This window comes from Streptomyces anulatus, assembly GCF_000721175.1.
In the GTDB taxonomy this organism is placed as follows: Bacteria; Actinomycetota; Actinomycetes; order Streptomycetales; family Streptomycetaceae; genus Streptomyces; species Streptomyces anulatus_C.
Map to the genome: position 1 here is coordinate 455191 of NZ_JOEZ01000016.1, position 229972 is coordinate 685162.

Sequence of the window (229972 nt, forward strand, 5' to 3'; positions counted from 1 at the left end):
CCACACCGTCGGAGGCCTCGCCCCACGACCTTGATCCCCGTACCGCCGGCATATCCGGTATGTGGTGACATCGGGCGTGATGGTACTCACTCGGTGCAGTGGTACACGGCCCCGCTGGTGAACTCTGGCCACCCGAACCGCAGGATGGTGCGACGATGGACAGGCAACACTGAGGTGAACTGCTGAGGTGAGGGGATAGATGGGCGCCGATTCCGGCCGTTTCCGCGGCACAGAGAGCAGGATCTCCCAGTGGCTGCGGCGACGTCCCAAATCACCGGGGGCCGAGGCCGAGGAGACGGCCAGAGTGGCGCTGCTCCTGGCGGTCGCCGACGCGGGCATGCCCATCGCCCCCGCCGCCCACCCCCTCGGATACCGATGTTCGTGCGAGCGCATCGGCTGTCCCACCCCTGCCCGGCACCCCATCTCCTTCGCCTGGCAGACGCAGTCGACCACCGACCGTGCCCAGATCGAGCGCTGGGCCGTCGGCCAGCCGCTGGCCAACTTCATCACCGCGACCGGCATGATCCACGACGTGCTGGACGTCCCGCTCACCGCCGGCCGCAGCGCCCTGGAGCGGCTTCTCGACGCGGGCATCGACGTCGGCCCGGTCGCCCAGTCCGGCGAGGACCGGATGCTCTTCTTCACCGCCACCCGCGGTACCCCCGAGGACGAGGACGAGTGGTGGCCCTGCGAGCTGGACTGCCACCCCGAGACCATGGACGCCCACCCGGGCCTGCGCTGGCACTGCCGGGGCAGCTACGTCCTGCTGCCGCCCGCCCGGCTCCCCGGTGAGCTCGACGTCCGCTGGGTGCGCGGCCCCGAGCACGAGCTGCCCGACCCGCTGACCCTGCTGGAGACGCTCACCGACGCCTGTGCGCGGTACGCGGGCAGTGCCGAGCAGAGCGAGCTGGACCACGACTCGATCGCCTGGCCGCTGAGCCGCTGAGCGGCCTGTTCGCCCGAGCGGCCCGGTCGCCCGAGCCGTGTTCGACCGCCGGGCCGTGCACGGCCCGGCGGCCGGCGCCGCTATTCGCCCTTCGCCGCGACCAGACCCGGCAGCCGGTTCAGCATCCGCACCTTGCCGCCGGAGCCGGCGCCCGCGTCGGAACCGGCCGCCTCGGCGCGCGGCGGAACGTGCACCAGCTGGCTGGAGACCCGCTCCTTGGTGAGGCTGCTGTTCACCTCGCCGGTGAGCAGCGCCTTCACGTCCGCGTTGACCTCCGGCTTGAGCCCCTTCGCCGCGGTCTGCCGCTCGAAGTGCTTGCTGCTGAAGAAGACCAGCGCCCCGCCGTCCTCGGTGCGCAGCCCGAGCGGACCGAACGTCGCCCCGGTCAGCGGCTGGTCGATGTACTGGTACGAGAACCCCGCCCGCCGGGTGGTGCGGCGCGTCTCACGCCAGCCCGAGGTCGCCGTGCCCGGCGTGAACACATCGGGCTCGCCGTCCCGCAGATACGCCGTGTAGGAGGTGCTCAGGTCCGCCGGGGCGACGGCCAGCGCCTCGTCCTCCGGCTCCACCGGGATGGCGAGCCCGTCCTCGTCCAGGGTGAACTCCGGCACCTGGGACGGCTGGACGACCGCGAGATACGACGCCTTCCACAGCGCGTCGGGGCTCGACCGCACGAACACCACCAGCCAGCGGGTGTCCAGCTTCCCGCCGTCCTGGTCCCGGTTGGAGTCGGTGTCCGCGAGGAACCAGCGCGGCCAGCCCGCCTTCTTGGGAATGACGTACGTCGCGTCGTCCAGCACCAGCGGCTTGTGCGCCTTGTTGCCGTCGGGGTTGTACGTCTGCCGCGCCTTCAGCCCGGCCTGGTTGATCGCGCCGAGCGAACCCGTCACCCGGTCCGCGTCCAGCGCCGGATCGAACGCCTTGTCCGCCGCGTTGTAGGCCTCGGTGAAGTCCTTGAGCGCCTGCGCGGCCTCCGGCTTCTTCGCCCCGGGCAGCACTTCCAGCTCCCCGTGCACCGTCACACAGCCGCTCGCCGTCACGCACAGCACCGTCGCCGTCGCGAGCCCCGTCGTCAGTCGACCCAGCCTTGTCATCCGTTGCCTTCTGCGCCTTCTGATCCGTCGCCCGCACTGACCGTCGAAACCCTACCGGGCGGCGAACGGCGTGCGTACCCGCTCGGTTCCCGACCTGGCGCCGGGCAGTGCTTGAATGCCCCCGTGAACGACTACGACGTACCCCGGGGCATCGACGTCCTGCGGGTGTTCTGCGGACCCGACGGCCGGCACGGCAACGCCCTCGGCGTCGTACGCGACGGACGTGACCACCCCGACGAGGCGTCCCGGCAGCGGCTCGCCCGGCGACTCGGCTTCAGCGAGACCGTGTTCGTCGACGATCCGGAGCGCGGGCAGGTGGACATCCACGCCCCCGGGCTGCGGCTGCCGTTCGCCGGGCACCCGCTGGTGGGCATCGCCTGGCTGCTGGACCTGGAGGTCCTGGAACTGGCCGTCGGGGACGTGTTCGCGCGCCAGGACGGGGAGTTCACCTGGATCGCCGCCCGCCCCGAGTGGGTCCCGCCGCGCACGCTCCAGCAGTACGCGAGCGCCGCCGAGGTCGAGGCGCTGCCGGGACCGCCGCCCGGCGAGGGCTGGCTCTACGCCTGGGCCTGGGAGGACGAGGCCGCCGGGCGGGTGCGCGCGCGGGCCCTCCCGAGGCGCGGGGGGACCGGGGTCGTCGAGGACGAGGCGACGGGCGCGGCGGCCCTGCTGCTCAGCGCGCGACTCGGCCGGGCCCTCAACATCACCCAGGGACGCGGCTCCCAGATCCTCACCGCACCCGCCCCGGACGGCACGGTGGAGGTCGGGGGCCGCGTCCTGATGGCCCTGACGCATCTGCCCGCGGGCCGATAGGGCGTCAAACCCCTTATGGGGAGCGGCTTTCCCCCGTTCCTGCGGCAAAAGAGGAAAAGGGGCATGGGGGAGAGCCCACGGCTCCACCAGAACCTCCGGTGGATCCGTGCGCCGATACGCGTGCATTCACCCGCCGTTTCGTTCACGCGCTGAGCGGGAAGACCTCGCCCAGCTCGCGGAAGACCGCGGTGTTCAGCGCGAAGGCCCGCTTGCACTCCTCGATGATGCGCTGCCTCTCCAGGTCGTCCGCGTTCACCGCGTCCAGCAGCTCGCGGTAACCCCGCTTGAACGCGGCCGGGTTGGTGATCTCCTCGAAGACGTAGAACCGCACGCCGTCGCCCTTGCGCTCGAAGCCCCAGGTCTTCTCCGCCTTGTCACGGATGATCTGGCCGCCCGAGAGGTCGCCGAGGTAGCGCGTGTAGTGGTGGGCGATGTAACCGGCGGGCCAGGTGCGCGCACACTCCGTGACCCGGGCCGCGTAAGCGGCGGTGGCGGGCAGCGGCTCCAGGCCCTCGCGCCAGTCCGCCCCGCGCAGGTGGGCCAGGTCGCGCTCCAGCTCGGTGGAGCGCATCAGCTCGGGCTGTATGAACGGGCCCGCGACCGGGTCGTCGCGCAGAGCCTCCGAACCCTCCTCCAGCGCCCGGTACACGAACCACAGCTGCTCGGTGTAGCGCGTGTACGCGTCCACTCCCAGTCGCCCGCCGAGCAGGTCACTCATGAACGTCGAGGTCTCGGCCTCGGTGTGCTGCTCGTGCGACGCGGTACGGATGAGCGTCGAGAAGGGAGTGACGGTGGCGGTTGCGTCCAAGGCGGGCCTCCGGGGACCGAGGGGGACGGGAATCCAGGCAGAGACGGAGATATCGGCAGGCGACCGCCGCGACAGTGCGGCGGTGCGTGCCAGTAGTCCCGATCCTCCTGCTTAGGTTTACCTAAGTCAACTGGTTCCCGACTTCCTGTCGGTAAAAAGCTACGCCCGGAGGGAGTGAAGTGTGCGGTTATGAAGACTTCGGGGTGATGTGAACCGGTCTACGGGTGACTCACGGGGGATCTACGGGAGGGTGAGGATCTCCGCTCCGGTCTCCGTGACCACCAGCGTGTGCTCGAACTGGGCCGTCCGTTTCCGGTCCTTCGTCACCACGGTCCAGCCGTCCTCCCACAGGTCGTACTCGTGGGTGCCCAGCGTCAGCATCGGCTCGATGGTGAAGGTCATCCCCGGCTGCATCACCGTGGTGGCGTGCGGGCTGTCGTAGTGCGGGATGATCAGCCCGGAGTGGAACGAGGAGTTGATCCCGTGCCCGGTGAAGTCGCGGACGACCCCGTAGCCGAACCGCTTCGCGTACGACTCGATGACCCGGCCGATGACATTGATCTGACGCCCGGGCCTGACCGCCTTGATGGCCCGGTTGAGCGACTCCCGGGTGCGCTCGACCAGCAGCCGCGACTCCTCGTCCACGTCGCCGCAGAAGTAGGTGGCGTTGTTGTCGCCGTGCACCCCGTTGATGTACGCGGTGACGTCCAGGTTCACGATGTCGCCGTCGCGCAGCACGGTGGAGTCGGGGATGCCGTGACAGATGACCTCGTTGAGGGAGCTGCACAGCGATTTCGGGAAGCCCCGGTAGCCGAGCGTCGAGGGGTACGCGCCGTGATCGACCATGAAGTCGTGGGCGACCCGGTCGAGCTCGTCCGTGGTGACCCCCGGGGCGATGTGCCTGGCGGCCTCCTCCATCGCCTGCGCGGCGATACGGCCCGCGACGCGCATCCGCTCCACGGTATCGGCGTCCTGGATCTCCGGGCCGGTGTACGGCTTCGGAGCCGGCTTCCCCACGTACTCGGGACGCCGGATGTTTCCGGGTACGGAACGGACGGGAGTGATCTCCCCTGGTACGAGAAGCGACTGGCCAGACATGCCAGCGAGTCTAACCAGCGGCTCCGGGGCACCATGGCAGGGAGGAAAGGAACCGTCGATGGCCCTGTTCAAGAAGCGCACGGTCGGCAAACCGGGCGAATGGTACTACTGCCTGGAGCACAAGAAGGTCGAGGAGGGCCCGGAGTGCCCGGCCCAGAACCGCTTCGGCCCCTACACCTCCCGCGAGGCGGCACAACACGCGATGGACACGGCCCGCGACCGCAACCTGGAGTGGGACACGGACCCCAAGTGGCACGACGAGGACAAGGGCAGGTCAAGCCCTCCCGAGGGCTGACCTCAGCCCGTCCGGGGGCACCTCAGGCCCGTCCGGCGATCGAGGACATCTGTTCCGCCCCTCCGGCGCTTGAGGAGCGGGGGCGGGGGCGGAGCCCCGGGTCACCCCTCCACCCGGGCCCCCCGCCTCCGCACCGCATCCTCATCCGTCTCCGAGTCGTACCGCACCAGCTTCGGCAACGCGGCGGTCAGCAGCGCCACCGACGCCACACACGCCACCCCGCCCGTCCAGATCGCCGACCGGGTCCCCGTCCAGCCGGCCGGGCCGCCAGATGCCAGGGCTCGTACGCCTCGGTCCCCGCCAGCAGCAGGCCGCCGCCCCGGGGGACGACGGAGCCGCCCTGCGCCAGCGCGAACCGGCGGGCGTCCTGCGGCCACCGGGTCCCCGGCACATCGCGGAGCAGGGACACGTACGGCATCCATGGCCCGGCACCCTGCCCCGGCCGGGCCCGTCGGCTGCTCCCTCACCCGAACGGAGGGCCGCGCGGTGAGCGGAACCGCGGCCCCGGGGGCGGTTTCCCAGGCGCTACCTGGCAGTAGGGTCGGCCCATGACTACACAGGACAGCGGCAGCGCGCCCAAGCCCCCCGCCAAGGACCCCTGGGACCTTCCCGACGTCTCAGGTCTGAGCGTCGGCGTGCTCGGCGGGACCGGACCGCAGGGGCGTGGCCTCGCCTACCGGCTCGCCCGCGCCGGACAGCGGGTCACCCTCGGTTCCCGGGACGCGGCGCGAGCCGAACAGGCGGCGGCCGAACTGGGCTTCGGCGTCGAGGGCGCGGACAACGCGGAGTGCGCCCGGCGCAGCGACATCGTGATCGTCGCCGTGCCGTGGGACGGCCACGCCAAGACGCTTCAGTCCCTGCGCGAGGAACTCGCGGGCAAGCTCGTCATCGACTGCGTCAACCCGCTCGGCTTCGACAAGAAGGGCGCCTACGCCCTCAAACCGGAGGAGGGCAGCGCCGCCGAACAGGCCGCGGCCCTGCTGCCGGACTCCCGGGTCACCGCCGCCTTCCACCACCTCTCGGCCGTGCTGCTCCAGGACGAGTCCATCGAGGAGATCGACACCGACGTGCTGGTCCTGGGCGAGGCCCGGGCCGACACGGACCTGGTGCAGGCGCTGGCCGGCCGGATCCCCGGAATGCGGGGCATCTTCGCGGGCCGGCTCCGCAACGCCCACCAGGTCGAATCGCTGGTCGCCAACCTGATCTCGGTCAACCGCCGCTACAAGGCCCACGCCGGGCTGCGCACCACCGACGTCTGACCGGGCCACGCCGCCCGGGAGCGCTCCCCGGGGCAGGGCACAACGGGGCATGGGGGACACTGGACGGGACCGCGACCCGTTCCCGACAGGAGCCGACCCCCATGCCCCGCATCGCTCTCTACGCCCTCGTCGTCTGCGTCCTCGCCGCCGTGGCGGCCGTGGTCTCCTTCGCGCAGGGCAGCCTGCTCGGGATCGTCTGGGTGCTCATCGCGGGGCTCTCGTCGAACATGACCTGGTTCTACATCCGCAGGCACCGGCTGGCCGTCGCCGCCGACGCGGGCTGAACAAGGCGCCACGCGGTCAGCCCACCGCGCAGCCCGGATCCTGCTCGTCGAAGAGGCCCCGCCAGAAGCGGTACAGGTCGTAACCGCAGTACCGCTGGTACTCCTCGACGCCGAGTCCGCGCAGCAGTGCGTGGATCGCGTCGAAGAACGCGATGTTCACCTCGGGGATCCACAGGATGGCGAACACCGCGATCAGCCCGAACGGCGCGATCGGCTCCACCTGACGCCTGATCCGGTACGACAGCCAGGGCTCGATCATTCCGTAGCCGTCCAGCCCCGGAATCGGCAGGGAGTTCAGGATCGCCGCCGTCACCTGGAGCATCGCCAGGAACGCCAGCGCGTACCGGAAGGCGACCGGCACCCCGTCGAGCGCGTCCAGCCAGAACGGGGCCGTGCACACGATGGCGAAGGCCACGTTCGTCAGCGGGCCCGCCGCCGAGATCAGGCTGTGCTTCCACCGGCCGTGGATCCGGCCGCGTTCGATGTACACCGCGCCGCCGGGCAGCCCGATCCCGCCCATGATCACGAAGAGCACCGGCAGCACGATGCTGAGCAGCGCGTGCGTGTACTTCAGCGGGTTGAGCGTCAGATAGCCCTTCGACCCGACCGAGAGGTCCCCGCTGTGCAACGCGGTACGGGCGTGCGCGTACTCGTGCAGACAGAGCGAGACGATCCAGGCCCCGGTGACGAACAGGAAGACCGCGAAGCCGGTGGCGTCCGCGAAGCCCGTCCACACCGCCCAGCCCGCGACCGCGGTGACGGCGGCGATGCCGAGGAAGACCGGGCTGATCCGCCGGTCGCCGCGTTTGGCTGCGGTGGTCATCGGCACTCGACTCCTGGGATGGGATGGGATGGGGTGGGAGAGGGACAAGGCGCGGGGCCGGGAAGGGCGATCGTACGGTCCCGGCTGTTCGTACGGTCCGGCGGTTCGTGCCGTTCCCACGGTTCGTATCGTTCCGACACGGCGGGAACGTCGGGGACCGGCGGCGTAGTTCCACCCTGTCAACGCCGCGCCGCGCGGCGTCACGGACAATGAGCCCGTGCGCTACTGCATCCTCGGCACCACCCGGGCACTTCGCGACGACGGCACAGCCGTCGCCCTCGGCGGGGCGCGGCTGCGCGCCCTGCTCACCGTTCTCGCGCTGAGCCCCGGACGCACCGTCCCGGCCGGGGTCCTCGTCGACGAGGTGTGGGACGGCGACCCGCCCGCCGACGCGGCCGGCGCCCTCCAGGCCCTCGTCGCCCGGCTGCGGCGGGCCCTGGGCCGGAGCGCCGTCGAGTCCGTGGCGGGCGGCTACCGGCTCGCCGCCCCGCCGGACGCCGTGGACCTGCACCGCTTCGAGCGCCTGACGTGGGAGGGGAGCCGGGCCCTGGAGGACGGCGACGCTTCGAGCGCCCTCGCCGTCCTGGGAGAGGCCCTCGCGCTGTGGAACGGGCCCGCCCTCGCCGATCTGCCCGACCGGGCGGCGACCGCGTCCCGCTGGGAGGCCCGCAGGCTCGACGCGCGGCGGGCCGGGCTGGGCGCCCTCCTCGCCGTCGGGAACCCCGGGGCGGCGCTGGCGGAACTGGCCGCGCTCTGCGACGCCCACCCGCTCGACGAGCCGCTCCAGGCGCTGCGCATCAGGGCCCTGCGGGACGCCGGACGCCCCGCCGAGGCGCTGGCCGCGTACGAGGAGGTCCGCACCCTGCTCGACGACCGCCTCGGCACGGCCCCCGGCCCGGCCCTGCGCGCCCTGCACTCCGATCTCCTCCACCAGGAACCGGCCGGACCGAGGCCCTCTGCCCCGCCCGGACCGGAGCCCGCGCCGGGAAATCCGCTCGCCGCCGGCGCGGGAGCCGCCCTGAAGAACCCGCCCGCCCACGGGAACCTCCGCGCCCGGCTCACCAGTTTCGTCGGCCGCGACACCGACATCGCCGCCCTGCGCGAGGACCTCGGCCACGCCCGGCTCGTCACCTTGCTGGGACCCGGAGGCGCCGGAAAGACCCGGCTGTCCCAGGAGACCGCGGAGGCCGCCGCCGAGGCCTGGCCCGACGGCGTCTGGCTCGCCGAACTGGCCCCCGTCGACGACCCCGGCATCGTGCCCGAAGCCGTCCTGACCGCGCTCGGCGCCCGGGAGACCGTGCTGCGCGGGGCCGGAGCCGAGGAGCTGCGGGCCACCGACCGCGTCGGCGCCGACCCTCTCGTACGCCTCACCGAGCACTGCGCCCCGCGCCGGATGCTGCTCCTCCTGGACAACTGCGAGCACGTCGTCGGGGCAGCGGCCGCCCTCACCGACCATCTGCTGACCCACTGCCCGCAGCTCACCGTCCTCGCCACCAGCCGCGAACCCCTCGGCGTGCCGGGCGAGTTCGTGCGCCCCGTCGATCCGCTGCCCGGCCCGATGGCGCTGCGCCTGCTCGCCGAGCGCGGGGCCGCCGCCCGCCCCGGCTTCCGTATCGACGCGGACGAGGCGACCGCGGCCGCCTGCGCCGAGATCTGCCGCCGTCTGGACGGCCTGCCGCTCGCCATCGAACTGGCCGCCGCGCGGCTGCGGATGCTCACCCCGCGCCAGATCGCCGACCGGCTGGACGACCGCTTCCGCCTCCTCACCGGCGGCAGCCGGACCGTGCTGCCCCGCCAGCAGACCCTGCGCGCCGTCGTCGACTGGTCCTGGGACCTGCTCGACGCCGCCGAACGTGCCGTACTGCGCCGTCTGTCCGTCTTCGCCGGAGGCTGCTCCCTCGCCGCCGCCGAGGAGGTCTGCGCACTGCCCGCACCGGACGACGGCGTCACCGTGGACTCACTCGACGTCGCGTTTCTGCTCGGCTCCCTCGTCGACAAGTCCCTCGTCGTGGCCGAGCCCGGCGACGACGAGGAGATGCGCTACCGGCTGCTGGAGACCGTCGGCGAGTACGCCGTCGAGCGTCTGGAGGAGGCGGGCGAGCGGGACGCCGTCGAGCGCCGCCACCTGGTCCACTACCGGGAGCTGGCCCGCACCACCGGGCCGAAGCTGCGCGGCGCCGGGCAGCGGGAGGCCATAGCGCTCTTCCAGCGCGAGTACGAGAACCTGCGCACCGCGCTCCGCCACGCCGTAGCGGCCCGGGACGAGCACGAGGCGCTGTGCATGGTGCTGTCGTTGGCCTGGTACTGGATGATGCGCGATCTGCGCCCGGACGCCCGCCAATGGGCCAGGGCCGCGTCGTCGCTCGGCCCCGACCCGTTCGCCCCGCCCGGCGTCCCGGCCCCCTCCCTGCTGGAACGGACAACCGACCGGCCGCCGCCGTGGGTGCACGAACAGGTGGCGGAGGCGCGGCGTGGGGTGGGGTTGATCCAACTGGCCACCACGGACCACACGATGGAGGAGTGGACCACCGAGGAGGGCCAGGCACGGCTGCGGAGCATCGCCCGTACCTACCGGGCAGGCCAGCCACAGACCTGCCGTGCGCCCGGGTCGCTCTGGATGTACGCGGTCCTGCTCGCAGGCGAGACAGACGACCTGCGCGAGCTGATGGACGCGACGGTCCGCGCCTCCCGGGAGTACGGCTACGAGTGGGAGCTGGGCGCCGCGCTCCAGATGCGGTCCAGAATCCTGGCCAACCGCCCCGAATGGGCGGACGAAGCACTGGCCGACGCCGACGAGAGTCTGGAGATCTTCGTTCGGCTCGAAGACGACTGGGGCGCCGCGGAATCGCTGGCGTCCCGGGGCGAGGCGCACGAACAGCGGGGCCGGTTCGCCGAGGCCGCCGAGGACTACCGGTCCGCGGTGGTCCACGCGCGGGCGCTCGGCGCTCAGGTGCAGGCGGCGGTGCTGCGGGCTCGGTACGCCGGGGTCCTCGCCGATCTGGACCGCCCCGACGAGGCGGAGGCCATTCTGCGGGAGATCATCGGCAACGGTCGCTTCGCGGGCCACGAAGCGGTGCCGACCGCCCGACTGAACCTGGGGTTCCTGCTCGGGCGCCAGGGCCACATCGGCGAGGCGCGGGAACAGATGACGCTGCTGCGCGAGGAGTTCAGCTCGCATATGGTCGCGGGCTTCGACGGCTTCGTGCTCGGGGTGCTGGCCTGGCTGGACAACCTCGACGGCGCGTACGCCTGCGCGCTGGACAGGGGCCTGGCTGGGCTGAGCCGCTCCCGGGGGCGGCTGTCGACGATGATGGCCCCGCACCTGGCGTCCATGCAGCTGCTGGTCATCGCCCGTGCCCTCGCCGGACTCGACGGTGCCGGGGCTCCGGAGGCAGCCGCCCGGCTGCTCGGCCTCCAGGTGGCGCTGCTGCCCCGAGGGCACGTGCCGACCGTGATGGAGTACCGCTTCCGGAACGACGCCGAACAGGCGGTGCGGACCCGGATCAGTGATGACGCGTACACGGCGGCGTACGAGGAGGGCGGTGGCCTCACCCTCGACGAGGCCACCGCCCTGGCGGAGACGTACCGGCAGACCTCTCCGGCGTAGCGGTCGTTCGCTCGATCCTCCTGCGCTCAGGCCTTCTTGCGGAACTTGGCGACCGCCAGCGGAGCCATCACCACCGTGATCCCGGCGGCCCAGGCGAGCGTCCACCAGACCGAGTCCGCGACCGGGCCGCCCTGCATGAGCCCGCGCGCCGCGTCCGCGAGGTTGGACAGCGGGTTGTATTCGGTGAACGCCTGGAGCCAGCCCGGCATGGTCTGCGGCGGCGCGAAGATCGAGGAACCGAACTGCAGCGGCATCAGCACGATCATCGCCGTCCCCTGAACAGCCTGGGCCGTCTTCATGGCCAGCCCCAGCAGGATGAAGATCCACATGACGGCGGCGCCGAACGTCGCGGCCAGCGCGACCGCTCCGAGGAGACCGAACACCGAGCCGTTCAGCTCCATGCCGAGTGCGAACCCCATGGCGAGCAGGATCAGCGTCGCGACCAGCAGCCGGCCCAGCTCGACCACGATCTTGGCGATGAGCACCGAGGAGCGGGCGATCGGCATCGTCCGGAACCGGTCCATGACCCCCTTGCGGAAGTCGTCGTTGACGCCGGTGCCGACGGCCATGGCGATGTTCATGCCCATCATCGCCATCAACCCGGGCACCAGGTAGTTCACATAGGACTGCCGGTCACCGCCGAGGCTGGCGCCGACCGAGCCGCCGAAGACGTACACGAAGAGCACGATGAAGACGACCGGCATCAGGAGGACGTCGAACATCGACTCGGGGTCCTTCTTGATCTGGAGCAGATTGCGCCGGACCAGGGCCCCGATGTGCCGCAGGCCGGCCCGCAGCCCGATCCGGCCCTCCTCGGCCCCCGCGGCCTTCGACGGGCCGGTGCCCGCGGACCCGGCGGGGGTGGGGGGCAGTGTCGTGGTGCTCATGCGGCGACCTCCTGGGGAGCCTGGTCGGAGAGGGGCGCGGCCTCGTCGCCGGTGATCGCGAGGAACACCTCGTCGAGGCTGGGCAGGGCGGTGGCGACATGGGCGAGGGAGAACCCCCGGACGCCCAGCAGCCCGATGACGGCGGTGAGCTGCTCGTCGCTGAGGATCGGCACGTACAGCAGCCCTTCGTCCGGCACGGCCTGCGCCCCGGCGACGCCGTCGAGCCCGGCCTCCCGGATCGCCTGCGCCATCGCGGCCAGCTCCGCCGCGTCCGAGGGCCGGATCTGCAGGGTGCGGCCGCCGACCTTCGCCTTCAGCTCGTCGACGCCGCCCCGGGCGATGATCTTCCCCTTGTCGATCACGGTCAGCTCCTTGGCGAGCTGTTCCGCCTCCTCCATGTACTGGGTGGTCAGCAGTACGGTCGCGCCCTCGGCGACCATCCGCCGCACCTCGTCCCAGACCTCGTTACGGGTCCGGGGATCGAGCCCCGTCGTCGGCTCGTCCAGGTAGAGCACGGCGGGGCTGCCGATCATCGAGGCGGCCAGGTCGAGCCGGCGGCGCATCCCGCCGGAGTACTCCATGCAGGCCCGTCCGGCGGCCTCGGTGAGGGAGAACCGCTCCAGCAGTTCGTCGGCGCGGGCCCGCGCCTGCTTGCGGGGCAGATCGAGCAGCCGCCCGATCATGTACAGGTTCTCCCAGCCGGAGAGCTTCTCGTCGACCGAGGCGTACTGCCCGGTCAGGCCGATGGTGCGGCGGAGCTGCCGGGGCTGCTTCACCACGTCGTAGCCCGCGACGACCGCGTGGCCGGCGTCGGGGGTGACCAGGGTGGACAGGCAGCGTACGAGAGTGGTCTTGCCCGCGCCGTTGGGGCCGAGCACACCGAGGACGGTGCCTTCGCGGACGTCGAGGTCCACGCCGTCCAGTGCTCTGGTCTCGCCGTAGTGCTTGACCAGCCCCCGCACCTCGACGGCGTTCCGGCCGCTGCCGGGCTTGTTGTCGGTTCGTTCCATGCCCACCAGCGGACCAGCACCCACCGACAGACCACCGACAGACCACCGACAGACCGCCGACAGACCGCCGACACGGCCCGGCACCGGCCGCCGCGCGGGCGACAGCCCGCCGATGGGGGATGTCGGCGGGCTGTCGGTGGTGCGGGAAATGGTCGGTGAACCAGCGGGCGCAGGGCGGCCCCGCGCCGGGGCCGGTGTCAGTGGAAGGTGTGCTCCGGCGCCGGGAACGTGCCGCCGACGACCTCGTCCGCGAACTCCTTCGCGGCATCGCCGAGGACCTGCCGCAGGTTCGCGTACTGCTTGGTGAAGCGCGGCACCTTGCCGCCGGTCAGCCCGACCATGTCCGTGTAGACCAGTACCTGGGCGTCGGTCGCGGAACCGGCGCCGATGCCGACGGTCGGGATGTGCAGCGTACGGGTGACCTCGGCGGCCAGCTCGGCGGGCACCAGCTCCAGCACGACGGCGAACGCGCCCGCGTCCTGGACGGCCTTGGCGTCGCGCAGCAGCTGCTGGGCGGCCTCCTCGCCGCGGCCCTGGACCCGGTAGCCCATCGCGTTGACGGACTGCGGGGTCAGACCGATGTGGCCCATGACCGGGATGCCGGCCTCGACCAGCAGCCGGATCTGCTCGTGGGACCGCTCGCCGCCCTCCAGCTTGACCGCGCCGACGCCCGACTCCTTGATCAGCCGGGTGGCGTTGCGCAGCGCCTGGACGGGACTCTCCTGGTACGAGCCGAAGGGCAGGTCGGCGACGATCAGGGCGCGCTTGGTGCCCCGCACGACGGCGGCGGACAGCATGGCGATCTCGTCCATCGTGACGGGCACGGTGGTCTCGTAGCCGAGGTGGACGTTGCCCATCGAGTCCCCGACGAGCATGACCGGGATCCCGGCCTCGTCGAAGACGGACGCGGTCATCGCGTCGTAGGCGGTGAGCATGGGCCACTTCTCGCCGCGCTCCGTGGCGGCGGCGATGTCGTGGACGGTGATGCGGCGGGTGGACTTCCCTCCGTACAGCGCTTTGCTGCTGTCGGCGGACGGACCTGCGGGGGAAGCGGACGCGCCAGCGGGGGAGGACTGGTTCTGCGCAGCCTGAAGCGACATGGCCAACGGCTCCTTCGTCATCTCGAGGCGCCCTGACGGCGTCCCCGGATCCCTTCCATGGTGGCATCCCGCCCCACCGCTCGGGAAGTGGGCCCGCCTCCCGGCCCCGTGACCGCCGAAGAAGGCTTCAACGATACGAGACGGTCCCGTATCGAAAAGGGCTGACGACTGTCCGCATGTCCGTACCGTCCGGCGCCCCCGTCCCCGCCGCCGTGCCCCGTGTCCCCGAGGCGATCCATCGCCGCCGCTGGTGGAAGCCGCTCGCCGCCGCCGGGCTCGCCGACGTGCGCGTGATGCTGGAACCGATGCGCACCCGGGGCCTGGCCCCCGGGCGAGTGTGATCGTTCTGTCACAAGGCCCTCTTGCCGGCCCCGGACCGGAACCCGTCGTCCCGCCCCCGTCGTCCTGCTCTCCGTACGGGATCTCCGTACGGTCGTCGGAGGCCGGGCGAGCCGGTAGGTCGACGGCGGGAAGACGTCGCTCATCACCTAGGGTCGAGAGCGCGGCGATGTGCAGGGCAAGGCAGTGAGGACAGCGCGATGGTGCAGGCGTACGGAGCGGACACGGGCAACGGCAGCGCGGAGCAGCCGGGGGCCGGCGGGTCCCGCTTCCGGGACCTGCGGGACAGACTGACGTCCGACCGGGGCATCTGGCGGCGCGGGATCGTGCTGGCCCTCTGCTCGGTGCTGCTGACCCTGCTGATGGTCGTCCACGCGCAGATCCCCAACCGGCTCGGCAACCTCGGCAGCCTCATCGAGACGTTCCTGCCGTGGGTCGCGCTCTTCATCCCGGTGCTGCTGGTCCTGGGCCTGGTGCGGCGCTCCGCGACCGCCCTGATCGCGCTGCTGCTGCCCGCCGTGGTCTGGCTCAACGTGTTCGGCGGACTGCTCACCGACAAGTCCGGCGGCGGCGGCGACCTCACCGTCGCCACCCACAACGTCAACGCCGGCAACCCCGACCCCGACGGCACCGCCCAGCAGGTCGCCGGATCCGGGGCGGACGTCGTGGCCCTCCAGGAACTCCCGGGCGGGCAGGTCTCCACGTACGAGAAGTCGCTGGCCGGCCGTTACCCGTACCACTCGGTCCAGGGCACCGTCGGGCTGTGGAGCAAGTACCCGCTCAGCGACACCAGGCCGGTCGACATCAAGATGGGCTGGACCCGGGCGATGCGCTCCACGGTCGAGACCCCGCAGGGCGAGGTCGCGGTGTACGTGGCCCACCTGCCGTCCGTCCGCGTGAAGCTGCACGCCGGGTTCACCGCCAACCAGCGCGACGACAGCGCCGACGCGCTCGGCGAGGCCATCGCCGACGAACCGGTGAAGCGCGTCGTTCTGCTCGGCGACCTGAACGGCACGATGAACGACCGCTCGCTGAACGCGGTCACCTCCCAGATGCGCTCCACCCAGGGCGCGGCGGGCGACGGCTTCGGATTCAGCTGGCCCGCTTCCTTCCCGATGGCCCGGATCGATCAGATCATGGTCAAGGGTGTCGAGCCGCTGTCCTCCTGGACGCTCGCGGCGACCGACAGCGACCACCTCCCGATCGCCGCCCGCGTGGAGCTGTGACCACGGTCGCGGCCGTTTCCTCGCCGGTCTGCCCCCCCACGGCGCGTTCTTCGGCGTCGGCGCGGTCGTGGCCGCCCGGCTGGTCGCCGGGGGCCGCCGGGCGCGGGCGGTGGCGACGATGTTCCTCGGTCCGACGGTCGCCAACATCGTCGGTGTCCCCGCGGCGACCCTGCTCGGCCAGCACCTCGGCTGGCGGGCCACGTTCCTCGTGGTCGCGGCGATCGGCCTCGCCGCGATGGCGGCCCTGGCCCGACTCGTGCCCGGCATCCCGGTCGAGGCGCACCAGGACGTACGCCGCGAACTCCGCGCCCTCGGCGGCACGCACGCACCAGACGCCGCCGAGCCCGCCCTCCGGGCGGACGGCGCTACTTTCGAACACGCCCTAGGACGACTCGCGCCACCTGTTCGTGATCGGCAGCCGCCGGTCCTTCCCGAACCCCTTGGGCGAGATCTTCGTCCCCGGCGGGTACTGCCGCCGCTTGTACTCGGCGGTATCCACCATCCGCAGCGTCTTCGCCACCAGCTCCGCGTCGAACCCGGCCGCCACGATGGCGTCCAGCCCCTGGTCCCGGTCCACGTACATCTCCAGGATCGCGTCCAGGACGTCGTAGTCCGGCAGCGAGTCCGTGTCGACCTGCCCCGGCCGCAGCTCCGCGCTCGGCGGCTTGGTGATCGAGGCCTCCGGGATCGGCGGCGTCTGACCCCGCTCCTCGGCGGCCCGGTTGCGCCACTTCGCCAGCCGGAAGACCGACGACTTGTAGACGTCCTTGATCGGCCCGTACGCGCCGACCGCGTCCCCGTAGAGCGTGGAGTAACCGACCGCCAGCTCCGACTTGTTGCCGGGCGCCAGCACGATCTGCCCCTCCTGGTTGGACAGGGCCATCAGCATCGTGCCGCGCAGCCGCGCCTGGAGGTTCTCCTCGGCGAGGCCGGTGAGCTGGAGCGACCCCATGTAAGCGTCGAACATCGGCTCGATCGGTACGGTCCGGAAGTTGAGCCCGGTCCGCCGCGCCAGCTCGGCCGCGTCGCCCTTGGAGTGGTCCGAGGAGTACTTCGAAGGCATGGACACGCCGTACACGTTCTGCGCGCCGAGCGCATCGCACGCGATGGCCGCGCAGATCGCCGAGTCGATCCCGCCCGAGAGCCCGATCAGCACACTGCTGAAACCGTTCTTCGCAGCGTACGCACGCAGCCCGACGACCAGCGCGGAGTAGATCTCCTCGTCGTCCTCCAGCCGCTCCGCGTACCCGCCCGCGAGCTCCGGCTCGTACGCGTCCACGGGCCGGTCGGACAGCACCACGTGGTCGATGCGCAGCCCGTCGTCCACCACACCCGACGGCGCCACGGCCTCGGCGGCGGGCAGCTCCAGATCGAGGATCACGCTGCCCTCGGAGAACTGCGGGGCGCGGGCGATGACCTCGCCCTCCTTGCCGACGACGATCGAGTCGCCGTCGAAGACCAGCTCGTCCTGTCCGCCGATCATCGCCAGGTATGCCGTCGTGCAGCCGGCCTCCTGGGCCCGCTTGCGGACCAGCTCCAGCCGGGTGTCGTCCTTGTCCCGCTCGTACGGCGAGGCGTTGATCGACAGCAGCAGCCCGGCCCCGGCGGACCGGGCGGCCGGGACGCGCCCGCCGTCCTGCCACAGGTCCTCGCAGATCGCGAGGGCCACGTCGATGCCCTTGACCCGGATGACGGGCATCGAGTCACCCGGCACGAAGTACCGGAACTCGTCGAACACCCCGTAGTTCGGCAGGTGGTGCTTGGCGAAGTTGAGCGCGATCCCGCCGCGGTGCAGCACGGCGGCGGCGTTGCGCGGGGAACCGGCCGGCTGCCCGTAGCGCGCCGCGGCGTGCTCGGAGCGGTCCAGGTAGCCGACGAGGACCGGCAGTTCGCCGAAGCCCTCCGCGTCGAGCCGGGCGGCCAGCGCGCGCAGCGCCTGTCGCGAGGCCTCGACGAAGGACGACCGCAGGGCCAGGTCCTCGACGGGGTATCCGGTCAGCACCATCTCGGGGAACGCCACCAGGTGGGCGCCCTGCTCGGCGGCGTGCCGGGTCCAGTGGACGATCGCCTCGGAGTTGCCGGCGAGGTCGCCGACGGTCGAGTCGATCTGATTCAGTGCGAGGCGTAGTTGAGGCACGTCCGCCAGTGTAATCGTCTTTCTGACGCGATGTCCCGGCGGGCCGGGCGGAATCTGCCCGGCCTCACCGGAAGCGCAGGTCAGAGCCGGTCACCCGGCCCCGACTCGCCGTGCACCGCGAGGGTCAGCCCCGATACCCGATGACCGTCATCATCCCCGCCTCCGCGTGGTAGACGTTGTGGCAGTGGACCATCCACAGTCCCGGGTTGTCGGCGTCGAACTCCACGGTCAGCGACCGGTGCGGCAGCACGATCGCGGTGTCCTTACGTGCCCCGGCGGCGTTCCCGGCCAGCGCGAACGTGTGCCCGTGCAGATGGAGGGGATGCCACATGGCCGTCCCGTTGTCGAAGACGACCCGCACCCGCTCGCCCGTCTCGACCGGCCGCCGCTGCTTCGCGCTGTACGGCCGCCCGTCGAAGGCCCAGTCGTACTTCGCCATCCCGCCGGTGAGCCGCATCCGGATCGTCCGGTCCGGCGCACGGCCGGACAGTGCCACCGACGGGTCCGGGACCAGCCGCCCCGCCTCCACCGGCTTACCGTCCAGCTCCTTGGGCCGTACGGAGGCGGCGGGCGCGGCCCCGCTCCCGGTCCGCAGCAGAGCCAGCGCCGACGCCTTCTTCCCCTCGGCCAGCGCGGTCAGTGGGAAGACCCCGTCGCCGGCGGTGACGAGGACGTCGTACCGCTCGCCCATCCCCAGCAGCAGAGCGTCCCCCGTGGTGTGCCGCACCGGGAACCCGTCGGTGTGCGTCACGGTCATCCGGTGCCCGCCGAGCGCGACCCGGAAGGCGGTGTCGCCACCGGCGTTGATGATCCGCAGCCGGATACGGTCACCGGGCCGCGCGGTGAACGACTCCGGGTCCTCCGGCACCCGCCCGTTGACCAGGTAGTGCGGGTAGGCCACATCACCGGCGTCCCCGCCGAGCAGCTCACTGGTGGCGCCCATCATCATCCGCGAGGGCCCGTCGCCGCCCGGCTCGTCCTCGCCCGCGCCCGACATGGTGTGCGCGCCGTGATCCATCCCGCCGCCCATACCCCCGGACAGCTCGTCGAGGACAGCATCCGGAGTGGAGCCGTCCACCCCGTCGACCCAGTCGTCGAGGACGACGACCCACTCCTTGTCGTACGCCAACGGCTCCTTCGGGTCCTCGACGATCAGCGGCGCGTACAGCCCCCGGTCCTGCTGGACGCCGGAGTGCGGGTGGAACCAGTACGTCCCCGGATGCGGCACGGCGAACCGGTAGGCGAAGTCGCCCCCGGGTGCGATGTCCCGCTGGGTCAGCCCGGGGACCCCGTCCATGTCGTTGCGCAGGGCGAGGCCGTGCCAGTGCAGTGAGGTGGGCTCCGGCAGGTGGTTGGCGAGGGTGAGCGCGAGAGTGTCGCCCGCCGTCACCCGCACCTCGCGCCCGGGCAGCCGGTCCCCGTACGCCCAGGAGGCGACGGTCCGCCCGCCGCCGAGGTCGAGCCGGGCCCGGGTGGCGGTGAGGGAGACCTCACGTACGGGCCCGGAGCCGCGCGCCGCCTCGGCCGCCTCGACCTCCTTGCCGCCGGGGGAGACGTACCTACCGGAGTCCCGCGCTCCGCCGGGGGAGTGCGCACCGCCGTGGCCGCTGCCGCCGTCGGAACAGGCGGCCAGGGCTCCCGTGCCGGCGACGGCGAGAGCGGCGCCGAGCACGGCGCGTCGAGTGTGTTGCGTGGGCATACCGAATACACCTCTGAAGATATGAAGAACCTGGTGTCACTGGGGAGGGCGGAGGTGAGACGCCCACTCCTAGATACGCAGCACCGACGTGCTGGCGAGCACCGGCATCCGGGGCGGCGGGACCGGGCGCAGAACCCGCAGCAGCCCCGCACCCGCCGGCGTACCGAGGGGCCGCCCATCGGCGCGCAGGCCGAGCAGCCAGGAACCGACGAGGGCGAGACCCCAGACACTGAGGACGGCGAGACAGACGGAGAGCGGATCCATGCCGCTCATGCCGCTCACGGGGGCGCCGGAGGCGGGGGAGTCGTGCGACGACGTGTGCTGCTGTACGCCGGAACCGCCCGGCGCCGGAGCGCTAGCCGGGGCGTGGACGACGCCCGGGGCCCGGCCTCCATGCTCGGTCATGGCGGGGAGCGACGACGAGCCGCCGTGCTCGGCCGGATGCCCGACCGTGTGCATGGTGACGATGCCGAACAGCAGAGCGGCGAACAGCATCAGCCGCCCGTACGTCCCGCTGCCGCTCCGCGTCGTGCCCGCCATGGGGCCACCCTACCCCCGGCGGGTATACCGGACGGTGGCCCCTGCGCCCCTGTGCCCCTCCGCCGGACCGGCGGAGGGGCACAGGGGCTGCCGTTCGCCCGCGCACGGAGCCTCAGCTGCGGGAGTAGACCTTCTCGGCCCAGACCGCGATCTGCTCCTCGCTGAGGTGCTGGGCGAGGTCGGCCTCGCTGATCATGCCGACGAGCTTCTTGTTCTCGACGACGGGCAGCCGGCGGATGCGGTGGGTCTGCATCTCCTCCAGGACCGCGTTCACGTCGGCCTCCGCCTCGATCCAGCGGGGCGTGCCCTGCGCGAGATCACCGGCCGTGATCTTCGCCGGATCGTGCCCCTTGGCCACACAGCCGACGACGATGTCGCGGTCGGTGATGATGCCGACCATCCGGTCCGAGTCACCGTTGGCGGAGACGGGCAGCGCACCCACGTTGTGCTCGCGCATCAGCTGCGCCGCACGGTCGAGCGTCTCGTGGGCCGGGATCCAGCGGGCCCCGCTGTGCATGATGTCTTTGGCGGTCGTCATGGGGTATTTCCTCCTGCGTGCCGATGGCACTGCCGTACGGTCCCGAGCGCAACCCATCGTCATCTGCCCGCCGGGGCCGCGCGACCGCAACCACCCGTTCGGGTGTGCCGGCGGAAGGACGAAAGCTGACGCACCCGTCGTCCGGGCCGCACGGCCCGAATCAGGACCGGGGCTTGGCACCCCGCTCGGCCAGCATGTCCCGCATCAGCCCCAGCTCGGACTGCTGCCCCTCGACCATGCCCCGGGCGAGCCGCTGCTCGGCCGGAACCGAGCACAAGGACGCACAGGCCTCGGCCATGGCGACGCCGCCCTGGTGGTGGTCCGTCATCAGCTGGAGGAAGAACACCTCGGCCTGCTCGCCGTCGAGCCGCCCGAGCCGCACCAGCTCGGAGCGACTGGCCATGCCCGCCATGAGCACCCCGTCAGCGCCGTCACCGGCCGGGTCGCCACCCGAGCCATGCCCATGCCGTTGTCCATGCCCATCCGCATCGGCCATCCACGCCATGGGCGGGTCCCCGCCCGGGGCGACCTTGGGCAGCTCCCACAGGTCGAGCCAGCCGAGCAGCATGCCGCGCTGGTTGGCCTGGGTGTTGGCGATGTCGTAGGCGAGACGGCGTACGTCCTCGTCGTCGGTGCGGTCGCGGACGATGAAGGACATCTCGACGGCCTGCTGGTGGTGGACGGCCATGTCCCGGGCGAACCCGGCGTCGGCGGACGGGGCGGCCGGAACGAGGGCGTTCCCCCGCCCCTCTCCGCCCCCACCCCCGTCGCCGCGCGCGGAGGCGACCGCGGCGGCCCCCGCGAAGAGCAGCGCGAGGGCGACGGCGGTCCCGGCGGCCCAGCGGACACGCCGGGTCCTTCCCCGCTCCACGAGGGCCTGGGCGTCGTCGTCCCGCGGGCTCCGCCCCGCCGTCACTGCGGCACCGTCGTCAGCCCGCCGGTGCAGGGTGCGCCGGGCTCGGGCGTCTGCGCGCCCTGGACGTACTGGGTGAGGAACTGCTCCACCCGCCGGTCGTCGGCGGAGTCCACGGTGACCTGCTTGCCCCAGGCGCTGAGCATGATCGCGCCCTCCTGGCCGGCGTACGGGCTCATCAGCGTGAACGGGGTCTTCTCGACGCGCTCGGCGAGCGCGTCGACGTCCCGCTCGGCGGCCGTGCCGTTGTAGGTGACCCAGACCGCGCCGTGCTCCAGGGAGTGGACGGCGTTGACGTCCGGGAGGGGCTTTTCGTATACGTCGCCGTCGCAGTTCATCCAGGACGCGTTGTGGTCGCCGCCGACCGGGGGCTTCATCGGATAGTCGACCGGGCCCGCCACATGCTCACGGTCCAGCTTCGCCGCGTCCCAGGACCTGAGCCCCTCGACGGCCCCGCCCTTGGCGTCGCCGTGGGAGTCGCCGTGCCCGCCCGGATGCTTGCCGTCCTGGGCCGCCGAAGCGTCGTCGGACTTCTCGCCGGCCTCGGAGTTCTCCAGCAGCAGGTAAGAGCCGAAGGTGACGAGACCGGCCACGACGGCGGCGCTCAGCCCTATGGCGATGGCCCGGTTGCGGGTGCCGCGCGCGCGGGTGTCGGGGGCCTGTGGCTGGGGGTACCGGGGGTCGAAGCTCATGTCGTCGAGTCCTTCTGCGAAGGGGCCGGGAGGCGGGAGGGCGGTCCCGTGGACCGATGCGCGCGGACGGGCGGGAAAGCCGGTCATCGCTCGGTCACCGCCCCCGTGCGCCACGGTCGCCGATCGTAGTGGGTGGCCACGTGCTCCCTCTCGCACCGAGTGCGTAATGTGGGTGAAATCCCGGGTCGCGATACTGGCAGTGTCCCCCTACCCCGGGCGGTGGTGCACGGACCGTCTGAACTGCAAGGATGTGGCAATGGACAAGCAGCAGGAATTCGTCCTCAGGACCCTTGAGGAGCGCGACATCCGCTTCGTGCGGCTGTGGTTCACCGACGTCCTCGGGTTCCTCAAGTCCGTCGCCGTCGCTCCGGCCGAGCTGGAGCAGGCCTTCGACGAGGGCATCGGCTTCGACGGCTCGGCGATCGAGGGCTTCGCGCGGGTCTACGAGTCGGACATGATCGCCAAGCCGGACCCGGGCACCTTCCAGATCCTGCCCTGGCGCGCGGAAGCCCCGGGCACCGCGCGGATGTTCTGCGACATCCTGATGCCGGACGGCTCCCCGTCCTTCGCGGACCCGCGCTACGTACTGAAGCGGATCCTCGCGAAGACGTCGGACCTCGGCTTCACCTTCTACACCCACCCCGAGATCGAGTTCTTCCTGCTGAAGAACAAGCCGGTCGACGGCACCCGCCCGACCCCGGCGGACAGCTCCGGCTACTTCGACCACACGCCGCAGAACGTCGGCATGGACTTCCGCCGCCAGGCGATCACCATGCTCGAATCGATGGGCATCTCGGTCGAGTTCAGCCACCACGAAGGCGCCCCCGGCCAGCAGGAGATCGACCTGCGGTACGCGGACGCGCTCTCCACGGCGGACAACATCATGACGTTCCGTCTGGTGATGAAGCAGGTGGCGCTGGAGCAGGGCGTGCAGGCCACGTTCATGCCGAAGCCGTTCTCGGAGTACCCGGGTTCGGGCATGCACACCCACCTCTCCCTCTTCGAGGGCGACCGCAACGCCTTCTACGAGTCGGGCGCGGAGTACCAGCTCTCCAAGGTCGGCCGCTCCTTCATCGCGGGCCTGCTGAAGCACGCGGCGGAGATCTCGGCCGTCACCAACCAGTGGGTCAACTCCTACAAGCGCATCTGGGGCGGCTCCTCCCGCGCGGCCGGCGCGGGCGGCGAGGCCCCCTCGTACATCTGCTGGGGCCACAACAACCGCTCCGCCCTCATCCGCGTCCCGATGTACAAGCCCGGCAAGACCGGCTCGGCCCGCGTCGAGGTCCGCTCCATCGACTCCGGCGCCAACCCGTACCTCACCTACGCGGTCCTGCTCGCCGCGGGCCTCAAGGGCATCGAGGAGGGCTACGAACTCCCGGCCGGCGCCGACGACGACGTCTGGGCCCTCTCCGACGCGGAGCGCCGCGCGATGGGCATCGAGCCGCTCCCGCAGAACCTGGGCGAGGCGATCTCGCTGATGGAGAAGAGCGAACTGGTCGCCGAGACGCTGGGCGAACACGTCTTCGACTTCTTCCTCCGCAACAAGAAGCAGGAGTGGGAGGAGTACCGCAGCGAGGTCACGGCCTTCGAGCTGAAGAACCTGCTGCCGGTGCTGTAACACCTGGTCAGGGCAGGTAAGGATCCGATCCGACGATCAGGGCCGGCGGTCGTGCACCGCCGGCCCTGAAGCGTCCCACTCGCCCGCCGGCGCCACGCGGAAGCCCTCGAGGTGCTCCGGGGCGTCGCGGGCGACCGCGGCCACAAACCGCCCGTGGTGGTTCCCTTCCGAGCCGGTCGGTGCCCAGCTGCCGGTCGAGCGCACGCACTGCGACCGTGACGGCCGGCTCGCGGAGACGGCCGGCATCGTCGTGCCGGACATCCGCTGGGAGACCGCCTGCGAGATCCACGTCCACCAGCTGGACTCCCGAACCGGCACCGGATTCCTGACCGGCACCGGACTCCCGCGAGCCGATGCCGGTGCGTGGTGCCGGTGATCAGCTGTGCTTCCCGGAGTGGTCGTACGAGGTGTCGGCGGCGCTGTCGCCGCCGATGGCGCCGACGTGCCGCAGCACGACGGCGGACAGGAACGAGAGCGCCAGGGTGCACACCGCGGCGACGGCCATCGCGGTGTTCATCCCGGAGGTCGCGGCCTCCTTGGCGACGTCGAGCCAGCCGGCGGGCATCCGCTGTGCCGAGGCGACCGCGCCCGCGAGGCTGTCACCCGCGACGCCGGCGACCTCGGACGGGGTGCCGGCGGGAATCTCCTTGTCGACCCGGCCGCGGTAGACCGCGGTCGCCGTGCTGCCCAGGATCGCCACCCCCAGGGCAAGGCCCAGTTCCTGCACGGTCTCCGACATCGCCGAGGCGGATCCCGCCTTCTCCGCCGGCGCGGCTCCGACCACCAGGTCCGTGCCCAGGGCCGCGATCGCCCCGAGCCCGAGGTAGACGAGGCCGAAGCCGATCACCATCAGGGCGATGCCGCCCGAGGCGTCCACCAGGGCGAGCAGCACGTACCCGACGGTGGACAGTGCCAGGGCGGCCGCCACCACGACTCCCGGCGGCACCCGGCGCGCGACCAGGGGAGAACCGATCGCTGCCAGGAACATCAGCAGCGCCGGCGGACCCATCCACAGGCCCGCCTCGACGGGCGGAAGCCCCTCCACGAGCTGGAGCTGCTGGGTGATGAGCAGCATCGAGCCGCCGACGCCGACGAGGCCGATGAGCAGCACGCTCAGCGCGGAGCTGAACGTCCGGTCGGTGAACAGGCGTACGTCCAGCAGCGGGCTCACCAGCGTGCCCTGGCGCCGGACGAACAGCACCGCGAAGACCAGGCCGATCACCGCGGCGGCGACCGTGGGGCCGTCCGGGCCGTCCTTGGCGAACCGCTTCACCGCGTAGACCACCGGCAGGATGGCGATCAGGGACAGCGTGACGCTGAGCAGGTCGAACCTGCCGCTCCGCGGCGCCCGGTACTCGGGGATCAGGGCCGGTGTGGCCACCAGCAGCACGATCGCGACCGGGACCGCGAGGAGGAACACCGAACCCCACCAGAAGTGGTCCAGCATCACGCCGCCGACCACCGGCCCGAGCGCCATGCCGAGCGCGAAGCTCGTCGCCCAGACACCGATGGCCAAGGAGCGTTGGCGCAGATCGGCGAACATGTTGCTGATCAGCGCCAGCGTGGACGGCATCAGCGTGGCACCGGCGATCCCCAGGGCCGCGCGCGTGGCGATGAGCATGTCGGCGCTGGTGGAGCAGGCCGCCAGGACCGAGACGGCCCCGAAGGACACGGCACCGATCATCAGCAGTCTGCGCCGGCCGATCCGGTCGCCCAGCGTGCCCATGGTGAGCAGGAAGCCGGCGATCATGAAGCCGTAGGCGTCCATGATCCACAGCTCTTGGGTGCCGGACGGCCGCAGATCCTCGGACAGCGAGGGGAGGGCCAGGTACAGCACGGTGACGTCGAGGCCCAGCAGCACGGTGGGCAACGAGAGGACGGCCAGCCCTCCCCACTCCCGGGCGCCCGCCCTGCGTACGGTCGTTGTGCTCATGGCACTCCCTGCGTTTCGCGTCTCGACAACGTGTGCAGGCGCCACTGTGCGGACCCTTCCGCACGATTTCCTGAGGGCTGCTCGGCGATAGACTGCGGCCATGCGCTACGGGGTGCTTGGCCCGCTGGCCGTCTGGGACGCCGAGGGGCGGCCGATCAAGGTCCCCGAGGTGAAGGTGCGCGCCCTGCTGGCCGATCTGCTCGTCCACGGCGGCGGACCGGTGTCGGCGGACCGCCTGATCGAGGACCTGTGGGCGAGCAACCCGCCGGGCGGGTCGGCCAACACGCTGCAGACCAAGGTCTCCCAGCTGCGCCGCGTGCTGGGCCGGGAGCAGGTGGTCCGCGAACCCGCCGGCTACCGGCTGCTGCTGGCGGACGACACGGTCGACGCGGTGGCCTTCCAGGAGCTGGCCGAACGCGCCCGCGCGCACGAGGAACCGGCGGTGAAGGAAGGCCTGTTCGCCGACGCGCTCGCGTTGTGGCGGGGCCCGGCCTACGCCGACGTCGCCGAGTCCCTGTTCGCCCGCGACGAGATCACCCGGCTGGAAGAGCTGCGCCTCGACGTCGTCGAGGACCGGGCCGAGGTGCGGCTCACCCTGGGCGAGCACACCGCGCTGGCGGCGGAGCTGGGGGTGCTGGTGACACGCCACCCGCTGCGCGAACGGCTGCGCATGGCCCATATGCGCGCCCTGTACCGGGCGGGGCGACAGGGAGATGCGCTGCAGAGCTTCCAGGACCTGCGGCGGCGACTGGCCGAGGAGCTGGGGGCGTCACCCGGCCCCGGGGCCTCCGCGCTGCACGAGGCGATCCTGCGCCAGGAGCCGGAGCTGGCCACCCCCGCGATCGGATCGCTGTCATGCCGTACCAACCTGCCCACCCCGCTGACTCCGCTGATCGGCCGGCGCGAGGCGGCCGAACAGGTACGGGCACGGCTGGACCCCGCCGCCAGCACCCGCCTCGTCACGCTCGCCGGTCTCGGCGGAGTGGGCAAGACACGGCTGGCGATCGCCGCGGCGCGCGACGTGGCCGAGCAGTTCGCCGACGGCGTATGGCTGGTCGAACTGGCGGGCCTGGGCGCCGCGTCGGCCCCGGACGACATCGCTGATCGGGTCATCACGACGCTGGGTCTGTGCGACACGGCGGCGACCGAGCCGAACCTGGACGACCTGGTGGGCTGGCTGTGCCGGGCGGTGGCCGACAGACACCTGCTGATCCTGCTGGACAACTGCGAGCACCTGGTCGAGCCGGTCGCCGTGCTCGCCAACGCCGTGCTGTCGGCCGTGCCCGCGGCGCACCTCCTGCTCACCAGCCAGGAAGCCCTCGACGTTCCCGGCGAGGTGGTGCATCCCGTACCGCCGCTGACGCTGCCGGAGCACACCGACCCGCGGATGGTCGCCCGGTCCAGCGCCGTCGAGCTGTTCGTGCAGCGGGCCGCGGCGGCGGCACCCGGATTCGTCCTCGACGCGGACAACGCGGCGGCCGTCTCCGCCATCTGCCGTCGCCTCGACGGCATTCCGCTCGCACTGGAACTCGTGGCGTCCCGGCTGCGGACACTGAGCCCGCACGAGCTCGCGGCCCGCCTGGACGACCGGTTCGCCCGGCCCGACGTCCGGGCGCGCGGACTACCGGCCCGCCAGCAGACACTGCGGGGCATGCTCGACTGGAGCTGGCAGTTGCTGACCTCGGACGAGCGCACCGTGCTGCGGCGCCTCGTCGTGCACGCCGACGGCTGCCTCATGCCGTCCGCCCAGGCGGTCTGCGCCGACGACGACCTGGGTGCCGAACGGATTCCCGACCTGCTGTCCCGGCTGGTGGACCGCTCGCTGGTGGTCCGTGTGGGAAACCGGTTCCGGCTGCTCGAATCAGTGGCCGCCTACTGCGCCGAACGACTGGCGGAGGCGGGCGAGGAGACCGCCGTACGCGCACGGTTCGTACGCCACTGCACCGAGTGGGCCGAGCGGGAGAGCGAGCGGCTGCGCGGCCCGGACCAGCGGAGCTCCCTGGAGCGCCTCAACGCGGAGACCGTCAACCTGCGCCGCGCCCTGGACCTCGCGGTCACCCAGGGCGCCGCCGGATACGCGGTACGGCTGGTGAACGCGCTGGCGTGGTACTGGTTCCTGCGCGGCAAGCTCACCGAGGCCCGCAGGTCGCTCCGGGCTGCGCTGGCCGCCGTCGGCGAGGCCGCCCCGGCCGCCCGGCTGACGGCACGGGCCTGGCTGACCGGCATCGAGCTGCGCACCTCGCAGGCAGGTGCGGCACCGGCCCCGGCCAGTGAGGACCCCACCGCCGGTGTCGAGGATCCGGTGCTGAGAGCCCGGTTGCAGTGGTTCGTCGGCACCGGTCTGACCGGCGACGGCCGGCGCCGGGAGGGGCGGAGGCTGGTGGAGGCGAGCCTGGCCGGAGCCCGCGCCGCCCGGGACCGCTGGGGGGAGGCCGCGGCGCTGGTCGAGCTCGCGAGTCACGCCCCGGCCCAGGGCGCATCGGCGGAACTGGGTGCCGCGCTGTTCCACGAGGTCGGCGACCGCTGGGGCCGCCTCCGGGCCACCCGGTCCCTGGCGCTCGTGGCCGAACGCGAGGGCGACCGGGCGCGGTCGGAACGACTGCACCGGGAAGCTCTCGTGATGGCCGAGGAACTCGGGCTGTGGACCGAGGTCGTCGAGGCGCTGACCTGGCTCGGCAGGACCGCGCTGGCGGGCGGCCGCACGGAGCGGGCGACGGAACTGTACGAGCGTGCGCTGTCGGTGTCGGCCGAGCGCGCCTACAACAGGGGCGAGATCCATGCCGAGTTGGGCCTGGCGCACGCCGCGCGTCTCCGCGGCGACCGGGAAGCCGCCAGGCGCCATGTGAACCGGGCACTGGCCAAGGGCCGTTCATCGGGCCACGCCGCCCATGCCGAGTCCGCGCCGGCGCAACCGAACCTCCGAACCTCGTTCTGAATCGATCGGTCAGCCCCGGCCCCCCTCACAGGAACCCCCGCCCCATCTCGTCCGGAACCTCGTCGATCACAGCCCGCTTCCGCGCCACGTCCGGGCGCGGAAGCGGGCTGTTGTACTGTTACGACCCCCGTACGCCACGGGGAACGACGAGACCGACCGAGGAGGTGAGCCCCATTACCGCTGGATCAGGCTGGGTGCTCACCCCGCGCGATCACGTCGAACGACCGGCAGCGACAGCAGCAGCCGACCGGACGGCCTAGGACGATCGCGGAGCGCCCATCGGTTTTCCCGAAAGGCTTCGCTCGTATGCCGGTTCACCCCTCCGTCCCCTTCTCCACCACCGTCGTCGCCCTCCGCCGCGCCGGCTGTGTCTTCGCCGAGGACGAGGCCCGCCTCCTCCACGAGGCCGCCACCTCCCCGGACGAACTGTCCGCCCTCATCGGGCGCCGCGCCGCCGGACTGCCGCTCGAACACGTCCTGGGCTGGGCGGACTTCCACGGCCGCCGCTACGCCGTGGACACCGGAGTCTTCGTACCCCGGCGCCGTACGGAGTTCCTGGTGGCGCAAGCCGCCGCCCTCGCACCCCGCCGGGCCGTCGTCGTCGACCTCTGCTGCGGTTCCGGCGCGCTCGGCGTCGCCCTCGCCGCCGCGTCGGACGCGGCCGAACTGCACGCCTGCGACGTCGAACCCGCCGCCGTGCGCTGCGCCCGGCGCAACGTCGGCGACCTGGGGCAGGTCCACGAGGGCGACCTGTTCGCCCCGCTGCCCGCCGCCCTGCGCGGCCGGGTCGACGTGCTGCTGGCCAACGTCCCCTACGTCCCCACCGGCGACGTCGAGCTGCTGCCCGTCGAGGCCCGCGTCCACGAACCGCGCGTCGCCCTGGACGGGGGCGGCGACGGGCTCGATGTCATGCGCCGGGTCGCCGCCGAAGCGCCCGAATGGCTCGCGCCCGGCGGCAGCCTGCTCGTGGAGGCGAGCGAGCGGCAGCGGGAGACGGCGGTCGAGGTCCTGCGCGCCGCCGGGCTGCGCACCCGGGTCCTGGTCTCCGAGGAGCTGTACGCCACCGTCCTCGTCGGGACGGCCGGGCGGATCACGGGAAGCGGTAGCGCGTCTGGCTGAACGGCTCCCCCTTGCCGAAGCCGAACGCCGTACGGGGGCGGACCGCGAACACGAGGGCGTGGCCCGCCCCCGCCTGGACGAAACCGCCGTCCTCGACGTCGAAGTGCCAGTCGCCGCCGTACTTCGCCTCCCACTCCCGGGCCAGAGCGGTCAGCCGGCCGTGGTCCGTCACCCGGTCCGCCCGGCCCTCCACCACCACGTCGAAGCCGGAGTTCAGGGTGTTCGCGCCCGTCGTCAGGACCACCTCGGGGTTGCCCGCCAGGTTGCGTGCCTTGCGCTCCTCCGCGCCCGTACAGAAGTGGAGGGCGCCGTCGGACCAGATGCCGATCAGCGGCGTGGCATGGGGGCGGCCGTCCGGGCGGACCGTGGACAGCCAGTACAGCGGGGCATCGGCGAGTACGGCGGCGGCCTCCGGCCACGGGCGGGCCGTCGCGCCCTCGCTGCTGTAGCGGGCGTCCAGCTCGGTCGCCGGGGAAGGGGCGGGTGCATCGGCCGGGGGTCCGGCCGGGAAACCGTCGGGCAGCGGGCTTTCGGTCGTGGACATGGTTCCTCCGCGGGGCGTCGAGGGGTGCTGTCAGGTGCTTTCCCCGGAGGTGGACTCCGCCGCCGCCCCGAATTCATCGGCACAGGACTAGGCTCGGAGAACTGTGACGCGGCAAGGGAGCGGCCGAGCAGCCACACAGATCGGTTCGGGCGGCAGGAGAGCACGGAATGACGACGGTGCCGGGGCGCAGAAGCAGTACGTTCACCAGGCTGCTGCGGCACGGATTCACCGACCCGTCCGCCGCCGAGCAGCTCCTGGGCCTGGACGCGCTGGCCTCCGTACGGTCGGATCCGGTCCTCCTGGAGGCGCTCGGGGCCACCGCAGATCCGGATCTGGCCCTGCGCGGACTGGTCCGGATCGTGGAGGCCGGGGCGGCGGACGAGCGGCAGGTGCTGCTCGACACCCTCGTCACCGCCAAGCCCCTGCGCGACCGGCTCCTCGGGGTCCTCGGCGCCTCGGAGGCGCTCGGGGACCATCTGGCCCGGCACCCGCGCGACTGGAAGGCGCTCGTCACGTACGAGGCGATCGACCTGCACCCCGGCGTCGCCGAGTTCGAGCGCGGGCTCGCCGACGCCGTCGACCCTGACTCGCTTCGGGTCGCCTACCGCCGGTGCCTGCTCACCCTCGCCGCCCGGGACGTGTGCGGGACGACCGATCTCGCCCAGACCGCCGCCGAACTGGCCGACCTCGCCACCGCCACCCTGCGCGCCGCACTCGCCATCGCCCGGACGGCCGTACCCGAGGACGCCGCGCAGTGCCGGCTCGCCGTCGTCGCGATGGGCAAGTGCGGCGGGCGGGAGCTCAACTACGTCTCCGACGTCGACGTGATCTTCGTCGGGGAGGCGCGCGATGGGGTCGACGAGACCAAGGCCATGCAGGCCGCCACCCGGATGGCCGCCCACCTGATGCGGATCTGCTCCGAGACCACCGCCGAGGGCACCATCTGGGAGGTCGACGCCAACCTCCGCCCCGAGGGCCGCAACGGTCCCCTGGTGCGCACCCTCAGCTCCCACCTCGCCTACTACCAGCGCTGGGCCAAGACCTGGGAGTTCCAGGCCCTGCTCAAGGCCCGCGCGGTGGCTGGCGACCCCGAGCTCGGCGCGGAGTACGTCGACGCGGTGTCGCCGCTCGTCTGGGGGGCCGCCGACCGGGAGAACTTCGTCCCCGACGTACAGAAGATGCGCCGCCGGGTCGTCGACAACATCCCCGCCGACCGGATCGAGCGGGAACTGAAGCTCGGCCCCGGCGGACTGCGCGACGTCGAGTTCGCCGTGCAGCTCCTCCAGTTGGTGCACGGACGCAGCGACGCGTCCCTGCGCAGCGGCTCCACCCTGGAAGCACTGCGGGCGCTCGCCGAGGGCGGGTACGTGGGGCGCGCGGACGCCGCCCAGCTCGACGAGGCGTACCGCTTCCTGCGCTCCATGGAGCACCGCATCCAGCTCTACCGGCTGCGCCGCACCCACCTGGTCCCCGAGGACGAAGGGGACCTGCGCCGGCTCGGCCGGTCGCTCGGGATGCGCACCGACCCGGTGAGCGAGGTCAACAAGGCCTGGAAGCGGCACGCCTCCGTCGTACGGCGGCTGCACGAGAAGATCTTCTACCGGCCGCTGCTGGACGCCGTCGCCCAGCTGGCCCCCGCCGAGTCCCGGCTCAGCGCCAAGGCCGCCGCGATCCGCCTGGAGGCCCTCGGGTACGCCGATCCCGCGGCCGCCCTGCGGCACCTGGAGGCCCTCTCCTCCGGGGTCTCCCGCAAGGCCGCCATCCAGCGCACCCTGCTGCCGGTGCTGCTCGGCTGGTTCGCGGACTCCGCCGACCCGGACGCCGGGCTCCTCGGCTTCCGCAAGGTGTCCGACGCGCTCGGCAAGACCCCGTGGTACCTGCGGCTCCTGCGCGACGAGGGCGCCGCCGCGGAGAACCTCGCCCGGGTCCTCTCCGCCGGCCGCCTCGCCCCTGACCTGCTGATGCGGGCACCGGAGGCGGTGGCGATCCTCGGCGACCCGGAGGGGCTCACGCCCCGCACCCGGGCCCACCTGGAGCAGGAGATCCTGGCCGCGGTGGGGCGTGCCGGGGACGCGGAGTCGGCCGTCGCGGTGGTGCGCGGGGTGCGCCGCCGTGAACTGTTCCGCACGACGGCCGCCGACCTCATCGGCTCGTACGGCACCGAGGACAACCCCGCCGAGCAGGACCACGGGGCGCTCGTCGACCGCGTCGGCTCGGCCGTCACCGACCTGAACGCCGCCACCATCGCGGGCGCGCTGCGGGCCGCGGTCCGCGCGCAGTGGGGTGACACGCTGCCGACCCGGTTCGCGGTCATCGGCATGGGCCGCTTCGGCGGACACGAACTGAGTTACGGCTCCGACGCCGACGTACTCTTCGTCCACCGGCCGCGCGAGGGCGTCGGCGACGAGGAGGCGGCCCGGGCCGCCAACACGGTCGTCGGTGAGATGCGCAGGCTCCTGCAGCTGCCTACCGCCGATCCGCCGCTGCTGATCGACGCCGACCTGCGGCCCGAGGGCAAGACGGGGCCGCTGGCCCGGACGCTGAAGTCGTACGAGGCCTACTACCGGCGCTGGTCGCTGGTCTGGGAGAGCCAGGCGCTGCTGCGGGCCGAACCGGTCGCGGGCGACGAGGAGCTGGGGCGCGACTTCATCGAGCTCGTCGATCCGCTGCGGTATCCGGTGGAAGGCCTCGGCGAGGACGCCGTACGCGAGATCCGCCGGCTCAAGGCACGGATGGAGTCCGAGCGGATGCCGCGCGGCGCGGACCCCACGCTCCACGCGAAGCTGGGGCGGGGCGGGCTGAGCGACGTCGAGTGGACCGTGCAGCTGATGCAGATGCAGCACGGGTGGGCGGAGCCCGGGCTGCGTACGACGCGTACGCGCGAGGCGCTGGCCGCCGCGTGTGCGGCGGGACTGATTCCGGCGGAGGACGCGCAGACGCTGGACGAGGCGTGGGTGCTGGCCACCCGGGTGCGCAACGCGGTGATGCTGGTGCGGGGGAGGGCGGGCGACACGTTCCCGTCCGAGGCGCGGGAGATGACGGCGGTGGGGCGGTACCTGGGGTACGAGCCGGGGCATGTCGGGGACATGCTGGACGACTACCGGCGGATCACCAGGAGGGCTCGGGCGGTGGTGGAGGAGCGGTTCTACGGGGCGGCGCCCTAGGTGTTCCGTCCCGGGGCCGGGCCCCGGCGCTGTCGGACTGCTTCGCCCCGGTCCCCGCTCCTCAAGCGCCGGAGGGGCTGGATTTCCGGGCCACCGCTACGGTCTCCGCGAGCCGGCCGTCTCCGTCTCCGCCTCCGGAGCGGTCTCCGGCTCCGGCTTCGCTTTCGGCTCCGGCTCGGGTTCCGAGGCCGGGCGTGGCAGCCGGGCGGCGCGCAGCCTGGTCAGCCGGCTGTTCCCGTTCCCGGCGGGCACGCACTTCGGCAGCCGGTGCGGCAGCGAGCCGTACCAGACGCGGGAGACGGTGTAACCGAACGCCAGGCAGATCATGCCGCCGACCGCGTCCAGCCAGAAGTGGTTGGCGGTGGCCACGATGACGACCAGGGTGAGCGTCGGGTAGAGCAGGCCCAGAATGCGGGCCCAGGGCGCCGAGGCCAGGGCGAAGATCGTCAGACCGCACCAGAGCGACCAGCCGATGTGCATCGACGGCATCGCCGCGTACTGGTTCGACATGTTCTTGAAGTCGCCCGAGGCCATCGAGCCCCACGTCTCGTGCAGGAGCACGGTGTCGATGAAGTTCGCACCGTTCATGAGACGGGGTGGCGCCAGTGGGTAGAGGTAGTAGCCGAGCAGGGCCACTGCCGTCGTCGCGAAGAGGACCAGCCGGGTCGCCGCGTAACGGCCCGGGTGGCGGCGGAACAGCCAGACGAGGACGCCGATGGTCACGACGAAGTGCAGCGTCGCGTAGTAGTAGTTCATCGACACGATCAGCCATGTCACGGAATTGACCGCGTGATTGACCGTTTCCTCGAAGGCGAGGCCCAGGGACTTCTCCGCCGACCAGATCCAGTCCGCGTTGCTCAGAGCCGCCGCCTTCTGCTCCGGAACGGCGTTGCGCACGAGCGAATACAGCCAGTAACTGACCGCGATGAGCAGGATCTCGAACCAGAGCCGGGGGCGGCGGGGGGCCCGCAGCGAGCGGAACCGGGCCGGCCAGCCGGCCTTCTCCGTCCTGTCGGCCGTCATGGGTGAAGGACCGGCCGTCGACCGGCCTTCCTGTGCTGTCACCTGTGTTTCACCCATAGGCAGAGAGTCTTCCATAGTGATTCCCCTGCCCTCGATCATCCTCCGGTCGGGTTCCGGCCGCACATCCTGCACCTCAAGGACGAGAGTGGGACCCTGAGCCGCCTGCGGGTCCGGAGGCCGTCGAGCCGCGGACCACCAGCTCGGGCATGAAGACGAATTCGCTGTGCGGGGCCGGGGTTCCGCCGATCTCCTCCAGGAGCGTGCGCACCGCGGCCTGACCCATCGCCGTCACCGGCTGCCGGATCGTCGTCAGCGGCGGGTCCGTGAACGCTATGAGCGGCGAGTCGTCGTAGCCCACCACCGACAGATCGCGCGGCACCTCCTTCGACAGCCGGCGGGCCGCCCGGATCGCCCCGAGCGCCATCATGTCGCTCGCGCACACGACCGCCGTGCAGCCGCGCTCCATCAGGGCGGAGGCGGCGGCCTGACCGCCCTCCAAGGTGTACAGGGAGTGCTGGATCAACTCCTCCACCTCGTCGGCGGCGAGTCCCAGCTGCTCCCGCATCGTGGAGTGGAAGCCCTCGATCTTGCGGAGCACCGGCACGAAGCGCTTGGGCCCGACCGCGAGGCCGATACGGGTGTGGCCGAGGGAGACCAGGTGCGTCACCGCGAGCCTCATCGCCGCCCGGTCGTCCGGGGAGATGAAGGGGGCCTGCACCTTGGCGGAGAAGCCGTTCACCAGGACGAAGGGGACGCCCTGGCCGCGCAGTTGCTCGTAACGCTGCATGTCGGCCGAGGTGTCCGCGTGCAGCCCCGAGACGAAGATGATGCCGGAAACGCCCCGGTCCACCAGCATTTCGGTGAGTTCGTCCTCGGTGGAGCCGCCGGGGGTCTGGGTCGCCAGCACCGGGGTGTAGCCCTGCCGGGTCAGCGCCTGGCCGATCACCTGCGCCAGCGCCGGGAAGATCGGGTTCTCCAGCTCCGGGGTGATCAGGCCGACCAGCCCCGCGCTGCGCCTGCGCAGCCGCACCGGGCGTTCGTACCCCAGGACGTCGAGCGCCGCGAGGACGGATTCGCGGGTGGTCGCCGCGACTCCGGGCTTGCCGTTCAGGACCCGGCTGACCGTTGCTTCGCTGACCCCCGCCTGAGTTGCGATATCGGCAAGCCGTGCGGTCATGGGATGGGACTGTACCGGGCCCGTGTCGGATTGCCCACCGTGCGCGGGGTGGTGCGGAGGTGCTGCGGGGGAGGTCGTCGGCGGGGTTTCCGGCAATGTCTTGCAAGGACTTGCGGCCCTGGATCGCGGACTGCGGTCGGATCGTCGCACTGCGGATATGTCGTGCCCCGCCTGTCCCTGCCAGGGATGAGCGACGTCCGTCAAGGGGCTTGACGGCAACCTTGAGGACACGCGAATGTAACGATCACCAGGGCTTGCAGAAATCTTCCGCAAGGTCTTTCGGTCGTCTTTCATCCTTGTTACGTTCACGTCGACCCGGCGCCGCGACGGAGCGGTACGGCAGTTGAAGGAGTTCAGATGCGACGTGGCATAACGGCCACCGCCCTGGTCGCGGCCCTGGCGCTCGCGGCGACCGCCTGCGGCAGCGACGACGAGACCGGCGGCGGCAAGAGCTCGGGCGAGCTCTCCGGCACGGTGACCTGGTGGGACACCTCCAGCGTCGGCAGCGAGGACAAGGTCTTCAAGAAGCTGGCCGAAGGCTTCGAGAAGCAGCACCCGAAGGTCGACGTCAAGTACGTCAACGTGCCCTTCGGTGAGGCGCAGAACAAGTTCAAGAACGCCGCCCAGGCCGGCGGCGGCGCCCCCGACGTGATCCGCTCCGAGGTCGCCTGGACGCCGGACTTCGCGAACCTCGGCTACCTGGCCTCGCTGGACGGCACCCCCGCCCTGAAGAACCAGGACGACTTCCTCAAGCAGGCCGTCGCGTCCACCGAGTACGAGGGCAAGACCTACGCCGTCCCGCAGGTCATCGACTCCATGGGCATCTTCTACAACAAGAAGCTGTTCAAGGAGGCCGGCGTCGAGGCGCCCGCCGACCTGGACGACCTCAAGACCGTGGCCAAGAAGATCAAGGCCAAGACCGGCAAGACCGGTCTCTACCTGCGCGGCGACGACCCGTACTACTTCCTCTCCTTCCTGTACGGCGAGGGCGGCGACATGGTCGACGCCGGCTCCAAGACCGTCACCGTGGACAAGCCCGAGGGCGTCAAGGCGTTCAAGGCGGTCAAGGCCCTGGTCGACGACGGCACCGCGAAGACGGATGCCTCGGACGGCTGGGAGAACATGATGCAGTCGTTCAAGAACGGCGACGTCGCGATGATGATCAACGGCCCCTGGGCCGTCGCCGACACCCTGACCGGCAAGGAGTTCACGGACAAGGACAACCTGGGCGTCGCCCCGGTCCCGGCCGGCTCCGCCGCCCAGGGTGCCCCGCAGGGCGGCCACAACCTCGCCGTCTACGCGGGCTCCAAGAACCTCGACGCCTCGTACGCCTTCGTCGAGTACATGACGTCCGTGGACAGCCAGGCCACCGCCGCCGGCGAGCTGAACCTGCTGCCGACCCGCACCTCCGTGTACGCCAAGAAGGAAGCGGTCGACAGCGAGATCGTCGGCTTCTTCAAGCCGGTCGTCGAGACCGCCGTCGAGCGCCCGTGGATCCCCGAGGGCGGCAGCCTCTTCGAGCCGCTGCGCGTCGAGTACACCAAGGTCCTCACCGGCCAGACCACGCCGGAGAAGGCCGCCAAGTCGACCGGCGACTCCTACCGCAAGCTCCTCGAGGGCTGGAAGTAACAGGAAGGTTGGCCGACTGATGGCTGTCCACACCAGCCAGTCGGTGGTGAAGGCCGCGGGCGGAAACGTCGCCCGCGGCCGGAGCCGCGGTACTGGCACCCCACCACCGAAGCCCGGCCGGATCCGGCGGGCCCTGTCGGTCCACTGGTACGCCTGGGCCATGGTCGCCCCGGTCGTCGTCGTGATCGGCGTGATCATCGGCTATCCGCTGGTCCGCGGCATCTACCTCTCGATGACCGACGCCGACGAGCGCAACGTCGCACGCTCCATCGGCGTCAACGAGATCCCCGCCACCTACGAGTTCGTCGGCGCGGACAACTACATCGACGCGCTGACCGGCTCGCAGTTCCTCGGCACGCTCGGCTGGACGCTGGTGTGGACCGTCTCCTGCGTGAGCGTCACGTTCGTCCTCGGCATGGCCCTGGCGAACATCCTCAACCGCCGCATCGCCGGACGCTCCGCCTACCGCATGGCCCTCATCCTGCCCTGGGCCATCCCCGGCTTCGTCTCCGTCTTCGCCTGGCGCTTCCTCTACAACGAGGAGCGCGGTCTGCTCAACAAAGTCCTCGGCGGCGCCGGCATCGACGCCGTACCGTGGCTGAACGACCCGTCCTGGGCCAAGTTCGCGGTCATCGCCGTCAACGTCTGGCTCGGCATCCCGTTCATGATGGTCGCCCTCCTCGGCGGACTCCAGTCCATCCCCTCCGAGCAGTACGAGGCGGCCGAGATGGACGGCGCCACCGCCTGGCAGCGCTTCCGCCACATCACGCTGCCGGGACTGCGCCCGGTCTCCACCACGGTGGTCCTGCTCTCCACCATCTGGACCTTCAACATGTTCCCGGTGATCTTCCTGCTGACCCGCGGCGGACCCGGCGAGGCCACCCAGATCCTCGTGACCCAGGCCTACAAGTTCTCCTTCGAGATCAGCCCGCGCGACTACGCGCAGTCCTCCACCTGGGGCGTGCTGATCCTCGTACTCCTGATGCTCTTCGCCGTCGTCTACCGGCGAGTCCTGCGCTCCCAGGGAGACAACTGGTGACCACCGCGACCGAAACCCCCGCCCGGCACGCCGTGCCCAAGGTCCGGCTGCGCGGCGAACGCTCCCCGCTCGCCTCCGTCGCCCTGCACCTCACCCTGATCACCGCCTCGGTGATCGCGGTCTTCCCGGTGCTGTGGGTCCTGCTGACCTCGCTCAAGCCCGCCAAGTACGCCACCACCACGGACTTCTTCCGCGAGACGACGTTTCTCAACTACACGAACCTGATCCGCGACACCGAGTTCCTCAACTGGTTCGCCAACTCGGTGATCATCTCCGCACTCTCCACCGTGATCGGCGTCTTCGTCGCCGCCACCACGGGATACGCGGTGAGCCGCTTCCGCTTCCCCGGCAAACGCGGGCTGATGTGGACGCTGCTGATCACCCAGATGTTCCCGGTCGCCGTCCTCATCGTGCCGATCTACAACATCATGTCGACCCTGGGGCTGCTCAACCAGCCCACCGGACTCGTCATCACCTACCTCACCATCTCGGTGCCGTTCTGCGCCTGGATGATGAAGGGCTTCTTCGACACCATCCCGCGTGAGATCGACGAGTCGGGCGAGGTCGACGGCCTCACCCCGTTCGGCACCTTCTTCCGGCTCATCCTGCCGCTGGCCAAGCCGGGCCTCGCGGTCACCGCGTTCTACTCCTTCATCACCGCCTGGGGCGAAGTGGCGTACGCCTCCGCCTTCCTGGTCGGCGACGAGAACCTGACGCTCGCCGGCGGACTGCAGAAGTTCGTCAACCAGTACGGCGCCCAGTGGGGCCCCATGACGGCGGCCTCCGTGCTCATCGCCATCCCGGCCGCCCTGGTGTTCCTGTTCGCGCAGAAACACCTCGTCACCGGCATGTCCGCCGGGGCCGTCAAGGGCTGAGGCTCGCGGCTCCCGCACGCACCACCGCACCCGTCACGGCGGCGCCGGCTCCCCGACCCGGTCACCGGCGCCGCTCCCCACCCAGACACCCAGGGACGACATGACCCAGCACCTCGCTGCCCCCTCCACCGGCACGTCCGACGACGCCCCGGGCCACCGCACCGGCTGGTGGCAGGACGCGGTGATCTACCAGGTCTATCCGCGGAGCTTCGCCGACGGCAACGGTGACGGCATGGGTGACCTCGCCGGCGTCACCGCCCGCCTCCCCTACCTCCGGGACCTCGGCGTCGACGCGGTCTGGCTCTCCCCCTTCTACGCCTCCCCGCAGGCCGACGCCGGCTACGACGTCGCCGACTACCGGGCCATCGACCCGATGTTCGGAACCCTGCTGGACGCCGACGCCATGATCCGCGAGGCGCACGGTCTGGGCCTGCGCATCATCGTCGACCTGGTGCCCAACCACTCCTCCGACCAGCACGAGTGGTTCAAGCGTGCCCTGGCCGAGGGCCCCGGCTCCGCCCTGCGCGAGCGCTACCACTTCCGCCCCGGCAAGGGCGCGAACGGCGAACTCCCGCCCAACGACTGGGAGTCCATCTTCGGCGGCCCGGCCTGGACGCGTACGACCGACCCGGACGGCACCCCCGGCGACTGGTACCTCCACCTCTTCGCCCCCGAGCAGCCCGACTTCAACTGGGAGCACCCGGCAGTCGCCGACGAGTTCCGCTCCATCCTGCGCTTCTGGCTCGACATGGGCGTCGACGGTTTCCGGGTCGACGTCGCGCACGGCCTCGTCAAGGCGGAGGGCCTGCCCGACCTCGGCTCGCACGACCAGCTCAAGCTGCTCGGCAACGACGTCATGCCGTTCTTCGACCAGGACGGCGTCCACGAGATCTACCGCAGCTGGCGCACCATCCTCGACGAGTACCCCGACACGATGGGGCCCGGAGGGCCTTCCTCGGAAGGGCGGCGGCAGGTGACGGGCGGGCGCATCGCCGTGGCCGAGGCCTGGACGCCCACCGTCGAGCGGACCGCCAACTACGTGCGCCCCGACGAGATGCACCAGGCGTTCAACTTCCAGTACCTGGCGACCGCCTGGGACGCCGCCGAACTGCGCAAGGTCATCGACACCTCGCTCGACGCGATGCGCCCGGTCGGCGCCCCCACCACCTGGGTGCTCTCCAACCACGACGTCACCCGGCACGCCACCCGGTTCGCCAACCCGGCGGGCCTGGGCACCCAGATCCGTACCCCCGGCGACCGCGAGCTGGGCCTGCGCCGTGCCCGCGCCGCCTCCCTGCTGATGCTCGCCCTGCCCGGCTCCGCCTACGTCTACCAGGGCGAGGAGCTCGGCCTGCCCGACGTCACCGACCTGCCCGACGAGGCCCGCCAGGACCCCTCGTTCTTCCGCGCCGAGGGCCAGGACGGCTTCCGCGACGGCTGCCGCGTCCCGATCCCGTGGACCCGCGAGGGCACGTCGTACGGCTTCGGCGACGGCGGCAGCTGGCTCCCGCAGCCCGCCGGCTGGGGCGAGCTGTCCGTCGAGGCGCAGACCGGCGCGGAGGGCTCCACCCTGGAGCTGTACCGGGCGGCGATCTCCGCCCGCCGGGAGCACCCGGGCCTCGGCGCGGGCTCCGACGTCGAATGGCTGGACGGCCCCGAGGGCGTGCTCGTCCTCGCCCGCCCCGGCTTCGTCTGCACCGTCAACACCACCGGCGCCCCGGTCCGGATCACCGCCCGCGGCCGGGTGCTGCTCGCCAGCTCGCCGGTCACCGTGGACGGTGCCGAGGCCGTGCTGCCCGCCGACACCACGGTGTGGTGGACGGTGTGACACCGCCCGCACCCAGGACCACCGCCGCGCCCCGGCTCTCCGACATCGCCGGCCAGGCGGCGGTCAGCGAGGCGACGGTCAGCCGGGTCCTGAACGGGAAGCAGGGCGTCGCGGACACCACGCGTCAGCGGGTGCTCGCGGCGCTCGACATCCTGGGCTACGAGCGGCCCGTACGGCTGCGGCAGCGCAGCGCCGGACTGATCGGCCTGGTGACGCCCGAACTCACCAACCCGATCTTCCCGGCGTTCGCGCAGTCCGTCGAGCAGGTGCTGGCCGGGCACGGCTACACCCCCGTGCTCTGTACCCAGCTGCCGGGCGGGGCCACCGAGGACGAGCTGGTCGAGCAGCTCGTGGAGCGGGGCGTCGGCGGCATCGTCTTCCTCTCCGGGCTGCACGCCGACACCTCCGCCGACCCGGGGCGCTACGCCGCGCTCACCGAGCGCGGCGTGCCGTTCGTCCTGATCAACGGCTACAACGAACGCATCAGCGCACCGTTCGTCTCGCCCGATGACAACGCTGCCGTACGGATGGCGCTGGGACACCTCGCCGACCTCGGCCACCGCCGGATCGGCCTGGCCATCGGCCCGCAGCGCTACGTCCCCTCCCGCCGCAAGCGCGACGGGTTCGTGGAGGCGGCCGTCTCGGTCCTCGGTATGGACCGCTCGGAAGCCGAACTGCTGGTCTGCTCCACGCTGTTCAGCGTCGAGGGCGGTCAGGTGGCGGCCGGCGCCCTGCTGGACGCGGGCTGCACCGGCATCGTCTGCGGCAGCGACCTGATGGCCCTCGGCGTGGTCCGCGCCGCGCGGGGGAGAGGCCTGGAGGTGCCGCGTGACGTCTCGGTCGTCGGCTTCGACGACTCACAGCTCATCGCGTTCACCGACCCGCCGCTGACGACCGTGCGCCAGCCCGTGCAGGCGATGGCGGCGGCCGCCGTGGGCGCGCTGCTCGAGGAGATCGGCGGGAGTCCGGTGCAGCGCACCGAGTACGTATTCCAGCCGGAGCTGGTCGTCCGGGGCTCGACGGCGGCGGTACGCACGGGGGACTGAGCCGGGCGGCAGAGCACGTACAGGAGAGGCACCAGGAGTCGGCCCAGGATGGGCCGGCGGGGAGTTGCAGCGACTCCGGGTGCCTCTCTTGTCGTGACCGGCCCGGCCGGCCGGGCGCGTGGGGTCCGATGCCGCGAGGCAGTACCGGAACCCCCGGCCGGCCGGACCGGAGTCGGGATGAAACGTAACAGGCCCGCAATATCTTGCGAAAGGCCTTGCAGCAAGAAAACGAGAAGGAGCCGGGAAGGAAACCCCGCTGTTTCGTGGATGTGAGCGGGAGATGTCCAAAGGGTTGACCGGTGAGGGGAGGGCTCGTACGGTCTGCTCCGCGGCAAGGTTTGCATTCTTGCAGCAAGAACCTTCAGGAGCCTTGAGGGCATGGCGCGTTGCCGAGGCTGCACCGTCACCCGCGTTTCCCCCCACCCGCAGGAGGAAAAACATGGCACGCAGATCCCCGTCTGCCGCGCTCGCCCTCGTGGCCTGCGCCGCCGCCCTCGTCATCCCCACCGGATTCGGCGCCGCGTCCCCCGCGCAGGCCGCCGCACCGGGCGACAAGGACGTCACCGCCGTGATGTTCGAGTGGAAGTTCGCCTCCATAGCCAAGGCCTGCACGGACACCCTCGGTCCGGCGGGCTACGGCTACGTCCAGGTCTCGCCGCCCCAGGAGCACATCCAGGGCGGCCAGTGGTGGACGTCCTACCAGCCCGTCAGCTACAAGATCGCCGGCCGCCTCGGCGACCGGGCCGCCTTCTCCGCCATGGTGAACACGTGTCACTCGGCCGGTGTGAAGGTCGTCGCCGACGCCGTCATCAACCACATGGCGGCGGGCAACGGCACCGGCACCGGCGGCTCCGCGTACACCAAGTACGACTACCCGGGCCTCTACTCCGGCCGCGACCTCGACGACTGCCGGGCCCAGATCACCAACTACAACGACCGCGCCAACGTCCAGAACTGCGAACTGGTCGGCCTCGCCGACCTGGACACCGGCGAGGACTACGTACGCGGGAGGATCGCCGGCTATCTGAACGACCTGCTCTCGCTCGGCGTCGACGGCTTCCGGATCGACGCCGCCAAGCACATGCCCGCCGGTGACCTCGCGAACATCAAGTCCCGGCTGAGCAACCCGAACGCCTACTGGAAGCACGAGGCGATCTTCGGAGCGGGCGAGGCCGTCTCGCCGTCCGAGTACCTCGGCACCGGAGACGTCCAGGAGTTCCGTTACGGGCGGAGCCTCAAGCAGGTCTTCCTCAACGAGAACCTCGCCCACCTGAAGAACTTCGGCGAGGGCTGGGGCTTCATGGAGTCCGGGAAGTCCGCCGTCTTCGTCGACAACCACGACACCGAGCGCGGCGGCGACACCCTCAACTACAAGAACGGCTCGGCCTACACCCTGGCCAACGTCTTCATGCTGGCCTGGCCCTACGGCTCCCCGGACGTCCACTCCGGCTACGAGTTCAGCGACCACGACGCCGGACCGCCCAACGGCGGCCAGGTGAACGCCTGCTACAGCGACGGCTGGAAGTGCCAGCACGACTGGCGCGAGATCTCCTCCATGGTCGGCCTCCGCAACGCGGCACGCGGCCAGGCCGTCACCAACTGGTGGGACGACGGCGGCGACCGGATCGCCTTCGGCCGGGGCACGAAGGCGTACGTGGCCATCAACCACGAGGGCTCCGCGTTCACCCGGACCTTCCAGACCTCGCTGCCCGCCGGCGACTACTGCGACGTCCAGTCCGGCAACGGTGTCAGCGTCAACGGCTCCGGCCAGTTCACCGCCACCGTCCCGGCCGGGACCGCCGTCGCCCTGCACGCCAACGCCCGCACGTGCTCCGGGGGCGGCGGCTCCAGCCCCGACCCGGGCCCCGGCGACGGCTCCTCCGGCGCGTCCTTCGGCGTCGACGCCACCACCCAGCCCGGCCAGAACATCCACGTCACCGGCGACCAGGGCGCCCTCGGCGACTGGAACCCGGCGACCGCGCCGAAGCTCGACCCGGCGGCGTACCCCGTGTGGAAGCTGGACGTGGACCTGCCCGCCGGGACCACGTTCGCGTACAAGTACGTCCGCAAGGACGGCAGCGGCAACGTCACCTGGGAGAGCGGCGCCAACCGCACCGCCACCGTCCCGGCCTCAGGGAAGGTCACGCTGACCGCCGACGTCTGGCGCGGCTGACCCCTGCCCCCTCAGCGGGCCGGTGGCATCGCCACCGGCCCGCTTCCCACCGATCGACCCCGACCGATCAAGCCGAGGAGCACCCTCCGTGTCCCGAACCACCCTGAGACGAGGGGCGGTGGCCGCCCTGTGCGCGGCGCTGCTGCCCGTCGTCCCGGCGGCCACCGCCGCCGCGTCGCCCCGGCCGCCCGCCCCGCCCTCGGACGCCGAGCTCGCCCGTGAGGCGGCTCGGCACGACCTCACGCGCGAACAGTTCTACTTCGTGCTGCCCGACCGGTTCGCCAACGGCGACTCCTCCAACGACCGGGGCGGGCTGACCGGGTCGCGCCTCGATCACGGCTACGACCCCACCGACAAGGGGTTCTACCAGGGCGGCGACCTCAAGGGCCTGACCGGGAAGCTCGACTACATCAAGGACCTCGGCACCACCGCCATCTGGCTGGCGCCGATCTTCGAGAACCGGCCCGTGCAGGGCACCGGCAAGGACGCGTCGGCGGGCTACCACGGCTACTGGATCACCGACTTCACCCAGGTCGACCCGCACTTCGGCACCAACGCCGACCTGGAGAAGCTGATCGACAAGGCCCACGCCAAGGGCATGAAGGTCTTCTTCGACGTCATCACCAACCACACCGCCGACACCATCGACCACGCCGAGAAGGCCTACGGCTACAAGCCCAAGGGCGCCTTCCCCTACCTCGACGAGGACGGCCGCCCCTTCGACGACCGGGACGGCGTCGAGAAGGTCGACCAGGACTCCTTCCCGTACACCCCGGTGCAGGCGCCCGGCACCGGCAGGAAGGTCCCCTCCTGGCTCAACGACCCGACCATGTACCACAACCGGGGCGACTCGACGTGGGCCGGCGAGTCCAACGAGTACGGCGACTTCTCCGGGCTCGACGACCTGTGGACCGAGCGTCCCGAGGTCGTGAAGGGCATGGAGGAGATCTACGAGAAGTGGGTCCGCGACTTCGACATCGACGGCTTCCGCATCGACACCGTCAAACACGTCGACCTGGACTTCTGGACCCAGTGGGCCACCACGCTCGACGCGTACGCCGCGAAGCGCGGCCGGGACGACTTCTTCATGTTCGGCGAGGTCTACTCCGCCGACACCGAGGTCACCTCGCCCTACGTCACCCGGGGCCGCCTGGACTCCACGCTGGACTTCCCGTTCCAGGACGCCGCCCGGCAGTTCGCCTCCCAGGGCGCGCCCGCCGACCGGCTCGCCTCGGTGTACGGCAACGACTACCGCTACACGACCGACAAGGCCAACGCCTACGAGCAGGTCACCTTCCTCGGCAACCACGACATGGGCCGCATCGGGACCTTCCTCCGGCAGGACAACCCGAAGGCCGACGACGCGGAGCTGCTGAAGCGGGCCCGCCTCGCCAACGAGCTGATGTTCCTCGGCCGGGGCAACCCGGTGATCTACTACGGCGACGAGCAGGGCTTCACCGGCGCGGGCGGCGACAAGGACTCCCGCCAGACCCTCTTCGCCTCGAAGACCGCCGACTACCTCGACGACGACCAGCTCGGCACCGACCGCACCCATGCCTCGGACGCGTACGACACGAAACACCCGGTCTACCGCTCCATCGCCGCGCTCTCGAAGCTCACCAAGGACCACCCGGCGCTGCGCGACGGCACGCAGATCGAGCGGCACGCACAGGGCTCGGTCCACGCCACGTCCCGCATCGCGACCGGGCGGCCGCATGAGTACCTCGTCGCCTCCAACAACGGCACGAGTCCGAAGAAGGTCCAGCTCGCCACCGAGTCGGCCGGCATGAAGTTCCGTACGCTGTACGGCGGTTCCGGCCAGGTCCGCAGCGGCAAGGACAAGACCGTCACCGTCACCGTGCCCGCCCTCTCCAGCATCGTGCTGAAGGCGGACCGGCCCGTGGGCGCTCCCGCGGCCAAGCCCGCGGTCTCGCTGAAGGCCCCGGCCGCCGGTGCCACCGGCACCGTCGAGATCACCGCCGACGTGGCCGGCGGACAGCTCAACCGGGTCGTCTTCGCCGCCCAGGCGGGCAACGGGAAGTGGAAGACCCTCGGCACCGCCGACCACGCCCCGTACAAGGTCACCCAGTACCTCGACGGGACGGTGAAGGCGGGCACCCCGCTGCGCTACAAGGCCGTCGTCGTCGACCGGGCCGGCCGCACCTCCAGCGCTCTCGCCTCGACCACCGCCGGCCAGGCCCCGCCGCCCGGCAAGCCCGTCGCCGTCGAACGTGACCGGGCCGTCGTCCACTACACGCGCGCCGACGGCGACTACGACGGCTGGCAGCTGAAGTCCGGTGGGAAGACCGCCGAGTTCATCGGGCGGGACGCGTACGGCGCGTTTGCCTGGATCGACCTGGAGGAGGGCGCGGGCTCGCTCCCGTACACCGTCGAGAAGAACGGCACGGCCGACGGCCCGGAGCGGACCGTCGACCTCGGTGTGACCGGTCAGGTCTGGATCGAGCAGGGCAAGGACGACCAGAGAGCCGAAGCCCCCGAGGCCCCGCCGCAGGACACCACCAAGGCCGTCCTCAACTACCACCGCCCGGACGGGGACTACGACGGCTGGGGACTGCACACCTGGGCCGGGGCCGAGGAGCCCACCGACTGGTCGAAGCCGCTGATGCCCGTGAAGAAGGACGCCTACGGGGTCACCTTCGAGGTGCCGCTCGCCGACGGCGCCACCACGCTCAGCTACATCCTGCACAAGGGCGACGAGAAGGACCTCCCCACCGACCAGTCCCTCGACCTCGCCACCTATGGCCACGAGGTGTGGATGCTCGGCGGCAAGCCCGGCTACCTGCTCCCGCAGACCGGCGGCGGTGCGGCCCCCGACCTCGGAAAGGCCGAGGCGCAGTGGATCGACGCGAACACCGTCGTCTGGAAGGTGAAGGCCACCGACGCCACCAGCCAGCAGCTCGTGTACGCGAAGAAGGGCGGCATCTCCGTCGTCGACGGGGCGCTCTCCGACGAGGGGCGGTGGCTGCGGCTCACGCGGTCCGCGCTGAGTGACGCACAGAAGGCCAGGTTCCCGCACCTCAAGGACTATCCGGCGTTCACCGTCGACTCCCGCGACCGGGACCGCGTCGCTGAGTCCCTGCGCGGCCAGCTCATCGCCACCCAGCGCGCAGCCAACGGAGCTCTGCTCGCCGCCACCGGCGTACAGACCGCGGGCATCCTGGACGACCTGTACGGGAAGAACGCGGTCTCCGCCGAGCTCGGCCCGGTCTTCCGCAGGTCCACGCCCACCCTGTCCGTGTGGGCCCCGACCGCCGCGACCGTCGCCCTCGAACTCGACGGCCGTACACACCCCATGAAGCGCGACGACCGCACCGGCGTCTGGTCGGTCACCGGGAAGAGGAGCTGGCAGGGCAAGCCCTACCGGTACGCCGTGACCGTCTGGGCCCCCACCGTTCAGAAGCTGGTCACCAACAAGGTCACCGACCCCTACTCCACCGCCCTGACCGCCGACTCCGCCCGCAGCCTCGTCGTCGACCTCGCCGACCCGAAGCTCGCGCCGCGCGGCTGGTCCGTCCTGAAGAAGCCCGCCGCCACCCCGCTGCGGGACGCCCAGATCCAGGAGCTGCACGTCCGCGACTTCTCCATCACGGACCGCACGGCCAAGCACCCCGGTGAGTACCTCGCGTTCACCGACACCCGTTCGGCCGGTATGAAGCACCTCGAGAAGCTCGCCGACTCCGGCACCAGCTACGTCCACCTGCTGCCCGTCTTCGACATCGGGACCGTCCCGGAGAAGAAGCGCGACCAGGCCGGCCCCGACTGCGACCTGCCCGCCCACGCCCCCGACTCCGAGAAGCAGCAGGCCTGCGTGAGCAAGGCCGCCGCCAAGGACGGCTTCAACTGGGGCTACGACCCGCTGCACTACACCGTCCCCGAGGGCTCCTACGCCTCCGACCCGGACGGCACGCGGCGCACCGTCGAGTTCCGGCAGATGGTGCAGGGCCTCAACCGGGCCGGGCTGCGCACGGTCATGGACGTCGTCTACAACCACACCGTCGCCTCCGGCCAGGACGACAAGTCGGTCCTCGACAAGGTCGTGCCCGGCTACTACCAGCGGCTCCTGGAGGACGGCACCGTCGCCACCTCCACCTGCTGCGCCAACACCGCGCCCGAGAACACCATGATGGGCAAGCTCGTCGTCGACTCCGTCGTCACCTGGGCGAAGGAGTACAAGGTCGACGGCTTCCGCTTCGACCTGATGGGCCACCACCCCAAGGACAACATCCTCGCCGTCCGCAAGGCCCTGGACGGGCTGACGCTCGCCGAGGACGGCGTCGACGGAAAGAAGATCGTCCTGTACGGAGAGGGCTGGAACTTCGGCGAGATCGCGGACGACGCCCGCTTCGTCCAGGCCACCCAGAAGAACATGGCCGGCACCGGCGTCGCCACCTTCTCCGACCGGGCCCGCGACGCCGTCCGCGGCGGCGGCCCCTTCGACGAGGACCCCGGCGTCCAGGGCTTCGCCAGCGGCCTCTACACCGACCCCAACTCCTCCCCGGCCAACGGCACCCGAGCCGAGCAGAAGGCCCGGCTGCTGCACTACCAGGACCTGATCAAGGTCGGTCTCACCGGCAACCTCGCCGACTACACCTTCACCGACACCACCGGGCGCACGGTCAAGGGCTCCGACGTCGACTACAACGGGGCGCCCGCCGGATACGCGGCCGCACCCGGCGACGCGCTCGCCTACTCCGACGCCCACGACAACGAGACCCTCTTCGACGCCCTCGCCTTCAAGCTCCCGGCCGGCACCACGGCCGCCGAACGGGCCAGGGCCCAGGTGGTGGCGATGGGTGCCTCCGTCCTCTCGCAGGGGCCCTCGCTCTCCCAGGCGGGCACCGACCTGCTGCGCTCCAAGTCCCTGGACCGCAACTCCTACGACAGCGGCGACTGGTTCAACGCCCTGCACTGGGACTGCCGCGACGGCAACGGCTTCGGGCGGGGCCTGCCGCCCGCCGCCGACAACCAGGACAAGTGGGCGTACGCGAAGCCGCTCCTGGCCGCCACCGGCACCATCGCACCGAAGTGCGCGCAGATCGACGGGGCCTCCGCCGCCTACCGCGACCTGCTCACCATCCGCTCCACCGAGAAGGAGTTCTCCCTGAGCACCGCGGGCCAGGTGCAGTCCGGCCTGTCCTTCCCGCTCTCCGGCACGGCCGAGACCCCGGGCGTGATCACCATGCGCCTCGGCAAGCTCGTCGTCGTCCTCAACGCCGCGCCGACCACCGCCGAGCAGCGGCTCGCCGCACCGGCGGGGAAGACGTACGCGCTGCACCCCGTCCAGGCCAAGGGCGCGGATCGTACTGTCAAGCGAGCCGGTTACGACGGGAAGTCGGCCACTTTCACCGTCCCGGGACGCACGGTGGCCGTCTTCACTCTGCGCTGACCAAGGGCGGCACGACGGTGACGGCAGACGTCGGCAACGGAGCCGCGACAGCCGTCCCCGTCCACCGGGCCGGTCCCGTTCTCCCCGTCGGGGGAGGCGGGGCCGGCCCGGTGTGCTCGGCGGGAGAGCCCCGCCCGGGGCGGTCGGCCCGCCGACGCCCGGTCCCCGGGCTGTCCACGTCCAGGCGGTGTGAGTAAGGTTAGGTATACCTAATTATCACGCCGAACTCGTCCCGCTGCTCCTGCGCCTCGTCCACCCCCGCCCGGAGCGCGGCATGACCCGGGCCGTGCCGCTGGCGATGGACCGCTTCGGGGTGACCCTGCGGCTCGAATGCCCCCGCGCCCACGAGGATGTACGGCTGCCGTTCCCTCGCCCGGTCACCGAGATCGACCAGGTGGGCCCGCAGATCCACGCCCTGCTGGCAGCCGCCCGCCGCGTCTCCCACCGCAACGGCCTGCCGGCCTGACCGGAGTCGTCGGGGGTCAGTGCGGCAGCCGCCGCGCCGGTACGGCGGGCGCATCCGGGGCGAACGCGGAGAGCCGGGACAGCAGTTCACCGAACGGGCCGTCCACCGGCTCCTGGGACAGCACCCGCAGCACGATGCCCGCCATCTCCTGGTCGTACGCGGCGCTGACGGCGGCGAGCGCCGCGAAGTCGTGCACCAGCTGCAGCTCCAGCTCGGCGCGCGGAATGCGCCGCCCGTCCAGCCAGATCAGCGCCGTCGACTCGGCGAGCGAGACCCAGGAGCGGACCACCAGCTCCAGCCGGGCGGGCGGTTCACTCACCCCGAGGTGCGTGATGATCTGCTCGTACGCGGCCTGCCGCACCCCGTCGATCATGGCGTTCGCCGTCGAGGAACCGACCGCGGGCCCACCGCGCATCAGCGCCGAGAAGCCGGGGCCGTGCTCGTCGACGAAGTCGAAGAACCGCCCCATCACCCGCAGCAGCCGTGCCCCCAGGGGACCTTCGAGGGGCTCCAGGAAGCGGGCCGCCAGCTCGTCGGCGGCCCGCCGCAGCGCCGCCTCGTACAGGCTCTGCTTCCCGGGGAAGTAGTGGTAGACCAGCGGACGGGAGATCCCCGCGGCGGCGGCGATCTCGTCGATCGACACCTCTTCGGGCGAGCGGTGGCTGAACAAGTCCAGCGCGACGCCGATCAGTTGCTGTCTGCGCTCGTCGACGCCCATCCTGCGCCGCACCCCGGTCGTCATGCGAACAGCCTATCCGGGGCGCCGGCCGGAGCGGTCTACAGGTCCAGGACGAGACGCCCGCCCCAGCAGCGCGAGACGCAGATCAGCATCGAGTCGCCCCGCTCGTCGTCGGTCAGCAACTCGTCCCGGTGGTCGATCTCGCCCTCCAGTACCCGCTGTTGGCAGGTCCCGCAGAACCCCTGCTCGCAGGAGTACGCGACATGGGGCAGCTCCGCGCGGACGGCGGCCAGCACCGACTGCCCGGCCGCGACCGGCACCGTGCGCCCGCTGCGCCGCAGCTCCACCTCGAACGGCCCGGACCCCGTCGCATCCCCGGCCGCGGCCGAGAACCGCTCCAGGTGCAGGGGGTGCCCCTCGGGGAGCGCGGCGGCCACCGCGTCCATCAGGGGCTCGGGGCCGCAGCAGTAGACCGCCGTGCCCTGGGCGAGGCCGGCCAGCGCCGCCGCGACGTCCGGGTGGCCCGCCTCGTCCTGGGCGACGACCGTGACCCGGTCCCCGTCCGCGCCGAGCTTCTCGATCTCCGCCAGGAACGGCATCGAGGCGCGCGAGCGACCCCCGTACAGCAGCCGCCACTCGGCCCCCGAGGCGGCCAGCGACCGCAGCATCGGCAGGACCGGGGTGATCCCGATGCCGCCGACGACGAACACGTAACCCCTGGCGTCGGCCAGCGGGAAGCGGTTGCGCGGCCCGCGCACCCCGACCTCCAGGCCCTCCTGGAGCTGTTCGTGCACCTCCCGCGAACCGCCCCGGCCGTCCTCCACGAGCCGGGTCGCCACCGTGTACGCACCGGTGTCCTCCGGGTCGCCGCACAGTGAGTACTGCCGCACCAGACCCGACGGCAGCACCAGGTCCAGATGGGCCCCCGGCTCCCAGCGCGGCAGACCGGTGCCCTCGAGACGGAGCTGCACGACACCGTCGGCGGCCACGGTCCGCCCGGTGATCAGCAGGCGGCGGACCGCCGTCGCGCGCCGCTTCGAGTGGCCCGATACCGGCTCGGGCAGGGCGGGCAGCGGCCACAGCGGGGACCGGGCGATCCGGCGCTTCAGGGCCCGCCGGGTGAGCAGGGCGGCGCCGGAGACCAGAACGACGGTACGCAGACGGGGCAGGGCCATGGGTCAGGCCCCTCCCGTCGTGGCGGCCCCGGCGGCGAGCGCGGCGGGGGAGCGGGTGAGGTAGTCGACGGCCTGGGCCGTACTGCCCTCCTGCGAGGGGTGGTAGGACCGGCTGAGATAGCTGGGGACGGACCGCAGGATCGCCCCCGTGGTGGGCAGCGTGCCCTGCTTCCCGCTCGCGTGGAACGCCTTGAAGGAGGCTTTGCCGTCCAGCAGCGTGGGGTCGTTCTCCATGAAGAAGCGGATGCCGCGCTGCCAGAGGAACACCAGCGCGGAGAACGCCGTCGCCCAGGTCCGCAGCCGCCGCCGGTAGCCGCCGTCCACGTGCATGAAGACGTCGAAGGCCACCGACCGGTGCTCGACCTCCTCCGCCCCGTGCCAGCGCAGCAGGTCCAGCATGGTCGGGTCCGCTCCCCGGCGGTCCAGCGCCTCGGCGTTGAGGATCCAGTCGCCGAGGAACGCGGTGTAGTGCTCGATCGCCGCGATCGTCGCCACCCGCTCCATCAGCCACCACTTCGACGCCCGCCCCGGCGGCAGGGTCCGGTCCCCGAGCAGCTTCTCGAAGAACCAGTCGATCTGCGCGGTGTACGGGGTCGGGTCGAGGCCCAACTCCCGCAGGTGCGGCAGCACATCGTCGTGCGCCTGCGAGTGCACGGCCTCCTGCCCGATGAACCCGATGACGTCCTCGCGGAGCCAGTCGTCGTCGATGTACGGGAGGATCTGCCGGTAGACGTGGATGAACCAGCGTTCCCCGGCCGGGAGCAGCAGATGGAGCACGTTGATGGTGTGCGCGGCGAACGGGTCGCCCGGCACCCAGTGCAGGGGGGTCTTCTCCCAGGTGAAGGACACCTTGCGGGCCTTGAGAGGCGTCCGCTCCGACGCGACCGCCGCTGGCTGCGTGTTAGACATGGTGTCAATGTAATGACGGGTACGCGGGGGGACCAGAGTCGTGCGGAGATTTCCGTGCCGTTCTGCGGGACCCCGCGCGATGATTGCTTGTATGACGAAACCTGTGCAGGCCCGCTCCTTCGACGCGGTGGCCGCCGCCTACGACGCGAACCGCCCCACCTACCCGCCCACGCTGTTCGACGCCGTCGAGGACCTGGCCGGAGTGCCGCTCGCCGGAGCCCGGGTCGCGGACGTCGGGGCGGGCACCGGGCTCGGTACGGCACGGCTGTACGAGCGCGGGGCCGAGGTGACCGCGGTGGAGCCGGGCGACGGGATGGCCGAACAGTTCCGCCGGAGCCTGCCGGACGTCTCCCTGGTCCGGGGCGACGGGAACAGCCTGCCGCTGCGGACCGGCTCCATGGACCTGATCACGTACGCCCAGGCCTGGCACTGGACCGACCCGGCCCGCTCGGTCCCCGAGGCCCGCCGGGTGCTGCGGCCGGGCGGGGCGCTCGCCCTGTGGTGGAACGACGGCGACCCGTCCGTGGAGTGGCTGGTCGACCAGGAGAATCGGCTGCGGACCTTCTTCGGGGCGGAGATCCCCGCCGTCCCGTCCCACCGGGCCCGCTTCCGGGCCGAGCTGCCCGGCGGGCTCGACTTCCGCACCCGGCAGGTGGCGTGGAGCCGCCGCGTACCCCTGGACATCCATCTCGCCAACATGGCCACCCACTCCGACTTCCTGATCGGCGACCCGGCGGAGGTCCGCGACTACTTCGACCGCGAACGGGCCCTGCTGACCGCCCTGTTCCCGGACGGCGAGGTCGAGGAGGCGTACCTCGTGAGTCTTGCCGTAGCCCATCCCTGAGCCTGGGTTCGGGTGCAGGATGGGCCGATGGCGACACAACCGGAATGGCGAGGCACACGGCACGGCGGTGCCGTCGCGGCCGTCCTGGCGGGGATTCTGCTCCTGGCCGGGTGCAGCACGGAACCGGCCGACGACGGCGACGGCCGGGAGCGGCCCACACCGCCGCCGGCCGCGACGGGCACGCTGGAGCAGCTGGCGAAGAAGGCCGGCTGCGACCCGAACGTGCAGACCGACGCGGCCGAGCTCCGGCAGGCCAACTGCAGGACGGACGAGGGACGTTACGTTCTGACCACCTTCGCCACCGACCGCGGTCAGCGTGAGTGGATCAACGAGGCCAAGGACTACGGCGGCTCGTACCTCGTCGGACGGCAGTGGGTGGCCGTCGGCGATCCGGAGGTGGTCGCGGCGCTGCGCGGCCGGCTCGGGGGGACGGTGGAGACCGCCTCGCCTCACCACTCGGGGAACAGTGGCGGAGGGGGGAGCGAGGACGGGCACTCCGGTCACCACGGGAGCTGACCGCGCAGGTTCACGGGGGCCGCACGCGCCGCGTCAGCGGCAGCGGCGGCCGTCGTTGATGCACCGCACCATCTTCTTCATCAGCCTGTCGTCGAAGACGTTGATGAAGTCACCGTGATCGGTGATGGGCTTGTGCAGCTGCTCGGGGAAGGAGTCGACCGCGAACCCCGGCCCCGGCGGAACGTCGTAGACGATGCGCTGCACCAGCTGCGGCACCGCACGGAACCCGTTCGGGCACCGGCCGTTCTCCTGGGCGAACGCCACATGGGTGCGGTGGTTCGCGCTGTCGGTGTTCTGCCCGTCCCAGCAGTTCTGGAAGGCGAACGTACGCACCACCTGACTGCCCTCGGGACAGATCGGGTACTTGTCCGTCAGCTGGCGGTCCTCGAATCCGGTGCAGCTCCACGAGGCGTTGGCATTGGCGTCGCCGTTGGTGAACGCCTTCGCGTCCCCGGTGATGATCCGCAGGAAGCGCGGCATCGCGGTGACCCTGCCGACGGGCGAGCCGACGAACTTCAGCGTCACCTCGGACGGCGTCTGGATCTCCCCGACGTTCTGGTCCCGGCCGCCGCCGTCGGCGTCCGCGTCGTTCTCGTCCTGCCCGTTCTGCAGACGCAGGACGGGCCAGTAGTAGGTCGACCGGTCACCCTGGTTGCGGCAGGTGGTCGCGCCGTCCGCCAGATCGTCGTCGCTCGCGAAGGCGTCGTTGGCCTGGTTGCCGATGTAATCGTGCATATGGTGCGCGCCGTTGCTCACGCCGGGCGCGACGATGACGTTGTCCGGGTTGAACTTCCCGTTCTCATTACGGCCGCAGTCGGTGGTGAAGGTGCCCCGGGACGCGCCGCGGCGCTGGCGGGGCCGGTCGATGTCGGGCTGGACGGACTGGATATCGACGAAGTCGGCGGCCACGGGCCCGTTGCCGCCCTGGCTCTGCCCGGGGTCTTCGCCCTGGCCGGGATCCTGCCCCTGGCCGTCGTCCTGACCGCCGTCACCATCACCTTCACCGTTGCCGCCGCCGTTCCCGGGGCGGCTGTCGTCGGCGCGCAGGCTGCATCCGGCGAGGCTCTCCAGCCCCGCCGGCCGCTCGCCCACCCGTCCGATCGCGATGCCGATGCGGTCGAGGCTCGCGGTCCGCTTGCTGCGCAACGGGCCCAGCACGGCGTTCTCCGCCAGCCCCGGGTCCTGGGCTATCTGCTCCTTCCGGTCCGCGAACTGCCGGTAGGCGTCGGTGATCTGGGTATCCATCGCCGCGAGTTCGCGGTCGACCTCCCCGCGCGCCTGATCCGGCACCTCGGACAGCCCGTTCACGGCTTCGGGGCAGTCGATGGTGGACACCTGGCGGCCGGCGTTCTGCGTCCGCGTGGGCGGAGAACCGGACGGTCCTTCTCCCGCGGAGGCGTAGACATTGACCGCGACCAGCCCACCTCCTCCCAGGATCAGGGCCGCGGAGGCGGCAATGGCCCGGCTGGCCAGTGTGGAACGTTTCTTGCGCGATGTGCGTCGCATGGGACTCCTCTGCTTCGAGGGAGAAGCGTGACGTCCCATACGCGCGGGCCCCGCGACCCGTTCAGCCCTCCGGCCGATTCGTGGGAAGCTCCAGCCGGAAAGCGGCCCGAACCACCGACTCTCAGGCGTAGGCGGCCAATGGGGCGTCCACCGGGGCTCCGGTCAGCCGGTTGGCCAGGGTCGACAGGGTGTACGCGCCGATGCCCAGGACCACTTCGAGGGCGTTCTGCTCGGTGTAGCCGTACGCGAGGAAGTCCCGCAGGACCGCGTCGTCCACCGCGCCCGCCGAGGCGAGCACCTCCAGCGTGAACCGCCTCACCGCTTCCAGCCGTTCGTCCGGCAGTGGGGCCCCCGCACGGTCACGGTCGCGCAGGGCGGCGATCAGCGCCGGGTCGGCGTCCAGGGCGGTCAGCTTCGCGGTGTGCATCGCGACGCAGAGGTGGCAGTCGTTGCGGGTGGCCATCGTCATGATCAGGACCTCGCGGGAGAGCGGGTCCAGGGTGCAGGCCTCGAAGATCGCGCTGATCTTCAGGAAGCCGTCCAGGGCATGGGGCGAGGCGGCGAGCCGGGCGATGGCGGCGGGCCGGTAGCCCAGCCGCTCCGTCACCGCCTCCATGGGGCGCCGTGAACCGGGCGGGGCGGTCTCGGGGGTGTGGTCGGGGAAGGGCACGGCGAACCTCACATGCGGATAGGGTCGACAACATGGTTGACGAACAAAAGGTAAACCAGGTTGTCGAATCTCGCAATGGCTTCGAGCTGCCGTTGCTTCTCTTCGCCGGCTTCCGCTCGATCATCGACGCCCTGCACCGGGACCTGGCCGAGCACGGACACCCCGCGACCCGGCCCGCGTACGGCTTCGCCCTTCAGGCGGTGGGGCGCGACGGCGCGGCCATCAGCGAGATCGGGCGGCGGCTCGGGGTCTCCAAGCAGGCCGCCGGGAAGACCGTCGAGAAGCTGGCGGCGCTCGGCTACGTGGAGCGCGCCCCCGACCCCGCAGACGGCCGCCGCACCCTGATCCACCTCACCCCGCACGGCGTCGACCTGCTGACCCGGTCCGCCGAGGGCTTCGACCGGCTGCGGGCGGAATGGGCCCGAACACTCGGCGAGGAGCGGCTGACCGCCCTGGAACGGGACCTGCGCACGATGGCCCCCGGAGGCGCGTTCCGGCTGGACGCGGCGGGCTGGTTCACCGGCTGAGCCGAGGCCCGGGCCGCGCGCTCGGCGCGGCCCCGGACGCGGGCGGCTCGGTCGCGGCCCCCGCTCGCCGGCCGTAGGCGGCCCGGATCAGCCGTGGTCCAGATAGGCCAGCACCGCCAATGACCACGGCGACTCACCGTTCACATCCTTCCTCTCGCCCGCTCGGACCCCCGGCGTCCGGCCGGCACCGGTCCGCGGTTCTCGCGCCACGCCCTCGGCTCGTACGCCGTCATGGCGAACCCGTCCGACCCCGTCGCCCCCCCACAGGACAGCGGCGCCGCCCCGCGCGCCCTCATGACTCTCCGGCGAGGAGCAGGAGATACCAGAGTCCGTGAACAGCGGTCATCGCGGGGAAGAACGCCCAGGACAGCTGCAAGCGCCGCCCGATGTCCAGACCTTCAGGCGCGGGATCCGCGGGGGTCAGTCGGGGCTGCACCGCCCGTCGGAACTTCTTCGCGGACTGGTAGCCCCCGAGTCTCCCGCTCAACGAGGGGGCGACGGCCGGGCTTTTGAGGACGCGGCCGTCCTTGAGTTCGACGCCGAGCCCGTCCGTGGTGAGGATGCGCTGGATGAGACCGTACGGCACCCAGATGTCCGTCAGCCTGTTGTGCATCAGCAGCCCGTCCTTGCCCAGGACCACCCGGCATCTGAGGTGCAGCCAGGCCGGATATCCCAGGACCAGGCTCCATGGGAGCCCGTGAAGCGACCGTTGCCAGAGCGGCAGCGTCTCACCGGCCGGCTGGATGGCCGCGAGGAAGAAGCCCAGGGCGACCGAGAAGGTGAGCGCCACCACCCCCACGCCGAACTCGGAGCTGCGCAGGCGAGATATCGACTCCGGCTCAGATCTCACGGGTCCCTCCGTCCTCCCTCAGCGACTACAGCGTGCCGGTCCTGCCTCACAGGTCGCACCAGGTGGGCTTGAAGGTTGAGATACCGCATCCCTCGACGCCGAACACCGAGGCCACGCCGTAGCCGAGGCCCTGCCCGAACCTGTCGATGCGCAGTGCGTGCTTGCCTGTTGGCCGGGCGTGCTGGCCCTTACCGGCTCTTCGGTGGTGGCCTTGCGGAATGTACTTCTGCAGCCCCCACTTCCTGCCCAGGTGAACGAGGGTCGTATTGCCGATTTTACCGAAGAACAGTCCCAGAAGGGCTCCTTGGGTGTTGGCGACGGCGTTGCCCTTGGCGTTCTGGGGCCCGACGTCAAAGTAGTCATAGCCGTACGCACCCGCCGGTTGTCGTCGTCCGACGGGGGCAGACCGAGCTTGCCGAAGATGTTCGACGTGTGCTTGGCCACCGCCCGCTCCGTGATCACCAACTGCGAGGCGATGGCGGCGTTCGAGCGGCCCTGGGCCACCAGCTCCATCACCTCCCGCTCGCGCGGGGTGAGGCCGCCCATCGGCTGGTCCTGCGAACGGCGGGACAGGAGCTGGGAGATGACCTGCGGGTCCATCGCCGTGCCGCCCGCCGCCACCCGCCGTACCGCGTCGATGAACCGGTCCGCGTCGAAGACCCGGTCCTTCAGCAGATAGCCGATGCCGCCCTTGCCGGGGCCGTCGCAGGCGCATAGCCGGTCAGGGCGTGTACGTGTACCCCACCCGGCGGACCGTCCGGATCGAACGGCGGTACTCCGCACCCAGCTTGCGGCGCAGCCGGGCGACATGGACATCGACGGTGCGCCCGTCGCCCACATGTCCGTAACCCCACACTGTCGTCACCAGTTGGTCGCGGGTGTGCACCCGGTGCGGGTGCGCCACCAGATGGGCCAGCAGTTCGAACTCCAGGTACGTGAGGTCGAGGGCGACGCCGTCGACCGAGGCCGTACGCCGGGCGGCGTCGATCCGGACCGGACCGGCGGGCCCCTTCACGTCGCCGGACGGGTCGGCCGCCGGCTGCGGGGCGAACGGCGAGGCGCCCGGCCGGTGCTGGGAGTCGGCGACGGCCCTCGCGAGCGCGGGCTGCTGATCGGCCGGCACGAGCACCAGGTAACCGATCATCGGCGGCTGGCCCGGCAGCGCGGGCAGGGTGTGCGGCGGGGCCGGCAGCCAGGTGGCCCCGGGCGGGAGGAAGCCCGCCACATCGGCCGGGGCCGCGACCTCGTCGCGGTCGACCGCGCGCAGCCGGTGCCGGTTCGGGTGGGCGGGGAGGGAGCGGGCGGTGGGGTGGGCCGCAGCGGGTGCCGGGGACGCCGTGGTGGCGGCGGACGCGGCGGAGAAAGTACGAGTGTTCGCCATGAGGGTCAGCTCTTTCGCGCGAGGAGTCGTCTGGGACGGACTTGCGTCGTGCGCGCGGACCGAAGGCCGGGGTGAGCGGCTTTAGTGGGCCTGCGCGTTCCACGCGCGGCAACACACCCGGTCGAAATCATGGTGCTGACGGGAAGGCCAGAACGGTTCGAGGTCGCTGCGCCCCGACGCGATGTGCTGGTAGCCGACCATGTGCCCCATTGAAGCAGACATTGCGGCTGTGCATCAGACTCCTCTCACCCGTCGATACGGACCCTTGGCGTCACGTTCCTCACGCCCGGCCGCCGCGGCCCACGAAAGAGGGGCCCACCGGCGAACCGGCGGGCCCCTCTTGGCGTGTCCGGTACGTGACCGGTGGCGGGATCAGACCTGGCCGGCCTTCTCCAGCGCGGTGCAGCAGGTGTCGACGATCAGCCGCGTGACGACGTACGGGTCGACGTTCGCGTTCGGACGACGGTCCTCGATGTAGCCCTTCCGGTCCTGCTCGACCTGCCACGGGATGCGGACCGAGGCGCCGCGGTTGGAGACGCCGTAGCTGTACTCGTTCCACGGGGCGGTCTCGTGCAGGCCGGTGAGCCGGTCGTCGATGCCCGCGCCGTAGTTCTTCACGTGGTCCAGCGGCTTGGAGCCCTCGCCCAGCGACTCGCACGCGGTGATGATCGCGTCGTAGCCCTCGCGCATCGCCTTGGTGGAGAAGTTGGTGTGCGCGCCCGCGCCGTTCCAGTCGCCCTTGACCGGCTTCGGGTCCAGCGTCGCGGAGACGTCGAAGTCCTCGGCGGTGCGGTAGAGCAGCCAACGGGCCACCCACAGCTGGTCGGAGACCTCCAGCGGGGACAGCGGGCCGACCTGGAACTCCCACTGGCCGGGCATGACCTCGGCGTTGATGCCGGAGATGCCGAGCCCCGCCGCCAGACAGTTGTCGAGGTGCTTCTCCACGATGTCCCGGCCGAAGATCTCGTCCGCGCCGACACCGCAGTAGTAGCCGCCCTGCGCGGCCGGGAACCCACCCTCGGGGAAGCCGAGCGGCCGGTGGCCGTCGAAGAAGGTGTACTCCTGCTCGATGCCGAAGATCGGGGCCTGGCCCGCGAACTGCTCGGCGAGCGGACGCAGCGCGGCACGGGTGTTGGACTCGTGCGGCGTCATGTCGATGTTGAAGACCTCGCACAGGACGAGGATGTCCGCGCCGCCGCGGATCGGGTCCGGACAGGTGAAGACGGGCTTCAGCACGCGGTCGGACGCGTGGCCCTCGGCCTGGTTGGTGCTGGAGCCGTCGAATCCCCAGATGGGCAGATCCGCCACGTCCCCCGACGGCGTGCCGTCCATGATCTTCGTCTTGGAGCGAAGCTTCGCGGTCGGCTCGGTGCCGTCTATCCAGATGTACTCAGCCTTGAACGTCACGGACGCCATCCTTTGCGGGTGCAGCGGTCTATGCGGCGCAGCTTGGCAAGACGCGATTTCCCGTCCGTTGCCCCGATGTGAACCTCGTGTTACCGAGGTTTCCTGCGTTACAAGAGGGCCGCGTCCGGACCCGCCACCCGTTGCCCGGGGGCTTCGGGGGGTGGCTCAGACGCTGCCCTTGAGCAGGGCCGAGAACCCGGCCGCCCGCATCCGGCGCACCAGCTCCTCCCGGCTCGACCCCAGCGCGACGGCCGCCCGGTCCAGCTCCCAGCCGGCCCCGGACAGGGTCCGCAGGAGATGTCCCCGGCGGATCTGGGGGTCGGAGAGCCGGAACGTCTTGAGGTAGGCGACCTGCCCCTTGTGATCGGTGATCGTTTCCCCGATGTGCTGCCCGCCCCCGTCCCGGACGAACGGCGGCAGGAAGCGCCACAGAGTGAAGGACTTCATCCGGTACACCTTGTCGAACGCGTACGGGGTGTCCAGCAGCTCCCGCGAGAACAGGGTGTCGTGCGCCTCCTCCCACGCCCGCTCCTGAACCCGCGCGGCCGCCCGCAGCTCACCGAGGTCACGGATGTGCTCCTCGCCCCCGATCCGCACCGGGTTCTCCGGCACCGGAGCCCCGTACAGTGCGTGCTGGTGCACCAGCTCCCCGTAGAGGTCCTCCACCAGCGAGGCGTGCAGGAGCCGGTAGTCGTCCGGGTGCGGGACGACGAAGGCGGCGGCGAGAGCGTCGCAGACGTACACCATCACCCCGCACTGGCCCGGGTGGATCTCGAAGATCCGCAGCGCGTCGCCGAGCCCGCGCACCGACCGCCCGAGGTACGCGTCCTCGGCGCGCGGCGAGAGCCCGTCGCGCAGGGCCGTGCGCGACCACTCCTCCCAGGCGGTCGACGGCCCGCCGAAGTGCAGCGAAAGATAGCCCTCCAGCGCCAGGTGCAGCGGCAGGAACCGCAACCGGTCGCCGGGCCGCCGCTTGGCCTGCCGGTGGTGCGGCACCGGCGGCAGCTGGATGCCCCGGGGCGCGCCGCCCCCGCCGAACTGGGTGCCGTACGCGGCCGACTTCCGGCCCGTCTCGGGGCCTGGGCCGCCCTCGCCCGACCAGTCGGCGACCAGACCGTGCGGAACGTACGAGACGTAGCGGGTCCGGGGCCCGAGCTCGACGATCCCCGCACCGAGGCCCTCGTACACCTCGCGGTGCAGCCGCAGCCCCTCCACCGGCGCCTCACGGACCAGCGGGACGAGACGGACACCGCCCCACACCTGCGAGGGCCGGGCGGTGAGCCCGGTCAGCTCCAGCCGGTTCACGCGACCACCCCTACCCCTTCTCGTTCGCCTTCTCCGGTGAACCGGGCCACCCGCCGGTCCAGATACGCGTACAACTCCGCCGGCCCCGTGCGCCCCTCCGCGAACCGGGCGATCTCCACCAGGGCGGGCAGATCCTCCGCGTCCCGGATGCCGGCCGTCGCCACCCCCGCCGCCAGCCGCCGCACGTCGAAACCCTCCGCGTCGTATACGGGGTTGACGTGCACCACCGCCGTCCGCCGCTCCGGATCCAGCCGGCGCCGCCACACCCGCAGCACCTCGCCCGCCAGGCCCGCCGGGGCGTTGTCCCAGCCGTCCGAGACGATCACCAACCGGTCCGGGGCCGCCCCGTCCGGTCCTGGCTCCAGCGCGTCCAGGACCCGCATCCCCAGCGGGGTCGGCCCCCACGGGCGTACGAGCAGCGCGTCGCCCGCGCCCGAGGTCCACAGTCCCCGGTACGCGCCGGGCGCGGCGAGCGCCTCCAGCAGATGGTGGCAGGCCAGCGCCACGGCGAGCGGCCGCCGCCGCTTCTGCCCCGAACCGGACGAGGAGAAGCTGTCGTCCAGCACCGCGTGCACCCGCCCCCAGCTCCCCGCGTGCGCGCCCGTCGCCCGGCGGGCCGCCGCGCGCAGGGCGCCGCTCAGCTCGGCGCGGCGCTCCGCGCGCTGCTCGAAGCCGAGCGACAGCACGTACAGCGCGAGCCGGGTCAGCGGCATCACGGTCAGATCCACCTCCGCCGACGGGGCGTTCGGTCGCCGGACCGCCGCCCGCATCTCCTGGGTGCGCAGCCGCTCCAGCCGGGTCATCCGGGGCGCGGCCCGCTTCAGGAACACCTCGCGTTTCATCCCGTGCTTGGCGGCGAACCCCTCCGCGACGGTGAACGGCAGCTCGGCCAAGGCCCCCTGCTCGTAGTGGGCGCGTCGCCAGGCGTCGAGCATCCCGTGCTCGTAGCGCGGCAGTCGCCCGGGCCGGAACAGGAACTCCCCGACCTCGGACAGCGGTCCGGACCCCTCAGGGCAGGGCAGATGGATGTGCCGGGCGGCCCTCTTCAGCCCGGCCCGGTACTTCACGGCGTCATGGCCGAGGTCCGGCCGGGCCGCCAGCCACTCCCGCACGATCGCCCGCGTCCGCCGGTTGTTGACTCCGGCCCGGCGCAGCTCGCCGAAGAGCCGGTAGACGCGCGGCGGGGGCAGCAGAGCCAGCCGGGCGGCGATCAGCCGGCCCTCGGTGCGCCGCTCCCCGGGGCTCGCCTCGCCCGCCGTCTCCAGCAGTCGGCGCACGATGAGCGCCGCGTTGTGGTGGTTGATGTCCAGGGCCAGCGAAGCCGCGTACACCCGGCGGTAGTTGACCCGTACGTAGGTGTGCAGGAAGTCCAGGGAGAGCTGCTGGTCGGCGGCGGCCGAGCGGAACTCGCGCTGCCCGGTCGCGGTGATCGCCGCGTTCACGAAGAGCAGGACGTCCTCGGCGGCGACGAGGTCGGCGAAGGTGTCGGACGCTCGTACGGTCTCGGGCGCGTTCATGGAGGTCCCCCGGTGGAAACAGAGAGGCCGGCCGGGGAATGGGGGCGCGAACAACGAAATCATCGCTTCACAGGCAAGTCTCGGAAGTCGCGCCGGAGTCCCGCGGCCGGCCCCGGAAACGTAACGGGGCAGGGCCGCTTCGCGCCACCGTATTCGGCCGCCCGACGACGTCCCGCGCGAAGAGCCGACTCCCCGCCCTCGGTCGGCGGACGCCTCGGCCCCTGCCCAACCGTCCGCCGCACCCGGCACACTGGCCCCATGGATCCAGCAGCCGGCACCACCACCTCCCCCCTGCGCATCGGCCTCCTCGGCACCGGCCCCTGGGCGCGGAACACCCAGGCCCCCGCGCTCGCCGCCCACCCCGGCGTGGAGCTGAGCGGGGTGTGGGGCCGCCGGGCCGAGCCGGCGGACGCCCTCGCCGCCGTCCACGGGACCCGCGCGTACACCGGTGAGGAGGGCATCGACGCGCTCCTGGAGGCGAGCGACGCGGTGGCCTTCGCGCTGCCGCCGGACGTCCAGGCGCCGCTCGCGGTCCGGGCGGCGGAGGCGGGCTGCCACCTCCTGATGGACAAGCCGGTCGCCACCACGGTCGCCGGGGCCCGCGCGGTGGCCGAGGCGGCGGAGAGGTCAGGAGTGGCCTCGGTCGTCTTCTGCACGCTGCGGTTCGCGCCCGCCACCTCCGCGTGGATCGCCGAACAGGCGGCGGCGGACGGCTGGTTCACGGCCCGCGCCCAGTGGCTGGGTTCGCTCTACGCCGCGGGTTCGACCAGCGAGTACGCGGACTCCCCGTGGCGGCGCGAGAAGGGCGGCCTGTGGGATGTCGGCCCGCACGCGTTCTCCGTGCTGATCCCGGTCCTGGGCGATGTCGAGCACCTGACCGCCGCCCGGGGACCGGCCGACACCACGCACCTGATCCTGCGCCACACCTCCGGCGCATCCAGCACGGTGACCCTCGGGCTGAGCGCCCCGCCCGGCGCGGCGGGCGTCGAGATCGAGTTCCGGGGCGAGGGGGGCACAGCGTCGATCCCGGGCTGGGACGGCGCGGAGACCGCGTTCCGGGGCGCGGTGGACGCCCTGGCCGAAGCGGTACGCACGGGGGTGCCGCACGCCTGCGACGCCCGCTTCGGCCTCCACCTCACGGAGCTGCTGGTGGCGGCGCAGACGCAGGCGCAGTCGGGTTGAGGGCCATCCGGGCGGGCCACCTCGGGCGGCCCTCGGCCCGGCGTCGGCTCACCCCGGTGGCAGGGCCCGGCACAGGGCCTCCAACGCCTCCGGGTAGGCGGATTCGGCAGGTGTCGCGTATCCGACGACGAGTCCGTCCCGGCCGGGGACTCCGGCGGCGGCATCGGCGGGACCGGCAGGACCGGCGTTCGAGGCGCCCCGCGCGCCCTCCGCCCGCCCCGCCCGCTCCGCGCCGGGGTGCAGGTAGTCGGCGAGGCCCTCCACGGCCAGCCCCTGCCAGGCGGCCGCCCGGACCGCCGATCGCTCGGTGCCGGGCGGCAGTTCCAGTACCGCGTGGAGGCCGGCCGCGATGCCGGTGACCCGGACGTGCGGGGCCCGCCGCTCCAGGGCCGCCACCAGTTGGTCCCGGCGGCGACGGTGACGCTGCCGCATGCGGCGTACCTGCCGGTCGTACGCGCCCGACTCGACGAAGTCCGCGAGCGTCAGCTGCTCGGTGGCGCTCGACCACTGCTCCCGCTCGCCCTTCACCGCGACGACGGAGGCCACGAGCCGCTGGGGCAGCACCATCCACCCGATCCGCAGGGTCGGGGAGAGACTCTTACTCACCGACCCCAGCAGCGCCACATGTTCGGGATCGAGCCCCTGGACGGCCCCCACGGGCTGCCGGTCGTAGCGGAACTCCCCGTCGTAGTCGTCCTCGACGACGAGCCCGCCGGTGGCCCGGGCCCAGTCGACGACGGCCGCCCGCCGCGCGGGATGCAGCGGCCCGCCGGTGGGGAACTGGTGGGCGGGCGTGAGGAGTACGGCACGGTCGCGGCGGGTGAGCCCGTCGACCCGGGCGCCGTCCGCGTCCACGTGCAGCGGCCGGGTGCCCACCCCGTGGGAGGCGAGCAGCTCACGGTGGAAGGGCAGGCCGTACTCCTCCGCCGCCCAGGGGCCGCCCACCACCTCCGCCAGGAGCCGCAGCCCGTGCGCGGCCCCCGAGCACAGCACGATCCGCTCCGGTGCGGCCCGCACCCCGCGCACCCGGGCCAGATAACCGGCCAGGGCCCGCCGCAGCTCGGGCCGCCCGTGCGGATCACCGGGCCCGAACGCGTCGTCGGGGGCGGCGGCGAGCGCCCGGCGCGCCGAGGCCAGCCAGGCGGTGCGCGGGAAGACCGAGGGGTCCGGCTGCCCCTGGACCAGGTCATGGACCGGGCGGGCGGCGCGCTCGGGGGTGCGCGGCCGGTGGACGGGGGTGACCGGGACGGCCCGCTCGGCGACCCGGGTCCCCGAGCCCTGGCGGGCGGCGAGCCAGCCTTCCGCGACCAGTTCCGCGTAGGCGTCGGCGACGGTGTTGCGGGCGAGGCCCAGGTCGGCGGCGAGGGAGCGGTAGGGCGGCAGCCGAGTGCCCGGGGCGAGCCGCCCGCTGCGCACGGCGTCACGGAGGGCGGCCATCAGGACGGCCCGGCGGTTGCCCGTGCCGGAGAGCTCCAGTGGCAGATCACTGCCCAGGATCTCCGCGGAATTGACCCATGAATCCGTCATGGAAATGCACCCCACACCCAGTCGCCTGTCGCCCTAGATTCGTACCCATGACGACGACGGAGAGCAAGACGAACGACCGCACCACCGCCCCCGCCACCACCGTCCGGAGCAACGAGGACACGGCCCGGCTCGACTTCGCGAAGAGCGCCCCGAAGGTGTTCCGGGCCGTGATCGGGCTGGACGCGGCGGCCCGCGCCGGCCTGGACCCGACGCTGGTCGAACTGGTCCAGATCCGCGCCTCGCACCTGAACCACTGCGCGTACTGCCTGCACATGCACACCACGGACGCGCGCAAGGCGGGGGAGAGCGAGGAGCGCCTGCACATGGTCGCGGTGTGGCACGAGGCGGACCACTTCTTCACGGACAGGGAGCAGGCCGCCCTGGCCCTGACGGACGCGGTCACCCGGATCGGGGACGCCGGGGTGCCGGACGAGGTCTACGACCGGGCGGCGGCCCACTTCGACGAGGAGGAGCTGGCCCACCTGCTGGCCCTGATCCTCACCATCAACACGTGGAACCGCATCGCCCTGTCCACCGCCAAGCGCGCGGGCACGGACGAACGCTGACCGCACCCGCACCGGGGGGCACGTCAGGCGGAGCCGGGGCCGGATCGGCCGCGGGCGCCGAGGTCAATTCGAGCGGAGCCGGGGACCGTTACCGCCCCAACGCGTCCCGTACCGCTTCCTCGCTCCGCGCCACCACGGCGGTGCCGTCCTCGGCGGTGATGACGGGCCGCTGGATCAGCTCGGGGTGCTCGGACAGGGCGGCGATCCACCGCTCCCGGGAACCGGCCTCCCGTGGCCACTCCTTGAGACCCAGCTCCTTCGCCGCCGCTTCCTGCGTCCGCGTGATGTCCCACGGCTCCAGACCGAGCCGGTCCAGCACGGTGCGGATCTCCTCGGGCGAGGGCACGTCCTCCAGGTAGCGGCGGACGGTGTAGTCGGCCCCTTCCGCATCGAGCAGAGTGAGCGCGCTGCGGCACTTCGAACAGGCCGGATTGATCCAGATCTCCATGGGGCCAAGGTTACGCGAGGGACTGCTGAAATGGCCTCTGGCCAGGGGCGATTGTCAGTGGGGGGCAGTAAAATGGAGGGAGTTCGTGAGGGTTCCACCACGCTGCCAGGAGGATGCCGATGGCCGTTGCCGCAGTCACGACCGAGCCGCTCGACCGACAGCTCCCGATGCCCTTCCACCCGCCGCTTCCCGCGCCGCTGCCGAAGAAGCGGCTGCCCGCGGGCCGCCCCCGCGAGTGGTACGTCTCCCACAACCGCCGCCTCAAGGCCATGCGCCTGGCCATCGCCCTGCTCGACAGCGGGGTCTACCAGCCCTCCAGCGCCCGCAACCGCCGGATACGGATCACCGCCGAGCGCCTGGGCATCCACCCGCCGTCCGACACCACCTGCCGCATGGTCCGCGCCCTGATCCGCTACGGCCGCTGACCCGACCCGCTCCGACCGCCGATCGCTCTGTGCCCCTGTCCCCCGGCCCATCCGCCCGGGGACAGGGGCATGACGATGCTCCTGCGCGCAGGTGCCCCCCGGCCCGTGTCGCGGCCACCGCGGCCCGGAAGGCACGCGGAGCCGCGGCGAACGAAGCGGCTCGGAGGCGTGCCGCCCGTACCGAGCGTGCCGGCGCCCGCTTCGGCCTGGCGCGGCGTCAGCTCGGAGCCTCGTAGACCACCGACCACGGGCGGGGCGGCCCGCCCGGCGGGCGCGTGCTGTCGTCTCGGCGCAGGGCCGTCGTACGGTCACGGGCGAGCACGCCGGCCGCGAGCTCCGCGAAATGACGTGCGGCCGGATGGGCGGAGCGGCCGGAGGGCCAGGCGCCGGTCGTCCGCCGGGTGAGGGGGCGGCCGGCCAGGGGGCGCCAGACGACACGGGGCTCCTTGCGGGCCACCGGCCCCTGGTCGAAGGCGATGCCGTGGCCCGCGTGGACAAGGGCCAGCAGGAACTCGGGGTTGGCGGCGTGCCGGAGCCGGCCCGGCACGAAGCCGCCTGTGCGACAGGTGTCGAGGATCCGGTCGTACCAGCCGGGGGCCTGGGCGCGGGGGAAGAGCACCAGATCGTGGCCGGACAGGTCGGCGAGTGCGACCTCGGGGATCCGGGCCAGCGCCGATGCGCGGGGCAGGACGACGCCGAGTTCCGCGCACACCTCGGGCCCGAGGTGGAGTTCGGTGGCGTCCACGGGCTGGTGGACGAGTCCGACGTCGAGCCCGCCGGAGCCGAGCAGCCGCAGCTGTTCCTCGGTGGTGGTCTCCTGGAGATCGACGGACAGGCCAGGAGAGTGCTCCGCGCAGGCCGAGAGCAGGGTGGAAAGCGTGGCGACCGTGGTGTCGGGAGGAATACCGGCCCGCAGGATGCCCAGCCCGCCGTCCCCCGCGCGGCGTGCCAGTGTGCGTAACCGCTCCTCGCGGGCCAGGAGTTCGCGTGCCTCGTCCCGCAGCACCACACCGGCGGCGGTGAGCCGGACCTGGCGCTGCGATCGGTCGAACAGCTCGGCTCCGAGGTCCTTCTCCAGCCTGCGTACCGCCTGGCTGAGGGGTGGCTGGGCCATGCCAAGCTGGTCAGCGGCCCGGCTGAAGTGCAGCTCGTCGGCGACGGCGACGAAGATGCGCAGGTGGCGCAGAAGATCCACAGCCGGAAACCTTACGTGAGGGGAACAGTGATGGTCGAGCAACGGATCCGTGACATCTTCGCGGGGGCGGGGGCCGACGGGTTGCTGCACGCGGTCCCCGTCGGCGGGACACCCGCCGACGGACCGGCTGCCGGAACGGAGCCCGGCGGCGGGGAGGTCGCCGTCGGCGCGGACGAGCCCGTCGTGATCGCCTCGGTCTTCAAGGTGCTGCTGGTCCTGGAGTTCGCCAGGCAGGTGGCCGCCGGCCAGCTCGATCCCCGTGAGCGGGTGCGGGTGGGGGCGCCCGACAGGCTCGGCGGCTGGGGCACGGCGGGGTGTGCGGACGACGTCGAGCTGTCGCTGCGCGATCTGGCGTTCTTCGCGATGTCGGTGAGCGACAACTCGGCGGCCGACCTGTTGCTGGCGCGGGTCGGTCTGGACACGGTGCGGCTCCTGGCCGGGGAGCTCGGGCTCGACAGGACGCGGATCGTGGGCGGCCCCCGTGACGTTCTGGACTCGATGCTCGCCGAGGTCGGCGCACGGGACGAGGCGGAGTTCGCCCTCCGCTACCCCGCTCTGCCGGAAGATCGGAAGAGGCGGCTGAGCGTGCTGGATCCGCTGCGGACGAACGCCAGCACGCCCCGGGAGATCACCCGGCTGCTGCGCCTCGTCTGGAGTGACGAGGCGGGTCCACCGGAGGCGTGCTCCCAGGTGAGGGAGCTGATGGGCCGCCAGGTGTTCCGGCACCGGCTGGTGTCGGGGTTTCCCGACGAGGTGGCGGTCGCGGCGAAGACCGGCACCCTGCCCGGGCTGCACATGGAGGCGGGGGTCGTCCGGTACCCCGACGGCGGCCACTACGCGGTCGCCGTCTTCGCCCGAACGCGGGAGCTGGCCGCCTCGCGTACGGCGGTGGACGCCGCGCTGGGCGCCACGGCCCGAATCGCCGTCGACTCTCTGCGCGCCAGCAGGCTCTGACCTGTGGTCATATGCGTCCGCATATGACTACGCCCAGATTCTGATCTTGGACGAAGGGGGGCGCGTCCTGGTCTGCTTCCGCCATGAGCGACGACACAGAAGCACAGCGCCCGAAGCGGCGCACCCAGGCACTCGGCCGGCGTACGGTGCTGCGCGGCGCCGCGATCGGCGCGGCCGCTCCGCTGCTTTCCGCCACGACGACCGCCGCCGGTGCGGCAACGCGAGAGCCCCCGGCGGCGGGCCCGGCGTCCTTCCGCTGGCTGGGCACCTCCGGCTGGCGCATCGACGTCGACGGGCGGACGGTGCTCTTCGACCCGTACATCACCCGGTTCAGGACCGGCCTGTTCGACGGAGGGTTCACACCCGGCACCAAGCTGAGGTCCGATCCCGGTCTCGTACAGGAGCACGTCGGCCGCCCTGAGATCGTTTTGGTCAGCCACTCGCACTGGGACCACATCGCCGATGTGCCGCACATCGCCAAGTCCACCGGCGCACGGGTCGTCGGCACGGAGACCACCTTCCATCTGCTGGTCGCGTTCGGCGTCGACCCCGCACAGATCTCGGTGGTGAAGGGCGGCGAGGTGCTGGACTTCGGAGGGATCACCGTCGAGGTCGTGTCGAGCCTGCACAGCCGCAACAAGCGGCACTCCTACTTCGCCCCGGGCACGCTGACCGCGCCGCCGGCAAAGGCCCCGAGGACCATCTCCGACCTTCCGGAGGGCGACACGCTCGCCTTCCAGGTGACGGCGGGCAGCGGTGGACCGTCGGCGTTCCTCATGGGAGCCAGCGACTTCTCCGAGGGAGCCGTGCGGGGGCTGAACCCCGATCTCGCGATGGTCGCGGTGCCGTCCAGCGCCGCTACGTTCCGCTATGTGCCACGGCTGCTGCGGGCGCTGGGCGAGCCCGGCGTCGTCGTGCCCGTTCACTGGGACAACTTCGAGAGGCCGCTGAGCGAGCCACCGCACCGCGACCCGGTGATGGACCTGGACGGGTTCGTCGCCCAGGTCCACCGGGAGTCTCCGGCGAGCCGGATCGTCGTCCCGGACTACCGCACCACCTACGGCGCGGACATGCGCGCGGCCGGGCCCGCACGGTAGAGGGACGACGGGGGATGCCGGGAGGCTGCTCACGAGTAGGCTCCCGGCATCATGAAGGTTCTCATCTCGGTCGACATGGAAGGCGTCTCGGGAATCGTCCACTCCGCCGAGACGAACCCCGGGCGTGACGACTACCAGCGCGGCCGGGAGTTGATGACGGCCGACGCGAACGCAGTCGTCGCGGGTGTCCTGGACGCCGAACCCACGGCCGAGGTGCGGGTCGCCGACGCACACGGCACCTTCCGCAACCTGCTGCCGGAACAGCTCGACCGCAGGGCCCGCCTGGTCCGGGGCAAGCCGCGCGCGCTGCACATGCTCGCCGGGCTCGACGAGGAGACCGACGCGGCCCTGTTCGTCGGCTACCACGTTCGTGCGGGCGTGGGACCGGGCGTGCTGGCGCACACGATGAACGGCGAGATCCTCGACGTACGGGTGGCCGGCCGCTCCCTGGGAGAGATCGGGCTCAACGCCGCCATGGCCGGCCACCTCGGCGTACCGGTTGTCCTGCTCAGCGGCGACGACGCGGCCTGCGCCGAGCTGACCGATCTGGTCCCCGCGGCGGTCACCGTCCCGGTCAAGGAGGCCCTGGGCATGGCGGCCGCCGTGACGCTGCACCCGGAGGAGGCCCGGGACCGGCTGCGCCGGGCGGCGGCTGACGCGGTCACCCGCCGCGCGGAGATCCGGCCCCTGACGCTCACCGGGCCGCTAGGCGTGGAGGTCGACCTGGCGAGCCCGCACACCGTCGACCTGGCGACCTTGGTGCCGGGCGTCTCGCGCGCCGGGGGCGCCCGCACGGCCGCCTTCACGGCCCCCGACTACGCGACCGCCTACCGGCTGATCCTGCTGCTCGCGCAACTCGCCACGATCAAGCCCGCCTAGCCGGGCAGCCTTTCGCCCGAAAACCGCGTCGACGGTCGTACGGGAGACCTCTAGGGTGACCGGGTGACAATCCAGGTGGTCGTGCTGAACGGCGGCTCCAGCTCCGGCAAGTCCGGCATCGTCCGCTGCCTCCAGGCGGAACTGCCGGGCCCGTGGCTCGCCGCCGCGATCGACGCTTTCGTCGATGCGCTGCCCGCTTCCCTGAGGGCGTCGGACGCGGGCATCGAGTTCGCCGAGGACGGCGGCGTGGCCGTCGGACCGGAGTTCCGGAAGCTGGAGGCGGCCTGGCGCGAGGGCGTGGCCGCGATGGTCCGGGCGGGAGCGAAGGTCATCGTCGACGACGTGTTCCTCGGCGGCCCGGCCTCCCAGGAGCCGTGGCGGAAGGCGCTGACGGGCCTGGACGTCCTCTGGGTCGGGGTCCGGTGCGAGAGCACGGTCGCGGAGGCCCGCGAGATCGCCCGGGGGGACCGCCCGAGGGGCATGGCCGCAGCACAGGCCGAGACGGTCCACCTGGGCGTGGAGTACGACCTGGAGGTGGACACCACGCACCAGGAGTCCCTGGCCTGCGCGAGGACGATCGCGACCCACGTAACCTGACCGGCCGAACTGACGGACCTGACCGCCCGCCCCTACATACGCACCAGGCTGGAGCACGATGAGCGATCTGTGGACCGGCGAGAGGGTACGCCTGCGGGGCATCGAACCGCAGGACTGGGAGGGCTTCCGGGCCCTGGCCCTGCACACCGTGGACGCCCGGAACGCCGACGTGGTCGAACCACCGCGCTCGGACGAGAGCTTCCGGGCCTGGGTCACCGAGCGGGCCGGCCGACCCCCGAACCCGGCCGCGTACCAGCTGGTCATCGAGACCCGCTTCGAGCACGCCTTCGTCGGCGCGGTGTCGGTGGGCGAGACGGACGCCCGGGCAGGCCGCTTCCGTACGGGCATCGAGGTCACCCGGGAACACCGCCGCCAGGGCTACGCGGCCGAGGCCACCGAACTGGTCCTCACCTACATGTTCGCCGAACAGCGCAGCCACAAGTGCGAGGTGGAGGTCTACGCCTTCAACGACGCCTCACTGGCCCTCTACCGCAAACTCGGCTTCGTGGAGGAGGGCCGCCTGCGCCAGCACGAGTTCTTCGCGGGCACCTACCACGACGTGGTCCTGCTCGGCATCACGGCGGACGAGTACTGGGCGGGACGGGCGCGGCCCTCGGTGCGGTGACGCCGCGTTCACGAGGACGGGCACGGTCGGCTCGCGGGAGGAGCGCGCCTCGTCGTCGGCGGCGCCGATGGCAGTGAGCCCGACGCCGGCAGTGACCTGCCCGAGGCCTGGAACGTGGACGCCGCTGCGTGACTGCCGTGGTCCGCGTGAGCGTGGTTGCTGTCCACAGCGCGGCTGACGGAACGAGCGAGGGCCGCCACCTCCCGGAGGAGGTGGCGGCCCTCGGCGTCTCGGGCGCGGGTGAGCCCGGCCCGTGGTGTTCCTAGATGTCGAAGTACAGCTCGAACTCGTGCGGGTGCGGCCGCAGCTGGATCGGGGCGATCTCGTTCGTGCGCTTGTAGTCGATCCACGTCTCGATCAGGTCCGACGTGAAGACGCCGCCAGCCTGGAGGTACTCGTTGTCCGCCTCCAGGGCTTCGAGCACGGCCGGGAGGGACGTCGGGACCTGCTGGACGTTGGCGTGCTCCTCGGGAGCCAGCTCGTAGAGGTCCTTGTCGATCGGCTCGGCCGGCTCGATCTTGTTCTTCACGCCGTCCAGGCCAGCCATCAGCAGCGCCGAGAACGCGAGGTACGGGTTCGAGGACGGGTCCGGGGCGCGGAACTCGACGCGCTTGGCCTTCGGGTTCGAGCCGGTGATCGGGATGCGCATCGCGGCGGAGCGGTTGCGCTGCGAGTACACCATGTTGACCGGGGCCTCGAAGCCGGGGACCAGGCGGTGGTACGAGTTCACCGTCGGGTTGGTGAAGGCCAGCAGCGACGGCGCGTGCTTCAGGATGCCGCCGATGTAGTAGCGGGCCATGTCGGAGAGGCCGGCGTAACCCTGCTCGTCGTAGAAGAGCGGAACGCCGCCCTGCCACAGCGACTGGTGCACGTGCATGCCCGAGCCGTTGTCGCCGAAGATCGGCTTCGGCATGAAGGTCGCGGTCTTGCCGTTGCGCCAGGCGACGTTCTTCACGATGTACTTGAAGAGCATCAGGTCGTCGGCCGCGGCGAGCAGCGTGTTGAACTTGTAGTTGATCTCGGCCTGGCCGGCCGTGCCGACCTCGTGGTGCTGGCGCTCGACCTGGAGGCCGTTCTTGTCCAGCTCCAGGGAGATCTCGGCACGCAGGTCGGCGAAGTGGTCCACCGGCGGGGTCGGGAAGTAGCCGCCCTTGTAGCGGACCTTGTAACCGCGGTTGTTCTCCAGCGCACCGGTGTTCCAGGCGCCGGCCTCGGAGTCGATGTGGTAGAAGCTCTCGTTCGCCGACGTCTGGAAACGGACGTTGTCGAAGACGTAGAACTCGGCCTCCGGGCCGAAGTACGCGGTGTCCGCGAAGCCGGTCGAGGCGAGGTAGGCCTCGGCCTTCTTGGCGATGTTGCGCGGGTCACGGCTGTACTGCTCGCCCGTGATCGGGTCGTGGATGAAGAAGTTGATGTTGACGGTCTTGTCGCGGCGGAAAGGGTCCACCCGAGCCGTCGACAGGTCCGCGCGCAGCGCCATGTCGGACTCGTGGATGGCCTGGAAGCCACGGATCGACGAACCGTCGAAGGCCAGTTCCTCGGCCGGGTCGAAGGTCGCTGCCGGGATCGTGAAGTGCTGCATCACCCCGGGCAGGTCGCAGAACCGGACATCGATGAACTTGACGTCGTTGTCCGCTACGTACTTCTGCACTTCGTCGGCGTTCTGGAACATCCAACTCCTCCTACTCCCGGCCCGGGCGGGACGGGGTTGTAGCTCGTGGTGCGGCCAGTGCGGTGGCACACGCTGGACCCGACCATAGGCAGGCGTGATTTCTCAAGCGTGACCCATTTGTTTCGCCCAAGTTAACCGGGGCGGTGGCGGGCGGCATCTCCGCGACTGTTACCGGTGCCCCCGCCCGGCCGGGGGCAAACACGGGCGCAGTACCGTGGACGGGTGGACAACAGGCAAGCAATCGGATCGTGGCTCTCGGGGCCCCGCGCGGCCGCCGAGGAGATGGGCGCCGACTTCGGCTACCGGGGCAAGGGACTCGGGCTGCCGGAGGAGGGGCCCGGCTCGGTCGCCCCGCTCGGCCGGCGTTTCGGGGCCCTCTTCATCGACTGGTCGCTCTGCATGGTGATCGCATACGGGCTGCTCGCTCGCGGTGACCAGCAGGCGGCGGGGAACTGGGCGCTCGGGGTCTTCCTCGTGATGAGCCTGCTGACGGTCGGGACCATCGGCTGCACGCCCGGGAAGCGCCTCCTGAGTGTCCGGGTGGTCGCCGAGGACGGCGGGCGGCTCGGGTTCGTGCGTGTGGTCGTGCGGACCGTGCTGCTCCTGCTCGTCATCCCCGCGTTGGTCTGGGACCGCGACGGGCGCGGACTGCACGACCGCTTGTCGCGTGCCGTGCAGGTCCGGATGTGACCTCTCCGGCCTCTTCTCCGGTACGGGCGGATGTGACGTTCCCGATACGGGCGTGAGAACGGGGCGGCCCCGGGACCGTTCACCGGTCCGGGGCCGCCCCGTCGCGTACGTCAGTCGTCTCGCGTACGTCAGGCCGTCAGCGCATCTTTCCGCCGCGCGGCATCCGCATGCCCTTGGGCATCGGGCCCTTCGGCAGCGGCATGTTGCTCATCAGGTCGCCCATCGCGCGCAGCCGGTCGTTGGTGCTGGTCACCTGCGGGCCGGTCAGGACGCGGGGGAGCTTCAGCATCTTGGTGCGGACCTTCTTCAGGGGCACCTGGCCCTCGCCGTTGCCGACGATGATGTCGTGCACCGGCACGTCCACCACGATGCGGGCCATCTTCTTCTTCTCGGCCGCCAGCAGGCCCTTCACCCGGTTCGGGTTGCCCTCGGCCACCAGGACGATGCCGGCCTTGCCGACCGCCCGGTGGACGACGTCCTGGCTGCGGTTCATCGCCACCGCGGGGGTGGTGGTCCAGCCGCGTCCGACCCGGTCCAGGACGGCGGCCGCCGCTCCGGGCTGGCCCTCCATCTGTCCGAAGGCCGCCCGCTCGGCGCGCCGGCCGAAGATGATCGCCATCGCGAGGACGGCCAGGACGAAGCCCAGGATGCCCAGATAGACCGGGTGTCCGATCGCGAAGCCGATGCCGAGGAGGACACCGAACGTGAGGATTCCGACGCCCGCGACGACAAGACCGATCTTGCTGTCGGTCCGCCTGGTCATCTTGTAGGTCAGGGCGATCTGCTTGAGCCGCCCTGCGTTCTCGGCGCTGTCCGCGCCTTCAGTTCTTGCCTTCCTCGCCATGTACCGAAGTTTACGTGGCGAGGGGGCGACCTAGAAACGGTGGTCGGCCACGGCTTCCAGCACGTGCTGGGCCTCCACCCGGTCCTTGGCACGACGGCGGTCCTCCAGGACGGCCGTCCAGGCGTTGCGGCGGGCGGTGCGCTGGCCGCTGCTCAGCAGCAGCGACTCGACGGCGCGCAGGGCGGTGGTGACGGACGGGATGGCGTGGGCGCGGACCGGTGCGGCCTGCATCGTGGTGTTCCCCTCGGAATGGATGCGCCCCTGGGGCGCGGACTGAGTACGGGAAGCGGTGACGGCGGCGGCCGTGGGAGTCGCCGCACGTGTACCTAAGGTCACTGCTTGGTGTTACCAGCGCATGACCGGGCGGTCAAACACCAATGAAACCTTCATTCCGGTGCCGCGCACGCCGAAGCGGTCCGTACGCGTCCCCGACCTGCGGGGAGCCTCCGGACCGCTTCGGTCATGCGGTTACTGCTCGTAGCCGCTCGTGAGCGGATTCACACGGCCGGCGCGGCCTGGACGCTCCCGGCCGCCGCGCCGCGCGCCTCCATCGCCTGCTGGAAGAGACGCCCCGCGCGGTACGAGGACCGCACCAGCGGACCCGACATCACACCGGAGTAGCCGATCGCGTCGGCCTCGTCCTTCAGCTCGACGAACTCGTGCGGCTTCACCCAGCGCTCGACCGGGTGGTGCCGTACGGAGGGGCGGAGGTACTGCGTAATCGTGATGAGCTCGCAACCTGCGTCGTACAGGTCCTGGAGCGCCTCGCTGACTTCCTCGCGGGTCTCGCCCATGCCGAGGATCAGGTTCGACTTGGTGATCAGGCCGGCCTCGCGGGCCCGGGTGATGACCTCGAGGGACCTTTCGTAGCGGAAGCCGGGGCGGATCCGCTTGAAGATCCGCGGCACCGTCTCCACGTTGTGCGCGAGCACCTCGGGGCGCGAGGAGAAGACCTCGGCGAGCTGCTCGGGCTCGGCGTTGAAGTCGGGGATCAGCAGTTCGACCTTGGTCGCGCCGGCCTCCCGCTCCGCGGTGAGCGCGTGGATCTGGCGGACGGTCTCGGCGTACAGCCAGGCCCCGCCGTCCTCCAGGTCGTCGCGTGCGACGCCGGTGATGGTGGCGTAGTTCAGGTCCATCGTGACGACCGACTCGCCGACGCGGCGGGGCTCGTCACGGTCCAGCGCCTGCGGCTTGCCGGTGTCGATCTGGCAGAAGTCGCAGCGCCGGGTGCACTGGTCACCGCCGATGAGGAAGGTGGCCTCGCGGTCCTCCCAGCACTCGAAGATGTTGGGACAGCCCGCCTCCTGGCAGACCGTGTGCAGCCCTTCGCCCTTCACCAGCTGCTGCAGCTGCTTGTACTCGGGGCCCATCTTCGCCCGCGTTTTGATCCACTCGGGCTTGCGCTCGATGGGGGTCTGGCTGTTCCGGACCTCCAGGCGCAGCATCTTGCGCCCGTCGGGTGCGACAGCGGACACTCCGGCTCCCCTTTGCTCTCTGCTGCGTTGGATTCGCGTCGGGTTCGCGATGGGATTCGCGAGCGATTCGCGAGGGACTCGCTTTGGATTCTTCGGCGAACACCAGGGTACGCCCGTACATCGAACGGCCTTGACCCTGCCCAACCTGCGGCCGACGGGGCCTATTCCCCGACCGGTGGTGCCGGTCGGGGCTACTGGCCGGTACGGCCGGGTGGCCCTAGGGCGTGTTTCGAAAGTAGCGCCGTCCGCCCGGAGGGCGGGCTCGGCGGCGTCTGGTGCGTGCGATCGCAAGGCGGAGGGTCGCCCCGATACTGGGCCGCACGGCACGATCCGGTCGAACCAGGTGTTGTCCGGATTCACGTTGAGCGAGAAGCCGTGCATCGTCACGCCCTTGGCGACGCGGATCCCGATCGCGGCCAGCTTGCGGTCCTCGCGGCGCTGGCCGGCGTTGGACGGGGCGTACTCGGGGCCGTTGAGGCGGGCGTCGAACTCCTCGTCCTGGAGCCTCGGGTCGAAGTCCAGCGAGAGCCCGCCCAGCGCCCGGCGCTGCTCGACCGGGTCGCCGAGCACCCAGACGCCGCTGCGGCCCTCGACCCGGGAGGTCTCCAGGCCGAACTCCGCGGCCGTGAGGATCAGTGCGTCCTCCAGCCGGCGGACGTGCGCGACGACGTCGACCGGGCGCGGCAGCTTCTGGATCGGGTAGCCGACGAGCTGCCCGGGGCCGTGCCAGGTGATCTTGCCGCCGCGGTCCACATCGATGACGGGGGTGCCGTCCAGCGGACGTTCGCTGTCCGCCGTGCGACGCCCGGCGGTGTAGACCGGCGGGTGCTCCAGCAGCAGACAGGTGTCCGGCACCCGGTCCTCGAACCGGTCCGCGTGCACCTCACGCTGCTTCTGCCAAGCCTCCGTGTATGCGACGGCCTGTTCGCCGAAGCCCAGACGGACGAACCGCAGCTCGCTCACCGATGCCTCCCTACGTGGGCCCCGCGTGCCCGGAGGGGTGTCCCCGGGATGACGGCGCCCTTGCACTGATCGCGCCCACATCCACTGTACGACCGTCGCCCGGACAGCCCCCCGGCAGGTTCGGCGGCCGGCCCCGGAGCGGCAGGGACCTGCCCGTCCACGGGTCGGACGTTTCCGTCAGCTCTGTCCGGAATCCTCACACGATCGGATGAACGTGGAGCAAAGGGTGGCGGTGGCCGCCCCGGTGGCCGCTAAATTCGCGCCGTTCCCATGAGGGCTGCCCGTCCGGCCCCGAAGGCAGGAGACCGTACAGCTGATGTCGGAACGACCCCCGCAGCGCACGCCCAACAGCCGACTCGCCTCACTCATCGCCGAGGCCGGGTTCTCGCACGCCGGCCTGGCCCGCCGGGTCGACCAGCTCGGCCTCGAACACGGCCTCGACCTGCGGTACGACAAGACCTCGGTCACCCGCTGGCTCCGGGGACAGCAGCCGCGCGGCACCACGCCCGCGCTGATCGCCGAGGTGTTCGCCCGGCGGCTCGGGCGGCGGCTCTCCGCGCAGGACCTCGGGCTCGACGCCTGCGCACCCGTCTACGCGGGCCTGGAGTTCGCGGCGACCCCCGCCGAGGCGGTGGACATCGTCAGCGGCCTCTGGCGCAAGGACTCCGGCACCCACACCGAGCTGCGCAAGATCGCCTTCACCCCGGCCGGACTCGTCGTCCCCAGCCGGGACTGGCTGATCGGCCGGGCCGACGAACGGGTCGCCCGGGACGGCGGGGCCACCCGCCGGGCCGGGGGAGAGGCCGGGGCCCCCGCGCCGGGGCGCCCGGACGGGCCGCTGCGCACCGAGATCCGGGGCCTGCCGCGCCCGGCCGCCGGACCGCTGCGGCCCACGCCCCCCGGCCCGGCCGCCACGCACCCTCCCGCCACGCATCCGCCCGCCGCCGGGGCGCAGTCCGGAACCGGGGCGCCGCCCGTGGTCCCACGCCAGCGGCAGACGGACCGCGGCCCCGGGCAGCGGGTCGGCGGCGGGGACGTCGCCGCACTGCGCTCGGTCGGCGAGCTCTTCCGCACCCTCGACCACGCGTACGGCGGCGGCCACGCCCGGCAGGCCCTCGTGCGGTATCTGGAGCACGAGGCCGAGCCGATGCTCCGGGGCACGTACGGTGAGGCCACCGGACGGCGGCTGTTCGCCGCCGTCGCCGACCTGACCCGGCTGGCCGGCTGGACCTCGTACGACATGGCCGCCCACGGCCTGGCCCAGCGGTACTTCGTCCAGGCGCTGCGGCTCGCCCAGGCCGCCGGGGACCGCGGCTACGGCGCCTACGTGCTGATCACGATGAGCCGGCAGGCGGTCTACCTCGGGCACGGCAGGGAGGCCGTCCAGCTCGCCCGGGTGGCCCAGCAGGGGGTCGGCTCGGCCGCCCCGCCCCTCGTCCAGGCGCTGCTGCACGCGGTCGAGGCGCGCGGGCACGGCGTGCTCGGCGAGGCGCGCTCCTGCACCGCCGCCCTGACGCGGGCCGAGTACGCCCTGGAGGCCGCCCGCCCCGGCGACGAGGTGCCGCACTGGGCCCGCACCTTCGACGAGGCGCAGCTCGCCGACGAGCTGAGCCACTGCCACCGCGACCTCCAGCAGTACCGGGCCGCCGCCCAGCACGCCGAGCGGTCGCTCGCGCTGCGCCCCCCGGCGTACGCCCGCAGCAGGCTGTTCTGCCGGGTGGTCCTCGCCTCGGCCCGCCTGGGCCTGGGCGAGCTGGACCAGGCCTGCCGGCTGGGGGCGGAGGCGGCCCAGCAGGCGGCCGAGATGCGTTCGGTGCGCGCCACGGAGTACGTACGCGCCTTCGAGTGCAGCCTGGAGCCCTACCGGGACGCGGTCGCCGTACGCGGCTACCGCGACCGGGTCGCCGCCCTCGGCTGAGCGGACCGGGGTTCCTCACGCCGCCTCCGGCAGCCGCGGGCTCCCCTCGTGCGTGCCCGGGACGGCCAGGTCGGTCAGGATCGCCTCCGCCGCCCGGCGGCCCGAGTGCAGCGCGCCCTGGACCGAGCTCGTGTCGCGGTGGTCGCCGCACACGTACAGCCCGGCCAGCACCCGCACCGGCCGGCGCGGGTCGTGCGGGGCCTCCATCGCCGGCACCGCCTCCGGGTCGTGATGGGCAGCCAGCAGCTCCCAGCCGGCCGTCGGTACGCCGTACAGCGCCGCCAGATGCGCCCGCACCGAGCGGTCCAGGTCCGGCGGCGGGGTCCCGGGCACCGCAGAGGTGATCAGCGCCCGGCCCTCCGGCGCCCGCGAGGGGTCGACCTCGCTCATCACCGCGGTGTACGCCACCGGGCCCGACCGGTCACCGTCCAGCACCAGCGATCTGCCCGTCGGCGGTGGGGTGGGCGCGGTGTGGTGAAGGACCGTCACCGGGTGGAAGGACGGCACCCGCAGACCGGGCAGCAGCTCGGCCGCCGCCCCCGCGCCGGTCGCCAGCAGCAGGGAGCGGCAGCCCAGTTCACCGTGCTCCTTGGTGCGTACGGAGGTGATGTCGGCGGCCGTCACGTGGACGCCCGTGCGCACCGTCCCCGGCGGCAGCGAGGCCGCCAGCAGCTCCGGCAGCGCGGACGAACCGCCCGCCGGTACGCACAGACCGCCGCGCGCGTAGTCCCGCAGGGCGAGATCGGCGCACCGGCTGGACGTGGTGAGGGCGGGGTCGCTGAGCAGCGCGGTGAGGAGGGGGCGCAGGACGCCGTCCACCGTACGGGCGGGCAGCCCGACGCCGGCCAGGGCGCCGGCGGCCGTCCGCTCCGGGCGGGCCAGCAGCCGGGCCGGAGGGGTGGCCGCCAGCCGGGACAGCGCGGTGCCCAGCCGGGCCCGGTCGATCGCCCCGGTCACCACGCCGCCCCGGCCGCCGCCGCGCGCCGGGGCACCGCGCTCGTGCCCGTACGCGCTCTGCGCGACCCAGGGGGTGCGGGGAGCCCGGGGGGCGCTCGAACGGGCACGTACCGCCTTGAGTGCGCCCCTCGCGCCCCGTGTGTCGCCGGTGAGATGGCGGCGGCCCTCGCTGTGGACCAGGACCCCCGGCGCGAACTCCCGCAGTTCCGGAGCACCCAGCCCCGGGGTGCCGGTCAGCTCGGGCCAGGAGGCGCAGAGCAGCGGGCCGAGCCGGTCCAGCCGGAACCCGTCCACCTCGTCGGTGGCGAGCCGGCCGCCCACCCGGGGCGCGGCCTCCAGGACACTGACGCCGAGCCCCGCCCCGATGAGCAGGTGGGCCGCTGACAGGCCGGCGATTCCGGCCCCGATGATGACCACGTCTGCGTGGTGTGCCGTGCTGCGCACGTGCCCCTCCCCGAGTCGGTGCGACTGGTGGGGGGCTCTTGCCCCCAACAGGCCCCCGGAATGCCGGAGTTCGCATCGAGGCTAGGAGGATGGCTGATACTGGGTCAGACGCGCGTGCCCGGGAGCACCGCAGCACGGGGTCGCACACGCCGCGCCGGACGGGTCGCGAAGGGGGCGCGCGGACCGATGGGCACCGAAGTGCGGCCGGGTCGTCGGAGCGAGGCCGGGCCGTCGGAGCACGGCCGGAGCCTCGCGCGGTCGGGCCCTCAGCGCCGCGCGCTCACCTCAGCGCCGCGCGGATCGCCCCGTCGATGCCGGGGAAGGCGAACGAGAAGCCGGAGGCCAGCAGCTTCGCCGGGATCACCCGCTGGCTGCCCAGCACGTCCTCCGCGAACTCCCCGAGCACCAGCCGCAGCGCCGGTGCCGGCGCAGGGAACAGCGTCGGGCGGCGCAGCACCCGGCCCATCGCGGCGGTCACCTCGGCGTTGGTGACCGGCTCAGGCCCGGTCAGGTTCACCGGGCCGGCCAGCGACTCGGTGTCCAGGATGTGACGCAGCGCCGCGACGTGGTCGTGCAGGGCGATGAAGCTCCAGTACTGGCGGCCGTTGCCGAGACGTCCGCCCAGTCCGGCCTTGAACAGCGGGAAGAGCCGCCCCCAGGCCCCGCCCTCGTGGCCGACGACCAGCCCGGTCCGCGCGTGCACCGTGCGGATGTCCGCCTCTTCGGCGGCGGCGGTGGCCGCCTCCCACTCCTCGCAGACCGAGGGCAGGAACCCGTCCCCGGGCGGCGCGCTCTCGTCCACCGCACGGTCCCCGGTGTCGCCGTAGAAACCGATGGCGGACCCGGAGAGCAGAACGCGGGGCGGTGTGTCGAGCGAGGCGACGGCCTCGGCGACGGCGGCGGTGCCCAGGACCCGGCTGTCGCGGATCTCCCGCTTGTAGGCGTCGGTCCAGCGGTGGTCGCCCACCCCGGCCCCGGCCAGGTGCACGACGGCGTCGCAGCCGACGAGCCCGGCCACGTCCACGTAACCCCGCTTCGGGTCCCACTCGACCTCGTCGCCGGTTCTGGCGGGCCGGCGCACCAGGCGGGCCACCTCGTGCCCGTCGGCGCGCAGCGAGCGCACCAGCGCCGCTCCGATGAGTCCGGACGATCCGCTGACGGCGATACGGGAGCTCGGCATGCGCCCATCCTGCCCCATGAAACGCCTCGAACACCGGGAACACCACGTGACAGAGTGACCCCATGGCCGCACTACTCACCCTCCGCCCCGTCCGCCCCGCCGTGCCCGCCGACGACGCAGAGCTCGCCGAGCTCGACCGGTCCACCTGGTCCACGCTGCACGCGGTCCTGCCGAAGCCGGCACCCCCGTACGACCCCTTCTTCGGGGAGGGACACCTGCCGGAGGACTTCCTCGTGGTGGAGGCGGAGCGGGAGGACGGCCAGGTGGGCATCGCCGGGTACATCCGTCTCGTCCCGCCCACCCCGCTCGCCTCCAACGCCCATGTGCGCCAGATACGCGGCCTCGCCGTGGCGACCTGGGCGCGCGGGGCCGGTGTGGGGCGGACCCTGCTGCGGGCCGCCTTCGCCGAGGCCCGCCGCCAGGGCGCCAACCGGATCACGCTGCGGGTGCTCGCTCACAACGACCCCGCCCGCGCGCTGTACGCCTCCGAGGGCTTCGCCGTCGAAGGGGTGCTGCCCGGGGAGTTCTTCCTGAACGGACGTTACGTCGACGACGTCTGCATGGGCCGCTCGCTCGGCCCCTCCTGAGCGCCGACGACCTGAGCGCCGGGGGTCAGCGCGGCCCGAAGCGGTCCCACAGCTCGGGGAAGCGGGCGGCGAGCGCCCCCTCGTCCTCGAAGTCGACCGGGGTGCCCAGCGGCTCGGCGGCCTGCGGCGGCAGCCCCGGGTCCGGCGCGCCCACGCCGGTGAGCTGCTCGTACGCCTCGTCGGCCGCGTAGCCCAGGTCCTCGCCGTCCCCGTCGATCTCCTCGTCGAAGTCCGCCAGCAGCTCCGCCAGGCTGTCCGGGTCGTGCAGCGCGCCCTCGAAGACCTCCCGGCCCTGGCCGATCAGCCAGCAGCGGAAGTAGTCGAACGCGTCGTCGCTCGCCCCGCCCAGCAGCACGGCCGCCGCGCCCCACAGGTCCCAGTGGTAGGCCCGGTTGTAGCGGGCCTCGAAGTGCCGGGCGAAGTCCAGCACGGAATCGGGATCGAGCTGCACCAGCCGTTCCACCAGCAGGTCGGCGTGGTCCTCGGGGTCGCCCTCGGCGGCCTCGCGGGTGCTGTCGATGATCTCCCAGAATTCCGTTTCGTCCATCACGGGTCCAGCATCCAGCCTGCCGGGTGCTCCCGCACGCGCAGACACCGAATTGACGCCTTTCAGCGATACATCTCGCGCAGGCGTTCGGCGGTGTCCGCGAACCGGGCCCGCAGCGACTCGGGCGCCAGGACCTCCAACTCGGGTCCCAGCGCCAGCAGCTGGCCGTATGCCACATCCAGTGATTCCACCGGCAGCGTGAGGGTACGCAGCCCGTCCGGGCCGGGCTCGGAGGCCTCCGCGAGCGCCGCCGCGGCCGCCGCCCGGTCACCGGTGTACGCGAGCATCCGCGCCCCGCGGCCGGACACCCGTACGGTCACCTCGGTACGCAGCAGGGACCGGGCGAACCCGGCGGCCCGCTCCTCCCAGAACCCGGGCAGGTCGAAGGTCTCGTCCCGCTCGAAACGCTCCTCGGCCGGCTCCACCGCGGTGAAGCGGTCGATCCGGTAGACCCGGAAGTCGTCGCCCGCCCTGGCGCACAGGTACCAGACCCCGGCCTTGAGGACGAGACCGTACGGAGCGAGCTCCCGCGCCACCTCCGTACCCCCGTCGCCCGCCTCGCGGCCCCCGCCCCTGCGGTATCGGGCCCGCAGCAGCCGGTCGTCCCAGACCGCGTCGGCGATCGCGGGCAGCAGCGCGGGGGTCTCCGGCTCGTGGTACCAGGAGGGCGCGTCCAGGTGGAAGCGCCGGGCGGCGGAGGAGGAGGCGTCGCGCAGGGAGGGCAGCAGCGCCGCCGACACCTTGAGGCGGGCGGCCGACGCCGCGTCCTCCAGGCCCATCTCGCGCAGCGCGGCGGGCAGCCCGGAGAGGAAGAGCGCCTCCGCCTCGTCCCGGGCGAGGCCGGTCAGCCGGGTGCGGTAGCCGCCGACGAGCCGGTAGCCGCCGGCCCGGCCGCGCTCCGCGTACACCGGGACGCCCGCGTCGGAGAGCGCCTGCGCGTCCCGGGTGACCGTGCGCTCCGACACCTCCAGCTCGGCCGCCAGTTCGGCGGCGGTCATCGTGGGGCGGGCCTGCAGGAGAAGCACCATCTTGATCAGCCGGGCAGCGCGCATGGGTCCATTGTGGCGGCAGCGACATCGGGAGGCCGCCCACGCCGGAACCCCCGGCCGCCGGGGCGGGCGCGTCGTCGGACGCGTCCGCCCCGGTGACCGGGGGTTCGGTCCTCCAGGGGACCAGGGGCTCAGAGGCCGTAGCGCTCCCGGGCCTCCTTGACCGCCGAGGCCGGGACCTCGCCGCGCTTGACCAGCTGGGCCAGCGAGGCCACCACGATCGACTGGGCGTCGACGCCGAAGTGGCGGCGGGCCGCGGCGCGGGTGTCGGAGAGGCCGAAGCCGTCCGTGCCGAGCGAGGACCAGTCCTGCTCCACCCACTGGCTGATCTGGTCCGGAACCTGGCGCATCCAGTCGCTGACCGCGAGCACCGGGCCCGGCGCGCCGGAGAGCGCCTGCGTCACGTACGGGACCCGCTCCTCACCGCGGAGCAGCGCCTCGTCGGCCTCCAGCGCGTCGCGGCGCAGCTCGCCCCACGAGGTGGCGGACCAGACGTCGGCCGTGACACCCCAGTCGGCGGCGAGCAGCTCCTGGGCCTCCAGGGCCCAGTGGATCGCCGTACCGGAGGAGAGCAGCTGGATGTGCGGCGCGTCCGCCTTCGCGGGCGTGCCCTCCTTGAAGCGGTACAGGCCCTTGACGATGCCCTCCTCGACGCCCTCGGGCATCGCGGGCTGGGGCTTCGGCTCGTTGTAGACCGTCAGGTAGTAGAAGACGTTCTCGGCGTCGGGGCCGTACATCCGGCGCAGACCGTCCTTGACGATGACCGCGACCTCGTACGCGAACGCCGGGTCGTAGTTGAGCGAGGCCGGGTTGGTGGCCGCGATCAGGTGCGAGTGGCCGTCCGCGTGCTGGAGGCCCTCACCCGTCAGGGTCGTACGGCCCGCCGTGGCACCGACGATGAAGCCCTTGCCGAGCTGGTCGGCGAGCTGCCACATCTGGTCGCCGGTCCGCTGCCAGCCGAACATCGAGTAGAAGATGTAGAACGGGATCATCGTCTCGCCGTGCGTCGCGTACGACGTGGCGGCGGCGATGAAGTCGGCCATGGCCCCGGCCTCGGTGATCCCCTCGTTGAGGATCTGGCCGTCCTTGGCTTCCTTGTAGTACATCAGCTGGTCGCGGTCGACCGGGTCGTACGTCTGACCCAGCGGCGAGTAGATGCCGGCGGACGGGAAGAGGGACTCCATACCGAAGGTACGGGCCTCGTCCGGGACGATCGGCACCCAGCGTCTGCCGGTCTCCTTGTCCCGCATCAGGTCCTTCACCAGGCGGACGAACGCCATGGTGGTGGCCATCTCCTGCTTGCCGGAACCCTTGTACAGGGCCTTGAACGCGCGCTCCTCGGGCTGCGGGAGCGCCACCGCGTGCACCCGGCGGGCCGGGGCGGGGCCGCCGAGGGCGGCACGGCGCTCCTGGAGGTAGCGGACCTCGGGGGAGTCGGCGCCCGGGTGGCCGTAGGGGACCAGACCGTCCTCGAAGGCGCTGTCGGGGATCGGGAGGCCGAGCAGCTCGCGCATGCCCTTGAACTCGTCGATTCCCAGCTTCTTCATCTGGTGGTTGGCGTTCTTGGACTCGAAGCCCTTGCCGAGCGTGTAGCCCTTGACCGTCTGGGCCAGGATCACGGTCGGCGCGCCCTTGTGCTCGACGGCCGCCTTGTACGCCGCGTACACCTTGCGGGCCTCGTGGCCGCCGCGTGAGGTGGAGAAGCACTCTGTGATCTTCGCGTCGGTGAGCAGCTTCGCCAGCTCGGCGAGGGCGGGCTCGGCGCCGAAGAAGTGTTCGCGGATGTAGGCGACGTCGCGGGTGGCGTACGTCTGGAACTGCGCGTCCGGGACCTCGCGCAGGCGGCGCAGCAGCGCGCCCGTGGTGTCCAGCTGGAACAGCTCGTCCCAGGCGTTGCCCCAGAGCGTCTTGACGACGTTCCAGCCGGCGCCGCGGAACTGCGCCTCCAGCTCCTGGACCACGCGGAAGTTGGCGCGGACCGGGCCGTCGAGGCGCTGCAGGTTGCAGTTGATGACGAAGGTCAGGTTGTCGAGCTGCTCGCGGGCCGCCAGCGCGAGGGCGGCGGTCGACTCGGGCTCGTCCATCTCGCCGTCGCCCAGGAAGGCCCAGACGTGCGAGTCGGAGGTGTCCTTGATGTTGCGGTTGGTCAGATAGCGGTTGAAGCGCGCCTGGTAGATGGCCGAGAGCGGGCCGAGGCCCATCGACACGGTGGGGAACTCCCACAGCCAGGGCAGCCGCCGCGGGTGCGGGTAGGAGGGCAGACCCTCGCCGCCCGCCTCCTGGCGGAAGTTGTCGAGCTGCTGCTCGCTGAGCCGGCCGTCGAGGAAGGCGCGGGCGTAGATGCCGGGGGAGGCGTGGCCCTGGATGTATAGCTGGTCGCCGCTGCCGTCCCCCTCCTTGCCGCGGAAGAAGTGGTTGAAGCCGGTCTCGTAGAGCCAGGCCGCCGAGGCGAAGGTGGCGATGTGGCCGCCGACCCCGTACCTGGCGCCCCGGGTCACCATCGCGGCCGCGTTCCAGCGGTTCCACGCGGTGATCTTCGACTCCAGCTCCAGGTCGCCGTCGAACGCGGGCTCGGCGGCGGTCGGGATGGAGTTGACGTAGTCGGTCTCCAGCAGCTTGGGCAGCGCGAGACCGGCGCCCTCGGCGTGCTGCAGCGAGCGGCGCATCAGGTACGCGGCACGGTGCGGGCCGGCGGCCTGGGTGACGGCGTCCAGGGAGGCCGCCCATTCAGCGGTCTCCTCGGGGTCACGGTCCGGGAGCTGGTCGAGCTCGCTCGGAAGCTTTCCTGCGGGGTCGGTCATGATCGCCGCCTTCCGGAGAGGAGGGGGGTGGAGAAGGCCCTGACTGGCAGGACAGGGCGATGGGGCCGGTGGGCCCGCGGATGAACTGTAAGGCGCTGATCGATGATCGATCAAAGGATTGAAGGCAAAACTTCTCGATATGAAGAAAAGTGGCATGGGGTGCCTCGAAAGGGGGCACGGAGTGACGCGAAATAGCGTGCAAATAGGGCGCTGACCTGCACGGAAGAGCAGGTCGGGTGCCAGATGATCGGAGCCTCGCGGAAGTGGTCAGGCCCGGGGTGCGCAGCCCAGCACGTGCGCCTTCACCAGGGCCCCGATCTGCGGGTCCTCGGCGAGGAACGCGTCGATGAGCGCCTGGTGCTCCTCCGCGTACGACTTCTGCACCGTGCCCAGCCAGCGGATCGACAGGGCCGTGAACACCTCGATGCCCAGCCCCTCCCAGGTGTGCAGCAGCACCGCGTTCCCGGCGGCCCGCACCATCTCCCGGTGGAAGCCGACCGTGTGCCGCACCTGGGCCTCGCCGTCGGCCAGCCGGTCCGCCTCGTACAGCGCGGCCACGTGCGGGGCCAGCGCCGAACAGTCCTGGCCGAGCCGGGGGGCCGCCAGCTCCGCCGCGATCTGCTCCAGGCCGGCCCGGACCGGGTAGCTCTCCTCCAGGTCGGCGGCGGTGAGGTTGCGGACCCGGACGCCCTTGTTGGGGGCCGACTCGATCAGCCGGAGCGTCTCCAGCTCGCGCAGCGCCTCGCGCACGGGCGTCTGGCTGACCTCCAGCTCGGTGGCGATGCGGCGCTCCACGATCCGCTCGCCCGGCTTCCAGCGCCCGCTGACGATCCCCTCCACGATGTGCTCGCGGATCTGTTCGCGCAGCGAGTGGACGACGGGCGGGGTCATGAGGTGCTCCTTCTGGGCAAACCGGTGGTGCCTACACCAGCACGGCGGCGCGGGCGACCGGTGGTGCTTAGACAATACGGCGGCGCCCCCGCCCGGAAGAGTTCCGGACGGGGGCGCCGCTGGTGAGGCTGGTTACAGCCGGAGCGTTCAGAGGCCGAGCTCGACCTCGAACTCACCGGCCTCCAGGATCGCCTTGACCGACGTCAGGTAGCGGGCGGCGTCCGCGCCGTCCACCAGACGGTGGTCGTAGGAGAGCGAGAGGTACGTCATGTCGCGCACCGCGATGGTCTCGCCGAGGTCCGGGTGGTCGATGACCACCGGACGGCGGACCGTCGCGCCGATACCGAGGATGGCCGCCTGGTTCGGCGGCACGATGACGGTGTCGAACAACGCACCGCGCGAACCGGTGTTGCTGATGGTGAAGGTGGCGCCGGACATGTCGTCCGGCGTCAGGCCGCCACCGCGCGCCTTGCCCGCGAGCTCCGCGGTCTTCTTGGAGATACCGGCGATGTTCAGGTCGCCCGCACCCTTGATGACCGGGGTCATCAGACCCTTCTCCGCGTCGACGGCGATGCCGATGTTCTCCGCGTCGAAGTACGTGATGGTGCCTTCGTCCTCGTTGATCCGGGCGTTGACGACCGGGTGGGCCTTCAGCGCCTGGGCCGCCGCCTTCACGAAGAACGGCATCGGGGACAGCTTGACGCCCTCACGGGCGGCGAAGGAGGCCTTCGCCTGGTTGCGCAGCTTCATCAGCTTGGTGATGTCGACCTCGAGGACCGAGGTCAGCTGGGCCTGCGAGTGCAGCGCCTTCATCATGTTCTCGCCGATGACCTTGCGCATGCGGGTCATCTTGACCGTCTGACCGCGCAGCGGCGACGCCTCCAGCTTCGGCGTCTTCGCGGCGGCATGGCCTCCGGCGGTCACAGCTGCCGGGGCCGGAGCGGCTGCGGCGGCCTTGGCGGCCTCCGCGGCGGCGACGACGTCCTGCTTGCGGATACGGCCACCGACGCCGGTGCCCTTGACCGCGCTCAGGTCCACGTTGTTCTCGGACGCGAGCTTGCGGACCAGCGGCGTGACGTACGCGCCGTCGTCACCGGAGGGCGCGGCCGGGGCGGCCGGTGCCGGGGTGACGGGGGCGGGCTGCGCCGGAGCCGGAGCCGGAGCGGCGGGAGCTGCCGGGGCCTGGGCTGCCGGAGCCGGAGCGGCGGGGGCCGGAGTGGCCGGAGCCGGAGCGGCCGGGGCCGGAGCGGCGGGGGCCGGGGCGGGAGCTGCGGGGGCCTCCTGCTTCGGGGCCTCCTGGGCCGGGGCGGCGGGCTGCGCCGGAGCGGCGGCGGGAGCCGTGCCCGGAGCACCGATGACGGCGAGCTTGGCGCCGACCTCGGCGGTCTCGTCCTCGCCGACCACGATCTCCAGCAGCACACCGGCGACCGGGGCGGGAATCTCGGTGTCGACCTTGTCCGTGGAGACCTCGAGCAGCGGCTCGTCCTCGGCCACCTCCTCGCCGACCTCCTTGAGCCAGCGGGTGACGGTGCCCTCGGTGACGCTCTCGCCGAGCGCCGGGAGGGTGACGTCGGTGCCCTCGGCGGACGAACCGCCGGTGGCGGCCTCGGCGGTCGGGGCCTGGGCCGGAGCCTCGGTCTCGGTCGACGGGGCGGTGGGCGCCTCCTCGGCCTGCGGGGCCGGGGTGGAGGCGGGCTCGGCGGCCGGAGCCGCGGCCTCGGCCGGAGCCGCGGCCTCGGCCGGAGCGCCCGAGCCGTCGTCGATGACGGCAAGCTCGGCACCGACCTCGACGGTCTCGTCTTCGGCGACCTTGATGGAGGTCAGTACACCGGACGCGGGGGCCGGGATCTCGGTGTCGACCTTGTCGGTCGAGACCTCGAGCAACGGCTCGTCGGCCTCGACGCGCTCGCCCTCGGCCTTCAGCCAACGGGTGACAGTGCCCTCGGTGACGCTCTCGCCGAGCGCCGGAAGGGTTACGGAAACCGACATGGTTTCAGTTGCTCCTTACGAAAATGCGGAAGTGGTCGGTCGTCGCGCCCGGGACCGGGGGATCAGTCGTGGGCGTGGAGGGGCTTGCCGGCCAGTGCCAGGTGAGCCTCGCCCATCGCCTCGTTCTGCGTCGGGTGTGCGTGGATGAGCTGGGCGACCTCGGAGGGCAGCGCCTCCCAGTTGTAGATCAGCTGGGCTTCGCCGACCTGCTCGCCCATACGGTCGCCGACCATGTGGACGCCGACCACGGCGCCGTCCTTGACCTGGACGAGCTTGATCTCGCCCGCGGTCTTCAGGATCTTGCTCTTGCCGTTGCCCGCGAGGTTGTACTTGAGGGCGACTACCTTGTCCGCGCCGTAGATCTCCTTGGCCTTGGCCTCGGTGATACCGACGGAGGCGACCTCGGGGTGGCAGTACGTCACCTTGGGCACGCCGTCGTAGTCGATCGGGACGGTCTTCAGACCGGCCAGACGTTCCGCCACCAGGATGCCCTCGGCGAAGCCGACGTGGGCGAGCTGGAGGGTCGGGACGAGGTCGCCCACGGCCGAGATCGTCGGGACGTTGGTCTGCATGTACTCGTCGACCAGGACATAGCCGCGGTCCATCGCGACGCCCTGCTCCTCGTAGCCCAGGCCCTGCGACACCGGGCCGCGGCCGATGGCGACGAGCAGCAGCTCCGCCTCGAAGGTCTTGCCGTCGGCGAGCGTCACGCGGACGCCGTCCTGCGTGTACTCGGCCTTGTCGAAGAAGGTGCCGAGGTTGAACTTGATGCCGCGCTTGCGGAACGCGCGCTCAAGAAGCTTGGAGCTGTTCTCGTCCTCGACCGGGACGAGGTGCTTGAGGCCCTCGACGATGGTGACCTCGGTGCCGAAGGACTTCCACGCCGAGGCGAACTCGACGCCGATGACGCCGCCGCCCAGCACGATCGCGGACTTCGGAACGCGGTCCATCTTCAGCGCGTGGTCCGAGGAGATGATCCGCTTGCCGTCGATCTCCAGGCCGGGCAGCGACTTCGGCACGGAGCCGGTCGCCAGCAGCACGTGGCGGCCCTGGACGCGCTGGCCGTTCACGTCCACGGAGGTGGGGGAGGAGAGCTTGCCCTCACCCTCGATGTAGTGGACCTTGCGCGAGGCGATGAGCCCCTGGAGACCCTTGTACAGGCCCGAGATCACCTCGTCCTTGTACTTGTTGACGGCCTCCATGTCGATGCCCTCGAAGGTCGCCTTCACGCCGAACTGGGCCGACTCGCGGGCCTGGTCCGCGATCTCGCCCGCGTGCAGCAGTGCCTTCGTGGGAATGCAGCCGTTGTGCAGGCAGGTGCCGCCGACCTTGCCCTTCTCGATCAGTGCGACGTCCAGGCCCAGCTGCGCTCCGCGCAGGGCCGCGGCGTAACCGCCACTGCCACCGCCGAGGATCACTAGGTCGAAAACGGTGCTGGCGTCGTTCGCCACGTCACGTCCTCCATGCATGTGCGCCGTACGCCGGGCCCCGTCGCTGGGGTGTGACCGGCCGGTCGGCTGGTGTGCGGCCGCTTTTGTCTTCGGCCCTGTGGTGGGGCCCTGTCCTGCCGAGAACCCATCTTCGCACTTGTCGACGGTGGGCGGGACGCGGGGCCCGGGTCCGGGACGGATGATCGTCCGTTCCGGAGGGTTACTGCTGCGTAGATTGCTACGGATTCGGCCGGTGTTCGTCGAGAGCGAAACCCGTTCGCCCTCCGCCGCTCATCCTTGCCGCTTCCGCTCCGAGAACACGTACGGCCCCGGACCTATGCCCGGGGCCGTACACGTCATCGGCGGGGTCCGGCTCAGCCGAGGTCGCCGTCGGCGGTGCGCTCGGCGAGGCGGACCAGGGTGCGGACCGCGGAGCCGGTGCCGCCCTTGGGCGTGTAGCCGTACGGCGCGCCCTCGTGGAAGGCCGGGCCCGCGATGTCCAGGTGCGCCCAGGCGATGCCCTCGCCCACGAACTCCTGCAGGAACAGGCCGGCCACCAGGCCGCCGCCCATCCGCTCGCCCATGTTGGCGATGTCGGCGGTGGGGGACTCCATGCCCTTGCGCAGGTCGGCGGGGAGCGGCATCGGCCACGAGGGCTCGCCGACCTCCTCGGCGATCTCGTGGATCGACGTGCGGAAGGCGTCGTCGTTGGCCATCACACCGAAGGTGCGGTTGCCGAGCGCCAGCACCATCGCGCCGGTCAGGGTCGCCACGTCGACGATCGCGTCCGGCTTCTCCTCCGAGGCGCGGGTCAGCGCGTCGGCCAGGACGAGCCGGCCCTCGGCGTCGGTGTTGAGGACCTCGACGGTCTTGCCGCTGTACATGCGCAGCACGTCACCGGGGCGGGTGGCGTTGCCGGAGGGCATGTTCTCGGCCAGCGCCAGCCAGCCGGTGACGTTGACCTTCAGGCGCAGACGGGCGGCCGTGACGACGGCGGCGAACACGGCGGCGGCGCCGCTCATGTCGCACTTCATCGTCTCGTTGTGGCCGGCCGGCTTGAGCGAGATGCCGCCCGAGTCGTAGGTGATGCCCTTGCCCACGAGGGCCAGGGTCTTCTCCGCCTTCGGGTGCGTGTAGGCGAGCTTCACCAGGCGGGGGCCGTGCGTGGAGCCCTGGCCGACGCCGAGGAGGCCGCCGTAGCCGCCCTTGGCGAGAGCCTTCTCGTCGAGGACCTGGACCTTGATGCCGTGCTCCTTGCCCGCGGCGGTGGCCACGGCGGCGAAGGACTCGGGGTACAGGTCGTTCGGCGGGGTGTTGATCAGGTCGCGGGCCCGGTTGATCTCCTCGACCAGGGCCAGGGCGCGCTCGACGGCCGCCTTGTAGGCCTTGTCGCGCGGCTTGGCACCGAGCAGGGCCACCTCGGCGAGCGGCAGCTTCGGGCCATTGCCCTGGGACTTCGCGTCCTTGGGAGCCAGCTTGTTCTCGCCGCCCTGGTAGGCGGTGAAGGCGTACGCCCCGAGGAGCGCGCCCTCGGCGACGGCAGCGGCGTCCTCGACGGAGGCGGCGGGCAGCGCGAAGCCGGCCTTCTTGGAACCGGTCAGCGCACGGGCCGCGGTGCCCGCCGCGCGGCGCAGCGCCTCGGCGTCGTACGCGTCCTCCTTGTCCGGGACCGGACCGAGACCGACCGCGACGACGACCGGGGCCTTGAGGCCGGACGCGGCGGGCAGCTTGGTCAGTTCGCCCTCGGCACCGGTGGCACCCAGGGTCTCGAGGACGGCGGCGAGCTTTCCGTCGAACGCCTTGTCCACGGCCTCGGAGCCCGGTGCCAGGACCAGAGCCCCCGGCTTCGACCCAGTGCCCTTGGCGACGCCGACGACGAGTGCGTCGGCGCGCAGCGTCGCCGCACCGGTAGTGCTGAGAGTGAGAGCAGTCACGGTGGTGAAATCTCGCTTCCGTTGAGTTCGAGTTCGGTCGAGGGGTGGGCCGACCATGCCCGGCGCATCGTAGACGCCCCGACGATGTGCCGGGAATGAGCCTACGCGCGCGGTTCCTGCTCCGTGACGGCGGCGGGGCGTTCCGGACCGCCAAGGCGGTCGGTTCCGCCCGGTGCGACGCCCGGTACGACGGCTGCTACGACGACACCCCCGGTGCTGCCGCGCCGTCAGGTCCCGAGCGCCAGCACCACCAGGGCCGCCGTCGCCGCGGTCTCCTCGACGCCCCCGAAGACATCCCCGGTGACCCCGCCGAACCGCCGTACGCAGTGCCGCAGCAGCAGTTCGGCGGCGGCGAGCGCGCCGAGCACCGCGAGCGCGTGGTGCGGTGCCGCGTACGGGCCCAGCGGCGCGCCCGCCGCCGCGCACAGAGCCACCGTCACCACCGTCGCGAGCAGCGCCCGCCCGGCCGGCACCGTGGACGCCACCGTCGCCCCGAGCCCCTCCGGCCGGGCCGCCGGGACGCCCTGACGGGACGCCAGGGTCAGCGCGAGCCGGGCGGCGACGCCCGCGACGACGGCTCCGAGCGCCCCGTGTGCCCAGCCCTCCCCGTACAGCTCGAAGAGGACCGCGACCTGGGCCAGCAGGACCAGGAGCAGGGTGATGACACCGAACGGCCCAATGTCGGACTGCTTCATGATCCGCAGTGCGTCCTCGGCCGGCTTCCCGCTGCCGAGGCCGTCCGCCGTGTCCGCCAGGCCGTCCAGGTGCAGCCCCCGGGTGAGTGCGGCGGGCACCGCGACGGAGGCCACCGCTGCGAGCAGCGGCCCCGAGCCGGCCAGCAGCGACAGCGAGCCGAGGGCGGCGGCGAGCAGCCCCACGGCGAGTCCGGCGATCGGGGCGAGGAGCATCCCGGAGCGGGCGGCCGCGCGGTCCCAGCGGGTCACACGGACGGGGAGCACGGTCAGGGTGCCGAAGGCGAAGCGCAGCCCGTGGCTGTTCAGGGAGGTCACCGCGCGCAGGCTAGCCGTCGGCGCCCACCGATAGATTGGCCGAAACGCGGCAAAAAATGGCAAAGCCGGACGCATCGGGAGTGGGTGGCATGGGTCACTGGTGGCACGACAACATCGCGGAGCCGGGCAAACTGCCGCTGCTCCTCGCGCTGGCCGCCTTCGTCCTGACCTTCGCGATCACACGCACCATCACCCGCATGATCCGTGCCGGGAAGGGCCCGTTCCGCAACATCACCCCGGGCGGGGTGCACATCCACCATGTGGTGCCCGGGGTCGTGCTCACGGTGATCGGCGGGTTCGGCGCGGTGGCCGGTGGACGGCACGGCGTGGCCGCCGGGGTCTGCGCGGTGATCTTCGGGGTGGGGGCCGGTCTGGTCCTGGACGAGTTCGCGCTGATCCTGCATCTGGACGACGTGTACTGGACCGAGGAGGGCCGCCAGAGCGTGGAGGTGGTCGTGCTGACCGTCTCCCTGGTGCTGCTGGTCCTGGCGGGCTTCTCCCCGCTCGGCGTCGACGACGTCACCGACGAGGAGCAGCAGGGCCGGTTCGGCGTCATCACGACGTACGTGGTCAACTTCTGCTTCGTCCTGATCGCCCTGTTCAAGGGCAAGACGCGGATGGCGGTGCTCGGCACCCTCGTCCCGTTCGTCGCGCTGGTCGGCGCGATCCGGCTGGCCCGCCCCACCTCGCCGTGGGCCAGGCGCTTCTACCGCCACCGCCACCGGGCCCGCTCCAAGGCGCTGCTGCGGGCCTACCACCACGATGTGCGCTGGGTCGGGCCGCGCCGGAAGTTCCAGGACCTCATCGGCGGCGCCCCGGACCGGCTCCCGCTGCCGCCCGCGCCCAGGTCCTGAGCGCCGCGCCGCCGCCCGCGCCACTCCCGTACGCCGCACACCACCAGGACGGCGACGATGGCGGCCAGGTGCTCGCGGCCCGCCAGGTTGTCCTTGACGAGGACCTCCACCACCATCGCCAGGACCACCAGAGCGCCGGTGAACCAGGCGCGTTGCCGGTGGCAGACGTACACCGCGAGCCCCACGACCGCCGCCGAGGGGCCGGTGTCCACCACCTGCGCGTCGGAGGCGGGCAGCCCGGGGAACGTCTCCGGCCCGAGCGCGATGCCGATCCGGGCGTACAGCGTCCCCGCCAGCGTCGCGGCATACGCCACCGCGAGCGTGCGCCACCGCCCCAGGCACACCTCCGCGATGCCGAACACCAGCAGGATCTGCGCCAGCGCACCCCACACCGGCAGGTCGAGCGCGGGCACGAACAGCGACAGCGGGGTACGCAGGAGGGCGAGCCAGAACGGGTCATCGGCCCGTACGGCTCCGAGACCCTGCACCGGCCGGTAACCCCACGCCTGGTTCTGCACCACCTGGACGGTCGCGGTGAGCGCCACCGCGGTCAGCGTCAGCGCGAGCGCCCGCGCCCCGCGTGCGGCGAGCCCCCGCCCTACGGTCGTGCACAGCGGGCCCCACTCCCGTACCGCCGCCCGGCGCAGGGCCGGGAGACGGCTCATCCGCTCTTCTCGAACAGCATGGAACGGGCCCCCGGTCGGTCGGTGTGCGGCGTCGGCGCGGATGCGCGCCGAGCCGCGGTCCCTCTCGAAGACGGGCCGGGGCAGCGCGGAGTTGAGCGACACCCGAGTGACGCCGATCTCGTCCGCGCACCGGGGGAGGCGGGGGAGCCGGGGAGGTGGAGGGCCGCGCCCTCAGACCCCGTCGAGGGCCTCCGCGTCCGCCCCCGCCCGGGCCTGCGACTCCTCGTCCACGGCCTTCTCCGGCTCACGCTCGGGCAGTTCGGCCGCCAGCGCGGCCGCCGCCTGCACCAGCGGCAGGGCCAGCAGCGCGCCGCTGCCCTCGCCGACCGTCACCCCGTGGTCCAGCAGCGGCGTCAGCGCCATCCGGTCCAGCGCCTTCGTCTGCGCGGGCTCCCCGCTGACCTGGCCGGCCAGCCACCAGTCCGGCGCCCGGAACGCCGCCCGCTGCGCCACCAGCGCACAGGCCGCCGAGACGACCCCGTCCAGGATCACCGGCATCCGGCGTACCGCGCTCTGCAGCAGGAAACCCGTCATCGCCGCCAGGTCCGCCCCGCCGGACGTCGCCAGCAGCTCCAGCTGATCGCCGAGCACCGGCCGGGCCCGGCGCAGCGCGTCCCTGATCGCCGCGCACTTGCGCATCCACGCCAGGTCGTCGATGCCCGCGCCACCGCGCCCCGTCACCACGGAGGCGTCCGTTCCGCAGAGCGCCGCGACGAGGGTGGCCGCGGCCGTGGTCCCGCCCACGCTGAGGTCGCCGAGCACCACCAGGTCGGTGCCGGAGTCCGCCTCCTCGTCGGCGATGGCCATGCCCAGGCGGACCGCCTGCTCGGCCTCCTCCGCGCTCATCGCGTCCTCGACGTCGATCCGCCCCGAACCGCGCCGCACCCGGTGCCGCACCACGGACTCGGGCAGCAGCTCCGGATCGCAGTCCAGGGAGACGTCCACGATCCGCATCGGCACCGAGAAGCGCCGCGCCAGCACCGCGACCGGGCTCGCCCCGTCGAGGGCGGCCCGCACCAGCTCGTACGCGCCTCCGGCCGGCCGGCCGGATACACCCAGCTCCGCCACCCCGTGGTCGCCCGCGAAGAGCACCAGACGCGGCTGCTCGACGGCCCTGACCGGCACGGACTGCTGCGCCGCGCTGAGCCACTCGCCCAGCTCGTCGAGCCGGCCGAGCGCCCCGGGGGAGACGATCAGCCGCTCGCGCCGCTCCTCGGCATCGCGCCGCACACCCCCGTCGGGGCGTTGGATCAGGTCGGAGAAGTCGTCCAGGTTCACGGAGGTCTGCCTCGCGGGTCGTCACGTCGGGTCCGGTGCGGGAACCCGGCGGCGGGCCCCTGCCCGGAACAGTACCGGTCGGCCCACGGGGCGGGCCCGGCCACGAGCGGCACGGCCCCGCCCACGGGACATGCCCGGCGCTGATCCGCCCAACGCCCCTGCCTCCTCACCCCCGCAGCACCAGCACCTGCCCCGCCACCACCAGCAGCACCTGCTCGCACTCGGCCGCCACCGCCGCGTTCAGCCGCCCCAGCTCGTCCCGGAACCGCCGCCCCGCCGACGTCGCCGGAACCACCCCCGACCCCACCTCGTTGGTCACCAGCACCACCGGCCGCCGGGTCCCGCGCACCGCCGCGACCAGCTCCGCCACCCGCTCCCGCAGCGCCGCCTCGCCGCCGTCGTGCCACCGCTCGCCCTCCCAGGCCCCCACCCGGTCCATCGCGTCGGTCAGCCACAGCGACAGGCAGTCGATCAGCAGCGGCGGCCCGTCCGCGGCCAGCAGCTCCGTGAGCTCGCAGGTCTCCTCGGTCCGCCAGGCGCCCGGCCTGCGCTCCCGGTGCAGTCCGACCCGGGCCGCCCACTCCGGGTCCCCGTCGCGGCGGCCGCCGGTCGCCACGTACACCACCTCCGGGAACGTCTCCAGGCGCTGCTCCGCCTCCAGCGACTTCCCCGACCGCGCGCCGCCCGTCACCAGCACCCGGCGCGGCACGTCCGGCACCGCGTGGTACTCGCCCACCACCAGCGTCGTCCCGTCCGGCACCGCCCGCGCACCGGCCGCCGCGAGCCGCCGCTCCAGCGCCGCACCCGGCGGGGCGTCGTGGCCCAGGTGGACCGCGATCACCTCGGTCGTCGGGCCGACAGCGCCGGCCGACCGCAGCCGGGCCACTGCGTCGGGCCGCGCGATCACATCGCAGACGACCATGTCGTACGGCGGCTCCGTCCGCCCGTCGAGACCCGAGGGCGCGGCGCCCGGCGGCAGGTACAGCAGCCGCTCGCCCTCCGGGGCGGTCACCTCGTACCCGGTCCCCGGGGCGTCCAACGCCACCGCCCGCACCCGGTGCCCGCTGATCAGCGTCAGCACCTGGCCGTCCGGCACCCGCCCGGCCGGCGGCAGCAGGGCGGGCAGTTCGACGGCGGGACCGTCGTGCGGGTGGGTCAGCAGCACCTGGCGGACCGCACCCAGCGAATGCCCGGCACGGGCGGCCGCGAACACCGCCCCGGGGGTGAGATCCAGCAGCAGCGCGTCGTCGGCCAGCAGGGCCGTCGCGGCCCGCGCCCACGGGCCACGGGCCGATGCGCAGGCCGCGCAGGGACAGGAGGGGCGTGGCAGCCCTTCGGGGGCTCCGGTGCCGAGCAGAGTCAGTTCCACCCCTTGATCCTCCCGCGTCCCCCCGCGAGGTGCGCGCCCGGCTAGGCTTCGGGCAGCAACGTGACCCAGGAGGCTGACATGGCGTGGACGTGGCGGTTCGAGAAGTCCGACGGTACGGAGACGGAGCCGGCGCTGCAGCCGGAGGAGTTCACCACCCAGGGCGACGCGGAGTCCTGGATCGGTGAGTACTGGAAGGAGCTCCTGGAGGGTGGTGCCGCACAGGTGACGCTCTTCGAGGACTCCACCAAGATCTACGGCCCGATGAGCCTGCAGGCCGACAGCGCCTGACGCCCGGGCGGCAGCGGGACAGCCGAAGGGCGGGCGGTACGGGCATCTCCTCGTACCGCCCGCCCTTCGGGCGTCTGCGGATCAGATCTCGCCGAGTGCTCAGATCTCTCCGAGCGTGACCTCCGCCGTCCGGCTGTCGCCGTCACGCGTGTACGTCACGGTCACCTTCTGGCCGGGCCTGTCGCCCGCCAGCGCCTCGGAGAGCGAGGTGATCGTGGTGACCCCGGTGTCCCCGATCTTCGTGATGATGTCCCCGGCCCGCAGCCCCGCCTCGTCCGCCGCCCCGCCCCGCTCCACGCTGACCAGCGCCACCCCGGCGGGGCGGTAGTCGTCGTCGACGACCGTGCGGCCGGTGACGTTCAGCGCGGCCCGGCCCGAGTCGGTGACCTTGCCGTCCTCGATGATCTGGTCGGCGACCGTCCGCACCATCGAGACGGGGATCGCGAAGCCGATGCCCGGAGCCGCGCTGTCGCCCATCTGCGGGTCGGTCGCCGCGAGGGTCGGGATGCCGATCACCTGGCTGTCCAGGTCGACCAGGGCTCCGCCGCTGTTGCCCGGGTTGATCGCCGCGGACGTCTGCACCATGTTGGCGATCGTCGCGCCCGTGCCGCCGCCCGCCCGGCTCTCGCTCACCGTCCGGCCGAGCGCCGAGACGATGCCCTGGGTGACGCTGCTGGACAGGCCGAGCGGGGAGCCCATCGCCAGCACGATCTGCCCCACCTCGACCTTCTCCGCGTCGCCGAACTTCGCGGGCTTCAGCCCGTCCGGCACCTCGTCGAGCTTGATCACGGCCAGGTCCTGCTCCGGGTAGGAGGAGACCAGCGAGGCGTTCAGCACCGCCTCCCCGGTGGCGACGCTGACCTTGAACTTCTTCTCGTCGCCGACCACGTGGGCGTTGGTGACGATGTGCCCCTTGCCGTCGTAGACGACCCCGGAACCGAGGCCCTCCGAGGCGTCGATCTGCACGACCGACGGCAGTACGTCGTTGATGACGGCCTGGTAGGCGTTCTGCAGGTCGTCGGGGGCACGCTTCACCGCACCCTGCGCCGTGCCCGACGCGGGGGCCTCGGGGGACGGGGCCGCCGGATCCGTACCGGAACAGCCGCCTGCCAGGGCGAGGGCGAAGACGGCCGCGGACAGGGGAAGCGGCAGCCCGCGCGCCCGGCTGCGGGAGAGGGATACGTCCATATCCGGAGTCTGGAGGCCGACCTGATCGGGTGCCCGTACTGATGGGCCGTACGGGCCCGACGCCGTATCGCCGGCCGCCCGGCCCGTAACGCCGGCCGACGGCCGTCAGCCGCGCACTCCGCACAGATGCAGCAGCGCCGCCACACCCCGGTACGGGTCGGTCCGCCCGGCCCGGTCCTCCAGGGTGAGGACCCGTTCCAGTTCCTCGGCCGGCAGCTCCTCATCGGGCCCCACGTTGTCCGTGAAGACCCGTACCCCGTACCAGGCGTGCAGCGGTGCGGCGATCCCCGCGAGCGTGGCCCGCAGGGCGTCGAGCCGGTCCGCGCGCACCGTGAGGCCGAGGCGGTCGGTGTACGTGGCGGTGTCGAAGGCGGTCAGGGCCGCACCGAAGTCACCGGCGAGCCCCGGGCGCATCGCGAGCGCGTCCGCGTTCCGTACGAGCAGGGAGAGCAGGCCGCCGGGCGCCAGCATCCGGGCGAGCCCGGCCAGCATCGGGTCCGGCTCCTCGACGTACATCAGGACGCCGTGGCACAGCACCAGGTCGAAACTGCCGGGCAGGAAGTGCACACCGGTGTCCCGGCCGTCGCCCTCGATGAGCCTGACGCGATCCCGGATGCCCTCCGGCTCGGTCGCCAGGGACTGACGGGCGGACGCCAGCAGCTCGGAGTCCGACTCCAGGCCGGTCACCGAGTGCCCGGCCCGCGCCAGCCGCAGCGCCTGCGTTCCCCGGCCCATGCCGACGTCCAGGACGCGCAAACGCCGACCCACCGGGAAACGCGCGGCTATCTGCTCGTCCAACTGCCGTGCGACGAGCTCCTGGCGAACCCTGTCGCGTACGCCGACGGGACCTGCCGGCCACGCCGGGGAGACCCCGGTGACGCCGGAGGTCTCCGTGCTCAGGGCCGCTCTCCGCGCTTGACCTGCGGCTTCGGAAGCCGCAGTCGGCGCATCTGGAGCGTGCGCATCAGGCCGTACGCCACGGCTCCGCGCTTCGGCGTGTCCGGGAAGCGCTCGCGCAGCTGCTTCTTCAGGCGCATCGACAGACCGATCGAGTCGATCACGATCAGGATGATCACGCCGAGCCAGAGCAGCAGCGAGATGCTCTGGATGTTCTGCACCTGGATCACGCTGAGGATCAGGATGATCACGGCGAGCGGCAGGAACCACTCGGCGATGCAGAAGCGCGAGTCCACGTAGTCGCGGACGAAGCGCCTGACCGGGCCCTTGTCGCGGACCGGGAGGTAGCGCTCGTCGCCCGACGCGAGCGCCTCACGCTGCCTGGCCAGGTCGGCGCGGCGCGCTTCGCGCTGGCGCTTCATGGCCGCCTTGCGGTCGGTCGGCGCGCTGGACGCGGCGCGTCGGCGCTGCGTCTGGGCCTCGCTGCGCTTGGGGGTGGGGCGACCCTTGGGAGCCTGCGGGTCGCGGGGCTGCGGGGAGAGGTCCGCCGTCACCTTGCCGGTGGGGGCCTTCTCTGTCTTGGAACGGCTACGGAACACAAAACCCAAGGGTACGGGGTCGGCGCGCGGGCCCGGAGACCCGGGCGGGAACGATCCGGCAACGGACGGCGTCCCCAGAAGTGTCACGACGGGCCGATACGGGCGTTAACCGCCTGTTCCGGCGTACGCCTACGAGTCGTCCCGGGGCCCGCCTACACCCTGGGCGGGAGCGTTCACGGGGTGCAGTCGTCCTTGGGGAGGAGCACATCGAGACTCGGACAGTGCGGTAATAGAGGGAGGGCCCGTACTGTGGGTTCTATCGGGAGTGCTGGAGCTCAGTCCGTCAGAAGGGGGCGCGCGAAGCCCATGAGCGGTGTCATGAAGCGTATGGGGATGCTTTTCCGCGCGAAGGCAAACAAGGCCCTTGACCGGGCCGAGGATCCGCGCGAGACCCTGGATTACTCGTACCAGAAGCAGCTGGAGCTGCTTCAGAAGGTGCGTCGCGGCGTCGCGGACGTCGCGACGTCCCGCAAGCGCCTGGAACTGCAGCTGAACCAGCTGCAGGGCCAGTCGTCCAAGCTGGAGGACCAGGGCCGCAAGGCGCTGGCGCTGGGCCGCGAGGACCTGGCGCGTGAAGCGCTGTCCCGGCGTGCCGCCCTCCAACAGCAGGTCACCGACCTGGAGACGCAGCACACCACGCTGCAGGGCGAGGAGGAGAAGCTCACCCTCGCGGCCCAGCGGCTGCAGGCCAAGGTCGACGCCTTCCGCACGAAGAAGGAGACCATCAAGGCCACCTACACGGCGGCACAGGCCCAGACCCGGATCGGAGAGGCCTTCTCCGGCATCTCCGAGGAGATGGGCGACGTGGGCCTCGCGATCCAGCGGGCCGAGGACAAGACGCAGCAGCTCCAGGCGCGGGCCGGCGCCATCGACGAGCTGCTCGCCTCCGGCGCCCTGGACGACCCGACCGGCACGGCGAAGGACGACATCGCCGCCGAGCTGGACCGGATCTCCGGCGGCAGCGATGTGGAGCTGGAGCTGCAGCGCATGAAGGCCGAGCTGGCCGGCGGCTCATCGTCCTCGCAGCAGGCCATCGAGGGCGGCGCCCAGGACAGTACGCCGCAGTCGCAGCAGTCGTCCCCGCACAAGTTCGACAAGCAGTAAGGGCAGCGTCATGATCGTACGGATCATGGGGGAGGGCCAGGTCAAGCTGGCCGACAGTCACTTCGTCGAACTGAACGAGCTCGACGACGTCCTGCTGAAGGAGATGGAGAGCGGCGACAGCCCCGGCTTCCGCACGACTCTCCACGCGCTCCTGGACAAGGTGCGCGAGCTCGGCACTCCGCTGCCGGACGACTCCCTGGAGCCGTCCGAGCTGATCCTGCCGGCGCCCGACGCCACCCTCGAAGACGTACGCGCCATGCTCGGCGACGACGGCCTCATCCCCAGCTGAATCCACGGGCCGGCCCCGGCGGGCCCGTGGAGCGGCCGCGTACCGTTGCTGGACGTGACCCCCCTCTCGTCCGGCTTCGCGCCCGCCCGCCGCTGGCTCCGGGACCATCCCCTCGCGTTCGACGCGGCGCTGGCCCTCGGCGCCCTCGTCGCGATGATCTGCGGCTCCTTCGCCGACCCGGGCACCGGACACGGGCCGACCTTCGGCACCCGCACTCCCGAGCTGCTCAGCGTGCTCCTGATGGTGCTGGCCGCCCTCGCCCTGGTCCTGCGGCGACGGCGTCCGATGGCGGTGCTCGCCGCCACCGGGCTCCTCTCGGCCGCCGAGTACGTCCTGGTGGACCCGCCCGCCCCGGTCGTCATGAGCGCGGTCGTCGCCCTCTACACCGTCGCCTCGCGCACCGACCGCCCCACCACCTGGCGGGTCGGGCTGCTCACCATGGGCGGGCTCACGGCCGCCGCCATGGTCTTCGGCTCGACGCCCTGGTACAGCCAGGAGAACCTCGGCGTGTTCGCCTGGACCGGGATGGCCGGGGCCGCCGGGGACGCGGTACGCAGCAGGCGCGCGTTCGTCGACGCCATCCGGGAACGCGCCGAGCGGGCCGAGCGGACCCGTGACGAGGAGGCCCGGCGCCGGGTCGCCGAGGAGCGGCTGCGGATCGCCCGGGACCTCCACGACGTCGTCGCCCACCACATCGCGCTGGTCAACGTCCAGGCCGGGGTCGCCGCCCACGTCATGGACAAGCGCCCGGACCAGGCCAAGGAAGCGCTCGCCCACGTCCGCGACGCCAGCCGCTCCGCACTCAACGAACTCCGGGTCACCGTCGGCCTCCTGCGCCAGCAGGGCGACCCCGAGGCGCCCACCGAACCGGCCCCCGGGCTGGCCGTCCTCGGCGAACTGGTCACCACCTTCCGCAACGCGGGGCTCCCCGTCGACGTGGCCTGCGCCGAGGGCGGGGCCCGGCTGCCCGCCGCCGTCGACCTGGCCGCCTACCGGGTCATCCAGGAGGCCCTGACCAACGTCCGCAAGCACGCGGGCACCGGGGCCGAGGCCGAGGTGAGCGTCGTACGGGTCGGCGCCACCGCCGAGGTCACCGTGCTCGACAACGGCCGGGGGAGCACCGCCCGGCGGCCCGGCGCCGGACCGGGCGGCACCGCCGACGACGGCCTGGACAGCGGAGGCCACGGCCTGGTGGGCATGCGTGAACGTGTCACCGCCCTCGGTGGCGCCCTCACCGCGGGACCTCGGTACGGCGGCGGCTTCCGGGTCCATGCGATCCTTCCGGTCGAGGCCCGCACGGGTGAACCGGAGCGGCCGGGCACAGCGGGCGGGACGGGGCTCAGCCGATGACACAGCCGACACCGACGCCCGCGCCACGGCCGACGCCCGAGGCGCCGGCCGTACCCGTCAAGGTGCTGCTCGCCGACGACCAGGCGCTGCTGCGCAGCGCGTTCCGGGTGCTGGTGGACTCCGAGCCGGACATGGAGGTGGTCGGCGAGGCCGCCGACGGGGCCCAGGCGGTCGAGCTGGCCCGCGCCACGAGCCCCGATGTGGTGCTCATGGACATCCGGATGCCGGGCACCGACGGGCTCGCCGCCACCCGCATGATCAGCGCCGATCCGGAGCTGTCCGCGGTGCGGGTGGTCATGCTCACCACATTCGAGGTCGACGAGTACGTGGTCCAGTCGCTGCGCGCCGGAGCCTCCGGCTTCCTCGGCAAGGGCGCCGAGCCGGACGAACTCCTCAACGCCATCCGGATCGCCGCGGCCGGCGAGGCGCTGCTCTCCCCGGCGGCGACCAAGGGGCTCATCGCCACGTTCCTGGCCCAGGGCGGCAGTTCGGGGGAGGGGCCGGACAGCGCGGAGTACGCGGAGCGGCTGGCGGCGCTCACCGGCCGCGAACGCGAGGTGCTGGTGCAGGTCGCCGGCGGCCACTCCAACGACCAGATCGCCGAGCGGCTCGCGGTCAGCCCGCTCACCGTCAAGACCCATGTGAACCGGGCGATGGCGAAGCTGGGAGCCCGGGACCGGGCCCAATTGGTGGTGGTCGCCTACGAATCGGGCCTGGTGCGCCCCCGCGCGGACTGACCGCGGGAGGCGGGGCGTACGACGACGTACTCCACCTGCGGTATCCGCGGCATGAGAAAGCAGCCCGGGGGGCGACGTTTCGCCGACGCGGAGCGGAGATCGTAGGACTGGGCTGGAGGTGTCCCCCTGATTCCCTCCCCGCCCCTCTGCCGCGTACGCCACAGAAGAGAGACCCACCCATGTCCTGGCTGTCCAGATTCAGCCTCGCGCAAAGGGCCCTGATCGGGCTGATCTCGATTGTCGCGCTGGTCTTCGGCGCGATAGCGATCCCGCAGCTCAAGCAGCAGCTGCTGCCGACCATCGAACTGCCGATGGTCTCGGTGCTGGCGCCCTACCAGGGTGCGTCTCCCGACGTGGTCGAGAAGCAGGTCATCGAGCCCCTGGAGAACTCCCTCAAGGCCGTCGACGGCGTCGAGGGCATCACCTCCACCGCCAGCGAGGGCAACGCCCTCGTCATGGCGACCTTCGACTTCGGCGACGAGGGCACCAAGCAGCTCGTCGCGGACATCCAGCAGGCGGTGAACCGGGCCCGCGCCCAGCTGCCCGACGGGGTCGACCCGCAGGTCGTCGCCGGATCCACGGACGACATCCCGACCGTCGTCCTCGCCGTCACCTCCGACAAGGACCAGCAGGTCCTGGCCGACCAGCTCGACCGCACGGTCGTCCCGGCCCTCGAGGACATCGACGGCGTCGGCCAGGTCACGGTGGACGGCGTGCGTGACCTCCAGGTCTCCGTCGTCCCCGACGACAGGAAGCTCGCCGAGGCAGGCCTGAACGCGGGCACGCTCTCCCAGGCCCTCCAGGCGGGCGGCGCCACGGTGCCGGCCGGTTCCTTCTCCGAGTCCGGCAAGAGCCGCACCATCCAGGTCGGCGGCGCCTTCACCTCGCTGAAGCAGATCGAGGACCTCCAGGTCGTCGCCAAGGACCCGGCGGGCGGCGAGCCCGGAAAACCGGTGCGCGTCGGCGACGTCGCCGAGGTGAAGCAGGAGCCGTCCACCGCGGTCTCCATCACCCGCACCAACGGCAGGCCGAGCCTCGCCGTGATGGCGACGATGGACAAGGACGGCAGCGCCGTCGCGATCTCGGACGCCGTCAAGGACAAGCTCCCCGACCTCCGCAAGGACCTGGGCGGCGGCGCCGAGCTGACGGTCGTCTCCGACCAGGGCCCCGCCGTCTCCAAGTCGATCTCGGGCCTGACCACGGAGGGCGCGCTCGGCCTGGTCTTCGCGGTCATCGTGATCCTGGTCTTCCTCGCCTCGATCCGCTCGACGCTGGTCACCGCGGTCTCCATCCCGCTCTCGATCGTCCTCGCGCTGATCGTGCTCTGGACCCGCGACCTGTCGCTCAACATGCTCACGCTCGGCGCGCTCACCATCGCCATCGGCCGGGTCGTCGACGACTCGATCGTGGTCCTGGAGAACATCAAGCGTCACCTCGGCTACGGCGAGGAGCGCCACGCGGCGATCATCACCGCGGTCAGGGAGGTCGCCGGAGCGGTCACCTCCGCCACCCTCACCACCGTCGCGGTCTTCCTGCCCATCGGTCTGGTCGGCGGCATGGTCGGCCAGCTCTTCGGCTCGTTCTCGCTGACCGTCACCGCGGCCCTGCTGGCGTCGCTGCTGGTCTCGCTCACGGTGGTTCCGGTGCTGTCGTACTGGTTCCTGCGCGCGCCCAAGGGCACTCCCGACGACGCGGCGGAAGCCCGCCGCCTCGCCGAGGAGAAGGAAGCGGCCAGCAGGCTCCAGCGGATCTACGTCCCGGTCCTGCGCTTCGCGACCCGCCGCCGCGTCACCAGCCTCGTCATCGCCGTCGCCGTGCTCTTCGGCACCTTCGGGATGGTCCCGCTGCTGAAGACGAACTTCTTCGACGCCGGCGAGCAGGAGGTCCTGACCGTCAAGCAGGAGCTCACCCCCGGCACCAGCCTGGAAGCCGCCGACGCGGCCGCCCGCAAGGTCGAGAAGGTGCTGACCGAGGACAAGGGCGTCAAGGACTACCAGGTCACCGTCGGCTCCTCCGGCTTCATGGCCGCCTTCGGCGGCGGCACGGGCGCCAACCAGGCCTCCTACCAGGTCACCCTGAAGGACGCCGCGGACCACGAGGACGCCCAGGACCGCATCGACGAGGCCCTCGGCAAACTCGACGGCATCGGCGACACCACCATCGCCGCCGGCGACGGCTTCGGCTCCCAGGACCTGAGCGTCGTGGTCAAGGCCGCCGACGGGGACGTCCTGAAGCAGGCCGCCGAGGCGGTCCGCACCGAGGTCGCCACCATCAAGGACGTCACCGACGTCCAGAGCGACCTCGCGCAGAGCGTCCCGCGCATCTCCGTCACCGCCAACGACAAGGCGGCCGCCGCCGGATTCGACTCCGCCACCCTCGGCGGGATCGTCGCCGGAGCCGTACGCGGCACCCCCGCCGGCACGGCGACGCTGGACGACACCGAGCGCGACATCGTCATCCGCTCCTCCAGCCCGGCCGCCACCATGGCCGAACTGAAGGCCCTGCCGCTCGGCCCGGTCGAGCTCGGCGACATCGCCGACGTGAAGGTCGTCCCCGGCCCGGTCTCCATGACCCGGATCGACGGACAGCGCTCGGCGACGATCACCGCCAAGCCCGTCGGCGACGACACCGGCGCGGTCAGCACCGATCTCGCCGCGAAGATCGACGCCCTGGACCTCCCCGAGGGCGCCACCGCCACCATCGGCGGCGTCACCGAGGACCAGAACGAAGCCTTCGCCCAGCTCGGCCTCGCCATGCTGGCGGCCATCGCGATCGTCTTCATGCTGCTGGTGGCCACGTTCCGGTCGCTCGTCCAGCCGCTGATCCTGCTGGTCTCCGTCCCGTTCGCGGCGACCGGGGCCCTGGCCCTCCTGATCATCACGGGCACCCCGCTGGGCGTCCCCGCGATGATCGGCATGCTGATGCTCATCGGCATCGTGGTCACCAACGCGATCGTGCTGATCGACCTGATCAACCAGTACCGGGCCCAGGGCCTGGGGATCGTGGAAGCCGTCATCGAGGGCGGCCGCCACCGCTTCCGTCCGATCCTGATGACGGCGCTCGCGACCATCTTCGCCCTGCTCCCGATGGCGCTCGGCGTCACCGGCGAGGGCGGCTTCATCTCCCAGCCGCTGGGCGTCGTGGTGATCGGTGGTCTGATCAGCTCCACGCTGCTGACCCTGCTGCTCGTGCCGACGCTGTACGCGATGGTCGAGCTCCGCAAGGAGCGCCGCGCCGAGAAGAAGGCCGCCAAGCGTGCCGCGAAGGCGGGCGCGGCGGCCCAGGCCGAGCCGGAGGAGGCCCGGGAGGCCGAACCGGCGCAGGCCTGACCCGGGAGCCGGAGGGGACAGACCCGACCGGCACGCGAGAGCCCCGGTACGCCGACCTGCGGCATACCGGGGCTCCCGGCGGGGGGTGGCGTCCGTTACGGCAGCGCCAGCATCCGCTCCAGCGCGAGCTTCGCGTACTTCTCCGTCTCCGGGTCGACCTCGATCCGGTTGACCAGCCTGCCGTCGGCCAGCGACTCCAGCGTCCAGACCAGGTGCGGCAGGTCGATGCGGTTCATCGTCGAGCAGAAGCAGACCGTCTTGTCGAGGAAGACGATCTCCTTGTCCTCCGCGGCGAAACGGTTCGCCAGTCGGCGGACCAGGTTCAGCTCGGTACCGATCGCCCACTTCGAGCCGGCCGGGGCCGCCTCCAGGGCCTTGATGATGTACTCCGTCGAGCCCACGTAGTCCGCGGCGGCGACGACCTCGTGCTTGCACTCGGGGTGCACCAGCACGTTGACCCCGGGGATGCGGGCCCGGACGTCCTCGACCGACTCGACCGAGAAGCGGCCGTGGACCGAGCAGTGTCCGCGCCACAGGATCATCTTCGCGTCGCGCAGCTGCTCGGCGGTGAGTCCGCCGCCCGGCTTGTGCGGGTTGTAGAGGACGCAGTCCTCCAGGGTCAGTCCCATGTCCCGCACGGCCGTGTTGCGGCCCAGGTGCTGGTCGGGGAGGAAGAGGATCTTCTCACCCTGCTCGAAGGCCCACTCCAGGGCCCGCTTCGCGTTCGACGACGTACAGATCGTGCCGCCGTGCCTGCCGGTGAAGGCCTTGATGTCGGCGGAGGAGTTCATGTACGAGACGGGCACCACCTGGTCGGCGACCCCGGCCTCCGTCAGCACGTCCCAGCACTCGGCGACCTGCTCGGCGGTGGCCATGTCGGCCATCGAGCAACCGGCCGCGAGGTCGGGCAGCACGACCGCCTGGGCGTCCGTGGTCAGGATGTCCGCGGACTCGGCCATGAAGTGGACGCCGCAGAAGACGATGTACTCGGCCTCCGGGCGCGCGGCCGCGTCACGGGCCAGCTTGAACGAGTCGCCGGTGACGTCCGCGAACTGGATGACCTCGTCGCGCTGGTAGTGGTGGCCGAGGACGAACACCCTGTCCCCGAGCTTCTCCTTGGCGACGCGGGCGCGCTCCACCAGGTCCGGGTCGGACGGGGAGGGGAGGTCGCCGGGGCATTCGACCCCGCGCTCGCTCCTCGGGTCGGCCTCGCGGCCGAGCAGCAGCAGCGCGAGCGGTGTCGGCTGTACGTCCAGGGGCTGGGCCGTGGTCACGTCACGCACCCTTTCTTCTCTGCGTTCTGCTCTGCGCTTCTGCGAACGCGCCTTTTCGTCTATTTGACGCTATCTATCATAGCCGCTTCGTGTCACTTTGACGATGCCGATAGCGTCGATGTGACGCATCCCCCGGGCGGCCGGGTGTGCGAGCATGAAAAGGAACAGACAAGCGCTTGGCCCGGAATGAATCCGCGGGTCTGGCGGTTGAACCGTCGGCAAGCAGTCCGTACAACCCGGGAGAGAAGCAGATGTCCGTATCGGACGAGACCACCACCGTGAGCGACGGCATCCTCCTGTCCGACGCCGCCGCCGCCAAGGTCAAGGGCCTGCTGGAGCAGGAAGGCCGCGAGGACCTGGCGCTGCGCGTCGCCGTTCAGCCCGGCGGCTGCTCGGGCCTGCGCTACCAGCTCTTCTTCGACGAGCGTTCGCTCGACGGTGACGTCGTGAAGGACTTCGACGGTGTCAAGGTCGTCACCGACCGGATGAGCGCCCCGTACCTGGGCGGCGCCTCCATCGACTTCGTCGACACCATCGAGAAGCAGGGCTTCACGATCGACAACCCGAACGCCACCGGCTCCTGCGCCTGCGGCGACTCCTTCAGCTGAGCGCTGAGGTCGGGAACACACGGCATACGGCGGCGGCCCCGGGAAGGAATCCCGGGGCCGCCGCCGTATGCCCGTCCGTCGCCGCTCCCGCCGTCAGGCGCGCGGCACCGCACCGCCCGACGCCGCGTCGATCACCGTGCGGTCGCCCAGCGGCTTCTCCAGCGTCACCGTCCGGGTCAGCTCCTTGGCGATCATGATGCAGGCCTTCTTGCCCTCCTGCGGCTTCTCCGTGACCGAGATCCGCACCTGGCCCGCACTCTCCTCCGCGCTCGCCGTGTACGTACTGCACACGCCGCCCCAGAACGTCACCTCAAGGGTCCGCCCGTCCGCGCCGTACGAGGTCACCTTCCGGTCACCGGAGGGCGTCGGCGTATCCGGCTTCTCGATGAACTCCGGGTCCACGGCGACCTGCGTGACGATGTGCTCCGGGCCGCCCGGGGCCTGCCGGACCGTGAACAGCCAGGACGGCACCAGCGTCTGCCGGCCGTCCACGTAGTTCAGCGCGAGACCGAACACCGCGTCCTCGACCGTCCGCGTCACCGGAGCCCGCTTGCCGTTCGACGGCACGCACTGCGGGTCCGAGGGCTTCGGCTCGCCCTCCAGCGGTACGGGAGTGGCGCAGCCGCCGATGTCCCGGTCGGCGTCGCCCTTTCCCCTGCTCGCCGCGTTCAGCTGCTTCAGCGCCTCGTCCGCGCCGACCGCCGGGTAGGTGTGGCCCTTCTCCAGCGCCTTCAGATGTCCGCTGCCGCCGGTCACCTCGCCGTCCGGGCCCACCTGGACGCCCGTCGACCAGCCGTACGTCGGGAGCCCGTCGATCTTCGGATCGGCGTTCACCACGCGGACGTCGCCCATCAGCTGGCCCGCGTTCAGCGCCGCGCCGTCCTGCCCGGCCGCCTTGAGCACCGGGACCGCGGCCGCCTTCGCGGCCTTCTCGCTCACCGGGTCGCCGCCCGGCTCCGTGGGCCCGTTCGCGCACATCTTCCCCGGCTCGCACGGCTTGGACGGGGTGGTGCGGGCGAACGTCCAGGTGCCCGGGGACTGCTTCGTCACCTTCAGGAGCGCGCCGGGGCCGTCGTCGTCGCCGACCACCCAGGACGCGCCCTCGGTGCGCGGCGAGCCCGGGATGCCCAGCGCCTTCGCCAGCCGGGCGACATCGGCCGCCGCCACCGTGCCCTTGGCGTGGTGCACCGCCGCCTCGTCCGGGCCGTCCGGGAGTTCGCCCGCCGCCCGGTAGATCACGGACGGGCCGCCCGGGTCCGGTTCGCCGGGGGCGATGCCCGGGGGAGGGGTGTCCGAGGGCGAGGAGGCGCTGCCCGGGCCGTCCGCCGCGGCGTCCAGGGCCAGCAGGGGGGCCGAGTCCTTCGCCGCCGCACCGCTGTCCGCCGCGCCGCCGCCGCCCGAAGCGGTCGAGGCCCAGTACGCCCCGCCGCTCCCGGCCAGCAGGACGGCCGCGGCCACCGAGGCCACCGCGAGCGGCGGACGCCGCCGCCGGGGGCCGGTCACGTCGTTGTCGGGTCGCTCGGTGCTCACCGGATCGCTCCTTCGACTGCGTTGCCGTCGCGGTGCCTACCGCGTGTCCCCGGACGGGGACACCGGTGGGACGGAGCGGAGGAGCGTACGGTTCCCACGCCCGGGGGCGGCCCGGGCCAGGGCACCGTACGGTTCCCGCCGGAAGTCGCACGGAAAGGCTGAAAGGTGATGCCGTCCGGCTCGGCCCGGCCGGTCCTCAGTCGCCGTACTCGGACATCGCGTCGATCAGCCGCGCCGACGAGGGCGGTACCGTCACCCCGTTGATCAGCGACGGCTTCAGCGCGGCCGGTGCGCTCTTCGCGGGCGCCGTCCAGCGCGGCGCCATCCGCGCGCAGTCCCCGCGAAGTGCGGCCAGGCTCAATTCCGACTCGGGCAATGCGGTGTGCTTCGACATATCCGCACCGTAACCACGGTCGCGCTCAGGTAGAAAGCCCTACTATCGGGTAGTTTCCCCTTTTCCTGGCCGTCGGCTCACCCGGTAGCGTGAACTGTCACGTCGTCCCGGAGGGCGCACTCACGGCCCTTCGCCTTCCGCAGGAGTAGCCTCCCCGTGCGTATTGCAGTCACCGGCTCGATCGCCACCGACCACCTCATGACCTTCCCCGGCCGCTTCGCCGACCAGCTGGTCGCGGATCAGCTGCACACGGTCTCCCTGTCCTTCCTGGTCGACAACCTCGATGTGCGCCGGGGCGGTGTCGCCGCCAACGTCTGCTTCGGGATGGGCCTGCTCGGCACCAAGCCGATCCTGGTCGGCGCCGCGGGCTCCGACTTCGACGAGTACCGCGCCTGGCTCGACCGGCACGGTGTCGAGACCGGTTCGGTCCGCATCTCCGAGGTACTGCACACCGCCCGCTTCGTCTGCACCACCGACGCCGACCACAACCAGATCGGCTCCTTCTACACGGGCGCGATGAGCGAGGCCCGCCTCATCGAGCTGAAGAGCGTCGCCGACCGCGTCGGCGGCCTCGACCTCGTCTCCATCGGCGCCGACGACCCCGAGGCGATGCTCCGCCACACCGAGGAGTGCCGCTCCCGGAACATCCCGTTCGCCGCGGACTTCTCGCAGCAGATCGCGCGGATGGACGGCGAAGAGATCCGCATCCTGCTCGACGGCGCCACCTACCTCTTCTCCAACGAGTACGAGAAGGGGCTCATCGAGTCCAAGACCGGCTGGACCGACGAGGAGATCCTCGCCAAGGTCGGCCACCGTGTCACCACCCTCGGCGCCCGCGGTGTCCGGATCGAGCGGTCCGGCGAGCCGGTCATCGAGGTCGGCTGCCCCGAGGAGGAGACCAAGGCCGACCCCACCGGCGTCGGCGACGCCTTCCGGGCCGGCTTCCTCTCCGGCCTCTCCTGGGGCGTCGGCCTGGAGCGCGCCGCCCAGGTCGGCTGCATGCTCGCCACCCTGGTCATCGAGACGGTCGGCACCCAGGAGTACACCCTGCGCCGCGCCCACTTCATGGACCGCTTCACCAAGGCGTACGGCCACGAGGCCGCCGCCGAGGTCCGCCGGCACCTGGCCTGATCAGCTGAGCCGGCGGACCACGTAGGCCGAGCCGAGGTCCGCCGGCTCCTCGCCCACGTACTCCTGGCCCCGCATCTCGCACCAGGCCGGGATGTCCAGGCGTGCCGCCTCGTCGTCGGCGAGCACCGTCACCGTGGCGCCCACCGCTACCTCCCCGATCACCTTTGCGAGCTCGATCACCGGAATCGGGCAGCGGCGGCCCAGCGCGTCGACCACCAGGGACGCGGCGGGGGCGGGGGAGGGGGGCGCGGACACCGGGGCCCCGAGCCGTTGCCGTACGTCGGCGACCAAGCCCGGAAGGATCTCCAGGAAGCGGTCCACGTCCGCCGAGGCCGCACCCGGCGGCAGCGACACCCGTACGTTCCCCTCCGAGAGCACCCCCATCGCCTTGAGCACATGGCTCGGGATCAGGGTGCTGCTCGTGCAGGACGAACCGGATGATACGGAGAATTCCCTCCGATCCAGCTCGTGCAGCAGGGTCTCCCCGTCGACATAGAGACAGGAGAAGGTGACCAGATGCGGCAGCCGCCGCTCCGGATCGCCCACCACCTCGACATCGGGCACCCGCTCGGCCACGACCGACCGGATCCGGTCGACCAGGGCCCGCAGCCGCGCCGACTCCGCCGCCGCCCCGTCCCGTACCGCGCGCAGCGAGGCCGCAGCCGCCACGATCGCCGGCAGGTTCTCGAACCCCGCCGCCCGCCCCGACTCCCGCTCCCCGGCCGGGCCCTGGGGTGCGAAGCGCACCCCCTTGCGGACCGCGAGCAGCCCCACCCCGGCCGGACCGCCCCACTTGTGCGCGCTCGCCGTCAGCAGCGACCAGCCCGCCGGGGCCGGGCCCCAGCCGAGCGACTGGGCCGCGTCCACCAGCAGCGGCACCCCGGCGTCCGCGCAGAGCGCGGCGACCTCGGCCACCGGCTGCTCGGTGCCCACCTCGTGGTTGGCCGACTGGAGGCAGGCCAGCGCGGTGTCCGCCCGCAGCGCACCGGCGTACGCCACCGGATCCACCGCCCCGAAGCGGTCCACCGGGACCTCGGTGAACGAGCCGCCCGCCGCCTCGTGGGCCGCCGCCGAATGGAGCACCGACGAATGCTCGACCGCCGAGAGGGCCAGATGGCGGCCGACACGCCGACGCCCCGAAAGAGCCCCGGCGATTCCCGCGTGCACCGCCGTCGTCCCGGACGAGGTGAAGACCAGCTCGTCGGGGCGGCATCCGACGGCCTCCGCGGCGGCCTCCCGGGCCGCGTCCAGGAGCAGCCGGGCCCGCCGCCCCTCCTGGTACAGGCGGGCGGGATCGGCCCACCCCTCGTCGAGCGCGGCAAGCAGCGCCTGGCGTGCGACGGGATGCAGGGGGGTGGCGGAGGCGGCATCGAAGTAGGGCACCCCGCCACGCTAGCCCGCCCCCGGTCCCACCTCGCCGGGGGCCGCTCCTCCCGGACGGGCGAGTGGCCGTCAGATGGGTGCCGGAGGCCCGGATTCCACTCCATGGGGGTCTCGGGCGGCGCGTTGGGCACCCTCCCCGCGCGACCCCAAATAGCGTCCAGTAGGGTTTGGTCCGCATAAACATCCAAACCCCTGCCCGCGTCAGGGCCGGCGACCGACCAGAGACATACGGGCGCGCCGACCGTGCGGGCGAGACTCTCGGGAAGGCGCTACGTGAGTCCCAACGGCTCCGACCGCTCGTCGCGGCGCCCGATGCGGCGGAAGCTGCCGCAGGTGCTGACTGCGGGCCTGGTCCTGGCGACAGCCTCCGGTTGTTCATACAACTGGGAGGATTTCCCCCGCCTCGGAATGCCCACACCGGTAACGGAAGAGGCCCCTCGGATCCTCTCCCTCTGGCAAGGCTCGTGGGCGGCAGCGCTCATCACGGGTGTCCTTGTCTGGGGGCTGATCCTCTGGAGCGTCTTCTTCCACCGGCGCAGCAGGACCAAGGTGGAGGTACCTCCGCAGACCAGGTACAACCTGCCCATCGAGGCGTTGTACACAGTGGTTCCCCTCATCATCGTCTCGGTGCTGTTCTACTTCACCGCACGTGATGAGTCGAAGCTCCTCGAGCTCTCCGAAAAGCCCGCCCACACCATCAACGTGGTCGGCTTCCAGTGGAGCTGGGGCTTCAACTACATCGAGAAGGTGGACGGCCAGCCCGCAGCGGGCCCCGAGCTCCCCAAGGAGCTCGACGCCATCCCCGACCGGTTCCGCAAGGACTTCCCCGAGGGCGCCGGCGGCGTCTACGACGTGGGCATCCCCGGGACCCGCAACCCCCAGAACGGCAACCCGGGGCCGACCCTGTGGCTGCCGAAGGGGGAGAAGGTCCGCTTCGTCCTCACTTCGCGTGACGTCATCCACTCCTTCTGGGTGGTGCCGTTCCTCATGAAGCAGGACGTCATCCCGGGCCACACCAACGCGTTCGAGGTCACTCCCACCCGGGAGGGCACCTTCATGGGCAAGTGCGCCGAACTCTGTGGCGCCGATCACTCCCGGATGCTCTTCAACGTCAAGGTCGTCTCCCCGGAGCGTTACCAGCAGCACCTCAAGGAGCTGGCTGAGAAGGGTCAGACGGGCTACGTGCCGGCAGGCATCGCGCAGACGGACCCGGCCAGGAATGCGGAGAAGAGTCAACTGTGAGCATCCTCAACGAACCTCAGGGTGCCGCTCCGGCAGACGACTCGTACGAGGACGAGCTGCCCGTGCGGCGCAAGCAGCCGGGAAACATCGTCGTGAAGTGGCTGACCACCACTGACCACAAGACGATCGGCACGCTCTACCTGGTCACGTCGTTCGCGTTCTTCTGCATCGGCGGACTCATGGCGCTCTTCATGCGCGCCGAGCTCGCCCGTCCCGGCACGCAGATCATGTCGAACGAGCAGTTCAACCAGGCGTTCACGATGCACGGCACGATCATGCTGCTGATGTTCGCGACGCCGCTGTTCGCCGGATTCGCGAACTGGATCATGCCGACATGTGGATCATGGGTCTGGCCTTCTCCGGCTTCGGTACGATCCTCGGCTCGGTCAACTTCATCACCACGATCATCTGCATGCGCGCACCCGGCATGACGATGTTCCGCATGCCGATCTTCACCTGGAACGTCCTGCTGACCGGTGTCCTGGTCCTGCTGGCCTTCCCGGTCCTGGCCGCCGCGCTCTTCGCGCTGGAGGCGGACCGGAAATTCGGTGCGCACATCTTCGACTCCGCCAACGGCGGCGCATTGCTCTGGCAACACCTCTTCTGGTTCTTCGGCCATCCAGAGGTGTACATCATCGCGTTGCCCTTCTTCGGAATCATTTCCGAGGTCATCCCGGTCTTCAGCCGCAAGCCGATGTTCGGCTACATCGGTCTGATCTCCGCGACGATCGCCATCGCCGGCCTTTCCGTGACGGTGTGGGCGCACCACATGTACGTCACGGGCGGTGTGCTGTTGCCGTTCTTCTCGTTCATGACGTTCCTCATCGCCGTGCCGACAGGCGTGAAGTTCTTCAACTGGATCGGCACGATGTGGAAGGGCTCGTTGTCCTTCGAGACACCGATGCTCTGGGCCGTCGGCTTCCTGATCACCTTCACCTTCGGTGGTCTGACCGGCGTCATCCTCGCCTCGCCCCCGATGGACTTCCACGTCTCGGACTCGTACTTCGTCGTCGCGCACTTCCACTACGTCATCTTCGGCACCGTGGTCTTCGCGATGTTCGCCGGATTCCACTTCTGGTGGCCGAAGTTCACCGGCAAGATGCTGGACGAGCGGCTCGGCAAGATCACGTTCTGGACGCTGTTCGTGGGCTTCCACGGCACGTTCCTGGTGCAGCACTGGCTCGGTGCCGAGGGCATGCCGCGTCGTTACGCGGACTATCTCGACGCCGACGGCTTCACCGCGCTGAACACGATCTCGACGATCGCCTCGTTCCTGCTCGGCCTGTCGATGCTCCCGTTCTTCTACAACGTCTGGAAGACCGCGAAGTACGGCAAGAAGATCGAGGTCGACGACCCGTGGGGCTACGGCCGTTCGCTGGAGTGGGCGACCTCCTGCCCGCCGCCGCGGCACAACTTCCTCACGCTGCCGCGGATCCGTTCCGAATCCCCGGCGTTCGACCTGCACCACCCGGAGATCACGGCGCTCGAACAGCTCGATCACCTCTCCGAGTCGGACAAGGCCCTCGCCGGCGGCAAGGAGGCAGGCAAGTGAAGATCCAGGGACAGATGTTCATCTGGCTGAGCGTCTTCATGCTCGCCGTGGCCGTCGCGTACGGCCTGTGGTCGAAGGAGCCGGTCGGCACCACGGCGCTCTTCCTGGCCTTCGGGCTGTCCATCATGATCGGCTTCTACCTGGCCTTCACGGCCAACCGGGTCGACGCGATGGCCCAGGACAACAAGGAAGCCGACGTCGCCGACGAGGCGGGCGAGCTGGGGTTCTTCTCCCCGCACAGCTGGCAGCCGCTCTCGCTGGCGGTCGGCGGAGCCTTCGCCTTCATGGGCGTCGTCTTCGGCTGGTGGCTCCTGTACTTCTCCGCACCCCTGCTCTTGATCGGCCTCTTCGGCTGGGTCTTCGAGTACTACCGGGGCGAGAACCGCACCCAGTGACACCGCACTCCGTGACACCGCACCACGGGTGACACGCGCTACACCACGAAGGGCCCGCATCGCCGACAGCGACGCGGGCCCTTCGCTCGTTTGCAGTCACTGAACGCGCTGGAACGGACGAACCTTCCTAGCGTGGACCGCATGAACCACACGCCGCGCATCCGCACCGTAGTGAGCTGCACCCTGCTGGTCGTGACCCTCGCCGCGGGTGCGACCGCATGTGGCTCGCCCGACGGCCACCCGCTCTCGACGAAGCCTTACGACGCGGGCGACCAGGTCTCCTTCAACGGCCCCTCCAAGAAGCAGAAGGCCGACCCCGACAAGCCCCTGGAAGTCACCGTCAAGGGTGACGACGGGCGCATCACCGACGTCAGCGCCGTGGACACCGGCGGCCGCCACCTCGCGGGAGAGCTCTCCGCCGACGGGAAGCGCTGGCGCTCCACCGCCCCGCTCGCGGCCGGCACCGGATACACGGTCAGGGTCGCAACGGAGAACAGCGACGGCGCCCCAGGCGTCCGTACGCTCTCCTTCGACACCTCCTCGCCCAAGAGGCTGCTGAAGGTCTCCTTCGGCCCGCAGGCGGGCACCTACGGCGTCGGACAGCCCGTCACGGCGGAACTCAGCGCTCCGATCACCGACAAGGCGGCCCGGGCCACCGTCGAGCGCGCCCTGAAGGTCCGCTCCAGCCCGGCGGTCACCGGCTCCTGGTACTGGGTCGACGACAAGAACCTGCACTACCGCCCGAAGGAGTACTGGCCCGCGAACGCCACCATCGAGGTGCGCTCCAACCTGGCAGGCATCAAAGTGACCAACGCCCTCTACGGTGCCGAGGCCAAGCCCCTCAAGCTCGCCACGGGCGACCGGATCGAGGCCATCACCGACGCCTCGGACCACTCCATGACGGTGCTGCGCAACGGAGAAGTGATCAAGACCATTCCGGTCACCACCGGGAAGCCCGGCTTCTCCACCCGCAACGGGGTCAAGGTGGTCCTCGCCAAGGAGCAGTTCGTACGCATGCGCGGGGAGAGCATCGGCATCGCCGCCGGCTCCCCGGAGTCGTACGACCTGCCGGTCTACTGGGCCACCCGGGTGACCTGGAGCGGCGAGTACGTCCACGCCGCCCCCTGGTCCGCCGGCTCCCAGGGCAACGCCAACGTCAGCCACGGCTGCACCGGCATGAGCACCGGCAACGCCGAGTGGTTCTTCGACACCGTGCGTCAGGGCGACATCGTCAAGGTCGTCGGCAGCGCGGGCGAGGACATGACCCCGTTCGACAACGGGTTCGGTGACTGGAACCTGTCCTGGGAGAAGTGGCAGAAGGGCAGCGCCCTCCACGAAGGGGCGCCGGACAGCCCGCAGTCCCTCCAGGCCGCCCGGCTGCGTCCCCACGTCTGACCCGGGCCGAGGAGGGTGCCCCGCTGCCCGGGACGGCCCTCAGCGGGGCACGGGGGCCGCTCAGGCCTCTACGGCGAGCCGGTCGCGCAGCAGCGCCGCCAGCGCGTCGGCGAACTCCACGGGGTCCACCGGAAGCGTCACAGCGGCCTCCGCGCGGCTCCAGGTGGCCAGCCACGCGTCCTGCGGGCGGCCGATCAGCAGGAGCACCGGCGGGCAGTGGAAGATCTCGTCCTTGATCTGGCGGCAGACGCCCATGCCGCCGATGGGAGCTGTCTCCCCGTCCAGCACACAGACGTCGACGCCGCCCTTGTCCAGCGCCGCGAGGACGGCCGGAAGCGTCGCGCACTCCAGGAACTCCACGGGTGGGACGTCGGCGGCAGGCCTGCGACCGGCTGCCAGCCTCACCTGCTCGCGGATGTTGGCGTCGTCGCTGTAGACCAGGACCGTGGCGGTCGCCTGCATTGTTCCTCCGTGACATCGACGTCGTCGGGGCTCTCGGGGCATGAACCGATGCGCGGATCGTACTCCGCCCGACCGGCCGTCAGCACCGGTAACGACGACGATTCGATGGGCCGTTCGGCGCAGGGTGCGACCCCTGCAGACGGTACGGACACACCGAACGGCACCCCCCGGGGTGAGGGCGGGATAAGCGACCGACATAATGTCGGTCGTGGCGACAGCAACGACAGTAGAAACCGGGCACGCGCACCCGTCGGTCAATCGGCCGAACCTCACCAGCGTCGGAACCATCATCTGGTTGAGTTCCGAGCTGATGTTCTTCGCGGCCCTCTTCGCGATGTACTTCACCCTGCGATCGGTGATGGGACCCGATTACTGGAAGGAGATGGCCGGCCATCTGAACTTCCCGTTCTCGGCTACGAACACCACGATCCTGGTGCTCTCCTCACTCACCTGCCAGCTCGGCGTCTTCGCCGCGGAGCGGGGCGATGTGAAGAAGCTCCGCACCTGGTTCATCATCACGTTCGTGATGGGTGCGATCTTCATCGGCGGCCAGGTCCTGGAGTACACCGAGCTGGTCAAGGACGCGGGGCTCTCCCTGTCGTCCGACCCGTACGGCTCGGTGTTCTACCTGACCACCGGCTTCCATGGTCTGCACGTGACAGGCGGTCTCATCGCCTTCCTGCTGGTCCTCGGCAGAACGTACGCGGCCAAGAGGTTCACCCACGATCAGGCCACCGCAGCCATCGTCGTGTCCTATTACTGGCACTTCGTCGATGTCGTATGGATCGGCCTGTTCGCAACGATCTACATGATCAAGTAACCGGGACTCGCACCCGCCCACCATCGACGCAGAAGATCCTGACACCGGGGTAATCCGTGAAAAAGCTCTCCGCACGACGACGCCATCCGCTGGCGGCGGTCGTCGTACTACTCCTCGCGCTGGCGGCTACCGGGGGGCTGTACGCCGCGTTTGCGCCTGCGGGCAAGGCGCAGGCCGATGAAACCGCCCAGTCCCTCGCCATCGAAGAGGGCAAGAAGCTCTACTCCGTAGGCTGCGCCAGCTGCCACGGAACCGGCGGTCAGGGCACCACCGACGGGCCGTCCCTCGTGGGCGTGGGCTCCGCCGCCGTCGACTTCCAGGTCGGTACGGGCCGTATGCCCGCGCAGCAGCCGGGCGCCCAGGTACCGAAGAAGAAGGTCATCTACACCCAGGCGGAGATCGACCAGCTCGCGGCGTACATCGCGTCGCTCGGCGCCGGTCCGGTCACGCCGACCGACAAGCAGGTCGACCCGTCCGGCGCGGACGTCGCCAACGGTGGCGAACTGTTCCGCACCAACTGCGCCCAGTGCCACAACTTCACCGGTAAGGGCGGCGCCCTCACGGAGGGCAAGTACGCACCTGACCTCGAAGGCGTGAGCCCGAAGCACATCTACGAGGCCATGCAGACCGGCCCGCAGAGCATGCCCTCCTTCCCCGACACGACGATGCCGGAGCAGGAGAAGAAGGACATCATCGCGTACATCGAGTCCGTGAACGGTGACGAGACGGAGAGCCCCGGCGGCCTGGCCCTCGGCGGTCTCGGTCCGGTCAGCGAAGGTCTGTTCGCCTGGATCTTCGGACTCGGCGCGCTCGTCGCAGTCGCCGTTTGGGTCGCGGCCCACACCGCTAAGGCCAAGAAGTCATGAGTAGCCAACAGATTCCAGAAGACAGCCTGCCCGTGGTGCAGGAGACCGCGCACGGCGCGGTGGAGCGTACGGATGACCCGTTCGCCGACCCGGGGCTGCCGGCCCACCAGCCGCGCATCCAGGACCTCGACGAACGCGCCGCGAACCGCTCGGAGCGCGCCGTCGCGTTCATGTTCACCCTCTCGATGCTGGCGACGGTGGGCTTCATCGCCTCCTACGTCATCTTCCCGGTGGACAAGATCGTCTACATCTGGCCCTTCGGCCATGTGAGCGCGCTCAACTTCTCCCTGGGTCTCACCCTGGGCGCAGCGCTCTTCTTCATCGGAGCGGGAGCCGTCCACTGGGCGCGCACCCTGATGTCCGACGTCGAGGTCGCCGCCGACCGGCACCCGATCGAGGCCGAGCCCGAGGTCAAGGCCCAGGTCCTGGCCGACTTCAAGGCCGGCGCCGAGGAGTCCGCGATCGGCCGGCGCAAGCTGATCCGCAACACCATGTTCGGCGCGCTGGCCCTGGTGCCGCTCTCCGGTGTGGTCCTGCTGCGCGACCTCGGTCCGCTGCCGGAGAAGAAGCTCCGGACCACCCTGTGGGCCGAGGGCAAACAGCTCATCAACATGAACACGATGAAGCCGCTGCGCCCCGAGCACATCACTGTCGGGTCGCTGGCCTTCGCCATGCCCGAGGGTCTCGACCCGGAGTCGCACGACTTCCAGACGCAGATGGGCAAGGCGGCCCTGATGATCGTCCGCATCGAGCCGGACGACATCAAGGACAAGCGCCAGCGGGACTGGGCCCACGAGGGCATCGTCGCGTTCTCCAAGATCTGCACCCACGTCGGCTGCCCGATCAGCCTGTACGAGCAGCAGACGCACCACGTGCTCTGCCCGTGCCACCAGTCCACCTTCGACCTCTCCGACGGCGCTCGCGTCATCTTCGGTCCGGCCGGCCACCCCCTTCCGCAGCTGCGGATCGGTGTCAACAGCGAGGGCAACCTCGAGGCGCTCGGCGACTTCGACGAGCCCGTCGGTGCTGCCTTCTGGGAGCGCGGATGAGTACTGCGACAAAGAACCCCTCCGCCGCCGAACCGGCGGGCGCACGCAAGGCTCCGGCCGGCGAGCGGGTGGCCGACTGGGCGGACGGCCGACTGGGCATCTACGGCCTGGCCAAGGCCAACATGCGCAAGATCTTCCCGGACCACTGGTCCTTCATGCTCGGTGAGGTCGCGCTCTACAGCTTCATCGTCATCATCCTCACGGGTGTGTACCTGACGCTGTTCTTCCAGCCGAGCATGGGCGAGATCGTCTACCACGGTCCGTACGAGCCCATGCAGGGCATCCGGATGTCCGAGGCCTACGCCTCGACCCTGAAGATCAGCTTCGAGGTCCGCGGTGGTCTGCTCGTGCGGCAGATCCACCACTGGGCCGCGCTGATCTTCCTGGCCGCCATGTTCGTGCACATGATGCGCGTCTTCTTCACGGGCGCCTTCCGCAAGCCGCGCGAGATCAACTGGCTCTTCGGCTTCCTGCTGTTCGTGCTCGGCATGTTCACCGGGTTCACCGGCTACTCCCTCCCGGACGACCTGCTCTCCGGTACGGGTGTCCGCTTCACCCAGGGCGCGATCCTGTCCGTGCCGATCGTCGGTACGTACATCTCGATGTTCCTGTTCGGCGGCGAGTTCCCCGGCCACGACTTCGTGGCCCGGTTCTACTCGATCCACATCCTGCTGCTGCCGGGCATCATGCTCGGCCTGCTGGTGGCGCACCTGATCCTGGTCTTCTACCACAAGCACACGCAGTTCGCGGGTCCCGGCCGGACCAACAAGAACGTCGTCGGCATGCCGCTGCTGCCCGTGTACATGGCGAAGGCCGGAGGGTTCTTCTTCCTCGTCTTCGGCGTCATCGCGGTCATCTCGGCCATCGCCACGATCAACCCGATCTGGGCGCTCGGTCCGTACCGTGTCGACCAGGTGTCCACCGGCGCCCAGCCCGACTGGTACATGGGCTTCGCCGAGGGTCTGGTCCGTGTGATGCCGGGCTGGGAGATCAACCTGTGGGGTCACACGCTCGCCCTGGGCGTCTTCATCCCGCTGGTCGGCTTCGGCGTGGTCCTCACCGCGATCGCGGTGTACCCGTTCGTCGAGTCCTGGATCACCGGCGACAAGCGCGAGCACCACATCCTGGACCGCCCGCGCAACGCCCCGACCCGTACGGGCTTCGGCGTCGCCTGGATCACGGCGTACTTCATCGGCCTCGTCGGCGGTGGTAACGACCTGTGGGCCACGCACTTCCACCTGTCGATCAACTCGATCACCTGGTTCGTCCGGATCTTCTTCTTCGCCGGACCGGTCATCGCGTTCATCGTCACCAAGCGGATCTGCCTCGGCCTCCAGCGCCGCGACCGGGAGAAGGTGCTGCACGGTCGCGAGACCGGCATCATCAAGCGCCTGCCGCACGGTGAGTTCGTGGAGGTCCACGAGCCGCTCAGCCCCGAGCAGCTGCACACGCTCACGGCGCACGAGCAGTACCAGCCGCTCGAACTCGGCCCCGAGGTCGACGAGAACGGTGTCAAGCGCAAGATCTCCCCGGTGCAGAAGCTGCGCGCCAAGCTCAGCAAGGGGTACTTCGCCGAGGGGAACCAGATCCCCAAGGCCACCCCCGAGGAGTACAAGGAGATCAGCGAGGGCCACGGCCACCACTGATCGCCCGACCTGATCGCCACCGTGAGAGCCCCGTCCATTCGATGGACGGGGCTCTTCGCGGTCCCCCCCGGCTGGATAGGGTGGAGCCATCTTTCCTGACCGGCTGTGGACCCTGGAGCGGACCATGAACGTTGTGACCCCGAACGGCGGCGACAGCGTGGCGGACCGTTCCTGGCCCGGCCTCCTGAACCCCCTGCTGCGCGGCGAGGACCTCAGCTCCGAGGAGACCGCCTGGGCCATGGACCGCATCATGAGCGGCGAGGCCACCGACGCGCAGATCGCCGGGTTCGCCGTCGCGCTGCGGGCCAAGGGCGAGACCGTCGACGAGGTCACCGGACTGGTCCGCGCGATGTACGCGCACGCCAACACCATCCATGTGCCTGGCCGCACCGTCGACATCGTCGGCACCGGCGGCGACCTCGCCAAGACGGTCAACATCTCGACCATGTCCGCGATCGTCATCGCCGGCACCGGCGCCAAGGTCGTCAAGCACGGCAACCGCGCCGCCTCCTCCGCGAGCGGCTCCTCCGACGTGCTGGAGAAGCTCGGCGTCAACCTGGAGCTGACCCCGAAGCGGGTGGTCGAGGTCGCCGAACAGGCGGGCATCACCTTCTGCTTCGCCGTGAAGTTCCACCCCGCCCTGCGGTACGCCGCCAAGGCCCGCAAGGAACTCGGCGCGCAGACCACGTTCAACATCCTGGGCCCCCTCACCAACCCGGCCCAGGTCCGCGCCCAGGCGGTCGGTGTCGCCGACGCCCGGATGGCGCCCATCGTCGCGGGTGTCCTCGCCGACCGGGGCAACTCCGCCCTGGTCTTCCGCGGCGACGACGGGCTCGACGAGCTGACCACCACCGCCACCTCCCGGGTCTGGGTGGTCCGCGACGGCGCGGTCCGCGAGGAGCCCTTCGACCCGCGCGACGTCGGGCTGCCCATCGTCCCCGTCGAGGCGCTGCGCGGCGCCGACGCCTCGTACAACGCCGATGTGGCCCGCCGGCTGCTGGACGGCGAGGGCGGTGCGGTCCGCGAGGCGGTGCTGCTCAACTCGGCGGCGGCCCTGGTCGCCCTCGACCCGGGCCCCGGCACGCTGACCGAGCAGCTCGCGGCGAAGATCCTCGTCGCGGCCGAGGCCATCGACTCAGGGGCCGCCAAGCGGGCCCTGGAGCGCTGGATCGCGGCCAGCAACGCCTGAGCGCGCCGGAGAGACACCCCCGGAGCACACGGTGTGGCAGGGCGCGTTCCGGATGCCGGACCGCGCCCTTGCGCGTGTGCACACGTATGGCAAAATGCTGCGCAGGTCATGAGTGACAGCGACTACGGCCCCGGCCCGCTGTCCGGCAACCCTCCGTCCGTGGCGGGGTGCCCCGGGTGAAGACCAGGCCGTAGGCAGCGAGGTCTGCGGCAAGCGCGGGCCCCTCGGCATCCAGCGGATGCCAGCCCCCGGGGTCCTGGTCCCCAGGGAGCCTCTTGTGAGCAAGCGAATGCGTTAAGGGCTGTCCCGCAATTCCCGGCGGGCGCACGACGACAGCTACGGCACCTCGCCGCGTTGTCGGAACATCCACATACATCCAGTATGCGGATGCCCCTGTCTGTCCCTACCGCTGCCCTCGACTCGTCGGTTTGTGCCCCGCTGCCCGTTCTGGGGCAGAACGTCACCGTCCCGCTCGTCACCGGCGGTGAGGTCACCTACGCCCCGCTCGACTACGCCGCCAGCGCGCCGGCCCTCCAGCGGGTCTGGGACGACGTCGCCGCGTACGCCCCGTACTACGGCAGCGTCCACCGCGGCGCCGGCTACCTCTCGCAGCTCTCCACCGACCTCTTCGAGAACAGCCGCCGCACGGTCGCGGACTTCCTCGGCTGCCGCGCGGAGGACCAGGTGGTCTTCACCCGCTCCACGACCGACTCCCTCAACCTGCTGGCCGCCGCGATCCCCGCCGACTGCCAGGTCTTCGTGTACGAGACCGAGCACCACGCGTCCCTGCTGCCCTGGCGCGACGCCCAGGTCACCTACCTCAACGCGCCCCGGACCCCGGCCCAGGCCGTCGAGACCCTGGAGCGCGCGCTCGCCGACCGCGACCCCTACGGCCCCGCCCTCGTCTGCGTCACCGGTGCCTCAAACGTGACCGGCGAGCTGTGGCCCGTGAAGGAACTGGCCGCCGCCGCCCACGCGCACGGCGCCCGCATCGTCCTGGACGCCGCCCAGCTCGCCCCGCACCACCCCGTGGACATCGCCGAACTGGACGTCGACTGGGTCGCGTTCTCCGGACACAAGCTGTACGCGCCCTTCGGCTCCGGGGTCCTGGCCGGCCGCGCCGACTGGCTCCAGGCGGCCGAGCCGTACCTCGCCGGCGGCGGCGCGTCCCGCAAGGTCGCCCGGCGCGCCGACGGCGGCGTGGACGTCGACTGGCACACCACGGCCGCCCGCCACGAGGCCGGTTCGCCCAACGTCATCGGCGTCTACTCCATCGCCTCCGCCTGCAGGGCCCTGACCGAGGCGGGCTTCGACGGCCTGGTGGCCCGGGAGCAGGAACTGGTGAGCCGGGTCGGCAAGGGGCTCGCCGAGGTGCCCGAGGTGCAGGTGCTCTCGTTGTTCGGCGACGACGCGCCCCGGGTCGGCGTCATCTCCTTCGTCGTGCGCGGCTGGAACAGCTCGCACTTCGCCGCCGCCCTCTCCGCCGAATACGGCATTGGCGTGCGCGACGGCCTCTTCTGCGCCCACCCGCTGGTGCGCACCCTGCTCGGCAGCGACCCGCGGGACCCGGGGGAGTGCGGCGCGCCGGAGGCCGAGCCGGGCGAGAGGTCGCTCAACGCGATCCGCGTCAGCTTCGGGGCCGGTACGCCCGACGAGCACATCGACCGGTTCCTGCGCGCTGTCTCCGAGCTGGTCCGCGAGGGCGCCCGGTGGAACTACCGCACCGAGGACGGCCGTTGCGTCCCGGACCGCGGCTAGGGCGTGTTTCGAAAGTGCGTGCGATCGCAAGGCGGAGGGTCGCCCCGATACCGGATGTATCGGGGTGATCCCGACAACGCGGCGAGCGTGCGTGCCAGACGCCGCCTGTCACGGCACCAGGAGGTGTCATGCCGGGCTCGCGGGGTCTGGTGCCGCGCCTCGCCGCGTCGTCGTCACTCGCCATGGCTCCTTCCCCGAGCTCGCGGCTCCGCTCGAGCAGGGGAGGCCCCGTCCGACCCCCTCCTCCGCCTTGCGATGCACGGCACCGGACTTCGCTCCATGATCCGGCCCGACCGACAGGACACCCCCGTGGCCGCCCAGGTCGGAGACACGTCCTGATGAAACACCTCGGCCGGGGACGGGCGCGCTGCCTGTCCCCGGCCGAGGTGCGTCGCCGGTGTGCCTACGCGTCGAGGCCGATGGCGAAGGCCGCTTCCAGGTCGTGCTGGGAGTACGTACGGAACGCCACGTGGGTGTCGGTGCCCTCGACGCCCGGGATCTTGCTGATCCGGCCGGGGATGACATCGGCGAGGTCGTCGTGCTTGGCCACCCGGACCATGGCGATCAGGTCGTAGGTGCCGGTGACGGAGAAGACCTCGCTGACACTGTCCAGCGCGGCGATGGCTTCGGCGATCTCCGGAATCCGGTCCACGCTGGTCCTGATGAGCACGATCGCGGTGATCACGGCTGGCTGTCTCCCTCGGTGGCTGGAACCTTCACTCTAGCCCCACCCCGATAGCGCACCCAGGCGTACAGGAACCCGACCGCGAACCCCGCCACATGCGCCAGATACGCCACCCCGGGCCCGCTGCCCGCCTCCTGCGCCGCCCACTGGAGAGCGAACCAGAAGACCAGCACGATCCAGGCCGGGAAGCGCAGCGGCAGGAAGAAGAGGAACGGGAACAGGCTGGTCACCCTGGCCTTGGGGAAGAGGCGGAGGAACGCGCCGAGCACCGCGGAGATCGCCCCCGACGCCCCGACCAGCGTCTGCTCGGAGTCCGCGTGTGCCGCCGCGTAGCAGACCAGGGCCACATAGCCGCAGCCCATGTAGAACAGCGCGAACTGCGCTCGGCCCATGCGCTCCTCGGCCATCGCGCCGAACACGTACAGGAACAGCAGGTTCCCCAGCAGGTGCAGCCAGCTGCCGTGCACGAACAGCGCGGTGAACGGCGTGACCAGCGCATGGGCGGAGCCCTCCCACAGCTCCGCGGGGATAACCCCCCACCGCTCGAAGTACCCCGCCTGCGCGGCGAGCAGCGCGTCCTCGCTCCGGTAGGCGTCGCCACCGAACCCGGAGAGCGGACTGATCAGGAAGATCACCCCGCAGGCGCCGATCAGTCCGTACGTGACCGGGGCGCCGCCGGCCGCCGCGGCGTCCCGGATCCTCCTGGCCGTGGTCCGCCAGTCGGCCTGCCGCCACTCGATCATGTGCAGAGCATGGCGTACCGGCCGAGAACATGACGGAGCGCCTCGCCGTGTCGATGCTTATACGCGAGGCCGTAGGGTTACGCCAGGACTTCCGCAGTTCGACGGCGCACCGCGAGATCCTTGACGTAGACAGGTGGAGTCGCGGCGGCGCGCCCGGCGCGGACTCCTGGAGACGACGAAAGAGGACGCAACGATGACGACGGTTCCCCTGCCGACGGACGGGACCCGCTGGCGCTGCACGCTGTGCGGCAATCTCACGCGCTTCGACGTGACCCGCTCCTCCAAGGTCGTGGAGTACGTCCACCTCGACCTGGCCGGTGAGTCGAGTGTCGAGGAGCGGGAGGTGGTCAGTGAGACCATCGAGTCGGTCCGCTGTCGTTGGTGCAACGCGGTGGACCAGATCGAACTGGTGGACAGGCCGGGTGCCGCCTCCTGAGGGAGCGCACCCATCACACATCTATGGGGTGACGGACGGTGGATCAGCCGACCAGCGGCGCCGGACCGGCCGATGAGGCCGACGGCGGTGCAGAGGCGCTCGGCCGTCCGCTGCCCGAGGGTGTGCGACGGCGCGTCATCGCGCTGGTCTCGGACGCCTTCGGCGGGCTGACCGTCGCCGAACTGCCCGCCCAGCTACGACAGTACGCCCGGTTCACCCCGACGCGACGGGCGAAGTTCGCGGGGAACGCGATGGCCGCCGCGCTGGAGGGTGACGCCCTCTTCCGGCGGCGGATCGGTGAGCGGCTGGCCCAGGCCCAGCCGGAGCTGACCGACGCCCTGGAGGCGGGTTCACCGCCTGCCGCCGCCGACCCCCTCGACGTGGCCGCGGCCGCCTACGTGCTGCGCCCGGCCGGCTGGGTCAAGCTGGTCGAGTCGGCCGGCGAGGAGGTCCAGCGCGCCGACGCGGAGCGGGCGGACGAGGAGACCCGGCGCGAACTGGAGCAGCTGCGCGAGGAGCTGGAGCGGGCCCGCGCCCACACCCGCGCCGAGACCGAGCGGCTGCGCACCGAGCTGGAGGCGGCCCGCAAGGAGAGCGAGTCGCTGCACCGCAAGCTGCGCAGCGCGCTCAGCGAGGTGAAGCGCGGCGAGGCGGCCCTGCGCCGCAGCGTCGCCGACGCCGACACCGCACGGGCGGAGTCGGCCGCCCAGCTCTCCGCCGTGGAGAGCGAGTCGCGCCGGCTCAAGGGGCGGCTGGGGGAGGCCGAGGCGGCGCTGGAGGCGAGCCGCCGGGCCGCCCGTGAGGGCCGCTCGGTGGAGGACATGCGGCTGCGGCTGCTCCTGGACACCGTGCTGGACGCGGCCTCGGGGCTGCGCCGGGAGCTGGCGCTGCCCCCGGCGACGACGCATCCCGCCGACACCGTGGACGCGGTGGAGCCTGGCCGGATGTCGCCCAAGGACATTGCCGCCAGGGCCCTTTCGGAGACCGATCCGGCTCTCCTCGACCAGCTGCTGGCGCTGCCGCAGGCCCACCTCATCGTGGACGGCTACAACGTCACCAAGACCGGCTATCCGCAGATGCCGCTGGAGAAGCAGCGGTTGCGGCTGCTGGGCGGTCTCTCGGTGCTCGCGGCGCAGACCGGCGCGGAGATGACCTGCGTCTTCGACGGGGCGGAACTGGCCGCCCCGGTGCTGCTCGCCCCGCCGCGGGGTGTGCGGGTGCTGTTCAGCAAGGCCGGGGTCACGGCGGACGAGCTGATCCGTCAACTGGCCCGCGCGGAGCCGCCGGGGCGGCCCGTGGTGGTCGTCTCCACCGACCGTGAGGTGGCGGACGGCGTGGCGAAGGCCGGAGCGAGGCCGGTAGCGTCCGTCATGCTCCTCAAGCGCCTTTCGCGCGTCTAGAGAGATATGTGTGGCATGTGTGACATGCCTGGTTTCTGGGAACGTACCGTCAAGTCACCGCTACACGCGGTGGGGTGAGAGTAAAGAAGTGCCTGGTGTGACGAGAAAAATCCTGTGAGGATTTGAACTGATCACAAGATGGTCACTAGGGTCAGGCCTCGAACCTTCGCACGGTTGATCACCCATTGGGGGTGACGGCGAAGGAACCGCCGAGTCCGTCATGTGCACGGAGCCGGGGAATCTTTCCCCCACAGCCCGGTAGGCGGCTCTGAGGAAGAAGGAGCTCGCCTTCGTGGCGTCCCACCGTCGTCCCAAGCAGCCGAGCCGCACCCGCGTGACCGTGCTCACCGCGACCGCCGCTGCGGCCGTGGCCCTGACCTCCCAGGCCGCCCACGCCGACCCCAAGCCGAGCAAGAGCGAAGTCAAGGCGAAGGTCGACAAGCTCTACCACGAGGCCGAGGCGGCCACGGAGAAGTACAACGGGGCCAAGGAGCAGCAGGACAACCTGAAGAAGGAAGTCGACGCGCTCCAGGACAAGGTCGCGCGCGGCCAGGCCGAGCTCAACACGCTGCGCGGCGAACTCGGTTCGATCGCCACCGCGCAGTACCGCTCCGGCGGCATCGACCCCTCGGTGGCCCTTTTCCTCGCCTCGGACCCGGACAGCTTCCTCGACCAGGCCTCCGCGCTCGACCAGCTGACGGTCAAGCAGACGGAGTCGCTGCAGAAGATCCAGTCCAAGCAGCGCACCCTCGCCCAGCAGCGCAAGGAAGCCCAGGACAAGCTCGGCGACCTCGCCGACGTCCGCGAGGCGCTCGGCGAGAACAAGAAGAAGTTCCAGGGCAAACTGGCCGACGCCCAGCAGCTGCTCAACACGCTGACCCAGGCCGAGCGGGCGAAGATCCAGGAGGAGGAGAACCGCGCCAGCCGCGCCTCCACCGAGCGGGTCGAACTCGGCAACGAGGCCCCCGCGTCCGGCCGTGGCGCCGCTGCCCTCAGCGCCGCCGCCACACAGATCGGCAAGCCGTACGTCTCCGGCGGCTCGGGCCCCAACTCCTACGACTGCTCCGGGCTGACCCAGTGGGCCTTCGCCCAGGCCGGCGTCTCCATCACCCGGACCACGTACACCCAGCAGAACGACGGCCAGCGGATCGGCCGCAGCCAGCTCAAGCCGGGCGACCTCGTCTTCTTCAACGGGCTGTCGCACGTCGGCTTCTACGCCGGCAACAACCAGATCCTGCACGCCCCGAAGCCGGGCACCGTCGTCCGCTACGAGTCGATGGACTACATGGGCACCTTCCAGTTCGGCGTCCGCATCTGACGCCACGGGGCGCCCACGACACCCCCACGGAACGCCCGAACGAGGGAATCGTCGCGCACCACGCTGACGCCCCCGCCCCGCCGGAGACCAAGGTCACGGGCGGGGCGGCGGCGTTGGGACCCCCGCTCTGCCCCCGGCGCGGTCTTTGGCCGGTGCGTAGTCGTCCGATTACTGTCTGGCTGCTGTGCAGCTCCCGGTCTCCGTCCGCCCGCCCGGGCGGCAGGGTCTGCGCACCACCGCGTCAGCGGAAGGGAGTGCGGCTACCTGTGGTGTCCCATCGCCGTTCCACACAGTCCGGCTTCAACAGAGGCGTCCGGGTCACGGTCATCTCGGCTGCCGCCGCCACCGCGGCGGCCACACTGACCGGGGCCCCGGCGACCGCCGACCCGAAGGACACCCGGGAGAGCGCCAAGGCCGCCGTCGACCGCCTCTACGGGGAGGCCGAGCAGGCCACCGAGCGGTTCAACGAGGCCGGGGAGCGTGTGGACCGGCTGCGCGGCGAGGCGGACCGCGCTCAGGACGCCACCGCCCGGGGCCAGGAACGCGTCAACCGGATGCGCAACGCGCTCGGCGCCATGGCAGGAGCCCAGTACCGCACCGGCTCCATCGACCCGGCGCTCGCGCTGCTGCTCTCCGCCGACCCGGACACCTACCTGGAGCGGGCCGCCGCCCTCGACCGGGCCGGCGCCCGCCAGGCGATGATCATGGACAACCTGCGGCACGCCCAGCGCAAGATCGCCCAGACCCGCGCCGAGGCCACCCGCGCCCTGACCGAACTGGAGCGCAACCGGGCCGCCGTCACCCGCCACAAGCGCGCCGTCGAGGGCAAGCTCCGCGAGGCCCGCCGGCTGCTCGACTCGCTGCCGCCCGAGGAACGCGCCTCCTTCGACCGGGCGTCGCGCACCGGCCGCGACGGGGTGCCCGACCTCTCCGGCGTCGCCCCCGGCTCCGTCCGCGCGATGTCCGCTGTGGCCGCCGCCCACCGGGCGCTCGGCAGACCCTACGTCTGGGGCGCCAACGGGCCTTCCGGATTCGACTGTTCCGGCCTGATGCAGTGGGCCTACGCCCAGGCCGGGGTGAGCCTGCCCCGCACCTCCCAGGCCCAGCGCCACGCGGGCCGCATGGTGCCGCTCTCCCAGGCTCAGCCCGGTGACCTGGTCGCCTACCGCGCGGACGCCAGCCACATCGGCATGTACGTCGGCAACGGCCAGGTCATCCACGCCCCCTACCCGGGCGCCCCGGTCCGCTACGATCCGGTCGGCATGATGCCGGTCTCCTCGGTCACCCGGATCTGACCGTACGATCGGCAGGGTGGCCGTACGAGGACGTGACGCGCGCGGGGGAGGCCCCCGGGGACGGCGGCGTGCGGCGGGCCTGCTGCTCGCCGCGCTCCTGACCGCGTCCGCCTGCACGGCCCCCGCCGACCCGGACACCTTCCTCACCACCGGCGCCCTCGACGCCACCCTGGAGAGCCGCGCGGCGGCCGTCCTCGCCCACGACCCGGCGGGCTACCTCGACGCCCTCGCCCCGGACGCCGCGCAGCTGCGGGCCGCCCAGCGCACCGAACTGGACCAGCTCGCCGACGTGCCCCTGAAGTCCTGGACCTACGACGTCAAGGGCATCACCGAGCAGGACGGGCAGTGGGCCACCGCCGACGTGGAGCTGCGCTACCGGATCGCCGGGTACGACACCGCCCCGGTCGCCACCCGCCGCGTCCTGGAGCTGATGCGGGACGGCGAGCGCTGGTACATCACCGCGGACCGGCCCGCCAAGGGCGCCTCCGGGCAGCTGTGGCAGCAGGGGGACGTGGAGGTCGTCGAGGGCGCCCACAGCATCGTCCTGGGCGTCGGACGGCCCGAGAGCGAGCTCCGTCAGGTCGCCGACACCGTGGACCTCGCCGTACCGGCCGTCTCGGACGCCTGGCCGAGGCCCTGGACCCGCCGGGTGGTGGTCCTCGTCCCGGACTCCGTCGAGGACATGGCGGGGCTGCTGGGCTCACCGGAGGCCAGCTACCGGGGCATCGCCGCCGTCACCACCGGCGAGGTCGGCGGCACCGGCAAGCGCCCGGCCATCGCCGACCGGGTGATCGTCAACCCGCAGGCGTACGCCACCCTGGGCGGTTTCGGGCAGCGGATCGTCCTGACCCATGAGACGACCCATGTCGCCACCCGGACCAGTACCTCCACCGCCACCCCCGTCTGGCTCTCCGAGGGCTTCGCCGACTGGACGGCCTACCGGGGCGAGGACCGCGCCGCCGACACGATCGCCCCCGAGCTGGCCGCCGCCGTCCGCAGCGGCGAGACCCCCGCCGAGCTCCCCGCCGACCCGGACTTCGGCTTCGACGGCGACCCCGCGAAGCTCGCGGGGGCCTACCAGGGCGGCTGGCTGGCCTGCGAGCTGATCGCTGAGCGGTGGGGCAAGGAGAAGCTGATCGCCTTCTACGAGGCCGTCGGCGCCCACGACGGGCGGGACGGGGCGGTGGAGCAGGCGCTGAACGCGGTGCTCGACACCACCCCCGAGCAGTTCACCGCCGACTGGCGTGACTACCTCGCCACCCGGCTCGGCTGACCCCCGACCGCGAGAGGGGCGGCGGCCTCCGCACGCGGTCTCCCCGGCACCGTCGACCGCCACAGCCGCCGAGCCGCGATCAGCGAGGCGGCCACCAGAAGCCCGTTCCGTACGAGAAGGAGCGTCACGCCCCACGCGTCGCTCGCCACCACATGGCCGAAGCCGATCGGGAACTCCAGCAGCGTCACCCCCGACGCCACCAGCACCAGGACCGCCGGAAGCGTCATCGCGGCCCCCCGGAACGCCAGGCACACCGCCGCGAGCCCGACCAGCCACACCACGTACTGCGGGCTGATCACCCGGCTGGTGACCGTGAACAGCAGCACCGCCGTGAACGCCGCCTCGGCCGGGGTGTGCGCCGCGAACGACCCCGCCCGCAGGCGCCACAGCACCAGCCAGCCCAGCGCCAGGGCCCCAAGCCCCAGCGCCAGCGTCGACACCAGTTCCACGTGCGGTCCGACGAACTCCAGCGAGCCGTAGCGCAGCTCCACCCGCCCCTCCCAGCCGAACCGCCGCGCCACATGGAAGACCAGCGCCCCCAGCGACTCGACCTCGGTACCCCGGTCCCGCTGGAAGGCCAGGAACGCGAAAGCCCCCGGCAGCCACAGCGCGAACGACGCCGCGAGCCCCGCCGCCGTCAGCGCCGCCGCCCCCCAGGCCGCCCTCGTCGGACGCCCCTTCCGCACCCCCACCAGCAGCAGCGCGGGCCACCCCTTCAGCAGCGCCCCGAACGCGGCCAGAGCCCCCAGCGCACGCGGGCGGCACACTCCGGCCAGCAGCGCCGCCACCGCGACCGCCGTCACCATCAGGTCGTACCGGGCGTAGACCGTCGGCCCCAGCAGCGGCACCCCCACGATCCACCCCCACGCGCCCGCCGCCCTTATCCCCGGCCGCCGCCCCACGTACAGCAGCAGCCCCAGCACCAGCGCGTCGCAGAGCAGTACGAGGACGAAGAAGGCGGCCGCGTACCCCAGGAACGGCAGCAGGGCCGGGGAGAGGATCGCCAGGGCCGCCCCGGGCGGGTACTGCCAGGTGACATCGTCCAGCGGATACGTGCCCGTCAGCAGGGTCTCGTACCAGCTCCGGTAGATCACCGACACGTCCACCGTGACGTCCGGGCCGGGCACCGTGACCACCTTGAACACACAGGCCAGCAACCAGGCCCGGCTCAGCACCCACACCGCGTACGGCCACGGCCTGGCGCCGGTGACCGCTCGTCCCGTCATCGCCGTCCGCCTTCGTCGTCCCCAGCCGGGTCTCCCGGCGGCCCATGATGCCGGGGGCCATGCGCGGGAGCGGTGAGGCGCGGCCGTTCGGTACTGTCGGCGGCGATGGACAAGACCTTGATCGTGACCAACGACTTCCCGCCCCGCCCCGGTGGCATCCAGGCGTTCCTGCACAACATGGCGCTTCGCCTGGATCCCGACCGGGTCGTCGTCTACGCCTCCACCTGGAAGCACGGCGAGGAGGGCGCGGCGGCCACCGCCGCCTTCGACGCCGAGCAGCCGTTCACCGTGGTCCGCGACCGGACGACGATGCTGCTGCCGACCCCGCGCGTCACCCGCCGGGCCACCGCCCTGCTGCGCGAACACGACTGCACCTCCGTCTGGTTCGGCGCGGCCGCCCCGCTCGGCCTGATGGCCCCGGCGCTGCGTCGCGCGGGCGCCCGGCGGCTGGTGGCCACCACCCACGGGCACGAGGCCGGCTGGGCGCAACTGCCCGCCTCCCGGCAGCTGCTGCGCCGGATCGGGGAGGGCACGGACACGATCACCTATCTCGGTGAGTACACCCGCTCCCGGATCGCCGCGGCCCTCACCCCGGACGCGGCCGGGCGCATGGTGCAACTGCCGCCCGGCGTCGACGAGAAGACCTTCCACCCGGCATCCGGCGGCGACCGCGTCCGGGCCCGCCTCGGGCTCTCCGACCGCCCGGTGGCCGTCTGTGTCTCGCGCCTGGTGCCGCGCAAGGGCCAGGACACACTGATCCTGGCCATGCCCGCGATCCTCGCGCAGATCCCGGACGCGGTACTGCTGATCGTCGGCGGCGGCCCGTACGCCAAGGACCTCAAGCGGCTCGCGGTGGAGACCGGCGTCCAGGACTCGGTGCGCTTCACCGGGCCCGTGCCCTGGGCCGAGCTGCCCGCGCACTACGGGGCCGGTGACGTCTTCGCCATGCCCTGCCGGACGCGGCGCGGGGGGCTCGACGTGGAGGGCCTCGGGATCGTCTACCTGGAGGCGTCCGCGACCGGGCTGCCCGTGGTGGCGGGCGACTCGGGCGGCGCCCCGGACGCGGTGCTCGACGGCGAGACCGGGTGGGTGGTGCGCGGCGGAAGCGCCGAGGAGTCGGCGGACCGGATCGTGACGCTGCTCGGCGACCCGGAGCTGCGGCGGCGGATGGGGGAGCGGGGCCGGGCCTGGGTCGAGGAGAAGTGGCGCTGGGACCTGCTGGCGGAGAAGCTCAAGACCCTGTTGTGAGTACGGAAGAGGGGCCCGCACCCGCACCAGCCACTTCGCAGCACTTCGCCCCGCCGACCAAGTCGACGGGGCGAAGCAACAGGGCCCGAATCGACCAACAGCGTCCGACTCCCGGTGCGGGCCCCTCCGTACACGTACGCGTCACGCCGCTCAGGCGCGGTAGATCGACTCCACCTCGTCCGCGAAGTCCTTCGCCACCACGTTCCGCTTCAGCTTCAGCGACGGCGTGAGGTGGCCCGCCTCTTCGGTGAACTGGGCAGGCAGGATACGGAACTTGCGCACCGACTCGGCCTTGGAGACCGCCGCGTTGCCGTCGTCCACCGCCCGCTGCACCTCGGCCAGCAGCTCCGCGTCCTCGCGCAGCGACAGGGCCGTCGAGCCGGCCGGTTTGCCGTTCTCCTCGGCCCAGCGGCTCAGGAACTCCTCGTCCAGGGTGACCAGCGCGCCGACGAACGGGCGGCCGTCGCCGACCACCATGCACTCCGCGACCAGGGCGTGCGCGCGGATGCGGTCCTCGATGACGGCCGGAGCGACGTTCTTGCCGCCCGCCGTCACGATGATCTCCTTCTTGCGGCCGGTGATCGCGAGGTAGCCGTCCTCGTCGAGCGTGCCGATGTCCCCGGTGTGGAACCAGCCGTCGGCCAGCGCCTCGGCCGAAGCCGACTCGTTCTTCCAGTAACCGGTGAACAGGTGCTCGCCGTGCAGCAGCACCTCGCCGTCGTCCGCGATCCGCACCACGGATCCGGGCAGCGGCTGGCCGACCGTGCCGATCTTCTGCCGGTCCCACGGGTTGAACGCGGTCGCCGCACAGGTCTCGGTCAGGCCGTAGCCCTCCAGGACCGTGAAGCCGATGCCCCGGTAGAAGTGGCCGAGCCGTTCGCCCAGCGGGGCGCCGCCGGAGATCGCGTGCTCGCCCCGGCCGCCGAGCACCGCGCGCAGCTTCCCGTAGACCAGCTTGTCGAAGAGCTTGTGCTTGAGCTTCAGCCCCAGCGAGGGACCCCCCGGGGTGCTCAGCGCCCGGCTGTAGGCGATCGCCGTGTCGGCGGCCCGGTCGAAGATCTTGCCCTTGCCGTCCGCCTGTGCCTTCGCACGGGCCGCGTTGTAGACCTTCTCGAAGACCCGGGGCACGCCCAGGATCAGCGTCGGCCGGAACGAGGCCAGCTCATCGGTGAGGTTCTTGATGTCGGGGACGCAGCCGAGCTTGATCGGGGCCATCACCGAGGCCACCTCGACCAGCCGGCCGAAGACGTGCGCGGCGGGCAGGAACAGCAGCACCGAGCACTCGCCCGTACGGAAGAGGGGCTTCAGCCGCTCCACCACGTTGCCGCACTCCGCGAAGAAGCTGCGGTGGGTGAGCACACAGCCCTTGGGGCGGCCCGTGGTGCCCGAGGTGTAGACGATCGTCGCCGGGTCGTCCGCCTTGGCGCTGCGCGTCCGCAGGTCCATGGTCTCGTCCGAGACCTCGGCCCCCGCCCTGCCCAGCGCCTCCACGGCACCCGCGTCGATCTGCCACACATGCGCGAGCTCCGGCAGCGCGTCCCGTACGGAGGCCACGGACGCGGCGTGCGCGTCGCTCTCCACGAGCACCGCCACCGCCCCGGAGTCGCCGAGGATCCACTGCACCTGCTCGGCGGAACTGGTCTCGTACACCGGCACGGTCACCGCGCCCGCGCTCCAGATCGCGAAGTCCAGCAGCACCCACTCGTAACGGGTGCGCGACATCAGGGCGACCCGGTCACCGGGCTGCACGCCCGAGGCGATCAGCCCTTTGGCGGCGGCTCTCACCTCGGCCAGGAACTGGGTGGCGCTGACGTCCGTCCAGACGCCGGCCACCTTGCGGCTCATCACCGCGACGTCGGGATGCTGAGCGGCATTGCGGCGGATGAGATCCGTCAGGTTGCCGTCCGTCGGGACCTCGTACAGGGCCGGAAGGCTGAACTCGCGCAAGGCTGCTGCTCCTCATCGGGCTCCGGTGCCACGGCTCTGTGTGACGCACCGGCTGCGGTCCAAGAATGGCGGGTGCTCAGCGGGGTGAGCACGACTGGACTGCCCGGACGTTACCCACCAGTACTCGGTTCCGGATAGGGGGTTCCGGCCAGATGTCTTATGCATCACACATATAAATGGCCCTTTCGCGCACAGTAGTCCACTGCCGTCACGACGTGGAAGTAACCGCAGGTCCGGACGGTCTACCCAGGGACGGAACGGGCGCTCTAGGGTGATCCCATGCGAGGCAGCGAACCGGACAGCCGGGATCCGGCCGGGGGATCGACCCGGATTCACGTGGTCAGCGACGTGCACGGCAACACCGAGGCCCTGGCCCGCGCCGGGGATGGCGCCGACGCCCTGATCTGCCTCGGCGACCTGGTGCTCTTCCTCGACTACGCCGACCACTCGCGCGGCATCTTCCCCGACCTTTTCGGCGAGGAGAACGCCGACCGCATCGTCGCCCTGCGCACCGCCCGCCGCTACGACGAGGCCCGCGCCTTCGGCCGCGAGCTGTGGGCGGGCCGCGACCGCAGCGCCGAGATCCTCGGCGCGGTGCGCAAGCAGTACGCCGAACTCTTCGCCGCCTTCCCCGCTCCGACGTACGCCACCTACGGCAACGTCGACGTCCCCGACCTGTGGCCGGAGTACGCCCTTCCCGGCACCACCGTGCTGGACGGCGAACGCGTGGAGATCGGCGGCCGGGTCTTCGGCTTCGTCGGCGGCGGCCTCAAGACCCCGATGAACACCCCGTACGAGATCAGCGACGAGGAGTACGCCGCCAAGGTCGAGGCGCTCGGCCCGGTCGACGTCCTCTGCTCGCACATCCCGCCCGAGGTCCCCGAGCTGACGTACGACACCGTCGCCCGCCGCTTCGAACGCGGCAGCCGCGCCCTGCTGGAGGCGATCCGCGCCACCCGCCCCCGGTACGCGCTTTTCGGCCATGTTCACCAGCCGTTGGTCCGCCGGATGCGGATAGGGACCACCGAGTGCGTCAACGTCGGCCACTTCGCCTCGACCGGAACGCCCTGGGCGCTGACCTGGTGACCACGGGCGGCCGGGCCGTGGACCGGAGCGCCCCGGGCACGCGATAGCCTGCACAGCGGCAGGCTCCTGCCGAACGCGACCGGTAACACCGCACTGGAGGGCCACGGCGATGGCTGAACACACCAGCTCGAGCATCACGATCGAGGCGACGCCGGCCGACGTCATGGGCGTGATCGCCGACTTCGCCCGCTACCCGGAGTGGACCGGAGAGGTCAAGGAGGCCGAGGTCCTCTCCACCGACGACCAGGGCCGCGCCGAGCAGGTCCGCCTCGTCCTGGACGCCGGCGCGATCAAGGACGACCACGTCCTCTCCTACACGTGGACCGGCGAGAACGAAGTCAGCTGGAGCCTCGTCAAGTCCCAGATGCTGCGCTCCCTGGACGGCACCTACGCCCTGGCCCCGCTCGGCGGCGGCGAGCGCACCGAGGTCACCTACCGGCTCGCGGTCGACGTCAAGATCCCGCTGCTCGGCATGATCAAGCGCAAGGCCGAGAAGGTCATCATCGACCGCGCCCTCGCCGGTCTGAAGAAGCGCGTCGAGTCCGCTCCGGGGACCTGACAGCCGTGCGTACGGTCCTGGTCACCGGCCTCGGCGGCGCGGGCCGCACCACCGTCGCCGCGGCCACCGCCCTGGCCGCCGCGGCGCACGGCAGCCGCACGCTCCTGATCGCCGCCGAGGCCATACCCGGCTTCCCGGCCGCCACGGAACCCACCCGGGTCACCGGCCTTCTCGACCACGCCCGCGTCGACTCCGGCGAGCACTTCCGCGCCGAACTCACCGAACTCCAGAAGCGCGCGTCCGGCGTCCTGGACCTGCTCGGCGCCGGCCGGCTCGACGGCGAGGAGCTCACCGAGCTCCCCGGCTCCCCGCAGCTCGCCCTGCTGCACACGCTGCGCCGGGCCGCCGAGGGCGACTGGGCCGGTTACGACACCCTCGTCGTCGACCTCCCGCCGCTCACCGAAGCCCTCGCCCTCCTCGCCCTGCCGGAACAGCTGCGCCGCTACCTGCGCCGGCTGCTCCCCGCCGAACGCCAGGCCGCCCGCGCCCTGCGCCCGGTCCTCGCCCAGCTCGCCGGGGTCCCGATGCCCGCGCAGTGGCTGTACGAGGCCGCTGCCCGCAAGGACGCCGAGCTGGCCGCCGTCCAGGCCCTGATCGAGGACGCGTCCACCACGCTCCGGCTGGTCGCGGAGCCGGGCCCGGCCGCCGAGGACTCCCTGCGCGCCGCCCGTACCGGCCTCGCCCTGCACGGACTGAGCGCCGACCTGCTCGTCGCCTCCCGCGTCCTGCCCCGGCACTCGCCCGACCCCTGGTTCGCCGCGCTCGCCGCCCAGCAGGAGAAGTGCCTGGACCACTGGCACCAGGACGTGGCGCCGGACCTCCCCGTGCACGAGGCCGCCCACCTGGGCCGCGACCCGCAGGGCCCGGACGACCTGGCCGCGCTGGAGATCCCCGCCCCCGACGACCGGACGCCCGGCCGGGCCGAGGACCCCTGGTGGACCGAGGAGGAGCCGGACACCGAGGACGCGACGGTCCTCGCCTGGTGTCTGCCGCTGCCCGGCGCCGCCAAGGAGGACCTGCGCCTGGTCCGCCGGGGCGACGAACTGCTCCTGACCGTCGGCCCCTTCCACCGGATCGTGCGGATCGCCTCCGCGCTGCGCCGCTGCACCGTCTCCGGCGCCGCCCTGGCCGACGGGGTGCTGCGGGTGAGGTTCACACCGGATCCGGCCCTGTGGCCGCGCACCTCCTGAACGGCGTGCGGCCGTTCGGGTAACGTCGGTAGTACGTGATACCGCAGGCCGACCGTCGGCCGCCCCGCGTCGCAGGAGTCCCCCATGAGTGAAGCCACCGATCGTCCCGTCGACGGCGACGCGTGGGCCGACGCCTGCGCCGAGGACCTCGCGGCCGAGAAGGCCCGCCGCCGGGCCGAGTACGGCCCCCAGCCGGGATCCGCCGCCGAGGAACTGCGCAAGCTGGTCGACGCGGTCGCCGACAAGGTGTCCTCGCTCCAGACCCCGCTGCTGGGCGTCGCCGCCCAGGGCGCGGTCCAGCAGGCCATCCGGCAGGCGAAGTCCGCCGTCGAACCGGTCATCGAACGCAATCCCGAGCTCTTCGACCACCTCGCCGCCGCGGGCAACGAGCTGCTGGCCGCCTACCGCTCCGCGGTCGAGGGCCAGGAGAGCCGCTGGACCCGGACCACCGAGGGCGCGTCCGGCACCGCGGGCCCCTCGAAGAAGGCCGCCGAGGACCCGTCCGACCCCCGCGACGAAGGTCCCTCCGGCACCGAACGCATCGACCTGGACTGACCGGACGCAACGGCCGGGAGAGACCGGGACACAACGGCCGGGACCCACCGGCCCAGGCCGGGCCGGAGCCGCGCCTCGGGTACGGTTGCCCCTAGCGGGGCTCGACCGAAACTGAGGGATTCATGGGACTCACCATCGGCGTCGATATCGGCGGCACGAAGATCGCGGCTGGAGTGGTCGACGAAGAGGGCCGGATCCTCTCGACGTTCAAGGTGGCGACCCCGCCGACGGCCGAAGGCATCGTCGACGCGATCTGCGCGGCGGTGGCCGGGGCGAGCGAGGGACACGAGGTGGAGGCCGTCGGCATCGGCGCCGCCGGTTACGTCGACGACAAGCGCGCCACCGTGCTGTTCGCACCGAACATCAACTGGCGTCACGAGCCGCTCAAGGACAAGGTCGAGCAGCGCGTCGGCCTGCCGGTCGTCGTCGAGAACGACGCCAACGCCGCGGCCTGGGGCGAGTATCGCTTCGGGGCCGGCCAGGGTCACGACGACGTCATCTGCATCACACTGGGCACCGGCCTCGGCGGCGGCATCATCATCGGCAACAAGCTGCGCCGCGGACGCTTCGGCGTGGCCGCCGAGTTCGGCCACGTCCGGGTCGTCCCGGACGGTCTGCTCTGCGGCTGTGGCAGCCAGGGCTGCTGGGAGCAGTACGCCTCCGGCCGCGCCCTCGTCCGGTACGCCAAGCAGCGCGCCAACGCCACCCCTGAGAACGCCGTCGTCCTGCTCGGCCTCGGCGACGGCTCGGTGGACGGCATCGAGGGCAAGCACATCAGCGAGGCCGCCCGTCAGGGCGACCCGGTGGCCATCGACTCGTTCCGCGAGCTGGCCCGCTGGGCCGGCGCCGGACTGGCCGACCTCGCCTCACTGTTCGACCCGTCCGCGTTCATCGTCGGCGGCGGCGTCTCGGACGAGGGCGAGCTGGTCCTCGACCCGATCCGCAAGTCGTTCCGGCGCTGGCTGATCGGCGGCGAGTGGCGCCCGCACGCCCAGGTACTGGCCGCCCAACTCGGCGGCAAGGCAGGGCTCGTGGGCGCGGCCGACCTGGCCCGCCAGGGTTAGAGGGCGCCCGGCGGATCATGACCGGGCCGGACCTGATCCGCCGGACACTCCCGGTCATCCCCCGCTCGTACGACGCACGAGGCGCCCGTCGCCGCCCTCCGGGGCGGTGGCGGGCGTCCGTCGTATCGTGGCCCGCATGGTCCTGACGCCACTGCCCGACTCCCGTACCGAGCCGGACGGTTCAGCCGTGATCCGGGTGCTGAGCTACAACGTCCGGTCGATGCACGACGACACCGCCGCGCTGGCCCGGGTCATCCGCGCGTGCGCACCCGACCTGGTCCTGGTCCAGGAGGCCCCGCGCTTCTTCCGCTGGCGCAAGGCCGCGGCCAGGCTCGCGAAGAGCAGTGGGCTGGTGGTGCTGAGCGGCGGGGCCACCGCCGCCGGGCCGCTGCTGCTGTGCTCGCTGCGGACGACCGTCGAGCGCACCGAGGACGTCCTGCTGCCGCTCACCCCCGGCCTGCACCGCAGGGGCTTCGCCACCGCCGTGGTGCGGATCGCCGGCACCCGGCTCGGCGTGCTGAGCTGCCATCTGAGCCTCCAGCGCGACGAACGCCTCGCCCAGGCGGACCTGCTGCTGGAACGGCTGGCCTCGATGGGCGTGGAGCACGCGGTGGCGGGCGGCGACCTCAACGACGTACCGACCGGCAGGGCGTTCCAGCACCTGGCCGGGAAGCTCCAGGACTGCCGGGCCGTCGCCCCGTGGGGCGGCGAGCTGACGTTCCCGCAGGACGGACCGCGCAAGCGCATCGACGCGGTGTTCGCGACCCCGGGCATCGAGGTGCTCGGCTGTGGTGTCCCGGCCGGGCTGCCCAAGGTGAGCGGGGACGACCTGAGGGCGGCCACGGACCATCTGCCCGTCCTGGCCGCCCTCAAAGTCCCCGCCGGATGATCCACCGGACACTCCCTACACGACCGCGCCGCGCCCCGGGTCGCCGTAGGTGTCGTCATCGTCGTCGTGCGGCATCCGGGCCACCAGGGTGGCGAAGCCGCCGAGGAAGCCACCGATGCAGAGCGTGGTGAGCCACCAGGTCATCTCCCACTGGAGCAGCACCGCGACGAGCATCAGGACCGGCCCGCCGATCACCGCCAGCCAGGCGAACTTCGCCGTGACGTCGGCCTCCGGCAGCGGCGGCGGCTCCGGGGGCACGAAGTGGCCCTCGTCCCCGTCGTCCGGCACGTCGATGCCGTCGTCCTTGGACGCGGGCAGCTCGTAGTCCCGCGGACCGGCGACGCCGGGTGCGAAGACCACCGAGCTGCCCAGCGGCTTCTTCTCCGGCGGCTTCGGGGGCGTCTTGCCGGACCCCTTGTCCGCCTGGTCCCCGGCGCTGCCGTCCTTCGGCCCCAGCACGTTGCGCTGATCGTCCTCCAGCAGGGCCAGGTCCTCGACGGACTTGAACGGCTTGGCGCCCGGCGGGTCCGGCGGCTCCTCCCCGTACCCCGCGACGATCGCGGCCCACGCCGCGTCCTCGTCGATCGCCCGCTCCTGCTCCGCTCCCGCGTCCCCCGCCGGCTTCGTCCCCTCGGGGACGGCCGCGGGCTCCGTGGGGCGCGGTTCACGCTCCTCGCCGCTGCCTGTACGTTCCGCGTCGTGCTCAGCCACCGGACGTGCTCCCCTTCATCCCGACGTTCGGTGCGAGACGGCCGATGAACCGGTAGCTCTCATCGAAGATCCGCTCCGCATCATGGTCCAACGTCGCCACGTGGTAGCTCTGTTCCAGCAAGATCTCCGAGACGTCCGTGGAGGAGATCCGGCTCAGGATCCGCGCGCTGTCCGCGGGCGGCACGACATGGTCCTGCGGGCTGTGCAGCAGGACCACCGGCTGGGTCACCTGGGGCAGTTCCCCGTCGACCAGCCGCAAGAACCTCCGCAACGAGTGCGCCGCGTGCAGCGGCACCCGGTCGTAGCCCACCTCGTGCGAACCCGGCAGGGCGATGTCGTCGGCCACGCCCTTGGTCGTCGGCACCAGATGGCGGGCCACCGGCAGCGCGTACGCGGACAGGCCGTGCACCTTGTTGGCCGGGTTGACCAGCACCAGACCGCTGATCGCGTCCCCGTGCCTGGCCGCGAGCCGCAGGCTCAGCGCGCCGCCCATGGACAGGCCGAAGACGAAGACCCGCTCGCACTTGTCCCGCAGGGCCCGCAGCTCCCGGTCGACCTCCGCGTACCAGTCCTGCCAGCCGGTGACCGCCATGTCCTCCCAGCGGGTTCCGTGGCCGGGCAGCAGCGGCAGCGAGACCGTCAGCCCGCGCTCGGCGAGATAGTCGGCCCAGGGGCGCAGCGACTGCGGTGATCCGGTGAAGCCATGACAGAGGAGGACGCCGACCTCTCCGCCCTCGTGGCGGAACGGCTCGGCTCCAGGGAGGACCGGCACCAGGGTCTCCTGTTCGTGGGACGGGGCGGGGAGCACCTGAGGGAGTGCTTGACGGATGACTTCACCGTACGCGACCGGACCGACACCGACCAGGGCCGTCACGCCTCCCGGGGCGGCCCCGCACGGCCCGCCCGGGCAGGGGGTCGCCCCCTGCCTGGCAAAGGCCGCGACGACCCCACAGGTTAAGGTCTGACCGACAGCACACAGGAGGCACCAGAGTTGATCTACGGCGCAATGAAGTTCTCCATCGGCGGGTCCCTGAAGCTTGCCTTCCGGCCGTGGGTGGAGGGCCTGGAGAACATCCCCGAGCGCGGTCCGGCGATCCTCGCGAGCAACCACCTGTCGTTCTCCGACTCGTTCTTCCTCCCGGCCGTGCTGGACCGCAAGGTCACGTTCATCGCCAAGGCCGAGTACTTCACCGCACCCGGGGTCAAGGGCAAGCTCACCGCCGCCTTCTTCAAGGGCGTCGGTCAGCTCCCCGTCGACCGCTCCGGAGCCCGTGGCGCGGGCGAGGCGGCGATCAGGGCGGGCATCCAGGTCGTCGAGAGCGGCGGCCTCTTCGGCATCTACCCCGAGGGCACCCGCTCGCCCGACGGCCGCCTCTACCGGGGCAAGCCCGGCGGGCTGGCCCGCGTCGCGCTGGCCACCGGGGCCCCCGTGATCCCGGTCGCCATGATCGACACCGAGAAGATCCAGCCGCCCGGCCAGGTGATGCCCAAGCTGATGCGCCCCGGCATCCGGATCGGCAAGCGGCTGGACTTCAGCCGCTACCAGGGCATGGAGGGCGACCGCTTCATCCTGCGCTCGGTGACCGACGAGGTCATGTACGAGATCATGAAGCTCTCCGGCCAGGAGTACGTCGACATCTACGCCACCGCCGCCAAGCGCCAGATCGCCGACGAGGCGAAGGCCAAGGCCGAAGAGGCGAAGCGGGCCCAGAAGCAGGCCGCCGCGAGCAACGAGAACGGAACGGAACGGTCCGGCGCCTGACCGCGTCGTTCACCGTCCGGGGGGTGTGGTCATGGCCAAGCGTGAGCGGGTCGTACGGATGTCGGTCGAGCTGCCGCTGTGGCGTGCGCTGACGGGCTACCGCGTCCTGACGATGATCTACGCGGTGCTGCTCGCGATCTTCGGGAAGGACAACTTCGGCCAGCAGAGGTTCGAACGGCCCTGGGTGGCCGTCGCGTATCTGGCCTTCCTCTCCGTCTGGACGCTCGCCACGCTGCCGAAGGTCCGCTCGGCGGCGAGCTGCACCAAACGCTTCCTCGTCGCGGACCTCGTCGTCGCGCTGACGGGCATCCTGCTCACCCCGCTCGCCGACTTCGACTCGCAGTCGTTCGACGGCCCGACGCTGCCGTCGATCTGGACGGCCGGCGCGGTCCTCGCCTTCGCGATCAAGGGCGGCTGGCGGTGGGCGGCCTTCGCCTCCACCTTCGTCGCCGCCGCCAACATCATCCAGCGCGGCGAGCCCAGCCGGGACACCTACCACAACGTCCTGCTGGTCTGGGTCGCCTCCATCGCCATCGGGTACGTCGTCGAGGTCGCCCGCGCCAGTGAGCGCACCCTCGCCCGCGCCCTGGAGATCGAGGCCACCACCCGCGAACGCGAACGGCTCGCCCGCGACATCCACGACAGCGTGCTCCAGGTCCTCGCCATGGTGCAGCGCCGGGGTACCGCGATCGGCGGCGAGGCGGCCGAGCTGGGCCGGATGGCCGGGGAGCAGGAGGTCGCCCTGCGCACCCTGGTCTCCAGCGGTCTGGTCCCACCGACCCGGGTCTCCGAGGACGCCGCCGAGGGGGCCGTGGTCCGTACGGTCGAGATCGACGAGGAGAGCCCCGGCGACGGGGCCGCCTGCGACCTGCGGGCGCTGCTCGCCCCGCACACCGGATCCCGTACGAGCTTCGCCGAGCCGGGCGCGCCCGTGCTGCTCCCCGCCGAGTCGGCCCGGGAGCTGGCCGCCGCCGTCAGCGCAGCCCTGGACAACGTACGGGTGCACGCGGGCCCGGACGCCCAGGCGTGGATCCTGGTCGAGGACGAGCCGGACGAGGTGATCGTCACCGTCCGGGACGACGGCCCCGGCATCCCGGAGGGGCGGCTCGCCCAGGCGGAGGGGGAAGGGCGGCTCGGGGTCGCCCTGTCCATCCGCGGCCGGCTGCGCGACCTGGGCGGCACGGCAGAGCTGATCTCGGTGCCCGGACAGGGCTGCGAGGTCGAGTTGAAGGTTCCGAAAGCACCGAAGGTTTCCCGGGGGAAGGCAGGATCGGCCCGATGAGTACGCAGAACGCGGCACAGGACGAGCGGGGGGCCACAGGCCGGCCCATCAAGGTCATGGTGGTCGACGACCACCCCATGTGGCGCGACGCGGTCGCCCGTGACCTGGCCGAGTCCGGCTTCGACGTCGTCGCGACCGCCGGGGACGGCCCGCAGGCGGTCCGCCGGGCCAAGGCCGTGGGCCCGGACGTCCTGGTCCTCGACCTGAACCTCCCCGGCATGCCCGGCGTCCAGGTCTGCAAGGAGCTCGTCGGCTCCCACCCGGGCCTGCGGGTCCTGGTCCTCTCCGCGAGCGGCGAGCACGCCGACGTCCTGGAGGCGGTGAAGTCCGGGGCCACCGGCTATCTGCTGAAGTCCGCCTCCACCCAGGAGCTGACCGACGCCGTCCGCTCCACCGCGGCCGGCGACCCGGTCTTCACCCCGGGCCTGGCCGGCCTGGTCCTCGGCGAGTACCGCAGGCTCGCCTCCGACCCCGTACCCGTGGCGTCGAACGAGCCCAAGGCCCCGCAGCTCACCGACCGGGAGACCGAGGTGCTGCGGCTGGTCGCCAAGGGACTCTCGTACAAGCAGATCGCCGAACGCCTCGTCATCTCGCACCGCACCGTGCAGAACCACGTGCAGAACACCCTCGGCAAGCTCCAGCTGCACAACCGGGTGGAGCTCGTGCGGTACGCCATCGAGCGCGGCCTCGACGACGTCTGATGCGGCGGGGGCGGGGGCGGAGCCGTATATTCGCGATGTCCGGCCCCGCCCGCGGAATCAGATCGGGAGTACCCGTGGAAATCCTGGCCTTCGGTGTGCAGTCCGATGAGAAGCCCTTGATCGAGAAGGCGTTCGAAGGGCTGCACGAGGTCCGCTGCCTGGACGTCTTCCTGAACCGGGACACCGCCCCCATCGCGGCCGGCTACGAGATCGTCTCCTCCAGCGTCAACGCCGACCTCGGCTCCCAGGTGCTCCAGACGCTCGCCGCGGGCGGCACGCAGATGATCGCCCAGCGCTCCACCGGCTTCAACAACATCGACCTGGAGGTCGCCGAGCGCCTCGCCCTGCGCGTCTCCCGGGTCTCCTACTACTCCCCGTACTCGGTCGCCGAATTCGCCTGGACGCTCGCCATGGCCGTGAACCGGCGCATCATCCGCGCCGCGAGCCGCACCCGGGACTTCGACTTCCGCCTCGACGGACTCCTCGGCCGGGACATGCGCGGCCGGACCGTCGGGGTGCTCGGCACCGGGAAGATCGGTGAGGCGTTCACCCGGATCGCCCACGGCTTCGGCATGAAACTGCTCGGCTGGGACGTGGCCCGGAACCCGGCCTGCGTCGAGCTGGGCATGGAGTACGTCGACAAGGAGCGGCTGTTCGCCGAGGCGGACCTGATCAGCCTGCATGTGCCGCTGCTGCCCAGCACCCAGCACATCATCGACGAGGCCGCCCTCAAGGCGATGAAGGACGACGCGATCCTCGTCAACTCCAGCCGCGGCGGCCTCATCGACACCGCTGCCCTGGTCACCGAACTGCGCGCGGGCCGCTTCCTCGGCGTCGGACTCGACGTGTACGAGGCGGAGGCGGGGCTGTTCTTCCTCGACAAGTCCCTGGAGGGCATCGACGACGACACCCTCGCCCGGCTTGTGACCTTCCCCAACGTCGTCGTCACCTCCCACCAGGCGTACTACACCGAGGACGCGGTGGGCCAGATCATCGACGCGACGGTGCGGAACGTCACCGACTACCTGGCCGGCCGCCACAGCGAGAACGTCCTCGTACCGAGGACGTCGAACCTGCCGAGGAAGTGAGGCGGTCCCTTCAGCTCGGCACGGGCAGCCCCGCCAGCAGCTCCGTCACGATCGCCGAGCCCCGCACGGTCAGCACCGACTCCGGGTGGAACTGCACCGAGGCGAAACCGGGCCCGCGCAGCGCGTGCAGCTCACCGCTCTCCTCGTCCCGGCTCACCTCGATGCCGTGCGCGGCCAGCTCGGCGGCGGCCGGACCGTCGCAACGCCCGGTGAAGCTGTTGTAGAAGCCCACTGTCTCCGGCCGTCCGAACAGCTCGATCCGGGTCTGCGCCCCCTGGTACGGCACCGCCTTGCGCACGATCTCCAGACCCAGCTCCGCCGCGATCAGCTCATGCCCGAGGCAGACCCCCAGCAGCCCGTGCCGGTGGTCCCGCACCAGCTCCGCGGTGATCTCGCGCAGCAGCCGCATCTTCGGATCGGTGAGATCGCCCGGGTTGCCGGGGCCAGGACCCAGCACCACCGGCCCTTCGTGCGCCCGGACCACCTCGCGCAGCCCCGACTCGTCGTAGCGGCGCACCGAGACGTCCAGCCCGGACGCCCGCAGAAGATGGGCCAGCATCGCGGTGAACGTGTCCTCGCCGTCCACCACCAGCGCGTGGCCCGCCAGGTCCCGGGTGCGCTCCTGCATCCGCAGCCAGAACGGGGCGAGGCCGCCGCGCCGGTCGTCCAGCGCCGCCTGCACCCGTGGGTCGGAGGCCAGCCGCGGGCGGTCCGCCTCCGCCGCCGGCCGGCCCGGCCGCACCCCCAGCGCGGCCAGCACCCCGGCCGCCTTGGCGTGCGTCTCGGCGACCTCGCTGTCCGGGTCCGAGTGGCGTACGAGCGTGGCCCCGACGGGCACCTCCAGCGAACCGTCCGGGGCGATGTCGGCGGTACGGATCAGGATGGGCGAGTCCAGCGTCTGCGCCCCGTTCGCGTCCCGCCCCAGCAGGGCCAGCGCGCCCGCGTAGTAGCCGCGTCCCCCGGACTCGTACCGCTCGATGACCCGGCACGCGTTCTGCACCGGGGAGCCGGTGACGGTCGCCGCGAACATCGTCTCGCGCAGCACGTCGCGCACATCCAGCGAGGACCGGCCGCGCAGCTCGTACTCGGTGTGCGCGAGGTGCGCCATCTCCTTGAGCCGGGGCCCGACCACCACCCCGCCCATGTCGCCCACCGTGCACATCATCTTCAGCTCCTCGTCGACCACCATGGACAGCTCCTCGCTCTCCTTGCGGTCCCCGAGGAACGCCAGCAGGCTCTCGGCGGTGGGCCCCTGGGCCGGGTAGCGGTAGGTCCCGCTGATCGGGTTCATCACGACCGTCCCGCCGGACATCCGCACATGCACCTCCGGGCTCGCCCCCACCAGCGTCCTGTCCCCGGTGTGCACCACGAACGTCCAGTACGCGCCCCGCTCGCCCGCCAGCAGCCGCCGGAACAGCGCCAGCGCGTCCGCCCGCCCGAACCCGGGGATCTCGCCCCGGAACGTCCGCCGGATCACGAAGTTCGCGCCCTCGCCCTGCCCGATCTCGTCCCGGATCACCCGCCGCACGATGTCCGCGTACTGGGCGTCCGGCACGTCGAAGCCGCGGTCCTGAACCGTCACGTCATGGGCGGGCAGCGCCGCCAGCAGCTCCGCGAGCTCCAGCTCGTGCGTCTCGTGGGCGACCAGCACGCTCAGCGGGGTGCCGTCGTCGCGCACGTCGAAGCCGCGCTCGGCGATCTGCCGGAACGGCACCAGGGCGAGCGCAGGCGACGCGCCCACCGGCAGATCGGCCAGCCGGTCCGCCTCCCGCACCCCGCCGATCAGCAGTTCGACGTGATCGTGGTCACGGCCGGGTGTGCGGCGGCGCAGCAGAGCGAACGGCGGGGCGTCGTCGGCCAGCAGCCGGCGGACGAGACCGGAGGCGGAGCGGGGCGCGGTCTGGGACATGGGAGCAGGTTCCTTCCGGACGGGCCCGTACGGGATTCCGTACGGGACTCACAAGGGGAGGAACGGCTCCGCAACGCAGAAAAGGCCGCCCCTCGGGCGGCCTTCGCGAGTGTCAGCGCGATCAATCAGCGGGCCGCCGGATGAGCGGTCCACCACCAGTTCTGGATCGAGATCCGGATCAGTCGCGTCGACATGCTGCGACCCTAGCGGACGTTCCGGGCATCGGAGCGGGCGTCTCAACTGTTGAGCGCTCGAATGGACGCCTCCCGCGACCCCGTAATGTTGTCCATGTGACCGTGAACGCCAATACCTCCGTCGCCGGTGGCAACACCTGGCGAGACCTTCCCGCGGCGCAGCAGCCCGAGTACCCCGACTCCGAGGCCCTGCGCGATGTACTCGCGGACCTCGCGTCGTATCCGCCGCTCGTCTTCGCCGGCGAGTGCGACCAGCTGCGCGCCCGTCTGGGAGCCGTCGCCAAGGGCGAGGCGTTCCTGCTGCAGGGCGGCGACTGCGCCGAGGCCTTCGACGCCGTGTCGGCCGAGCACATCCGGGCCAAGCTGAAGACGCTGCTCCAGATGAGCGCCGTCCTGACCTACGCGGCCTCCGTGCCCGTGGTGAAGGTCGGCCGGATCGCGGGCCAGTACTCCAAGCCGCGCTCCAAGTCGACCGAGACCCGCGACGGCGTGACCCTGCCGACCTACCGCGGCGACTCGGTGAACGGCTTCGCCTTCACCGAGGAGGCCCGGATCCCGGACCCCGCGCGGCTGAAGCAGATGTACCACGCGTCCTCCTCCACGCTGAACCTGGTGCGCGCCTTCACCACCGGTGGTTACGCCGACCTGCGCCAGGTCCACGCCTGGAACCAGGACTTCGTGAAGTCGTCCCCCGCCGGCCAGCGCTACGAGGCCCTGGCCCGCGAGATCGACAACGCGCTCAACTTCATGAAGGCGTGCGGCACCGACCCGGCCGAGTTCAAGGCGGTCGAGTTCTACGCCTCGCACGAGGCGCTGCTGCTGGACTACGAGACGGCGCTGACCCGTACGGACTCGCGCACCGGCGAGCTGTACGACACCTCCGGCCACATGGTCTGGATCGGTGAGCGCACCCGGCAGATGGACGGCGCGCACATCGAGTTCGCCGCCAAGGTCCGCAACCCGATCGGCATCAAGCTCGGCCCGACGACCACCGTCGACGAGGCGCTCGGCTACGTCGACCGCCTGGACCCGCAGCGCGAGCCCGGCCGGCTGACCTTCATCGTCCGCATGGGCGCCGACAAGGTCCGCGACAAGCTCCCCGAGCTGGTCGAGAAGGTCACCGCCTCCGGCGCCACCGTGGCGTGGGTGACCGACCCGATGCACGGCAACACCTTCGAGGCCGCCTCCGGCCACAAGACGCGCCGCTTCGACGACGTCCTGGACGAGGTCAAGGGCTTCTTCGAGGTCCACAAGAGCCTCGGCACCCACCCGGGCGGTATCCACGTGGAGCTGACCGGCGACGACGTCACCGAGTGCGTGGGCGGCGGCCACGAGATCTTCGTGGACGACCTGCACCAGCGCTACGAGACGGCCTGCGACCCCCGGCTCAACCGCAGCCAGTCCCTCGACCTGGCCTTCCTCGTCGCCGAGATGTACCGCGACCAGTAGGCGGTGGGCCGGGTGGACTCCCGGCCGTCGCAGCTGTGGGGCACGGATCCTTGTGATCCGTGCCCCACAGCTCGTCCCAGGGCTTTACGCCACTTGAGGGACGGGTAAGGTTAGGTTAGCCTCACCGGCAGAGACCGGGACGGCGACCAGCGACGACCCGCAGGGAGGTGAACCGCATGTACGTCTGCTCCTGCTTCGGCATCACGGAACAGCAGGTCAAGAAGCATGCGGACGCCGGAGCCTGCACACCCCGCCAGATCGCGTCGGCCTGCAAGGCCGGGACGGACTGCGGCGGATGCGTGCGCCGCATCCAGGCGCTGCTGGGACGGGGCGACTGCCCCCGCCGCGAGCTGCTCGACCAGCGGCAGGAACCGGTGACCGCCTCCCGCACACCCCCGGCAGCGGTGTCGGCGGCCGGCATCCGGGACGTACGGCTCTCCGGCGCCGCCTGAGCGGTCAGCTCTCCGGCTGCTCGATCAGCTGGGCGATGTAGAGCGGCTCACCGAGCTTCTCGACCAGCTCCAGCTGGGTGTCGAGATAGTCGATGTGGTGCTCCTCGTCCTCCAGGATCGACTCGAAGATGTTCGCGGACGTGATGTCGCCCTTGCCGCGCATCACCTCGATACCGCGCTTGAGGCGGTCGATCGCCTCCACCTCGACCTGGCGGTCCGCCTGGAACATCTCGGTGACCGTCTGGCCCACCCGGACATGGAAGAGGCGCTGATAGTTCGGCAGCCCGTCGAGGAACAGGATCCGGTCGGTGAGGATCTCGGCGTGCTTCATCTCGTCGAAGGACTCGGCCCGGGTGTACTTGGCGAGCTTGGTCCACCCGAAGTTCTCCTGCATCTTCGCGTGCAGGAAGTACTGGTTGATGGCAGTCAATTCGGCGGTCAGCTGCTCATTGAGAAACTCAAGGACCTCGGGGTCGCCCTGCATGGCAAAGGCTCCTTCCAACCGGTGATCGATCTGGCAAGTTGGCCAGATCCTCGCACCGCGCCCAGCGGCCGTCCAGTAAGTGCACGCTTAGTACGAGTTGCCCGGATGGGGTCCTCTCCGGTCATGACCACCCCTGCCTGTCTGTCACCATGGAGGCATGGGTCAGCCGGAAAGCCGGGAAAACCGCGAGACAGAGCAGTCCGGGCTTCCGCCGGGACAGCGACTGCAACGCGGATGGCCGGTCACCCACTACGGGCCCGTTCCCAAGTTCAAGCCCGACCGCTGGGAGTTCCGGGTCTTCGGGGCCACCGCCGACGGCGACAAGCACTGCTGGAGCCACCAGGAATTCTCGGCGCTGCCGTTCTCCTCGGTCGTCGCCGATCTGCACTGTGTGACGAAGTTCAGCATGATCGGCGCCGAATGGGGCGGGATCCCCGCCCGCACGATCCTCGAACTGGCCCCACCCGCCCCTGATGCCACCCATGTGATGGTCTGGGCCGAGTACGGCTTCTCCTCGAACCTGCGCCTCGACGACTTCGCCTCCGAGCGCACCCTCTTCGCCACCCACAAGGACGGCGAACTCCTCACCGCCGAGCACGGCTTCCCGCTGCGCCTGGTCGTCCCGCACCTGTACGCCTGGAAGGGCCCGAAGTGGGTCCGGGGCATCGAGTACATGACGGCGGACCGGCGCGGATTCTGGGAGGAGCGGGGCTACCACAACATCGGCGACCCCTGGAACGAGCAGCGCTACTCCTACCAGGAGGAGCCCGGGGACGGCCCCGAACTCTAGTGCTGTGACCGGCGACGTTCGCCCCGTCGCGGCGCCCGGCACGCACGCCCGCCGCACCGGCCGAAATCCCAGATACGTCCAGTACGAGGGCATCGGGCCGGCACACCGGGAGCACGCACCGGACGCCACTCCTTGACGGGCAAACGTTGCCGGCCACGGCACTTGCCGGGGCCTGTCGTCACATTCCGCCCGGGCGACGACGGGAATGTGACGACAGGCCTCAGGTTCCGGGAACCTCCCGCAGCTCCTTCAACCGGGCCACGTCCGCCGCGTGCCCCTCCTTGCCGCCGGGCGTCTCGATGATCAGCGGTACGCGCTTGGTCGCCGGATGCGCGAACAGCTCCCGGAACGGCTCCGCCCCGATGTGACCTGCGCCGATGTTCTCGTGCCGGTCCTTGTGCGCGCCCGCGACGTCCTTGGAGTCGTTGGCGTGGATCAGCTTCAGCCGTCCCTCGCCGACCGTGTCCACCAGCAGGTCCAGCGTCTGCCGCATCCCCGAGGGGCCGGCCAGGTCGTGTCCGGCGGCGTGGATGTGGCACGTGTCCAGGCAGACGCCCAGCTTCGGGTGGGAGTCCAGCGCCTCGAAGTACGGCCCGAAGTCCCAGGTCCGCGAACAGAGCGAGAAGCCCTGGCCGGCCGTCGACTCCAGCAGCAGATCCGGATCGTCGTCGTGGGTCAGCTCGTCCAGCAGCGGGCGCATGTGCTCCCGCACCTGGGCCAGGGCCTCGACGCGCGGCCGCCCGCCGGTCGCCGAACCGGTGTGCACCACCACGCCCAGCGCGCCGATCTCGCGGGCCCGCCGCAGCGAGTGGCGCAGGGACTCCACGGACCTCTCGACCGTCGCCTCCGTGTGCGAGCCGAAGTTGATCAGATACGGGGCGTGGACGTACGCCGGGATCGAGGCCGCCGCGCACTCGGCGCGGAACAGCTCGTCCTGCGCCGGGTTCCCGGCGGGCGTCGCCCAGCCACGCGGGTTGGCCACGAAGACCTGCACGGTCTCCGCCGCCAGCTCACGGGCGTACTCCAGGCCGACCTTGGCGAGACCGCCGGCCACCGGGACGTGTCCGCCCACCGGATTGCGCAGAGAGTGCATCTGGTTCTAGAACCCCTTGGTCTTGATCGTGATCGTGGACCCTTCGGGGGCCTGCTCGCCGCCGTCCACGGACTGGCTCGCGATCGTGTCGCTGAAGGAGAGGAACGGCCGGTCGACCTTCACCTCGAAGCCCGCCTCCTCCAGGGTGCTCCGTGCCTCGTCGACGTCCCGGCCGGTGACGTCCGGGACGTCCAGCATCCGGGGGCCCTTGGAGATCGTCAGCTGGACCGTGTCGCCCTCGGCGGCCTCGGTGCCCTCGCCGGGGGACTGCTCGGCGACATCACCCTCGGCCTCGGCGGAGTGGATCCGGCCGGGCAGCACCTCGGCCTTCAGGCCTTCGGCCTCCAGCTCGGCGGTGGCGTCCTCGGCCGACAGACCGGTGACGTCCGGGACGTCGACGGGAGCGCCCTTGCTGACGACGAGCGCCACGGCCGTGTCCGGGGTGCGGTCCGTGCCCGCGCGGGGATCCGTGCGGATCACCTCGCCGCGGGCCACGTCCTCGCTGAACTCCCTGGTCACCATCCCGGGGACCAGGCCCACCTTCTTCAGGGAACGCCGGGCGTCCGCGAGGGAGCTGCCCACGACGTCAGGCACCCGCACGACCTCCGGACCCCGCGAGACGACGAGCTTCACCGAGCCGTTGCCCCGGATCCGCGCGCCCGACGCGGGATCGCTGCTGACGACCGAACCCCGCTCGACGGTGTCGCTGAAGACCCGGTCCACGCCCTTCAGCCCGAGCCCCTCGTCCGAGAGCCGCTGCTCGGCGGTCTTCTGGGTCTGACCCAGCAGGGAGGGGACCTGGGTGAACTGCCCGGAGTTGATGTACCAGACGCCCGTCCCGATGCCGAGCGTCAGCAGGACGGCGGTGAGGATGGTGATCAGCTTGCGATGCGGCCCGCCGAACGGTCCGCGCCGGCCGGTCCCGCGCCGGGGGGCGGCGGGCCCCGCCGGCGGCATCTCCAGACGGCTGGTGCGGTGCACTTCGGCCCCGTCACCGTCCGCCGGGAGGGCCCGCGGGATCACGCTCGTACGGTCGTCCGCGCCGTCGTGCGCCTCCGACAGCGCCTGCGGCGGTACGGCGTCCAGCTCGGCGTCGGTCAGCGCGGTGCGCGCCTCACGCGTCTCGGCCAGCAGCAGCACCGCGTCGTGCGGGCGCACCTCCGGATTACGGGCCGTCGCGCTCGCCACCAGGCTGTCCAGCGCGACCGGGAGCCCCGGCACGACGGCGGACGGGGCCGGGACGTCGGAGTTGAGGTGCTGGTAGATGACCTGGGCGGCGGTCTCGCCGGTGTGCGGCTTGGCGCCGGTCAGCATCTCGTACAGCACGACCCCGCAGGCGTACACGTCGCTGCGGGTGTCGGCCGTGCCGTGCTCGATCTGCTCGGGGGCCAGATACGACACCGTGCCCAGGAGCGAGCCGGTGCTGTCGGTGGCCGTGCCGACCGCCCTGACCAGGCCGAAGTCGGCGACCTTCACCCGGCCGTCGTCCCCTATCAGGACGTTCTCCGGCTTCATGTCGCGGTGCACGAACCCCGCCCGGTGCGCGGCGCCGAGCGCGGCGAGGACCGGCTCCAGGATGTCGAGGGCCGCCCGGGGCTGCAGGGCCCCCCGCTCGCGCAGCACATCGCGCAGGGTGCAGCCCGCCACGTACTCCATCGCGAGATAGACGTACGCGCCCTGGGCGCCCTGGTCGAAGACCGCGACGACATTGGGGTGCGCGAGGCGGGCCACCGACTTGGCCTCGCGGATGAAGCGCTCGACGAACGAGACGTCGGTGGCGAGCGCCGGGTGCATCACCTTGAGGGCGAGCACCCGGTCCAGGCGGGTGTCCACGGCCCGGTAGACCGTGGCCATCCCGCCGACGGCGATGCGCGCCTCTATGCGATACCGGCCGTCGAGCAGCTGCCCGACGAGAGGGTCCTGGAGGGTCGTGTCCACCCCGAGAGTCTACGAGCCGCCACCGGCACCCCGGACGGGCCGGGGCACTCCCGGGGCCGTTCTGCAGCGGATCCGTGACAGGGACACGTCCCAGGTGGCGAGCCCGTCCGGATGCTCAGAACGCCGGGCGCTCCGGATCGAGCACCGCCCGCCCGTCCACCGGCGACGAGGCCTGGGCGAAGTGGCGGCGCGGAATCCGGCCCGCCCGGTACGCGAGCCGACCGCCCTCCACCGCATGGCGCATCGCCCCGGCCATCAGCTCCGGCTCCTGGGCCCGGGTCACCGCCGAGGCGAGCATCACAGCGGCGCACCCCAGCTCCATCGCCTGCGCCGCGTCCGAGGCCGTCCCTGCGCCCGCGTCGAGGATCACCGGCACCCCGGCCCGCTCGACGATCAGCTCGAAGTTGTGCGGGTTGCGGATGCCGAGCCCGGAGCCGATGGGGGAGCCGAGCGGCATGATCGCCGCGCACCCCACGTCCTCCAGCTTCTGGGCCAGGACCGGGTCGTCGTTGGTGTAGGGCAGCACGACGAACCCGTCGTCCACCAGGATCTCCGCCGCGTCCAGCAGCTCGATCGGGTCGGGCAGCAGGGTTCGCTCGTCGGCCATCACCTCCAGCTTCACCCAGTCGGTGCCGAGCGCCTCCCGGGCCAGGCGGGCGGTCAGTACCGCCTCGCCCGCGGTGAAGCAGCCGGCGGTGTTCGGCAGGACCTGGATGGAGAGCCGCTCCAGCACCGAGAGCACCGAACCCTGCACGCTCGGGTCCAGCCGGCGCATCGCGACCGTGGTCAGCTCGGTGCCGGAGGCGATCAGCGACCGCTCCAGCACCTCCAGGCTCGGGGCGCCGCCGGTGCCCATGATCAGCCGGGAGCCGAAGGTGGCAGGGCCCAGCGTGAAGACGTCGTCCGACATGGTCAGCCTCCCTGCACGGCGGTCAGTACCTCGACGCGGTCGCCCTCGCCGAGCGGGGTGGTGGCCCACCGGCCGCGCGGGACGACGCTCTCGTTGACGGCGGCGGCGACTCCGGAACGGGCCGGGGTCAGCGTGGCGACGAGGGCGTCCAGGGCCGTCCCGGCGGGTACGGCCCGGGCTTGCCCGTTCACCGAGACGGAAACCGAGTCTCCGGACGGCACGGGCGCGGAGTCGGGCGCGGAGGCGGGCTCGGGCACGGTGGGCTGCTGGGTCATACGGGCTGCTCCTGGAGCACGGGGGCGGGGGCGGCCGGACCGAACCGGCCGGGGTCGAAGGGGCGGGCCGCCTCGGGCAGCTCGCCGGTGGTCAGGGCGTCGGCCATCGCGTCCCCGGTGACCGGGGTCAGCAGGACGCCGTTGCGGTGGTGACCGGTGGCGAGCAGCAGACCTGGCAGCGCGGTCGGGCCGAGCAGCGGGGCGTTGTCGGGCGACGCGGGACGCAGACCGGCCAGGGTCTCGGTGAGCGGCAGCTCGGTGATGCCGGGCACCAGCTCATGGGCGTCGCGCAGCAGCTCGTACACCCCGCCGGCGGTGACCGTGGTGTCCCAGCCCAGCTCCTCGCTGGTGGCGCCGATGACCAGCTCGCCGTTCTCGCGCGGCACGAGGTAGAGGTGGCCGCCCCGGACCACGGCGCGCACGGTGCGGCTGAGGAAGGGGGCGTACGCCGGGGGCACGGTGAGCCGGAGGACCTGGCCCTTGACCGGGCGGACCGGCGGTACGAGCTCCGGCGGGAGCCCCGCGAGCCGGCCGCTGAGACTGCCTGCGGCGAGCACGACCTGATCGGCCGCGAACTTCGTGCCGTCGCCGAGCAGCGCCCCGGTCGCCCGGCCCCCGGCGACGGTGAGCCGCTCGGCGGTCGTCCGGCGGAACGCGACCCCGGCCCGCTCGCACGCGGTCAGCAGCGCCGAGGCGAGGCGGCGCGGATCCACCTGGTGGTCGCCGTCGACCCGGAGGCCGCCCCGGACGCCCGGGGCCAGCATCGGCTCCAGGCGACGGCACTCACGGCCGCTCAGCCAGGTCGACTCCAGCCCCGAACGCTCCTGGAGGGCGTGCAGTTCACGCAGATGCGCCCGGTCGTCGGAGTCCAGCGCGACGGCGAGCGTGCCGCAGGCGCGAAAGCCGGTGTCCCGGCCGCTCGCCTCCTCCAGCTCGGCCACGAACGCCGGATAGCGGGCGGCGGAGGCGAGGTTGAGGCCGAGCAGCATCTGCTCGCCGTAGTGCAGTTCGGTGACGGCGGCCAGCATGCCCGCCGCGACCTGCGCGGCGCCGCGGCCCGGGGCGGGGTCCGCCACGGTGACGCCCAGCCCCCGCTGGGCGGCCCGCCACGCGGTGACCAGGCCGATGATTCCGCCCCCGATGACGAGGACGTCGGATCCGGAGGCTCTCCCCGAGATGCGCATGGGTGTCCAGCCCCTCCCTTCGCCGGCATGACCCGGAGCAGGTTCGTACGGTCGGAGGCCGCCCAGCCTCCCTCTCAGCCCGGTGCGTCCGGGCTCCCGCGAGTGTTCTACGTTGGCCAGCCTAGACCCACTCGCCCGCGGCCTGTAAGGGAGCGACCACCATGGCCCGTTCGCTCGACGGACTCGTCCTCTCGCCCGTCGCCGACCAGGCCCCCGGCCAGGTCGGCACCCGCACCCGCTTCACGTACCACGAGCGGGGCGGCCGGATCTGGGCCGAGTACGCGGGCGGCGACGTGGTCCGCGGTCATCTCGTCGGCACCCGGGACGGAGACGCGCTGGACTTCCGTTACGTACAGCTCAAGCAGGACGGAACGACCTCGTCCGGGCACTGCCTCTCCACGGTCGTCGACCTCGCGGACGGCCGGGTGCGGCTGGAGGAGCGGTGGGTCTGGGAGTCCCAGGAGGGCAGCGGGACGAGCGTGGTGGAAGAGCTCCCATCCCGAGCTCCTTCCCCGCACCCCTCTATCTGACGGCACGTCAGTTGACTAGGGTGGGCAGGTGAGCGAGCAGACACAGCAGCGGGCGGCACGGCAGCGGACACGGCACGTCGTGGTCGTCGGAGCGGGCATGGCCGGCGTGCAGAGCGCCGTGGCCCTGCGCGAGGCGGGCTTCGCCGGGCCCGTCACCCTGATCGGCGCCGAGCCCCACCAGCCCTACGACCGGCCGCCGCTGTCCAAGGCCGTGCTGCTGGGCAAGGCGGAGGACTCCGCCTTCGACGTCGACTTCGAGGCGCTGGACATCACCCTGCGCCTCGGCCTGGACGTCACCGCCCTGCGCGCCGCCGACCACGTGCTCGACACCGCCGACGGGCCGGTCCCCTACGACGCCCTGATCCTCGCGACCGGAGCGGAGCCCCTGGCCCTGCCCGGCGCCGAAGGCGTGCCCGGCGTCCACCTGCTGCGCACCCTCGACGACGCCACCCGGCTGCGGCCCGTCCTGGACCGGCAGCACGACGTGGTCGTCGTCGGGGCCGGCTGGATCGGCGCGGAGTTCACCACCGCCGCCCGTGCCGCCGGCTGCGCGGTCACCGTCGTCGAGGCCGCCGCCCGCCCGCTCGCGGGCACCCTGCCCGCCGAGGTGGCCGCCCCGATGGCCCACTGGTACGCCGACAGCGGCGCCGAACTCCTCACCGGCGCCCGCGTCGACCGCGTCGAGGAGGGGGCCGTCATCCTCCAGGACGGCCGCGTCCTGCCCGCCGGGGCCGTGGTCGTCGGCATCGGCGCCCGCCCCGCCACCGGCTGGCTGGCCGGCTCCGGGGTCGAGCTCGGCCCGGACGGCTCGGTCACCGCCGACAGCGCGCTGCGCACCTCGCTGCCCGATGTGTACGCGGTCGGGGACTGCGCCTCCTTCCCCTCCGTCCGCTACGGAGCACGCCTGCTGGTCCACCACTGGGACAACGCCCTCCAGGGCCCGCGCACCGCGGCCGCCGCGATCATGGCCGCCCAGGACGGCGAACCGCTCCCCGTCTACGACCCCGTCCCGTACTTCTGGTCCGAGCAGTTCGGCCGCTTCGTGCAGTACGCCGGCCACCATGCGGACGCCGACACCCTGTTGTGGCGCGGCGACGGGGCGGAGGCGACCTGGTCGGTGTGCTGGCTGCGCGACGGCGCACTGGCCGCCGTGCTCGCCGTGGGCCGCCCGCGCGACCTCGCCCAGGGCCGCAGGCTCATCGAGTCGGGGGCCGTCCTCGACCCGGAGAAGGTGGCCGACCCCGCCGTACCGCTGAAGTCCGCCGCCCTGTGAGGGACCCGGGCCCCCCGCGGCCGACCCCCGTACGGTCGGCCCGGCTACCGACTGTCGGTCCCGGATGGCACGCTTGTCCTTGTGACCGAGATTGACGCAAAGACCGATGCTCTCGTCCCCGCCTGGCTCCACCTGCCCGACATCGCGGAAATGCTCGATGTCCAGGTGACGCGCGTACGGCAGCTGGTCAGGGATGGCCAGCTCATCGCCGTACGCCGCGGTGAGAACCGGGCGCTCCAGGTGCCCGCCGCCTTCATCGACGGCGACAAGGTGGTCAAGGGCCTCTCCGGCACCCTGACCCTCCTGAGGGACGACGGCTATTCCGACGAAGAGATGCTGGAGTGGCTCTTCACTCCCGACCCGACCCTGCCCGGCACCCCCGCCCAGGCGCTGAGCGAGAATCGCGGTACGGAGGTGAAGCGCCGCGCCCAGGCGCTCGCCGTCTGACCGATACGACAGCAAGCGAAGCACGGGCCGCCCGGCGCGGCCCGTGCACCGTCACGACCACGGGGGAGCTCCACCTATGTCCACGTCTCGCGAGCAACTGTCCGACGCCCGGCTGTATCTGTGCACGGACGCCCGCAAGCGGCAGGGCGACCTCCCCGCCTTCCTGGACGCCGTGCTCTCCAGCGGCGTCGACATCGTCCAGCTCCGCGACAAGGGCATGGAGGCCGCCGAGGAGCTGGAGCATCTCGCCGTCCTCGCCGACGCCTGCCGCCGGCACGGCAAGCTCCTCGCGGTGAACGACCGCGCCGACATCGCCCACGCCGTCGGCGCCGACGTCCTGCACCTCGGGCAGGGCGACCTGCCGGTCCCCGCCGCCCGCGCGATCATCGGCGCCGACCGGCTGATCGGCCGTTCCACGCACGCCGAGGCCGAGGTCGACGCCGCCGTCGCCCAGGACGGCGTGGACTACTTCTGCACCGGCCCCTGCTGGCCCACCCCCACCAAGCCCGGCCGCCACGCCCCCGGCCTCGACCTCGTGCGCCACGCCGCCTCCCTCGACCAGCCGCGCCCCTGGTTCGCGATCGGCGGGATCGACGCGGGCAATCTGGACCAGGTGCTGGCCGCCGGGGCCCGCCGTGTCGTCGTCGTCCGGGCGATCACCGAGGCCGACGACCCGGCCGCCGCCACCTCCGGCCTGGCCCGGCGCATCCGGGCGCACGCGCTCTGAAATTCCGGCGTGCGGATGTCGGACATTCCGGGCTCCTGTCCGAGGGATGGACAAGAGCGCGACAAAACGAGGCAAAGTTTCCTGCTCTGCTTGGGGGAGTGTCCACCCCCTGGTTAACCTCCCCTTATGGCCCTTGGCACACCCTCCACCAGGACGGACCACGCGCGCACCGTGCGTGACCTGCTAGCGACCGGCATGACGTCGTACTCCTTCGAGTTCTGGGCGCCCAAGACGGAAAAAGGCGAGCGCAACCTCTGGAACGCGCTGCGCCGGGTCGAGGCGGTCCGCCCGAGCTTCGTCTCCGTGACGTACGGCGCCGGTGGCTCCACCCGCGCCGGGACGGTCCGGGCCACCCAGCAGATCGCCGCCGACTCCACCCTGACCCCGGTCGCCCACCTCACCGCGGTGAACCACTCCGTCGCCGAGCTGCGCAACATGGTCGGGCAGTACGCCGACGCGGGCATCAGGAACATCCTCGCGGTCCGCGGCGACCCGCCGGGCGACCCGATGGGCGAGTGGGTGGAGCACCCGCAGGGCGTGAAGTACGCCGCCGACCTCGTCCGGCTCATCAAGGAATCGGGCGACTTCTGTGTCGGCGTCGCGGCATTTCCCGAAATGCACCCCCGGTCGACCGACTGGGAGACGGACATCGGTCATTTCGTGGACAAGTGCCGCGCGGGCGCGGATTACGCGATCACCCAGATGTTCTTCCGCCCGGAGGACTATCTCCGGATGCGTGACCGCGTGGTCGCTGCGGGTTGCGAAACGCCGGTGATCCCCGAGGTCATGCCCCTTACCAGCGTGAAGCAATTGGAAAGGTTCTCCCAGCTCAGCAACGCGACCGTGCCCGCGTCGTTGAAAGAGCGCATCCTCGCGGCCAAGGACGATCCGGCCGCTGTACGCTCCATTGGCATCGAGTTCGCAACGGAGTTCTGCGCGAAGCTGCTGTCCGAGGGTGTGCCCGGGCTGCACTTCATCACGCTCAACAACTCGACGGCGACGCTCGAAATCTACGAAAAACTCGGACTGCACAAGCAGTCGTGACCGGTCGTACCCGCCGCCGATGCGGCTACGGCCGAAGGAGGGGGCGGGCGTGGGCTGGACGGTCCTCTACATCGCATTCGGTCTGGTGGCCCTGTGGCTGCTCGGCGAGGTGCTGCTGCAGTACAAGGCACGACTGCGCTGGCGGCTCCTCGCCTTCGCCGGCTTCCTCGGCGTGGTGGTCGGGGTGCTGCTGGCCTCCGTCCCGGTCATCGTCGTCGGCACGCTCGCCTTCGCCACCGGCCAGACCTTCGTGACGCTGTCCTTCCGGCGCGGCTTCTCCACCGGCTGGGCCATAGGCGGCAGCCCGGGGGAGAGCCGCCGGCGCAGGGGCGGCGGCGAGGGTCCCGCAGGGAGGGAACCCACGCTGGAGGTCTCGGACCTGGAGGTCGCCGACCCCGGGTACGACCGCCCACCGGCCGCCCCGCCCGCACCGTCCGTCTACGAACCGCAGCCGCTGCCCGACGACACCGGCCAGTACGGCGTGTACGGCGACACCGGCTACGACGCGCATGGCAACGCCCGCCAGGACCAGGACCAGGACCAGGACCAGGGGCACGAGGCCGACCCCTCGGCCCAGCCGCAGTACGCCGCGTACGACCCGTACACCGGCTACGAACAGCAGCCGGCCCAGGACCCCTACGCCGACGCGTACGACTACGGCACCGGCCGGCAGACCTACGCCGCCTACTCCGACCCGTACATCGGCACCACCAACGGAGCTCCCTCCTACGGCGGTTACGACGCCTACGGCAACGGTGACGGCTACGACAGCCAGGGCGGGCAGCAGAGTTACGCCGACCCCTACGCCCAGAGCCACGGCACGGAGACGTACGGCACGGACACCCCGCCCGGCGGTGTCTGGGTCCCGCAGCAGCGCGACGCCGAGAAGTACCCCCCGATGCCGCCGGAGCAGCCCGCGGGGCCCACCCCGTACGGCAACGGCTACGACACCGGCCAGAACGAGCAGTACCGCTACTGAAACAAGCAGCACCGCTGCCGAGGGACCGCGCGCCGCTCCCGGGGGACGGCCCCCGGTCGGCAGCCGTCCCCGGGCGGCCGCCCGCCCGGCGGCAGCGGCCGTACTCCTCGCTCAGCGGGAGCCGCGGAAGTCGTCGCCCTCCACGACGAGCCCGGCCACCAGCGTCCCCGACATCCCGGCGTGCGCCAGTCCGCCGCCCGGGTGCGCCCAGCCGCCCGCGAGATACAGCCCGGGCAGCCGGGTGAGGTTGCCCGGGTGCAGATACGCGCCGTCCGCCCCGGCCAGCGCGGGCGCCGGAACCGCACCGCCCTCGGCCCCCGTCTCCGCCTCGGTCTCCGCGGGCGTGCGGACCCCGGTGTGCAGAATCCGCCCCCGCAGCCCCGGAACGGCCGCCGCAGCCCGCTCCACCAGGATGTCGGCGAACCGCTGCCTCACCCCCGCGTCCCGCCAGTCGACCGGCCCCTGTGGAGCCACCGTCGCGGTGAGCGTCACCGCCTCGTGCTCCGCGTCCGGACGGGTCGCCGGGTCGTCGGGGCGCAGCACCGTCACCGTGGGGTGCCCGGCGACCCGGCCCCCGAACACCGCCTCCTGCTCCGCCGCCCCGTCGGCGCTGTGCACCACGGTCCGGTGCGCCGCGTCCGCCTCCCGGGCCCCGCGCAGCGACAGCAGCACCGTGAACCGGCCCGCCGCTCCCGCTCCGGAGCCCGCCCGGACCGTCACGTCGCCGGCGCCCCACACCTGCTGAGCCGGCACCAGACCCGGGCGCGGCCGGACCCCGAGCACCACCCGGTCGGCCTCGGCCACCTCACCGCCCGCCAGCTCCACGCCCGCCGCCCGGCCGTCCTCCTCGACGACCCGGACCACCTCGGCCCCGAAGACGAACCGCACCCTGCGGGCCACGCACCGCTCGTACACCGCCCGGGCCAGCTCGCGCATCCCGCCCAGCACGTACCAGCTGCCGAAGGTCTGCTCCATGTACGGCAGCAGCGCGGCGCTCGCGGGGGCGGTGCGCGGGTCGAGGCCGTGGGACAGCGCGTACCCGTCGAGCAGGGCGGCGAGCCGGGCGTCCGCCAGCTCCCACGCGCCGATCTCCGCGACGGTGGACGCCTGCCGGGCCGCGCGCAGCAGGCGGCGCTGGCGTACCGCGGGATACGGATCGCGCCCCAGCACCTGGTGATCGGCCCGCAGCGGCTCCTCCAGGAGCGGCCGCCGTGACCGGTCCCAGGCGTCCCGGGCCCGGTCCATGAAGTCGCTCCAGCGCGCCCCCGCCCCCGCCCCGAGCGCACCGTCCAGGGCGGCGGCCACCCCGGCCCGCGAGGCGTTGGGCAGGGACACCGCCGTGCCGTCCGCGAAGAGATGACGGCTCGCCGGATCGACCTGGGTCAGCGTCACGCACTGCTCCAGCGACTCCTTGCCCGTCTTCACGAAGAGGTCGCGCTGGACGGCGGGGAGATGCAGCAGCCCGGGCCCGGTGTCGAAGACGAAACCCTCGTGCTCATGTCGGCCGACCGAGCCGCCGTAGCTCGCGGACCGCTCGTACACCGTCACCTTTTCGCCCGCCACGGCGAGCCGGGCGGCCGCCGCCATCGCGCCCGTCCCGGCGCCGATCACCGCAATTCGTGCCATGCCGGTGACTTTATCGACCGGCACCGACAGTTCAGCCGGGAGGCCAGGGCCCACCCGTCCCGGCCAGGTTCTTCTCCTCGCGGCGCTGGGCCCGGCGGCGCAGGAACCGGCGGATTCGGGAGGCGAGGACGACCACGACGACGATGCCGAGCACCAGCAGCACGGCCGCGATCACGGCGGCCGCCACCGGATTGAATACGGCGACGGTGACGACTCCGGCGACCCCGAGGTCCTCGGCGATACTCATCCCGACGTTGCTGAAGGGCTCCGGGGAGGTGTTGACGGCCATCCGCGTGCCGGCCTTCACCAGATGGCTCATCAGAGCCGTCGACCCGCCGATGGCCCCGGCCGCCAGCTCCGGCAGCGAACCGTTCTCCCCGGCGAGCAGAGCGGCGATCACCGCCCCGGCCACCGGCCGGATCACGGTGTGCGCCGTGTCCCAGACCGAGTCCACGTAGGGGATCTTGTCCGCCACCGCCTCGCAGAGGAACAGCACACCGGCCACGATCAGGACGTCCGTGCGCTGCAGGGTGGCGGGCACCTCGTCGGACACGCCGGCCGCGCCGAACAGACCGAGCAGCAGGACCACCGCGTACGCGTTGACTCCGCTGGCCCAGCCGCTTGTGAACACCAGGGGGATTATTGACACGCAGGCGATCGTAACGACCCCGCGCCGGACCCGGGTGGGGTTCGGCGCGGGCCCTGAGTACCCGTACTCAGGGACACAGATGAGTAGCTACGCGGATAGGCCCCCACCTGCGCGGACGGCAGAGTGATGACCACGGAAGGGGCGCTGCGCCAGGACCGCCGGCACGGGGCGGCGGAACGGTGCGGTTCCCCCGACGCAACGGGGGTGCACGACGGAGGCCCGGGGACCACGGGGGACGTACGGGGTCACGGGGAACGGGTTTCCGGCAAGCACGGAAGACGCCGGTCCGGTGAAGTTCGCGGGGGATGCGAACTCCAGCGGCCGGCGTCTTCGGCTTTCCCGGCACGTTCCGGCTCGGGCCCCGGAGGTCCGGAGGGGCCGGCCTCAGCGCCCGCTGACCCGCCCGTGCAGCAGCAGCGACAGCGCCGAGTGGACCTCGTCGATCGAGCGCTCCGGCTGGAACGCCTGCCAGTCCAGCGCCGCCACCAGCACCATCCCGACCAGCGCGGCGGCCGTCAGCGGGATGTCGATCTCCTCGCTCAGCTCACCGCTGCGCACCGCGTCCCGCAGTACGTCCTCGACGACCGCGACGGCCTCCTGACGTACCACCAGCAGCGTGGACTGCCAGGCGCGGTTGGTGCGCCAGAGCTCGGCCACGTACAGCTGGGTGAAGGCCGGGTAGCGGTCGATGAAGGCGAGCCCGGCCCGGATCATCGCGTCCAGCGCCTCCACCCGGGTGCCGCCGCGCTCCTCGGACTCCTCCGCGGAGGCCCGCAGAGAGGCCGTGAGCAGCCCCACGCCGTGCCGGAGCAGCTCCTCGAACAGCTCGGTCTTGCTCTTGAAGTTGTAATAGACCGTGCCCTTGGCGACCCCGGCCCGCTCGGCGATCTCGTCGACGGTGGTCGCCGAGAAGCCCTTCTCGGCGATGAGCGTCACCGCCGCCTCGTAGAGCTTCTGCCGGGTGGCCTGGCGGCGCGTGGTGCCACTGCTTTCCATGAGCCCGATTCTTCCAGGCCGCGCCGCAGGCCCGGCTCCCGGCGCGTTCACAGGCTCAGCTCAGGGTGCAGCCGGCTCAGGCTCCACACCTGCTTGCGGCGGGCGGTGAACGCGGTCAGGGCGAGTGCGCCGACGGTGAAGGCCCCGAGCACCGCGCAGCCCAGCCACACCGGGCCGAGGGGGCCGCCGGTGATCAGCCTGCGCAGCCCCTCGACGACGTACGTCATGGGGAGGTACGGGTGGATCGCGCCGAAGAAGCCGGGGCTGGTCTGGACGGGGTACGTACCCCCGGCCGAGGTCAGCTGGAGCATCAGCACCACCAGCACCAGGATCCGCCCGGCCGCCCCGAAGCAGGCGTTCAGCCACTGCACGATCGCGGCGAAACAGCAGGTCACCAGGGCCAGGAAGCCGATCGTTCCGGCGGCGTGGGTCATCTGGAGGCCAAGGCCCCAGTGCAGGACGGCCATCAGGGCGCCGACCTGGGCCGTGCCGATGGCGGCGACCGGGAGCCAGCCGGCGAACGCGATCCGCCAGGAGGAGGCCCCGGCGGCGAGGGCCCGTCGGTTGAGCGGCTGGATCAGCATGTACGCCACCATCGCGCCGACCCACAGGGACAGCGGGATGAAGTACGGGGCGAAACCGGTGCCGTAGTTGGGGGCTTCGTGCAGCGACTTGGAGGCCAGCTGGACGGGGTCGGCCATGACGTGGGTCCGCGCGTCGCGGTCCTTCTTGTCGTAGTCCGGGATCTTGTCCACGCCGTCGCTCAGGCCCTGGGCCAGCTCGGCCGAACCGTCGCCGAGCCGGAACAGCCCGCCGTCCAGGTTCTCCGCGCCGGTCTTCAGCTTGCCGACGCCGGTGTCCAGGTTGCTGGAGCCGGTCTGCGCGCCGCCGAGTCCGGTGTGCAGCGCCTGCGCGCCCTTGGCGACCTTGTGGGCTCCGGTGTTGAGTTCGTTGACCTTGCTGACGGCCGATGCCAGGTCGTCGTCCAGGGTCGGCGCCCGCTTCGCGAGATCCTCGGCCTGCTTCTGGAAGGCGGTCAGCTGGGTGCTCAGCTTCTTCAGGTCGCCGTTCTGGTTGGTGACCAGGGTGTTCACATCAGCGGCGATCTTCGCCACGTCGACGGCCGTGACCTTGGCGCGTTCCAGCGGCGGGCAGACCGTGGCGTCGGGCTCCTCGGCCTCCTCGCACTGGGTGCGGTGGATCTCGGTCAGCTCGTCGGCCGCCTCCTTGGCGCCGACGGCGGCGGTCGGCGCGCTCTTCACCAACAGGTCGAGGTTGTGCCGTACGGCCCCGGAGGTGTCGGCGACCAGGCGTGCCGTGTCGCGGATGGACTGCCCGTTGTCCTTGAAGAAGGGGCGTACGTCGGTGGCGATCTTGTTGACCTTGTCGGCGAGGACCTGGGTACCGCCGGCGACCTGCGCGGAGCCCGTGGCGAGATCGCGCGAGCCCTGGTTCAGCTTGACGATTCCGTCGGAGAGCTTCTTACTGCCCGCCTTGGAGTCCTTGAGGCCGTCCGCGAGGTCCTTGGAGCCCTGCTTGGCCTTCGAGATGCCGCCCTTGAGGTCGTCGGCGCCCTTGGCCGCCTCGGCGGTCTTGTCGTGCAGATCGGAGAAGCTGATGAAGATGCGGTCCAGGAAGCCCCGGGAGGCGTTCGTGGAGGCGGCGTCGCGGACCTCTCCGAAGACCGTCCTGGAGATCTGCCCGACGATGTAGTTGTTCGCGTCGTTCGTGCGGACCTGGAGCGCGCCGGTCTCGGGGGAGTCCCCGCCGCTGGACGCGATCTTCTTACTGAAGTCCGACGGCATCGTCAACGAGAGGTAGTACGTGCCCTCCTCGACGCCCTTCTCGGCGTCGGTGGAGCTCACCTCGTGCCAGTCGAACACGTTGGAGTCGAGCAGCTTCTTGCTGATCTCGTCCCCGGCCGTGAAGCGCTTCCCGTCGCTGGTGGCCCCCTTGTCGTCGTTGACCAGGGCGACGGGCAGCTTGTCGAGCTTGCCGTACGGGTCCCAGAAGGAACACAGGTACAGGGCGCCGTAGAGCAGCGGCAGGAGCAGCAGGGCCACCAGCGCGGCGGCCGGCAGCTTCCCCCGTCCGAACCGCTTCAGCTCAAGCGCGGCCAGCTTCGGGATGCGCATCGGCCGTCTCCTCATCGGTGGTGGTTGCGGGGGCGGTACGGACGACCTGGGTGTTCTCGGGGGCCTCGCTGCACACGGCGAGCACGGTCGTCCCGGCGTCGGCCACGGAGCGCAGCAGCGCCCAGGCCTGGTCGCGTTCGGCGTCCGAGAGCTTGAGGCCGGTGTCGTCGACGGCGAGCAGACGCGGCTTGCCGATCAGCGCCAGCGCGACGGACAGCCGCAGCGCCTCCAGCCGCTCCAGATCCCGTACGGAGGTGCGTCCCGACTTGGGCAGCGTGGCGAGGTCGAGGCCCGCGGCCTCCAGGGCCTCGTCGACCCGGGCCTCGGCCGCGGCCCGGCGCTCGGCGCGCGGGCGCAGCAGGGTGCGCAGGGAGGCGCCGTAACGGCCCTGGAGGAGGGCGTGTTCGCGGAGGTGCTCGGCGACGGTGAAGGCGGGGTCCAGCTCACTGACGCCCGGCACCGGTCCCAGGGCGGCGATCCTGCGGACGGCGGCGGCCTGTCCGGGCAGCCGCAGTCCGCCGGCCACCGCGTGGCCCTCGGTGGTGCGCATCCGGCCGGTCAGGGCGAGCAGCAGGCAGGTGCGGCCCGATCCCGACGGTCCCTCGACGGCCACCAGCGTTCCTGGCTCGGCGCTGAACGTCACGTTCCGGAAGACCCGGCCGCGCGGTCCCTCCAGTCCGAAGTCCTCGGCGCTGACAGACGCGCCGTGCGGGCTCTCCACAGACCCTCCCCTTTTGAACTGACCAGTCAGTGCAAAAAGGTAGACCGAACTTGCGCTCGAGGCAAAACGGCAGGTCAGAGCCGCGCTCGGGTCGATTGTCAGTGGGGCCCGCCACCATGGACACAGACGGCCACGAAGCCGTCACACGACGACAGGAGGTTCGTCATGGCCAGCTCGTCCGCAGCCGCCGCCCCGCGGCGCCGCGCAGGCAGCCCTGCCCCCTCACTGACCGGTCCGGCCGGCGATGTCCACCCCGTGCCGCGCCGCAGCGCGGCGCCGCCCGCCGCTCTCGAACTGCTCGCCAAGGCCCGCTCCGGCCTCGACGAGGCCGCCGTGCTCCACGAGCCCAACGAGCGGTACGCCACCGCCCACCTCGCCGCCCTGCGCACCGCGGCGGCCGTGCTGGCCGCTCGCGGCCGCCCCGAGACGAACAAGCGCCGCCGCGAGCGCATCCGCAGCGCCTGGGAGGTCCTCCCGGAGATAGCACCGGAACTGACCGAATGGAGCGCCCTCTTCGCCTCGGGCGCCCTGCGCCGGGCCCGCGCCGAGGCCGGTATGCCGGGAGCCGCCAGCGGGCGCGACGCCGACGACCTGCTGCGCGACGCGGCTATGTTCCTGCGCCTGGTGGAACGGCTGCTGGTGCTCCAGCCGGTGCTCCCGCAGCCACGCCCGGAGCGGCCCGGGGAAGCGCGTCCGGAGCGCCCCGGCGGCGGGTGACCTCGACGGCGGTGCGAGGCAATAGGGTGGTGACCGCTCACATCACCACCCGCACTGTTCACGCTCCGCCGTCCCCGGCGGCACCGTGCCGAGGAGTCATCTGCCGTGTCGGACCAGCTGCGCCCCCGCGCCTCCCTCCGTACCGCCGTGGTCTGGGAGGTCCTCAAGGACGCTCTGGACCGTCAGGTCAAGGCGACCGGCAGGGACGCCCTGGATGTTCTGGACACCGGTGGCGGCACCGGTAACTTCGCCGTGCCCGCGGCCCGGCTCGGCCACCGGGTCACCGTCGTCGACCCCAGCCCCAACGCGCTCTTCGCGCTGGAGCGCCGCGCGTCCGAGGCCGGGGTCGCCGACCGGGTCCGGGGAGTCCAGGGCGACATCCTCGGACTGTTCGACGTCGTGGAGCGCGACGGCTTCGACGCGGTGCTCTGCCACGGCGTCCTGGAGTACGTCGACGAGCCCGCCGAGGGCGTGCGCAACGCGGTCGAGGCGCTGCGTCCCTCCGGTGTGCTCAGCCTGCTGGCCGCCGGCCTCGGCGGAGCCGTCCTGGCCCGCGCGCTCGCCGGTCACTTCACCGAGGCCCGGCAGGCGCTCACCGACCCGGCCGGCCGCTGGGGCGAGGGCGACCCGGTGCCCCGCAGGTTCACCGCCGACCAGCTCTCCGACCTGGTCTCCGAGGCCGGTCTGGAGATCGCCGCGGTGCACGGCGTCCGGGTCTTCGCCGACCTCGTGCCGGGCGGCCTGGTGGACACCGAGCCCGGCGCCGTTGAGGCGCTCCTCAGGCTGGAAGCTGCCGTCGCCGAGCAGCCCGCGTTCCATTCCGTCGCCACGCAGCTGCACATTCTGGGCGAGAAGCGCCGCTGATCAGCAACGCAGCTGCGGACGGAGTGGGACTCAGGACCCCCGTACGGGGCGTGCGCCCCGTATGATCGAGTGACACCATCCGGCATGGCGGATCGGTCGTCGGGGAATCTACGCCTCAGCAGCCGAGCCGACACAGCGGTCCGGACTGGCTGAACGCTAGAGGGCGGGTTTCACGGGGGCGAATCCCTGCCTATCCTGGAAGGGCCGCATACCGGTCGCCCCCGCGGCCGACGACGAGGAGGATCCCGTGCCGCTCTCGGAGCACGAGCAGCGCATGCTCGAGCAGATGGAGCGAGCGCTGTACGCCGAAGATCCCAAGTTCGCGACAGCGCTCGAGGGAAGCGGACTGCGTACGTACACCCGGAAAAGGGTCTATCAGGCGGTCGCTGGCTTCCTGGTGGGTATCGCGCTCCTCATGGCCGGAATGGTCGCCCAGCAGATCTGGATCAGCGTGGTGGGGTTCCTCGTCATGCTCGGCTGTGCCGTGCTCGCGGTCACCGGATGGCGCAAAGCGCCCAAGCCCGGTGAACAACAGCCTGCCGCCGCGGACAGCGGGGACAGCGGTGCACGCCGCCGACCGAGACAACGCCGGTCGATGATGAACCGCATCGAACAGCGGTGGCAGCGCCGCCGCGACGAACAGGGCCAGTAGACGCCTCGGGCCTGTTGTTCTTCACAGGACCGTGCGACGGCACGACGTATGACACCGATGGGTGAGGGGCGGCCGCGTTCTCCGCGGCCGCCCCTCACCCATGTGCGCGCCACCCCGCGGGGGTGACCTCTCGTACGACGACCGCCCGGCAGCCTCAGCCGTGCTGGCGCGCGAGGCGGCGCAGCCGGGCCGTCCAGCGACCCGCTCCCGGACGGGCCGCCCAGCGCTCCGCGATCCCTGCCCGACGCTCCGTGAGAGCCCACACCACCCGGACGGACGAGCGGGGCAGCAGCGTCGCCCGCAGCCGGGCGCCGCGGCCCGCCGATGCCCGCAGACCTGCCCGTACCGCCAGCGCGTCCTCGGCCAGTCCGGCCCCGGGGCGCGGCTCGGGCGCGTACAGCACCTGCTCCACCGAGCCCGCGATCCGGTGCACGGCCTCGGTCGCGGGGGTGTCGAGCCGGCCCAGCCGCACGATCCTGGCCGCCGCCTTCCGGGGCGTCAGCGACTCGTCAGGACCGATGCCGTGGTCCCAGGCCGCATCGGTGATCTCCTGCCAGGCAGCCAGCGTCCGCGCGGCGGCGTCCGCGGGAGTCCGGCCGCCGGAGCCCAGCCGGCGGTTTCTCGTCCGGGTCCGCCACAGCAGCGGGGACAACGGCAGCACCAGCACCAGGACCGCCGCGAGGATCACCAGCAGCACCGTGCCGGCCGGGGTGCCCCGGTCGGTCGGCAGCGCCGCTCCCGGCTCCTGCGAGGGCCCGCACCCGCCTTCCTGGCGCAACTGCGGCGGGCAGCTGTCATCGGCGGAGGGTGCGGCCGACGGTGCGGCCGAGGTGTCCGCGGAGGGCTGGGCCGCGTCGCTCGCGCTGTCCGTGGGGACCTCGGGCCGGGTGTACGAGGGAGCGCTGCCCCGGCTCGGGGTGGGCTCGAACCGGGTCCACCCGACCCCCTCGAAATACAGCTCGGGCCAGGCGTGCGCGTCGCGCAGCCCGACCGAGGTCGCCCCGTTCGACTTCATGGTCCCCGGAGTGAAGCCCACCGCGACCCGGGCCGGAATGCCCAGCGTCCGGGCCATCGCGGCCATCGAGAACGAGAAGTGGACGCAGAAGCCCTCCTTGTCGCGGAGGAACCGTGCGATGGCGGACGACCCGGTCCCCGAGGTGACCGTCGTGTCGTACGTGAAGCCGCCGTCGGAGGCGAACCAGTCCTGGAGCTTGACGGCCTGCTCGTAGGCGTTGGACGAGCCTTCGGTGACCTGCTCGGCGGTCTTGGCGACCACGCCCGGCAGCGAGCCGGGGATCCGGGTGTACTCGCGGACCAGCTCCTCCGGCGGCGAACCCGCGGCCGCGAGCTGGTCCGCCGTGGGCTCGACGACGAGGCTGCCGACCTCGTACTGCGCGCCGCGCGTGGTCTGCCCGTCGTCCCCGACCAGGGTGCGGCCCTCGGGCTCGTACCGCCAGCGGCCGCCGACGCGGATCTCGCTCGCCGGGTAGGGGAGGGGCAGGTAGGTCTGCTGGTAGGAGCGCGAGGCGGAGATGTTCGTCCGGACCTCGGTGACGGCGACGTCCCCGCTCAGCCCGGTCGGCTGCGGGAGACGGTCGGGCACGTCCGTCAGCCGGCGGGTGGAGGAACGCCACTCACTGCCGTTGAACTCGTCCAGGGCCAGGATCCGCAGATAGAGGCTCTGCGGGTCCTCGATGTTGCTGCGGTACGTCATCACCTCCCGGTTGTCCGGCTGGTTGAGGTTGTTCTGGAGCGACACCAGCGGATTCACCGCGGAGATGGTGCCGCCGCCGCTGCCCCTGCCGTTCCCCGGACCGCTGCCGCCCAGCAGTCCGCTGTCCAGGGCGGGCAGGGCCAGGGGGGCCACCAGGGCGATGCCGAGCGCCAGCACGCCGATCCGCCGCCCGGTGCGGACGGGGGAGGAGCCGCCGCTCGCACCGGCCAGCCCGTCGGCCAGACCGCCCGCGTTCCGCGCGGCGCCGCCGAAGACGCGGCCCCACTGGGAGAGCCGGTCCCGGCCCTCCGCCAGCAGGAGCAGCAGATAGCCGGAGGCGGCCAGCAGGAACCACAGCCAGCTCGCTCCGCCGTCGGAGAGACCGGCCGCGACCGAGTACAGGGCGAGCAGCGGCAGGCCGGCCGGGGCCGCGCTGCGGAAGGTCACCGCCAGCGCGTCCACCGCGAGACCGATCAGGACCACCCCGCCGATCACCATCAGCCTGATGCCGTCGGTCATCGGGGCCGGGGTGGAGTACGTGCCGACGTCCTCCCCGCCCGCCACCAGCAGCTCGCCGAGCCGCATGACGGCCGCCGGGCCGGGCAGCACCCCGAACAGGGCCTGTTCCCGGGCGAACGTCAGTGTCAGCAGCAGCAGGGTGACCAGCGTCTGCACGGCGATGGTCAGCGTCCGTGCCAGCGGTACCCGGCGCGCGATGGCGCCCACCCCGCTCTGGACGCCGAGCAGCACCGCCGCCTGCATCAGCCAGCCGACCCCCTCCACCAGCGGGATCAGCGACCCCGCCGTCAGCAGTGTCGCCGCATAGGCGCACAGCGCCAGCCTGGCCCGCCCGCTCATGACCATCCCCCCGCGAAACCTGTCGTACCACCGCTCGGGGCGGAGGAACCATCCGTGCGCATCCGGCCCGCCAGCTGCCACAGGGCGGGCAGCTCGGCCCCCGGCTCCACGGGCACCGCGATCCAGCCCGACTCGCGCAGCCGGCGAAGCCGCTCCTCGCCCCGTCCCGTCGCGGTCTCGTCGCCGGCCCAGGCGGCGCTGTCCAGGACGAAGGCGAGCCCCGCGCCGGCGCGTTGCCGCATCCGGGCCGCGACCGCGGCCTGTTCCTCGTCCAGATCGCCGAAGAAGGCGATGAGCAGCCCTTCGTTGCCGCCGCGCAGCACGTCATGGGCGCGGGAGAGGCCCCCGCCGTCGGAATGGCCGACCACCGCGAGCGTGTCGAGCATCAGCCCCGCCGAGTCCGCGGACTCCTGGGTCGAACCCGCGAATCCGCCGGACCCCTCGCCCGGCACCGCGTTCCCGTCGTCGGTGAGCAGCCGTACGGCGAAGCCGCGCTCCAGCATGTGCACCAGTGCGGAGGCCGCCCCCGAGACCGCCCACTCGAACGCCGAGTCGGGCCCGGCGCCCTGGTAGCCGATCCGCCGGGTGTCCAGCAGGACCGTGCACCTGGCGCGCTGCGGCTGTTCCTCCCGGCGCACCATCAGCTCGCCATGGCGCGCGGTGGAGCGCCAGTGGACCCGGCGCAGGTCGTCGCCGTGCCGGTAGCCGCGCGGAATGATGTCGTCCTCGCCGGCGAGGGCGAGCGATCGCTGCCGTCCGTCGCCGTAACCGGAGGCCTCGCCCGCCAGCCGCAGCGCGGGCAGCGGAACCGTGCGCGGGATGACGACGAGGGTGTCGTACGCGCTGAAGGAGCGGGTCAGCTCGCACATCCCGAACGGGTCGCTGAGCCGCAGCTGCAACGGGCCCAGCGGGTAGCGGCCGCGCAGGTCGGAGCGGACCCGGTAGGACACCTCGCGCCGCCCGCCCGCCTCCACCCGGTCCAGGACGAAGCGGGGGCGCGGGCCCAGCACGTACGGAACGCGGTCCTGGAGCATGAGCAGACCGGTGGGCAGCCGGGAGACGTTCTCCATCCGCAGGTGCACCCGGGCCTCCGCACCCGCGGGCACCCGGGACGGCGAGAGCCGCCGGGTGCCCGTCACCCGGTAGCGGGTGCGGTAGAGCACGGTGACGCAGACCAGGGGCAGCACGGCCAGCAGCAGTCCGACCCGCAGCAGGTCACCCTGGCCCAGCACGTACGCGCAGACGGCGGCGGCAAGCCCGGCGGCCAGGAACGAGCGTCCCCGGGTGGTCAGTCCGCCCAGGGCCGCCCGGGCGCCGCCCTTGCTCTCGCCGTCCTCCACGGCGCCGGGCTCGCCGGCCGCCATCACAGCCGCCGTGCGCCGGGCTGCTGCTGGTGGTACAGCGGGCGGCCCGGCTCCTGTCCGCCCGGCAGCGGTGCGGTGCCGCCGGCCGAGGTCGGCACGGGGGTGCGCTGGATGATCTCCAGGACCACCTGCTCCGCCGTGCGGCGGTTCAGCTGGGCCTGGGCGGTGGGCAGCAGCCGGTGCGCGAGCACGGGGGTGGCCAGCGCCTGGACGTCGTCCGGCAGGGCGTAGTCGCGCCCGCTGAGAGCGGCGGACGCCTTCGCGGCGCGCAGGAGGTGCAGCGTCGCGCGCGGGGAGGCGCCGAGTCGGAGGTCGGGGTGGCTGCGGGTGGCCCCGACGAGCTCCACGGCGTAGCGCCGCACGGCGTCGGCGACATGCACCGTACGGACGGCGTCGATCAGCTTCACGATGTCGTGGGCGTGAGCCACCGGCTGGAGGTCGTCCAGCGGGGAGACGCCCCCGTGCACGTCGAGCATCTGGAGCTCGGCCTCCGGACTCGGGTAGCCGATGGAGACCCGGGCCATGAACCGGTCGCGCTGGGCCTCGGGCAGCGGGTAGGTGCCCTCCATCTCGACCGGGTTCTGGGTGGCCACCACCATGAACGGGTCGGGTAGCTCGTAGGTGTGCCCGTCGATGGTGACCTGGCGCTCCTCCATCGACTCCAGCAGGGCCGACTGCGTCTTCGGCGAGGCACGGTTGATCTCGTCGCCGATCACGATCTGGGCGAAGATCGCACCCGGCTTGAACTCGAAGTCCCGCCGCTGCTGGTCGAAGATCGACACGCCGGTGATGTCCGAGGGCAGCAGGTCCGGAGTGAACTGGATCCGCCGCACCGAACAGTCGATGGACCGCGCCAGCGCCTTGGCCAGCATGGTCTTGCCGACACCGGGTACGTCCTCGATGAGGAGATGCCCCTCGGCGAGCAGCACGGTCAGCGAAAGCCTTACGACCTCGGGCTTGCCCTCGATCACCCCCTCCACCGACCTGCGCACCCGCTCTGCTGTGGTGGTCAGATCCGTGAGGCTCGCTCGATCGTCATAGGTCGTCACCCGGCCCTCCTCGGCCCTTTTGCGCAGGGGCCGTCGCGCGTACCCACGCGGCCCACCCCGAAAAAAATCGGACACTCCTCCGGAAGGCCCGGGGATGTCACACCCGCATTCTTGTTGCCGTTACCGCTTCGTGTCACTCGCCTGTGGATAAGTGGGTGTGAAAAGTCAGCTTCTGTCACGATTTCGGCACCGCGAGTCACGGTATTGGGTGTGTGAGGTGGAGCAGAGGGCCGGGAAGTGAGGGGGATGCGTTCAGGAATCGGAGTGGATCTCGCGCAGCAGACCGGTGGTCACGTCGAACACGAACCCGCGCACGTCGTCGGTGTGCAGCAGGAACGGAGAGGTGCGCACCCGCTGCATCGACTGGCGTACGTCCTGGTCGGCGTCCGAGTAGGCCTCCACGGCCCAGACCGGACGCTGCCCCACCTCGCGCTCCAGCTCCTGCCGGAAGTCCTCGGTGAGGGACTCCAGGCCGCAGTTGGTGTGGTGGATGAGGATCACACTGCGGGTGCCGAGCGCCCGCTGGCTGATGGTCAGCGAGCGGATCACGTCGTCGGTGACCACGCCGCCCGCGTTGCGGATGGTGTGGCAGTCGCCGAGCTCCAGGCCGAGCGCGGCGTGCAGGTCGAGACGGGCGTCCATGCAGGCGACCACGGCCACCTGGAGGACGGGGCGCGCGTCCATGCCCGGATCGCTGAATTCCTTCGCGTACCCGGCGTTCAGCGCGACGAGCCGGTCGGTGACCTGGCCCCCCTCGCGGACCGCGGCGGTGGGCGTCACGGATTCGGTGGCGGAGGAGTGAGCGGAAGTCGACATGGATACGACGTTAACCTTCCCACCTGGCCCGGACGTGCTGTGAGAGCGGACAAAGAACGTCAACGCGACTTGTTGTGAGCTAACCCACAGGGCCAGGGGGATGCGCCTGTTCGAGTGGGTTCACCGCATCCGTACGGGTGGAGCGACGCGCTGCGCCGTTCGTTGATCGCGCATCGATCGAATGGCAGGGTGGACTAAAGTAACGCGAAGCCACCACCCGCCTCCGTACCCGACCCACTGCACCGTCGCACCCCCTGCACCTCCTGCATATTCCGTATTTCCCCCGTGATGTGCGGCGTACGTGCGACCCGGCCCTCTCCCGCTCTCGGTCGGCCGACGCCTCTTCCCCGGCGCCGGCGGACCTCCCCTTCAGGGCGGGCGGGGACCAGGACGTACGTGCCGGCCGCGCGGGACAGAGCCTGAGAGGGCGCATTGAGCCAGACCCGACACGTCCCGGTGATGCTCCAGAGGTGTCTGGACCTGTTGGCCCCGGCTCTCCAGGACCCGGCCGACCCGGAGCCCGTGGTCGTCGACTGCACCCTCGGCCTCGGCGGTCACAGCGAGGCGCTGCTCGCCTCCTTCCCCACCGCCCGGCTGATCGCCCTGGACCGCGACAAGGAGGCGCTCCGCCTCTCCGGCGAGCGGCTCGCCCCCTACGGCGACCGGGCCACCCTCGTCCACGCGGTCTACGACGAGCTCCCCGAGGTCCTCGAACGGCTCGGCATCCCGAAGGTCCAGGGCATCCTCTTCGACCTCGGCGTCTCCTCCATGCAACTGGACGAGGCCGACCGCGGGTTCGCGTACGCCCAGGACGCCCCGCTCGACATGCGCATGGACCAGTCCACCGGCATGGGCGCCGCCGAGGTGCTCAACACCTACCCGCCCGGCGAACTGGTCCGTATCCTGCGCGCGTACGGCGAGGAGAAGCAGGCCAAGCGGATCGTCTCCGCCGTCGTGCGCGAGCGCGAGAAGGAGCCGTTCAGCAACAGCGCACGGCTCGTCGAGCTGATCCGCGACGCGCTGCCGCAGGCCGCCAAGCGCACCGGCGGCAACCCCGCCAAGCGGACCTTCCAGGCCCTGCGCATCGAGGTCAACGGCGAGCTGAGCGTCCTGGAGCGGGCCATTCCGGCCGCCGTCCAGTGCCTCGCCGTCGGTGGCCGCATCGCGGTGCTCTCCTACCACTCGCTGGAGGACCGGCTGGTCAAGCAGGTCTTCGCGGCGGGCGCCGCCAACACGGCGCCCCCCGGACTGCCCGTCGTCCCCGAGCGCTACCAGCCCCGGCTGAAGCAGCTCACCCGGGGCGCCGAGCTGCCCACCGAGGAGGAGGTCGCCGAGAACCGGCGCGCCGCCCCCGCCCGGCTGCGCGGCGCCCAGCGCATCCGCGAGGAGGAGCGATGACCACCGGGGCCGGGCACCGCACCAGGGGAGCCGTGGGGTGAACAAACCGGCCGCACCGCTGAAGGGGCGGGCCGCACGGCTCGCCCGGCTGATGCCGTCCACCGGGCCCAGCACCGCGGCCCGCACCCCCTTCGTCCTGCTGGTCGTCCTGCTCCTGGGCGGCGGTCTCATCACCCTGCTCCTGCTGAACTCCGCCCTCAACGAAGGATCGTTCAGGCTCAGTGAGCTGAAGCGGGACACCACCGAGCTCACCGACGAGCAGCAGGCCCTCCAGCGCGACGTCGACAGCCGCTCACAGCCCGACGCCCTGGAACGCCGGGCCCGGGAGCTGGGCATGGTCCCCGGCGGCAGCCCCGCCTTCCTGAACCCCGACGGCACGGTCCGCGGCGTCCCCACCGAGGCCACCGCCCCGCCGGCGCCGAGCCCCAGCGCCTCGGCCGACGTCGCCCCGGACCCCGAGGCCACCGCGGACCCCGGCACTCCCGCCGTCGGGGCCTCGGCCGGATCCACCGGTTCCGCGTCGCCCTCCGGATCCGTACCCGCGACCGAGCCCGCCCCCGCGGCGGAGAACAGCCCGCCCCCGACGAGCCCCGGCAGGTGACGCAGTGCCGCCCAAGGAACCGCCGCGCCGCCGCGTACCCGGACCGGCCCGCCCCCGTAACGGGGCCAACGGATCCGGCCGCTCCGGCGCGCGCCCGTCGGCCCGCCGCCCCCGCCCCGCCCCGGGGCGCACCACCGCGCGCCCAGGCGCCCCACGCTCCCTGCGCCTGGGCAGCCCGCGCCCCCGGCTGCGGCTCGTCAGCCTCGGGCTGACGCTCGTCATGCTGGCCTTCGTGGCCCGCCTGCTCCAGGTCCAGGCCGTCGACGCCAGCGCGTACGCGGCCAAGGCCGAGAAGAACCGCTACCTGGAGTACACGGTCGCCGCCGAGCGCGGCGAGATCACCGACCGCAAGGGCGTCGCGCTCGCCACCAGCGTGGACGCGCACAACATCACGGCTGACCCGAAGATGTTCACGCCCGAGGACAGCAAGGCCCCCGACGCGCCCCAGCAGGCCGCCGCCCTGCTCGCCCCGATCCTCGGCAAGGACGTCGACGAGCTCGTCAAGAAGCTCTCGAAGCCCAAGTCCCGCTACACCGTCCTCGCCTACCGGCAGACCCCCCAGGTCTGGAAGCAGATCAAGGACCTCAAGTCCGTCTTCGCCGAGAAGGCCTCCGAGGACAAGCTGAAGGGCGGCCCGGGAGCCAACGTCCTGGCCGGTGTCCTCCAGGAGCCCACCACCAAGCGCGTCTATCCCAACGGGAATCTCGCCGCCGGGATACTGGGATTCGTCAGCGACGACGGCAAAGGCGGCGGCGGCCTCGAATCGCAGCTGAACGAGGAACTCGCGGGCGAGGACGGCAAGATCCGCTACGCCCAGGCCGGCGGCCGGCGGGTCCCCACCGCCGGCAGCACCGAGATCCCGGCCGTGCCCGGCTCCGACATCGAGCTGACCATCGACCGCGACATCCAGTGGGCCGCGCAGAAGGCCATCAGCGACCAGGTCGCCAGGTCCAAGGCCGACCGCGGCTACGTCATCGTGCAGAACACGAGGACGGGCGAGCTGCTGGCCATGGCCAACGCCCCCGGCTACGACCCCAACGACCTCTCCCAGGCGACCTCTGCGTCCCTCGGCAACGCGGCCCTCCAGGACGTGTACGAGCCCGGCTCCACCAGCAAGGTCATGTCCATGGCCGCCGTACTGGAGGAGAAGGCCGCAACCCCCGGCACCCACGTCACCGTCCCCAACCGGCTGCACCGCGGAGACCGGCTCTTCAAGGACGACGTCGACCACCCCACCTGGTACCTCACGCTCAACGGGGTCCTCGCCAAGTCCAGCAACATCGGCACCATCCTGGCGACCGGTCAGCTCGGCAAGACCCAGGCGGAGTCCAACCAGGTCCTCTACTCCTACCTGCGCAAGTTCGGCCTCGGCACCAGGACCGGGCTCGGCTACCCCGGGGAGTCACCGGGTCTGCTGGCCCACCCCGAGGACTGGTCGACCTCGCAGCAGTACACGATCCCCTTCGGCCAGGGCCTGTCGCTCAACGCCGTCCAGGCCGCCTCGGTCTACTCCACCATCGCCAACGGAGGCGTGCGGATCGCCCCCACCCTCGTCCGCGGCGCCAAGGGCTCCGACGGCCGCTTCGCCGCCGCCGAGGCCCCCGAGGAGAATCGGGTGGTCAGCGAGAAGACCGCCAAGACCCTGGCGACGATGCTGGAGTCCGTCGTCGACGACCAGGAAGGTACCGGCACCAAGGCCGCCATCCCCGGCTACCGGGTCGCGGGCAAGACCGGCACCGCCAACCGCGTTGACCCCGTCCGCGGCGTCTACAAGGGCTACACCGCATCCTTCGCGGGCTTCGCCCCCGCCGACAACCCGCAGGTCACCGTCTACTGCGCGATCCAGAACCCCACCAAGGGCAGCTACTTCGGCGGCCAGATCTGCGGCCCGATCTACAAGCAGGTCATGGAGTTCGCGCTCAAGACGCTCCAGACCCCACCGTCCGGCAGCGAGCCGCCCCGGCTGCCGGTGTCCTTCAAGCCCGGCGAGTGAACACGGGGATGCGCGAGCATCCCCGTCAAGGGAACCCTCAGTGACAACCATCACCCCCGATCCCGGGAACCGGAACGAGAACCGCCGGAACCAGGGTCCCTCGCTTCGCGAGACGCCGCACCGGCCCGGTACGCTCACCGCCGTGCCCCACGCTGATCAGTCCCAAACCTCTCAGAAGGACGCCCCTGTGACCTACCCGGGAGCGCCCCGACCGGACCGGCTCCGACCCACCCCTCTCGGCGAGCTGGCCGGCCGGCTCGGCGTCGAAGCGGCCGGGGCCGGTGAGGTCACCGGCATCACACACGACTCACGGGCCGTGCGCCCGGGCGACGTGTACGCGGCCCTGCCCGGCGCCCGCTTCCACGGCGCCGACTTCGCGGCCCAGGCAGCGGGCCTCGGCGCCGCCGCCGTCCTCACCGACCCCGCCGGCGCCGAACGCGCCGCCGCCACCGGCCTGCCGGTCCTGGTCACCGAGAACCCGCGCGCCGTGATGGGCGAGCTGGCCGCCGACATCTACGGGCGGCCCGGCATCGGCCTCCTCCAGCTCGGCATCACCGGAACCTCCGGCAAGACCACCACCGCGTACCTCGTCGAGGGCGGACTGCGCGCCGCCGGACGCCCCACCGGGCTGATCGGCACCGTCGAGATGCGGATCGGCGACGAGCGCATCAAGTCCGAGCGAACCACCCCCGAAGCCACCGACCTCCAGGCCCTGTTCGCCGTCATGCGCGAACGCGGCGTCGAGGCCGTCGCGATGGAGGTCTCCAGCCACGCCCTGGTGCTCGGCCGGGTCGACGGCTGCGTCTTCGACGTCGCCGTCTTCAACAACCTCAGCCCGGAGCACATGGAGTTCCACTCCGGCATGGAGGACTACTTCCAGGCCAAGGCCCAGCTGTTCACCCCCGAGCGCAGCCACCGCGGCGTCGTGAACTTCGACGACGAGTACGGCCGCAGGCTCCTGACCGAGTCCGGGGTGCCGGTCACCAGCTTCTCCGCCGAGGGCCACCCGGACGCCGACTGGCACGCCGAGGACGTCGAGGTCGGACCGCAGGACAGCACCTTCACCGCCGTCGGCCCGAAGGGCGAGCGGATCACCGCCCGCGCACCGCTGCCCGGCCCGTTCAACGTCGCCAACACCCTCGCCGCGATCGTCACGCTGGCCGTCGCGGGCGTCGACCCGCAGACCGCCGCCGACGGCATCGCGGCCGTCCCCGGGGTCCCCGGCCGGCTGGAGCGGGTGGACGCCGGACAGCCCTACCTCGCCGTCGTCGACTACGCGCACAAGACCGACGCCGTCGAGTCCGTACTGCGCTCCCTGCGCAAGGTCACCGAGGGCAAGGTGCACATCGTCCTCGGCTGCGGCGGCGACCGCGACACCACCAAGCGCGGCCCGATGGGCGCCGCCGCGGCCCGGCTCGCCGACACCGCCGTACTGACCTCCGACAACCCCCGCTCCGAGGACCCCCTCGCGATCCTCGCTGCGATGCTCTCCGGCGCCGCCGAAGTCCCCGTCCACGAACGCGGCGACGTGCTGACCGACGCCGACCGCGCCTCGGCCATCGCCGCCGCCGTCGCCCGCGCCGAACCGGGCGACACCGTCCTCGTCGCGGGCAAGGGGCACGAACAGGGCCAGGACATCCACGGGGTGGTACGCCCCTTCGACGACCGCAAGGTCCTGCACGCAGCCATCGAGCGGTCCCTGACGCGCCCCGGCGCCGCGGACCGTGCCCCTCACCACGAGAACAACAGTCAGGGATGACCAAGTGATCACCCTTTCCCTCGCCGAGATCGCCGAAATCGTCGGCGGGCAGTCGTACGACATACCGGATCCGGCAGTCACCGTGACCGGACCCGTCGTCATCGACTCCCGCGAGGTCGCGCCCGGCAGCCTGTTCGCCGCGTTCGCCGGCGAACGGGCCGACGGCCACGACTACGCCCAGCGCGCCGTCGAGGCGGGCGCGGTGGCCGTACTGGCGGCCCGTCCCGTCGGCGCTCCGGCGATCGTCGTGGACGACGTCGTCGGCGCGCTCGGAGCCCTCGCCCGTGCCGTCGTCGAACGCCTCGGCACCACCGTCGTCGGCCTCACCGGATCCGCCGGCAAGACGTCCACCAAGGACCTGATCGCGCAGCTCCTCCAGCGCAAGGGCCCGACCGTCTGGACGCCCGGCTCCCTCAACAACGAGATCGGCCTGCCGGTCACCGCCCTCACGGCCACCGCCGAGACCGAGCACCTGGTCCTGGAGATGGGCGCCCGCGGCGTCGGCCACATCCACTACCTGGCCAACCTCACCCCGCCCCGGATCGGCCTCGTCCTCAACGTCGGCTCCGCCCACCTCGGCGAGTTCGGCAGCCGGGAGGCCATCGCCCAGGCCAAGGGCGAGCTGGTCGAGGTCCTGCCCGAGGACGGCTGCGCCGTGCTCAACGCGGACGACCCGCTCGTCCGCGCCATGGCCTCGCGCACCAAGGCCCGCGTCCTGCTCTTCGGAGAAGCCCCGGAAGCGGACGTACGGGGCGAGAAGGTCAGGATGACCGCCGACGGGCGGCCCGCCTTCGAGCTCCACACACCCACCGGGTGCAGCGACGTGACCATGCGCCTGTACGGTGAGCACCACGTGTCGAACGCGCTCGCCGCGGCCGCCGTCGCCCATGAGTTGGGCATGTCCGTGACCGAGATCGCCGAGGCGCTCTCGGAGGCGGGCACCCTCTCCCGCTGGCGCATGGAGGTCACCGAGCGTCCGGACGGTGTGACGGTCGTCAACGACGCCTACAACGCGAACCCCGAATCCATGAGAGCCGCACTGCGTGCGCTGGCCGCCATGGGCCAGGCCCGAGGGGCCGACGGGGGGCGCACCTGGGCGGTGCTCGGTCAGATGGCCGAGCTCGGTGACGCGTCGCTCGCCGAGCACGACGCGGTCGGACGGCTCGCCGTCCGGCTCAACGTCAGCAAGCTCGTCGCTGTCGGGGGGAGAGAAGCCTCCTGGCTGCAACTGGGCGCATATAACGAGGGTTCGTGGGGTGAGGAGTCGGTGCACGTGTCCGACGCACAGGCGGCCGTCGACCTGTTGCGCAGTGAACTGCGCCCGGGAGACGTCGTGCTGGTGAAGGCGTCCCGGTCGGTCGGCCTGGAGAGGGTCGCCCTGGCACTGCTGGAGAACTCGACCGAGGGCGAGGTCGCCGGCCGATGAGGCAGATCCTCTTCGCGGGGGCCATCGGGCTCTTTCTGACCCTGGTCGGTACTCCGCTGCTGATCAAGCTGCTGGCCCGCAAGGGATACGGGCAGTTCATCCGGGACGACGGCCCGCGCACGCACGGCAGCAAGAAGGGCACGCCCACGATGGGCGGCATCGCCTTCATCCTGGCGACGATCATCGCGTACCTCCTCGCGAAGGTCATCACGGGTGAGGACATCCGCTACTCCGGCGTCCTCGTGCTGTTCCTCATGACCGGGATGGGACTCGTCGGGTTCCTCGACGACTACATCAAGATCGTCAAGCAGCGTTCGCTCGGTCTGCGGGCCAAGGCGAAGATGGCCGGGCAGCTGATCGTCGGCATCGCCTTCGCGGTGCTCTCGCTCCAGTTCCCCAACTCCATGAACTACACACCGGCCTCCACCCGGCTCTCGTTCGTCGAGGACTTCGGCTGGTCGATCGGCCCGGTGCTGTTCTGCGTCTGGGCGCTGTTCATGATCCTCGCCATGTCCAACGGCGTGAACCTCACGGACGGCCTCGACGGGCTGGCCACCGGCGCCTCGGTGATGGTCTTCGGCGCCTACACCTTCATCGGTCTCTGGCAGTTCCAGGAGTCCTGCGCCAACGCGGACAACCTGACCAACCCGAGCGCCTGCTTCGAGGTGCGCGACCCGCTCGACCTCGCCGTCGTCGCCGCCGCGCTGATGGGCGCGTGCTTCGGCTTCCTGTGGTGGAACACCTCGCCCGCCAAGATCTTCATGGGCGACACCGGCTCGCTCGCCCTCGGCGGCGCGCTCGCGGGCCTCGCGATCCTGTCCCGCACAGAGTTCCTGATGGCCATCCTCGGCGGCCTCTTCGTGATGATCACCATGTCCGTGGTCATCCAGGTCGGTTCGTTCAAGATGACCGGCAAGCGGGTCTTCCGGATGGCGCCGCTCCAGCACCACTTCGAACTCAAGGGGTGGTCCGAAGTCCTGGTCGTGGTCCGCTTCTGGATCATCCAGGGCATGTGCGTGATCGTCGGCCTCGGCCTCTTCTACGCGGGATGGGCAGCCAAGAAGTGAGCACCGTGGACTGGCAGGGCAAGCACGTCACCGTCGCCGGGCTCGGCGTCAGCGGCATCCCCGCGGCCCGCGCCCTGCACGAGCGCGGCGCGCTCGTCACCGTCGTCAACGACGGCGACGACGAGCGCGCCCGCGCGCAGGCGGCCGAACTGGAGGCGCACGGCATCACGGTGCGCCTCGGCGACGGCGCCACCCTGCCGCCGTCCACGGAACTCGTCGTCACCGCCCCCGGCTGGCAGCCGGACAAGCCGCTCTTCCTGGCTGCCGCCGAGGCGGGCGTCCCGGTCTGGGGCGACGTCGAACTGGCCTGGCGACTGCGCGGCACGGGCGGCCGCGAGCCCGCGCCCTGGCTCGCGGTCACCGGCACCAACGGCAAGACCACCACCGTACGGATGCTGGCCTCGATCCTCGAAGCCGCGGGCCTGCGCACCGCGGCCGTCGGCAACATCGGCGTATCGCTGCTGGACGCGGTGCTCGGCGAGACGGAGTACGACGTCCTCGCCGTCGAGCTCTCCAGCTACCAGCTGCACTGGGCGCCCTCCCTGCGCGCCCACTCCGCCGCCGTCCTCAACCTGGCGCCGGACCACCTCGACTGGCACGGCTCGATGGAGGCGTACGCTGCCGACAAGGGCCGCGTCTACGAGGGCAACACGGTGGCCTGCGTCTACAACGTGGCCGACCCGGCCACCGAGGACCTGGTCCGCGAGGCCGACGTCGAGGAGGGCTGCCGGGCCATCGGCTTCACCCTCGGCGCCCCTGGCCCCTCGCAGCTCGGTGTGGTCGACGGCATCCTCGTCGACCGGGCGTTCGTCGCCAACCGCCAGAAGCAGGCCCAGGAACTGGCCGAGGTCTCCGACGTCAACCCGCCGGCCCCGCACAACATCGCCAACGCCCTCGCGGCCGCCGCCCTGGCCCGCGCCTTCGGAGTCGAGGCGGCCGCCGTACGCGACGGACTGCGCGCCTTCCGGCCGGACGCCCACCGCATCGAACACGTCGCGGACATCGGCGAAGTCGCCTACGTCGACGACTCCAAGGCCACCAACACCCACGCCACCGAGGCCTCCCTCGCCGCCTACGACTCCATCGTCTGGATCGCGGGCGGACTGGCCAAGGGCGCCACCTTCGACGAGCTGGTGACCGGTGCGGCGACGCGGCTGCGGGGGGTCGTGCTCATCGGCGCCGACCGGGCGCTGATCCACGAAGCCCTGACGCGACACGCCCCCGAAGTCCCGGTGGTCGACCTCGACCGGACCGACACTGGGGCGATGTCCGAAGCGGTCGCGCAGGCCGCAGCGCTCGCCCGGCCGGGCGATACGGTACTGCTGGCCCCGGCCTGTGCCTCGATGGACATGTTCACCAACTACAACAAGCGGGGCGAGGCGTTCGCGGACGCGGTCCGCGCACGCGCCGACCAGAGCGCCTGACCGACCGGGGCCTCCGCGCCCGGGGTCCACGGGCCCCGGTCACGAGCAGTGGAGGGGACATCGACAATGCCGGCCGACGAGAGATCCGCCGTACGGCGGGGCCGCCCACGGGCCTCGGTTCCCCGCCCCCTCGCCGCGGCGCCCGCACCCTCCGGAGTACCGCTGCCCCCCGGACTCGCCCTGCGCGGACGCCTCGCCACCGGCGCCCGGCGCCCCGAGACACCGCGCGGCTCCGGACGCGGCCGTTCCGGCCCCCGCACCCCGCGTTCCGGGCGCGGCGGCGGACCGCGGCGGACCTACGAGCGGGCACGGCGGGCCTGGGACCGGCCCCTGACCGCCTACTACGTGATCCTCGGCTCCAGCCTCCTGATCACCGTGCTGGGCCTGGTGATGGTCTACTCCGCCTCGATGATCAAGGCGCTGGACATCAGCAAGCCCTCGACGTACTTCTTCGGCAAGCAGTTCCTCGCCGCCGTCATCGGTGGCGGGCTGATGCTGATCGCCGCCCGGATGCCCGTGAAGCTCCACCGGGCGCTGGCCTACCCGATACTGATGGTCACCGTCTTCCTGATGGTCCTGGTCCAGGTGCCGGGGATCGGGCTCTCCCGCGGCGGCAACCAGAACTGGATCTACATCGCCGGGCCGTTCCAGCTCCAGCCCAGCGAGTTCGGCAAGCTCGCACTCATCCTGTGGGGCGCCGACCTGCTCGCCCGCAAGCAGGGCAAGCGGTTGCTGGTGCAGTGGAAGCACATGCTCGTGCCGCTCGTCCCGGTCGCCTTCATGCTGCTCGGGCTGATCATGCTCGGCGGCGACATGGGAACCGCGATCATTCTCACGGCGATCCTCTTCGGCCTGCTCTGGATGGCCGGCGCCCCCACCCGGCTCTTCGCCGGAGTGCTCGGCTTCGCCGCCGCCATCGCCTTCGTCCTGATCTGGACCAGCCCCAACCGGATGTCCCGGCTCTCCTGCATGGGCATCATCGGCGAACCCGATCCGGAGGCCGGCTGCTGGCAGGCCGCGCACGGAATCTACGCTCTGGCGTCCGGCGGATGGTTCGGTTCCGGGCTGGGTGCGAGTGTGGAAAAATGGGGTCAACTCCCAGAACCCCACACCGACTTCATCTTCGCGATCACCGGTGAGGAACTGGGTCTGGCGGGGACGCTGTCCGTGCTCGCCCTCTTCGCGGCTCTAGGCTATGCGGGTATCCGCGTGGCCGGACGCACGGAGGACCCCTTCGTGAGGTATGCCGCGGGAGGCGTGACCACGTGGATCACGGCCCAGGCCGTGATCAACATCGGTGCGGTGCTCGGCCTGTTGCCGATCGCCGGGGTTCCGCTCCCGCTGTTCTCCTACGGGGGATCGGCCCTGCTGCCGACGATGTTCGCGGTCGGGCTGATGATCACCTTCGCACGGGAGGACCCCGCCGCGAAGGCGGCCCTGGCCATGCGGAAGCCCGGGGTGAGATGGAAGACGATGAGACGGCGCGTCAAGAAGCGTCCGTCCGGAGAGCGGTGAATTTCGGTGCATGTCGTACTCGCCGGCGGGGGGACCGCCGGACACATCGAGCCCGCGCTTGCCCTCGCAGACGCCCTGCGCAGGCAGGACCCGACCGTGGGCATCACTGCCCTCGGCACGGAACGCGGACTGGAGACCAGGCTCGTGCCCGAGCGGGGGTACGAGCTGGCGCTCATCCCTGCCGTGCCACTGCCCCGTAAGCCCACGCCCGAACTGATCACCGTCCCGGGCCGGCTGCGCGGCACCATCAAGGCCGCCGAGCAGATCCTGGAGCGCACCAAGGCGGACTGCGTGGTCGGCTTCGGCGGCTACGTCGCGCTGCCCGGCTACCTGGCCGCCAAGCGGGCCGGTGTGCCGATCGTGGTTCACGAGGCCAATGCCCGCCCGGGCCTGGCCAACAAGATCGGCTCGCGGTACGCCCACGGGGTCGCCGTCTCCACCCCGGACAGCAAGCTGCGCGGCGCCCGCTACATCGGCATCCCGCTGCGCCGCACCATCGCCACCCTGGACCGCGCCCGGGTCCGCCCGGAGGCCCGCGCCTCCTTCGGCCTCGACCCCAACCTGCCCACGCTGCTGGTCTCCGGCGGCTCGCAGGGCGCGCGCCATCTCAACGAGGTGGTCCAGCGGGTCGCGCCGCTGCTCCAGCGCTCCGGGATCCAGATCCTCCATGTGGTCGGTCCGAAGAACGAACTGCCGCGGATCGACAACATGCCCGGGATGCCGCCCTACATCCCGGTACCGTACGTGGACCGGATGGACCTCGCGTACGCTGCGGCCGACATGATGCTCTGCCGCGCGGGCGCGATGACCGTCGCCGAGCTCTCCGCCGTCGGGCTCCCCGCCGCCTATGTCCCGCTGCCCATCGGCAACGGCGAACAGCGACTCAACGCCCAACCGGTGGTCAACGCCGGCGGCGGTCTGCTGGTGGACGACGCGGCGCTCACCCCGGAGTGGGTGCAGGGCAATGTCCTGCCGGTACTGTCGGACCCCCACAGGCTGTACGAAATGTCCCGCGCCGCGGCCGAGTTCGGCCGCCGCGACGCCGACGATCTGCTCGTCGGCATGGTGTACGAAGCGATCGCCGCGCGCCGCTAGGCGCCCGGCGCGATGCGGTGCGGACCCGGGGCGGGTGCCCCGGGTCCGGTGAAGGAGCGAGCGTGGCCGGACCGACGACCGCCCAGCGCGGCGCACCCGGGCGGGCGGACACCTCCGCCCGCCCGCCGGACCTCGACCCCGAGGGGCCCCGGATCAGCCGACGTACGCTGCTGATCCTGATCGCGGTGGTGGTGGCCCTCCTCGCCGCCTTCGTGATCTGGGTGCTCTACGGCTCCTCCTGGCTCCGCGTCGAGAAGGTCAGTACGAGCGGCGTCGAGGTCCTGACCCGGGAGGAAGTGGAAGTGGTTGCCGCCACTCCGATCGGCGCCCCGCTGGTCTCCGTGGACACCGACGCCATGGAGCGCCGGTTGCGCCAGAAGTTGCCTCGTATCGACACAGTTGATGTCGTTCGGTCCTGGCCGGACGGCATCGGCCTTAAGGTGACCGAACGGAAGCCTGTCCTGCTCGTCGAGAAGGACGGGAAGTTCGTGGAGATGGATGCCGAGGGCGTGCGCTTCGCCACCGTGGACGAGGCGCCGAAGGGCGTGCCCCTGCTGGAGCTGACTCCCGAACCGTCCGCGAGCCTTCGCCGCTTCGGCGGTGACCGTCTGTTGCGGGAAGCGGTCCGGGTCGCCGGCGACCTTCCGGCGGGCGTCGCCAAGGACACCGAGTCCGTACGGGTCACCTCGTACGACGCGATCTCCTTGCGGCTCACCCGGGATCGTGTGGTGACCTGGGGAAGTGGTGAGGGCGGCCCGGTGAAGGCGCGCGTGCTCATCGCACTCATGAAAGCCGCCCCCAAAGCGGGACAGTTCGACGTAAGCGCTCCCACCGCCCCGGCGGTATCGGCGAGTTGACGGGCATTTGTGCTGGCCAGCACCCTGGTTGGTCAGCGCTACGGGTGATCACATAGGGTGAAAAGAAAAACGGGAGGTTCGGCGTGTTCGTTGAACGTGCGCCGCTTGTCGACTTAGTGTCCTGTTCGGAAGAGTCCAGGAAGCAGACACACTGGTAACCCTGAACTTCAACGTTAGGGTTTGGGTCGGCGTTCGGACCGTCCCCATCGACATCAGTCGTCGCCGCGGGGCCACCGCAGAGCGACGACACGTAACTCGAGGCGAGAGGCCTTCGACGTGGCAGCACCGCAGAACTACCTCGCAGTCATCAAGGTCATCGGTGTCGGCGGCGGTGGTGTCAATGCCATCAACCGAATGATCGAGGTCGGTCTCAAGGGCGTCGAGTTCATCGCGATCAACACGGACGCACAAGCCCTGTTGATGAGCGACGCCGACGTCAAGCTCGACGTCGGCCGCGAACTCACCCGGGGCCTCGGCGCCGGGGCGAACCCGGCCGTCGGTCGCAAGGCGGCAGAGGACCACCGTGAGGAGATCGAGGAGGTCCTCAAGGGGGCCGACATGGTCTTCGTCACCGCCGGAGAGGGTGGCGGCACCGGCACCGGCGGCGCACCCGTCGTCGCCAACATCGCGCGCTCGCTCGGCGCCCTGACGATCGGCGTGGTCACCCGCCCGTTCACCTTCGAGGGCCGGCGACGCGCGAACCAGGCGGAGGACGGCATCGCCGAACTCCGCGAAGAGGTCGACACCCTCATCGTCATTCCCAACGACCGCCTGCTGTCCATCTCGGACCGCCAGGTCAGCGTGCTCGACGCGTTCAAGTCGGCCGACCAGGTGCTGCTCTCGGGTGTCCAGGGCATCACCGACCTCATCACCACCCCGGGTCTGATCAACCTCGACTTCGCCGACGTCAAGTCGGTCATGTCCGAGGCCGGATCGGCGCTCATGGGCATCGGCTCGGCGCGCGGCGACGACCGTGCGGTGGCGGCCGCGGAGATGGCGATCTCCTCGCCCCTCCTGGAAGCCTCCATCGACGGCGCCCGCGGTGTCCTGCTCTCCATCTCCGGCGGCAGCGACCTCGGTCTCTTCGAGATCAACGAGGCCGCCCAGCTGGTGAGTGAGGCGGCACACCCCGAGGCCAACATCATCTTCGGCGCCGTCATCGACGACGCCCTGGGCGACGAGGTGCGGGTCACCGTGATCGCCGCGGGCTTCGACGGCGGACAGCCGCCGGCCCGCCGGGAGAACGTCCTCGGCGCGAACAGCAACAAGCGCGAGGAGCCGGCCGCCCCGGCCAGGCCCTCCGCCGAGTCCACCCGCCCGACGGGCGGACTCGGGTCCGTACCTCCGCGCGAGGAGAGCCCGGCCCCGGCCGAGCCCGCCCCCGCGTCGGCCTCGAGCGAGAGCGCGCTGCCGCCGGTCTCTCCGCCGCACGTCCCGCCGGCCCGTCCCTACCAGGACACCCAGGCCGAAGAGCTGGACGTTCCGGACTTCTTGAAGTGATAGGTCAGCATCGGGCGGCACCCGTCACGGGCAGCGCTCATTTCGCCTTCACCGACCGGTGGGGCGGGGTGAGCGCCGCTCCGTACGGTGAACTCAACCTCGGCGGCGCGGTCGGTGACGACCCCGCCGCCGTCGGCGCGAATCGCGAGCGTGCGGCGCGCGACCTGGGCATCGATCCGGCGCGGGTCGTCTGGATGAACCAGGTGCACGGCCGGGACGTCGCGGTGGTGGACGGACCCTGGGGTGCGAAGGCGGAGATTCCCGCCGTGGACGCGGTGGTGACCGCCCGGCGCGGACTGCCGCTCGCGGTCCTCACCGCCGACTGCACCCCCGTACTCCTCGCCGACCCGGTCGCCGGAGTCGTCGGGGCAGCGCACGCCGGGCGGCCGGGGCTGGTCGCCGGAGTCGTTCCGGCGGCGGTCGAGGCCATGATCGCGCTCGGCGCACACCCCTCCCGGATCACCGCGCACACCGGACCGGCCGTCTGCGGTCGGTGCTACGAAGTACCGGAGGCGATGCGGGCCGAGGTCGCCGAGGCCGTCCCCGGCACCTGGTCCGAGACCAGCTGGGGAACCCCGGCGGTCGACGTCACCGGCGGAGTCCACGCCCAGCTCGCCGCCCTCGGTGTGACGGACCGGCACTCCTCGCCGTACTGCACCCTGGAATCGGGCGACCACTTCTCGTACCGCCGCGACCGCACCACCGGGCGGCTCGCCGGATATGTCTGGCTGGACGGATAGGGCATGACGGACCGTAAGGCTCAACTCGCCGCGAATCTGGCGCAGGTGGAGGAAAGGATCGCCTCCTCCTGTACCGCGGCCGGTCGCAAGCGCGAGGAAGTGACCCTGATCGTGGTCACCAAGACCTACCCCGCGAGCGATGTGCGGATCCTGCATGAACTCGGTGTGCGCCATGTCGCGGAGAATCGTGACCAGGACGCGGCCCCCAAAGCCACTGCTTGTGCGGATCTTTCTCTGACGTGGCACTTTGTCGGACAATTGCAGACGAACAAGGTTCGTTCTGTGACCAGTTATGCCGATGTCGTGCAGTCGGTGGACCGCGTCAAGCTGGTCACCGCTCTCTCCGCCGCCGCGGTCCGCGGGGAGCGCGAACTCGGCTGCCTCGTCCAGGTCGCCCTGGACGCGGAGAGCGGTGCGCGCGGTGAGCGCGGCGGTGTCGCTCCGGACGGGGTCGAGGAGTTGGCGGCCGCGATCGGCGCTGCTCCCGGACTCCGGCTCGACGGTCTGATGACCGTGGCGCCGCTGGCCGGGGAGTACGCCGGCCGGCAACGGGCCGCTTTCGACCGGCTGATGGAAATCTCATCCCGCCTGCGCGCCGGTCATCCGGCTGCGAACATGGTCTCCGCAGGTATGAGCGGGGACCTGGAGGACGCGGTGGCGGCCGGAGCGACACATGTACGCGTCGGTACGGCGGTACTCGGAGTCCGACCCCGGCTCGGGTAACGTCGCGAAGCAAGTCGGACCACAGCAGAAAATATGGTCATTACCGCTCATGGCGGGCAGACCACAGTGGATCGCGGGCACTTGGTGACGAATGCCGATCCACCACAGAGCGGAGGACTCGGAGCATGGCCGGCGCGATGCGCAAGATGGCGGTCTACCTCGGCCTCGTGGAGGACGATGGGTACGACGGTCCGGGGTTCGACCCCGATGACGAATTCGAACCTGAGCCGGAGCCCGAGCGCGACCGGCGGCGGCATCAGCCCCCGCACCAGGTGGAGCGGGAACGCGAGCGGGATCGTGAGCGTGAGCGCGAAAGGGACGAACCGGTACGAGTGGTGCAACCGCCCGCGCAGCGCGAGCCGGTTCAGCTCCCCGTGGAAAGCGGGCGACCCGCCCGAATCGCCCCCGTGGCATCCATCACACCTGAACGCCCGAACATGGAGAAGAACGCACCGGTGATCATGCCCAAGGTCGTGTCCGAGCGGGAGCCGTACCGCATCACCACGCTGCACCCCAGGACCTACAACGAGGCCCGTACCATCGGGGAACACTTCCGTGAGGGCACTCCGGTGATCATGAATCTCACGGAGATGGACGATACGGACGCGAAGCGACTTGTCGACTTTGCCGCAGGACTCGTCTTCGGTCTCCATGGCAGCATTGAACGCGTGACGCAGAAGGTGTTCCTGTTGTCGCCTGCTAACGTCGATGTCACGGCGGAGGACAAGGCCCGCATCGCAGAGGGCGGATTCTTCAACCAGAGCTGAGAACACGACACCGGGAACAACCCGGCCGAGAGGCCGGTGCCGGCCACGAGGCCGGAGCTACGAGAGCCAGGGGAGAGGGAAGCGCGAGACATGGGCGTCGCACTGGATGTGGTCTATATCGCGCTGATGTGTTTCCTCATCGTGCTGATCTTCCGGCTGGTCATGGACTATGTCTTCCAGTTCGCACGTTCATGGCAACCCGGCAAGGCGATGGTGGTCGTACTTGAGGCCACCTACACTGTCACCGATCCACCGCTCAAGCTTCTGCGGCGATTCATCCCGCCGCTGCGTCTCGGGGGCGTGGCACTCGACCTGTCCTTCTTCGTTCTGATGATCATCGTCTACATCCTGATCAGCGTTGTGGTCAGGTTGTGAGCGATACGGTCTTGCCGACTGCCGACGACTACGTAGAGGTGAAGAAGAGATGCCGTTGACCCCCGAGGACGTGCGGAACAAGCAGTTCACGACCGTCCGCCTCCGAGAAGGCTATGACGAGGACGAGGTCGATGCCTTTCTGGACGAGGTCGAATCGGAGCTGACCCGTCTGCTCCGCGAGAACGAGGACCTGCGCGCCAAGCTGGCCGCCGCGACGCGTGCCGCCGCGCAGAACCAGCAGCAGCAACAGCAGCAGGGCATGCGCAAGCCTCCGGAGCAGCAGGACCGCCCGGGTGCACCCGTTCCCGCCGCCATATCCGGACCGCCGCAGCAGCAGCAGCCCCCGCAGATGGGTCCGCCCCAGCTGCCCGGTGGCGCGCCGCAGCTGCCCGCAGGTCCCAGTGGCCACGGCCCCCAGGGCGGCCACGGCCCCGGTCCGCAGGGCCCGCACGGCCCCGGCCCGATGCAGGGCGGTCCCATGGGTGGCCCGATGGGTGGCCCCATGGGTCAGCACCCCCAGCAGCAGCAGATGCAGCAGATGCAGCAGATGCAGCCGCCGCAGATGCAGCAGCAGGGGCAGGGCCCCGGTGGCGACAGCGCCGCCCGTGTCCTCTCGCTCGCACAGCAGACCGCCGACCAGGCGATCGCGGAGGCCCGTTCCGAGGCCAACAAGATCGTCGGCGAGGCGCGCAGCCGTGCCGAGGGCCTGGAGCGCGACGCGCGCGCCAAGGCCGACGCCCTGGAGCGGGACGCGCAGGAGAAGCACCGCGTGGCGATGGGCTCGCTGGAGTCGGCCCGCGCGACGCTGGAGCGCAAGGTCGAGGACCTGCGTGGCTTCGAGCGCGAGTACCGCACGCGGCTGAAGTCCTACCTGGAGAGCCAGCTGCGTCAGCTGGAGACCCAGGCGGACGACTCGCTCGCCCCGCCGCGGACTCCGGCGACGGCTTCGCTGCCGCCGTCCCCCTCGCTGGCCCCGGCCGGTGCGGGTGCGATGGGTCACTCCATGGGCGGCTCCAACCACGGTGGCCACGGCGGCCAGCAGATGGGTGGCGGCCAGTCCATGGGCGGCGCGCCGTCCTACGGCGGCCAGCAGCAGATGTCGCCCGCGATGACGCAGCCGATGGCGCCGGTGCGGCCGCAGGCGCCGCAGCCGATGCAGCAGGCGCCCTCGCCGATGCGTGGGTTCCTGATCGACGAGGACGACAACTGAGCGGTTCGCGCTCGCTGAGCGCGTAGCCGTCGGCAGGCAAAGGGCCGGGCCCCGGGGTTCCCCGGGGCCCGGCCCTTTGCCGTGCGGGTGGGGCGCCTGCGGCGGGCCTGTTCCCCTACCCGCCCCTTCCCGAAACCGGGGCTCCACCCCGGACCTCCCGTTGCCATCAAGCGCCGGACGGGCTGGATTGCGGGGCAGCGCCCCTGAGGGGGTACGGCAGAGGGGCCCGCCGGAAGCTTCCCGGCGGGCCCCTCGCAGACGTACGGGGCTACTGCTTGCGCAGGCGGAACGCCAGCGACAGGCCCTCGTCCTCGAACGCCTCGCCGTACGTCTCGTCCGCCTCGCCCTGCGCGTAGTCCAGGGCCAGGACCTCGTCCGCGATCAGCGGCGTGTGCTCGGTGAGCGCCTCCACCGTTGCCGGGGACGTCGAGGTCCAGCGGACGGCGATGCGGTCCGCGACGTCCAGGCCGCTGTTCTTGCGGGCCTCCTGGATCAGGCGGATCGCGTCACGGGCCAGGCCCGCGCGGCGCAGTTCCGGGGTGATCTCCAGGTCCAGGGCGACCGTCGCGCCCGAGTCCGAGGCGACCGACCAGCCCTCGCGCGGGGTCTCCGTGATGATGACCTCGTCGGAGGAGAGGGTGATCTGCTCGCCGTCCACCTCCACCGAGGCCGTGCCTTCACGCAGAGCGAGGGAGAGGGCCGCCGCGTCCGCGTTCGCCACTGCCTTGGCCACCGCCTGCACGCCCTTGCCGAACCGCTTGCCCAGGGCGCGGAAGTTGGCCTTCGCCGTCGTGTCGACCAGCGAACCGCCCACCTCGGAGAGCGAGGCGAGCGATGTGACGTTCAGCTCCTCGGTGATCTGTGCCCGGAGTTCCGAAGAGAGCGACTCGAAGCCCGTCGCCGCCACCAGGGCGCGCGACAGCGGCTGGCGCGTCTTCACGCCCGACTCGGCGCGCGTGGCCCGGCCCAGCTCCACCAGGCGGCGCACCAGCGCCATCTGGGAGGAGAGAGCCGGGTCGATCGCCGAGACGTCCGCCTTCGGCCAGGAGGAGAGGTGGACCGACTCCGGGGCGTCCGGCGTGACCGGGGCGATCAGGTCCTGCCAGACCCGCTCCGTGATGAACGGGGTCAGCGGCGCCATCAGCCGGGTGACCGTCTCGATGACCTCGTGCAGCGTGCGCAGCGCCGCCTTGTCGCCCTGCCAGAAGCGGCGGCGCGAGCGGCGTACGTACCAGTTGGAGAGGTCGTCCACGAATGCCGAGAGCAGCTTGCCGGCGCGCTGGGTGTCGTAGCCCTCCATGGCGACCGTCATCTGGTCGACCAGCGCGTTGAGTTCGCTCAGCAGCCAGCGGTCCAGGACGGTGCGGTCCACCGGGGCCGGGTCGGCCGCCGACGGGGCCCAGCCCGACGTGCGCGCGTACAGGGCCTGGAAGGCGACCGTGTTCCAGTAGGTGAGGAGCGTCTTGCGGACGACCTCCTGGATCGTGCCGTGTCCCACCCGGCGTGCCGCCCACGGGGAGCCGCCCGCCGCCATGAACCACCGCACCGCGTCCGCCCCGTGCTGGTCCATGAGCGGGATCGGCTGCAGGATGTTGCCCAGGTGCTTGGACATCTTGCGGCCGTCCTCGGCGAGGATGTGGCCCAGGCAGACCACGTTCTCGTAACTCGACTTGTCGAAGACCAGCGTCCCTACCGCCATCAGCGTGTAGAACCAGCCGCGGGTCTGGTCGATGGCCTCCGAGATGAACTGCGCCGGGTAGCGGCTCTCGAAGACTTCCCTGTTCTTGTACGGGTAGCCCCACTGCGCGAACGGCATCGAACCCGAGTCGTACCAGGCGTCGATGACCTCCGGGACGCGGTACGCCTCCAACTGGCAGTTCTCGTGCGTGCAGGTGAAGGTGATCTCGTCGATGAACGGGCGGTGGGGGTCGAGTGACGACTGGTCCGTGCCTGTCAGTTCTGTGAGCTCCGCGCGTGAGCCCACGCAGGTGAGGTGGTTGTCCTCGCAGCGCCAGATCGGCAGCGGCGTGCCCCAGTAGCGGTTGCGGGAGAGCGCCCAGTCGACGTTGTTGTTCAGCCAGTCGCCGAAGCGGCCGTTCTTGACCGAATCCGGGTACCAGTTGGTCTTCTCGTTCTCCTGGAGGAGACGGTCCTTGATCGCCGTCGTCCTGACGTACCAGGACGGCTGCGCGTAGTAGAGCAGCGCCGTGTGGCAGCGCCAGCAGTGCGGATAGCTGTGCTCGTACGGGACGTGGCGGAAGAGCTTGCCGCGTGCGTCCAGGTCCGCGGTGAGCGCCTCGTCGGCCTTCTTGAAGAAGACGCCGCCGACCAGGGGGAGGTCTTCCTCGAAGGTGCCGTCCGGGCGGACCGGGTTGACCACCGGCAGGCCGTACGCACGGCAGACCACGAGGTCGTCGGCGCCGAACGCGGGGGACTGGTGGACCAGACCCGTACCGTCCTCGGTCGTCACGTACTCGGCGTTGACGACGTAGTGCGCCTCCGCCGGGAAGTCGACCAGCGCGAAGGGGCGTTCGTAGGCCCAGCGCTCCATCTCGGCGCCGGTGAACGACTGGCCGGTGGCCTCCCAGCCCTCGCCCAGCGCCTTCTCCAGGAGCGGCTCGGCGACGACCAGCTTCTCCTCGCCGTTCGTCGCGACGACGTAGCGGACCTCGGGGTGGGCGGCGACCGCCGTGTTGGAGACCAGCGTCCAGGGGGTGGTCGTCCAGACCAGGAGGCCCGCCTCGCCGGCCAGCGGGCCGGAGGTGAGGGGGAAGCGGACGAACACCGAGGGATCGACGACCGTCTCGTAGCCCTGGGCCAGCTCGTGGTCGGACAGGCCGGTGCCGCAGCGCGGGCACCAGGGGGCGACCCGGTGGTCCTGGACGAGCAGGTCCTTGTTGAAGATCTCCTTGAGCGACCACCACACGGAGTCGACGTACTCCGGGTCCATCGTGCGGTACGCGTCGTCCAGGTCGACCCAGTAGCCCATGCGGGTCGTCAGCTCGGCGAACGCGTCGGTGTGCCGGGTCACGGACTCACGGCACTTGGCGTTGAACTCGGCGATGCCGAACGCCTCGATGTCCTTCTTGCCGTTGAAGCCCAGCTCCTTCTCGACCGCCAGCTCGACCGGCAGGCCGTGACAGTCCCAGCCGGCCCTGCGGCCCACGTGGTAGCCCTGCATGGTGCGGAAGCGGGGAAAGACGTCCTTGAAGACGCGGGCCTCGATGTGGTGGGCGCCCGGCATGCCGTTGGCGGTGGGCGGGCCCTCGTAGAAGACCCACTCGGGGCGGCCCTCGGACTGGTCGAGGCTCTTGGCGAAGACCTTGCTCTCGCGCCAGAAGTCGAGCACGGCGTGCTCCAGTGCGGGCAGGTCGACCTGGGCGGGTACCTGGTGGTACTGCGGCGATGTCATGTGCGGCTTCCTCCGGCGGACGTATTCCACTTCCGTCGGAGGGACGAGAGCGTCTCGGCTCCCGCGGTACCACCCTCCTTGGCCCCGGGCGTGCGCCCGTGGCCCCCTCATTGGGGTCGCGATGCCGGGTCTAGTGGCCTTGCGTCCGTGGGAGGACCCGCGGTGCAGAGCGTTCTTCCGGCGGCTCCGGGGTGATCTTCACGACGCGCTCGCCCCCGGGCTCCCACCGTCCCCGGGTCGCTGCTGGCTGCGTACGGCGCTACTCGTCCCATCCAAGCCTCTCGCTGGGGCCAGTGTACGGGCCCGTACGGGCGACGGCCGACCGATTATCGGCGGCGCGCGGGCGTGACTCGACTGGCGGGACGGGGCGCCCGGACTTCCCGGCGGGGCCCGGGGGCCGGATTACCGGGCGGGGAGCTGGGAACAACGGAGGCAGGTGCGCCACGACCGGATACGGGAGGGGCGGGAAGGCGGCGTGCCCCGTTGCCGTGGGGCTGGAGTCGATTTATCGTCCCAGCACGATTCGCGAGCAAGATCACGATATGTGAAGGGGCCGCGGCCATGGTGGCGAAGAAGACGGCGGAAGAGACCGCGGCCGAGCACGACGGCACCCACGAGCCACCGGCCGACCAGGAGGCCGCGCCCGCGACGAGGACAGCGAAGAACGTGAAGAAGGCCGCTGCCAGGAAGACCGTGGCCAAGAAGACCGTGGCCAAGAAGGCTGCGGCGAAGAAGACGACGGTCGGCGAGAAGCCCGCCGGCAGGAAGAGCACCGGCAAGAAGAGCGCGGCAGAGAAGGCGTCGGAAAAGGCCGCAACGGCGGCCACGGAGGCGGCCCGGGCCGCCGAGCAGACGGGAGCCCCCACGGTGGTAGCCAAGAAGAGCGCGAGTCGTTCCGCAGCAGGAGCACAGGCCACGGCCCCCGTGCCGCCGGCCCGCGCCGCCGCCCCCGACGAGCTGGCCGTCCGGCCCGGGGAGGACCCCTGGACGCCCGAGGAGGTCAGCGAGGCGCGGACACTGCTGACCAGCGAGACGCTGCGGCTCCGCAGCGAGCTGGAGGCCTCCGGCGCGGCCCTCGCCGGTCTGATGCGGGACTCCGGCGACGGCGCGGGCGACGACGAGGCCGACACCGGCACCAAGAACATCACCCGCGAGCACGAGCTGTCGCTGGCCGCCAACGCCCAGGAGATGCTGGAGCAGACCGAGCGGGCGCTGGCCCGTCTGGAGACGGGGACGTACGGGCTCTGCGAGGTCTGCGGCAAACCGATCGGCAAGGCGCGGATGCAGGCCTTCCCCCGGGCCACCCTGTGCGTCGAGGACAAACAGAAGCAGGAGCGGCGCGGCTGATCCGCACAGGTGTGTCGTACCCTCATCCTCAGTCAGGCACCTAGGTCGAGGGATTCACGTGGCAGAGGCGGAGCGCATCATCGGTACGCCGGACAATCCCGATGCAGAGGGCACGGACGAGGGCGGCAGCACGGCCGCCGACGCCGCCGTGAACGCGGGCCGGGGCAAGCGGAAGGTCCTCGTACTCATGAGCGTGGCCGTCGTGGCCTACCTCCTGGACCTGATCACCAAGATGATCGTGGTCGCGAAGCTGGAGCACCAGCCGCCGATCGACATCATCGGCGACTGGCTGCAGTTCCGGGCGATCCGGAACGCGGGCGCCGCGTTCGGGTTCGGCGAGGCGTTCACGGTGATCTTCACCATCATCGCCGCCGGCGTGATCGTGGTGATCGTCCGGCTGGCCCGCAAGCTCTACAGCCTGCCGTGGGCCATCGCCCTGGGTCTCCTCCTGGGCGGTGCGCTCGGCAACCTCACCGACCGCCTCTTCCGGGCGCCCGGCGTGTTCGAGGGTGCGGTGGTGGACTTCATCGCCCCCAAGCACTTCGCCGTCTTCAACCTCGCCGACTCCGCCATCGTGTGCGGCGGCATCCTCATCGTGATCCTCTCCTTCAAGGGCCTGGACCCCGACGGGACCGTGCACAAGGACTGAGGACCGACCGGGCGGCGCGGGGAGCGGCGGGCGCAAGGCATACTCGACAGGTGAGTACGCACCCCGAGATCCGCACCCTGCCCGTACCGGACGGCCTGGAAGGCGAGCGCGTCGACGCCGCCATCTCCAGGATGTTCGGTTTCTCCCGCACCAAGGCCGCCGAGCTGGCCGCAGCCGGGAAGGTCCAGGTGGACGGTTCGGTGGCCGGGAAGTCCGAGCGGGTCCACGGGGGCGCCTGGCTGGAAGTGGAGATGCCGGGGGCACCCGCCCCCGTCCAGATCGTCGCCGAGCCCGTCGAGGGCATGGAGATCGTCCACGACGACGACGACATCGTCGTGATCATGAAGCCGGTCGGCGTCGCCGCCCACCCCAGCCCCGGCTGGACCGGCACCACCGTCATCGGCGGCCTCGCCGCCGCCGGCTACCGGATCTCCACGTCCGGCGCCGCCGAGCGCCAGGGCATCGTCCACCGCCTCGACGTCGGCACCTCCGGCCTGATGGTCGTCGCCAAGTCCGAGCGCGCCTACACCCTGCTCAAGGCCCAGTTCCGCGACCGGATCGTCGACAAGAAGTACCACGCCCTCGTCCAGGGCCACCCGGACCCGATGAGCGGCACCATCGACGCCCCCATCGGGCGCCACCCCAACCACGACTACAAGTGGGCGGTCACCGCCGAGGGCAAGCCGTCGGTGACCCACTACGACCTGATCGAGGCCTACCGCGCCGCCAGCCTCCTCGACATCAAGCTGGAGACCGGCCGCACGCACCAGATCCGGGTCCACATGTCCGCCCACCGCCACCCCTGCGTCGGCGACCTCACCTACGGCGCGGACCCGACCCTGGCCAAGCGCCTCGGGCTGACCCGGCAGTGGCTGCACGCCGTGCGCCTGGGCTTCGAGCACCCGGGCGACGGCAGCTGGGTGGAGTTCGCCAGCACCTACCCGGCCGACCTCCAGCACGCCCTCGACACCATCTCCGCGGAGAGCCAGTGAGCTCCACCCCCATCTCGTACAGCACCCGCAGGGCCGCCGAGGAGAGCGACCTCCAAGCCTGCTTCCAGGTCCGCAAGGACGTCTTCGTCGGTGAGCAGAACGTGCCCGAGGAGCTGGAGTACGACGCCTGCGACGCGACCGCGGTGCATGTCCTGGCCGTCGCGGCGGACGGCACCGCGCTCGGCACGGGACGGCTGCTGCACGGCGCGAACGCGGCGGGCAAGACCGGCGGCGACCCGTCGATCGGCTCGCTGGGGCGGCTCGCCGTGAGCCGGGAGGCCCGCGGCCTCGGGGTCGGCGCGGCCCTCGTACGGGCCATCGAGGACGAGGCGCGGAAGCTGGGCCTGGCCGCCGTCGACCTGCACGCCCAGACCCACGCCCTCGGCTTCTACGAGCGGCTCGGATACGTCGCGTACGGCCCCGAGTTCCCCGACGCGGGCATGCCGCACCGGGCGATGCGGCGGGAGATCCACCCGGCCTGAGTGCCGCCGTCGCCGCGGTCGCCAACTCGATCGTGCCGGGGCCGCCCATCGCCGCGGCCGTTGCCCTCGGCGCGCTCGTCGCCCCGCCCGACCCGGTCGCGGCGACCGCTGTGGCGGGCTCCGTGGGGCTGCCGCGCCAACTGGTGTCGATCCTGGAGGGCGAGGGGCTCTTCAACGACGTGACCGCCATCGTGCTCCACCACGTGGCCATCGCCGCCGCCGTCAGCGGCACCTTCTCGCTCCCGGATCAGCCCGGACATGGTCGACGAGGAGCGGCGCGAGGCCCGCGCCGAGCGTGCCGAGCGCTTCAAGGCGGTCAGCCGTGTCCAGCGCGAGATGATGTCGACCGCCCGCCACGAGGTGCTCTCCGTGCGCGGCGAGCCCAGCTCCGACCCGGAGGTCGTGGACCGGGTGCTGCGGTATCTGGACTTCCGCTCCCTGCGCTGAGCGTTCGGCGTTGTCAGCCGCGTCCCGTGCGCGGGGCCTTGGCGTCGCCCCGGTCGGAGGGCGACGCCGCCCCGTTGCTCCTGGATCGGCCCCCGGAGCCCGTCAGCTCCGCCCACTGCTTGCCCGGCGGCAGTGTGGCGGGCGCGGTGGCGATTCGCGGCAGCGCGTACGGGTGGTGGTCGCGCAGCCAGCCGATCAGCTGCTCACGCACCGCGCAGCGCACCGTCCAGATGTCGTCCGCGTCCTTCGCCGTGACCACCGCACGCACCTCGATCGTGGTCGGCGTGGTGTCGGTGACGGCCAGCGACCAGTCCCGGCCGTCCCAGGTGGCGATGTCCCCGAGGAGGTCCCGCAGCTTCTCCCGCATCGCGGCGACCGGAGCGGAGTGGTCGAGGTGGAAGAAGACCGTGCCGGTCATCTGCACCCCGCCGCGCGACCAGTTCTCGAACGGCTGGCTGGTGAAGTACGAGACCGGCATCGTGATCCGCCGCTCGTCCCAGGTCCGTACCGCCAGGAACGTCAGGGTGATCTCGTCGATCGTGCCCCACTCGCCGTCCACCACCACGGTGTCGCCGATCCGCACCATGTCGCCGAACGCGATCTGGAGCCCGGCGAAGAGATTGCCGAGCGTCGACTGGGCGGCGACACCCGCGACGATGCCGAGCAGGCCGGCCGAGGCGAGCATCGACGTGCCGACCGCGCGCATCGGGGGGAACGTCAGCAGCATCGCCGCGATGGCGACCACCGTCACCACCGCGATGACCACCCGCTGGATCAGCGTCACCTGCGTTCGGACCCGGCGGACCCGGGCCGGGTCACGGGTGCCCGTCGCGTACCGGGCGTAACTCGCCTCCACGACCGTCGCCGCGATCCGCACCACCAGCCAGGCGGACGCGCCGATCAGCACCAGGGTCAGGATCTGGCCGATCCCGGCCCGGTGCTCCCACACCCAGGCGATGCCCGACTGGCGGTAGCTGCCCCGCAGCAGCGCCGTGATGATCACCACTTGCAGTGGAGGCCTACAGAGCCGCAGCAACCCCCACAGCGGCGTCTCGTGGTGACGGCTGTCGGCCCGCCGCAGCAGCCGGTCGACCAGCCAGCCGACCAGCAGGGTGATCACCACGGAACCGCCGATGACGATCAGCGGGCGCAGCACGCTCTCCATTGGGCAGTCCTCCTGGCTGTAGGCAGCCCCCAGGGTACAAATGGCACCATGGGCTTCATGAACATCATGCTTTTCCACTCGACGTACGGGCTCCGGCCCGCAGTGCACGCCGCGGCCGCGCGCCTCAGGGACGCCGGCCACGAGGTGCGCGTGCCCGATCTGTTCGAGGGGCACACCTTCGAGACGGTGGAAGAGGGGATGGCCTACAAGGAGGAGACCGGCAAGGAGGAGCTGCTGAAGCGCGCCGTGCTGGCCGCCGCCCCCTACTCCGACCAGGGGCTCGTCTACGCCGGCTTCTCCCTCGGCGCGGCGACCGCGCAGACCCTGGCCCTCGGCGACGCGAAGGCCCGCGGGCTGCTGCTGTTCCACGGCACCTCGGACGTCGCCGAGAACGCCTCGGTGGACGAGCTCCCCGTCCAGCTGCACGTCGCGGACCCGGACCCCTTCGAGTCCCACGACTGGCTGAACAGCTGGTACCTCCAGATGCAGCGGACGGGCGCGGACGTGGAGGTCTACCGCTACCCCGGGGCCGGGCACCTGTTCACCGACCCCGATCTGCACGACTACGACCAGGCGGCCGCCGAGCAGACCTGGAAGGTCGCACTCGGCTTCCTGGCCACCCTGTAGGAGCGCGCGGAGGCCGGCCCCGGGCCTGAGAGGCGCTACGCCTTCAGCGCCTTGTCGACGGCCTTCGTGAACTCGTCGGCCGTCATGGGGGCGTTCTCACTGCCCTCGGCCGTGATCTTCTTGTCGTCCATCATCAGCGTCGGCGTGCCCTGCACACCGCTCTCGTCGAACGTCTTGGACATCTTCAGCGCCCAGGCGTCGTACGTGCCGTCCTCCACGTTCTTCTGGAAGGCCTTGTTCCCCTTCAGGGCGTCGACGGAGTCCGCGACCTCGATGAGGTAGCTGTCCTTGGCGAACTTGTCGTCGCTCTCCGCGGGGTGGAACTTTGCCGAGTACAGCGCGGCCTTGTACTCCAGGAACGCCTCGGGGCTCACGTCCAGCGCCGCGCCGAGCGCGCTCAGGGCGTTCTTGGAGCCCTCGCCGTTGTCCATGTTGTCGATGAAGGTCGCGCCGACGAACCTGACCTTGTACTTGCCGGCCTCGACGTCCTTCGAGACGGTCTCGCCGACGCCCTGCTCGAACGTGGCGCAGACCGGGCAGCGCGCGTCCTCGTACAGCTCCAGGGTCTTCTTCGCGCTCGACTCGCCGACCACCACGGTGGTGCCGTCCTTGCCCGAGGTGTTCTTCGGCGCGGTGACGTTCTTCGCGTCGGCGGCCGTCTCCCAGGCGTCCGGCTTGTTCAGCTGCGTCACGCCGTAGCTGATGCCGCCGATCACCGCGAGGGCGGCGACGACCGAGCCCGCGACGACGAGCTGCTTGCGGGTCTTGTCCTTCTTGGCCTGGCGCTCGCGCTCGGCGCGCAGCCGCTCGCGGGCCGCTGCCTTGTTCGCCTGGGTGTTCCGCTTGCTCATGATCGTTCTCCGTGAGTGCGTGTTGCTACGTGTGTGGGGAGCGGCCCTGCCGCGTGTCCGCGTCGCCGTGCCCTCAGGCGGCGGCGTACGGCGCGGGCGGCGGGCCCCTGCGTCCCACACTGTGCACGAGGAAGCGGGCGGTCAGCGGCGGGTGCGGACGCCCGGCGGGCCGGGCCCGGCGGGCCGCGGACCGGACACCCGCCCGTACCACGGCGACCGCGGTCAGCAGCGGCCGGAACGCCAGCAGGGCCGCCGCGCGCAGCAGCCCGGCCAGGGCCGCCTCGCCGCGCCGCAGCCAGGCCGCGGCGAGCAGCCCGACCGCCACGTGGGCGACGAGCAGCAGCCACGGCACGGCGGGCCCGGGCTGCGCCAGCAGCGCCGCCGCCCGGTCGCCCGCACCGGCCACATCGGCCAGCGGGGTGCCCACCGCGCCGACCCCGGCGATCCGGGCCCCGGTGGCACCGGCCTCGCCGCCGCAGAGGACGTCGAAGCCCACCGCGCGCAGCGGGCCGGCGACCGGGCCGCCCGCCGCCCCGTAACAGAGATGCTGGCCCGTGGTGAAGAGCGTGTCGGCGGCCAGCTCCAGCGGGACCAGCAGGCCCGCGATCGCCCCGAAGCCGCGCTCCCGGCCGGCCAGCGCGTACGCCACGGCGAAGACGACAGCGGCCAGCAGCGCGACCGCGGTCAGCGGCAGCGGGACCCGGGAGAGCAGCACGTGGGACGCCGTGGACAGGGTGACGACGAGCGCGGTGAAGAGCGCCGCGCGCGCGACCCTGAGCTGCGTCCCTGAGATGTCCATCGCCGGAAAGTGTGTCATGCGCCGAGGTAAGTGGACCTTAAAAGAGGCTGAGAGTCCCCGGGCCGCCCCGGGGACTCCCGGGCCCTACAGGCCCGGGATCCGGCCGTTGCGGAAGAGGTCCACGAAGATCTGGTGGTCCGCGCGGGCCCGCGCACCGTAGCTGTGGGCGAAGTCGACCAGCAGCGGCGCGAAGCTCTCCTCGTCGGCCGCGATGGCCGCGTCGATCGCCCGCTCCGTGGAGAACGGCACCAGCGAGTGCCCGCTCTCGTCGTCGGCGGCCGCGTGCATCGTGGCCGTCACCCGGCCCAGATCCGCGACGACCGCCGCGATCTCGTCCACCTCGTCGATGTCGGACCAGTCCAGGTCGACCGCGTACGGCGAGACCTCGGCGACCAGCTGACCGGAGCCGTCCAGCTCGGTCCAGCCCAGCCACGGGTCCGCGTGCGCCTGGAGAGCGCGCTGCGAGATCACGGTGCGGTGCCCTTCGTGCTGGAAGTACTCCCGCACGGCGCCGTCCGTGATGTGCCGGGAGACCGCCGGGGTCTGCGCCTGCTTGAGGTAGATCACCACATCGTTCTCCAGGGCGTCGCTGTTGCCCTCCAGAAGGATGTTGTACGAGGGCAGCCCGGCGGATCCGATGCCGATGCCCCGGCGGCCCACCACGTCCTTGACCCGGTAGGAGTCGGGACGGGTCAGGCTCGACTCCGGCAGCGTCTCCAGATAGCCGTCGAACGCGGCCAGCACCTTGTAACGCGTCGCGGCGTCCAGGTCGATCGCTCCGCCGCCGTCCGAGAACCGGCGCTCGAAGTCCCGGATCACCGTCATCGAGTCCAGCAGCGAGAACCGCGTGCGCGAACGGGCGGCGCGCAGCGCGCCCAGCAGCGGGCCGTCCGCCGTGTCCAGGGTGAACGGCGGTACCTCGTCGTTCTTCGCGCCGGTCGCCAGCGCGTGGATCCGCTCGCGGTAGGACGCGGCGAAGATCCGGACCAGGTCGGTGATCTGCTCGTCGGCCAGTGCCTTCGCGTAACCGATCAGGGCCACGGAGGCGGCGAAGCGCTTCAGGTCCCAGGTGAAGGGGCCCACGTACGCCTCGTCGAAGTCGTTGACGTTGAAGACGAGGCGGCCGTTGGCGTCCATGTAGGTGCCGAAGTTCTCCGCGTGCAGATCGCCGTGGATCCACACCCGGCCGGTGCGCTCGTCCAGGAACGGGCCGCCGTGCCGCTCCCGCTCCAGGTCGCTGTAGAACAGGCCGGCCGTGCCGCGGTAGAACGCGAAGGCCGAGCCCGCCATCTTGCGGAACTTGACCCGGAAGGCGGCCGGATCGGCGGCCAGCAGCTCCCCGAAGGCGGTGTCGAAAACGGCGAGAATCTGCTCCCCGCGCCGCGCTGCGCCGGTCTGCGTTTCCGACATTTCTTGCTGCCTCCTGCTGTAGTTGGCGTGTCTGGCCGAACTCCGGGTCCGGGTGACCGAGTGCATGACAAAACGGACACGTGTCCCGCCCTCTCCAACGCTCGGCGGAAGCCGGGAGTGCCCGTCGTTCGACTCCGTCACGTCGTAGACTTCCACGCTGTCCCCCCGTCCGTCATCGCCCGACTTCCCGGAGGCCCGACGCCGTGACCAAGCCGCCCTTCACGCACCTTCACGTTCACACCCAGTACTCGCTGCTGGACGGTGCGGCGCGGCTCAAGGACATGTTCGAGGCGGCCAACGAGATGGGCATGACGCACATCGCGATGACCGACCACGGCAACCTCCACGGGGCGTACGACTTCTTCCACTCCGCCAAGAAGGCGAACGTCACGCCGATCATCGGCATCGAGGCGTACGTCGCCCCGGAGTCGCGCAAGCACAAGCGCAAGGTGCAGTGGGGACAGCCGCACCAGAAGCGCGACGACGTGTCCGGATCCGGTGGTTACACCCACAAGACGATCTGGGCGTCCAACAAGACCGGGCTGCACAACCTCTTCCGGCTCTCCTCCGACGCGTACGCAGAGGGCTGGCTCCAGAAGTGGCCCCGGATGGACAAGGAGACCATCTCCCAGTGGTCCGAGGGGCTCATCGCGTCCACCGGCTGCCCCTCCGGCGAGGTGCAGACCCGGCTCCGGCTCGGCCAGTTCGACGAGGCGGTCCAGGCGGCCTCCGACTACAAGGACATCTTCGGCGAGGGCAGGTACTTCCTGGAGCTGATGGACCACGGCATCGAGATCGAGCGCCGGGTCCGCGACGGGCTGCTGGAGATCGGCAAGAAGCTGAACATCCCGCCCCTCGTGACGAACGACTCGCACTACACGTACGCCCACGAGGCCACCGCCCACGACGCCCTGCTCTGCATCCAGACCGGCAAGAACCTCTCGGACCCCGACCGCTTCCGCTTCGACGGCACGGGCTACTACCTCAAGACGACGGACGAGATGTACGCCGTCGACTCCTCGGACGCCTGGCAGCAGGGGTGCGCCAACACCCTCCTGGTCGCCCAGCAGATCGACACCACCGGCATGTTCGAGGCCAAGAACCTCATGCCGAAGTTCGACATCCCGGACGGCTTCACGGAGGTCACCTGGTTCCAGGAAGAGGTCCGGGTCGGCATGGGTCGGCGCTTCCCGAACGGTGTCCCCGACGACCGGCAGAAGCAGGTCGAGTACGAGATGGACATCATCATCCAGATGGGGTTCCCGGGGTACTTCCTGGTCGTCGCCGACTTCATCATGTGGGCCAAGAACAACGGCATCGCGGTCGGCCCCGGCCGAGGCTCCGCCGCCGGTTCGATCGTGGCGTACGCCATGGGCATCACCGACCTCGACCCGATCGAGCACGGGCTGATCTTCGAGCGGTTCCTCAACCCCGAGCGCGTCTCCATGCCCGACGTCGACATCGACTTCGACGAGCGTCGGCGCGTCGAGGTGATCCGGTACGTCACCGAGAAGTACGGCGCCGACAAGGTCGCCATGATCGGCACCTACGGCAAGATCAAGGCCAAGAACGCCATCAAGGACTCCGCCCGCGTGCTGGGCTACCCGTACGCGATGGGCGACCGGCTCACCAAGGCGATGCCCGCCGACGTCCTCGGCAAGGGCATCGACCTCAACGGCATCACCGACCCCAAGCACCCGCGCTACAGCGAGGCGGGCGAGATCCGGGGGATGTACGAGAGCGAACCGGACGTCAAGAAGGTCATCGACACCGCCAAGGGCGTCGAGGGCCTGGTCCGGCAGATGGGCGTGCACGCCGCCGGCGTCATCATGTCCAGCGAGCCGATCGTCGACCACGCCCCGGTCTGGGTCCGGCACACCGACGGCGTCACCATCACGCAGTGGGACTACCCGCAGTGCGAGTCGCTCGGCCTGCTGAAGATGGACTTCCTCGGCCTGCGCAACCTGACGATCATGGACGACGCCATCAAGATGGTGAAGTCCAACAAGGGCATCGACCTGGAGATGCTCTCCCTGCCGCTGGACGACCCCAAGACGTACGAACTGCTCTGCCGCGGTGACACACTCGGCGTCTTCCAGTTCGACGGCGGGCCGATGCGCTCCCTGCTGCGCCAGATGCAGCCCGACAACTTCGAGGACATCTCCGCCGTCTCGGCCCTCTACCGGCCGGGCCCGATGGGCATGAACTCGCACACGAACTACGCGGAGCGCAAGAACGGCCGCCAGGAGATCACCCCGATCCACCCGGAGCTGGAGGAGCCCCTCAAGGAGGTCCTCGGCCTCACCTACGGCCTGATCGTCTACCAGGAGCAGGTCCAGAAGGCCGCCCAGATCGTCGCCGGGTACTCGCTCGGCGAGGCCGACATCCTGCGCCGCGTGATGGGCAAGAAGAAGCCCGAGGAGCTGGCGAAGAACTTCGTACTCTTCGAGGCGGGCGCCAAGGAGAAGGGCTTCTCCGACGCGGCGATCAAGGCGTTGTGGGACGTCCTGGTGCCGTTCGCCGGGTACGCGTTCAACAAGGCGCACTCCTCGGCGTACGGCCTGGTCACCTACTGGACCGCCTACCTCAAGGCGAACTACCCCGCCGAGTACATGGCCGCCCTGCTGACCTCGGTCAAGGACGACAAGGACAAGTCCGCGGTCTACCTCAACGAGTGCCGCCGCATGGGCATCAAGGTGCTCCCGCCCAACGTCAACGAGTCGCTGTCCAACTTCGCCGCCCAGGGCGACGACGTGATCCTCTTCGGCCTGACGGCCATCCGCAACGTCGGCCAGAACGTCGTCGACTCGATCATCCGGTCCCGCAAGGCGAAGGGGAAGTACAGCAGCTTCCCCGACTTCCTGGACAAGGTCGAAGCGGTCGTCTGCAACAAGCGGACGGTGGAATCGCTCATCAAGGCCGGCGCCTTCGACGAGATGGGCCACACCCGCAAGGGTCTCGTCGCCCACCACGAGCCGATGATCGACAACGTGGTGCAGGTCAAGCGCAAGGAGGCCGAGGGACAGTTCGACCTCTTCGGCGGCATGGGCGAGGAGGAGAGCGACGAGCCGGGCTTCGGGCTCGACGTGGAGTTCTCCGACGTCGAGTGGGAGAAGGCCTACCTGCTCGCCCAGGAGCGGGAGATGCTCGGCCTGTACGTCTCCGACCACCCGCTGTTCGGTCTGGAGCACGTGCTGTCCGACAAGGCCGACTCCTCGATCTCCCAGCTCATGAGCGGTGACTACGGCGACGGCGCGATCGTCACCGTCGGCGGCATCATCTCCGGACTCCAGCGCAAGATGACCAAGCAGGGCAACGCCTGGGCCATCGCCACCGTGGAGGACCTGGCCGGTTCCATCGAGTGCATGTTCTTCCCCGCCACCTACCAGCTGGTCTCCACCCAGCTCGTCGAGGACACCGTCGTCTTCGTGAAGGGGCGCCTGGACAAGCGCGAGGACGTGCCCCGGCTGGTCGCCATGGAGATGCAGGTCCCCGACATCTCCAACGCCGGGACCAACGCGCCCGTCGTCCTCACCATCCCCACCGTGAAGATCACCCCGCCCATGGTCACCCGGCTCGGCGAGGTGCTCAGCCACCACCGGGGCGACACCGAGGTACGCATCAAGCTCCAGGGCCCCCGCAAGACCACCGTGCTCCGGCTCGACCGGCACCGGGTCAAGGCCGATTCAGCCCTCTTCGGCGACCTGAAGGTGCTGCTCGGCCCGGCCTGCCTGGCCGGCTGAGCCCGGGCACGACACGACGCGAGGGGCGTCCCGCACCGGCGGGACGCCCCTCGCGTTCCATGACCGCATGCGGCCGACGGGTCAGTTGTGGCCGAAGCGTCGCTGATGCTTGCGTGCCACGTCGGACGGGCTGCCCTGGGCCTGTGCCTGCGGCTGGTTCTGCGACTCGTACGCCGTCGACTTGGCCTGCTCCGCACTACGCTCCGACGCGGACGCGCGGTCGTGCTGGCTGCCCTGCTTGCGGTTCTTGTTCTTCGCCATGGTGAATGCCTCCTGTGGGGAATCCTGGGGGGCCAGGACCGCTGTCAGATTCACATAGCGCCGCAAACACCGCATGTTGGATCATTACCGCGCGTAGCGGTTTCCGCAGCGGGTCCCCGTTCCGCGGCCTCCGCCCGGCCTGCCCGTCGCCTTTCCTGCGTCCATCCGCATCGTCTCCGCGCCCTTTCTCCGTTCCTCCCCTCTTCCTTTCCGGATCCGCCACGCCGATGATCCAGTTCCGGCCGTGAACCCCTGCGCGGTCGGGCAGACTCGAAGGAAACCCTGGGTAAGCGGACCCGGTCATCGCGGAGCGGGCCGCTGAACCGTTCCCGAATTCTGGAAGAGGGTGGAACGCGTGGACCGTTGTGTCGTCCTGGTGGACGCCGGCTACTTGCTGGGCGCAGCCGCGAGTCTGCTGGCCGGAGAGCCCGCCCGTTCCCGCATCACCGTCGACCACGCTGCCCTCATCCAGGGGCTCCGCGAGCGCGCCGAGGCCGACACCCAGCAACCCCTGCTGCGGATCTACTGGTTCGACGGCGCCCCCGACCGGGTGCCCCAGCCCGAGCACCGCCGGCTCCGCGTGATGCCCCGCGTGACCGTACGGCTGGGAGCCCTGACCCGCAGCGACGGGCGCTGGGCGCAGAAGGGCGTCGACGCCGCCATGCACGCCGAGCTCACCGAGCTGGCCCGGAACCGGGCCTGCTCCGACGTGGTGCTGGTGACCGGCGACGGCGATCTGCTGCCCGGTCTGATGTCCGCCAAGGAACACGGGGTCGCCGTCCACCTCTGGGCCGTGCAGGCCGCCGACGGCGACTACAACCAGTCCGAGGACCTGGTCGCCGAGGCCGACGAGCGGCGGGTCCTCGACCGGGCCTGGATCACCAAGGCCGTACGCGCCAAGGACACCGGCGGCAGCTGCGCGCCGCCGCCCGTCCCGCGCCCCGAGATCGCCGCGATCCTCTCCGCGCCGCTGCCCGAGGCAGCCCTCGCCGCCTCCGCCGAACGCGCCTCCGAGGCACAGGCCGCCGCTGCCCGCAGCGACTCCGCGGCCCCCGCCGAGAACGCCCCCGCCGCCGAGGCCGACACCCAGCCCGCCCCCGGCCACAAGACCGTCCCCACCCCCAAGGACCTGGCCGCGCTGCGCGCCCACGCCACCCACCCGGACCGCCAGCACCCGCCCCAGCCCGCGAACGCCACGCTGCGCTGGTCCTCCGACAAAGGGTGGGTGGAGCGCGGCGGCCCCCTCGGCGAACCGGCGGAGACCGCGTCCCTGCCGACTCTCGCCCAGGTCACCAGCGCCGAACAGCGCTGGGCGGACCGGGAGGAGGACATCACCACCGTCGGCGGCGACCCCTTCGAAGTGGGCCAGGTCTTCGCGCGCCGCTGGATGGAGCGCCTGCCGGAAACCGTCCACCTGCAGAAACTCTCCACCATGTACCCCCGCATTCCGCACCGGATCGACGGCGAACTGCTGCGGTACGCGGCCCGCTTCGGCCTCCTCGCCCACAAGGACGACCAGATCGACGAGCACGACCGCTACGCGATCCGCGCCGGGTTCTGGCGGGAGATCGACGTGCGGGCCGCCGCCGAGCACGTACCGGCGGGGGAGTAGCCGCCCCGCACGGGGGTGACGAGGGTGGCCCCGGACGCGAACCGGGGCATGTGACCCCGTACCCTCGTACCTCGTGAGTACGGGCACAGCACAGGCGCAGAACGACACCGGCACCGTGTGCGCGGTGCGCGATCTGGTCAAGACCTATCCCGCCGTCCGGGGCCGCCGCGGCACTCCCGCGACGCCCGAGGTCCGCGCCACGGACGGCATCAGCCTGGACGTCGGGCGCGGCGAGATCTTCGGACTGCTCGGCCCCAACGGCGCCGGCAAGTCCACCCTGGTCCGTCAGCTCACCGGACTCATGCGGCCCGACTCCGGCAGCGTCGAGGTGCTGGGCCACGACCTCGTACGCCATCCCGAGCGGGCCGCCCGGCTGATCGGCTACCTCGGGCAGGAATCCACCGCCCTCGACGAACTGACCGTCTCCCTCGCCGCCGAGACCACCGGACGGCTGCGCGGCCTCGCCGTACGGGACGCCCGCGCCGAGCGCGACGCCGTCCTGGAGGAGCTGGGTCTCACCGCGATCGCCGGGCGGCCCCTGAAGAAGCTCTCCGGCGGTCAGCGCCGGCTCGCCTGCTTCGCCGCCACGCTGGTCGGGGACCGGCCTGTCCTGGTCCTCGACGAACCGACCACCGGAATGGACCCGGTCGCCCGCCGCGCCGTCTGGGCCGCAGTCGACCGCCGCCGGGCGGAGCGCGGGGCCACGGTCCTGCTGGTCACCCACAACGTGATCGAGGCCGAGACGGTCCTCGACCGGGTCGCCGTCCTGGAACACGGCCGGGTCATCGCCTGCGACACCCCCGCCGGGCTCAAGGAAAAGGTCGCGGGGCAGGTGCGCGTCGAGCTGGTGTGGCGCGAGCGGGCCCCGCTGGACGTCCCCGAGGTGGCCGCCCTGCGGCCGTCCGCCCAGGAGTCCGGGCGCCGCTGGGTGCTGCGGCTGGGACCGGACGAGGCCCGGGCCGCGGTCGCCGCGGTGACGGGTGGTGCGGCCTTCGCCGCGCTCGACGATTTCACCCTGGCCACGCCCAGCCTGGAAGATGTCTATCTCGCGCTCGGGGGAGACGCGGCCAATGCGATCAAGGGGCTGGTGAAGGCGTGAGGGCTGCGACAGGGGTGGGGGACGTGAACGCCGCGGGCGCGGCGAACGTACTCCACAGGCTGGATGAATCGGACGGGTTTGACGTGGTGGACGTGTCTAAGGGGAGCGGCCTCAGGTGACGAGCATCATTCCGGCCAGGACCGCACCGTCGCAGGTCCGGCCCGCGCCCGGTCCCTCCGGCTCGGGCCCCGCCCGTACCGCCGCCGCGCCCCTCGCGCCGCGCGCCCGGCTGCTGCCCTCGCTGGCCGCCGTCTACCGCGCCCAGCTCTCCCGGGCGCGGGTCGCCCGGATCCCGCTGCTCTTCGTGGCGACCTTCCAGTCCGTCGGGATCATGGTCCTGATGCGGGGTGTCGTGGACGGCGGCGCGGAGGCCCGCGCGGTGGTCGCGGGATCCAGCGTCCTGGTCGTCGCGTTCGTCGCGCTCAACCTGCTCGCCCAGTACTTCGGGCAGCTGCGGGCGTCCGGTGGGCTCGACCACTACGCCACCCTGCCCGTGCCGCCCGCCGCGGTGGTGCTCGGGGCGGCCGGCGCGTACGCCTCCTTCACCGTGCCAGGCACGGTCTTCACCGCGATCACCGGGAGCGTGCTCTTCCAGCTGCCGATGACCCATCTGTGGGTCCTGGTGGCCGTCGTCCCGCTCTCCGGAGCCGCCCTGGCCGGTCTCGGCGCGGCCCTCGGGCTGCTCGCGCCGCGCCCGGAGCTGGCGACCCTGCTGGGTCAGCTCGGCATGTCCGCCGCCCTGCTGCTCGGGGTGCTGCCGGCCGAACGGCTGCCGGAGCCGGTGGGGTGGGCGCGTGACCTGCTGCCCTCGACGTACGGGGTCGAGGCCCTCGCCCGGTCCTTCGACGCCAGCCCGGACTGGGGGATCATCGCGTTCTTCCTGGCGATCTGCGCGGCGGTGGGGGTTCTCTCGCTGGCCGTGGCGACGTGGGCGTACCGGCGGGCCGCCGTGCGGTAGGGCCCGGCCGGGGCCTGCCGGGCCTGGTGCGGTATCCGTGGGCCCCGGCCGGGGCCGCCCGGGCACGGGTGCGGTATCCGGTGAGGCGCCTCACCGGGTGGCCTGGCACGATGGCACGGTGACCGCACCTCTGACGCCGCCCCACCAGCCCGGTCCCCACGACCCGTGGCAGGCCCCGCCCTCGGGCTCCCACTTCGCGCCCTCCCCGGGCGCGCCGGACGACCCGGACACGGCCACGGAGCTCCGTCAGGCCGCCGTCGTCGTCGTCCTGGTCGCGCTCTCGGGCATCGCGCTCGGGCTGCTGTGGCTGTGGCTCGCGCCGCGCGTACCGCTGGTCTCCGACGACACGGCCGTCTTCCTCAAGAACAGTGAGGGCGAGGAGGCGATCGGGGCGGACGGAACGTTCGTCCTGCTGGCCATCGGCTTCGGCGTGCTCTCGGCCGCAGCCGTCTTCTGGCGACTGCGCCGCGGGGGCATCCTCGTGGTCGTGGGGCTGGCGCTGGGCGCGCTGCTGGCCTCGCTGCTGGCGTGGCGGGTCGGCATCTGGCTGGGGCCGTCGTCCGACGTGGTGGGGCGGGCCCGGGAGGCCGGGCAGGGGGTGACGTTCGAGGCTCCGCTGGAGCTGCACGCGGTGTGGGTGGCGGTGCTGGCGTGGCCGTTCGCGGCGATGGGGATACATCTGCTGCTGACCGCGGCGTTCGGGCCGCGGGATGTCGAGCCGGGCTGGTCGGGGTATGCGGAGTACTACGGGGCCGGGCCTGTGCAGGGGCCCCTGGCGGGGCCGGGGTCTTCGTCGTCGCCCTAGGGTCGCCTGCGGCGGGCTTGACCCCCTGCCCGCCCCTTCCCGAAACCGGGGCGTTGCCCCGGGCCCCCTCTGTCCTCAAACGCCGGACGGGCTGGGTTTCGGGGCAGCGCCCCCGAAAGGGTGCTCAGGCGCCCCGCGCGATCTCCGCGAACGTCGCCCCCGTCAGCTCCGCCAGGTCCGTCGCCGCCAGCTCGACCTCCAGGCCGCGTCGGCCCGCCGACACGCAGATCGTCGCGTGGGCGCGCGCCGACGCGTCCAGCACCGTGCGCAGGCGCTTGCGCTGGCCCAGTGGGGAGATGCCGCCACGCACGTAGCCCGTGGTGCGTTCCGCGGCCGTCGGGTCCGCCATCGCGGCGCGCTTGCCGCCCACCGCCGCTGCCAGGGCCTTGAGGTCCAGGGAGCCGGCCACCGGGACGACCGCGACCGTCAGGTCGCCGTCCACGTCCGCCACCAGGGTCTTGAAGACCCGGTCGGGCGAGACGCCCAGGGCCTCGGCGGCCTCCTCGCCGTAGGAGGGGGAGGCCGGGTCGTGGTCGTAGGCGTGGACCGTGAACGCGGTGCCCGCCGTGGTCAGGGCGACCGTGGCGGGGGTGCCGCCCGACTGTTGCTTCCTGGGTTTCTTCGCCACCGGGGGCCGGTCCTCGTCAGTTGGGGTGGGTGGGGGCCCGCGTCAGGTCCGTCGCGGGCAGGGAGGGCAGGTGCCGGATGACCGCGGTCTCCTTGCGCAGCAGGGTCAGCTCCTCGCGCAGCCGGGTGGCGGTGTCCGGGGCCTGGAGTAGGCGCTGTTTGGTGGGGACGTCCAGGACCGTGGCCGCCGCGACCAGGTAGGAGATCACCGACGGGTCGTCGGGGAGGTCGGCGCCGGTCGCCAGTGAGCGTTCGCTCGCTCCGGCAAGCCGCTTCTGGTAGGCGCGGAAGGCTCGCAGGACGCCCTCGGCGAGCGCTCCCGCCTCGTCGCCCTCGTCCTCGCCGGGCGGTTCCTCGGCCAGGTCCTCGACCTCTGCGGTCAGATACGGGCCGCTCTCCTCGACGGACAGCAGCCTGACCCGGGTGGTGCCGGTGGCCAGGACCTCGAAGCTGCCGTCGGCGCGCTCGCGGATCGTCGCCGCGTCGGCGACGCAGCCGACCCGGTGGAAGGTCTGGATCGGGTCGGGGCCGAAGCCCTCCGCCGGGGCGCGCTCGGCGGTAGGGGCCGCCGCGACGGTGTCCGGCATGCCGGTGGCCGTCGGGGCGATCTCGCGGCCGTCGCGGATCGCGACCACGACGAAGCGGCGAGGTTCGTCCTCGTCGCTCTTCAGCAGCTCCCGCATCATGGCGCGATATCGCTCTTCGAACACGTTGAGCGGCAGCACCAGGCCGGGGAACAGCACCGCGTTGAGCGGGAAAAGGGGAAGGCGGGCGGTGGTCACAACGCTCAAGCGTAATGGCCCCGGGGGCGGCCGTGGTCGGCCCGGTTGCGTAAGGGGGTCAGGGAGGCCACCTGGAGCCGTGCGCCGTCCCGCGCGTCCAGGAACCGGCCGAGCGCGTCCTCGGACACCGACGACCACGGGAACGACGTCGCGTACAGGCCGATCATGTTGAACTGGTGCAGCGCCTCCGCCCAGCGGCCCCGGGCGAGCAGGACGTACGCGAGGAGGTTGCGGACCTCCGCCGGCCACGGGTCGCCGGGCCGGTAGGCGGCGGAGAGCCTGATCGCCAGGTCGGCCGCCGCGTCGATCCGCTCCTCCAGTACGGAGGTGGTCCGGCCCGCCGCCTGGGTGTCCAGGAGCAGCGCGAAGGCCGCCCGGACCGGCAGGGCCTGCACCAGGGAGTCGGGCAGCGCGTCCTCCGCGGCCCGCTCGGCGAAGTCGAAGCACTCGCGGTGCGAGCCGTACCAGGCGGCGGAGAGGTAGCGCAGGGCCGCCACATGGCAGCCGTAATGGTGCGCGGAACGCCGTACGGCCTGTTCCCACAGCGACTCGAACGCGGTGTGCGTGGCGTGGGTGCCGCGTGCGTGGTCCAGGGCGAGCCGCCACGGCACGGGGTCGCGCGGGTGGGCGTCGGCGGCGGCGGTGATCAGCGGGCCGATCTCGCGGAGCCGTTCCGCGCGGGCAGGGGACTCCCAGGCACGGCGGACCGACAGCTCCGCCTTGACCAGCAGCGCGTCCGGGTCGCGCGGGGCGGCGGCCAGCCATGTGTCGAGCCAGCCGTCCCGGCTGCGGGCGAAGGCGACGAGCCGCCCGAGGTAGCGGTCCCGGTTCTCCCAGTCGGCGGCGTCCCGGGTGGTGGCGAGCAGCTCGGCTGCCGGCTCGTGGTCGCCCAGGGCGGCGGCGACCAGCGCGGGAGAGAGCCGCTCGTCGGGGGCGTCGAGCAGCACAGCGTCATCCGCGGACAGTCCGGCGGACAGCGGAGGGCTGTGCCGGACCATGCGCGCGGTACTGAGCAGAGCGCGAAGGAAGGCCATGGTGCAGACCATTGAAAAGCGCTGGTGAGGGCCGCGCCAGAGGTGTGCTGTGAAGCTTCTGTGCCGAGTGAACGGGTTGTATCGGACCAGGTCAAGAAAAGGCAAAGGAAATGCCTTCTGGTGGCTTGATCGCGTCAACTCGTGATGCTCGTCCGCCCCGGTGGCCCCATGGTGCGGGCAGTCGGGGCCGCCGCCCCGGCCGCCCGTGCTCGGCTGGGGGCGGCTCTCCGGCCCCGGGGTCCGCGACGCTCCTGGAGTCAGCCCCTGCGCAGCATCCGCGACGCCCCCGCTGCCACCGTGGTGGCCAGAACCCACCCCACCAGCACCAGACCGGCCGCCGCCCACTGCCAGGCGTCCTCCATCCGCCAGTAGCCGTCCTGCCCGAGGTTGATCACCGGGATCAGCAGATCCAGCGCGTACAGCGCGGGATTCCACTGCGGATGCTCCTCGCCCTTGACCGAGGGCGGTGTGTGCTGTGCGAAGGCCGCCGTGCCCGCCGCCCACAGCACCGCCATCCACACCGCCGCCCGTCCCGGCCGGTAGCCGTACGCCACCGTCCAGTCCTGGAGGTACCCCCAGGCCTTCGCGGCGGGCGGCAGTGTCTCGCGGCGGCGGCGCTGCTTGGCGAGCAGCACCTCGCGCGCGTCCGCGTCCTCGCCACAGCTGCGCATCACCGTGGCCAGCCGCTCGTACGGCTCGGGGACGTACTCCGGGGTCGCCGCCTGCACCCACTCCAGGCGCCGGGAGAGCGGGAAGTGGCCGTAGGGGACGAGGTTCTCGTAGACGAAGCCGCCCATCGCCAGGCCGCCTGGGCCCGGCCAGCTCGTCGACAGGTCGATCAGCGTCACCACCTTCGCGCCGTTCAGGACGACCCGGCCCTCCTCCGGGCGCTCCGCGTTGAACCGCAGCTCCGGCGTCACGATCCGGCGCAGCGACAACTCCTCCTGCCGCGTCATCGTGAACCGGGCCTTGTGCAGGTCCACCGCGTCCCCGAACCGCCCGTCGTCCAGGCGCACCCCGCCCCGGCACTCGAAGATCTGCGAGCGGGTGCCGCGCGCCGGGGTCGGGGCGTAGACCACGCCGTACGGGGGAGTGGTGCCCTGGTTCCCCGTCTCGACGCTCACCCACGCCTCGGTCATGTAGAGCGTGCGCTCCACCGTCAGCTGCGGGGCGTTCAGCGCGCGACGGTCCTCCGCGGCGCGCAGCCGGCTGCCGCGCAGGCTCAGCGAACCGCCCACCTTCGTCCCGCGCAGGCTCAGCTCGCCGAGCGTCTCGATCATCTCGGCCTGGAGGTCCTGCGCGACCGCCATGCCGTCCCCGACGATGGCCCGCCCGTGCCGGTCCGGGCCGACGCTGAGCTGGTTGATGAGCAGGTCCGTGCCGATCTGGGCGTCGGTCAGCCGGACGCCCCGGTCGATCCGGCAGCGCGGCAGATGCAGATCGCCCTCCGTGTGCAGCCGCGCCGCCTCCAGCCGGGGCAGCGCGCAGCCCACCAGCCGCAGCGTCGTGAAGTGGCACTCGGGGACCACCACCTCCTGCTCGAAGCGGCAGCCGGTCAGCTCCACGTACGGAGAGACCCGGCCGCCCGCCAGATCCAGCTTTCCGGTGATCCGCACCCCCCGGAGCTTCAGCGCCGCCACCCGCCCGGGCCGGGCGGGCGGACCGCTCAGCAGCAGTCGCGCCACCGTGCGTGCGCCGACGCTCCGCTCGGGCCCCCACTCCTGCGGGGCGAACGGGTCGTTGCGGGCCGTGTCGTAACTGCGTAAGTCGTAGATGGTCCCGTTGCGGAAGGACTGCCACATGCCCAGCTCCGCTGCGCTGAGGCCGTCCGGGATGTCGCCTTCGTGCGGCTCGGTCACGGCCGCTCCCTCCGTGCACACATGCTGTGGTGCTGTTCTTCCCTCTGCGTGACGCCGTGAAAGCTAGCGGTCAGCAGTGACAGCCGGACATGGCCGAGACGCGTATCGGCCAGTGGTGCGGACGATCGGTATCAGCCACTGATACGGGTGACCGGCCGCTCCGGGCGGTCTGAGAGAATTGCCGTGTGATCTCTCGAATCGATCTGCGCGGTGACGCCCTCCCCGAGGGTGCCGCTCTGCGCGACCTGCTGCCCCGTGCCGAGTTCGACGTGGAAGCCGCCCTGGAGACGGTGCGGCCCATCTGTCAGGACGTGCGCCATCGTGGCTCCGCGGCAGTGATCGACTGGGGGGAGAAACTGGACGGTGTCCGGATCGAATCGGTCCGGGTGCCCGGCGACGCGCTCTCCCGAGCCCTCCAGGAGCTGGACCGGGCCGTCCGCGCCGCCCTGGAGGAGTCGATCCGCCGCGCCCGTCTCGTCCACCGCGAGCAGCGCCGCACCACGCACACCACCCAGGTCGTCCCCGGCGGCACCGTCACCGAGAAGTGGGTGCCCGTCGAGCGTGTCGGGCTCTACGTCCCCGGCGGCCGCTCGGTCTACCCCTCCTCCGTCGTGATGAACGTCGTCCCGGCCCAGGAGGCGGGCGTCGAGGGCATCGCGGTGGCCTCCCCGCCGCAGAAGGACTTCGGCGGGCTCCCGCACCCCACGATCCTCGCCGCCTGCGCCCTGCTCGGTGTGGACGAGGTGTACGCGGCGGGCGGCGCCCAGGCCGTCGCGATGTTCGCCTACGGCACCGAGGACTGCCTCCCGGTCAACCTGGTCACCGGCCCCGGCAACATCTACGTCGCCGCCGCCAAGCGCCTCCTCAAGGGCCGCATCGGCATCGACGCCGAGGCCGGGCCCACCGAGATCGCGATCCTGGCGGACGCCACCGCCGACCCGGCGCACGTCGCCGCCGACCTGATCAGCCAGGCCGAGCACGACCCGATGGCCGCCGCTGTCCTGGTCACCGACTCCGAGGAGCTGGCCGCCGCCACCGAGGCCGAGCTGGCCCCCCAGGTCGCCGCGTCCAAGCACATCAAGGAACGTATCGAGCCCGCCCTCGCCGGCCGCCAGTCCGCGATCGTCCTGGTCTCCTCCATCGAGGCCGGCCTCAAGGTCGTCGACGCGTACGGCGCCGAGCACCTGGAGATCCAGACCGCCGACGCCGCCGCCCTCGCCGACCGGGTCCGCAACGCCGGAGCGATCTTCGTCGGCCCCTGGTCGCCCGTCTCGCTCGGCGACTACTGCGCCGGCTCCAACCACGTCCTGCCCACCGGCGGCTGCGCCTGCCACTCCTCGGGCCTCTCCGTGCAGTCCTTCCTGCGCGGCATCCACATCGTCGACTACACCCGCGACGCGCTCGCCGAGGTCACCCACCATGTCGTGACCCTCGCCGAGGCGGAGGACCTCCCCGCCCACGGCGCCGCGTTGAAGGCACGGTTCGGATGGAAGGTCCCGCAGCAGTGACGAGCGACACCGCCCCCCGCAACCCCTGGGACGAGCTCCCCATCCGCGACGAACTCCGCGGCCAGTCCCCGTACGGAGCGCCCCAGCTCGACGTCCCCGTACGCCTCAACACCAACGAGAACCCCTACCCGCTCCCCGAAGCGCTGGTCGACCGGATCGCCGAGCGGGTCCGCGAGGCCGCCCGCAGCCTCAACCGCTACCCCGACCGGGACGCCGTCGAGCTCCGCACCGAGCTCGCCCGCTACCTGAGCCGCACCGCCGGACACGAGGTGACAGCGGCCAACGTGTGGGCCGCCAACGGCTCCAACGAGGTCCTCCAGCAGCTGCTCCAGACCTTCGGCGGACCCGGACGCACCGCGATCGGCTTCGAACCCTCGTACTCCATGCACGCCCTGATCTCCCGGGGCACCGGCACCGGCTGGATCTCCGGCCCGCGCTCCGACGACTTCACCATCGACGTGGACGCCGCCCGCGCCGCCATCGCCGAGCACCGCCCCGAGGTCGTCTTCATCACCTCGCCCAACAACCCCACCGGCACCGCGGTCGACGCGGAGACCGTCCTCGCCCTGTACGACGCCGCCCAGGCCGCCGGGCCCTCGATGGTCGTCGTCGACGAGGCCTACGGCGAGTTCAGCCACCACCCCTCGCTGCTCCCGCTGATCGAGGGCCGCCGCAACCTGGTCCTCTCCCGGACCATGTCCAAGGCGTTCGGCGCGGCAGGCCTCCGCCTCGGCTACCTCGCAGCCGCCCCGGCCGTGGTCGACGCGGTCCAGCTGGTGCGGCTGCCGTACCACCTCTCCTCCGTCACCCAGGCCACCGCGCTCGCCGCCCTGGAGCACACCGATACGCTGCTCGGGTACGTCGCGCAGCTCAAGAGCGAGCGCGACCGGCTGGTGGCCGAGCTGCGCGCCACCGGCTACGAGGTCACCGACTCGGACGCCAACTTCGTCCAGTTCGGCCGTTTCGACGACAGCCACGCCGTCTGGCAGCAGATCCTCGACCGGGGCGTCCTGGTCCGGGACAACGGCGTACCGGGATGGCTGCGGGTCACCGCGGGAACCCCGGCAGAGAACGACGCGTTCCTCGATGCGGTACGCGAAATCAAGAAGGAGCACGACGCATGAGCCCCCGCGTAGGCCGCGTGGAACGCACCACGAAGGAAACGTCCGTGCTGGTCGAGATCAACCTCGACGGCACCGGAAAGGTCGATGTCGCCACCGGGGTCGGCTTCTACGACCACATGCTGGACCAGCTCGGCCGGCACGGCCTCTTCGACCTCACGGTCAAGACCGAGGGCGACCTGCACATCGACAGCCACCACACCATCGAGGACACCGCGCTCGCGCTCGGCGCCGCCTTCAGGCAGGCCCTCGGCGACAAGGTCGGCATCTACCGCTTCGGCAACTGCACCGTCCCGCTGGACGAGTCGCTCGCCCAGGTCACCGTCGACCTCTCCGGCCGCCCCTACCTCGTGCACACCGAGCCCGAGAAGATGGCGCCGATGATCGGCGAGTACGACACGACGATGACCCGGCACATCCTGGAGTCCTTCGTCGCCCAGGCGCAGATCGCCCTGCACGTCCACGTGCCGTACGGGCGCAACGCCCACCACATCGTCGAGTGCCAGTTCAAGGCGCTCGCCCGCGCCCTGCGGTACGCCTGTGAGCACGACCCGCGCGCCGCCGGCATCCTGCCCTCCACGAAGGGCGCCCTGTGACCGGTCTCAACACCATCCTGATCGTCGTCGGCCTCTTCCTGGCCGGCGGCGTCTACTCCTTCGCGAAGCAGGGGATGCCCAAGGGCGTCATCGTGCTGCTGTCGATCGGCTCCGTGATGTGCCTGGTGGCGGGCATCCTGCGGATCCAGGGACTGTGGGACTGAGAGGCACGCTGTGACTGACACGAAGAAGGTCGTGGTCTTCGACTACGGCTTCGGCAACGTCCGTTCCGCCGAGCGGGCCCTCGCCCGCGTCGGCGCGGACGTCGAGATCACCCGCGACTACGACCGCGCGATGAACGCCGACGGACTCCTCGTTCCCGGCGTCGGCGCGTTCTCCGCCTGCATGGACGGGCTGAAGCGGGCCCGCGGCGACTGGATCGTCGGCCGCAGGCTCTCCGGCGGCCGTCCCGTCATGGGCATCTGCGTCGGGATGCAGATCCTGTTCGAGCGCGGCATCGAGCACGGCGTGGAGACCGAGGGCCTGGACGAATGGCCCGGCACGGTCGGACCGCTCAAGGCCGACGTGGTCCCGCACATGGGGTGGAACACCGTCGAGGCCCCCGAGGACTCCCGGCTCTTCGCGGGCCTGGACGCCGACGCCCGGTACTACTTCGTGCACTCCTACGCGGCGCACGACTGGTCCCTGGAAGTGACCAACGCCAAGATCCGTGCCCCCAAGGTCACCTGGGCCACGCACGGCGAACGGTTCGTGGCCGCCGTGGAGAACGGTGCGCTGTGGGCCACCCAGTTCCACCCCGAGAAGTCCGGCGATGCCGGCGCCCAGCTGCTGACCAACTGGATCGAGACGCTGTAATGCCGAAGCTTGAACTGCTCCCCGCCGTCGACGTCCGCGACGGCCAGGCCGTCCGCCTCGTGCACGGCGAGTCCGGCTCCGAGACCTCCTACGGCTCCCCGCTGGAGGCCGCCCTCGCCTGGCAGCGCGCCGGCGCCGAGTGGCTGCACCTCGTCGACCTGGACGCCGCCTTCGGCACCGGCGACAACCGCGCCCTGATCGCCGAGGTCGCCGGGGCCATGGACATCAAGGTCGAGCTGTCCGGCGGCATCCGCGACGACGCCTCGCTCGCCGCCGCCCTCGCCACCGGCTGCCGCCGGGTCAACCTCGGCACCGCCGCCCTGGAGACCCCCGAGTGGGTCGCCAAGGTCATCGCCGAGCACGGCGACAAGATCGCCGTCGGCCTCGACGTCCGCGGCACCACCCTGCGCGGCCGGGGCTGGACCCGCGACGGCGGCGACCTCTACGAGACCCTCGCCCGCCTCGACGCCGAGGGCTGCGCCCGCTACGTCGTCACCGACATCGCCAAGGACGGCACCCTTCAGGGCCCCAACCTGGCCCTGCTGCGGGACGTCTGCGCCGTCACCGACCGCCCGGTCGTCGCCTCCGGGGGCGTCTCCTCCCTCGCCGACCTCCGCGCCATCTCCCTCCTCGTCCCCGAAGGCGTCGAGGGCGCGATCGTCGGCAAGGCGCTGTACGCGAAGGCCTTCACGCTGGAAGAGGCCCTCAAGGCGGTCGCCGCATGACCGATTCCCCCGAGCCCACCGCCACCGGCGCCGTACGCCGGATCTCCACCGGCGCGCCCTGGGAGGAGAAGTTCGGCTACTCCCGAGCCGTCGAGCTGCCCAACGGGCTCGTCCTGGTCGCCGGCTGCACCTCCGTGGTGAACGGCCAGATCTCCGCGGGCTCCCCCTACGAGCAGGCGATCACCTCCTTCGACGTCGCGTTCGCGGCGCTGGAGCAGGTCGGCCTCACCCGTGAGGACGTCGTCCGCACCCGGATGTACATCACCCACGCCCGGGACGTGGAGGACATCGGCCGCGCCCACAAGGAGCTGTTCGACGCCGTGCGCCCCGCCGCCTCCATGATCATCGTGTCCGGTTTCGTGGACCCGAGCCTGGTCGTCGAGGTCGAGGTCGAGGCCTACCGGGGAGGCGCGAAGTGAGCCTCGCCGTACGCGTCATCCCCTGCCTGGACGTCGACAACGGCCGGGTCGTCAAGGGCGTCAACTTCCAGAACCTGCGCGATGCGGGCGACCCCGTCGAGATGGCCAAGCTGTACGACGCCGAGGGCGCCGACGAGCTGACCTTCCTCGACATCACCGCCTCCAGCGGCGACCGCGAGACGACCTACGACGTGGTCCGCCGCACCGCCGAGCAGGTCTTCATCCCGCTCACCGTCGGCGGCGGCGTCCGCACCCCGGACGACGTCGACAAGCTGCTGCGCGCCGGGGCCGACAAGGTCGGCGTCAACACCGCCGCCATCGCCCGCCCCGACCTCATCCGCGAGATCGCCGAACGCTTCGGCCGCCAGGTCCTGGTGCTCTCCGTCGACGCCCGCCGCACCCCGGAGGGCACCTTCGAGGTCACCACGCACGGCGGCCGCAAGAGCACCGGCATCGACGCCGTCGAGTGGGCGCACCGGGCCGCCGAGCTGGGCGCGGGCGAGATCCTGCTCAACTCGATGGACGCCGACGGCACCAAGGACGGCTACGACACCGAGATGATCGAGGCGGTACGGAAGCACGTCACCGTCCCCGTCATCGCCTCCGGCGGCGCGGGCCGGCTCGCCGACTTCGCCCCGGCGATCGAGGCGGGGGCCGACGCGGTGCTCGCCGCGTCCGTCTTCCACTTCGGCGACCTGCGGATCTCCGAGGTCAAGGGCGCCCTGCGGGAGGCGGGACACCTGGTCCGCTGAGAGCCTGTCGGGTGGTCTTCGACCGGAAACGGAAAGCGGACGCGGTCCGGTGCGTGCGGTTCCAAGGCGCCGAGAGGTCCTCGTAGCGGAGCTGCCAGGGCGTTTCGGCAACGCCGGAAGCGTGCGTGCCAGGGCATGGCCGCCCGGTCAGAGGCCACCCGACAGGCTGTGAGGCCCGGCCGAGCACAGCAGGCGGTATCACCGGTCTTCCGAGGCCGGTGATACCGCCGATGCGTATCCGCGGGATGTGGCGTGAGAGTGGCGAACGACGCCGGCAGCCACGCGGCGCACCCCGAGGCCCCCGGACGACGGGCCGGAGGTCCCCGCGTGGCGCGGTCCCGCCACCACCGAGAGGATCCCCCCGTGCAGCAGCACCTCCCCTCCGGCACCATCCCCCCGCGCCCGAGCCGCCCCCGTAC

At 71.7% G+C, this 229972-nt stretch carries 204 protein-coding genes, 7 pseudogenes and 2 riboswitches (2 of these 213 running past the window's edge); of the genes and pseudogenes, 120 read left to right on the forward strand and 91 right to left on the reverse strand.

The annotated features are described in order from the left end of the window. Positions 1-34, forward strand: partial view of a TetR/AcrR family transcriptional regulator gene (locus IG90_RS0120225; protein ID WP_030586137.1) — the end only. It extends 596 nt beyond the left edge of the window; 34 of the gene's 630 nt are visible here — the last part of the coding sequence; its start codon lies beyond the left edge, outside the window; its stop codon occupies positions 32-34. A gap of 165 nt (positions 35-199) precedes the next feature. Next, the gene (locus IG90_RS0120230) at positions 200-946 is read left to right on the forward strand and encodes a bifunctional DNA primase/polymerase (protein ID WP_030586139.1); all 747 of its coding nucleotides are present in this window, start codon (positions 200-202) and stop codon (positions 944-946) included. Between the two features lie 80 nt (positions 947-1026). Here the strand turns inward: IG90_RS0120230 and IG90_RS0120235 are convergent, their stop codons facing one another. Continuing rightward, on the reverse strand, positions 1027-2040 hold the full coding sequence (locus IG90_RS0120235) for an SCO2278 family lipoprotein (protein ID WP_030586141.1): 1014 nt from the start codon (positions 2038-2040) through the stop codon (positions 1027-1029). Positions 2041-2163: 123 nt separating this feature from the next. On the opposite strand from IG90_RS0120235, the gene IG90_RS0120240 reads away from it, so the two are divergent. Beyond that, positions 2164-2853: a PhzF family phenazine biosynthesis protein gene (locus tag IG90_RS0120240; RefSeq protein WP_030586142.1), complete on the forward strand. Its 690-nt coding sequence runs from the start codon at positions 2164-2166 to the stop codon at positions 2851-2853. 142 nt (positions 2854-2995) lie between these two features. Here IG90_RS0120240 and IG90_RS0120245 read toward each other — a convergent pair whose 3' ends face one another. Both IG90_RS0120245 and map read right to left on the reverse strand, forming a co-directional pair. After that, positions 2996-3661, reverse strand: coding sequence for a biliverdin-producing heme oxygenase (locus IG90_RS0120245; protein WP_030586153.1), 666 nt, complete (start codon positions 3659-3661; stop codon positions 2996-2998). Between the two features lie 240 nt (positions 3662-3901). Continuing rightward, the gene (map, locus tag IG90_RS0120250) at positions 3902-4759 is read right to left on the reverse strand and encodes a type I methionyl aminopeptidase (protein WP_030586154.1); all 858 of its coding nucleotides are present in this window, start codon (positions 4757-4759) and stop codon (positions 3902-3904) included. 58 nt (positions 4760-4817) lie between these two features. Between map and IG90_RS0120255 the strand changes: the two genes are divergently transcribed. Beyond that, positions 4818-5054 carry a hypothetical protein gene (locus IG90_RS0120255; protein WP_030586156.1) on the forward strand — a complete coding sequence of 79 codons (237 nt, stop codon included), beginning with the start codon at positions 4818-4820 and terminating at the stop codon, positions 5052-5054. A gap of 101 nt (positions 5055-5155) precedes the next feature. Here IG90_RS0120255 and IG90_RS46005 read toward each other — a convergent pair. Continuing rightward, positions 5156-5326: pseudogene (locus tag IG90_RS46005) on the reverse strand (MFS transporter); the annotation flags it as partial. Between the two features lie 276 nt (positions 5327-5602). Here IG90_RS46005 and npdG point away from each other — a divergent pair. Both npdG and IG90_RS0120270 read left to right on the forward strand, forming a co-directional pair. Continuing rightward, positions 5603-6313 carry an NADPH-dependent F420 reductase gene (gene npdG, locus IG90_RS0120265; RefSeq protein WP_030586158.1) on the forward strand — a complete coding sequence of 237 codons (711 nt, stop codon included), beginning with the start codon at positions 5603-5605 and terminating at the stop codon, positions 6311-6313. A 101-nt stretch (positions 6314-6414) separates the two neighbouring features. Continuing rightward, positions 6415-6597, forward strand: coding sequence for a hypothetical protein (locus tag IG90_RS0120270; protein ID WP_030586160.1), 183 nt, complete (start codon positions 6415-6417; stop codon positions 6595-6597). A gap of 16 nt (positions 6598-6613) precedes the next feature. Here IG90_RS0120270 and IG90_RS0120275 read toward each other — a convergent pair whose 3' ends face one another. Next, the gene (locus tag IG90_RS0120275) at positions 6614-7420 is read right to left on the reverse strand and encodes a site-2 protease family protein (protein ID WP_030586161.1); all 807 of its coding nucleotides are present in this window, start codon (positions 7418-7420) and stop codon (positions 6614-6616) included. Between the two features lie 217 nt (positions 7421-7637). On the opposite strand from IG90_RS0120275, the gene IG90_RS0120280 reads away from it, so the two are divergent. Further along, positions 7638-11027 (forward strand): AfsR/SARP family transcriptional regulator, encoded by a 3390-nt coding sequence (locus tag IG90_RS0120280; protein WP_030586163.1) that lies wholly within the window; start codon positions 7638-7640, stop codon positions 11025-11027. 26 nt (positions 11028-11053) lie between these two features. Here IG90_RS0120280 and IG90_RS0120285 read toward each other — a convergent pair whose 3' ends face one another. The 3 genes from IG90_RS0120285 to panB all read right to left on the reverse strand — a co-directional run bounded on the left by IG90_RS0120285 (position 11054) and on the right by panB (position 14024). Next, entirely contained in the window at positions 11054-11914 is an 861-nt protein-coding gene (locus tag IG90_RS0120285) for an ABC transporter permease (protein ID WP_030586165.1), read from the reverse strand. Further along, the gene (locus IG90_RS0120290; RefSeq protein WP_030586167.1) at positions 11911-12924 is read right to left on the reverse strand and encodes an ATP-binding cassette domain-containing protein; all 1014 of its coding nucleotides are present in this window, start codon (positions 12922-12924) and stop codon (positions 11911-11913) included. Before IG90_RS0120290 ends, IG90_RS0120285 begins: the two co-directional genes overlap by 4 nt. Positions 12925-13121: 197 nt before the next feature. Then, the gene (panB, locus tag IG90_RS0120295; protein WP_030586169.1) at positions 13122-14024 is read right to left on the reverse strand and encodes a 3-methyl-2-oxobutanoate hydroxymethyltransferase; all 903 of its coding nucleotides are present in this window, start codon (positions 14022-14024) and stop codon (positions 13122-13124) included. Positions 14025-14200: 176 nt separating this feature from the next. Here panB and IG90_RS44340 point away from each other — a divergent pair, with 176 nt between their 5' ends. The 3 genes and pseudogenes from IG90_RS44340 to IG90_RS42190 all read left to right on the forward strand — a co-directional run. Beyond that, positions 14201-14365, forward strand: coding sequence for a hypothetical protein (locus IG90_RS44340; RefSeq protein WP_157846320.1), 165 nt, complete (start codon positions 14201-14203; stop codon positions 14363-14365). A gap of 198 nt (positions 14366-14563) precedes the next feature. Further along, complete coding sequence (locus tag IG90_RS0120305) at positions 14564-15589, forward strand: endonuclease/exonuclease/phosphatase family protein (protein ID WP_030586171.1); 1026 nt, start codon at positions 14564-14566, stop codon at positions 15587-15589. A gap of 10 nt (positions 15590-15599) precedes the next feature. Continuing rightward, a pseudogene (locus IG90_RS42190) lies at positions 15600-15905 on the forward strand (MFS transporter); the annotation flags it as partial. Between the two features lie 66 nt (positions 15906-15971). Here the strand turns inward: IG90_RS42190 and IG90_RS0120310 are convergent. The 6 genes from IG90_RS0120310 to IG90_RS0120335 form a co-directional block, all read right to left on the reverse strand. Next, complete coding sequence (locus IG90_RS0120310) at positions 15972-17726, reverse strand: NAD+ synthase (RefSeq protein WP_030586173.1); 1755 nt, start codon at positions 17724-17726, stop codon at positions 15972-15974. Between the two features lie 124 nt (positions 17727-17850). Continuing rightward, positions 17851-19425 (reverse strand): multicopper oxidase family protein, encoded by a 1575-nt coding sequence (locus tag IG90_RS0120315; protein ID WP_030586175.1) that lies wholly within the window; start codon positions 19423-19425, stop codon positions 17851-17853. 69 nt (positions 19426-19494) lie between these two features. After that, positions 19495-19965 carry a hypothetical protein gene (locus tag IG90_RS0120320; RefSeq protein ID WP_030586177.1) on the reverse strand — a complete coding sequence of 157 codons (471 nt, stop codon included), beginning with the start codon at positions 19963-19965 and terminating at the stop codon, positions 19495-19497. A 112-nt stretch (positions 19966-20077) separates the two neighbouring features. After that, positions 20078-20503 (reverse strand): CBS domain-containing protein, encoded by a 426-nt coding sequence (locus tag IG90_RS0120325; protein WP_030586178.1) that lies wholly within the window; start codon positions 20501-20503, stop codon positions 20078-20080. A 160-nt stretch (positions 20504-20663) separates the two neighbouring features. After that, positions 20664-21419, reverse strand: coding sequence for a DUF305 domain-containing protein (locus IG90_RS0120330; protein WP_078585309.1), 756 nt, complete (start codon positions 21417-21419; stop codon positions 20664-20666). Continuing rightward, positions 21416-22108, reverse strand: coding sequence for a thioredoxin-like domain-containing protein (locus tag IG90_RS0120335; protein WP_030586182.1), 693 nt, complete (start codon positions 22106-22108; stop codon positions 21416-21418). The genes IG90_RS0120330 and IG90_RS0120335 overlap by 4 nt, the downstream gene beginning before the upstream one ends. A 256-nt stretch (positions 22109-22364) precedes the next feature. Here IG90_RS0120335 and glnA (IG90_RS0120340) point away from each other — a divergent pair, with 256 nt between their 5' ends. Beyond that, positions 22365-23726, forward strand: coding sequence for a type I glutamate--ammonia ligase (gene glnA, locus IG90_RS0120340; RefSeq protein ID WP_030080862.1), 1362 nt, complete (start codon positions 22365-22367; stop codon positions 23724-23726). A 376-nt stretch (positions 23727-24102) separates the two neighbouring features. Here glnA (IG90_RS0120340) and IG90_RS0120355 read toward each other — a convergent pair whose 3' ends face one another. Next, positions 24103-25659, reverse strand: coding sequence for an MFS transporter (locus IG90_RS0120355; RefSeq protein WP_030586185.1), 1557 nt, complete (start codon positions 25657-25659; stop codon positions 24103-24105). Positions 25660-25759: 100 nt separating this feature from the next. Here IG90_RS0120355 and IG90_RS0120360 point away from each other — a divergent pair, with 100 nt between their 5' ends. Beyond that, the gene (locus tag IG90_RS0120360) at positions 25760-28594 is read left to right on the forward strand and encodes an AfsR/SARP family transcriptional regulator (RefSeq protein WP_030586187.1); all 2835 of its coding nucleotides are present in this window, start codon (positions 25760-25762) and stop codon (positions 28592-28594) included. Between the two features lie 306 nt (positions 28595-28900). Beyond that, positions 28901-29713 carry a putative protein N(5)-glutamine methyltransferase gene (locus tag IG90_RS0120365; protein ID WP_030586189.1) on the forward strand — a complete coding sequence of 271 codons (813 nt, stop codon included), beginning with the start codon at positions 28901-28903 and terminating at the stop codon, positions 29711-29713. Here IG90_RS0120365 and IG90_RS0120370 read toward each other — a convergent pair. Beyond that, positions 29685-30257, reverse strand: a complete 573-nt coding sequence (locus tag IG90_RS0120370) for a pyridoxamine 5'-phosphate oxidase family protein (protein ID WP_233436025.1) — start codon at positions 30255-30257, stop codon at positions 29685-29687. The two genes, IG90_RS0120365 and IG90_RS0120370, sit on opposite strands and share 29 nt — an antisense overlap. A 167-nt stretch (positions 30258-30424) precedes the next feature. Here IG90_RS0120370 and IG90_RS0120375 point away from each other — a divergent pair, with 167 nt between their 5' ends. Beyond that, positions 30425-33421 (forward strand): bifunctional [glutamine synthetase] adenylyltransferase/[glutamine synthetase]-adenylyl-L-tyrosine phosphorylase, encoded by a 2997-nt coding sequence (locus tag IG90_RS0120375; RefSeq protein ID WP_030586193.1) that lies wholly within the window; start codon positions 30425-30427, stop codon positions 33419-33421. 96 nt (positions 33422-33517) lie between these two features. Here the strand turns inward: IG90_RS0120375 and IG90_RS0120380 are convergent, their stop codons facing one another. Continuing rightward, entirely contained in the window at positions 33518-34501 is a 984-nt protein-coding gene (locus IG90_RS0120380; RefSeq protein WP_030586195.1) for a phosphatase PAP2 family protein, read from the reverse strand. 76 nt (positions 34502-34577) lie between these two features. Next, positions 34578-35621, reverse strand: coding sequence for a LacI family DNA-binding transcriptional regulator (locus IG90_RS0120385; RefSeq protein WP_030586197.1), 1044 nt, complete (start codon positions 35619-35621; stop codon positions 34578-34580). Positions 35622-35978: 357 nt separating this feature from the next. Between IG90_RS0120385 and IG90_RS0120390 the strand changes: the two genes are divergently transcribed. The 8 genes and pseudogenes from IG90_RS0120390 to IG90_RS39590 form a co-directional block, all read left to right on the forward strand. Continuing rightward, positions 35979-37250, forward strand: a complete 1272-nt coding sequence (locus IG90_RS0120390) for an extracellular solute-binding protein (RefSeq protein WP_030586200.1) — start codon at positions 35979-35981, stop codon at positions 37248-37250. A gap of 19 nt (positions 37251-37269) precedes the next feature. Beyond that, entirely contained in the window at positions 37270-38289 is a 1020-nt protein-coding gene (locus IG90_RS0120395) for a carbohydrate ABC transporter permease (RefSeq protein ID WP_030586202.1), read from the forward strand. After that, on the forward strand, positions 38286-39164 hold the full coding sequence (locus IG90_RS0120400) for a sugar ABC transporter permease (RefSeq protein ID WP_030586204.1): 879 nt from the start codon (positions 38286-38288) through the stop codon (positions 39162-39164). Before IG90_RS0120395 ends, IG90_RS0120400 begins: the two co-directional genes overlap by 4 nt. Before the next feature lie 100 nt (positions 39165-39264). After that, a complete protein-coding gene (locus tag IG90_RS0120405) occupies positions 39265-40992 on the forward strand; it encodes a glycoside hydrolase family 13 protein (protein WP_030586205.1) in 1728 nt (575 codons plus the stop codon). Beyond that, positions 40977-42038, forward strand: coding sequence for a LacI family DNA-binding transcriptional regulator (locus tag IG90_RS0120410; protein WP_030586207.1), 1062 nt, complete (start codon positions 40977-40979; stop codon positions 42036-42038). The genes IG90_RS0120405 and IG90_RS0120410 overlap by 16 nt, the downstream gene beginning before the upstream one ends. 439 nt (positions 42039-42477) lie before the next feature. Beyond that, positions 42478-44211 (forward strand): carbohydrate-binding module family 20 domain-containing protein, encoded by a 1734-nt coding sequence (locus IG90_RS0120415; RefSeq protein ID WP_030586209.1) that lies wholly within the window; start codon positions 42478-42480, stop codon positions 44209-44211. Between the two features lie 88 nt (positions 44212-44299). Then, positions 44300-49618, forward strand: a complete 5319-nt coding sequence (pulA, locus tag IG90_RS0120420) for a pullulanase-type alpha-1,6-glucosidase (protein WP_030586215.1) — start codon at positions 44300-44302, stop codon at positions 49616-49618. A gap of 217 nt (positions 49619-49835) precedes the next feature. Next, a pseudogene (locus IG90_RS39590) lies at positions 49836-50084 on the forward strand (DUF2470 domain-containing protein); the annotation flags it as partial. 16 nt (positions 50085-50100) lie between these two features. On the opposite strand, the gene IG90_RS0120430 reads toward IG90_RS39590, so the two are convergent. The 3 genes from IG90_RS0120430 to IG90_RS0120440 are packed head-to-tail and all read right to left on the reverse strand — an operon-like array spanning position 50101 to position 52847. Continuing rightward, complete coding sequence (locus IG90_RS0120430) at positions 50101-50826, reverse strand: TetR/AcrR family transcriptional regulator (RefSeq protein ID WP_030586219.1); 726 nt, start codon at positions 50824-50826, stop codon at positions 50101-50103. Between the two features lie 35 nt (positions 50827-50861). Further along, on the reverse strand, positions 50862-51938 hold the full coding sequence (locus tag IG90_RS0120435) for a PDR/VanB family oxidoreductase (RefSeq protein ID WP_030586221.1): 1077 nt from the start codon (positions 51936-51938) through the stop codon (positions 50862-50864). A 3-nt stretch (positions 51939-51941) separates the two neighbouring features. Further along, the gene (locus IG90_RS0120440; protein WP_030586223.1) at positions 51942-52847 is read right to left on the reverse strand and encodes a metal-dependent hydrolase; all 906 of its coding nucleotides are present in this window, start codon (positions 52845-52847) and stop codon (positions 51942-51944) included. 91 nt (positions 52848-52938) lie between these two features. Between IG90_RS0120440 and IG90_RS0120445 the strand changes: the two genes are divergently transcribed. Continuing rightward, positions 52939-53691, forward strand: a complete 753-nt coding sequence (locus IG90_RS0120445) for a class I SAM-dependent methyltransferase (RefSeq protein ID WP_030586225.1) — start codon at positions 52939-52941, stop codon at positions 53689-53691. Between the two features lie 27 nt (positions 53692-53718). Further along, positions 53719-54207, forward strand: a complete 489-nt coding sequence (locus IG90_RS0120450; protein WP_030586227.1) for a hypothetical protein — start codon at positions 53719-53721, stop codon at positions 54205-54207. A 33-nt stretch (positions 54208-54240) separates the two neighbouring features. Here IG90_RS0120450 and IG90_RS0120455 read toward each other — a convergent pair whose 3' ends face one another. Beyond that, positions 54241-55713 carry a DUF1996 domain-containing protein gene (locus tag IG90_RS0120455; RefSeq protein WP_030586229.1) on the reverse strand — a complete coding sequence of 491 codons (1473 nt, stop codon included), beginning with the start codon at positions 55711-55713 and terminating at the stop codon, positions 54241-54243. Positions 55714-55834: 121 nt separating this feature from the next. Further along, a complete protein-coding gene (locus IG90_RS0120460; protein ID WP_233436030.1) occupies positions 55835-56329 on the reverse strand; it encodes a carboxymuconolactone decarboxylase family protein in 495 nt (164 codons plus the stop codon). Between the two features lie 86 nt (positions 56330-56415). Between IG90_RS0120460 and IG90_RS0120465 the strand changes: the two genes are divergently transcribed. Then, positions 56416-56910: a MarR family winged helix-turn-helix transcriptional regulator gene (locus IG90_RS0120465; RefSeq protein ID WP_030586233.1), complete on the forward strand. Its 495-nt coding sequence runs from the start codon at positions 56416-56418 to the stop codon at positions 56908-56910. A 292-nt stretch (positions 56911-57202) separates the two neighbouring features. On the opposite strand, the gene IG90_RS0120470 is transcribed toward IG90_RS0120465, so the two are convergent. The 6 genes and pseudogenes from IG90_RS0120470 to IG90_RS0120500 form a co-directional block, all read right to left on the reverse strand. Then, a complete protein-coding gene (locus tag IG90_RS0120470; protein WP_124265674.1) occupies positions 57203-57760 on the reverse strand; it encodes a hypothetical protein in 558 nt (185 codons plus the stop codon). Between the two features lie 342 nt (positions 57761-58102). Then, a pseudogene (locus tag IG90_RS42195) lies at positions 58103-58456 on the reverse strand (LuxR C-terminal-related transcriptional regulator); the annotation flags it as partial. A gap of 25 nt (positions 58457-58481) precedes the next feature. Then, positions 58482-59141 (reverse strand): winged helix-turn-helix domain-containing protein, encoded by a 660-nt coding sequence (locus tag IG90_RS0120480; RefSeq protein WP_030586239.1) that lies wholly within the window; start codon positions 59139-59141, stop codon positions 58482-58484. Positions 59142-59513: 372 nt separating this feature from the next. Then, positions 59514-60548 carry a glutamine synthetase gene (glnII, locus tag IG90_RS0120490; RefSeq protein WP_030586241.1) on the reverse strand — a complete coding sequence of 345 codons (1035 nt, stop codon included), beginning with the start codon at positions 60546-60548 and terminating at the stop codon, positions 59514-59516. A 165-nt stretch (positions 60549-60713) separates the two neighbouring features. Beyond that, positions 60714-61853, reverse strand: a complete 1140-nt coding sequence (locus IG90_RS0120495) for an ARPP-2 domain-containing protein (protein ID WP_030586243.1) — start codon at positions 61851-61853, stop codon at positions 60714-60716. After that, complete coding sequence (locus IG90_RS0120500; protein WP_030586245.1) at positions 61850-63370, reverse strand: hypothetical protein; 1521 nt, start codon at positions 63368-63370, stop codon at positions 61850-61852. Before IG90_RS0120500 ends, IG90_RS0120495 begins: the two co-directional genes overlap by 4 nt. Before the next feature lie 258 nt (positions 63371-63628). On the opposite strand from IG90_RS0120500, the gene IG90_RS0120505 reads away from it, so the two are divergent. Further along, complete coding sequence (locus tag IG90_RS0120505) at positions 63629-64552, forward strand: Gfo/Idh/MocA family protein (RefSeq protein WP_030586247.1); 924 nt, start codon at positions 63629-63631, stop codon at positions 64550-64552. Between the two features lie 48 nt (positions 64553-64600). On the opposite strand, the gene pdxR is transcribed toward IG90_RS0120505, so the two are convergent. Continuing rightward, complete coding sequence (gene pdxR / locus IG90_RS0120510; RefSeq protein ID WP_030586258.1) at positions 64601-66079, reverse strand: MocR-like pyridoxine biosynthesis transcription factor PdxR; 1479 nt, start codon at positions 66077-66079, stop codon at positions 64601-64603. Between the two features lie 47 nt (positions 66080-66126). Between pdxR and IG90_RS0120515 the strand changes: the two genes are divergently transcribed. Next, positions 66127-66645 carry a carboxymuconolactone decarboxylase family protein gene (locus IG90_RS0120515; protein ID WP_030586260.1) on the forward strand — a complete coding sequence of 173 codons (519 nt, stop codon included), beginning with the start codon at positions 66127-66129 and terminating at the stop codon, positions 66643-66645. A gap of 88 nt (positions 66646-66733) precedes the next feature. Here IG90_RS0120515 and IG90_RS0120520 read toward each other — a convergent pair whose 3' ends face one another. After that, a complete protein-coding gene (locus tag IG90_RS0120520) occupies positions 66734-67093 on the reverse strand; it encodes an ArsC/Spx/MgsR family protein (RefSeq protein WP_030586262.1) in 360 nt (119 codons plus the stop codon). A gap of 119 nt (positions 67094-67212) precedes the next feature. Between IG90_RS0120520 and IG90_RS0120525 the strand changes: the two genes are divergently transcribed. Continuing rightward, positions 67213-67518 carry a hypothetical protein gene (locus IG90_RS0120525; protein WP_030586264.1) on the forward strand — a complete coding sequence of 102 codons (306 nt, stop codon included), beginning with the start codon at positions 67213-67215 and terminating at the stop codon, positions 67516-67518. 217 nt (positions 67519-67735) lie between these two features. Here IG90_RS0120525 and IG90_RS0120530 read toward each other — a convergent pair whose 3' ends face one another. Continuing rightward, positions 67736-68704 (reverse strand): LysR family transcriptional regulator, encoded by a 969-nt coding sequence (locus IG90_RS0120530; protein ID WP_030586266.1) that lies wholly within the window; start codon positions 68702-68704, stop codon positions 67736-67738. A gap of 39 nt (positions 68705-68743) precedes the next feature. Between IG90_RS0120530 and IG90_RS0120535 the strand changes: the two genes are divergently transcribed. The 5 genes from IG90_RS0120535 to IG90_RS0120555 all read left to right on the forward strand — a co-directional run bounded on the left by IG90_RS0120535 (position 68744) and on the right by IG90_RS0120555 (position 72865). Further along, a complete protein-coding gene (locus tag IG90_RS0120535; RefSeq protein WP_030586267.1) occupies positions 68744-69667 on the forward strand; it encodes a serine hydrolase in 924 nt (307 codons plus the stop codon). Between the two features lie 83 nt (positions 69668-69750). Further along, positions 69751-70764, forward strand: a complete 1014-nt coding sequence (locus tag IG90_RS0120540; protein WP_033894438.1) for an MBL fold metallo-hydrolase — start codon at positions 69751-69753, stop codon at positions 70762-70764. A 51-nt stretch (positions 70765-70815) separates the two neighbouring features. Then, positions 70816-71643: a M55 family metallopeptidase gene (locus IG90_RS0120545; RefSeq protein ID WP_030586271.1), complete on the forward strand. Its 828-nt coding sequence runs from the start codon at positions 70816-70818 to the stop codon at positions 71641-71643. Positions 71644-71706: 63 nt separating this feature from the next. Next, positions 71707-72240 (forward strand): chloramphenicol phosphotransferase CPT, encoded by a 534-nt coding sequence (gene cpt / locus IG90_RS0120550; protein WP_078585311.1) that lies wholly within the window; start codon positions 71707-71709, stop codon positions 72238-72240. 58 nt (positions 72241-72298) lie between these two features. Beyond that, positions 72299-72865 (forward strand): GNAT family N-acetyltransferase, encoded by a 567-nt coding sequence (locus IG90_RS0120555; RefSeq protein ID WP_030586273.1) that lies wholly within the window; start codon positions 72299-72301, stop codon positions 72863-72865. A 262-nt stretch (positions 72866-73127) separates the two neighbouring features. Here the strand turns inward: IG90_RS0120555 and glnA (IG90_RS0120565) are convergent, their stop codons facing one another. Next, positions 73128-74537: a type I glutamate--ammonia ligase gene (glnA, locus tag IG90_RS0120565; protein ID WP_030586274.1), complete on the reverse strand. Its 1410-nt coding sequence runs from the start codon at positions 74535-74537 to the stop codon at positions 73128-73130. Between the two features lie 282 nt (positions 74538-74819). Here glnA (IG90_RS0120565) and IG90_RS0120570 point away from each other — a divergent pair, with 282 nt between their 5' ends. Next, positions 74820-75227: an RDD family protein gene (locus tag IG90_RS0120570; RefSeq protein ID WP_030586276.1), complete on the forward strand. Its 408-nt coding sequence runs from the start codon at positions 74820-74822 to the stop codon at positions 75225-75227. A gap of 136 nt (positions 75228-75363) precedes the next feature. Here the strand turns inward: IG90_RS0120570 and IG90_RS0120575 are convergent, their stop codons facing one another. The 4 genes and pseudogenes from IG90_RS0120575 to lipB all read right to left on the reverse strand — a co-directional run. Further along, positions 75364-76071 carry a DUF4191 domain-containing protein gene (locus tag IG90_RS0120575; protein ID WP_030586278.1) on the reverse strand — a complete coding sequence of 236 codons (708 nt, stop codon included), beginning with the start codon at positions 76069-76071 and terminating at the stop codon, positions 75364-75366. Positions 76072-76101: 30 nt separating this feature from the next. Beyond that, complete coding sequence (locus tag IG90_RS0120580; protein WP_030586280.1) at positions 76102-76302, reverse strand: SCO2195 family GlnR-regulated protein; 201 nt, start codon at positions 76300-76302, stop codon at positions 76102-76104. A 266-nt stretch (positions 76303-76568) separates the two neighbouring features. Next, positions 76569-77546 (reverse strand): lipoyl synthase, encoded by a 978-nt coding sequence (gene lipA, locus IG90_RS44875; RefSeq protein WP_030586282.1) that lies wholly within the window; start codon positions 77544-77546, stop codon positions 76569-76571. Positions 77547-77930: 384 nt separating this feature from the next. Continuing rightward, positions 77931-78590: pseudogene (gene lipB, locus IG90_RS46010) on the reverse strand (lipoyl(octanoyl) transferase LipB); the annotation flags it as partial. A 235-nt stretch (positions 78591-78825) separates the two neighbouring features. On the opposite strand from lipB, the gene IG90_RS0120590 reads away from it, so the two are divergent. Continuing rightward, a complete protein-coding gene (locus IG90_RS0120590; RefSeq protein WP_030586284.1) occupies positions 78826-80427 on the forward strand; it encodes an NsdA family TPR-like regulatory protein in 1602 nt (533 codons plus the stop codon). A 15-nt stretch (positions 80428-80442) separates the two neighbouring features. On the opposite strand, the gene IG90_RS0120595 is transcribed toward IG90_RS0120590, so the two are convergent. Continuing rightward, the gene (locus tag IG90_RS0120595; protein ID WP_030586285.1) at positions 80443-81828 is read right to left on the reverse strand and encodes an FAD-dependent oxidoreductase; all 1386 of its coding nucleotides are present in this window, start codon (positions 81826-81828) and stop codon (positions 80443-80445) included. Between the two features lie 280 nt (positions 81829-82108). Then, complete coding sequence (locus tag IG90_RS0120600) at positions 82109-83008, reverse strand: TIGR01777 family oxidoreductase (RefSeq protein ID WP_030586286.1); 900 nt, start codon at positions 83006-83008, stop codon at positions 82109-82111. A 62-nt stretch (positions 83009-83070) separates the two neighbouring features. On the opposite strand from IG90_RS0120600, the gene IG90_RS0120605 reads away from it, so the two are divergent. Continuing rightward, positions 83071-83595 carry a GNAT family N-acetyltransferase gene (locus tag IG90_RS0120605; RefSeq protein WP_030586287.1) on the forward strand — a complete coding sequence of 175 codons (525 nt, stop codon included), beginning with the start codon at positions 83071-83073 and terminating at the stop codon, positions 83593-83595. A 25-nt stretch (positions 83596-83620) separates the two neighbouring features. Here the strand turns inward: IG90_RS0120605 and IG90_RS0120610 are convergent, their stop codons facing one another. The 8 genes from IG90_RS0120610 to IG90_RS0120645 form a co-directional block, all read right to left on the reverse strand. Next, positions 83621-84142, reverse strand: a complete 522-nt coding sequence (locus tag IG90_RS0120610) for a DUF4240 domain-containing protein (RefSeq protein WP_030586288.1) — start codon at positions 84140-84142, stop codon at positions 83621-83623. A gap of 62 nt (positions 84143-84204) precedes the next feature. Further along, positions 84205-85194 carry a helix-turn-helix transcriptional regulator gene (locus IG90_RS0120615; protein WP_030586289.1) on the reverse strand — a complete coding sequence of 330 codons (990 nt, stop codon included), beginning with the start codon at positions 85192-85194 and terminating at the stop codon, positions 84205-84207. Positions 85195-85322: 128 nt separating this feature from the next. After that, entirely contained in the window at positions 85323-87992 is a 2670-nt protein-coding gene (aceE, locus tag IG90_RS0120620) for a pyruvate dehydrogenase (acetyl-transferring), homodimeric type (RefSeq protein ID WP_030586291.1), read from the reverse strand. Positions 87993-88259: 267 nt separating this feature from the next. Continuing rightward, positions 88260-88883, reverse strand: coding sequence for a GntR family transcriptional regulator (locus tag IG90_RS0120625; RefSeq protein WP_030586293.1), 624 nt, complete (start codon positions 88881-88883; stop codon positions 88260-88262). A 147-nt stretch (positions 88884-89030) separates the two neighbouring features. Continuing rightward, entirely contained in the window at positions 89031-90872 is a 1842-nt protein-coding gene (sucB, locus tag IG90_RS0120630) for a 2-oxoglutarate dehydrogenase, E2 component, dihydrolipoamide succinyltransferase (RefSeq protein ID WP_030586295.1), read from the reverse strand. A 62-nt stretch (positions 90873-90934) separates the two neighbouring features. Then, on the reverse strand, positions 90935-92323 hold the full coding sequence (gene lpdA / locus IG90_RS0120635; RefSeq protein WP_030586297.1) for a dihydrolipoyl dehydrogenase: 1389 nt from the start codon (positions 92321-92323) through the stop codon (positions 90935-90937). 353 nt (positions 92324-92676) lie between these two features. Next, a complete protein-coding gene (locus IG90_RS0120640; RefSeq protein WP_030586299.1) occupies positions 92677-94236 on the reverse strand; it encodes a leucyl aminopeptidase in 1560 nt (519 codons plus the stop codon). A 227-nt stretch (positions 94237-94463) separates the two neighbouring features. Then, the gene (locus IG90_RS0120645) at positions 94464-95246 is read right to left on the reverse strand and encodes an adenosylcobinamide-GDP ribazoletransferase (RefSeq protein ID WP_030586302.1); all 783 of its coding nucleotides are present in this window, start codon (positions 95244-95246) and stop codon (positions 94464-94466) included. A gap of 89 nt (positions 95247-95335) precedes the next feature. Between IG90_RS0120645 and IG90_RS0120650 the strand changes: the two genes are divergently transcribed. Next, a complete protein-coding gene (locus IG90_RS0120650) occupies positions 95336-96100 on the forward strand; it encodes a hypothetical protein (protein ID WP_030586304.1) in 765 nt (254 codons plus the stop codon). Here the strand turns inward: IG90_RS0120650 and IG90_RS45245 are convergent. From IG90_RS45245 to IG90_RS0120665, 3 genes are all read right to left on the reverse strand, one after another. Then, positions 95998-96765, reverse strand: a complete 768-nt coding sequence (locus IG90_RS45245; RefSeq protein WP_051860143.1) for a hypothetical protein — start codon at positions 96763-96765, stop codon at positions 95998-96000. The two genes, IG90_RS0120650 and IG90_RS45245, sit on opposite strands and share 103 nt — an antisense overlap. A gap of 192 nt (positions 96766-96957) precedes the next feature. Next, the gene (gene cobT, locus IG90_RS0120660) at positions 96958-98064 is read right to left on the reverse strand and encodes a nicotinate-nucleotide--dimethylbenzimidazole phosphoribosyltransferase (protein WP_030586308.1); all 1107 of its coding nucleotides are present in this window, start codon (positions 98062-98064) and stop codon (positions 96958-96960) included. Positions 98065-98230: 166 nt separating this feature from the next. Further along, complete coding sequence (locus IG90_RS0120665; protein WP_030586310.1) at positions 98231-99433, reverse strand: bifunctional adenosylcobinamide kinase/adenosylcobinamide-phosphate guanylyltransferase; 1203 nt, start codon at positions 99431-99433, stop codon at positions 98231-98233. A 78-nt stretch (positions 99434-99511) separates the two neighbouring features. Here IG90_RS0120665 and IG90_RS0120670 point away from each other — a divergent pair, with 78 nt between their 5' ends. Beyond that, complete coding sequence (locus tag IG90_RS0120670) at positions 99512-99721, forward strand: hypothetical protein (RefSeq protein ID WP_030586313.1); 210 nt, start codon at positions 99512-99514, stop codon at positions 99719-99721. A 99-nt stretch (positions 99722-99820) separates the two neighbouring features. On the opposite strand, the gene IG90_RS0120675 is transcribed toward IG90_RS0120670, so the two are convergent. The 3 genes from IG90_RS0120675 to IG90_RS0120685 form a co-directional block, all read right to left on the reverse strand. Beyond that, positions 99821-100909 (reverse strand): S1C family serine protease, encoded by a 1089-nt coding sequence (locus IG90_RS0120675; protein WP_030586316.1) that lies wholly within the window; start codon positions 100907-100909, stop codon positions 99821-99823. Between the two features lie 105 nt (positions 100910-101014). After that, positions 101015-101707, reverse strand: coding sequence for a methyltransferase domain-containing protein (locus IG90_RS0120680; RefSeq protein ID WP_411572634.1), 693 nt, complete (start codon positions 101705-101707; stop codon positions 101015-101017). A 98-nt stretch (positions 101708-101805) separates the two neighbouring features. Continuing rightward, positions 101806-102405 carry a DUF3043 domain-containing protein gene (locus IG90_RS0120685; protein WP_030586322.1) on the reverse strand — a complete coding sequence of 200 codons (600 nt, stop codon included), beginning with the start codon at positions 102403-102405 and terminating at the stop codon, positions 101806-101808. Positions 102406-102723: 318 nt separating this feature from the next. Here IG90_RS0120685 and IG90_RS0120690 point away from each other — a divergent pair, with 318 nt between their 5' ends. The 5 genes from IG90_RS0120690 to IG90_RS0120710 all read left to right on the forward strand — a co-directional run bounded on the left by IG90_RS0120690 (position 102724) and on the right by IG90_RS0120710 (position 109214). Next, positions 102724-103509, forward strand: a complete 786-nt coding sequence (locus tag IG90_RS0120690; RefSeq protein ID WP_030586325.1) for a PspA/IM30 family protein — start codon at positions 102724-102726, stop codon at positions 103507-103509. 10 nt (positions 103510-103519) lie between these two features. Further along, positions 103520-103798: a PspA-associated protein PspAA gene (gene pspAA, locus IG90_RS0120695; RefSeq protein WP_030586327.1), complete on the forward strand. Its 279-nt coding sequence runs from the start codon at positions 103520-103522 to the stop codon at positions 103796-103798. A gap of 54 nt (positions 103799-103852) precedes the next feature. Continuing rightward, positions 103853-105148, forward strand: a complete 1296-nt coding sequence (locus tag IG90_RS0120700; RefSeq protein ID WP_030586330.1) for a sensor histidine kinase — start codon at positions 103853-103855, stop codon at positions 105146-105148. Next, positions 105145-105885: a response regulator gene (locus tag IG90_RS0120705; protein WP_030586333.1), complete on the forward strand. Its 741-nt coding sequence runs from the start codon at positions 105145-105147 to the stop codon at positions 105883-105885. Before IG90_RS0120700 ends, IG90_RS0120705 begins: the two co-directional genes overlap by 4 nt. Positions 105886-106064: 179 nt before the next feature. Beyond that, a complete protein-coding gene (locus IG90_RS0120710) occupies positions 106065-109214 on the forward strand; it encodes an efflux RND transporter permease subunit (protein WP_030586335.1) in 3150 nt (1049 codons plus the stop codon). Positions 109215-109309: 95 nt separating this feature from the next. Here the strand turns inward: IG90_RS0120710 and nadA are convergent, their stop codons facing one another. After that, complete coding sequence (gene nadA / locus IG90_RS0120715) at positions 109310-110497, reverse strand: quinolinate synthase NadA (RefSeq protein ID WP_030586338.1); 1188 nt, start codon at positions 110495-110497, stop codon at positions 109310-109312. A gap of 242 nt (positions 110498-110739) precedes the next feature. Between nadA and IG90_RS0120720 the strand changes: the two genes are divergently transcribed. Next, the gene (locus IG90_RS0120720) at positions 110740-111096 is read left to right on the forward strand and encodes a HesB/IscA family protein (RefSeq protein ID WP_003969624.1); all 357 of its coding nucleotides are present in this window, start codon (positions 110740-110742) and stop codon (positions 111094-111096) included. A 93-nt stretch (positions 111097-111189) separates the two neighbouring features. On the opposite strand, the gene IG90_RS0120725 is transcribed toward IG90_RS0120720, so the two are convergent. Together IG90_RS0120725 and IG90_RS0120730 are read right to left on the reverse strand one after the other, a co-directional pair. Then, entirely contained in the window at positions 111190-112626 is a 1437-nt protein-coding gene (locus IG90_RS0120725; RefSeq protein WP_030586341.1) for a hypothetical protein, read from the reverse strand. A gap of 196 nt (positions 112627-112822) precedes the next feature. Then, a complete protein-coding gene (locus IG90_RS0120730) occupies positions 112823-113020 on the reverse strand; it encodes a hypothetical protein (RefSeq protein ID WP_030586344.1) in 198 nt (65 codons plus the stop codon). Between the two features lie 156 nt (positions 113021-113176). On the opposite strand from IG90_RS0120730, the gene IG90_RS0120735 reads away from it, so the two are divergent. Further along, positions 113177-114151, forward strand: coding sequence for a carbohydrate kinase family protein (locus IG90_RS0120735; RefSeq protein ID WP_030586347.1), 975 nt, complete (start codon positions 113177-113179; stop codon positions 114149-114151). On the opposite strand, the gene IG90_RS0120740 is transcribed toward IG90_RS0120735, so the two are convergent. Further along, positions 114152-115534, reverse strand: a complete 1383-nt coding sequence (locus IG90_RS0120740) for a cysteine desulfurase/sulfurtransferase TusA family protein (protein WP_030586350.1) — start codon at positions 115532-115534, stop codon at positions 114152-114154. Positions 115535-115807: 273 nt separating this feature from the next. Between IG90_RS0120740 and ctaC the strand changes: the two genes are divergently transcribed. The 4 genes and pseudogenes from ctaC (at position 115808) to IG90_RS0120760 (ending at position 120118) form a co-directional block, all read left to right on the forward strand. Then, on the forward strand, positions 115808-116776 hold the full coding sequence (gene ctaC, locus IG90_RS0120745) for an aa3-type cytochrome oxidase subunit II (protein ID WP_030586353.1): 969 nt from the start codon (positions 115808-115810) through the stop codon (positions 116774-116776). Beyond that, positions 116773-118328, forward strand: a pseudogene (locus IG90_RS39595) (cytochrome c oxidase subunit I). The gene ctaC and the pseudogene IG90_RS39595 overlap by 4 nt, the downstream one beginning before the upstream one ends. After that, complete coding sequence (locus IG90_RS0120755) at positions 118325-118723, forward strand: cytochrome c oxidase subunit 4 (protein WP_030586356.1); 399 nt, start codon at positions 118325-118327, stop codon at positions 118721-118723. Before IG90_RS39595 ends, IG90_RS0120755 begins: the two are co-directional and overlap by 4 nt. 141 nt (positions 118724-118864) lie before the next feature. Next, complete coding sequence (locus tag IG90_RS0120760; protein WP_030586359.1) at positions 118865-120118, forward strand: L,D-transpeptidase; 1254 nt, start codon at positions 118865-118867, stop codon at positions 120116-120118. Between the two features lie 60 nt (positions 120119-120178). Here the strand turns inward: IG90_RS0120760 and IG90_RS0120765 are convergent, their stop codons facing one another. After that, positions 120179-120580 carry a DNA-binding transcriptional response regulator gene (locus IG90_RS0120765; RefSeq protein ID WP_030586362.1) on the reverse strand — a complete coding sequence of 134 codons (402 nt, stop codon included), beginning with the start codon at positions 120578-120580 and terminating at the stop codon, positions 120179-120181. A 199-nt stretch (positions 120581-120779) separates the two neighbouring features. On the opposite strand from IG90_RS0120765, the gene ctaE reads away from it, so the two are divergent. The 6 genes from ctaE to IG90_RS0120795 all read left to right on the forward strand — a co-directional run bounded on the left by ctaE (position 120780) and on the right by IG90_RS0120795 (position 127908). Further along, positions 120780-121400 (forward strand): aa3-type cytochrome oxidase subunit III, encoded by a 621-nt coding sequence (gene ctaE, locus IG90_RS0120770; RefSeq protein ID WP_030086558.1) that lies wholly within the window; start codon positions 120780-120782, stop codon positions 121398-121400. 56 nt (positions 121401-121456) lie between these two features. Continuing rightward, positions 121457-122266, forward strand: a complete 810-nt coding sequence (gene qcrC, locus IG90_RS0120775; protein ID WP_030586367.1) for a cytochrome bc1 complex diheme cytochrome c subunit — start codon at positions 121457-121459, stop codon at positions 122264-122266. Further along, entirely contained in the window at positions 122263-123315 is a 1053-nt protein-coding gene (gene qcrA / locus IG90_RS0120780; protein WP_030586369.1) for a cytochrome bc1 complex Rieske iron-sulfur subunit, read from the forward strand. The genes qcrC and qcrA overlap by 4 nt, the downstream gene beginning before the upstream one ends. Further along, positions 123312-124961, forward strand: a complete 1650-nt coding sequence (gene qcrB / locus IG90_RS0120785; protein WP_030586372.1) for a cytochrome bc1 complex cytochrome b subunit — start codon at positions 123312-123314, stop codon at positions 124959-124961. The genes qcrA and qcrB overlap by 4 nt, the downstream gene beginning before the upstream one ends. Before the next feature lie 124 nt (positions 124962-125085). Further along, entirely contained in the window at positions 125086-126150 is a 1065-nt protein-coding gene (trpD, locus tag IG90_RS0120790; protein ID WP_030586375.1) for an anthranilate phosphoribosyltransferase, read from the forward strand. A gap of 104 nt (positions 126151-126254) precedes the next feature. Next, positions 126255-126372: riboswitch (SAM riboswitch) on the forward strand. 171 nt (positions 126373-126543) lie between these two features. Then, positions 126544-127908 carry an aminotransferase class V-fold PLP-dependent enzyme gene (locus IG90_RS0120795; protein WP_030586376.1) on the forward strand — a complete coding sequence of 455 codons (1365 nt, stop codon included), beginning with the start codon at positions 126544-126546 and terminating at the stop codon, positions 127906-127908. A 403-nt stretch (positions 127909-128311) separates the two neighbouring features. Here IG90_RS0120795 and IG90_RS0120805 read toward each other — a convergent pair whose 3' ends face one another. Further along, on the reverse strand, positions 128312-128593 hold the full coding sequence (locus IG90_RS0120805; RefSeq protein WP_030586380.1) for an Lrp/AsnC family transcriptional regulator: 282 nt from the start codon (positions 128591-128593) through the stop codon (positions 128312-128314). Next, positions 128590-129336, reverse strand: coding sequence for a rhomboid family intramembrane serine protease (locus IG90_RS0120810; protein WP_030586382.1), 747 nt, complete (start codon positions 129334-129336; stop codon positions 128590-128592). Before IG90_RS0120810 ends, IG90_RS0120805 begins: the two co-directional genes overlap by 4 nt. A gap of 193 nt (positions 129337-129529) precedes the next feature. Here IG90_RS0120810 and IG90_RS0120815 point away from each other — a divergent pair, with 193 nt between their 5' ends. The 5 genes from IG90_RS0120815 (at position 129530) to IG90_RS0120835 (ending at position 135058) form a co-directional block, all read left to right on the forward strand. After that, a complete protein-coding gene (locus tag IG90_RS0120815; protein WP_015608051.1) occupies positions 129530-129772 on the forward strand; it encodes a hypothetical protein in 243 nt (80 codons plus the stop codon). 38 nt (positions 129773-129810) lie between these two features. Next, on the forward strand, positions 129811-131172 hold the full coding sequence (locus IG90_RS0120820) for an NYN domain-containing protein (RefSeq protein WP_030586385.1): 1362 nt from the start codon (positions 129811-129813) through the stop codon (positions 131170-131172). Positions 131173-131464: 292 nt separating this feature from the next. Then, positions 131465-132490 (forward strand): C40 family peptidase, encoded by a 1026-nt coding sequence (locus tag IG90_RS0120825; protein ID WP_030586388.1) that lies wholly within the window; start codon positions 131465-131467, stop codon positions 132488-132490. Between the two features lie 266 nt (positions 132491-132756). Further along, on the forward strand, positions 132757-133785 hold the full coding sequence (locus IG90_RS0120830) for a C40 family peptidase (protein ID WP_030586391.1): 1029 nt from the start codon (positions 132757-132759) through the stop codon (positions 133783-133785). 16 nt (positions 133786-133801) lie between these two features. Next, complete coding sequence (locus tag IG90_RS0120835) at positions 133802-135058, forward strand: hypothetical protein (protein ID WP_030586394.1); 1257 nt, start codon at positions 133802-133804, stop codon at positions 135056-135058. Here IG90_RS0120835 and IG90_RS0120840 read toward each other — a convergent pair. Continuing rightward, on the reverse strand, positions 135034-136284 hold the full coding sequence (locus IG90_RS0120840) for a glycosyltransferase 87 family protein (protein ID WP_030586397.1): 1251 nt from the start codon (positions 136282-136284) through the stop codon (positions 135034-135036). The two genes, IG90_RS0120835 and IG90_RS0120840, sit on opposite strands and share 25 nt — an antisense overlap. 105 nt (positions 136285-136389) lie before the next feature. On the opposite strand from IG90_RS0120840, the gene IG90_RS0120845 reads away from it, so the two are divergent. After that, a complete protein-coding gene (locus IG90_RS0120845; protein ID WP_030586399.1) occupies positions 136390-137532 on the forward strand; it encodes a glycosyltransferase family 4 protein in 1143 nt (380 codons plus the stop codon). 150 nt (positions 137533-137682) lie between these two features. On the opposite strand, the gene IG90_RS0120850 is transcribed toward IG90_RS0120845, so the two are convergent. Then, the gene (locus tag IG90_RS0120850; protein ID WP_030586402.1) at positions 137683-139479 is read right to left on the reverse strand and encodes an AMP-dependent synthetase/ligase; all 1797 of its coding nucleotides are present in this window, start codon (positions 139477-139479) and stop codon (positions 137683-137685) included. Positions 139480-139758: 279 nt separating this feature from the next. On the opposite strand from IG90_RS0120850, the gene IG90_RS0120855 reads away from it, so the two are divergent. The 6 genes from IG90_RS0120855 (at position 139759) to IG90_RS0120880 (ending at position 144822) form a co-directional block, all read left to right on the forward strand. Beyond that, positions 139759-140565 (forward strand): metallophosphoesterase family protein, encoded by an 807-nt coding sequence (locus IG90_RS0120855; protein ID WP_030586405.1) that lies wholly within the window; start codon positions 139759-139761, stop codon positions 140563-140565. A gap of 109 nt (positions 140566-140674) precedes the next feature. Then, positions 140675-141124 (forward strand): SRPBCC family protein, encoded by a 450-nt coding sequence (locus tag IG90_RS0120860; protein ID WP_030586408.1) that lies wholly within the window; start codon positions 140675-140677, stop codon positions 141122-141124. A gap of 5 nt (positions 141125-141129) precedes the next feature. Then, the gene (locus IG90_RS0120865; protein WP_030586411.1) at positions 141130-142314 is read left to right on the forward strand and encodes an ArsA family ATPase; all 1185 of its coding nucleotides are present in this window, start codon (positions 141130-141132) and stop codon (positions 142312-142314) included. Between the two features lie 84 nt (positions 142315-142398). Continuing rightward, positions 142399-142869 carry a DUF5304 domain-containing protein gene (locus IG90_RS0120870; RefSeq protein ID WP_030586414.1) on the forward strand — a complete coding sequence of 157 codons (471 nt, stop codon included), beginning with the start codon at positions 142399-142401 and terminating at the stop codon, positions 142867-142869. Positions 142870-142991: 122 nt separating this feature from the next. Then, on the forward strand, positions 142992-143933 hold the full coding sequence (locus IG90_RS0120875) for an ROK family glucokinase (protein ID WP_030586417.1): 942 nt from the start codon (positions 142992-142994) through the stop codon (positions 143931-143933). Between the two features lie 136 nt (positions 143934-144069). Further along, positions 144070-144822 (forward strand): endonuclease/exonuclease/phosphatase family protein, encoded by a 753-nt coding sequence (locus IG90_RS0120880; RefSeq protein ID WP_030586419.1) that lies wholly within the window; start codon positions 144070-144072, stop codon positions 144820-144822. A 15-nt stretch (positions 144823-144837) separates the two neighbouring features. Here IG90_RS0120880 and IG90_RS0120885 read toward each other — a convergent pair whose 3' ends face one another. Both IG90_RS0120885 and IG90_RS0120890 read right to left on the reverse strand, forming a co-directional pair. Then, entirely contained in the window at positions 144838-145533 is a 696-nt protein-coding gene (locus IG90_RS0120885) for a hypothetical protein (protein WP_030586422.1), read from the reverse strand. Next, positions 145526-146305: an alpha/beta hydrolase gene (locus IG90_RS0120890; RefSeq protein ID WP_030586425.1), complete on the reverse strand. Its 780-nt coding sequence runs from the start codon at positions 146303-146305 to the stop codon at positions 145526-145528. The genes IG90_RS0120885 and IG90_RS0120890 overlap by 8 nt, the downstream gene beginning before the upstream one ends. Positions 146306-146524: 219 nt before the next feature. On the opposite strand from IG90_RS0120890, the gene IG90_RS0120895 reads away from it, so the two are divergent. From IG90_RS0120895 to IG90_RS0120910, 4 genes are all read left to right on the forward strand, one after another. Continuing rightward, positions 146525-147295, forward strand: a complete 771-nt coding sequence (locus IG90_RS0120895; protein ID WP_030586427.1) for a lysophospholipid acyltransferase family protein — start codon at positions 146525-146527, stop codon at positions 147293-147295. A gap of 31 nt (positions 147296-147326) precedes the next feature. Next, positions 147327-148577 (forward strand): MacS family sensor histidine kinase, encoded by a 1251-nt coding sequence (gene macS, locus IG90_RS0120900; protein WP_030586430.1) that lies wholly within the window; start codon positions 147327-147329, stop codon positions 148575-148577. Beyond that, on the forward strand, positions 148574-149278 hold the full coding sequence (locus IG90_RS0120905) for a response regulator (protein WP_030586433.1): 705 nt from the start codon (positions 148574-148576) through the stop codon (positions 149276-149278). Before macS ends, IG90_RS0120905 begins: the two co-directional genes overlap by 4 nt. Before the next feature lie 74 nt (positions 149279-149352). Further along, positions 149353-150366, forward strand: coding sequence for a 2-hydroxyacid dehydrogenase (locus tag IG90_RS0120910; RefSeq protein ID WP_030586436.1), 1014 nt, complete (start codon positions 149353-149355; stop codon positions 150364-150366). A gap of 10 nt (positions 150367-150376) precedes the next feature. On the opposite strand, the gene IG90_RS0120915 is transcribed toward IG90_RS0120910, so the two are convergent. Beyond that, complete coding sequence (locus IG90_RS0120915) at positions 150377-152275, reverse strand: anthranilate synthase family protein (protein WP_030586439.1); 1899 nt, start codon at positions 152273-152275, stop codon at positions 150377-150379. Between the two features lie 125 nt (positions 152276-152400). Then, a complete protein-coding gene (locus tag IG90_RS47125; protein ID WP_106972956.1) occupies positions 152401-152469 on the reverse strand; it encodes a trp operon leader peptide in 69 nt (22 codons plus the stop codon). A 102-nt stretch (positions 152470-152571) separates the two neighbouring features. On the opposite strand from IG90_RS47125, the gene IG90_RS0120920 reads away from it, so the two are divergent. Then, entirely contained in the window at positions 152572-153918 is a 1347-nt protein-coding gene (locus tag IG90_RS0120920; RefSeq protein WP_030586442.1) for a class II 3-deoxy-7-phosphoheptulonate synthase, read from the forward strand. A 176-nt stretch (positions 153919-154094) separates the two neighbouring features. Then, the gene (locus IG90_RS0120925) at positions 154095-154370 is read left to right on the forward strand and encodes a (2Fe-2S)-binding protein (RefSeq protein ID WP_030586445.1); all 276 of its coding nucleotides are present in this window, start codon (positions 154095-154097) and stop codon (positions 154368-154370) included. A gap of 4 nt (positions 154371-154374) precedes the next feature. On the opposite strand, the gene bfr is transcribed toward IG90_RS0120925, so the two are convergent. Next, positions 154375-154854 (reverse strand): bacterioferritin, encoded by a 480-nt coding sequence (gene bfr, locus IG90_RS0120930; protein WP_003969666.1) that lies wholly within the window; start codon positions 154852-154854, stop codon positions 154375-154377. A gap of 157 nt (positions 154855-155011) precedes the next feature. Between bfr and IG90_RS0120935 the strand changes: the two genes are divergently transcribed. After that, positions 155012-155644, forward strand: a complete 633-nt coding sequence (locus IG90_RS0120935; RefSeq protein WP_030586448.1) for a sulfite oxidase-like oxidoreductase — start codon at positions 155012-155014, stop codon at positions 155642-155644. 220 nt (positions 155645-155864) lie between these two features. Here the strand turns inward: IG90_RS0120935 and IG90_RS0120940 are convergent, their stop codons facing one another. The 5 genes from IG90_RS0120940 to thiO form a co-directional block, all read right to left on the reverse strand. Continuing rightward, complete coding sequence (locus tag IG90_RS0120940) at positions 155865-156737, reverse strand: deoxyribonuclease IV (RefSeq protein ID WP_030586451.1); 873 nt, start codon at positions 156735-156737, stop codon at positions 155865-155867. A gap of 6 nt (positions 156738-156743) precedes the next feature. After that, positions 156744-158675, reverse strand: coding sequence for a Stk1 family PASTA domain-containing Ser/Thr kinase (gene pknB / locus IG90_RS0120945; RefSeq protein WP_030586454.1), 1932 nt, complete (start codon positions 158673-158675; stop codon positions 156744-156746). A 115-nt stretch (positions 158676-158790) separates the two neighbouring features. Beyond that, positions 158791-159585: a thiazole synthase gene (locus IG90_RS0120950; RefSeq protein WP_030586457.1), complete on the reverse strand. Its 795-nt coding sequence runs from the start codon at positions 159583-159585 to the stop codon at positions 158791-158793. Positions 159586-159587: 2 nt separating this feature from the next. Further along, positions 159588-159860: a sulfur carrier protein ThiS gene (gene thiS, locus IG90_RS0120955; RefSeq protein WP_209443561.1), complete on the reverse strand. Its 273-nt coding sequence runs from the start codon at positions 159858-159860 to the stop codon at positions 159588-159590. Next, positions 159857-161044 carry a glycine oxidase ThiO gene (gene thiO / locus IG90_RS0120960; RefSeq protein WP_030586464.1) on the reverse strand — a complete coding sequence of 396 codons (1188 nt, stop codon included), beginning with the start codon at positions 161042-161044 and terminating at the stop codon, positions 159857-159859. The genes thiS and thiO overlap by 4 nt, the downstream gene beginning before the upstream one ends. Next, positions 161042-161154, reverse strand: a riboswitch (TPP riboswitch). It overlaps the preceding gene by 3 nt. Before the next feature lie 51 nt (positions 161155-161205). Between thiO and IG90_RS0120965 the strand changes: the two genes are divergently transcribed. The 6 genes from IG90_RS0120965 (at position 161206) to IG90_RS0120990 (ending at position 166044) form a co-directional block, all read left to right on the forward strand. Then, a complete protein-coding gene (locus IG90_RS0120965) occupies positions 161206-161574 on the forward strand; it encodes an avidin-fold protein (RefSeq protein ID WP_030586467.1) in 369 nt (122 codons plus the stop codon). A 28-nt stretch (positions 161575-161602) separates the two neighbouring features. Then, the gene (locus tag IG90_RS0120970; RefSeq protein WP_030586470.1) at positions 161603-162847 is read left to right on the forward strand and encodes an NAD(P)/FAD-dependent oxidoreductase; all 1245 of its coding nucleotides are present in this window, start codon (positions 161603-161605) and stop codon (positions 162845-162847) included. Positions 162848-162928: 81 nt separating this feature from the next. Further along, complete coding sequence (locus tag IG90_RS0120975; protein ID WP_007451303.1) at positions 162929-163294, forward strand: Rv2175c family DNA-binding protein; 366 nt, start codon at positions 162929-162931, stop codon at positions 163292-163294. Between the two features lie 76 nt (positions 163295-163370). Further along, positions 163371-164021 (forward strand): thiamine phosphate synthase, encoded by a 651-nt coding sequence (thiE, locus tag IG90_RS0120980; protein WP_030586474.1) that lies wholly within the window; start codon positions 163371-163373, stop codon positions 164019-164021. A 126-nt stretch (positions 164022-164147) separates the two neighbouring features. After that, positions 164148-165065 (forward strand): methylenetetrahydrofolate reductase [NAD(P)H], encoded by a 918-nt coding sequence (gene metF / locus IG90_RS0120985; RefSeq protein ID WP_030586477.1) that lies wholly within the window; start codon positions 164148-164150, stop codon positions 165063-165065. 49 nt (positions 165066-165114) lie between these two features. Beyond that, positions 165115-166044, forward strand: a complete 930-nt coding sequence (locus IG90_RS0120990; RefSeq protein WP_030586480.1) for a hypothetical protein — start codon at positions 165115-165117, stop codon at positions 166042-166044. Positions 166045-166155: 111 nt separating this feature from the next. On the opposite strand, the gene IG90_RS0120995 is transcribed toward IG90_RS0120990, so the two are convergent. From IG90_RS0120995 to IG90_RS0121015, 5 genes are all read right to left on the reverse strand, one after another. Next, positions 166156-167670, reverse strand: coding sequence for a phytoene desaturase family protein (locus tag IG90_RS0120995; protein ID WP_078585321.1), 1515 nt, complete (start codon positions 167668-167670; stop codon positions 166156-166158). Positions 167671-167701: 31 nt separating this feature from the next. Continuing rightward, positions 167702-168319 carry a DUF4126 domain-containing protein gene (locus tag IG90_RS0121000; protein WP_030586485.1) on the reverse strand — a complete coding sequence of 206 codons (618 nt, stop codon included), beginning with the start codon at positions 168317-168319 and terminating at the stop codon, positions 167702-167704. Between the two features lie 384 nt (positions 168320-168703). Then, positions 168704-169315 carry a TetR/AcrR family transcriptional regulator gene (locus IG90_RS0121005; RefSeq protein WP_030586488.1) on the reverse strand — a complete coding sequence of 204 codons (612 nt, stop codon included), beginning with the start codon at positions 169313-169315 and terminating at the stop codon, positions 168704-168706. Positions 169316-169362: 47 nt separating this feature from the next. Further along, a complete protein-coding gene (locus tag IG90_RS0121010; RefSeq protein ID WP_030586491.1) occupies positions 169363-171450 on the reverse strand; it encodes a YhgE/Pip family protein in 2088 nt (695 codons plus the stop codon). Further along, positions 171422-172171, reverse strand: a complete 750-nt coding sequence (locus IG90_RS0121015; RefSeq protein WP_030586494.1) for an ATP-binding cassette domain-containing protein — start codon at positions 172169-172171, stop codon at positions 171422-171424. Before IG90_RS0121015 ends, IG90_RS0121010 begins: the two co-directional genes overlap by 29 nt. Before the next feature lie 165 nt (positions 172172-172336). On the opposite strand from IG90_RS0121015, the gene IG90_RS0121020 reads away from it, so the two are divergent. From IG90_RS0121020 to IG90_RS0121030, 3 genes are all read left to right on the forward strand, one after another. Beyond that, complete coding sequence (locus tag IG90_RS0121020; RefSeq protein ID WP_030586497.1) at positions 172337-172888, forward strand: SAV_6107 family HEPN domain-containing protein; 552 nt, start codon at positions 172337-172339, stop codon at positions 172886-172888. A gap of 105 nt (positions 172889-172993) precedes the next feature. Next, a complete protein-coding gene (locus IG90_RS0121025; protein WP_030586500.1) occupies positions 172994-173752 on the forward strand; it encodes a methyltransferase in 759 nt (252 codons plus the stop codon). A gap of 247 nt (positions 173753-173999) precedes the next feature. After that, a complete protein-coding gene (locus IG90_RS0121030; protein WP_030586502.1) occupies positions 174000-174404 on the forward strand; it encodes a DUF3040 domain-containing protein in 405 nt (134 codons plus the stop codon). A gap of 154 nt (positions 174405-174558) precedes the next feature. Here the strand turns inward: IG90_RS0121030 and IG90_RS0121035 are convergent, their stop codons facing one another. From IG90_RS0121035 to IG90_RS0121050, 4 genes are all read right to left on the reverse strand, one after another. Next, positions 174559-176976, reverse strand: coding sequence for a transglutaminase TgpA family protein (locus IG90_RS0121035; protein ID WP_030586505.1), 2418 nt, complete (start codon positions 176974-176976; stop codon positions 174559-174561). After that, a complete protein-coding gene (locus IG90_RS0121040) occupies positions 176973-178340 on the reverse strand; it encodes a DUF58 domain-containing protein (protein WP_030586507.1) in 1368 nt (455 codons plus the stop codon). Before IG90_RS0121040 ends, IG90_RS0121035 begins: the two co-directional genes overlap by 4 nt. Next, positions 178340-179389, reverse strand: coding sequence for an AAA family ATPase (locus IG90_RS0121045; protein ID WP_030586510.1), 1050 nt, complete (start codon positions 179387-179389; stop codon positions 178340-178342). The genes IG90_RS0121040 and IG90_RS0121045 overlap by 1 nt, the downstream gene beginning before the upstream one ends. Before the next feature lie 252 nt (positions 179390-179641). After that, positions 179642-180205, reverse strand: a complete 564-nt coding sequence (locus IG90_RS0121050; RefSeq protein ID WP_030586512.1) for a beta-class carbonic anhydrase — start codon at positions 180203-180205, stop codon at positions 179642-179644. A gap of 432 nt (positions 180206-180637) precedes the next feature. Between IG90_RS0121050 and rsmH the strand changes: the two genes are divergently transcribed. The 16 genes from rsmH to IG90_RS0121130 all read left to right on the forward strand — a co-directional run bounded on the left by rsmH (position 180638) and on the right by IG90_RS0121130 (position 198655). Further along, positions 180638-181603, forward strand: a complete 966-nt coding sequence (rsmH, locus tag IG90_RS0121055) for a 16S rRNA (cytosine(1402)-N(4))-methyltransferase RsmH (protein ID WP_030586516.1) — start codon at positions 180638-180640, stop codon at positions 181601-181603. Positions 181604-181640: 37 nt separating this feature from the next. After that, positions 181641-182204, forward strand: a complete 564-nt coding sequence (ftsL, locus tag IG90_RS0121060; protein WP_030586519.1) for a cell division protein FtsL — start codon at positions 181641-181643, stop codon at positions 182202-182204. Positions 182205-182208: 4 nt separating this feature from the next. Continuing rightward, positions 182209-184197 (forward strand): peptidoglycan D,D-transpeptidase FtsI family protein, encoded by a 1989-nt coding sequence (locus tag IG90_RS0121065; RefSeq protein WP_030586522.1) that lies wholly within the window; start codon positions 182209-182211, stop codon positions 184195-184197. 40 nt (positions 184198-184237) lie between these two features. Further along, a complete protein-coding gene (locus IG90_RS0121070; protein ID WP_033894439.1) occupies positions 184238-185956 on the forward strand; it encodes a UDP-N-acetylmuramoyl-L-alanyl-D-glutamate--2,6-diaminopimelate ligase in 1719 nt (572 codons plus the stop codon). Between the two features lie 4 nt (positions 185957-185960). Continuing rightward, entirely contained in the window at positions 185961-187382 is a 1422-nt protein-coding gene (locus IG90_RS0121075) for a UDP-N-acetylmuramoyl-tripeptide--D-alanyl-D-alanine ligase (RefSeq protein WP_030586527.1), read from the forward strand. After that, entirely contained in the window at positions 187379-188449 is a 1071-nt protein-coding gene (gene mraY / locus IG90_RS0121080) for a phospho-N-acetylmuramoyl-pentapeptide-transferase (RefSeq protein WP_030586530.1), read from the forward strand. The genes IG90_RS0121075 and mraY overlap by 4 nt, the downstream gene beginning before the upstream one ends. Next, complete coding sequence (murD, locus tag IG90_RS0121085) at positions 188431-189873, forward strand: UDP-N-acetylmuramoyl-L-alanine--D-glutamate ligase (protein ID WP_206433991.1); 1443 nt, start codon at positions 188431-188433, stop codon at positions 189871-189873. Before mraY ends, murD begins: the two co-directional genes overlap by 19 nt. A 66-nt stretch (positions 189874-189939) precedes the next feature. Beyond that, on the forward strand, positions 189940-191388 hold the full coding sequence (gene ftsW, locus IG90_RS0121090; RefSeq protein ID WP_206433990.1) for a putative lipid II flippase FtsW: 1449 nt from the start codon (positions 189940-189942) through the stop codon (positions 191386-191388). A gap of 6 nt (positions 191389-191394) precedes the next feature. Continuing rightward, entirely contained in the window at positions 191395-192483 is a 1089-nt protein-coding gene (gene murG / locus IG90_RS0121095) for an undecaprenyldiphospho-muramoylpentapeptide beta-N-acetylglucosaminyltransferase (RefSeq protein ID WP_007451369.1), read from the forward strand. 62 nt (positions 192484-192545) lie between these two features. Next, complete coding sequence (locus IG90_RS0121100) at positions 192546-193340, forward strand: cell division protein FtsQ/DivIB (protein WP_030586538.1); 795 nt, start codon at positions 192546-192548, stop codon at positions 193338-193340. A gap of 276 nt (positions 193341-193616) precedes the next feature. Continuing rightward, positions 193617-194840 carry a cell division protein FtsZ gene (ftsZ, locus tag IG90_RS0121105; RefSeq protein ID WP_030586541.1) on the forward strand — a complete coding sequence of 408 codons (1224 nt, stop codon included), beginning with the start codon at positions 193617-193619 and terminating at the stop codon, positions 194838-194840. Continuing rightward, positions 194837-195580, forward strand: coding sequence for a peptidoglycan editing factor PgeF (pgeF, locus tag IG90_RS0121110; protein ID WP_030586544.1), 744 nt, complete (start codon positions 194837-194839; stop codon positions 195578-195580). Before ftsZ ends, pgeF begins: the two co-directional genes overlap by 4 nt. A 3-nt stretch (positions 195581-195583) precedes the next feature. After that, complete coding sequence (locus tag IG90_RS0121115; protein ID WP_030586547.1) at positions 195584-196303, forward strand: YggS family pyridoxal phosphate-dependent enzyme; 720 nt, start codon at positions 195584-195586, stop codon at positions 196301-196303. A 125-nt stretch (positions 196304-196428) separates the two neighbouring features. Further along, the gene (locus IG90_RS0121120; RefSeq protein ID WP_030586550.1) at positions 196429-197070 is read left to right on the forward strand and encodes a cell division protein SepF; all 642 of its coding nucleotides are present in this window, start codon (positions 196429-196431) and stop codon (positions 197068-197070) included. Between the two features lie 90 nt (positions 197071-197160). Beyond that, positions 197161-197445 carry a YggT family protein gene (locus IG90_RS0121125; RefSeq protein WP_006123846.1) on the forward strand — a complete coding sequence of 95 codons (285 nt, stop codon included), beginning with the start codon at positions 197161-197163 and terminating at the stop codon, positions 197443-197445. Between the two features lie 49 nt (positions 197446-197494). Further along, a complete protein-coding gene (locus IG90_RS0121130; protein ID WP_030586553.1) occupies positions 197495-198655 on the forward strand; it encodes a DivIVA domain-containing protein in 1161 nt (386 codons plus the stop codon). 268 nt (positions 198656-198923) lie between these two features. On the opposite strand, the gene ileS is transcribed toward IG90_RS0121130, so the two are convergent. Continuing rightward, complete coding sequence (gene ileS / locus IG90_RS0121135; protein ID WP_030586556.1) at positions 198924-202067, reverse strand: isoleucine--tRNA ligase; 3144 nt, start codon at positions 202065-202067, stop codon at positions 198924-198926. A 561-nt stretch (positions 202068-202628) separates the two neighbouring features. Between ileS and IG90_RS0121140 the strand changes: the two genes are divergently transcribed. The 6 genes and pseudogenes from IG90_RS0121140 (at position 202629) to IG90_RS46925 (ending at position 205984) form a co-directional block, all read left to right on the forward strand. Then, positions 202629-203414, forward strand: a complete 786-nt coding sequence (locus tag IG90_RS0121140; RefSeq protein ID WP_030586559.1) for a TraR/DksA family transcriptional regulator — start codon at positions 202629-202631, stop codon at positions 203412-203414. Between the two features lie 58 nt (positions 203415-203472). Continuing rightward, positions 203473-204063: a signal peptidase II gene (gene lspA, locus IG90_RS0121145; protein ID WP_030586562.1), complete on the forward strand. Its 591-nt coding sequence runs from the start codon at positions 203473-203475 to the stop codon at positions 204061-204063. A gap of 50 nt (positions 204064-204113) precedes the next feature. Further along, positions 204114-205055 carry an RluA family pseudouridine synthase gene (locus IG90_RS0121150; protein WP_030586564.1) on the forward strand — a complete coding sequence of 314 codons (942 nt, stop codon included), beginning with the start codon at positions 204114-204116 and terminating at the stop codon, positions 205053-205055. Further along, complete coding sequence (locus IG90_RS0121155) at positions 205052-205537, forward strand: GNAT family N-acetyltransferase (protein WP_030586569.1); 486 nt, start codon at positions 205052-205054, stop codon at positions 205535-205537. The genes IG90_RS0121150 and IG90_RS0121155 overlap by 4 nt, the downstream gene beginning before the upstream one ends. Beyond that, a pseudogene (locus IG90_RS46920) lies at positions 205537-205794 on the forward strand (cation:proton antiporter domain-containing protein); the annotation flags it as partial. The gene IG90_RS0121155 and the pseudogene IG90_RS46920, both read left to right, overlap by 1 nt. Position 205795: 1 nt before the next feature. After that, positions 205796-205984, forward strand: coding sequence for a hypothetical protein (locus IG90_RS46925; protein ID WP_030586570.1), 189 nt, complete (start codon positions 205796-205798; stop codon positions 205982-205984). A gap of 13 nt (positions 205985-205997) precedes the next feature. On the opposite strand, the gene IG90_RS0121165 is transcribed toward IG90_RS46925, so the two are convergent. Beyond that, positions 205998-207149: a mechanosensitive ion channel family protein gene (locus IG90_RS0121165; protein WP_030586574.1), complete on the reverse strand. Its 1152-nt coding sequence runs from the start codon at positions 207147-207149 to the stop codon at positions 205998-206000. A gap of 48 nt (positions 207150-207197) precedes the next feature. Here IG90_RS0121165 and IG90_RS0121170 point away from each other — a divergent pair, with 48 nt between their 5' ends. Then, positions 207198-207776 (forward strand): dienelactone hydrolase family protein, encoded by a 579-nt coding sequence (locus IG90_RS0121170; RefSeq protein ID WP_030586577.1) that lies wholly within the window; start codon positions 207198-207200, stop codon positions 207774-207776. A gap of 35 nt (positions 207777-207811) precedes the next feature. On the opposite strand, the gene IG90_RS0121175 is transcribed toward IG90_RS0121170, so the two are convergent. The 3 genes from IG90_RS0121175 to IG90_RS0121185 all read right to left on the reverse strand — a co-directional run bounded on the left by IG90_RS0121175 (position 207812) and on the right by IG90_RS0121185 (position 210836). Continuing rightward, positions 207812-208627 (reverse strand): DsbA family protein, encoded by an 816-nt coding sequence (locus IG90_RS0121175; RefSeq protein ID WP_030586580.1) that lies wholly within the window; start codon positions 208625-208627, stop codon positions 207812-207814. Between the two features lie 73 nt (positions 208628-208700). Further along, complete coding sequence (locus IG90_RS0121180; RefSeq protein ID WP_030586583.1) at positions 208701-209426, reverse strand: hypothetical protein; 726 nt, start codon at positions 209424-209426, stop codon at positions 208701-208703. 84 nt (positions 209427-209510) lie between these two features. Then, positions 209511-210836, reverse strand: a complete 1326-nt coding sequence (locus IG90_RS0121185) for a DUF2252 domain-containing protein (RefSeq protein WP_030586585.1) — start codon at positions 210834-210836, stop codon at positions 209511-209513. A 203-nt stretch (positions 210837-211039) separates the two neighbouring features. Here IG90_RS0121185 and dnaE point away from each other — a divergent pair, with 203 nt between their 5' ends. Further along, positions 211040-214579, forward strand: coding sequence for a DNA polymerase III subunit alpha (dnaE, locus tag IG90_RS0121190; RefSeq protein ID WP_030586587.1), 3540 nt, complete (start codon positions 211040-211042; stop codon positions 214577-214579). Between the two features lie 81 nt (positions 214580-214660). On the opposite strand, the gene IG90_RS0121195 is transcribed toward dnaE, so the two are convergent. Beyond that, complete coding sequence (locus tag IG90_RS0121195) at positions 214661-214840, reverse strand: hypothetical protein (protein WP_018957500.1); 180 nt, start codon at positions 214838-214840, stop codon at positions 214661-214663. A 346-nt stretch (positions 214841-215186) separates the two neighbouring features. Here IG90_RS0121195 and IG90_RS0121200 point away from each other — a divergent pair, with 346 nt between their 5' ends. The 4 genes from IG90_RS0121200 (at position 215187) to IG90_RS0121220 (ending at position 219314) form a co-directional block, all read left to right on the forward strand. After that, the gene (locus IG90_RS0121200) at positions 215187-216452 is read left to right on the forward strand and encodes an NYN domain-containing protein (protein WP_030586590.1); all 1266 of its coding nucleotides are present in this window, start codon (positions 215187-215189) and stop codon (positions 216450-216452) included. 115 nt (positions 216453-216567) lie between these two features. Beyond that, a complete protein-coding gene (locus IG90_RS0121205; protein ID WP_030586593.1) occupies positions 216568-217551 on the forward strand; it encodes an ABC transporter ATP-binding protein in 984 nt (327 codons plus the stop codon). A gap of 115 nt (positions 217552-217666) precedes the next feature. Beyond that, entirely contained in the window at positions 217667-218509 is an 843-nt protein-coding gene (locus IG90_RS0121215; RefSeq protein ID WP_030586596.1) for an ABC transporter permease, read from the forward strand. A 97-nt stretch (positions 218510-218606) separates the two neighbouring features. Continuing rightward, positions 218607-219314: a hypothetical protein gene (locus tag IG90_RS0121220; RefSeq protein WP_030586599.1), complete on the forward strand. Its 708-nt coding sequence runs from the start codon at positions 218607-218609 to the stop codon at positions 219312-219314. Between the two features lie 124 nt (positions 219315-219438). Here IG90_RS0121220 and ybaK read toward each other — a convergent pair whose 3' ends face one another. From ybaK to IG90_RS0121240, 4 genes are all read right to left on the reverse strand, one after another. Continuing rightward, entirely contained in the window at positions 219439-219942 is a 504-nt protein-coding gene (ybaK, locus tag IG90_RS0121225) for a Cys-tRNA(Pro) deacylase (RefSeq protein ID WP_030586602.1), read from the reverse strand. Between the two features lie 16 nt (positions 219943-219958). Then, entirely contained in the window at positions 219959-220723 is a 765-nt protein-coding gene (locus IG90_RS0121230) for an LON peptidase substrate-binding domain-containing protein (RefSeq protein ID WP_030586605.1), read from the reverse strand. 5 nt (positions 220724-220728) lie between these two features. After that, positions 220729-221769 carry a hypothetical protein gene (locus IG90_RS0121235; RefSeq protein WP_030586608.1) on the reverse strand — a complete coding sequence of 347 codons (1041 nt, stop codon included), beginning with the start codon at positions 221767-221769 and terminating at the stop codon, positions 220729-220731. A 245-nt stretch (positions 221770-222014) separates the two neighbouring features. Then, positions 222015-223616 (reverse strand): hypothetical protein, encoded by a 1602-nt coding sequence (locus IG90_RS0121240; protein WP_030586611.1) that lies wholly within the window; start codon positions 223614-223616, stop codon positions 222015-222017. A gap of 185 nt (positions 223617-223801) precedes the next feature. Between IG90_RS0121240 and hisD the strand changes: the two genes are divergently transcribed. The 9 genes from hisD to bdeA all read left to right on the forward strand — a co-directional run. Further along, positions 223802-225124 carry a histidinol dehydrogenase gene (gene hisD, locus IG90_RS0121245; protein ID WP_030586615.1) on the forward strand — a complete coding sequence of 441 codons (1323 nt, stop codon included), beginning with the start codon at positions 223802-223804 and terminating at the stop codon, positions 225122-225124. Continuing rightward, the gene (locus tag IG90_RS0121250) at positions 225103-226248 is read left to right on the forward strand and encodes a histidinol-phosphate transaminase (RefSeq protein WP_106972950.1); all 1146 of its coding nucleotides are present in this window, start codon (positions 225103-225105) and stop codon (positions 226246-226248) included. Before hisD ends, IG90_RS0121250 begins: the two co-directional genes overlap by 22 nt. Then, the gene (hisB, locus tag IG90_RS0121255; protein ID WP_030586622.1) at positions 226245-226841 is read left to right on the forward strand and encodes an imidazoleglycerol-phosphate dehydratase HisB; all 597 of its coding nucleotides are present in this window, start codon (positions 226245-226247) and stop codon (positions 226839-226841) included. Before IG90_RS0121250 ends, hisB begins: the two co-directional genes overlap by 4 nt. Further along, a complete protein-coding gene (locus IG90_RS44885; RefSeq protein WP_003969742.1) occupies positions 226838-227005 on the forward strand; it encodes a hypothetical protein in 168 nt (55 codons plus the stop codon). The genes hisB and IG90_RS44885 overlap by 4 nt, the downstream gene beginning before the upstream one ends. A gap of 10 nt (positions 227006-227015) precedes the next feature. Beyond that, positions 227016-227657, forward strand: coding sequence for an imidazole glycerol phosphate synthase subunit HisH (gene hisH, locus IG90_RS0121265; RefSeq protein ID WP_030586625.1), 642 nt, complete (start codon positions 227016-227018; stop codon positions 227655-227657). Next, the gene (gene priA, locus IG90_RS0121270; protein ID WP_030586628.1) at positions 227657-228382 is read left to right on the forward strand and encodes a bifunctional 1-(5-phosphoribosyl)-5-((5-phosphoribosylamino)methylideneamino)imidazole-4-carboxamide isomerase/phosphoribosylanthranilate isomerase PriA; all 726 of its coding nucleotides are present in this window, start codon (positions 227657-227659) and stop codon (positions 228380-228382) included. The genes hisH and priA overlap by 1 nt, the downstream gene beginning before the upstream one ends. Further along, on the forward strand, positions 228379-228801 hold the full coding sequence (locus IG90_RS0121275; RefSeq protein WP_030586631.1) for a RidA family protein: 423 nt from the start codon (positions 228379-228381) through the stop codon (positions 228799-228801). The genes priA and IG90_RS0121275 overlap by 4 nt, the downstream gene beginning before the upstream one ends. Beyond that, positions 228798-229553 carry an imidazole glycerol phosphate synthase subunit HisF gene (gene hisF, locus IG90_RS0121280; protein ID WP_030586634.1) on the forward strand — a complete coding sequence of 252 codons (756 nt, stop codon included), beginning with the start codon at positions 228798-228800 and terminating at the stop codon, positions 229551-229553. Before IG90_RS0121275 ends, hisF begins: the two co-directional genes overlap by 4 nt. Positions 229554-229916: 363 nt before the next feature. Beyond that, positions 229917-229972, forward strand: partial view of a bis(hydroxyethyl) terephthalate hydrolase gene (gene bdeA / locus IG90_RS0121285; protein WP_030586638.1) — the 5' end (the start) only. The gene runs 865 nt beyond the window's last position; the window shows 56 of its 921 coding nt (coding positions 1-56); its start codon is at positions 229917-229919; its stop codon lies off the right edge, out of view.

Bases quoted from the DNA above. Each gene is read 5' to 3' on its own strand.
- IG90_RS0120615 (WP_030586289.1), bottom strand. From the start codon at position 85,194: ATGCGCGCTGCCCGGCTGATCAAGATGGTGCTTCTCCTGCAGGCCCGC.
- IG90_RS0120290 (WP_030586167.1), bottom strand. From the start codon at position 12,924: ATGGAACGAACCGACAACAAGCCCGGCAGCGGCCGGAACGCCGTCGAG.
- IG90_RS0121120 (WP_030586550.1), top strand. From the start codon at position 196,429: ATGGCCGGCGCGATGCGCAAGATGGCGGTCTACCTCGGCCTCGTGGAG.
- IG90_RS0121235 (WP_030586608.1), bottom strand. From the start codon at position 221,769: ATGGTCTGCACCATGGCCTTCCTTCGCGCTCTGCTCAGTACCGCGCGC.
- IG90_RS0120650 (WP_030586304.1), top strand. From the start codon at position 95,336: ATGGGTCACTGGTGGCACGACAACATCGCGGAGCCGGGCAAACTGCCG.
- IG90_RS0120305 (WP_030586171.1), top strand. From the start codon at position 14,564: ATGGTGCAGGCGTACGGAGCGGACACGGGCAACGGCAGCGCGGAGCAG.
- IG90_RS0120390 (WP_030586200.1), top strand. From the start codon at position 35,979: ATGCGACGTGGCATAACGGCCACCGCCCTGGTCGCGGCCCTGGCGCTC.
- IG90_RS0120915 (WP_030586439.1), bottom strand. From the start codon at position 152,275: ATGTCCCAGACCGCGCCCCGCTCCGCCTCCGGTCTCGTCCGCCGGCTG.
- IG90_RS0120950 (WP_030586457.1), bottom strand. From the start codon at position 159,585: ATGTCGGACGACGTCTTCACGCTGGGCCCTGCCACCTTCGGCTCCCGG.
- IG90_RS0120875 (WP_030586417.1), top strand. From the start codon at position 142,992: ATGGGACTCACCATCGGCGTCGATATCGGCGGCACGAAGATCGCGGCT.
- IG90_RS0121005 (WP_030586488.1), bottom strand. From the start codon at position 169,315: ATGGAAAGCAGTGGCACCACGCGCCGCCAGGCCACCCGGCAGAAGCTC.
- IG90_RS0120720 (WP_003969624.1), top strand. From the start codon at position 110,740: ATGTCCGTATCGGACGAGACCACCACCGTGAGCGACGGCATCCTCCTG.
- IG90_RS0121130 (WP_030586553.1), top strand. From the start codon at position 197,495: ATGCCGTTGACCCCCGAGGACGTGCGGAACAAGCAGTTCACGACCGTC.
- IG90_RS0120380 (WP_030586195.1), bottom strand. From the start codon at position 34,501: ATGGGTGAAACACAGGTGACAGCACAGGAAGGCCGGTCGACGGCCGGT.
- IG90_RS0120570 (WP_030586276.1), top strand. From the start codon at position 74,820: ATGGGCGCCGACTTCGGCTACCGGGGCAAGGGACTCGGGCTGCCGGAG.
- IG90_RS0121195 (WP_018957500.1), bottom strand. From the start codon at position 214,840: ATGGCGAAGAACAAGAACCGCAAGCAGGGCAGCCAGCACGACCGCGCG.
- IG90_RS0121180 (WP_030586583.1), bottom strand. From the start codon at position 209,426: ATGGACATCTCAGGGACGCAGCTCAGGGTCGCGCGCGCGGCGCTCTTC.
- IG90_RS0120415 (WP_030586209.1), top strand. From the start codon at position 42,478: ATGGCACGCAGATCCCCGTCTGCCGCGCTCGCCCTCGTGGCCTGCGCC.
- IG90_RS0121115 (WP_030586547.1), top strand. From the start codon at position 195,584: ATGACGGACCGTAAGGCTCAACTCGCCGCGAATCTGGCGCAGGTGGAG.
- aceE (WP_030586291.1), bottom strand. From the start codon at position 87,992: ATGACCGACCCCGCAGGAAAGCTTCCGAGCGAGCTCGACCAGCTCCCG.
- IG90_RS0120730 (WP_030586344.1), bottom strand. From the start codon at position 113,020: ATGTCGAAGCACACCGCATTGCCCGAGTCGGAATTGAGCCTGGCCGCA.
- IG90_RS0120935 (WP_030586448.1), top strand. From the start codon at position 155,012: ATGGGTCAGCCGGAAAGCCGGGAAAACCGCGAGACAGAGCAGTCCGGG.
- IG90_RS0120545 (WP_030586271.1), top strand. From the start codon at position 70,816: ATGAAGGTTCTCATCTCGGTCGACATGGAAGGCGTCTCGGGAATCGTC.
- IG90_RS0121175 (WP_030586580.1), bottom strand. From the start codon at position 208,627: ATGAGCAAGCGGAACACCCAGGCGAACAAGGCAGCGGCCCGCGAGCGG.
- IG90_RS0120520 (WP_030586262.1), bottom strand. From the start codon at position 67,093: ATGGAGATCTGGATCAATCCGGCCTGTTCGAAGTGCCGCAGCGCGCTC.
- IG90_RS0121035 (WP_030586505.1), bottom strand. From the start codon at position 176,976: ATGAGCGGGCGGGCCAGGCTGGCGCTGTGCGCCTATGCGGCGACACTG.
- IG90_RS0120905 (WP_030586433.1), top strand. From the start codon at position 148,574: ATGAGTACGCAGAACGCGGCACAGGACGAGCGGGGGGCCACAGGCCGG.
- IG90_RS0120810 (WP_030586382.1), bottom strand. From the start codon at position 129,336: ATGATCGAGTGGCGGCAGGCCGACTGGCGGACCACGGCCAGGAGGATC.
- ileS (WP_030586556.1), bottom strand. From the start codon at position 202,067: ATGACATCGCCGCAGTACCACCAGGTACCCGCCCAGGTCGACCTGCCC.
- IG90_RS0121010 (WP_030586491.1), bottom strand. From the start codon at position 171,450: ATGCGCATCCCGAAGCTGGCCGCGCTTGAGCTGAAGCGGTTCGGACGG.
- trpD (WP_030586375.1), top strand. From the start codon at position 125,086: ATGAACGTTGTGACCCCGAACGGCGGCGACAGCGTGGCGGACCGTTCC.
- IG90_RS0121165 (WP_030586574.1), bottom strand. From the start codon at position 207,149: ATGGAGAGCGTGCTGCGCCCGCTGATCGTCATCGGCGGTTCCGTGGTG.
- IG90_RS0120670 (WP_030586313.1), top strand. From the start codon at position 99,512: ATGGCGTGGACGTGGCGGTTCGAGAAGTCCGACGGTACGGAGACGGAG.
- IG90_RS0120505 (WP_030586247.1), top strand. From the start codon at position 63,629: ATGGATCCAGCAGCCGGCACCACCACCTCCCCCCTGCGCATCGGCCTC.
- thiO (WP_030586464.1), bottom strand. From the start codon at position 161,044: ATGCGCATCTCGGGGAGAGCCTCCGGATCCGACGTCCTCGTCATCGGG.
- IG90_RS0120255 (WP_030586156.1), top strand. From the start codon at position 4,818: ATGGCCCTGTTCAAGAAGCGCACGGTCGGCAAACCGGGCGAATGGTAC.
- IG90_RS0120365 (WP_030586189.1), top strand. From the start codon at position 28,901: ATGCCGGTTCACCCCTCCGTCCCCTTCTCCACCACCGTCGTCGCCCTC.
- IG90_RS0121185 (WP_030586585.1), bottom strand. From the start codon at position 210,836: ATGTCGGAAACGCAGACCGGCGCAGCGCGGCGCGGGGAGCAGATTCTC.
- murD (WP_206433991.1), top strand. From the start codon at position 188,431: ATGGGCAGCCAAGAAGTGAGCACCGTGGACTGGCAGGGCAAGCACGTC.
- IG90_RS0120335 (WP_030586182.1), bottom strand. From the start codon at position 22,108: ATGAGCTTCGACCCCCGGTACCCCCAGCCACAGGCCCCCGACACCCGC.
- IG90_RS0120445 (WP_030586225.1), top strand. From the start codon at position 52,939: ATGACGAAACCTGTGCAGGCCCGCTCCTTCGACGCGGTGGCCGCCGCC.
- IG90_RS0120760 (WP_030586359.1), top strand. From the start codon at position 118,865: ATGAACCACACGCCGCGCATCCGCACCGTAGTGAGCTGCACCCTGCTG.
- IG90_RS0120355 (WP_030586185.1), bottom strand. From the start codon at position 25,659: ATGAGCACAACGACCGTACGCAGGGCGGGCGCCCGGGAGTGGGGAGGG.
- IG90_RS0120535 (WP_030586267.1), top strand. From the start codon at position 68,744: ATGGTCGAGCAACGGATCCGTGACATCTTCGCGGGGGCGGGGGCCGAC.
- IG90_RS0120940 (WP_030586451.1), bottom strand. From the start codon at position 156,737: ATGCACTCTCTGCGCAATCCGGTGGGCGGACACGTCCCGGTGGCCGGC.
- IG90_RS0120395 (WP_030586202.1), top strand. From the start codon at position 37,270: ATGGCTGTCCACACCAGCCAGTCGGTGGTGAAGGCCGCGGGCGGAAAC.
- IG90_RS0120675 (WP_030586316.1), bottom strand. From the start codon at position 100,909: ATGGACGTATCCCTCTCCCGCAGCCGGGCGCGCGGGCTGCCGCTTCCC.
- metF (WP_030586477.1), top strand. From the start codon at position 164,148: ATGGCCCTTGGCACACCCTCCACCAGGACGGACCACGCGCGCACCGTG.
- IG90_RS0121040 (WP_030586507.1), bottom strand. From the start codon at position 178,340: ATGGCGGCCGGCGAGCCCGGCGCCGTGGAGGACGGCGAGAGCAAGGGC.
- IG90_RS0120500 (WP_030586245.1), bottom strand. From the start codon at position 63,370: ATGAACGCGCCCGAGACCGTACGAGCGTCCGACACCTTCGCCGACCTC.
- IG90_RS0120610 (WP_030586288.1), bottom strand. From the start codon at position 84,142: ATGGACGAAACGGAATTCTGGGAGATCATCGACAGCACCCGCGAGGCC.
- IG90_RS0120455 (WP_030586229.1), bottom strand. From the start codon at position 55,713: ATGCGACGCACATCGCGCAAGAAACGTTCCACACTGGCCAGCCGGGCC.
- IG90_RS0120325 (WP_030586178.1), bottom strand. From the start codon at position 20,503: ATGACGACCGCCAAAGACATCATGCACAGCGGGGCCCGCTGGATCCCG.
- IG90_RS0120880 (WP_030586419.1), top strand. From the start codon at position 144,070: ATGGTCCTGACGCCACTGCCCGACTCCCGTACCGAGCCGGACGGTTCA.
- IG90_RS0120840 (WP_030586397.1), bottom strand. From the start codon at position 136,284: ATGACGGGACGAGCGGTCACCGGCGCCAGGCCGTGGCCGTACGCGGTG.
- IG90_RS0120525 (WP_030586264.1), top strand. From the start codon at position 67,213: ATGGCCGTTGCCGCAGTCACGACCGAGCCGCTCGACCGACAGCTCCCG.
- IG90_RS0120590 (WP_030586284.1), top strand. From the start codon at position 78,826: ATGTCGGAACGACCCCCGCAGCGCACGCCCAACAGCCGACTCGCCTCA.
- IG90_RS44340 (WP_157846320.1), top strand. From the start codon at position 14,201: ATGTCCGTACCGTCCGGCGCCCCCGTCCCCGCCGCCGTGCCCCGTGTC.
- IG90_RS0120860 (WP_030586408.1), top strand. From the start codon at position 140,675: ATGGCTGAACACACCAGCTCGAGCATCACGATCGAGGCGACGCCGGCC.
- IG90_RS0120360 (WP_030586187.1), top strand. From the start codon at position 25,760: ATGCGCTACGGGGTGCTTGGCCCGCTGGCCGTCTGGGACGCCGAGGGG.
- IG90_RS0120405 (WP_030586205.1), top strand. From the start codon at position 39,265: ATGACCCAGCACCTCGCTGCCCCCTCCACCGGCACGTCCGACGACGCC.
- IG90_RS0120385 (WP_030586197.1), bottom strand. From the start codon at position 35,621: ATGACCGCACGGCTTGCCGATATCGCAACTCAGGCGGGGGTCAGCGAA.
- IG90_RS0120515 (WP_030586260.1), top strand. From the start codon at position 66,127: ATGACGACGACGGAGAGCAAGACGAACGACCGCACCACCGCCCCCGCC.
- IG90_RS0121050 (WP_030586512.1), bottom strand. From the start codon at position 180,205: ATGTCGACTTCCGCTCACTCCTCCGCCACCGAATCCGTGACGCCCACC.
- IG90_RS0120235 (WP_030586141.1), bottom strand. From the start codon at position 2,040: ATGACAAGGCTGGGTCGACTGACGACGGGGCTCGCGACGGCGACGGTG.
- IG90_RS0120925 (WP_030586445.1), top strand. From the start codon at position 154,095: ATGTACGTCTGCTCCTGCTTCGGCATCACGGAACAGCAGGTCAAGAAG.
- map (WP_030586154.1), bottom strand. From the start codon at position 4,759: ATGTCTGGCCAGTCGCTTCTCGTACCAGGGGAGATCACTCCCGTCCGT.
- IG90_RS0120965 (WP_030586467.1), top strand. From the start codon at position 161,206: ATGGCCCGTTCGCTCGACGGACTCGTCCTCTCGCCCGTCGCCGACCAG.
- IG90_RS0120815 (WP_015608051.1), top strand. From the start codon at position 129,530: ATGACGACGGTTCCCCTGCCGACGGACGGGACCCGCTGGCGCTGCACG.
- IG90_RS0120465 (WP_030586233.1), top strand. From the start codon at position 56,416: ATGGTTGACGAACAAAAGGTAAACCAGGTTGTCGAATCTCGCAATGGC.
- qcrA (WP_030586369.1), top strand. From the start codon at position 122,263: ATGAGTAGCCAACAGATTCCAGAAGACAGCCTGCCCGTGGTGCAGGAG.
- IG90_RS0120430 (WP_030586219.1), bottom strand. From the start codon at position 50,826: ATGACGACCGGGGTGCGGCGCAGGATGGGCGTCGACGAGCGCAGACAG.
- IG90_RS0121020 (WP_030586497.1), top strand. From the start codon at position 172,337: ATGGCCAGCTCGTCCGCAGCCGCCGCCCCGCGGCGCCGCGCAGGCAGC.
- IG90_RS0120600 (WP_030586286.1), bottom strand. From the start codon at position 83,008: ATGCCGAGCTCCCGTATCGCCGTCAGCGGATCGTCCGGACTCATCGGA.
- ftsW (WP_206433990.1), top strand. From the start codon at position 189,940: ATGCCGGCCGACGAGAGATCCGCCGTACGGCGGGGCCGCCCACGGGCC.
- thiS (WP_209443561.1), bottom strand. From the start codon at position 159,860: ATGACCCAGCAGCCCACCGTGCCCGAGCCCGCCTCCGCGCCCGACTCC.
- IG90_RS0120230 (WP_030586139.1), top strand. From the start codon at position 200: ATGGGCGCCGATTCCGGCCGTTTCCGCGGCACAGAGAGCAGGATCTCC.
- IG90_RS0120285 (WP_030586165.1), bottom strand. From the start codon at position 11,914: ATGAGCACCACGACACTGCCCCCCACCCCCGCCGGGTCCGCGGGCACC.
- IG90_RS0120575 (WP_030586278.1), bottom strand. From the start codon at position 76,071: ATGGCGAGGAAGGCAAGAACTGAAGGCGCGGACAGCGCCGAGAACGCA.
- ctaE (WP_030086558.1), top strand. From the start codon at position 120,780: ATGTCGGTCGTGGCGACAGCAACGACAGTAGAAACCGGGCACGCGCAC.
- mraY (WP_030586530.1), top strand. From the start codon at position 187,379: ATGAGGCAGATCCTCTTCGCGGGGGCCATCGGGCTCTTTCTGACCCTG.
- pdxR (WP_030586258.1), bottom strand. From the start codon at position 66,079: ATGACGGATTCATGGGTCAATTCCGCGGAGATCCTGGGCAGTGATCTG.
- hisB (WP_030586622.1), top strand. From the start codon at position 226,245: ATGAGCCCCCGCGTAGGCCGCGTGGAACGCACCACGAAGGAAACGTCC.
- glnA (WP_030586274.1), bottom strand. From the start codon at position 74,537: ATGTTCCAGAACGCCGACGAAGTGCAGAAGTACGTAGCGGACAACGAC.
- IG90_RS0120845 (WP_030586399.1), top strand. From the start codon at position 136,390: ATGGACAAGACCTTGATCGTGACCAACGACTTCCCGCCCCGCCCCGGT.
- IG90_RS0120435 (WP_030586221.1), bottom strand. From the start codon at position 51,938: ATGGCCCTGCCCCGTCTGCGTACCGTCGTTCTGGTCTCCGGCGCCGCC.
- IG90_RS0121250 (WP_106972950.1), top strand. From the start codon at position 225,103: ATGGAAGGTCCCGCAGCAGTGACGAGCGACACCGCCCCCCGCAACCCC.
- IG90_RS0120705 (WP_030586333.1), top strand. From the start codon at position 105,145: ATGACACAGCCGACACCGACGCCCGCGCCACGGCCGACGCCCGAGGCG.
- sucB (WP_030586295.1), bottom strand. From the start codon at position 90,872: ATGTCGGTTTCCGTAACCCTTCCGGCGCTCGGCGAGAGCGTCACCGAG.
- IG90_RS0120995 (WP_078585321.1), bottom strand. From the start codon at position 167,670: ATGGCACGAATTGCGGTGATCGGCGCCGGGACGGGCGCGATGGCGGCG.
- IG90_RS0120540 (WP_033894438.1), top strand. From the start codon at position 69,751: ATGAGCGACGACACAGAAGCACAGCGCCCGAAGCGGCGCACCCAGGCA.
- IG90_RS0120375 (WP_030586193.1), top strand. From the start codon at position 30,425: ATGACGACGGTGCCGGGGCGCAGAAGCAGTACGTTCACCAGGCTGCTG.
- IG90_RS0120555 (WP_030586273.1), top strand. From the start codon at position 72,299: ATGAGCGATCTGTGGACCGGCGAGAGGGTACGCCTGCGGGGCATCGAA.
- IG90_RS0120605 (WP_030586287.1), top strand. From the start codon at position 83,071: ATGGCCGCACTACTCACCCTCCGCCCCGTCCGCCCCGCCGTGCCCGCC.
- IG90_RS0120870 (WP_030586414.1), top strand. From the start codon at position 142,399: ATGAGTGAAGCCACCGATCGTCCCGTCGACGGCGACGCGTGGGCCGAC.
- IG90_RS0120315 (WP_030586175.1), bottom strand. From the start codon at position 19,425: ATGCCCACGCAACACACTCGACGCGCCGTGCTCGGCGCCGCTCTCGCC.
- IG90_RS46925 (WP_030586570.1), top strand. From the start codon at position 205,796: ATGGTCGACGAGGAGCGGCGCGAGGCCCGCGCCGAGCGTGCCGAGCGC.
- IG90_RS0120765 (WP_030586362.1), bottom strand. From the start codon at position 120,580: ATGCAGGCGACCGCCACGGTCCTGGTCTACAGCGACGACGCCAACATC.
- IG90_RS45245 (WP_051860143.1), bottom strand. From the start codon at position 96,765: ATGAGCCGTCTCCCGGCCCTGCGCCGGGCGGCGGTACGGGAGTGGGGC.
- IG90_RS0121125 (WP_006123846.1), top strand. From the start codon at position 197,161: ATGGGCGTCGCACTGGATGTGGTCTATATCGCGCTGATGTGTTTCCTC.
- IG90_RS0120370 (WP_233436025.1), bottom strand. From the start codon at position 30,257: ATGTCCACGACCGAAAGCCCGCTGCCCGACGGTTTCCCGGCCGGACCC.
- glnA (WP_030080862.1), top strand. From the start codon at position 22,365: ATGGACAAGCAGCAGGAATTCGTCCTCAGGACCCTTGAGGAGCGCGAC.
- thiE (WP_030586474.1), top strand. From the start codon at position 163,371: ATGTCCACGTCTCGCGAGCAACTGTCCGACGCCCGGCTGTATCTGTGC.
- IG90_RS0120580 (WP_030586280.1), bottom strand. From the start codon at position 76,302: ATGCAGGCCGCACCGGTCCGCGCCCACGCCATCCCGTCCGTCACCACC.
- npdG (WP_030586158.1), top strand. From the start codon at position 5,603: ATGACTACACAGGACAGCGGCAGCGCGCCCAAGCCCCCCGCCAAGGAC.
- IG90_RS0120855 (WP_030586405.1), top strand. From the start codon at position 139,759: ATGCGAGGCAGCGAACCGGACAGCCGGGATCCGGCCGGGGGATCGACC.
- IG90_RS0121170 (WP_030586577.1), top strand. From the start codon at position 207,198: ATGGGCTTCATGAACATCATGCTTTTCCACTCGACGTACGGGCTCCGG.
- IG90_RS0120320 (WP_030586177.1), bottom strand. From the start codon at position 19,965: ATGGCGGGCACGACGCGGAGCGGCAGCGGGACGTACGGGCGGCTGATG.
- priA (WP_030586628.1), top strand. From the start codon at position 227,657: ATGCCGAAGCTTGAACTGCTCCCCGCCGTCGACGTCCGCGACGGCCAG.
- IG90_RS0120275 (WP_030586161.1), bottom strand. From the start codon at position 7,420: ATGACCACCGCAGCCAAACGCGGCGACCGGCGGATCAGCCCGGTCTTC.
- IG90_RS0120480 (WP_030586239.1), bottom strand. From the start codon at position 59,141: ATGGCGAACACTCGTACTTTCTCCGCCGCGTCCGCCGCCACCACGGCG.
- bfr (WP_003969666.1), bottom strand. From the start codon at position 154,854: ATGCAGGGCGACCCCGAGGTCCTTGAGTTTCTCAATGAGCAGCTGACC.
- IG90_RS0120450 (WP_030586227.1), top strand. From the start codon at position 53,719: ATGGCGACACAACCGGAATGGCGAGGCACACGGCACGGCGGTGCCGTC.
- IG90_RS0120625 (WP_030586293.1), bottom strand. From the start codon at position 88,883: ATGACCCCGCCCGTCGTCCACTCGCTGCGCGAACAGATCCGCGAGCAC.
- IG90_RS0120270 (WP_030586160.1), top strand. From the start codon at position 6,415: ATGCCCCGCATCGCTCTCTACGCCCTCGTCGTCTGCGTCCTCGCCGCC.
- panB (WP_030586169.1), bottom strand. From the start codon at position 14,024: ATGTCGCTTCAGGCTGCGCAGAACCAGTCCTCCCCCGCTGGCGCGTCC.
- macS (WP_030586430.1), top strand. From the start codon at position 147,327: ATGGCCAAGCGTGAGCGGGTCGTACGGATGTCGGTCGAGCTGCCGCTG.
- IG90_RS0120440 (WP_030586223.1), bottom strand. From the start codon at position 52,847: ATGTCTAACACGCAGCCAGCGGCGGTCGCGTCGGAGCGGACGCCTCTC.
- IG90_RS0120690 (WP_030586325.1), top strand. From the start codon at position 102,724: ATGAAGCGTATGGGGATGCTTTTCCGCGCGAAGGCAAACAAGGCCCTT.
- IG90_RS0121275 (WP_030586631.1), top strand. From the start codon at position 228,379: ATGACCGATTCCCCCGAGCCCACCGCCACCGGCGCCGTACGCCGGATC.
- pspAA (WP_030586327.1), top strand. From the start codon at position 103,520: ATGATCGTACGGATCATGGGGGAGGGCCAGGTCAAGCTGGCCGACAGT.
- IG90_RS0121140 (WP_030586559.1), top strand. From the start codon at position 202,629: ATGGTGGCGAAGAAGACGGCGGAAGAGACCGCGGCCGAGCACGACGGC.
- qcrB (WP_030586372.1), top strand. From the start codon at position 123,312: ATGAGTACTGCGACAAAGAACCCCTCCGCCGCCGAACCGGCGGGCGCA.
- IG90_RS0120710 (WP_030586335.1), top strand. From the start codon at position 106,065: ATGTCCTGGCTGTCCAGATTCAGCCTCGCGCAAAGGGCCCTGATCGGG.
- IG90_RS0120460 (WP_233436030.1), bottom strand. From the start codon at position 56,329: ATGGAGGCGGTGACGGAGCGGCTGGGCTACCGGCCCGCCGCCATCGCC.